The 230,686-nt window shown below is 66.0% G+C and carries 193 protein-coding genes, 11 tRNA genes and 1 other RNA gene (1 of these 205 cut by a window edge); 125 read left to right on the plus strand and 80 right to left on the minus strand.

Annotated features, from left to right (window positions below):
* The 3 genes from SB751_RS09240 to SB751_RS09250 form a co-directional block, all read left to right on the plus strand.
* Nucleotides 1-229: IS3 family transposase (locus SB751_RS09240; protein ID WP_410747976.1), on the plus strand; the 229-nt coding region annotated here is incomplete at its 5' end.
* Between the two features lie 212 nt (nt 230-441).
* Nucleotides 442-672 carry a hypothetical protein gene (locus tag SB751_RS09245; RefSeq protein ID WP_144201916.1) on the plus strand — a complete coding sequence of 77 codons (231 nt, stop codon included), beginning with the start codon at nt 442-444 and terminating at the stop codon, nt 670-672.
* Nucleotides 673-861: 189 nt separating this feature from the next.
* A complete protein-coding gene (locus SB751_RS09250; RefSeq protein WP_144201914.1) occupies nt 862-1,269 on the plus strand; it encodes a heme-binding protein in 408 nt (135 codons plus the stop codon).
* A 200-nt stretch (nt 1,270-1,469) separates the two neighbouring features.
* On the opposite strand, the gene SB751_RS09255 is transcribed toward SB751_RS09250, so the two are convergent.
* The 4 genes from SB751_RS09255 to SB751_RS09270 all read right to left on the minus strand — a co-directional run bounded on the left by SB751_RS09255 (nt 1,470) and on the right by SB751_RS09270 (nt 3,902).
* Nucleotides 1,470-1,796, minus strand: coding sequence for a hemin uptake protein HemP (locus SB751_RS09255; protein WP_144201912.1), 327 nt, complete (start codon nt 1,794-1,796; stop codon nt 1,470-1,472).
* A gap of 224 nt (nt 1,797-2,020) precedes the next feature.
* Nucleotides 2,021-2,434, minus strand: a complete 414-nt coding sequence (locus tag SB751_RS09260) for an ExbD/TolR family protein (protein ID WP_410747977.1) — start codon at nt 2,432-2,434, stop codon at nt 2,021-2,023.
* A gap of 30 nt (nt 2,435-2,464) precedes the next feature.
* A complete protein-coding gene (locus tag SB751_RS09265) occupies nt 2,465-3,196 on the minus strand; it encodes a MotA/TolQ/ExbB proton channel family protein (protein WP_144201908.1) in 732 nt (243 codons plus the stop codon).
* 49 nt (nt 3,197-3,245) lie between these two features.
* Nucleotides 3,246-3,902, minus strand: coding sequence for an energy transducer TonB (locus tag SB751_RS09270; RefSeq protein ID WP_144201906.1), 657 nt, complete (start codon nt 3,900-3,902; stop codon nt 3,246-3,248).
* Between the two features lie 457 nt (nt 3,903-4,359).
* Between SB751_RS09270 and SB751_RS09275 the strand changes: the two genes are divergently transcribed.
* Nucleotides 4,360-6,660 (plus strand): AAA family ATPase, encoded by a 2,301-nt coding sequence (locus SB751_RS09275; protein WP_144201904.1) that lies wholly within the window; start codon nt 4,360-4,362, stop codon nt 6,658-6,660.
* 19 nt (nt 6,661-6,679) lie between these two features.
* Here SB751_RS09275 and murI read toward each other — a convergent pair whose 3' ends face one another.
* From murI to SB751_RS09290, 3 genes are all read right to left on the minus strand, one after another.
* Nucleotides 6,680-7,489 carry a glutamate racemase gene (murI, locus tag SB751_RS09280; RefSeq protein ID WP_250024672.1) on the minus strand — a complete coding sequence of 270 codons (810 nt, stop codon included), beginning with the start codon at nt 7,487-7,489 and terminating at the stop codon, nt 6,680-6,682.
* A 75-nt stretch (nt 7,490-7,564) separates the two neighbouring features.
* A complete protein-coding gene (locus SB751_RS09285) occupies nt 7,565-9,088 on the minus strand; it encodes a fumarate hydratase (RefSeq protein WP_144201900.1) in 1,524 nt (507 codons plus the stop codon).
* A gap of 140 nt (nt 9,089-9,228) precedes the next feature.
* Entirely contained in the window at nt 9,229-9,753 is a 525-nt protein-coding gene (locus SB751_RS09290; protein WP_144201898.1) for a TIGR00645 family protein, read from the minus strand.
* A gap of 291 nt (nt 9,754-10,044) precedes the next feature.
* On the opposite strand from SB751_RS09290, the gene acs reads away from it, so the two are divergent.
* The 3 genes from acs to SB751_RS09305 all read left to right on the plus strand — a co-directional run bounded on the left by acs (nt 10,045) and on the right by SB751_RS09305 (nt 14,311).
* On the plus strand, nt 10,045-12,027 hold the full coding sequence (gene acs / locus SB751_RS09295) for an acetate--CoA ligase (protein ID WP_144201896.1): 1,983 nt from the start codon (nt 10,045-10,047) through the stop codon (nt 12,025-12,027).
* 70 nt (nt 12,028-12,097) lie between these two features.
* Complete coding sequence (locus SB751_RS09300) at nt 12,098-14,149, plus strand: VC_2705 family sodium/solute symporter (protein WP_144201894.1); 2,052 nt, start codon at nt 12,098-12,100, stop codon at nt 14,147-14,149.
* A gap of 71 nt (nt 14,150-14,220) precedes the next feature.
* A tRNA-Ser gene (locus tag SB751_RS09305) sits at nt 14,221-14,311 on the plus strand.
* Nucleotides 14,312-14,380: 69 nt separating this feature from the next.
* Here SB751_RS09305 and SB751_RS09310 read toward each other — a convergent pair.
* Nucleotides 14,381-14,800 (minus strand): hypothetical protein, encoded by a 420-nt coding sequence (locus SB751_RS09310; RefSeq protein ID WP_313819281.1) that lies wholly within the window; start codon nt 14,798-14,800, stop codon nt 14,381-14,383.
* A 119-nt stretch (nt 14,801-14,919) separates the two neighbouring features.
* Nucleotides 14,920-15,207 carry a hypothetical protein gene (locus SB751_RS09315; RefSeq protein ID WP_313819280.1) on the minus strand — a complete coding sequence of 96 codons (288 nt, stop codon included), beginning with the start codon at nt 15,205-15,207 and terminating at the stop codon, nt 14,920-14,922.
* A 77-nt stretch (nt 15,208-15,284) separates the two neighbouring features.
* Between SB751_RS09315 and SB751_RS09320 the strand changes: the two genes are divergently transcribed.
* On the plus strand, nt 15,285-15,932 hold the full coding sequence (locus tag SB751_RS09320; RefSeq protein WP_313819279.1) for a hypothetical protein: 648 nt from the start codon (nt 15,285-15,287) through the stop codon (nt 15,930-15,932).
* A 413-nt stretch (nt 15,933-16,345) separates the two neighbouring features.
* On the opposite strand, the gene SB751_RS09325 is transcribed toward SB751_RS09320, so the two are convergent.
* Nucleotides 16,346-17,365, minus strand: a complete 1,020-nt coding sequence (locus SB751_RS09325) for an acyltransferase (protein WP_410747978.1) — start codon at nt 17,363-17,365, stop codon at nt 16,346-16,348.
* Between the two features lie 502 nt (nt 17,366-17,867).
* On the opposite strand from SB751_RS09325, the gene SB751_RS09330 reads away from it, so the two are divergent.
* Complete coding sequence (locus SB751_RS09330) at nt 17,868-18,575, plus strand: class I SAM-dependent methyltransferase (RefSeq protein WP_410747979.1); 708 nt, start codon at nt 17,868-17,870, stop codon at nt 18,573-18,575.
* A gap of 25 nt (nt 18,576-18,600) precedes the next feature.
* Here SB751_RS09330 and SB751_RS09335 read toward each other — a convergent pair whose 3' ends face one another.
* Nucleotides 18,601-18,981: a hypothetical protein gene (locus tag SB751_RS09335; RefSeq protein WP_313819276.1), complete on the minus strand. Its 381-nt coding sequence runs from the start codon at nt 18,979-18,981 to the stop codon at nt 18,601-18,603.
* Nucleotides 18,982-19,621: 640 nt separating this feature from the next.
* On the opposite strand from SB751_RS09335, the gene SB751_RS09340 reads away from it, so the two are divergent.
* Genes SB751_RS09340 through SB751_RS09350 form a run of 3 tightly spaced genes read left to right on the plus strand, consistent with a single transcriptional unit; the run spans nt 19,622 to nt 20,170 of the window.
* Nucleotides 19,622-19,849 carry a hypothetical protein gene (locus SB751_RS09340; RefSeq protein ID WP_313819275.1) on the plus strand — a complete coding sequence of 76 codons (228 nt, stop codon included), beginning with the start codon at nt 19,622-19,624 and terminating at the stop codon, nt 19,847-19,849.
* 6 nt (nt 19,850-19,855) lie between these two features.
* Entirely contained in the window at nt 19,856-20,020 is a 165-nt protein-coding gene (locus SB751_RS09345) for a hypothetical protein (protein WP_313819274.1), read from the plus strand.
* A gap of 21 nt (nt 20,021-20,041) precedes the next feature.
* Nucleotides 20,042-20,170 (plus strand): hypothetical protein, encoded by a 129-nt coding sequence (locus SB751_RS09350; protein WP_280527768.1) that lies wholly within the window; start codon nt 20,042-20,044, stop codon nt 20,168-20,170.
* A gap of 56 nt (nt 20,171-20,226) precedes the next feature.
* Here the strand turns inward: SB751_RS09350 and SB751_RS09355 are convergent, their stop codons facing one another.
* The 20 genes from SB751_RS09355 to bcsB form a co-directional block, all read right to left on the minus strand.
* Nucleotides 20,227-29,181 (minus strand): hemagglutinin repeat-containing protein, encoded by an 8,955-nt coding sequence (locus SB751_RS09355; RefSeq protein WP_410747980.1) that lies wholly within the window; start codon nt 29,179-29,181, stop codon nt 20,227-20,229.
* Between the two features lie 44 nt (nt 29,182-29,225).
* The gene (locus tag SB751_RS09360; protein ID WP_211943910.1) at nt 29,226-30,935 is read right to left on the minus strand and encodes a ShlB/FhaC/HecB family hemolysin secretion/activation protein; all 1,710 of its coding nucleotides are present in this window, start codon (nt 30,933-30,935) and stop codon (nt 29,226-29,228) included.
* Nucleotides 30,936-31,004: 69 nt separating this feature from the next.
* A complete protein-coding gene (locus SB751_RS09365; RefSeq protein WP_410747981.1) occupies nt 31,005-31,964 on the minus strand; it encodes a fimbrial protein in 960 nt (319 codons plus the stop codon).
* Nucleotides 31,961-34,501 carry a fimbria/pilus outer membrane usher protein gene (locus tag SB751_RS09370; protein WP_186296961.1) on the minus strand — a complete coding sequence of 847 codons (2,541 nt, stop codon included), beginning with the start codon at nt 34,499-34,501 and terminating at the stop codon, nt 31,961-31,963. The genes SB751_RS09365 and SB751_RS09370 overlap by 4 nt, the downstream gene beginning before the upstream one ends.
* A gap of 103 nt (nt 34,502-34,604) precedes the next feature.
* Nucleotides 34,605-35,372 carry a molecular chaperone gene (locus tag SB751_RS09375; protein WP_186296960.1) on the minus strand — a complete coding sequence of 256 codons (768 nt, stop codon included), beginning with the start codon at nt 35,370-35,372 and terminating at the stop codon, nt 34,605-34,607.
* 108 nt (nt 35,373-35,480) lie between these two features.
* Nucleotides 35,481-36,071: a fimbrial protein gene (locus SB751_RS09380; RefSeq protein ID WP_211943912.1), complete on the minus strand. Its 591-nt coding sequence runs from the start codon at nt 36,069-36,071 to the stop codon at nt 35,481-35,483.
* Between the two features lie 408 nt (nt 36,072-36,479).
* Nucleotides 36,480-36,713 (minus strand): hypothetical protein, encoded by a 234-nt coding sequence (locus SB751_RS09385; RefSeq protein ID WP_144201883.1) that lies wholly within the window; start codon nt 36,711-36,713, stop codon nt 36,480-36,482.
* A gap of 166 nt (nt 36,714-36,879) precedes the next feature.
* The gene (locus SB751_RS09390) at nt 36,880-37,596 is read right to left on the minus strand and encodes a GGDEF domain-containing protein (RefSeq protein WP_144201881.1); all 717 of its coding nucleotides are present in this window, start codon (nt 37,594-37,596) and stop codon (nt 36,880-36,882) included.
* A 17-nt stretch (nt 37,597-37,613) separates the two neighbouring features.
* Nucleotides 37,614-38,003, minus strand: coding sequence for a DUF1987 domain-containing protein (locus tag SB751_RS09395; RefSeq protein WP_144201878.1), 390 nt, complete (start codon nt 38,001-38,003; stop codon nt 37,614-37,616).
* A 22-nt stretch (nt 38,004-38,025) separates the two neighbouring features.
* The gene (locus SB751_RS09400; protein WP_144201876.1) at nt 38,026-38,610 is read right to left on the minus strand and encodes a SiaB family protein kinase; all 585 of its coding nucleotides are present in this window, start codon (nt 38,608-38,610) and stop codon (nt 38,026-38,028) included.
* 43 nt (nt 38,611-38,653) lie between these two features.
* Nucleotides 38,654-39,919 carry a SpoIIE family protein phosphatase gene (locus SB751_RS09405; protein WP_144201874.1) on the minus strand — a complete coding sequence of 422 codons (1,266 nt, stop codon included), beginning with the start codon at nt 39,917-39,919 and terminating at the stop codon, nt 38,654-38,656.
* 118 nt (nt 39,920-40,037) lie between these two features.
* The gene (gene bcsR / locus SB751_RS09410) at nt 40,038-40,274 is read right to left on the minus strand and encodes a BcsR/BcsP family cellulose biosynthesis protein (RefSeq protein WP_144201872.1); all 237 of its coding nucleotides are present in this window, start codon (nt 40,272-40,274) and stop codon (nt 40,038-40,040) included.
* On the minus strand, nt 40,271-41,833 hold the full coding sequence (bcsG, locus tag SB751_RS09415) for a cellulose biosynthesis protein BcsG (RefSeq protein WP_410747982.1): 1,563 nt from the start codon (nt 41,831-41,833) through the stop codon (nt 40,271-40,273). Before bcsG ends, bcsR begins: the two co-directional genes overlap by 4 nt.
* Nucleotides 41,834-41,880: 47 nt before the next feature.
* The gene (gene bcsA, locus SB751_RS09420; RefSeq protein WP_410747983.1) at nt 41,881-44,463 is read right to left on the minus strand and encodes a UDP-forming cellulose synthase catalytic subunit; all 2,583 of its coding nucleotides are present in this window, start codon (nt 44,461-44,463) and stop codon (nt 41,881-41,883) included.
* Nucleotides 44,460-45,233 carry a cellulose biosynthesis protein BcsQ gene (gene bcsQ, locus SB751_RS09425; protein ID WP_144201866.1) on the minus strand — a complete coding sequence of 258 codons (774 nt, stop codon included), beginning with the start codon at nt 45,231-45,233 and terminating at the stop codon, nt 44,460-44,462. Before bcsQ ends, bcsA begins: the two co-directional genes overlap by 4 nt.
* The gene (locus SB751_RS09430; protein ID WP_144201864.1) at nt 45,230-45,430 is read right to left on the minus strand and encodes a hypothetical protein; all 201 of its coding nucleotides are present in this window, start codon (nt 45,428-45,430) and stop codon (nt 45,230-45,232) included. Before SB751_RS09430 ends, bcsQ begins: the two co-directional genes overlap by 4 nt.
* 6 nt (nt 45,431-45,436) lie before the next feature.
* The gene (gene bcsE / locus SB751_RS09435; protein ID WP_410747984.1) at nt 45,437-47,269 is read right to left on the minus strand and encodes a cellulose biosynthesis protein BcsE; all 1,833 of its coding nucleotides are present in this window, start codon (nt 47,267-47,269) and stop codon (nt 45,437-45,439) included.
* A 10-nt stretch (nt 47,270-47,279) separates the two neighbouring features.
* A complete protein-coding gene (locus SB751_RS09440; protein WP_410747985.1) occupies nt 47,280-51,098 on the minus strand; it encodes a cellulose synthase subunit BcsC-related outer membrane protein in 3,819 nt (1,272 codons plus the stop codon).
* Nucleotides 51,080-52,255, minus strand: coding sequence for a cellulose synthase complex periplasmic endoglucanase BcsZ (gene bcsZ / locus SB751_RS09445; protein WP_211944164.1), 1,176 nt, complete (start codon nt 52,253-52,255; stop codon nt 51,080-51,082). Before bcsZ ends, SB751_RS09440 begins: the two co-directional genes overlap by 19 nt.
* A gap of 1 nt (nt 52,256) precedes the next feature.
* Nucleotides 52,257-54,515, minus strand: a complete 2,259-nt coding sequence (gene bcsB / locus SB751_RS09450) for a cellulose biosynthesis cyclic di-GMP-binding regulatory protein BcsB (protein ID WP_410748055.1) — start codon at nt 54,513-54,515, stop codon at nt 52,257-52,259.
* Between the two features lie 69 nt (nt 54,516-54,584).
* Between bcsB and SB751_RS09455 the strand changes: the two genes are divergently transcribed.
* From SB751_RS09455 to SB751_RS09465, 3 genes are read left to right on the plus strand one after another with little or no spacing between them, the layout of a single operon-like run.
* Nucleotides 54,585-54,869: a hypothetical protein gene (locus tag SB751_RS09455; protein WP_144201855.1), complete on the plus strand. Its 285-nt coding sequence runs from the start codon at nt 54,585-54,587 to the stop codon at nt 54,867-54,869.
* A gap of 32 nt (nt 54,870-54,901) precedes the next feature.
* The gene (locus SB751_RS09460; RefSeq protein ID WP_144201853.1) at nt 54,902-55,753 is read left to right on the plus strand and encodes a D-amino acid aminotransferase; all 852 of its coding nucleotides are present in this window, start codon (nt 54,902-54,904) and stop codon (nt 55,751-55,753) included.
* 57 nt (nt 55,754-55,810) lie between these two features.
* On the plus strand, nt 55,811-56,086 hold the full coding sequence (locus SB751_RS09465; RefSeq protein WP_144201851.1) for a hypothetical protein: 276 nt from the start codon (nt 55,811-55,813) through the stop codon (nt 56,084-56,086).
* A gap of 1 nt (nt 56,087) precedes the next feature.
* Here the strand turns inward: SB751_RS09465 and SB751_RS09470 are convergent, their stop codons facing one another.
* Together SB751_RS09470 and SB751_RS09475 are read right to left on the minus strand one after the other, a co-directional pair.
* Nucleotides 56,088-57,326: a diguanylate cyclase domain-containing protein gene (locus SB751_RS09470; RefSeq protein WP_144201849.1), complete on the minus strand. Its 1,239-nt coding sequence runs from the start codon at nt 57,324-57,326 to the stop codon at nt 56,088-56,090.
* Nucleotides 57,323-57,958, minus strand: a complete 636-nt coding sequence (locus tag SB751_RS09475) for a YfiR family protein (RefSeq protein ID WP_410747986.1) — start codon at nt 57,956-57,958, stop codon at nt 57,323-57,325. The genes SB751_RS09470 and SB751_RS09475 overlap by 4 nt, the downstream gene beginning before the upstream one ends.
* Before the next feature lie 47 nt (nt 57,959-58,005).
* Between SB751_RS09475 and SB751_RS09480 the strand changes: the two genes are divergently transcribed.
* From SB751_RS09480 to SB751_RS09495, 4 genes are all read left to right on the plus strand, one after another.
* A complete protein-coding gene (locus tag SB751_RS09480; protein WP_144201847.1) occupies nt 58,006-58,221 on the plus strand; it encodes a hypothetical protein in 216 nt (71 codons plus the stop codon).
* 141 nt (nt 58,222-58,362) lie between these two features.
* Entirely contained in the window at nt 58,363-58,785 is a 423-nt protein-coding gene (locus SB751_RS09485) for a YXWGXW repeat-containing protein (RefSeq protein WP_144201845.1), read from the plus strand.
* Nucleotides 58,786-58,874: 89 nt separating this feature from the next.
* Nucleotides 58,875-59,099, plus strand: a complete 225-nt coding sequence (locus SB751_RS09490; protein ID WP_144201843.1) for a hypothetical protein — start codon at nt 58,875-58,877, stop codon at nt 59,097-59,099.
* A 64-nt stretch (nt 59,100-59,163) separates the two neighbouring features.
* A complete protein-coding gene (locus SB751_RS09495) occupies nt 59,164-59,442 on the plus strand; it encodes a hypothetical protein (protein ID WP_144201841.1) in 279 nt (92 codons plus the stop codon).
* Nucleotides 59,443-59,487: 45 nt separating this feature from the next.
* Here the strand turns inward: SB751_RS09495 and SB751_RS09500 are convergent, their stop codons facing one another.
* The 3 genes from SB751_RS09500 to glpK are packed head-to-tail and all read right to left on the minus strand — an operon-like array spanning nt 59,488 to nt 63,133.
* Complete coding sequence (locus SB751_RS09500; protein WP_144201839.1) at nt 59,488-59,871, minus strand: hypothetical protein; 384 nt, start codon at nt 59,869-59,871, stop codon at nt 59,488-59,490.
* 60 nt (nt 59,872-59,931) lie between these two features.
* A complete protein-coding gene (locus tag SB751_RS09505) occupies nt 59,932-61,548 on the minus strand; it encodes a glycerol-3-phosphate dehydrogenase/oxidase (protein ID WP_144201837.1) in 1,617 nt (538 codons plus the stop codon).
* Between the two features lie 52 nt (nt 61,549-61,600).
* Nucleotides 61,601-63,133: a glycerol kinase GlpK gene (gene glpK / locus SB751_RS09510; protein ID WP_377731721.1), complete on the minus strand. Its 1,533-nt coding sequence runs from the start codon at nt 63,131-63,133 to the stop codon at nt 61,601-61,603.
* 54 nt (nt 63,134-63,187) lie between these two features.
* On the opposite strand from glpK, the gene SB751_RS09515 reads away from it, so the two are divergent.
* On the plus strand, nt 63,188-64,042 hold the full coding sequence (locus tag SB751_RS09515) for an NUDIX hydrolase (protein WP_211944141.1): 855 nt from the start codon (nt 63,188-63,190) through the stop codon (nt 64,040-64,042).
* Between the two features lie 65 nt (nt 64,043-64,107).
* Nucleotides 64,108-64,974 carry a formyltetrahydrofolate deformylase gene (gene purU / locus SB751_RS09520; protein WP_144201831.1) on the plus strand — a complete coding sequence of 289 codons (867 nt, stop codon included), beginning with the start codon at nt 64,108-64,110 and terminating at the stop codon, nt 64,972-64,974.
* An 85-nt stretch (nt 64,975-65,059) separates the two neighbouring features.
* Here the strand turns inward: purU and SB751_RS09525 are convergent, their stop codons facing one another.
* The gene (locus SB751_RS09525) at nt 65,060-65,830 is read right to left on the minus strand and encodes a DeoR/GlpR family DNA-binding transcription regulator (RefSeq protein ID WP_186296958.1); all 771 of its coding nucleotides are present in this window, start codon (nt 65,828-65,830) and stop codon (nt 65,060-65,062) included.
* Between the two features lie 181 nt (nt 65,831-66,011).
* Between SB751_RS09525 and SB751_RS09530 the strand changes: the two genes are divergently transcribed.
* The 6 genes from SB751_RS09530 (at nt 66,012) to SB751_RS09555 (ending at nt 72,083) form a co-directional block, all read left to right on the plus strand.
* Nucleotides 66,012-67,130, plus strand: a complete 1,119-nt coding sequence (locus SB751_RS09530; protein WP_144201827.1) for an ABC transporter ATP-binding protein — start codon at nt 66,012-66,014, stop codon at nt 67,128-67,130.
* A 1-nt stretch (nt 67,131) separates the two neighbouring features.
* On the plus strand, nt 67,132-68,241 hold the full coding sequence (locus SB751_RS09535) for an ABC transporter ATP-binding protein (protein ID WP_144201825.1): 1,110 nt from the start codon (nt 67,132-67,134) through the stop codon (nt 68,239-68,241).
* Nucleotides 68,238-69,122, plus strand: coding sequence for a carbohydrate ABC transporter permease (locus tag SB751_RS09540; protein WP_144201823.1), 885 nt, complete (start codon nt 68,238-68,240; stop codon nt 69,120-69,122). The genes SB751_RS09535 and SB751_RS09540 overlap by 4 nt, the downstream gene beginning before the upstream one ends.
* Nucleotides 69,115-69,942, plus strand: a complete 828-nt coding sequence (locus SB751_RS09545; protein ID WP_092289866.1) for a carbohydrate ABC transporter permease — start codon at nt 69,115-69,117, stop codon at nt 69,940-69,942. Before SB751_RS09540 ends, SB751_RS09545 begins: the two co-directional genes overlap by 8 nt.
* Before the next feature lie 30 nt (nt 69,943-69,972).
* On the plus strand, nt 69,973-70,281 hold the full coding sequence (locus SB751_RS09550; protein WP_149135621.1) for a DUF2160 domain-containing protein: 309 nt from the start codon (nt 69,973-69,975) through the stop codon (nt 70,279-70,281).
* Nucleotides 70,282-70,355: 74 nt separating this feature from the next.
* Nucleotides 70,356-72,083 (plus strand): ABC transporter substrate-binding protein, encoded by a 1,728-nt coding sequence (locus SB751_RS09555; protein WP_144201930.1) that lies wholly within the window; start codon nt 70,356-70,358, stop codon nt 72,081-72,083.
* A 65-nt stretch (nt 72,084-72,148) separates the two neighbouring features.
* Here the strand turns inward: SB751_RS09555 and SB751_RS09560 are convergent, their stop codons facing one another.
* Both SB751_RS09560 and SB751_RS09565 read right to left on the minus strand, forming a co-directional pair.
* On the minus strand, nt 72,149-74,155 hold the full coding sequence (locus SB751_RS09560) for a diguanylate cyclase domain-containing protein (protein WP_244845100.1): 2,007 nt from the start codon (nt 74,153-74,155) through the stop codon (nt 72,149-72,151).
* Between the two features lie 227 nt (nt 74,156-74,382).
* A complete protein-coding gene (locus SB751_RS09565) occupies nt 74,383-75,231 on the minus strand; it encodes a LysR family transcriptional regulator (RefSeq protein ID WP_410747987.1) in 849 nt (282 codons plus the stop codon).
* Nucleotides 75,232-75,331: 100 nt separating this feature from the next.
* On the opposite strand from SB751_RS09565, the gene SB751_RS09570 reads away from it, so the two are divergent.
* Both SB751_RS09570 and waaC read left to right on the plus strand, forming a co-directional pair.
* Complete coding sequence (locus tag SB751_RS09570) at nt 75,332-75,943, plus strand: cysteine hydrolase family protein (RefSeq protein ID WP_144201817.1); 612 nt, start codon at nt 75,332-75,334, stop codon at nt 75,941-75,943.
* A 159-nt stretch (nt 75,944-76,102) separates the two neighbouring features.
* Nucleotides 76,103-77,137, plus strand: coding sequence for a lipopolysaccharide heptosyltransferase I (gene waaC / locus SB751_RS09575; protein WP_144201815.1), 1,035 nt, complete (start codon nt 76,103-76,105; stop codon nt 77,135-77,137).
* Here the strand turns inward: waaC and SB751_RS09580 are convergent.
* From SB751_RS09580 to SB751_RS09605, 6 genes are all read right to left on the minus strand, one after another.
* On the minus strand, nt 77,110-77,781 hold the full coding sequence (locus tag SB751_RS09580; RefSeq protein WP_246119025.1) for a hypothetical protein: 672 nt from the start codon (nt 77,779-77,781) through the stop codon (nt 77,110-77,112). The genes waaC and SB751_RS09580 overlap by 28 nt on opposite strands.
* Nucleotides 77,782-77,874: 93 nt before the next feature.
* Nucleotides 77,875-79,074: a c-type cytochrome gene (locus SB751_RS09585; RefSeq protein ID WP_410748056.1), complete on the minus strand. Its 1,200-nt coding sequence runs from the start codon at nt 79,072-79,074 to the stop codon at nt 77,875-77,877.
* Nucleotides 79,074-79,901, minus strand: a complete 828-nt coding sequence (locus SB751_RS09590) for an ABC transporter ATP-binding protein (protein WP_144201811.1) — start codon at nt 79,899-79,901, stop codon at nt 79,074-79,076. Before SB751_RS09590 ends, SB751_RS09585 begins: the two co-directional genes overlap by 1 nt.
* Nucleotides 79,895-80,947: an ABC transporter permease gene (locus tag SB751_RS09595; RefSeq protein ID WP_250024661.1), complete on the minus strand. Its 1,053-nt coding sequence runs from the start codon at nt 80,945-80,947 to the stop codon at nt 79,895-79,897. Before SB751_RS09595 ends, SB751_RS09590 begins: the two co-directional genes overlap by 7 nt.
* 4 nt (nt 80,948-80,951) lie before the next feature.
* Complete coding sequence (locus tag SB751_RS09600; RefSeq protein WP_092289849.1) at nt 80,952-81,986, minus strand: ABC transporter substrate-binding protein; 1,035 nt, start codon at nt 81,984-81,986, stop codon at nt 80,952-80,954.
* Between the two features lie 51 nt (nt 81,987-82,037).
* The gene (locus SB751_RS09605) at nt 82,038-83,129 is read right to left on the minus strand and encodes an LLM class flavin-dependent oxidoreductase (protein WP_313818766.1); all 1,092 of its coding nucleotides are present in this window, start codon (nt 83,127-83,129) and stop codon (nt 82,038-82,040) included.
* A gap of 201 nt (nt 83,130-83,330) precedes the next feature.
* On the opposite strand from SB751_RS09605, the gene SB751_RS09610 reads away from it, so the two are divergent.
* The 3 genes from SB751_RS09610 to SB751_RS09620 all read left to right on the plus strand — a co-directional run bounded on the left by SB751_RS09610 (nt 83,331) and on the right by SB751_RS09620 (nt 86,966).
* A complete protein-coding gene (locus tag SB751_RS09610) occupies nt 83,331-84,557 on the plus strand; it encodes an acyl-CoA dehydrogenase family protein (RefSeq protein WP_250024659.1) in 1,227 nt (408 codons plus the stop codon).
* Between the two features lie 142 nt (nt 84,558-84,699).
* Nucleotides 84,700-85,332 (plus strand): cysteine dioxygenase, encoded by a 633-nt coding sequence (locus tag SB751_RS09615; protein ID WP_144201802.1) that lies wholly within the window; start codon nt 84,700-84,702, stop codon nt 85,330-85,332.
* On the plus strand, nt 85,329-86,966 hold the full coding sequence (locus SB751_RS09620; RefSeq protein ID WP_410747988.1) for a rhodanese-related sulfurtransferase: 1,638 nt from the start codon (nt 85,329-85,331) through the stop codon (nt 86,964-86,966). The genes SB751_RS09615 and SB751_RS09620 overlap by 4 nt, the downstream gene beginning before the upstream one ends.
* 7 nt (nt 86,967-86,973) lie before the next feature.
* Here SB751_RS09620 and SB751_RS09625 read toward each other — a convergent pair whose 3' ends face one another.
* Together SB751_RS09625 and SB751_RS09630 are read right to left on the minus strand one after the other, a co-directional pair.
* On the minus strand, nt 86,974-87,297 hold the full coding sequence (locus SB751_RS09625; RefSeq protein ID WP_144201798.1) for a YnfA family protein: 324 nt from the start codon (nt 87,295-87,297) through the stop codon (nt 86,974-86,976).
* A 471-nt stretch (nt 87,298-87,768) separates the two neighbouring features.
* The gene (locus SB751_RS09630; protein ID WP_410747989.1) at nt 87,769-90,336 is read right to left on the minus strand and encodes an SIR2 family protein; all 2,568 of its coding nucleotides are present in this window, start codon (nt 90,334-90,336) and stop codon (nt 87,769-87,771) included.
* 435 nt (nt 90,337-90,771) lie between these two features.
* Here SB751_RS09630 and SB751_RS09635 point away from each other — a divergent pair, with 435 nt between their 5' ends.
* From SB751_RS09635 to SB751_RS09655, 5 genes are all read left to right on the plus strand, one after another.
* The gene (locus tag SB751_RS09635; RefSeq protein WP_410747990.1) at nt 90,772-91,359 is read left to right on the plus strand and encodes a recombinase family protein; all 588 of its coding nucleotides are present in this window, start codon (nt 90,772-90,774) and stop codon (nt 91,357-91,359) included.
* A 669-nt stretch (nt 91,360-92,028) separates the two neighbouring features.
* The gene (locus tag SB751_RS09640) at nt 92,029-92,526 is read left to right on the plus strand and encodes a hypothetical protein (protein WP_410747991.1); all 498 of its coding nucleotides are present in this window, start codon (nt 92,029-92,031) and stop codon (nt 92,524-92,526) included.
* A 331-nt stretch (nt 92,527-92,857) separates the two neighbouring features.
* Entirely contained in the window at nt 92,858-93,652 is a 795-nt protein-coding gene (locus SB751_RS09645) for a hypothetical protein (RefSeq protein ID WP_410747992.1), read from the plus strand.
* 596 nt (nt 93,653-94,248) lie between these two features.
* Nucleotides 94,249-94,443: a hypothetical protein gene (locus SB751_RS09650; RefSeq protein ID WP_410747993.1), complete on the plus strand. Its 195-nt coding sequence runs from the start codon at nt 94,249-94,251 to the stop codon at nt 94,441-94,443.
* The gene (locus tag SB751_RS09655) at nt 94,440-95,270 is read left to right on the plus strand and encodes a hypothetical protein (RefSeq protein WP_410747994.1); all 831 of its coding nucleotides are present in this window, start codon (nt 94,440-94,442) and stop codon (nt 95,268-95,270) included. The genes SB751_RS09650 and SB751_RS09655 overlap by 4 nt, the downstream gene beginning before the upstream one ends.
* Before the next feature lie 247 nt (nt 95,271-95,517).
* Here SB751_RS09655 and SB751_RS09660 read toward each other — a convergent pair whose 3' ends face one another.
* Nucleotides 95,518-95,706 (minus strand): hypothetical protein, encoded by a 189-nt coding sequence (locus SB751_RS09660; protein WP_410747995.1) that lies wholly within the window; start codon nt 95,704-95,706, stop codon nt 95,518-95,520.
* A gap of 213 nt (nt 95,707-95,919) precedes the next feature.
* Here SB751_RS09660 and SB751_RS09665 point away from each other — a divergent pair, with 213 nt between their 5' ends.
* Together SB751_RS09665 and SB751_RS09670 are read left to right on the plus strand one after the other, a co-directional pair.
* A complete protein-coding gene (locus SB751_RS09665; protein WP_410747996.1) occupies nt 95,920-98,289 on the plus strand; it encodes a hypothetical protein in 2,370 nt (789 codons plus the stop codon).
* Between the two features lie 266 nt (nt 98,290-98,555).
* A complete protein-coding gene (locus tag SB751_RS09670) occupies nt 98,556-99,443 on the plus strand; it encodes a restriction endonuclease (protein ID WP_410747997.1) in 888 nt (295 codons plus the stop codon).
* An 8-nt stretch (nt 99,444-99,451) separates the two neighbouring features.
* On the opposite strand, the gene SB751_RS09675 is transcribed toward SB751_RS09670, so the two are convergent.
* The 5 genes from SB751_RS09675 to SB751_RS09695 all read right to left on the minus strand — a co-directional run bounded on the left by SB751_RS09675 (nt 99,452) and on the right by SB751_RS09695 (nt 102,799).
* Complete coding sequence (locus SB751_RS09675; RefSeq protein WP_410747998.1) at nt 99,452-100,465, minus strand: tyrosine-type recombinase/integrase; 1,014 nt, start codon at nt 100,463-100,465, stop codon at nt 99,452-99,454.
* Nucleotides 100,466-100,566: 101 nt separating this feature from the next.
* Nucleotides 100,567-100,641, minus strand: a tRNA-Val gene (locus SB751_RS09680).
* Nucleotides 100,642-100,756: 115 nt separating this feature from the next.
* The gene (gene dnaQ / locus SB751_RS09685) at nt 100,757-101,482 is read right to left on the minus strand and encodes a DNA polymerase III subunit epsilon (RefSeq protein WP_144201796.1); all 726 of its coding nucleotides are present in this window, start codon (nt 101,480-101,482) and stop codon (nt 100,757-100,759) included.
* A gap of 68 nt (nt 101,483-101,550) precedes the next feature.
* A complete protein-coding gene (gene rnhA, locus SB751_RS09690; protein ID WP_144201794.1) occupies nt 101,551-101,988 on the minus strand; it encodes a ribonuclease HI in 438 nt (145 codons plus the stop codon).
* A gap of 16 nt (nt 101,989-102,004) precedes the next feature.
* Nucleotides 102,005-102,799: a class I SAM-dependent methyltransferase gene (locus SB751_RS09695; protein ID WP_144201792.1), complete on the minus strand. Its 795-nt coding sequence runs from the start codon at nt 102,797-102,799 to the stop codon at nt 102,005-102,007.
* A gap of 10 nt (nt 102,800-102,809) precedes the next feature.
* Here SB751_RS09695 and gloB point away from each other — a divergent pair, with 10 nt between their 5' ends.
* The 16 genes from gloB (at nt 102,810) to SB751_RS09775 (ending at nt 123,167) form a co-directional block, all read left to right on the plus strand.
* A complete protein-coding gene (gene gloB / locus SB751_RS09700) occupies nt 102,810-103,610 on the plus strand; it encodes a hydroxyacylglutathione hydrolase (protein ID WP_410747999.1) in 801 nt (266 codons plus the stop codon).
* A 187-nt stretch (nt 103,611-103,797) separates the two neighbouring features.
* Complete coding sequence (locus SB751_RS09705) at nt 103,798-105,501, plus strand: transglycosylase SLT domain-containing protein (RefSeq protein WP_144201788.1); 1,704 nt, start codon at nt 103,798-103,800, stop codon at nt 105,499-105,501.
* 52 nt (nt 105,502-105,553) lie between these two features.
* Complete coding sequence (locus SB751_RS09710) at nt 105,554-106,501, plus strand: glycerophosphodiester phosphodiesterase family protein (protein WP_377731733.1); 948 nt, start codon at nt 105,554-105,556, stop codon at nt 106,499-106,501.
* A gap of 102 nt (nt 106,502-106,603) precedes the next feature.
* Nucleotides 106,604-108,517 carry a propionate--CoA ligase gene (locus SB751_RS09715; RefSeq protein ID WP_280527775.1) on the plus strand — a complete coding sequence of 638 codons (1,914 nt, stop codon included), beginning with the start codon at nt 106,604-106,606 and terminating at the stop codon, nt 108,515-108,517.
* Between the two features lie 137 nt (nt 108,518-108,654).
* Nucleotides 108,655-111,024 carry a bifunctional salicylyl-CoA 5-hydroxylase/oxidoreductase gene (locus tag SB751_RS09720; RefSeq protein WP_410748000.1) on the plus strand — a complete coding sequence of 790 codons (2,370 nt, stop codon included), beginning with the start codon at nt 108,655-108,657 and terminating at the stop codon, nt 111,022-111,024.
* A 1-nt stretch (nt 111,025) separates the two neighbouring features.
* On the plus strand, nt 111,026-111,826 hold the full coding sequence (locus tag SB751_RS09725; RefSeq protein WP_144201782.1) for an SDR family NAD(P)-dependent oxidoreductase: 801 nt from the start codon (nt 111,026-111,028) through the stop codon (nt 111,824-111,826).
* Between the two features lie 40 nt (nt 111,827-111,866).
* Nucleotides 111,867-112,718, plus strand: coding sequence for an enoyl-CoA hydratase family protein (locus SB751_RS09730; protein WP_144201780.1), 852 nt, complete (start codon nt 111,867-111,869; stop codon nt 112,716-112,718).
* Between the two features lie 25 nt (nt 112,719-112,743).
* On the plus strand, nt 112,744-113,925 hold the full coding sequence (locus tag SB751_RS09735; protein WP_284454349.1) for an acyl-CoA dehydrogenase family protein: 1,182 nt from the start codon (nt 112,744-112,746) through the stop codon (nt 113,923-113,925).
* Nucleotides 113,926-113,950: 25 nt separating this feature from the next.
* On the plus strand, nt 113,951-115,651 hold the full coding sequence (locus SB751_RS09740; protein ID WP_211943750.1) for an AMP-binding protein: 1,701 nt from the start codon (nt 113,951-113,953) through the stop codon (nt 115,649-115,651).
* Complete coding sequence (locus SB751_RS09745) at nt 115,648-116,073, plus strand: acyl-CoA thioesterase (protein ID WP_211943749.1); 426 nt, start codon at nt 115,648-115,650, stop codon at nt 116,071-116,073. The genes SB751_RS09740 and SB751_RS09745 overlap by 4 nt, the downstream gene beginning before the upstream one ends.
* 12 nt (nt 116,074-116,085) lie before the next feature.
* Nucleotides 116,086-116,508 (plus strand): RidA family protein, encoded by a 423-nt coding sequence (locus SB751_RS09750; protein ID WP_410748001.1) that lies wholly within the window; start codon nt 116,086-116,088, stop codon nt 116,506-116,508.
* Between the two features lie 295 nt (nt 116,509-116,803).
* Nucleotides 116,804-117,940 carry a glutamine-hydrolyzing carbamoyl-phosphate synthase small subunit gene (gene carA / locus SB751_RS09755; RefSeq protein ID WP_144201770.1) on the plus strand — a complete coding sequence of 379 codons (1,137 nt, stop codon included), beginning with the start codon at nt 116,804-116,806 and terminating at the stop codon, nt 117,938-117,940.
* Between the two features lie 37 nt (nt 117,941-117,977).
* On the plus strand, nt 117,978-118,652 hold the full coding sequence (gene leuE, locus SB751_RS09760; protein WP_144201768.1) for a leucine efflux protein LeuE: 675 nt from the start codon (nt 117,978-117,980) through the stop codon (nt 118,650-118,652).
* A gap of 78 nt (nt 118,653-118,730) precedes the next feature.
* Nucleotides 118,731-121,979, plus strand: a complete 3,249-nt coding sequence (gene carB / locus SB751_RS09765; protein ID WP_144201767.1) for a carbamoyl-phosphate synthase large subunit — start codon at nt 118,731-118,733, stop codon at nt 121,977-121,979.
* A gap of 194 nt (nt 121,980-122,173) precedes the next feature.
* Nucleotides 122,174-122,650, plus strand: a complete 477-nt coding sequence (gene greA / locus SB751_RS09770; RefSeq protein WP_144201765.1) for a transcription elongation factor GreA — start codon at nt 122,174-122,176, stop codon at nt 122,648-122,650.
* A gap of 13 nt (nt 122,651-122,663) precedes the next feature.
* Nucleotides 122,664-123,167, plus strand: coding sequence for a DUF4149 domain-containing protein (locus SB751_RS09775; RefSeq protein ID WP_144201763.1), 504 nt, complete (start codon nt 122,664-122,666; stop codon nt 123,165-123,167).
* A gap of 56 nt (nt 123,168-123,223) precedes the next feature.
* Here the strand turns inward: SB751_RS09775 and SB751_RS09780 are convergent, their stop codons facing one another.
* Nucleotides 123,224-123,730: a YhbY family RNA-binding protein gene (locus SB751_RS09780; protein WP_144201761.1), complete on the minus strand. Its 507-nt coding sequence runs from the start codon at nt 123,728-123,730 to the stop codon at nt 123,224-123,226.
* A 73-nt stretch (nt 123,731-123,803) separates the two neighbouring features.
* Here SB751_RS09780 and SB751_RS09785 point away from each other — a divergent pair, with 73 nt between their 5' ends.
* The 11 genes from SB751_RS09785 to phoR all read left to right on the plus strand — a co-directional run bounded on the left by SB751_RS09785 (nt 123,804) and on the right by phoR (nt 135,878).
* The gene (locus SB751_RS09785) at nt 123,804-124,469 is read left to right on the plus strand and encodes an RlmE family RNA methyltransferase (RefSeq protein WP_144201922.1); all 666 of its coding nucleotides are present in this window, start codon (nt 123,804-123,806) and stop codon (nt 124,467-124,469) included.
* Nucleotides 124,470-124,622: 153 nt separating this feature from the next.
* Nucleotides 124,623-126,506: an ATP-dependent zinc metalloprotease FtsH gene (gene ftsH, locus SB751_RS09790; protein WP_144201759.1), complete on the plus strand. Its 1,884-nt coding sequence runs from the start codon at nt 124,623-124,625 to the stop codon at nt 126,504-126,506.
* 84 nt (nt 126,507-126,590) lie between these two features.
* The gene (gene folP, locus SB751_RS09795) at nt 126,591-127,469 is read left to right on the plus strand and encodes a dihydropteroate synthase (RefSeq protein ID WP_144201757.1); all 879 of its coding nucleotides are present in this window, start codon (nt 126,591-126,593) and stop codon (nt 127,467-127,469) included.
* Between the two features lie 5 nt (nt 127,470-127,474).
* Nucleotides 127,475-128,818: a phosphoglucosamine mutase gene (glmM, locus tag SB751_RS09800; RefSeq protein WP_144201755.1), complete on the plus strand. Its 1,344-nt coding sequence runs from the start codon at nt 127,475-127,477 to the stop codon at nt 128,816-128,818.
* 204 nt (nt 128,819-129,022) lie between these two features.
* On the plus strand, nt 129,023-130,054 hold the full coding sequence (gene pstS / locus SB751_RS09805) for a phosphate ABC transporter substrate-binding protein PstS (RefSeq protein ID WP_144201753.1): 1,032 nt from the start codon (nt 129,023-129,025) through the stop codon (nt 130,052-130,054).
* A 140-nt stretch (nt 130,055-130,194) separates the two neighbouring features.
* Nucleotides 130,195-131,160 carry a phosphate ABC transporter permease PstC gene (gene pstC, locus SB751_RS09810; RefSeq protein ID WP_092289793.1) on the plus strand — a complete coding sequence of 322 codons (966 nt, stop codon included), beginning with the start codon at nt 130,195-130,197 and terminating at the stop codon, nt 131,158-131,160.
* Nucleotides 131,157-132,059 (plus strand): phosphate ABC transporter permease PstA, encoded by a 903-nt coding sequence (gene pstA / locus SB751_RS09815; protein WP_144201751.1) that lies wholly within the window; start codon nt 131,157-131,159, stop codon nt 132,057-132,059. Before pstC ends, pstA begins: the two co-directional genes overlap by 4 nt.
* Nucleotides 132,060-132,105: 46 nt before the next feature.
* A complete protein-coding gene (gene pstB, locus SB751_RS09820; RefSeq protein ID WP_092289789.1) occupies nt 132,106-132,894 on the plus strand; it encodes a phosphate ABC transporter ATP-binding protein PstB in 789 nt (262 codons plus the stop codon).
* 35 nt (nt 132,895-132,929) lie between these two features.
* The gene (phoU, locus tag SB751_RS09825; protein ID WP_144201750.1) at nt 132,930-133,634 is read left to right on the plus strand and encodes a phosphate signaling complex protein PhoU; all 705 of its coding nucleotides are present in this window, start codon (nt 132,930-132,932) and stop codon (nt 133,632-133,634) included.
* 35 nt (nt 133,635-133,669) lie between these two features.
* Complete coding sequence (gene phoB, locus SB751_RS09830; RefSeq protein ID WP_130389766.1) at nt 133,670-134,377, plus strand: phosphate regulon transcriptional regulator PhoB; 708 nt, start codon at nt 133,670-133,672, stop codon at nt 134,375-134,377.
* A 154-nt stretch (nt 134,378-134,531) separates the two neighbouring features.
* Nucleotides 134,532-135,878: a phosphate regulon sensor histidine kinase PhoR gene (phoR, locus tag SB751_RS09835; protein WP_144201748.1), complete on the plus strand. Its 1,347-nt coding sequence runs from the start codon at nt 134,532-134,534 to the stop codon at nt 135,876-135,878.
* 60 nt (nt 135,879-135,938) lie between these two features.
* Here the strand turns inward: phoR and ppk1 are convergent, their stop codons facing one another.
* Nucleotides 135,939-138,059 carry a polyphosphate kinase 1 gene (gene ppk1 / locus SB751_RS09840; RefSeq protein ID WP_144201746.1) on the minus strand — a complete coding sequence of 707 codons (2,121 nt, stop codon included), beginning with the start codon at nt 138,057-138,059 and terminating at the stop codon, nt 135,939-135,941.
* 132 nt (nt 138,060-138,191) lie between these two features.
* Between ppk1 and ppx the strand changes: the two genes are divergently transcribed.
* Nucleotides 138,192-139,724 (plus strand): exopolyphosphatase, encoded by a 1,533-nt coding sequence (gene ppx / locus SB751_RS09845; RefSeq protein ID WP_211943748.1) that lies wholly within the window; start codon nt 138,192-138,194, stop codon nt 139,722-139,724.
* 117 nt (nt 139,725-139,841) lie between these two features.
* Here the strand turns inward: ppx and SB751_RS09850 are convergent, their stop codons facing one another.
* From SB751_RS09850 to SB751_RS09865, 4 genes are all read right to left on the minus strand, one after another.
* On the minus strand, nt 139,842-140,693 hold the full coding sequence (locus SB751_RS09850; RefSeq protein WP_211943747.1) for a GNAT family N-acetyltransferase: 852 nt from the start codon (nt 140,691-140,693) through the stop codon (nt 139,842-139,844).
* 236 nt (nt 140,694-140,929) lie between these two features.
* The gene (locus SB751_RS09855) at nt 140,930-141,406 is read right to left on the minus strand and encodes a SixA phosphatase family protein (RefSeq protein ID WP_144201740.1); all 477 of its coding nucleotides are present in this window, start codon (nt 141,404-141,406) and stop codon (nt 140,930-140,932) included.
* A 179-nt stretch (nt 141,407-141,585) separates the two neighbouring features.
* Nucleotides 141,586-141,807, minus strand: a complete 222-nt coding sequence (gene infA / locus SB751_RS09860) for a translation initiation factor IF-1 (protein ID WP_008641674.1) — start codon at nt 141,805-141,807, stop codon at nt 141,586-141,588.
* A 387-nt stretch (nt 141,808-142,194) separates the two neighbouring features.
* A tRNA-Pro gene (locus SB751_RS09865) sits at nt 142,195-142,271 on the minus strand.
* A gap of 437 nt (nt 142,272-142,708) precedes the next feature.
* Here SB751_RS09865 and SB751_RS09870 point away from each other — a divergent pair.
* Together SB751_RS09870 and SB751_RS09875 are read left to right on the plus strand one after the other, a co-directional pair.
* Entirely contained in the window at nt 142,709-143,956 is a 1,248-nt protein-coding gene (locus tag SB751_RS09870) for a GGDEF domain-containing protein (protein WP_410748002.1), read from the plus strand.
* Nucleotides 143,957-144,020: 64 nt separating this feature from the next.
* Nucleotides 144,021-144,097 (plus strand) — tRNA-Arg (locus SB751_RS09875).
* Nucleotides 144,098-144,115: 18 nt separating this feature from the next.
* Here the strand turns inward: SB751_RS09875 and SB751_RS09880 are convergent.
* The 4 genes from SB751_RS09880 to fabI form a co-directional block, all read right to left on the minus strand.
* On the minus strand, nt 144,116-144,427 hold the full coding sequence (locus SB751_RS09880) for a hypothetical protein (RefSeq protein ID WP_250024591.1): 312 nt from the start codon (nt 144,425-144,427) through the stop codon (nt 144,116-144,118).
* A gap of 5 nt (nt 144,428-144,432) precedes the next feature.
* Entirely contained in the window at nt 144,433-146,088 is a 1,656-nt protein-coding gene (locus SB751_RS09885; RefSeq protein ID WP_250024590.1) for a M30 family zinc metallopeptidase, read from the minus strand.
* Nucleotides 146,089-146,244: 156 nt separating this feature from the next.
* Nucleotides 146,245-147,924, minus strand: a complete 1,680-nt coding sequence (locus tag SB751_RS09890; protein ID WP_211943752.1) for an ABC-F family ATP-binding cassette domain-containing protein — start codon at nt 147,922-147,924, stop codon at nt 146,245-146,247.
* 161 nt (nt 147,925-148,085) lie between these two features.
* Nucleotides 148,086-148,871, minus strand: coding sequence for an enoyl-ACP reductase FabI (gene fabI, locus SB751_RS09895; protein ID WP_211943744.1), 786 nt, complete (start codon nt 148,869-148,871; stop codon nt 148,086-148,088).
* Nucleotides 148,872-149,088: 217 nt separating this feature from the next.
* Between fabI and SB751_RS09900 the strand changes: the two genes are divergently transcribed.
* The 5 genes from SB751_RS09900 (at nt 149,089) to SB751_RS09920 (ending at nt 155,890) form a co-directional block, all read left to right on the plus strand.
* A complete protein-coding gene (locus SB751_RS09900; protein ID WP_211943743.1) occupies nt 149,089-150,993 on the plus strand; it encodes an extracellular solute-binding protein in 1,905 nt (634 codons plus the stop codon).
* 25 nt (nt 150,994-151,018) lie between these two features.
* Nucleotides 151,019-152,068, plus strand: a complete 1,050-nt coding sequence (locus SB751_RS09905; RefSeq protein WP_092289763.1) for a microcin C ABC transporter permease YejB — start codon at nt 151,019-151,021, stop codon at nt 152,066-152,068.
* Nucleotides 152,065-153,195 carry an ABC transporter permease gene (locus tag SB751_RS09910; RefSeq protein WP_149135685.1) on the plus strand — a complete coding sequence of 377 codons (1,131 nt, stop codon included), beginning with the start codon at nt 152,065-152,067 and terminating at the stop codon, nt 153,193-153,195. The genes SB751_RS09905 and SB751_RS09910 overlap by 4 nt, the downstream gene beginning before the upstream one ends.
* Nucleotides 153,196-153,251: 56 nt before the next feature.
* On the plus strand, nt 153,252-154,841 hold the full coding sequence (locus SB751_RS09915; RefSeq protein ID WP_410748057.1) for an ABC transporter ATP-binding protein: 1,590 nt from the start codon (nt 153,252-153,254) through the stop codon (nt 154,839-154,841).
* A 362-nt stretch (nt 154,842-155,203) separates the two neighbouring features.
* Nucleotides 155,204-155,890: a C40 family peptidase gene (locus tag SB751_RS09920; protein WP_211943741.1), complete on the plus strand. Its 687-nt coding sequence runs from the start codon at nt 155,204-155,206 to the stop codon at nt 155,888-155,890.
* Nucleotides 155,891-156,063: 173 nt separating this feature from the next.
* Here the strand turns inward: SB751_RS09920 and SB751_RS09925 are convergent, their stop codons facing one another.
* Nucleotides 156,064-157,014, minus strand: coding sequence for a patatin-like phospholipase family protein (locus SB751_RS09925; RefSeq protein WP_149135688.1), 951 nt, complete (start codon nt 157,012-157,014; stop codon nt 156,064-156,066).
* Between the two features lie 193 nt (nt 157,015-157,207).
* Here SB751_RS09925 and gltX point away from each other — a divergent pair, with 193 nt between their 5' ends.
* The 7 genes from gltX (at nt 157,208) to SB751_RS09960 (ending at nt 159,718) form a co-directional block, all read left to right on the plus strand.
* Nucleotides 157,208-158,605, plus strand: coding sequence for a glutamate--tRNA ligase (gene gltX, locus SB751_RS09930; RefSeq protein ID WP_211943740.1), 1,398 nt, complete (start codon nt 157,208-157,210; stop codon nt 158,603-158,605).
* A gap of 212 nt (nt 158,606-158,817) precedes the next feature.
* A tRNA-Ala gene (locus SB751_RS09935) sits at nt 158,818-158,893 on the plus strand.
* Nucleotides 158,894-158,900: 7 nt separating this feature from the next.
* A tRNA-Glu gene (locus tag SB751_RS09940) sits at nt 158,901-158,976 on the plus strand.
* A gap of 70 nt (nt 158,977-159,046) precedes the next feature.
* Nucleotides 159,047-159,123, plus strand: a tRNA-Asp gene (locus SB751_RS09945).
* A 190-nt stretch (nt 159,124-159,313) separates the two neighbouring features.
* A tRNA-Ala gene (locus SB751_RS09950) sits at nt 159,314-159,389 on the plus strand.
* Nucleotides 159,390-159,495: 106 nt separating this feature from the next.
* Nucleotides 159,496-159,571, plus strand: a tRNA-Glu gene (locus SB751_RS09955).
* A gap of 70 nt (nt 159,572-159,641) precedes the next feature.
* Nucleotides 159,642-159,718 (plus strand) — tRNA-Asp (locus SB751_RS09960).
* Between the two features lie 81 nt (nt 159,719-159,799).
* Here the strand turns inward: SB751_RS09960 and SB751_RS09965 are convergent.
* The 6 genes from SB751_RS09965 to trxA all read right to left on the minus strand — a co-directional run bounded on the left by SB751_RS09965 (nt 159,800) and on the right by trxA (nt 166,343).
* Nucleotides 159,800-161,149, minus strand: coding sequence for an MATE family efflux transporter (locus tag SB751_RS09965; RefSeq protein WP_211943739.1), 1,350 nt, complete (start codon nt 161,147-161,149; stop codon nt 159,800-159,802).
* A 78-nt stretch (nt 161,150-161,227) separates the two neighbouring features.
* Nucleotides 161,228-163,012 (minus strand): ArnT family glycosyltransferase, encoded by a 1,785-nt coding sequence (locus SB751_RS09970; RefSeq protein ID WP_211943738.1) that lies wholly within the window; start codon nt 163,010-163,012, stop codon nt 161,228-161,230.
* A gap of 133 nt (nt 163,013-163,145) precedes the next feature.
* Entirely contained in the window at nt 163,146-163,406 is a 261-nt protein-coding gene (locus SB751_RS09975) for a type B 50S ribosomal protein L31 (protein ID WP_149135692.1), read from the minus strand.
* Nucleotides 163,407-163,596: 190 nt separating this feature from the next.
* Complete coding sequence (locus tag SB751_RS09980; RefSeq protein ID WP_211943737.1) at nt 163,597-164,454, minus strand: M90 family metallopeptidase; 858 nt, start codon at nt 164,452-164,454, stop codon at nt 163,597-163,599.
* 100 nt (nt 164,455-164,554) lie between these two features.
* Nucleotides 164,555-165,817, minus strand: coding sequence for a transcription termination factor Rho (rho, locus tag SB751_RS09985; RefSeq protein ID WP_092289745.1), 1,263 nt, complete (start codon nt 165,815-165,817; stop codon nt 164,555-164,557).
* A 187-nt stretch (nt 165,818-166,004) separates the two neighbouring features.
* Complete coding sequence (trxA, locus tag SB751_RS09990; RefSeq protein WP_092289743.1) at nt 166,005-166,343, minus strand: thioredoxin TrxA; 339 nt, start codon at nt 166,341-166,343, stop codon at nt 166,005-166,007.
* 437 nt (nt 166,344-166,780) lie between these two features.
* Here trxA and SB751_RS09995 point away from each other — a divergent pair, with 437 nt between their 5' ends.
* From SB751_RS09995 to SB751_RS10005, 3 genes are all read left to right on the plus strand, one after another.
* Entirely contained in the window at nt 166,781-167,074 is a 294-nt protein-coding gene (locus SB751_RS09995; protein ID WP_149135694.1) for a hypothetical protein, read from the plus strand.
* 138 nt (nt 167,075-167,212) lie between these two features.
* Nucleotides 167,213-170,155: a PD-(D/E)XK nuclease family protein gene (locus SB751_RS10000; RefSeq protein ID WP_410748004.1), complete on the plus strand. Its 2,943-nt coding sequence runs from the start codon at nt 167,213-167,215 to the stop codon at nt 170,153-170,155.
* Nucleotides 170,152-173,709 carry a UvrD-helicase domain-containing protein gene (locus SB751_RS10005; RefSeq protein WP_410748005.1) on the plus strand — a complete coding sequence of 1,186 codons (3,558 nt, stop codon included), beginning with the start codon at nt 170,152-170,154 and terminating at the stop codon, nt 173,707-173,709. The genes SB751_RS10000 and SB751_RS10005 overlap by 4 nt, the downstream gene beginning before the upstream one ends.
* A gap of 136 nt (nt 173,710-173,845) precedes the next feature.
* On the opposite strand, the gene ffs is transcribed toward SB751_RS10005, so the two are convergent.
* Nucleotides 173,846-173,944: signal recognition particle sRNA small type (gene ffs, locus SB751_RS10010), an RNA gene on the minus strand.
* 154 nt (nt 173,945-174,098) lie between these two features.
* On the opposite strand from ffs, the gene SB751_RS10015 reads away from it, so the two are divergent.
* From SB751_RS10015 to SB751_RS10065, 11 genes are all read left to right on the plus strand, one after another.
* Nucleotides 174,099-176,606 (plus strand): adenosylcobalamin-dependent ribonucleoside-diphosphate reductase, encoded by a 2,508-nt coding sequence (locus tag SB751_RS10015; RefSeq protein WP_211944238.1) that lies wholly within the window; start codon nt 174,099-174,101, stop codon nt 176,604-176,606.
* Nucleotides 176,607-176,648: 42 nt separating this feature from the next.
* Nucleotides 176,649-178,994 (plus strand): DNA polymerase III subunit gamma/tau, encoded by a 2,346-nt coding sequence (locus SB751_RS10020; protein ID WP_410748006.1) that lies wholly within the window; start codon nt 176,649-176,651, stop codon nt 178,992-178,994.
* Nucleotides 178,995-179,073: 79 nt separating this feature from the next.
* Nucleotides 179,074-179,400, plus strand: a complete 327-nt coding sequence (locus SB751_RS10025; RefSeq protein ID WP_092289733.1) for a YbaB/EbfC family nucleoid-associated protein — start codon at nt 179,074-179,076, stop codon at nt 179,398-179,400.
* 25 nt (nt 179,401-179,425) lie between these two features.
* A complete protein-coding gene (gene recR / locus SB751_RS10030; RefSeq protein WP_410748007.1) occupies nt 179,426-180,040 on the plus strand; it encodes a recombination mediator RecR in 615 nt (204 codons plus the stop codon).
* A gap of 23 nt (nt 180,041-180,063) precedes the next feature.
* Complete coding sequence (locus SB751_RS10035) at nt 180,064-180,969, plus strand: LysR family transcriptional regulator (protein ID WP_211944223.1); 906 nt, start codon at nt 180,064-180,066, stop codon at nt 180,967-180,969.
* A gap of 187 nt (nt 180,970-181,156) precedes the next feature.
* Nucleotides 181,157-182,353 (plus strand): CaiB/BaiF CoA transferase family protein, encoded by a 1,197-nt coding sequence (locus SB751_RS10040; protein ID WP_211944222.1) that lies wholly within the window; start codon nt 181,157-181,159, stop codon nt 182,351-182,353.
* The gene (locus tag SB751_RS10045; RefSeq protein WP_211944221.1) at nt 182,350-183,318 is read left to right on the plus strand and encodes a hydroxymethylglutaryl-CoA lyase; all 969 of its coding nucleotides are present in this window, start codon (nt 182,350-182,352) and stop codon (nt 183,316-183,318) included. The genes SB751_RS10040 and SB751_RS10045 overlap by 4 nt, the downstream gene beginning before the upstream one ends.
* 49 nt (nt 183,319-183,367) lie before the next feature.
* The gene (locus SB751_RS10050) at nt 183,368-184,345 is read left to right on the plus strand and encodes a Bug family tripartite tricarboxylate transporter substrate binding protein (protein WP_211944220.1); all 978 of its coding nucleotides are present in this window, start codon (nt 183,368-183,370) and stop codon (nt 184,343-184,345) included.
* A gap of 252 nt (nt 184,346-184,597) precedes the next feature.
* A complete protein-coding gene (locus SB751_RS10055; RefSeq protein ID WP_211944219.1) occupies nt 184,598-185,641 on the plus strand; it encodes an ABC transporter substrate-binding protein in 1,044 nt (347 codons plus the stop codon).
* 113 nt (nt 185,642-185,754) lie between these two features.
* On the plus strand, nt 185,755-186,567 hold the full coding sequence (locus SB751_RS10060) for an ABC transporter ATP-binding protein (protein ID WP_149135703.1): 813 nt from the start codon (nt 185,755-185,757) through the stop codon (nt 186,565-186,567).
* A 47-nt stretch (nt 186,568-186,614) separates the two neighbouring features.
* Nucleotides 186,615-187,406: an ABC transporter permease gene (locus tag SB751_RS10065; protein WP_149135704.1), complete on the plus strand. Its 792-nt coding sequence runs from the start codon at nt 186,615-186,617 to the stop codon at nt 187,404-187,406.
* 83 nt (nt 187,407-187,489) lie between these two features.
* Here the strand turns inward: SB751_RS10065 and SB751_RS10070 are convergent, their stop codons facing one another.
* Nucleotides 187,490-188,464, minus strand: coding sequence for an NADPH:quinone oxidoreductase family protein (locus tag SB751_RS10070; protein WP_092289715.1), 975 nt, complete (start codon nt 188,462-188,464; stop codon nt 187,490-187,492).
* A 151-nt stretch (nt 188,465-188,615) separates the two neighbouring features.
* Here SB751_RS10070 and surE point away from each other — a divergent pair, with 151 nt between their 5' ends.
* From surE to SB751_RS10095, 5 genes are read left to right on the plus strand one after another with little or no spacing between them, the layout of a single operon-like run.
* Entirely contained in the window at nt 188,616-189,368 is a 753-nt protein-coding gene (gene surE, locus SB751_RS10075; protein ID WP_211944218.1) for a 5'/3'-nucleotidase SurE, read from the plus strand.
* Nucleotides 189,369-189,417: 49 nt separating this feature from the next.
* The gene (locus SB751_RS10080) at nt 189,418-190,323 is read left to right on the plus strand and encodes a protein-L-isoaspartate(D-aspartate) O-methyltransferase (RefSeq protein ID WP_284454282.1); all 906 of its coding nucleotides are present in this window, start codon (nt 189,418-189,420) and stop codon (nt 190,321-190,323) included.
* Between the two features lie 8 nt (nt 190,324-190,331).
* Complete coding sequence (locus tag SB751_RS10085) at nt 190,332-191,213, plus strand: peptidoglycan DD-metalloendopeptidase family protein (RefSeq protein WP_144200893.1); 882 nt, start codon at nt 190,332-190,334, stop codon at nt 191,211-191,213.
* 6 nt (nt 191,214-191,219) lie between these two features.
* Nucleotides 191,220-192,395 carry an RNA polymerase sigma factor RpoS gene (rpoS, locus tag SB751_RS10090; RefSeq protein ID WP_144200891.1) on the plus strand — a complete coding sequence of 392 codons (1,176 nt, stop codon included), beginning with the start codon at nt 191,220-191,222 and terminating at the stop codon, nt 192,393-192,395.
* Entirely contained in the window at nt 192,392-193,234 is an 843-nt protein-coding gene (locus tag SB751_RS10095) for a 3'-5' exonuclease (protein WP_144200889.1), read from the plus strand. Before rpoS ends, SB751_RS10095 begins: the two co-directional genes overlap by 4 nt.
* 11 nt (nt 193,235-193,245) lie before the next feature.
* On the opposite strand, the gene SB751_RS10100 is transcribed toward SB751_RS10095, so the two are convergent.
* On the minus strand, nt 193,246-194,100 hold the full coding sequence (locus SB751_RS10100) for an endonuclease/exonuclease/phosphatase family protein (protein ID WP_144200887.1): 855 nt from the start codon (nt 194,098-194,100) through the stop codon (nt 193,246-193,248).
* A gap of 97 nt (nt 194,101-194,197) precedes the next feature.
* Here SB751_RS10100 and rlmD point away from each other — a divergent pair, with 97 nt between their 5' ends.
* Entirely contained in the window at nt 194,198-195,598 is a 1,401-nt protein-coding gene (gene rlmD, locus SB751_RS10105; protein ID WP_280527771.1) for a 23S rRNA (uracil(1939)-C(5))-methyltransferase RlmD, read from the plus strand.
* A gap of 85 nt (nt 195,599-195,683) precedes the next feature.
* Here rlmD and SB751_RS10110 read toward each other — a convergent pair whose 3' ends face one another.
* A complete protein-coding gene (locus SB751_RS10110) occupies nt 195,684-196,385 on the minus strand; it encodes a Bax inhibitor-1/YccA family protein (protein ID WP_144200885.1) in 702 nt (233 codons plus the stop codon).
* Between the two features lie 340 nt (nt 196,386-196,725).
* Between SB751_RS10110 and ndk the strand changes: the two genes are divergently transcribed.
* The 16 genes from ndk to SB751_RS10190 all read left to right on the plus strand — a co-directional run bounded on the left by ndk (nt 196,726) and on the right by SB751_RS10190 (nt 214,290).
* A complete protein-coding gene (gene ndk / locus SB751_RS10115) occupies nt 196,726-197,151 on the plus strand; it encodes a nucleoside-diphosphate kinase (protein ID WP_144200883.1) in 426 nt (141 codons plus the stop codon).
* Between the two features lie 49 nt (nt 197,152-197,200).
* Nucleotides 197,201-198,355, plus strand: a complete 1,155-nt coding sequence (gene rlmN, locus SB751_RS10120) for a 23S rRNA (adenine(2503)-C(2))-methyltransferase RlmN (protein WP_144200881.1) — start codon at nt 197,201-197,203, stop codon at nt 198,353-198,355.
* Nucleotides 198,352-199,131 (plus strand): type IV pilus biogenesis/stability protein PilW, encoded by a 780-nt coding sequence (pilW, locus tag SB751_RS10125; RefSeq protein ID WP_144200880.1) that lies wholly within the window; start codon nt 198,352-198,354, stop codon nt 199,129-199,131. Before rlmN ends, pilW begins: the two co-directional genes overlap by 4 nt.
* Nucleotides 199,124-200,203, plus strand: coding sequence for a RodZ domain-containing protein (locus SB751_RS10130; RefSeq protein ID WP_144200877.1), 1,080 nt, complete (start codon nt 199,124-199,126; stop codon nt 200,201-200,203). The genes pilW and SB751_RS10130 overlap by 8 nt, the downstream gene beginning before the upstream one ends.
* A 45-nt stretch (nt 200,204-200,248) precedes the next feature.
* A complete protein-coding gene (gene ispG / locus SB751_RS10135; protein WP_144200875.1) occupies nt 200,249-201,541 on the plus strand; it encodes a flavodoxin-dependent (E)-4-hydroxy-3-methylbut-2-enyl-diphosphate synthase in 1,293 nt (430 codons plus the stop codon).
* Nucleotides 201,542-201,592: 51 nt separating this feature from the next.
* A complete protein-coding gene (gene hisS, locus SB751_RS10140) occupies nt 201,593-202,954 on the plus strand; it encodes a histidine--tRNA ligase (RefSeq protein ID WP_144200873.1) in 1,362 nt (453 codons plus the stop codon).
* Nucleotides 202,955-203,045: 91 nt separating this feature from the next.
* Nucleotides 203,046-203,678 (plus strand): YfgM family protein, encoded by a 633-nt coding sequence (locus SB751_RS10145; RefSeq protein ID WP_211943951.1) that lies wholly within the window; start codon nt 203,046-203,048, stop codon nt 203,676-203,678.
* Between the two features lie 35 nt (nt 203,679-203,713).
* Nucleotides 203,714-204,901 carry an outer membrane protein assembly factor BamB gene (bamB, locus tag SB751_RS10150; RefSeq protein ID WP_144200867.1) on the plus strand — a complete coding sequence of 396 codons (1,188 nt, stop codon included), beginning with the start codon at nt 203,714-203,716 and terminating at the stop codon, nt 204,899-204,901.
* Between the two features lie 243 nt (nt 204,902-205,144).
* Entirely contained in the window at nt 205,145-206,488 is a 1,344-nt protein-coding gene (gene der, locus SB751_RS10155) for a ribosome biogenesis GTPase Der (protein ID WP_144200865.1), read from the plus strand.
* A gap of 210 nt (nt 206,489-206,698) precedes the next feature.
* Nucleotides 206,699-206,938, plus strand: a complete 240-nt coding sequence (hfq, locus tag SB751_RS10160; protein WP_092289682.1) for an RNA chaperone Hfq — start codon at nt 206,699-206,701, stop codon at nt 206,936-206,938.
* 164 nt (nt 206,939-207,102) lie between these two features.
* Nucleotides 207,103-208,362: a GTPase HflX gene (hflX, locus tag SB751_RS10165; protein WP_211943950.1), complete on the plus strand. Its 1,260-nt coding sequence runs from the start codon at nt 207,103-207,105 to the stop codon at nt 208,360-208,362.
* A 118-nt stretch (nt 208,363-208,480) separates the two neighbouring features.
* Nucleotides 208,481-209,824 (plus strand): FtsH protease activity modulator HflK, encoded by a 1,344-nt coding sequence (hflK, locus tag SB751_RS10170; RefSeq protein WP_144200861.1) that lies wholly within the window; start codon nt 208,481-208,483, stop codon nt 209,822-209,824.
* Nucleotides 209,825-209,835: 11 nt separating this feature from the next.
* Nucleotides 209,836-210,735: a protease modulator HflC gene (hflC, locus tag SB751_RS10175; protein ID WP_410748008.1), complete on the plus strand. Its 900-nt coding sequence runs from the start codon at nt 209,836-209,838 to the stop codon at nt 210,733-210,735.
* A gap of 164 nt (nt 210,736-210,899) precedes the next feature.
* The gene (locus SB751_RS10180) at nt 210,900-212,051 is read left to right on the plus strand and encodes an ATP phosphoribosyltransferase regulatory subunit (protein WP_211943949.1); all 1,152 of its coding nucleotides are present in this window, start codon (nt 210,900-210,902) and stop codon (nt 212,049-212,051) included.
* A 177-nt stretch (nt 212,052-212,228) separates the two neighbouring features.
* On the plus strand, nt 212,229-213,572 hold the full coding sequence (locus SB751_RS10185) for an adenylosuccinate synthase (protein WP_144200854.1): 1,344 nt from the start codon (nt 212,229-212,231) through the stop codon (nt 213,570-213,572).
* A gap of 148 nt (nt 213,573-213,720) precedes the next feature.
* Nucleotides 213,721-214,290, plus strand: coding sequence for a phosphoribosyltransferase (locus SB751_RS10190; RefSeq protein WP_144200852.1), 570 nt, complete (start codon nt 213,721-213,723; stop codon nt 214,288-214,290).
* Nucleotides 214,291-214,337: 47 nt separating this feature from the next.
* Here SB751_RS10190 and SB751_RS10195 read toward each other — a convergent pair whose 3' ends face one another.
* The 3 genes from SB751_RS10195 to SB751_RS10205 all read right to left on the minus strand — a co-directional run bounded on the left by SB751_RS10195 (nt 214,338) and on the right by SB751_RS10205 (nt 215,841).
* Nucleotides 214,338-214,949 carry an NAD(P)-dependent oxidoreductase gene (locus SB751_RS10195; protein ID WP_410748009.1) on the minus strand — a complete coding sequence of 204 codons (612 nt, stop codon included), beginning with the start codon at nt 214,947-214,949 and terminating at the stop codon, nt 214,338-214,340.
* Nucleotides 214,950-215,011: 62 nt separating this feature from the next.
* Entirely contained in the window at nt 215,012-215,449 is a 438-nt protein-coding gene (locus SB751_RS10200; RefSeq protein WP_144200848.1) for an Rrf2 family transcriptional regulator, read from the minus strand.
* 305 nt (nt 215,450-215,754) lie between these two features.
* A tRNA-Leu gene (locus SB751_RS10205) sits at nt 215,755-215,841 on the minus strand.
* Between the two features lie 69 nt (nt 215,842-215,910).
* Between SB751_RS10205 and rnr the strand changes: the two genes are divergently transcribed.
* Genes rnr through SB751_RS10220 form a run of 3 tightly spaced genes read left to right on the plus strand, consistent with a single transcriptional unit; the run spans nt 215,911 to nt 220,048 of the window.
* Entirely contained in the window at nt 215,911-218,517 is a 2,607-nt protein-coding gene (rnr, locus tag SB751_RS10210; RefSeq protein WP_144200846.1) for a ribonuclease R, read from the plus strand.
* 42 nt (nt 218,518-218,559) lie between these two features.
* Nucleotides 218,560-219,303: a 23S rRNA (guanosine(2251)-2'-O)-methyltransferase RlmB gene (gene rlmB, locus SB751_RS10215; RefSeq protein WP_144200844.1), complete on the plus strand. Its 744-nt coding sequence runs from the start codon at nt 218,560-218,562 to the stop codon at nt 219,301-219,303.
* 16 nt (nt 219,304-219,319) lie between these two features.
* The gene (locus SB751_RS10220) at nt 219,320-220,048 is read left to right on the plus strand and encodes an SIR2 family NAD-dependent protein deacylase (protein ID WP_186296938.1); all 729 of its coding nucleotides are present in this window, start codon (nt 219,320-219,322) and stop codon (nt 220,046-220,048) included.
* Nucleotides 220,049-220,052: 4 nt separating this feature from the next.
* On the opposite strand, the gene tal is transcribed toward SB751_RS10220, so the two are convergent.
* Entirely contained in the window at nt 220,053-221,009 is a 957-nt protein-coding gene (tal, locus tag SB751_RS10225) for a transaldolase (protein WP_313819097.1), read from the minus strand.
* Nucleotides 221,010-221,155: 146 nt separating this feature from the next.
* Here tal and rpiA point away from each other — a divergent pair, with 146 nt between their 5' ends.
* Complete coding sequence (gene rpiA / locus SB751_RS10230) at nt 221,156-221,842, plus strand: ribose-5-phosphate isomerase RpiA (RefSeq protein ID WP_144200840.1); 687 nt, start codon at nt 221,156-221,158, stop codon at nt 221,840-221,842.
* A 102-nt stretch (nt 221,843-221,944) separates the two neighbouring features.
* Here rpiA and SB751_RS10235 read toward each other — a convergent pair whose 3' ends face one another.
* The gene (locus tag SB751_RS10235) at nt 221,945-222,217 is read right to left on the minus strand and encodes an oxidative damage protection protein (RefSeq protein ID WP_144200838.1); all 273 of its coding nucleotides are present in this window, start codon (nt 222,215-222,217) and stop codon (nt 221,945-221,947) included.
* Nucleotides 222,218-222,344: 127 nt separating this feature from the next.
* Nucleotides 222,345-223,814 carry an amino-acid N-acetyltransferase gene (argA, locus tag SB751_RS10240; protein ID WP_211943946.1) on the minus strand — a complete coding sequence of 490 codons (1,470 nt, stop codon included), beginning with the start codon at nt 223,812-223,814 and terminating at the stop codon, nt 222,345-222,347.
* A 23-nt stretch (nt 223,815-223,837) separates the two neighbouring features.
* On the opposite strand from argA, the gene hrpA reads away from it, so the two are divergent.
* The 4 genes from hrpA to SB751_RS10260 all read left to right on the plus strand — a co-directional run.
* A complete protein-coding gene (hrpA, locus tag SB751_RS10245) occupies nt 223,838-227,851 on the plus strand; it encodes an ATP-dependent RNA helicase HrpA (protein ID WP_377731770.1) in 4,014 nt (1,337 codons plus the stop codon).
* A 127-nt stretch (nt 227,852-227,978) separates the two neighbouring features.
* On the plus strand, nt 227,979-228,965 hold the full coding sequence (locus SB751_RS10250; RefSeq protein WP_211943906.1) for a beta-propeller fold lactonase family protein: 987 nt from the start codon (nt 227,979-227,981) through the stop codon (nt 228,963-228,965).
* Between the two features lie 13 nt (nt 228,966-228,978).
* Nucleotides 228,979-229,794, plus strand: coding sequence for a polysaccharide deacetylase family protein (locus SB751_RS10255; protein WP_211943898.1), 816 nt, complete (start codon nt 228,979-228,981; stop codon nt 229,792-229,794).
* On the plus strand, nt 229,794-230,686 hold the 5' portion of the coding sequence (locus tag SB751_RS10260; protein WP_144200830.1) for a sterol desaturase family protein. It continues 100 nt past the right edge of the window; only the first 893 of its 993 coding nucleotides appear in the window; the start codon lies at nt 229,794-229,796; the stop codon falls past the right edge of the window. Before SB751_RS10255 ends, SB751_RS10260 begins: the two co-directional genes overlap by 1 nt.

Genomic DNA, 230,686 nt, shown 5'->3' on the forward strand with positions numbered 1-230,686 from the left:
GCAAAGTATGTCCCGCAAGGGAAACTGCCTTGACAATGCCGCCATGGAAAGCTTCTTCGGCACGCTCAAGGCTGAATACTTCCACCTGAACGAGTTTGCCAGCGTGGACGAGCTCAAGACCGGACTAGCGCGCTACATCCGCTACTACAACCACGACCGTATCAAGCTCAAACTAAAAGGGCTGAGTCTTTCGTGGGGCTTTTTCTATTCCTGCGTGGGGATCGCTTGACGGCTTGTCGGCATTTTTCTGACGTTCGATGGTGGAAGATTGCGCCGGGGAGTTCCCGGCGATTTTTATCACTCAAAGAATTTGATGCATCCGCTCAATGCGACTGGACTTCGATCTCAGGGTTTCCCCCTAAACTCCATGCGTGACGCCGCTCCCACAAGCATCCGCCTGATGGCGCGACGCCCGCGACTAACACCAATAAGGGGATTCTCATGAAGATCAAGCAACGTATCGCAGCTGTCGCCGCCCTCGGCGCGCTTTCCGCGCTGTCGGTATCGGCCTTTGCCGCACCGGCCAAGTTCGACGTTTACAGCGGTGGCCAGCGCGTGACCGATCAACGCGATCCCTACACGGATGGTGCCCGCGCCAACGATAAGCGCGATGTCTACACCGACGGCGCGCGCGTGACCGACCCCCGCAGTTCCTTCAGCGACGGAGCCTGACCGGGCTCGTCTCAACCGGATCCGGAGAAGCCCGCAGCCAGCGGGCTTTTTCTTTTGGGGGGGAGCGCTGGGCAAGGGCTGTGCGCTAGTCGTCAAGTCAAAAGTCCTTGTACCGGGCATATCGCCATTGCTGCCCCGGGCGGCGCGATATACTGCGGCCTCACACTGATGAACAGAATGGAGAGAGGTATGCAGCAAAAAACCGTACTGACGGCCGATGACGTGAAGAAGTTGCTGGCGGCCGCCGAGGTCGAAGCCAAGGCCAACAACTGGGCCGTCACGATTGTGGTCGTCGACGACGGTGGCCATCCGCTCGGCTCGCTGCGCCTGGATGGCGTGGCCCCGATCTCGGCCTACATCGCCACGGAAAAGGCCCGCACGGCTGCGATGGGTCGTCGTGAGTCGAAGATCTACGAAGACATGATCAACAATGGCCGCTACTCGTTCATGACTGCGCCGCACCTGCAGGGCATGCTCGAAGGTGGGGTGCCTATCGTCGTGAACAACCAGGTCGTTGGCGCCGTTGGCGTGTCGGGCGTGAAGTCGACCGAAGACGCGCAGATCGCGCGCGCTGGCATCGCCGCGCTCGGTGTCTGATTGCACGGCGGATCGCACTGCGAATCCGCCAATGCAAAAGCCCCGCAGGCGCAACGCCTGCGGGGCGGTATAAAAAGGCGGCATGGCTGGCATCGGCCTGACAGGCAAGGGGTTTGGAAGTCTTCCCTGTCAGCGGTTTCCGATCGTCTGGCTACTGCCCAACACCCCTTGACGGGGTGGTCCCCACAAAAGACTGTCGATTATTTGGTCAGGATCAGCTTGCCGTAGCGCGTCACGCGCAGCGTGTAGACGTCGCCGTTATGCAGGATCGGCAGCGTCGTGGCGCCGCGCATGATGGCGTCCAGCGGGACGGCTTGCGCGGTCGTGCCTTCGGCCGGTGCATCGGTGCGCATCAGCGCTTCCAGGCGGGCGGGCAGACCGGCCACTGCCGACTTTACGGTCTCGATGGCCGACGATGCCGTCGATGGCTCGCGGCGCGCCTGCGAGGCAACTTCGACGCGGCGCAGGGACAGGCGGCGGCGCGTGACTTCACGCGGTTGCGACATCGGCAGGCTGATTGTGCTCATGGTCTTCTCCGTGGAAGCGCTTCACGTAGGGGAAGCGATGCGTGGTTCGTTACGATGAAAAAGATCATAAATGAGAATTGTTATCATTACAAGCGATCTTCACTAACCGTTACACCTGTGCGAAGGCAGTCACGAATGGACCGGATCGCAACATCGAAACCTGCTGTGACCCGAACAAAAAGGGCACCCGGTGAGGGTGCCCTTCTTGTTCGAGGCGGGGGAGATCAGTGCTTCGGTTCCGTGATGAAGCCGATCTTGCCGAGCCCGCCGTGCTGCGCGGCGGCCATGACTTCGGCCACGCGCTCGTAGCGGACCTCGCGGTCCGCGCGCAGATGCAGCTCAGGCTGCGGCTGCTGTTGCGCGGCTTCCGCGATGCGCTGATCCAGCGCGGCTGGGTCCACTTCCTGCTGGTTCCAGAATACCTTGCCCTGCGCGTCGATCGAGACGTTGATGTTCTGCGGCTTGGTGTCGTTCGGTTGGTTCGTCGCGCGCGGCAGATCGATCTTCACCGCGTGGTTGATGACGGGAATCGTGATGATGAAGATGATCAGCAACACCAGCATGACGTCGACCAGCGGCGTCATGTTGATCTCGCTCATCACCTCGTCATCGTCACCGTCGAGCGTGCCGAATGCCATGATGCGTTCCTTCTGGCGCGAGTGTCGCGCTTAGTTCTTGACGGCCAGCCGCACCGAGGCGTCGTCGGCCTGGCGGACGGAGGAGCTCGGGCGCACGCGGGCGCCGGTCACGAAGTAGGCGTGCAGGTCGTGCGCGAAGCGGTTCAGCTTGCTGATGACGCCCTTGTTGCCACGGCTCAGCGCGTTGTAGCCGAGCACCGCCGGGATGGCCACGGCCAGACCGAAGGCGGTCATGATCAGGGCTTCGCCCACGGGGCCGGCCACCTTGTCGATGGTCGGCACGCCCGAGGCGCCAATGCCGATCAGCGCGTGGTAGATGCCCCACACCGTGCCGAACAAGCCGACGAACGGCGCGGTGGAGCCCACCGAGGCCAGCACTGCCAGGCCCGACTGCATGCGCGACACGGCCTCGTCGATCGAACTCTTCAGCGAGCGGGTCAGCCAGTCGGAGATGTCGAGCTGGTCGTGCAGTTGCGGCTGGCTGGCGCGGTGGTGCTGCGCCGCTTCCTTGCCGGTCAAGGCCAGCGTACGGAACGGGTTGGCCTCGCTCGCGCCGAGCGTTTCCAGCGCATGGTCGAAGTCATCCGAGTGCCAGAAGCGCTTTTCCGCGCCATTCGCCATCTTCTTGAGGCGAACCAGATCCCACGCCTTGGTGAGGATCACGATCCACGACAACAGCGACATGACGAGCAGAATGATGGCGGTCGCTCGCATGACGAAGTCGCCTTGCGACCAGAGGTGGGAGAGTCCGAGGTCCTGCATGGTGGTTCCTGGTGTCAGTGTTTGTGAAAGATCGGAAAATTCCGAGAGATCAGTTCAGCTCGAAGTTGATCGGCTGCTGGGCGGTCACGGCCACGGCGCGGCCATTGTCCAAATACGGTTTGCAACGCATGCGCTGCACGGCATCTACCGCGGCCTGATCGAGTCGGCTCGAACCGCTCGACGTGACCACCGCAGTCTTGACCACGCGGCCGGACTCATCGGTAGTCAGACGCACGACGGCCTTGCCAGTTTCCCCCATTCGACGTGACTGCGACGGATAGGTCACTTGCGGCGGCGAACAGGCGATCTCGCCGATGCCGACGGCGCGCGGCGCGGTGTTGGCAGGTGCGGGCGGCGAGGGCGGCTCTGCAGGCGCCGGCGGGGCAGGGGGTGCCGGCGGGGCCTCGATGGCCGTCGGCGAGGGCGGCAGCGAGGCCACGGGCTCCGGGGTCGGCTGCGGCTTCGGCGGCGTCGGGCGCGGCGTCACCACCTTCACCTGCTTCGGGGGCGTCTGGGGTTGCGGCTTGGGCGGCTCCGGCGCCGGAGGCTGCTGGGGCGGCTCCATCGGGATGATACGGGCGATGATCTCAGGCGCGATGACCGCTTCGGTCAGTTTGCGCCCCAGGCCACTCTGGATCAGGTAAAGCAGCCCGACGTGAAACAGCAGGACAGCAACAGTGATCTTGAGGAAACGTTGATCGAACATGAGATACGACAGGGTATTCGTAATGGGCAGGCGGCGCGCGTCTGTACTCGCTCACTTGCGATAGAACAGGATTAGCGAGATGCCACATCCGACCAGCAGGCTCAATAGCAATTCCATGATAACGCTCCTGATGTACAGCCACGTGAACCGGGGAAAACCGTGAAACGGGGTTGCTGGGGAGCGCCACTCTTGGGCAGCGTAGCGGCACAGTATAAACGATAATGATTCTTATTTGTTGCGCATTGTGCAATGCAATCGTCGATTTACGATATCCCGTTGTGCGAGGTGGCTGCGTGGGCGCCCGCGCGTGGGCGGGGTGTCGGCAATGCCCCATTGGCGGTAAACCGCGCTAGGATGGAAGAAAGCAGCGTGATAACAGCGTGACAAACATCGGCAGCCTGGTGCAGGTGGCGCCCCCGCGGTCCGGACGCCGCCAGCCCAAGCGAAGGGAATGGCCATGGACTTCACCCGTTTTGCTGAAGACGACCGCTCGACGCTCCTGCGTGCCGCGCCCGGCGTGGCGGGAACCTCGGCCCTGGACTGGATGTGCGCCCAGTTTGCGCTGCGCGTGGTCTGCGCACTGGGCCCGCGCTTCAACCTGCGCAGCAATATCAACGATGTGCTGACGGTCAGCGCCCAGGAAATGGTCTGGCCGTATGGCGTGGTGCTGCGCGTGCAGCGCTTCCTGTCTGCACGCTGCGCGGACATGCCTGCCTGGAAGGGCGCTTCGCGGCTGACCCCTGAGGAGTTTCTCGAGCGGCATGGCCAATGGAACAGCGCCTTCGACGAAAGTGCGCTGTTTTACTATCTCGATGAGTACGTGAAGCACCACGCCAAGGACATGTTCGCCGTGTTCGATGCGTCGGCCGCCGCGATTGCCTCCCGGCTCAATGGCGAGCGCGTGCTGCTGGTGCGCAACATCGACATGCTCAGCCATGTGCTCAACCTGCCCGAGCATGAACGCAAGCTGCTCCTTTATGCCGCGCTGGCCAAGTACAAGCGCGACCTGCGCGCGGTCATGGTCGACTGCAAGGTCGCGCACAGCCAGGAGGCGTTCCAGATCCTGGCCGGCCTGACCGGCGCCAGCCCCGCCGATATCGCTGTTTCACTACGTCCCGGCTCGCGGCTCGAAACGCTGAACCTGATCGAGCAGCCGCTGCCCGAAAACAGCGTGACAGACCTTGGCGACCTGATGCGCCTGTCCGATCGCCTGCTGCACGTGCTGCTCGGCAACTACGCCTGCGAGGCGGAGATGATGGCCGTGTTCACGCGGCCCGCCGCGCCGCCGACGCTGGGCACGAGCGACTATCCGCATGTGGAGACCGATGCGCGCTACCTGTCCGCGCTGCTCGGCAACGCCACGCGCCAGAACGCCGCTGGCGTGAACGTGCTGATCTATGGTCCGCCGGGCACTGGCAAGACCGAGTTCGCGCGGCTGCTGGCCCGCGAGGCGGACTGCGAACTCTACGAGGTCGATTGCTTCGACCGCGACGGCAATTCGCTTTCGGGCAAGGACCGCTATCGCTCCCTGCAGGTTTCGCAGGCCTTCCTGCGCGGACGGCCGCGGACGGCCTTGTTGTTCGATGAGGTGGAAGACGTGTTTCCGGGCAGCGCGCGCGAGCTGATGAGCCTGTTCGGGCAGGAGGATACGCGCGGCTCGGTCAACGGCAAGGCGTGGGTCAACCAGACGCTCGAACAGAATCCGGTGCCGGTGATCTGGATCTCGAATTCGATCCGCCAGATCGATCCCGCGTACCTGCGGCGCTTCCAGTTCCACCTGGAATTAAAGATTCCGCCACCTCTGGTGCGCGAGAACATCATCCGCAAGCATCTGGGCGGGCTTGATGTCAGCGATGCCTTTATCGCCACGCTGGCCGCGCGCAAGACGCTGACGCCGGCGCAGGTGCAATCGGCGGCGCGCTTTGTAGAGCTGGCGCGCAGTGACGTCGACGAACCCGTGGAGGCGTTGATCCTGCGCCAGCTGGAACACGCCGACCGCGCGATGGGGCTGCGCCCCGAGGCCGAGGCGCGGCCCGTGGTCACGCGCTATCGGCTCGACAACCTCAATATCGAATCGCGCTATGCAGTGGAGAAGATCGTCCAGGCGCTCGGCGCGCGCCAGCGCGGTACGCTGTGTTTCTATGGGCCGCCGGGCACCGGCAAGACGGCGCTGGCCGAACACATCGCGGCGGAACTGGACCTGCCGCTGATGATCCGGCGCGCGTCCGACCTGATGAGCAAGTACGTCGGCGAGACGGAACAGCAGATCGCCGCAATGTTTGCGCGCGCGGAAGAGGACGGTGCGGTGCTGTTGCTCGACGAAGCCGACAGTTTCATGCAGAGCCGGCAGCAGGCGGTGCGCAACTACGAGGTGTCGGAAGTCAACGAAATGCTCCAGGGCATGGAGCGTTTCAACGGCATTTTCCTCTGCACGACCAATCTGTTCGACCGGATCGACGAGGCGGCGCTGCGCCGGTTCTCGTTCAAGATCCGTTTCCTGTCGCTCAAGCCGCAGCAACGCGTGACGATGTTCGTGGATGAGGCACTAGAGGGCGATCCCGCGCGCATGACCGAGACGATCCGGCACGAACTCGATTCAATGGATTGCCTGACGCCGGGCGACTTCGCCACCGTCAAGCGGCAGTCGGTGGTGCTCGGCGAAGCGCTGACGCCGGACGAGTTTCTGGCGCAATTACGACAGGAACACGCGATCAAGCCCGAGGTGCGGCATCACAAGCCGCTGGGGTTCTTCCAATAGCCGGCAGGCGCCGCTGGTATCAGAGCGGCGGGGCCGGCTCGATCACTACGGTTTCTGCGAGGGTATCCACGTTCAGCAGCGTCGCGGCCATTGCGCGCAGGTGCGCGGCGTCGCGCGTAGACGCATAGCGGTCTTGCGGCACCGCATCGGGGGCGGCGGCGAGATTGTGTTCGGCGAGCTTGCGCGCCAGTTGCCGGGCGATGGCGCTGCCGGTGTCCACCAGCGACAGGCGGTTGCCGACCATCGCGCGGATGGTGTCGGAGAGAAACGGATAGTGCGTGCAGCCGAGCACCAGCGTATCGGCGCCGGCGTCCAGCATGGGGGTCAGCAGGGTATCGAGCCGCGCACGTACCTCGGGGCCGGACACATCGCCTTGTTCGATGCGGGCGACGAGGTCAAGGCCCGGCGCGCACAGATAGCGGCTTTCGCCTTCCAGCGATGTCAACAATCGATTGAATTTGGCGCTGCGCAGCGTGTTGGCCGTGGCGAGCACGCCCACCACCTTGCTGCGGCTGGCCGCCGCGGCCGGTTTCAGGCCGGGTTCCACGCCGATGATCGGCAGTGGCAGCGTCTCGCGCAGGGTTTGAACGGCGTGCATCGTCGCGGTATTGCAGGCAATGACGAGCGCCTTGCAGCCCTGTGCCACCAGCCATTCGCAGACTTGCAGCGTGCGCGCCTCGACGAAGCGCTCGGGCTTTTCGCCATACGGCGCGTAGCGCGAGTCGGCCAGGTAGAGCAGCGACTCATGCGGCAGCAGCGCGCGGATTTCGCGCAGCACCGAGAGGCCGCCAAGGCCGGAATCGAAAACGCCGATGGGAGAGGGATTCACGGAAGGGAGGAGGGTGGCGCTCCCCCTCTATATAGATATAGAAGGGGAGCGCCGGCAGGGCTGCAGCCCTGCCGGTTATGCCGCAGCGACCGGAATCTTGCCGATCTTGGCTTGCCACTCGGCGGGGCCGGTCTTGTGCACCGACGTACCCGAGCTGTCCACGGCCACCGTCACGGGCATGTCCTTGACGTCGAACTCGTAGATCGCTTCCATGCCGAGGTCTTCGAAGGCCAGCACCTTGGCGCCGCGAATCGCCTTCGACACCAGGTAGGCCGCGCCACCCACGGCCATCAGGTAGGCCGACTTGTGCTTCTGGATCGATTCGATTGCCACGGGGCCGCGCTCGGCCTTGCCGATCATCGCGATCAGGCCGGTCTGGGCCAGCATGGTCTCGGTGAACTTGTCCATGCGGGTCGCCGTGGTGGGGCCGGCCGGGCCGACCACCTCGTCACGCACCGGATCGACCGGGCCGACGTAGTAGATCACGCGGTTGGTGAAGTCGATCGGCAGCGATTCGCCCTTGGCCAGCATGTCGGCGATGCGCTTGTGCGCGGCGTCGCGGCCGGTCAGCATCTTGCCGTTCAGCAGCAGCGTCTGGCCGGGCTTCCACGAAGCGACTTCCTCGGGCGTCAGCGTGTTCAGGTCCACACTCTTCGAAGTTTCGGTGTTCGGCGCCCATTCCACCTGCGGCCAGGCCGACAGGTCCGGGGCTTCCAGCTTGGCCGGGCCGCTGCCGTCCAGCGTGAAGTGCACGTGGCGCGTGGCCGCGCAGTTCGGGATCATCGCCACGGGCTTGGAAGCCGCGTGCGTGGGGGTGGCCATGATCTTGACGTCGAGCACGGTGGCCAGCCCGCCCAGGCCCTGCGCGCCAATGCCGAGCGCGTTGACCTTTTCGTACAGTTCCACGCGCATTTCCTCGACCCAGTCCTTCGGGCCGCGGGCGATGATGTCCTGAATGTCGATGGACTCCATCAGCGATTCCTTGGCCATCAGCATGGCCTTCTCGGCCGTGCCGCCGATGCCGATGCCCAGCATGCCGGGCGGGCACCAGCCGGCGCCCATGGTCGGCACGGTCTTCAGCACCCAGTCGACGATGGAATCGGACGGGTTCAGCATCACGAACTTCGACTTGTTCTCGGAGCCGCCGCCCTTGGCCGCGACCTGGATGTCCACGGTGTTGCCCGGCACGACCTCGTAGTGGATCACGGCCGGCGTGTTGTCCTTGGTGTTCTTGCGGGCGCCTTCGGGCGGGCTCACGATCGACGCGCGCAGCACGTTGTCCGGGTGCGTGTAGCCGCGGCGCACGCCTTCGTTGATCATGTCCGACAGGCCCATCGTGGCGCCATCCCAGCGCACGTCCATGCCCACCTTGACGAAGATCGTGACGATGCCGGTGTCCTGGCAGAGCGGACGCTTGCCCTCGGCGCACATGCGGCTGTTGGTCAGGATCTGCGCAATCGCATCCTTGGCGGCCGGACTCTGCTCCAGCTCATAGGCACGGCCCAGGCTGGTGATGTAGTCCATCGGGTGGTAATAGCTGATGTACTGCAGCGAGTCGGCGACGCTCTGGATGAGGTCTTCTTGCTTGATGACGGTCATTTTTGTGGGGAGGGCAGCGGTGAAACACAGCCCGGGATGATACACCGTGGCGGCGCCGGCTGCGGGAATGCATACAGCCGTCGACACCAGGAAAGCGGCACCAGAAGTGGCGAATACGCCACCAGGTGCGCGGGGAAGTGTCAGTGCGACTGCTGCGGCACGTGGGGTTGGGACACCATGCGGTCCACCCAGGCCATGGCCAGTGCCGAGGCCAGAAAGGCCACGTGGATGATTACCTGCCACATGATGGTGTGGTGAGAGCGCTGTTCGGCGTCGATGAAGGTCTTTAGCAGGTGGATCGACGAAATGCCGATCAGCGCCATCGACAGCTTCACCTTCAGTACGCCGGCATTGACGTGGTCGAGCCACTCGGGCTCGTCGGGGTGGTTGTCGATGCCCAGGCGCGAGACGAAGGTCTCGTAGCCACCCACGATCACCATGATCAGCAGGTTGGAGATCATCACCACGTCGATCAGGCCGAGTACCACCAGCATGATCTTGGTCTCGTCGAAGGTGGTGACATGGGACAGCAGGTGCCAGACCTCGACCAGGAAGTGATAGACGTAGACGCCCTGCGCGACGATCAGGCCGAGGTAAAGCGGCAGCTGGAGCCAGCGCGAAGCGAAGATGATGCGGGGGATGGGGCGGAGCGGGGTGTATGACATGGGGTGCGCAGACGTGAGGTAAATGTCATCAGACAATCAAAGGCGGGGCTGATTGTACCTTGTGCGTCCCACGGTCCGGATGACAGGTTTGCGCTGCGTGGCGTGCCGGTGCTAGCCTAGTAGAGCCGGCTGCACTTGTGGCCAGTTTGCGCCCCCGCTCCCTCCGATCTGATTTGCTGCATTGCAGCACCTCTGCGCCATCGCGCATGGTGTTCCGTCAGGTTTAAGTAAGCCGCCGGGCGTACCTTCCAGCCAAAAGCAAGCAGTCCTAAGTCAAACAGGAGACAAGCCATGTCGGCCATCGAATCGGTGATGCAGGAGCATCGCGTTTTCCAACCCCCTGAGTCGTTCGCCAAGACGGCGGCCATTCCCAGCATGGCGGCCTACCAGGCCCTGTGCGACGAGGCCGAGCGCGACTACGAGGGTTTCTGGGCGCGCCACGCCCGCGAACTGCTGCATTGGGACAAGCCGTTCACCAAGGTGCTCGACGAAAGCAGCGCGCCGTTCTACAAGTGGTTCGAGGACGGCCAGCTCAATGCCTCGTACAACTGCCTGGAACGGAATATCGAGCAAGGACTTGGCGACAAGATCGCCATCGTCTTCGAGGCGGACGACGGCACCGTGAGCCGCGTCAGCTACAAGGAGCTGCTGGCCAAGGTCAGCCGTTTTGCGAATGGTCTCAAGGCGCTCGGCATCAAGAAGGGCGACCGCGTGGTCATCTACATGCCGATGTCAGTGGAAGGCGTGGTCGCCATGCAGGCGTGCGCGCGCATCGGCGCCACCCATTCGGTGGTGTTCGGCGGATTTTCGGCCAAATCGCTGCAGGAACGGCTGGTTGACGTGGGTGCCGTGGCGCTGATCACCGCCGACGAACAGATGCGCGGCGGCAAGGCGCTGCCGCTCAAGGCCATCGCCGACGAAGCCCTGGCGCTGGGCGGCTGCGAGGCTGTCAAGCACGTGGTGGTCTATCGCCGCACCGGCGGCAAGGTGGCCTGGACCGAAGGCCGCGACCGCTGGATGGAAGACGTCTCCGCCGGCCAGCCCGACGCCTGCGCCGCCGAACCGGTGGATGCGGAGCACCCGTTGTTCGTGCTCTACACGTCGGGATCGACGGGCAAGCCGAAGGGCGTGCAGCACAGCACGGGCGGCTACCTGCTGTGGGCGCTGATGACGATGCGCTGGACCTTCGACATCAAGCCGGACGACCTGTTCTGGTGTACCGCCGACATCGGCTGGGTCACCGGCCACACCTATATTGCGTACGGCCCGCTGGCGGCCGGCGCCACGCAGGTGGTGTTCGAGGGCGTGCCGACCTTCCCGAACGCCGGCCGTTTCTGGGACATGATCCAGCGCCACAAGGTCAGCATCTTCTACACGGCGCCGACGGCGATCCGCTCCCTGATCAAGGCCGCCGAGGCCGACGAGAAGATCCACCCGAAGCAGTACGACCTCTCCAGCCTGCGCCTGCTGGGCACGGTGGGCGAGCCGATCAACCCGGAAGCGTGGATGTGGTACTACAAGCACATCGGCGGCGAGCGTTGCCCGGTGGTCGACACCTTCTGGCAGACCGAGACCGGCGGCCACATGATCACGCCGCTGCCGGGTGCCACGCCGCTGGTGCCGGGCTCGTGCACGCTGCCGCTGCCGGGCATCATGGCGGCCATCGTCGATGAAACCGGGCAGGACGTGCCGAATGGCAGTGGTGGCATCCTGGTCGTCAAGCGTCCGTGGCCATCGATGATCCGCACGATCTGGGGCGACCCGGAGCGCTTCAAGAAGAGCTATTTCCCCGAGGAACTGGGCGGCAAGCTGTATCTGGCTGGCGATGGCTCGATCCGCGACAAGGAAACTGGCTACTTTACGATCATGGGCCGGATCGACGACGTGCTGAACGTGTCGGGCCACCGCATGGGCACGATGGAGATCGAATCGGCGTTGGTGGCGAACCCGCTGGTGGCCGAGGCCGCCGTGGTCGGCCGCCCGGATGACATGACGGGCGAGGCGATCTGCGCCTTCGTCGTGCTCAAGCGCTCGCGCCCGACCGGCGACGAGGCAGTGAAGATCGCCACGGAGCTGCGCAACTGGGTCGGCAAGGAGATTGGACCGATTGCGAAGCCCAAGGACATCCGCTTTGGCGACAACCTGCCGAAGACCCGTTCGGGCAAGATCATGCGCCGGCTGCTGCGTTCGCTGGCCAAGAACGAGGAAATCACGCAGGATACGTCCACGCTCGAGAATCCGGCCATCCTCGATCAGCTGAAGCAAGCGCAATAAGCGCCCCCGCCCGTGCGGGTTTCCTCCCATCCGATGCCGGCCGCGTGCCGGCATTTTCTTGAGTTCGCCCATGGCTGATGCCCAGTCGCGCTTCCGGCGCCGGCTGTTGCTCTATTACGGCCTGTTCACGCTCGGGCTGTTCGGCTTCATCGGCATGATGGGGCTGCTCGAGCATTCCAACGCCGACGCGCTGTGGCTCGGCTATGTCTTCCTGTTCGTCACCATTGCGATCTATGCCTGCATCGGCCTGATCTGCCGGACCTCGGATCTCAACGAGTATTACGTGGCGGGGCGACGGGTGCCGGCGCTGTTCAATGGCATGGCCATCGCCGCGGACTGGATGAGCGCGGCGTCGTTCATCGGCCTGGCGGGCATCCTGTTTGCCTCCGGCTACGAGGGGCTGGCCTATGTGATGGGATGGACCGGCGGCTATTGTCTGGTGGCGTTCCTGCTGGCGCCGTATCTGCGTAAATATGGCGGATACACGATCCCGGACTTCCTCGCGGCGCGCTACGGCAACGGCAAGCCCGGCGGCAACCTGCCGGTGCGGGCGATTGCGGTGCTCGCGGCCTCGCTGTGCTCGTTCGTCTATCTGGTGGCGCAGATTCAGGGCGTGGGGCTGATCGTCACGCGCTTTATCGGCGTGGAGTTTGCCGTGGGGGTGTTCTTCGGGCTGGCGGGCATTCTGGTCTGCTCGTTCCTGGGCGGCATGCGCGCGGTCACGTGGACCCAGGTGGCGCAGTACATCATGCTGATTGTGGCGTTTCTGCTAACCGTGTCGATGATTGCGTGGAAGCATCATCGCGACGCGCTGCCGCAGGTCAGCTATGGCTCGCTGCTGGGTCAGATCGAGCAGGCCGAGCGGCGGCTCGAGCGCGATCCGGCCGAGCGGCAGGTGCGGGAGCTGTTCCGCCAGCAGGCGGTGATGTTGCAGGAGCGCATCGCGCGGCTGCCGCAGTCATTCGCCGAAGAACGGCGCGTGCTGGATGAGCGGCTCCAGGAGCTGCGCACGCGCAATGCGCCGCTGCGCGAGATCAAGAGCGTGGAGCGGGAGCGGCTGGCCTTTCCCGTGGATGTGGCCGACGCCCAGCAGCAGTGGAGCCAGATGCGGGAGGAGGCGCTGGCGCGCAGCCATGTCGCCACGCCATCGACCGAGCCCTACCCGGCGGCGTCCGAGGCGGAGCGGAAGACCAAGCGGCTCAACTTCGTGCTGCTGGTGTTCTGCCTGATGCTCGGCACGGCCAGCCTGCCGCACATCCTGACGCGGCTGTACACCACGCCGTCGGTCCGGGAAACGCGCAATTCGGTGGCCTGGGCCGTGTTCTGCATCGCGCTGCTCTATGTGTCGGCGCCCACGCTGGCGGCGCTGGTCAAGGCCGAGTTCTTCCAGCATCTGGTTGGCACGCCGTTCGCGGAGTTGCCGCAATGGGTGGTGCAATGGCGCAAGGTGGACCCGCCGGTGTTCGGCATCCGGGATGTAAATGGCGACGGCATCGTCCAGTGGGCGGAAATCCTGATCCAGCCGGACATGATCGTGCTGGCGGCGCCCGAGATCGCCGGGCTGCCGTACGTGATCTCGGGCCTGGTGGCGGCCGGTGCGCTGGCGGCGGCGCTGTCCACGGCGGACGGGTTGTTGCTGACGATTGCCAACGCGCTCTCGCACGACGTTTACTACCACATGATCGACCGCCAGGCGAGCCACCAGCGCCGCGTGACCACCGCCAAGATCGTGCTGCTGGCGGTGGCGCTGTTCGCCTCCTACGTGACCTCGCTGCGGCCCGGCAACATCCTGTTCCTGGTGGGTGCCGCCTTCTCGCTGGCAGCATCGAGCTTCTTCCCGGTACTGGTCCTGGCCATCTTCTGGCGACGGACCACCGCAGCAGGGGCGGTGGCGGGCATGGCCACCGGCCTGGGCGTGGCGGTGTACTACATCTTCGTCAACTACCCGTTCTTCACGAAGATGACAGGGATTTTCGGCAACCGCTGGTTCGGCGTGGACCCAATCGCCTCCGGCGCCTTCGGCGTGCCAGCCGGGTTTGCCGTGGCCATCCTCGTCAGCCTGGTCACGCCCAGAAACGCCCCGGTCATCGACCGGCTGGTCAATTACCTGCGAAAAGGCTAGGGCGGGTTACGTCCGCGTCACCGGAGGGGGCTGGACAGCCCGAACGGCTCTGCTATAATCGCCGACTTCCCGGAGAGATGGATGAGTGGTTTAAGTCGCACGCCTGGAAAGCGTGTATAGGTTAATAGCCTATCGGGGGTTCGAATCCCCCTCTCTCCGCCACCTTATTCCATAAGGCTTTGCGGGTGATCAGCGAAGTTCCGCTGTGACACTCAACCAGCCTTGTGCCATTCAACCCTTGGCTTTGAGCGGCAACACGCGCTCAGCCTTGCGGCGATAGATGCGCTTCGTCGTGCTTGGTGAAGCGCTCGACACATCAGTCTCGGCCATGACACGCTCCATGAAGCCGCGCCACAACGAATCCCATCCCCCAGCCCGTCCCGTTTCCTCGTCCAGGTAGCATTCGCCCGTCCGGTTGCAGAACAGCCGCGGCGAGATGTCCACGGGGCGCGCGGCCAGTGCATCCTTCACCGCGGCGCGCAGATCGTCAGTCCACGGGTACAGCGACTTCTTGCCGCTGCTGCCGGCCGTCTTGTGCCGCTGGATCTCGATCCCATCCGCCGCGAAGTCAGGCACCCGCAGGCGCAGCAGGTCGCCTCGGGCCATGCCGGTAATCAGCTTGAGCCTGATGTGCGCTTGGGCGGCGAGCACGCTCCCGCGCTTGCGCCGCGAGGGGAGCGACAGGCACGCTTCGATCTCCCAATCCTCGACGTATCTGTCGCGCGGCTTTTCGCCTTCCAGACGGACCTCTCGGGCGAACGGATGGCGTTTCAGATAGCCCCACTGTACCGCCTTGGTGTAGGCGCGTGCGACAGCACTTCCAGTTCGCGCAGTGGCGCCGTGCGGGCCTTCACGCGCTTCGTGCTGCTATCCGGTTGCTTCACTTCCTTCGTGCTCACGTCGGCGTAGGTGTAGATGTGGTGCGGCTCAATGGCCATCAGCGGCCATGCGCCGAACGTCACGCGCAGCCGGTTCACCGCGATCTGATTTTGCGCCTGGGTCGTGACGGCCTTCGTCCGAATGACTTCGAGCGCATACCGGTCCAGCAGTTGCCCCACCGTCACCGGCTGACGCGATCACTGCAACTTGCCCGGTTCCGTTCACGGCGTATGTGGCTGGACAGTCGTTCAAGTTCATGCCCACGGACAACAACACGACCAACGCCGTCACCATCATTATCAACGGCATCGGTACGAAGAACATCACCAAGAATGGCACCCAAGCGCTTGCCCCGGGTTATCTGGTGGCCGGCGTCGCCGCTGTGCTGTTCTACGACGGCACGCAGCATCAGTTGCTGACCACGCCAGGCACGCAGATTGGCGCCACCAATTCCAGCGTCCGGAGCCTTGCCGCGCAGAATGGCTCGTCACCAAACACGCAGATGTGGATATCCGCTGCATCGGTGACGTTCCGTGGAGCATCAGGCCAGACGCCGGTTACCCGGTTCAATGTCGGGCAAAAACGAGGGTGGTTCGACTTCACGATCAGTCTGCAATGGCTGGTCGGAGCAATCGTGAGTTCGCTGGTCGGCGCGATAACGGGCGCCGCGATCTGGTTCGGACTGGTCAGCCGGGTCCAGGCGCTGGAGACACGAGATCAGGACCATGCATCGCACTTTGCGCGGATCGAGTCCGACATGCGGCAGCAACGGGCGGATGTGAAGGAGCAGTTGAACGACATCGGCGGCGATGTGAAGGAGATCCGTCGATACCTGATGGACAACGCCGCCGGGGCGCGGCCCGACATTCGGATTTGGTATCCACGGTGGCATTCCTGCTGCTGATCGTGGTGCGTTACACGTCCGTGCGGCGCAAAGACAAGGAAGACACCGATGCTGGCGCGTGAGTTCATCAAAGAGGCCCTGGCGCCCGGCCTTGGCGATCCTGCCGGCCCCCATGGACACGCCACGGGCGAGGGACGATGGTTCGGGCGATCTGCCTACTGGAATCGGACCTGATCCATCACCGGCAAATGGGCAACGGTCCGGCGCCGTCGTGTTGTCCGCGATGGCTTACCCGCTCCGTACTCTCGACTGACAGCCGCCTTCGGGCGGTTTCCATTTTCCCGCTTCGGTGGGCAATCTTGTCTCCGGGGAACTCATATCTGACAACACGACGCATGGTGAGGCGACCCCCTGGGATCGACACGAACGTCAACCAGCAGACGCTAGCGGGCCGTATTATCACCATTCGGGCTTCAACTCGCGGCAAGCCGGTCCGCAACTCTCACGCATGGCCCAGTGACGAGGGTCTGTATTACTGCAGCGACGAGGAGGGACCCGAACAAAACGGTAGATGTCAGCAAAAAGGTGTTCCAGATGGGATGGAACTCCGTCATCTCGAACACCTTGTCGCGCAGCCAGATTAAGACCAACGGATGTACCAGATAGATTTCGTAAGAGTACTTGGAGATCGTGCTCATCACCCGGTCCAAGATCGCCCCGTCAGCTGGTAGTTGCTTCGCGCCCATAAATAACCCGAACACGCCGAACGCTAGGGCATACATGTTGAGGCTCTGATCGAAGATGCCGATTTGCAGATGCGCTGCACGCGCGAAGAAGGTCGAAATGAATCCAAACAACGTCAATCCCAAAAAGGCGAGCTTGTACTGATGAGCGTCTAGCCTTGTAATCGCATAGCCCCCGGCGAAGTACAGTAGCCAAGGGCTTACCAGGAAAATTGCGCCATTGATTTGAATTCCTGCGAGAGGCGAGAACACCCGGACCTGTAAGATGGCAAGCAAGATCAGTATTGCTGTCCATAGCGTCCTAGTTGCAATTTGATTGACAGCCACCGACAAGAAGGGGGTTATGAAGTAGAGGCCAATAAGGGAATATACGAACCAAAGATGGTAGAACTGGGGTTCGCGAACTAGCGCCATCCCGAAGTCGCTGACGGACATCGGCGACGGCTTTTCGAACGTGTGCACGTAGGCGTAGTACGCTGCTGAGTAAAGGATGAACGGTATTAGGATCTTTGGGAAGCGCTTCAGATAAAAGCGGCTCGCCGAGGCATAAGGCGTTGCCAAGAGCAGTGCACCACTGATCATGAAGAACAGCGGCAATCCAACCCGAACCATCGTGTCCATGATGCCGCCCACGATACCGGTTGGGCTCCAGATGGCAGGCTTTTGAAAAAATGGCCCATGCGTATGGATGCCAATTACGCAGATGGCCGGGAACGCCCGCAGGTAGTCCAGATACTTTTGTCTTGTCATTATTGAAGAATCGCAAATTATCTAGATCCGCCATTCTATCGACGTCATTGCGACCACCTGTTGTGGTGCTTCCATGCCCGCCTTGAGCGGGCGTTTTTATTATCTGAGGAGGAGAGCCCCATTGCTACGCAACGCATACCAGTAGCGCTCATGACGGCGGCGGCAATCGTAACGTGGCCGGTCCCCAGGGGTTCACTTCATGCCGCGATACGAGTACGTTCAGCTTGTGCGCATGGGAGGCTGGATCACCCGTGAACGCGCCGACTTGCGCGCTAGCAATCTCCACGCCAGGCAATCGCCGGTGTCGGAGCGTCTGGACCCCGCGATTGCCGAGTTGACCGCCGGGCGCGCAGGCTGGCCTGCAGAGCGGCATACAGTAAGCGTAATACACCCACCAGACCCGACAAGTTTGTCACTTAATTCGTGTTGCCGAATTCGGCGGTGTTGCTATACTCACCGCGTTACCGCGCAAGCGCTATATCAGCCGTACGAGTTACGCTGAATGTTATTTGGTATCGGGGGAGACGGGATGGTGAAGGCATTAATCAAGAAGGTGACGACCGTAGAGCAGAGAAATGCGGTCAGGGGAATTATTGGGCGCCTACGATCCGTGGATGCCCCCGATGGGCCACCCGAGTTTCAGGACCGATTTCATGAGTTTTCGGCACCATATCGGCTGCATCTCGGCTGCGGAAACATCAAGTTGGCCGGATTCTGCCACGTTGATGCGTTGGAGACCATTGCGGCCGACGTTATAGACGACATTCGCGCGCTTCGGCGTTTTCCTGACCGGAGCGCCAAGGAAATCTATGCCTGCCACGTGCTAGAGCATTTTGCGCACGATGAGGTTGCGCCGCTGCTGAAAAGGTGGTTCGACGTTTTGCAGCCGGGCGGCATTCTGCGCATCTCGGTGCCAGACCTGGATCGTATAGTCAAAATCTACATCAACAACTGGGAGCACTTCCAGAAACCGGGCAACACACCATGGATCGGCCTGATCTACGGCGGCCAGTCGACGCCATATGATTTCCACAAGACAGGTTTCAATGCCAACTGGCTGCGTCATCTGCTGGAATCATGTGGTTTTGAGCAGTGTGAGGAATATCCGCATGAGCCCCATTTTGTACCGGGCACCGTGGATGCTTCAGTGGCCAACGCCACCTTCGGTGAGTATTTCTCGCTGAACATGATGGCCCGGCGGCCAGGCTAACTTCTGGCCGACGCGAGGAGGGCGGTCAGAAGAACAGCCTTCGCCACCACGAACCATATTCCGGTGCAAACGGCGCCTTCCAGCCCTCTGCGACGTTGTTGATTGCGTCTTCCTGGCAGACTCCCGTCTCAATCAGGCGATGGACTTCGGCATTGGCCCCGTCGCTTTCGAATATCCGAGTGGTGATCGGCTCGACTTCGGGGCAGGGTGGCGGACCTTCTACAATCGTCGGCGTCGGGATGAGGTCACAAAACCAGGCCCTGCCATCGCACTGCCGGCTGGCATCTGTCCTGGACCAGTAGGAAAGCAGGCCGATAACGAGCAACCCCGCAAGGGTCAACGCCGCGCGGGTGCTCACGAACCGCCAAAGAAATGCAATGGCTCCCATCATCGCAATGACGCCCATCTATTGAATCTCCGTTTGCATGCGGCTTCAAGATGGTGTGCGTGCTAGACACGCCCAGAAGGACACCCAAAAGGGTGACACGACTGCGCAACTAAGCAATCACTCAAACGGATGAATGAGGGCGTTACGAGTCAGCGTTTGAACCGATCGGGTGGTGGCCGCGTCACCTTAGACGAGTCTGGCTGACCGTCCGTCGTCTCTGCAGCCTTCCGCCACGACTCGCGCGACGTTAAGGGGGCTGGCGACGCACAGAGCAGTGACGTAGTTGGGGTAAAAAGCGGGGTGCAAAAATCGTAAAGAGAGTTTTGCCCGGGGATGTCGCATACTTCCTGACATTCCGAGGCTCTCTCCACCACAACTCCATCCGCAGCAGTAAGTGCCGTCCAGTTGGACGGCTTTTTGCTTTTAGAGCTTTGATTCTGCGAGGGTCTGCCGCGCCAGACCGGCCCCGGGGCGCCCAAGGTGCCTTCTCTTTTTATTTCACCAATGAAGTCTCTCGTCTAGGCTAATCGGAGAGAATCGGAGAAATCCATGGCCAGATTGCGCTACCTGTATGGCTGATCGTTGCGTTCTTGCTTCTGCTGGGCGGCTGAGCGAGCCGGCCCGTCAATCCGCCGCTGGCCCATATGAGGCGACCGAGTTGCTGAAGGATAGCCAGGCGCGCTGGGTATCCATGCGCCAGATCCGGCAATCCGCCGCGTTTGCCGCGAACGCGGACGAAGCGACAGCCAAGGCACTCCGCACGCCAGACGCCACCATCTATGCCATCGACGTTTCGTTTGCGCGGTTGGAAGACAAGGCGGAACTGGCCTACCTGAATGAGCTTCCCACGTCGTTTTTCCTGCTATCGGAAGCGGTCGACCGCTAGCGTGCAGTGGCGGGCAAGATCATCATGACGTCGCCGGATTTTCGGCGGCGGCTGAAGGACGCCGGCGCCGCGATCGTGACCAAGCCGCAGCAGACTGGGGAGGCGGTGGCGAACCAGACGGGAGATTTCCAGGGTCAGCAGCCGGCGCCGGACCGGGCTACCATACCGTGACCAACCGTCCGAGGAGTCCGCATGTCCAAGGAAAAATCCGGCGTCGCCTTTCCCACGCTGATCGCCTTTGCCGTGGCCGGCATGGCTTTCGCCGCGTCCATGATCCTGGCCTACTACGCCACGCATCCGCAGCGCATCACGCGACAATAAAAAAAAGCGGCTGCCACTTGCGCGACAGCCGCCGAATCACCTCAAGGTTTCAGTATTTAGTTGTTGGCCCCTTGCCGAAGCATCGGACCGTACGACAGCGTCGAGGGCATGATCGACGATTGTACGGACGGGCTGCCGGCGTCAGCGCTGAACGCCTGCGGCGGGTACAGCGTCGAGATGTCCCCTTGCCCACGCACTTCGGGCACGGGAATCTTCGGCGTTACCGGGCCATTCATCTTGCCGCCCTTGCCACCGATCGCACCCGTGTCCTTGCCGGTGTTGGTGTTGTTCCCGGCAGGAGGCGTGAAGCCAGGCATTGCCGTGGACGAGCCGGGCGACAGCACAGGTGTTTTCGGCGATTCGACTTCGTAGTGCCTGACCGGCGTGGGGTCGGCTGCCGGCGCCTTCCCGCTATTCGGCGGGTACAGCGTCGAGGCATCCCCTTGCCCACGCACTTCAGGCTCGGGAATCTTCGGCGTTACCGGGCCGTTCATCTTGCCGCCCTTGCCACCAATCGCACCCGTGTCCTTGCCGGTGTTGGTGTTGTTCCCGGCAGGAGGCGTGAAGCCAGGCATTGCCGTGGACGAGCCGGGCGACAGCACAGGTGTTTTCGGCGATTCGACTTCGTAGTGCCTGACCGGCGTGGGGTCGGCTGCCGGCGCCTTCCCGCTATTCGGCGGGTACAGCGTCGAGGCATCCCCTTGCCCACGCACTTCGGGCACGGGAATCTTCGGCGTTACCGGGCCGTTCATCTTGCCGCCCTTGCCACCGATCGCACCCGTGTCCTTGCCGGTGTTGGTGTTGTTCCCGGCAGGGGGCGTGAAGCCAGGGACCGCCGTGGACGAGCCGGGCGACAGCACAGGTGCTTTCGGCGTTACGACTTCGTAATGCCTGACCGGCTTGGGGTCCGCTGCCGGCGCTTTCCCGCTATTCGGCGGGTACAGCGTCGAGGCATCCCCTTGCCCACGCACTTCGGGCACGGGAATCTTCGGCGTGACGGGGCCATTCATCTTGCCGCCGCGACCGCCGATCGCACCATTGTCCTTGCCGGTGTTCGTGTTCATCTTGGCCGGCGGGTTGAACCCAGGCAACGCTTGCGACGAGCCCGGCGAGCCGATGAACGGCGTCGGGATCTTCACTTCCGGCCACTTCTTCGACGGCACTACTTCACCGTCGCTACCGCCTGGCGTCGACGGCTTGGCGCCCGCGTCAGGCGTGGACGGCTTCGGCATGTCTGCCGGCGTCAGCGGCCGCGCGTTGTCCGGCTTCACCGGCTTGACGGACTCGGACCCTGCGGGCGGATGCATCGTCGGCGTGTCCACCGGGATGATGCCCGGCGTCAGCGGCCGCGAGTTGTCCGGCTGGATCGGACGTGCCGTTTCCGGCACGGCCGGGCGCACGAACTCAGGCGTTGCCGGCGGGCGAACCGGCGTGATCACAGGCTCCGTGCTCGACGGCGTGGGGCGTGTGCCGTCGGGCGTCGGGCGTGTGCCGTCTGGCGTCGGCTTCGGCGAAGGCTTCGGGGTCGCGTCGCCTGACGGCGTGTCGTACCACTTGCTATTGCCACCGTCCGGCTTCTTCTTGCCGGCGCCCTTCATGTCGCCGATACCGGCCGTGAAGGAGATCTGGTTGCCAGATTCCTTCTCGTCCCGGATCGACTCGGTCATCTTGGTCGCGTCGGTGTTGATGTTGCCGTTCACTTCGCCAGCGTTCAGATTCATGCCGGCGATCGTGGCGTTTTGCCTGTCTTCCTTGTGGATCTCGTCAACCGTCTCGCCATAGGCGTTGAGCGTGCCCAGGCCAGCCCTGCTGATGCCGCCGCCGCCGCCGCCGTAACCGCCGTCCTGCTCGATCTTGTCGGTGAGTGAGGCGACGTTGACCTTTCCATCGACATTCAGCTTACCGTTGCCACTTCCGTCCACGAGGTGGGAACCCTTCATGTTCAGGTCCCCACCGATGTTGCCCTCAAACGAGTTCTTCCCGGTGATGCCACTCTGTTCAGCCGTGGTCCGGTCGTTGCGATGTTCGCTGCCGCCACCGCCTTGCACCGATGCCGTGGGGATGATGGCGCCGCTGGTCGTGATCGCTGCGCCAATCGAGCCGCCCCAATGGCCCTTGGTGGTGTTGCTGTCAAACTTGTCTTGCACCGAGGTGACGTTCAGGTTGCCGGCGATGTCCATCTTCACATCGTTGGCGTTGGCCGTGGCCCCCGTCAGCGTGGTATCGCCGCCCGATTTGATGCTGAGCTTGTCTGCATCAAGGGTCGAGTTGGTGTACTTCGTCGACGAACTGCCTGACCGCTCATGGGACCCACTGACGTCGATGGAGGTACCCATGCCGGCGCCGAAGGCGGACACCGAAGCGCCAGCCGACACGCCCACGTTGAAGCTGTCTGTCGAGGACTTCGTTTCGTCCCAGGTTCTTGCCGCGTTCATGGCGATGTTGCCGCCCGCCTCAAGCGAAGCCTTGCCCGCGACATCGATATCCACGCCGTTGAGCGTCATATCGTTCTTCGCGTTCAATGCCATCTCGCCAGCCTTGATATGCGAAATGTTCTCGGCGCGGTTGCTGCTGGAGCTATTGGTCTTCGAGTGGTTCATGCCGAAACTGACGGAGCCGCCGACCAGGTCGTTGAAGACCAGGTTCGACACATCGCCCGCCACCTGCAGCGCTGTCATGCCCGCATCGGTGCTCTTGCCATCCTGCGTGGCCTTGGTGCCCAGTTCGCCGTACTTGTTCGCGGCATCGGCGATGGAGCTATGGCCCTCCGCCTTCACGCCGATGAACAGTTCCTCGTGCGACTGCTTCACGTCGTGACGATCGACATACTTGGTGGTCTTGATGTCGTCGGCCGTCATGGACAGCTTGCCCGGGGTAGTGATATCCGCACCCCCAAAGTCGATGGTCTTGCCTTCCATCGAGAGGCCACCCGCGCCGAACGACAGGTTCGCGTTGTTGTGCGTCATCGACTGGGTCGTGGTCTTGTCGGTCGTCTTGCTATAACCGAAGGACGCATTCGCCGTATCCGCCATCGGCGCACGGCCTGCCTTCTTGCCGCCGGTGCTGTTCGACTGACCGTCGTCGTTCGGATTGTCACGGTGCGCACGGCCCGCATACGAGCCGGAGCCTTCCATCGTGTTTGAGTTGGCGTTTGCCGTGTGGCCCGTGGCATTGATGCCGGCGCCGGCGCCGAACTGGCTCACCTCGCGCTCGTCATGCGTGTAGCCATAGTTGGTCGACGTCTTGATGTTGATCTCGTTGCCAGCCTTCATGTAGCCCGCCGCGCCGGAGTACTGGCCGCCTTCGAGCTCGATGTTTTCCTTGCTCTGCATGACCAGCGCGTTGCCCGCGTGGATGCTGCTGCCCATGCCGACGGCGCTCGCCTCGGTGTGGCTCTCCTTGATGTAGTTGGTGCCGCCACCGACATACGAGTAGTCGTAGTCGGAATCGAGCTGGTGCATTTCGTTGGACTTGATGCTGCCCTTCGTGGCGTTGATCACGACGTTTTCGTTCGCCGCGATATACGCGCTGTTCAACGTGACATCGGCACCCTGGATCGCCACACTGCCGCCCGCCGTAATGGAGTCGTCAAACTCGTGGACACGGTGCTTGCCGTTCTGGTCATAGCCAACGCTGGCCGTGATGTTGACGGAGCCCTGATCGGCGAGCAGCGTGACGTTGCCGCCGCCCTTGACGTAGGCGCCGCTGTTGAGCACGTTGCCCTCCGTGGAAATCAACGCCACGTCGCCACCGGCCTTGATGCCGCCGGTCATGCCCGCGCTGATGTTCACGACATCGCCTTCGGCCTTGATGAAGACGTCCTTCTTGGCGACGATCGAGCCACTGGCGTTGGTTGCCTTGGTGGCGTCCACCACGACACTGCCGCCTGCGCTGACCACGGCGCTGCCGCTGGTCTCGCCGTTGCGGATCTGTTCCAGCGTCTTCGGTGCCAGGTACACGCGGGGAACCAGCACGTTCTCGCCCTTCACGGATTCCGTGACGAACCAGATAATGTCGGTCTTCAGGCCGGCCATCTGCTCCGGCGTCAACGGCTTGCCGACTTCCAGGGTGGCATAGAGCGGGTCGACGGCTTGCCGCGACTTCGTGAAGGTGGGCTTGGCGGCGGCCGCCGGCTCGCTTGCTTCCGTCCCGCCGGTTTCTCCGAGTCCGCGGCGGCTGGACACCACCCGGCTGGACACCACCGCAGCGTGGGGGTCGACGTCCTCAACCATCACCAGCCCCATCAACGCGCCCGCGTTGTCCATGAGCATCTTGACCATGTCGGCGCCTTGCACGCCATCACGGACCGCGAAGAACGTACCGATCTCCTCGTTCAGCTGCCGCCGGATCAGTTCGTTGATGAAGTAGTTGTCACCGATGATGTTGGCCGGCTTCTGGGGATCGTAGCCCACTTGATTGAAGAAGTAGGCACCACCGTAGAAGTCATTCTGGTTGATGTACTTCATCTGTGTTTCGTACATCGGCACGACTTTCTCATTGCCTGGCGCGAGCGGCCTGCCTGCCTTGAGGTCGTTCCATGCCTTGGAAACATTGAACATGCCGGTCACTTGGAGCAGGTCCGCCAGCGTGGGCAGCGTGCTGATACCCATGGAGAGTTCTTCGAACTGCTTCGGGTTCACCACTACGTCATAAGGCGGGACCGAGGCGTCCACGGTCTGGTCGCCAACCTTGACCTGGATGGCCTTGTTTTGCTGCTGCACACCGCCGATACCGTTGGTGAACTCACCGCCGGTATGGACGAAGTTGCCACCCGCCGATATCGAGGCTTTTTCCGCCGGCAGGAAGTAGAACTTCTGGGTCTTGAGCTCGGCGTACTGGTTGCCCGAGACTTCGCGCCAGCGTGCACGCAGGTCGGCATTGCTGGTGGCCTTCCACGTCGGTCCGAAAATCTTTGACATGACCGTGTTGAACGTGGCGCCGTCCATCTGCTTGAGCATGGCGATGGGGTCGCCGTTGTTGAAGTGCCGTGCCCACGTGGAGGTCGGCTCCGCCGAACTACCCCAGTTCTCCGCGTACCGTAGGAAGTCGTACTGCTCCATCGTGAGCGGGTTGTACTTGTACGTCTGGAAGATCGTATCGAAGAACGCGGCCAGCGTCGGGAAGTTGAGAGTCGGGCTCCACCAGTTGGAGAGCTTGATGCTCTGTTCGAGCGGATTGTTCAGGTAGTCCATGAGATCGACCGACTGACTCTTGGACTCGTTGACCAGGTCGCCCTTGACGAGCAGGTTGCCGGCCGCGGCAATCGTGCCGCCGAGGTTATGCACCAACGGCGTCGGGGCGGCTTCACCGGCAGCGCGCTCGATCTTGACATCCCGTTGATTGATGTAGAGATTGCCACCGGCGGAAATATCGGCCACCTTGTCCAGTTCGATGTTCGAGATGAACGTCGGCAAGGTCATGGCCAGGCGGAACTCGTACGTCGAGGCGATGCCGCGTCCCACTTCACGATAGGCTTCTTCCTTGGAACCCGGACCAAACGTCACATCGGATTCGTTGTAGTCGGACAGGTTCTCGAGGCGGTCCGCGTCGATGGCCATCGTGCCTTCGCTGCGGATGGTGCCGGCGCGGTTGTAGATCTGCTTGGCCGCCAGCGACATCGAGCCCTGGCTCAGGATGTTGCCGTTACGCTCGTTTTCGATGGTGCCGCCCAGGGCTTCCAGGGAAACATCCTGCATGCCCCAGATCAGGGAGTTCCGGCTGTTCTTGATGTTGTCACCGGCAAGCGCCACGGCCCACCCGCTGAGGATGGCACCGTTGTTGGTGATGTCGCCATCGGCATGCAGATCGATCGTGCCGAGATTCTCCAGCCGGGTCGTGACGGTGGCATCGCCGTCAGTGTGCATCTTGAGCCGGCCTCCGGCGAAGAACGTGCCGGTTGTGTCATCGAACACCAGGTTCTGGCGGGTGCGGAAGTCAACCTCGCGACCGGCGGCGATGGTGCCGTTGGTGTTCGAGAAGCTGTCCACGTTCACGATAGCGTTGGTGTCCGCCTCGATCGTGCCGTGGTTCTCGAGCCGCGCGGTCGTTAGATCGATGTTCTGGCCGACCATCGCTGCACTGTCGTTGCGAATCTGGTCCCGGACGGCAAGCCCGAGATTGGCACCTTGCGCGACGATGACCGCGCCGGCAGTGTTGTGCAGCTGCGAGGCCGAGACCGTCATGTCGCCGGCACTGAGCAGCATGGCGCCGCTCGCGTTGTCCACGGTATTTGCCGTGATGCCCAGTGCGCCGCCGGCGGAGATCTGCGCCGCGTACTTGACTTCCGTCTCGCCTTCCCCTTCGCCTTCCCCTTCGGTCGCAGCCTCGGTCGCAGCCTCGGCCGCGGGGTCGGAGGCGTTAGAGTTCGTCAGTGTGTTGACCCCGATGGTTACGTCGCCGTCGCCACGAATCACGCTAAAGGCGCGGTTGTTCAACGTGTCGGCCGCGAGTTGCAACGCACCGCCGGACATCATCATGCCGCCGGCGTTGTTGTCGATGGTCTGACCGACCATGGACACGCCTTCACCGCCCTGGATCCGGCCGCCCGAGTTCTGGATAGTAGGCGCCGTAATCGTCAACGTGCCGTTGGCGCCGAGGATGGCCGCCGCGTCTGCCGCCGCCGATGCGGTCTTGGCGTTCTCGACGCTGAGCCCCTCGATTGTCAGGTTGCCACCGGTCTGGATTGCCGAGTCGGTGTTGACGAGGGTGTCCACGTGGAGGTCGACATTGCCGTTGGCGACGATGTTCGCCGCATTGCGGTTGGTAAAGCGCTCCACGGCGTCGAGTGCCACGGTGCCGCTGGACTTGATCGAACCGGCATCGTTGTGCACGGTCCTCACGTCGTGAATCGACAGGGCGTTGCCTGCCAAAAGCTGTGCACCCTGGTTGTCCAGGATGGCAGCGCCTGCAATCGTCAGGTCGTTGCTGGCCAGTGTGACAGCCCCGTTCGCGTTGGTGACGGTTGCCACGTCCGAGATCGAGACGTTGGTGCCCTGCATGCGGGCGTCATCGTTTGTCAGCGAGTCAGCATGCTGGATCGACAGGCTATCGATCCCGGCGACAAGGCCGCCGTTCACGTTGCGCACCGTGCCGCTGTCGCGCATGTCGACCGTTTGCCCTTGCATCGAAGCGTCGTCATTGGTGAGTGCGCCGATGCCATCCAGGCTCAGCCCGCTCTGCGCGACCAGGACCGCCTTGTCGCGGTTGGTCATGGTCTCGATATTGCGAAGCTGCACGGCGTTGCCCTGCAGCCAGGCGCCATCGCGGTTGACCAGCGTCTTGACGCCGTCGATGTTGACCGTGCCGTCGGCGAGAAGCGTGCCGGCGTTGTCGATGCGATCGGTGACGCCCAGTGTGGCGTTCCCGCCCGCTGCGAGCCGACCCGTGTTGTCCAGCGTGGCCGCGGTGATATCGAGGTTGCCATAGGCAAGCGTTTCCCCGCTGTTGGCCATGCTGGCGGCACGGACGGCGATCTCCACGGCGGACATGGAGCCTGCATTGTTGGCCTGTCCGGCCTTCATGTCGATGTTGCCGTTGGCGGTAATCATCCCCTGGTTCAGCATCATCCCGGCGATGTCGAACTCGAGGGTGCCGTCGCTGGCGAGCGCCACGCCGCCATCGTTCGTCATGCTCGTTGCCTTGACGTGGATGTTGCCGTGGTTGGCGGCGAGGCGCGCCGAGGAAGCGAGGATCACGTCCTGGAGAACGTTGCCTTCCGCATCGCGCACGACATAGTTGCCACGTTCGATCTGCACCACGGCGCCTTCGATGCGTTCGCCCGTAGGCCGGACCGCGAAGAGCTCGCCTTCGATGCGATAGTCGCCCACATTGATGCGCAGGCTCGGGACGCTGACGGTCGTGGCGTCGTCGCGGAGCGAGAGAATGTCAGCGGCGCGCTGGACCAGCGAGCCGGCGTCAATTGCAATCGTGCCTCGCTGGCTGACCAGGTTCGCGTTGACGCCGACGGACTGGAGCGCGCGGATGGCGATGTCGCCATGGCTGGTCAGGCCGATCCGGCCGGTGTCGGGCGTACCGTTGATGGTGACGCTCTTGCCGGCGACATTGATGTTGCCCTGCGTGCTCTGTGCGGCGCCCAGCACGATATCGCCGTCGGCGGTGACGGAGATGTCGCGTTCGCCGAGGATGATGCCCTGGTGGCGCACGCCGGCGCCACTATCTGTGGCGACCAGTTCGATGCGGCCGCCGTACATGGAGCCGAGGTGGCTCGCGTCAATGGCGATGGGCTCTACGGCTTGTGCGCCGGGCTTGGCCACGTGCGTGCGGGTTGCGGGGTCGTATTCGGTTTGGCCGGCAACGATCTTGATGTCCGCAGGACCCTGGATCTGGCCGTTGATCTGTGCGGTACGGCTGATGATGTCGAAGTGGGTCAGACCCGCCGTGGAAATGCCGGTGCCCTCGATGCTGACCGCGCCACCGTCCACGCCCAGGCGCACGCTGCCATCGGGCTGGCCCAGCACGCGGCCGGTGGACAGCGTCAGGTTGTTGGCGTTGACGGTGCTGGCACCGTTCACCTGAATGCCGTTCGGGTTGGCGATCAGCAGATCGGCCTTGCCGCCGAAGATTTCCATGGCGCCATTGAGCGCGCTACGGCCGCTGCCGGTCACTTCGCCGATGATCGCGCGTGCCTGGCTGTTCAACTGCGGGTTCTTCATTGCCTGGCCACCAATGGCGGAGACGCCGTTGGCCATGCTGTTATTGAAGACCACGCCGTTCGCGTCGACGTTGAATTCCTTGAACTTGTTGTGCGAGATGCCGCGCTGGTTCGGGTCGACGATGTTCACCAGCGGCGTGCCGTTGGCGGTCTGGTTCATGGCTGCGCGCTGGGCTGCAGCCTGATCCGGGACGATATCGGCGCCGGCGATGGCCGGCATGATGCCGATCAGTGCGGCGCATAGCGGGCGCAGGCGCGCCGGTTGCATCGGCTGGTTAGCGGTGGCCGGGGTGTTGCCGGTGGCGCGACGTTGCGCTCTGGATGACTTTGACTTGTTCATGATAGAGGTGGGTTTCAGGTTATGGGTGGCGCAATGGATTGCGCTCAGTAGCGAAGGTCTAGCCGATAGTTCAGCGCTCGTGCCAGGGTCTGGGATTGAGCAGGAGACGCAATTGGCCAACCATAGGAAAGTGAACTGGTCAGGTACTTGCCGGAAAAGCGAAAGCCGACGGCAGCACCCATGACGTACTCCGGCTTCGAGCCCGGGGCGTAGTTCTTGACCACGCCACCGTCATAGCCGACGAAAGGCGCGACCTCAATGCCGCCGAGTACGTTTGCCCGGAGCGGGAGCCGCAGGGTGTTGGACAGGTAGGCGCCGCTATCGCCGTAGAAGGCGGTGTCCTTGAATCCGCGCACCGTGTACTCGTCGCCGATCGACAACCGGGCATCGGTCACCAGCGTGTTGGGCGAATACTGGAAGCCGGTTCCCACGTCGTACACGAAGTCGACGTTACCGACCTTGAACGGGCGCGTCCACGTGGCCATGCCGTTGAACTTGGTGAAGTCGGTGTCGAAGCCGGCGAGGTCGGGATCGCTGCGCCATGCGCCGCCCATCCACGGCACGCCGAAGTTCACGCCGAGGTCGGCATAGAGCCAGCCGTTGGCCAGGGTACCCACATGGGTCACGCCGGCGCCGACTTCTGAGTAGCGCTTGCTGTTGATGCTTGTCTGCGTGCCCTCGATACCGTTGGTATTCGAGCGGTTGGCGAACTTCATATAGCCGCTGGTCTTGCCCTGGGCGTCACGGTGCAGCACGCGCGAAAGCTTGAGGTTCAGGCGCTGGGACGTGCCGTCGCTGGCGTAGCGGCCGAAGTAGCCGTCGATCATCTTCTCGTACTGCGAGCCGTACCATGAAGCATCGAAGGTCCAGTACCCGATCGGCAGGCTGTAGTTCACCGAACCGATGCGCTGGCTATTGGCGGAGTCCTTGAAGTCCTGCTGCGCGTAGTAGGCGGAGATGGAGTCGTTCAGGCCGAGCACGTTGTTGATGCCGAAGTTCGTGGAATACTGGTTCCACCCCTCGACCTCCCGCCCGCTGTTGTTGACGCCGATGCCGAAGTTCAGAAGCTTCGGGTCCTCGCCAGTGACATCGAGCACCGAGCTGCCGACTTCGTCACCGGGCACGATCCGGATCTTGTCATTGCCGCCACCCCTGACGAGGTTGTCGACGGCCTGGTCGATATCCTGGAGGTTCAGTCGCGCGCCCTCGGCGAACGGCATGGCACCGAACAGGCGCAGTGTGTCGCGGATGCCGTCGACGGGCTTGCCGTTGCGGGTCATATCCTTGATCGTTCCCCACTTGACCTCGAGTGTCAGCGTCCCGCTCTTCAGCGTGCCGGGATGCACGGTGACCACGGTAGTGACGTAGCCGCGTTCGATGTAGTGATTGGTCAGATCGCGCACCACCGCCATGATCTCCGCGGCACCCATGGTCTTTCCCTCATAGGCGGCGAGAATGGCCTTGGCTTCGGCGGAGGGCGAGTCGTCACCCAGAAGCTGGATGTGCGACACCAGGAACGTCGCCTTGTTCTGCAGGGGCTGCTCCTTGGCGTCGGGCGCGGGCGTGACGGCGCGGTGTTGCTCCGAGAACGCGCGCTCGCGCTCGATTTCCTTCTGGATCTGCTCCTGTTGGCGCTGACGCTCCAGATGGTCCATGTCTTGCCGGGTATCGCGCGCGGGGGTGGCGATCGCACTGCTGGTTGCTATGCCCAGGGCTGTTGCAACGGCCAGCCAGCCGGTTTTTGTCTGTTTCACTTTGTCACTTCTCTTCAGGTGCATGCCGAGCCGGTCGGTATGCAGTTATGCAGGAACCTTTCGTGTCGGTTAGCGAATGTTGAGGGTGAAGACCGCGTAGGTATCGATCGTGCCGGCGGTCGGCGTTGACGCCGGCAGACGGTAGATCCGCGCGTTGTAGTTGACGGTCTTGGCGCCGTTGATAGTGCCGAGCGAGATCTCCCTGCCCAGCTTGACTCCCATGAAGCCGGAGGAATCCAGTAGCTGCACGGCGAAACCCTGGGCCGTGCCGTCGTTCTCGATCAGGCCCGTTGTCGTGTAGCCGAAAGGCGCCGTGCCGTTGAAGGTGATGCCGACTGCCGCGGGATTGGGGCAGGTGAACTTCAGCGGAAATTTGACGGCCGGCGAGCCCGTCTTGGTGGACAGGTCCGAGAGTGCGTGCGTGCCGAGATCGACATAGACGTCGGAAGTCACCGCGCAGCTCTTGACGGCGATGCTGATCGGCGTCATTAGCTCGATCCGTACGGCAGTCAGCTGATTGCTCGACGTGTCCGGCGCCAGCAGCGTCCCGATCCCGAGGGTTGTCGGATTCATGGTTCCCGAAGTGATGGGGCCGGTCTGCACGAACTCCACTTTCACGGTCGTTGCCGCGATCGTGCAGCTGCCGGTTTGCGTGGCGCTGCAGCGCAGGGCGTTCGGCCACCACGTGGTGGCGGGCCAGCGAAGCCGGTAGCCCAGGCCAGGGATGGTCGTGCTGTAGACGTTGGTGACCGCTGTCTGCGCCGAACCAACAGCCATCGTCGTGCGGATTTCCGCATTCACGTTCGCGCCGCAGGTGTAGTCGAGATTGCCGAGCGGAATATCGCGTGTGGCCAGCACCGTGCCGGGCGCGCCGTTGGTCGCCGCGGTGATCGAGCTGATGCTGACTTCCGCGCGCAGCGGTTGGCCGCCGTTCGAGGTCAGGCTGCACGTTGCAGCGGATGCCGCCGGCATGCCGACGAACGATGCGAGTAACGCCGCGCCCGCGAGAAGGAAATTCAGGTGTTTCATGATTGCCCCTCTTCGCCTGGCGCACCAGGCACTGCGTGGCGTTCCGCCACGGTTTCACACGTCACGTCGAGAACCGTCACATCCTGGGTCTTGCTGGATGCGGCAGTGGCGGGCTTCGTGTACTGGGCGACACATTGCTGTGCCGCGTCTTTTCCGGCTCCCCAGGCCACGGTGAGTGCCTTGTCGGCCGAGAGATCGCTGGCGATGACCGTGCCTCCGCCGCCGACTGTGCCGATCAGGTTGCCGTCCGCGTCCACCACGGTGGCGCCGAAGGGAACGAGGCTGCCGTTGGCCTGCCGGATGCGCAGCACGGCGGACTCGGTATGGCGGGAGTCGAACGTCAGCTTGACCACGGCGCCTGCCGTGGGGGCGGTCATGAGCCGTGTGTTCTCGACCTGAAGACCCATGTCGGCGTCCTTGAGGTCGAGTTCGACGTTGTTCCACTGGTAAGGCGACACGTAGGGCACCACGGCATAGCCGTCCTTGCCGATCCGGGTGTGCTGGTAAGGCAGCACGCGCGCCCCGGCCGCACCGTCGGCCTTCACGAGTGCTACGGTGTTGCCCAGTTCGCTGGCGAAGTTCACGCCATCGCCATGGATCAGCACGCCGCCGCTGACATTCGCCCCAATCGAGTTGGTGTGCGGCGAGCGGCCGTACGAGACGCTGCCCTTGACGGCGTCGGCGGTATAGCCGAGCGCACCGCCGAAGGACACGTCGCCGCCGGTGGCCGCATCGGCCCAGGCGCTATACGAGGTCTGCGCGCGTTCCCCGGCGCTGCCGGAGAGGGTCGTGCGCAGGTCAGACTGGCCATTCATGTGCGAGGCGCTGACGCCCACGGTCGCCGGGTTGACCGCCGACCGCCCCAGGGGCATCGACAGTGACAGGAGGACACTGTTTTCATCCCTGCCAAGCGCGTTTTTCGTGCGGCCAACGCTGAGGTTGTATCGAACGGGGCCCAGACTGTTGCTGTAGCCGGCCTGGAAGCTCAGTTGACGGCTGTGGTCTTCCCAGTGCCGTCCATAGGACCCGGTGAGGAACAGGTTGCCGTACTTCTGGCCGAGGGCCTGCGTGATGTTCACGTCGAAGCGGTCGCGCAGCCGAAGGGGCTCCCGATCGCTATGGCCAAGCCGGAACTCGCGCAGATGCATGGTGTCCATCAGCGAGTAGTAGCCGGGGCTGGAGTAGCGGTATCCGACCAGGCTGAAATAGGTGCCCGTCGAGAGTTGCTTGCCGAGGCTGGCGCGTACGCTTTGTCCGGCCTTGTCGCAATGCGCGGCAAAATCCACGCACATCGCGTAGGACTGGGTGATATCGAGGCCCAGCGCGCCGAGCGGCGTGTTGACGGCCGCACCCGCCATGGCGGCGGCATAGTACGTCGGCGCGGTGATCTGCACGCCGCCATAGAGGGTAATGTCGTTGGTCAGGCCATGCTGAATCGTGCCTTCCATCAGGATCGGCGCGTCGGAGATGGATTCGTCGCGAATCGCACCCCCGGTAACGCTGTACTTCGTGTAGCCCTCGCGCAGCAACTGCGCGATGCTGCCGTAGGGCACCACGAACTGCTGGGTCTGCCCATCCGCCTCGGTCACCGTGACTTCGAGGTCACCGCCATAACCGGTGGCGTAGAGATCGTTGAAGGCGAACTCGCCCGGCGGGACGTTGCGCTCTAAGATGACATTGGAGGCCTGACGGACCGTGACCACCGCGTTCGACCGCGCCACGCCGCGGACCACAGGCGCGTAGCCGCGCAGGGAATCCGGCAGCATCCGGTCATCGGTGGCCAGCGTCACGCCGCGAACCGGCGTGGAGTCGAACAGTTGTCCGGTGGTGTTGGCATCGCCAATGGTGGTTTCCGACTGAATAGTGGGCAAGGCCCGCTGCGCGTAGGCGGATACGTGGTCCCAGCGCGTGGGCTGGCCTTCGTTGGACGACACGGTGCCGTAGGAACGGAATCTCCAGGGGCCGAAGTTGAAGTTGCTCTCCAGCCCACCATAGAGGTACTGGCCGGAGTGCCCCCGGCTGTTCTGGTTGTTGGTGTAGCTGAGGTTGTACCGGAAGGTAGCCGCGGTGATGCCTTCTTCCAGCGCCTCGGGCGGCACGTAGCCGCGCACGTTGTAGCGCAGGAAGATTTGCGGAATGGTGACCAGGAGCTGCTGCTCGCCAGCCTCATGGACCTGTGCGCCACCGGTCACCAGTTCATCGAGGAATGCGCAGGTGCCGTCTTCGAGCTGCCGTAGCTGGCGCTCGGGATGCAGGCCGAAGCGTGCCACGAGCGATTTCGGGAAGCAGGGCTCGAGCTGGCCGGAAATCGGATGGCGAGCGAACGACAGGGTATGCGTACCGTAGGGCGTGTCGTTGACGATGACCTCTACCGGATGCTCGCCTTCAGTTACCGATTCATCGCGCTCGAAGCGCGAGAGGTCGATGGACTGCCCGAGCGCGCGGACGAAACCACTTTCAAACTGGACCTGCTCGCCGTTCGATGCCGTGGCACCGCTGTTGCGCCGGGGGTCGCGGTTCTCCTCGACCATTGCCATGGCGGGCGCCGTCGCGAGCAAGGCGGCGCCAATTGCGACCGCGCGCCGCGCAAAACGGGCGGGTACGCGGGCAACATACGACGAACGGGGCAGCGTAGTCATCTCAGCCCCCGACCGTCAGTGGCACGCTTACCGGCACGAATGCGCCCAGTTCGGTGATGTAGTTCAGTTCGAGCGTCAGCGGGCCCGCGGCGCCTGCGGCGGCACCCACGAAGCGGAATGTCTCGTCGGCATTCGGCTTGGCCAGGCCCCCAGGTACATCCGAACGCTTCTCGCCTTGCTTCAGCACCAGGCTGGCAAACGAGATATGAATCGGGCTGCGGTTCGCACACGTGACGACGTAGTCATCGCCGTCCTTGCGAACGCGCCATGCCATGGCTTCGGCGGCGGTGACGGTATCGCCCTTCACGCCGGCCGGTCGATAGAACAGCTTGAGCCGCGTGCGCAAGGCGATGTTGAGGCGGTTGTCTTCCGCCTCCGGTTCTGCGTTCGCGGCTGGCGTGGCCTTCGCCGGAACTTCGAGGACGTTGAGCCAGAAGACCGATTCCTGTGTCTGCGGCAGTGCCGCGACCTCGGCGGTCTTGAAAATGCGGACGACCTGGGCCTTGTCGCTGTTGATGCGGGCCACAGGGGGATTGACGATGAACGGGGTGGCCTGCGCGCCCGCCTGGACGGTGCCGTCGGCTTGCTCTTCACCGGCATCTAGCCAGATCTGTGTGAGCACCGGCCGGTCGCCTGTATTCGTCAGGCGTACGGTCTGCTCCTTTTGATTTCCGTCAAAGACGATACGTGTGCCGGCGACCTGGATCGCGGCGTGCGATGGGCCGGCAAGGATGGCGAGAGCCATCATCAGAAAATGTAGCGGTTTCATTTTGATCCCTTTTCCTTGACACGTTCGTCTGCCATGCGATGCGCGAGGCGGGGGTGTCATGGCACAGCGCACCACCGCAACCTGGGTCGCGGTGGCGATAGCACAGACTTAGTTGTAAATAATCGAGTACACGACATCAGTCGAAACGGTACCGGCGGTGGCTGCGCCACCGGTGGCTACGTACTGAGCCCAGTAGTCGAACTGCGCGGCGTTGTTGGCGATCGTGGCCGTGCTGGTGGGCGTGCTCGTGAACAGGTTCATGACGGACTTGGCGCCATTCAGCAGGCCAACTTGCACGCGCGTGGCGCGGCCGGTGCCGGTGGCGTTGCGCAGGTTGCCGGTGGCCTGGTCGATGTTGGTGCTTTGCGCGGGTTCGAAGTACACGCTGGCGACCTTGCCGTTGGTGCAGTTGGTACCCGACAGGCGCATCCAGAACGGCGTATCGCCGGCGCGCTCGCCGTTGGCCGCCAGGGCCGTGGCGCTCACGCGCGGCAGGCCGACGGTGAAGTTACCGGCGGACTGGGCCGTCACGGTTGCACCGCCACCCGTTACGGTGCAGGTGACGTCGGAGATGGTGCCGGTGAAGGTGATGCGGCCATCGTCAGCGGCGGCGGAAGACGCGGCGGCGCCCAGTGCGCACACCATGGCTGCGTAGCGGAGCGCTTTGCTGGATCGGAGGATTTGTGTGATGTTGGTCATGGTTAGGTTCTTAAGGTAAATGCCATGCAATCCATGGCTGAGCGAAATTTACATCTCCAGTAGGCATCCCTTAAATCGGAGATTCTTTAAATTCGAAGTGCGATAACTATTTGATCCACATCAAAAAATGCGGCATGCAGTACCCTAAAAAAATGAAGGAATTACTATTAAAAAAAGTCGTGAATTTAAAGAAAATACGATTGCCCAGGCGGCGGCGCGAGCTTGCCGGGGTGGCGGCAGGGCCGCTTGCCGTCAGGCGGGGGAGGAGGGCGCTGTGGCGCAGAAAGGGGGGAAAGGCGGACGAAACGAGGCGCTGACGCGATTGACGGTCAGGCAGTCAGCCGAAAGGCGGGGGAGGGACGAGGACGCGTGTCCTTAGTCCACGATGTGCAGCGGGAGCGGCTGAAACTAAGGTTGTTGCGACTTACGCTTCTGCAGACGAGCCTTCACGGCCATCACCGGCGCGCGCCGGGCGACGACTTCCACCAGCAGGAAGCCGTCCATCTCGGTCTCGTAGACAGTGCGCCCGCAGACGGGGCAGGGTGCGTGTTCCTTGCGTGGGGTCCTCACAAGGCCCAGCCGGTATTCGCGGATGTGGAGCGTCGCGCCGCAGACGCATTCCACTGGCTCGATGTGGTGCATGCCTCTCCTTGTCCTGGCCGGCGAGGTGACCTGCGCCGTCCTGATGTCAGGGATCACTCTGGATAGTAGTCAAGGCTCGCCCTATCGGAAACATGGGTTTCGCGAGGGCAAACCACCGTATTCCAGATCACAGTGTCGGACCAGTCAATGGATCAGAAAATTGCGGTCACGCCGTGGCGGCCTGCATCACGCGGTTGCGGCCGCCGCGCTTGGCCTCGTAGAGCGCCTCGTCGGCGCGGCCATACGCGTGTTCGAAGGTGCGGCCCTGGGCGGACCAGCTCACGCCGAAACTTGCCGTGACCGGGCAGTCCACCGGGGAGGGGAAGCGATGCGTGGCGATGGCATGGCGCATGTCCTCGGCCAGCACCAGCGCGTCCTCCAGCGGGACGCCCGGCAGCAGCGCGGTGAATTCCTCGCCGCCCACGCGCCCGATGGCGCCCTCGGCATCCACGGTGTTCTTGAGACAGGCGGTCACGCCGCAGATCACCGCGTCGCCCACCGGATGGCCATAGGCGTCGTTGAGCCGCTTGAAATGGTCGATGTCGAGCACGATCATCGACAGGCTCCCGCGCGCCAGCGCCGCCGTGGCGCGGTCGATCACGGCGCCGCGGTTGAGCGCGCCGGTCAGCGTGTCGTGCGTGGCGCGGTATTCAAGTTCCTGCGCCAGCTCCTGGAGCCGGTGGTTGAGCCGGTTCATCTCCAGTTCCTCGCGGTCGCTGCGGCGGATCAGCCGGCGCGTCTCGCGCATCAGCCGCTCGTAGTAGCTGATGAGCTGGCCCAGCGTATGCCGATACGACTCCTCGCCGGCATCGACATCGCAGAACACGGCCTTGGCATGTGCCAGGACGCTGTTCTCCGATTCGAACAGGTCGGGCTCGGACATGATGGCGGCGGGCGGGTTCAACTGCCGGTGGTCGCAACGTCGTGGAACGCAATCGCGGGAAAGTCGTCGTGAAGTTCCTGGCCGAATTCGAGGATGGTGTCGTCGTCCTCGTCGTGGAACCAGTGCAGTGCGATGCGGTTGCCGCGCTCGGCGGCGTCGTTCAGCGCGTCGAAGATGCTGAACAGCATCTTGGTGCTCGAACTGTTGAAGTAGGTCAGCGCCACGTTGACCGTGACCGAAACCCCGTCGCACGCGGCCAGGTACTTGCGCAGGCGGGCGATGGCCTCGCCGTAGAACACGGCGGCGTTCTCGGGGTAGGACTCGCCCTTGAGCGAGAGGATGTGCCGCTCGAAGTCGAAGCTCACCTCGGGCGAGGAGGGCGTGGCGGCGATAAACAGGTTTTCCATGGCAGAGGCTCTTCCCGAGACGTCAGATCGTGGCGACGAGCTGGAACATCGTCGATCCCGGATCCGTGTCGATCGGTTGAAAGTTGTATTCGAGGGGCGCGCTGGCATCGCGCGCCATCGTCAGGAAGCCGAGCCCGGCGCCTTTGCTGCCCTCCGGCGCCTCGGCGCGCAGGGTCTGCTTGTAGGCTTGCTTGATCTCGTCCAGCGTCATCGTGCGCAGCGGCTCCAGCGTGGCGCGCAGCTGGTGCACGCGCACCGTGGCCACCGGATTGGAACACATCAGGCGGTAGTGCTCGTCCACCATGCTGATGCACACCGAGCCGTGGCGCAGCTGGCCGCGCTGCTGCTCGCTCTCCGGCGTGGGCGAGGTCAGGGCGTCCGAGGAATAGTGGACGATGTTCTGCGCCATTTCCACGAACGACGAGAACAGCTTGCGCCGCGTGGCGCCATCGACCCCGCTCACGGCGAGCTGCAGGCGTACCGCGTCGGACATGGCGGCGATGATGTTCTGCGAAAAGTAGCCGACGTAGTAGAAGATCACGTTGCGTTCCCGAGCCATCGCGAAAAACGGCTCATATTCCTTGTCAATCGATTGTGCGGCGTTCATGTGTCGTGCGGCCGGTGGGGCGCTGTAAGAGGCTGGCGCGGTGTTATCGGGCGCGGAAGCAGAAAAAGGTCAGGTCGTCGCGGCGCCGGTGCTGCCCCTGCCAGGCACGGTGCACCTCGAGCACCGCCTGGCTGATCTGCGCCGCCGATGCCGCGCGGCTGGCGCAGATCGCCTCGCGCATGCGGCGCTTGCCGAAGGAGATCTCGCGCGGGCCGCCGATCTGGTCGATCAGCCCGTCCGTGGTCACGAAGGCCACCGTGTCGGGCGGCATCGGCACGGCCGCGTTCTGCCACGCGTAGTCCATGCCGGTGTCCACGTAGCCGACGCCCATGCGGGCGCCGTTGATCATCTGGCCTTCGCGGTCGCCGGGGTGCAGCACGAACAGCGCGCACTTGGCGCCGGCAAAGGTTAGCGTGCGCGTGGCGTTGTCGAACCAGAAGAACGCGGCGTCCATGCCGTCGTCGGATTCGGCGATGCCGCGCTCGCCCCGCTGGCCGTCCTGCCCGTCGATGTGGCCGTCGATCTGCCCAAGCATCTGCTTGATGCCGCGATTGACGGCCGCCAGCAGCGCGCCGGGGTCGCGCGGGCCCTGCTGCTCGATGGCCTGCGTCAGCAGCGACGAGGCAATCAGCGTCATGAACGCGCCCGGCACGCCATGGCCGGTGCAGTCGGCCAGCGCGGCGAACCAGCCGTCTTCAAACGCCGCGAAGTGATAGAAGTCGCCGCCCACCACGTCGCGCGGCTCCCAGACCAGCGCGGCGTCCGGCAGCGTGGCGGCCAGCGTCTGGCGCGACGTGCGCAGCATCGCCCGCTGGATCGTGCTGGCGTAGTCGATGCTCTGCATGATCTGCCGATTGCGCTCGGCCTGCATGTCCGCCACCACGCGCATCAGCTGCAGGCCATGTCCCAGACCGATGAACTTGCCGTCGCGGGCGATGATGAAGCCTTCCGCCAGCGCTTTCTCGCCGTACTCCACCGCGCGGAAGGTCAGCGCGTCGATGCTCATGGCGGCGTCCACGATCAGCGGCTCCTTGTCCATGAAGGCAATGCAGCTCTTGCGGTTGTAGAGCTCCTGGTGGTACGGCTTGCTCATCTGCGACAGGAAGATCGACCGGTTGATCAGGCCGATGGGCTTGTCGCGCTCGGTCACGGGCAGGCAGTTGAGGTCGCGGTGCAGCGCGAAGACCTCGAGCACGTCCTGATTCGTGTGGTCGGTCGTCACGGACGGCGTGATGACGGCCAGATCCTCGGCACAGGGCTGCCGGAAGCGCAGGCGGGCAGCGGAGGGATCAACCAGAACGCCAGACATGACCGAAGGAACCAGGGTGGGGAAAGTGGCCCAGAGTCTACGGCCGGTGCATGTCGGCTATGTGACGGTTTTCCTTGTAAATCAATGGTTAAAGCCCCACTCGAGTGGGGTGGCGGCATTAGCTGTCGGTGCCGGTCGACGGGTCGTCCGTGTCGTCCGGCGAATGTCCCAGCGCGCGCCCCAGCAGCGGCCAGCGTTGCGCCGCCGCCCGGGTCTGCACTGCATCCTGCTGGTCGAAGTAACGCCGCGCGTCAAAGCCTTCGACATGCCGGCCCAGGGCGTCGATATCGCTATAGGCGCCCGGCGTGCCGCGCGGCACCGGCAGGGTCCTTGGGGACTTCGGCGCTTGGCTCATTTCTGCTCCACCCAGACGCCATCTGGCGTATGAATCACATAGCCCTTGCTCAGCTTCATGGTTACGGTGCCCTCGTTCTCGCCCACCATCGCCGTCTGCGGCAGGTTCTCGCTGTAGCTGGGGGTGGGCGGGGCACCCTGGCGGAACGGGCTGTCCGCCACGAGGTTGAACAGCAGCTGCGACAGCGCCAGGAAGCTGGACGGCGCGTCAATCGTCACCATGCCGCCCGCGGCCGTAGTCGGCAGGCCCACCAGCTTCACGCCCACCGGCACATGGACGATGCGCGGCGTGGGAATCTCGCGCAGCCCGGAAATCTGGTTCTCGTCGCCACGCAGCGCCGCGCCATGCTCCGGCACGAAGACCACCACCGCCTTGCGGCCGGACTTGCTGATGGTCTCGATGATCCGGTCCACGTCCTCGAGCAACTTGGCCAGCCGCAGCGGGTAGGACTCCAGGCTGGTCAGCCGCTTGCCCGGCAGCCGGTTGCCGTCGTGCAGCGTCACCGTGTTGAAGTAGAGCGCCACGGGGCCGCTGTTCTGCTGGAGGCGGCGCTTGTACCAGTGGTCGAAGGTGTCGTAGTCGCCCAGCACCGGGGAGTCGTCGAAGGCGCGCATCGCCACGGGCACGCCCTCGTTGGACTCGGGCTGCACGCCCGCCACGCCGACTTCCTTGTCCACGAAGCTGCGGAAATTGTCGAAGCGGCCATCGTGGTTCAGCAGCACATGGGGGCCGAAGCCGGCCTGGGCGAGCGCTTCGAACAGATGGCATTCGGCGGGCGCCGGCGAGTACAGGCTGGCGTGGGGCTGCTGGCCGCACGAGGCGCGCAGCAGCCGGATGGCGGCCGGCCCGCTGTAGCTGGCGGCGGAACTGAAATTCTTGAACAGGTAGTCGAAGCGCGTGAACAGCGGGTGGTTGCTGGCCTTGGCGGCGTCCAGGTCGTCCCACGACAGCGAGCAGATGTGCAGCACGATGATGTCGAACTGCGCGTCGGGCGTGGCCGTCAGCGGCTGCGCGGTGGCCGACCGGGTCGATTCCTGCTCGCGGAAGGCGGCCAGTTGGGCGTCGTAGCCGCCACGCACGGCGAAGTCGGCGCGCGGAGTGTCCGCCGCGCGCGCGGTCATCTGGTTGAGGCGCGTCGGCGGGTTGCCGTCGCCGGTGCCGTGCCAGAACGGGATGGCGATCAGCGCCAGCAGCACGAAGGATGTCACCCGCACCCAGCGGTTGATGATCAGGTAGAGCAGCACCGCCAGCCCGATCGCCACCACCATCTGCAGGGAGACGATGCGCTGCGCCAGTTCGAGCAGGTAATCCGGCGTGAACGCGCGCACGTTCGAGAACTGCGACACCACGCGCGCGAACGGCGGCAGCGTCGATTCCCGGTAGGCCAGCATCGCCCCGACCCCGATGGCGATGAACTGGCGCAGCACCCGCAGCGGCCGCGACTCCATCGGCGCCGCCAGGAACAGCGCGAACACCAGGTTCGTCAGCCAGTGCGGCTGGAGGTGGCCCGTGTGGAACAGCCAGAGCTTGGCGAGGAAGTAGAGGTTCCAGATTCCCATGGCGATGTGAGGTTCGGCTCCTGCGGCGTGATGGCGGGGGGGATGATCTAAGGCTGGCGGGGGCGGCGGCGCCAGATCAGCAGGTCGAACGCTTCCGCGCAGGCGTCGTAGAGGCGCAGCAGGCCCTGGTAGCCCATCTCGATCACCTCCTTGAGGCTGCGCAGCGGGGCGTCGGCGTGTTCGTCGTCCAGCCAGTCGATCCAGGCGTCGGCGCGGCCGAAGGTGCACTGGATCAGCTCGATCTCGCGCTCGGCGGTCAGGCCCTCCATCCGCACGCCGAGGTGACGGTTGACGTTGCGCGTGACCACGCCGGGGAAGTGATAGGTGCGCGTGCCGCGCGCCAGGCAGACGCCCACGCGCGCCCCCTCGTCGAGCGTCACCTCCACGGGCAGCAACAGGCCGAGCCCGCCCATCGAGTAGTTCTCGGTGCGGCAGGCCAGCGTGGCGCCGTCCGGCAGCAGCAGCGTGGCCGGCACCCGCATCGGAATGCGGTGGGAGACCCGCACCTGCCGCGCCTCCCGCGCCACGCCCACGGCGGCGCCGAGCATGATCAGGTTGGCCAGTGCCCAGCCCATGTTCATCAGCACCGTGGCCGGCTCGTCGGTGCTGCCAAACAGCAGGTGGCCCACGCCAACCGCCAGCCCGACCACGTTGAGCGCCAGCAGCACCAGGTAGGGCTTGGAGATGGTCCAGTCGAGGTAGTCGTCGGCAATCTGCCCGCCCTTGGCCGTGACATTGAACTTGCCCAGGCGCGGGTTGATAAAGGCCACCGTGGTCGGCAGCACGATGTACCAGGCCAGCACCGATTCGTAGACCTCGGCCCAGAACGAATGACGGTAGCGGCCCTGCAGCCGCGAGTTGGTCACGTTGGCCACGAACAGGTAGGGCAGCACGTAGGCCATGATCAGCAGCGCCGAGGTGTTGATCACGTGCAGGCCGAAGTACAGGTAGGCGATCGGCATGGTCAGGAAGATCAGCCGGGGAATGCCGTAGAAGAAGTGCAGCATCGCGTTGCTGTAGCAGATGCGCTGGAACAGGTGCAGCCCGCGCCCGAGCAGCGGGTTGTCGATGCGGAAGATCTGTGCCATGCCGCGCGCCCAGCGGATGCGCTGCCCGATATGGCCGGACAGGCTCTCGGTAGCCAGCCCCGCCGCCTGCACCGTGCGCAGGTAGGCGCTGTTGTAGCCCAGCCGGTGCAGCTTGAGGGCCGTGTGGGCGTCCTCGGTGACGGTTTCCACGGCAATCCCGCCGATCTCCAGCAGCGGGGCGCGTTTGATGACCGCGCAGGAGCCGCAGAAGAAGGTGGCGTTCCAGAAATCGTTGCCGTCCTGGATCAGCCCGTAGAACAGGCTGCCTTCGTTCGGCACGCGCCGGAAGGTGTCGAAGTTGCGCTCGAACGGGTCTGGCGAGAAGAAGTGGTGCGGCGTCTGCACCAGCGCGCACTTCGGGTCGGCCAGGAACTCGCCCATGGTCATCTGCAGGAAGGACCGGGTGGGGATGTGGTCGCAGTCGAAGATCGCGATGTACTCGCCGTCCGTCTTCGCCAGCGCCTTGTTGATATTGCCGGCCTTGGCGTGGAAATTGTCCTCGCGCGTGAGGTAGCCCACCCCGGCCGCCGCCGCGAAGTCCCGCATCGCGGGCCGCCGGCCATCGTCGAGGATGAACACGCGCAGCTTGTGCGCCGGCCAGTCCATGCTCAGCGCCGCGTACACGGTGGGCTGCAGCACCGCCAGCGACTCGTTGTAGGTGGGGATGTAGACGTCCACCGTCGGCCAGGTCTCCGGGTCGGCCGGCAGCGCCTTGGGCCGGCGGTTCAGCGGCCACGCCGTTTGCAGGTAGCCCAGCCCCAGCACGATCCAGGTGTAGACCTCGGCCGCATAGAGGAGGTAGCCCACGGCGGCCTCGGTGGCCGTGGTGAACTGCAGCGTCTGCGTGGAGCGCCACCAGATATAGCGGCCCGCCATCAGCGTGGAGAGCACCATCATCGCCAGCGTCGGCAGCCGGCCGGGAATGCGCCGCAGCACCGTCAGCCCGATCCAGACGATGGCGAACAGCAGCAGCTGGCTTGAAAACGTCAGCGGCGTGGTGCTGATGACCGCACCGGCCAGGCAGGCGAGCACCAGCGATGTGGGCACCGCGAACGGGATGCGGCCCACGCGGGTGGCGACGGCTTCCACGCCATCGCCCACGCGCGCCCAGTTCACGCGGGGCAGCCGCGCGGCAACGCGGCGCCGCGCGCGCGTTACCGCGTGGTAGATCGGCCCGAGCAGGCGGTCCAGCCAGCGCCGGAACGGTGTGACCCCCGGCGGCGCGGCAACCTGGCGGCGCTTGCGCAGGTCGGCGGCCAGCCGGTAGCGCGGGCGCGGCGGGCGGATGAACAGCCGCCACACCCACGCGGCCGGGTCGCGGCGGCGGCCCATGCCGAGCCGGGCCAGCGCGCGCCGGTACAGCAGGGCGGCCCATTCCGCCGGCAGGTCGGGCTTGCCGGGGCGGGGCGGCTGGAAGACCGCGCGCAGCAGCCAGATGCCGCCGTGGGCGGGTGCGGTGACGCCAAGGTGGCGCGCCAGCCGGTCACGCGCGCCAGTCAGCCAGCGGGTGATGCGGGCGGTGCGGGTGGGCTTGGCGCTCATCGTTCGGGCTCCTGTGGCGGGGCGCCAATCCAGTGGGAGACCCACGACGCCAGCCCTTGCAGGTCGTGCGCCGCCTGCGAATGCGGCGCGCTGCGGCAGAAGTTCTCGCTGCGCGCGAAGGCTTCCGGAATGCCGCTGTCCTCGTGCACGGGGCAGGCCAGCATCGCGTCGCCCAGCGTGGCGCGCAGCAGCGTGACGATATCGGCATGCAGCCGTCGCGCCGGCTGGAGCCGCGTGGCCACGTAGCAGGCGGCGTGGCCGCGCCGGGCCAGCGCATCGGTCAGGCGGCGTAGCCCGACACAGACTTCAGGCTGCGGCGGCAGGAGCACCAGCACCAGGTCTGCGGCGGCGATGGCCTGGCCCGCGTGCGGCGAGGGCCAGGGCGGCGTGTCGATCAGCACCGCGCCGTGCGCCGGCATGGCCACCTGGGCGATCAGCCCGCGCAGCCAGTGCGGCCCCGCGCGCAGCAGCTTGCCGGCCTGGATGTCATCGTCGTCGCTGTCCTGCTCGCCCCAGGGCACGAACAGCACGCCATCGTCGCTGCGCAGCCCGGCCTGCGCCCACGCGGTGGGCGACCCGTCGGCCAGGCAGCCGGACAGCCCCGCGCGCGCGGCGTCGCGCAGGCCGAAGTGATAGCCCAGCACATTGCGCGGGTCGCATTCGAGCGCCAGCACCGGGTGCCCGCGCGCCGCCAGCAGCGAGGCCAGCGAGGCCGTCACCATGCTGCGTCCGGCGCCGCCGGCGGGGGAGACGATGGCGATGGTCTTCATCGCTGGGGCTCCCGGTCCGGGCGGCGCTTGCCGCGAATCACCATGCCGTGCAGCTGGGGCGGCAGGCGCACGGTGCGGCGCGGGCGCGGCGCGGTCCATTGCGGGAACCAGCGCAGCAGGTCGAAGCGCCAGATCACGAACGCCAGCGGCGCCGCCAGAATCAGTCCCCAGATGAAATAGCCAAGGAAGATGGACATGTCGCGTCAGTCCTGTCGAAGCAGCGGCACCGGGTGCGGCTGCGGCATGGCACGCGGCTGCGCGGGCGGGGTGTCGCGCAGCGGCAGCGTGGGGATTTGGGCCACCGGCGGGGCGTTGGCGCCGCCATGGACGCTGCCGTGCGCAACCAGCGCGGCGGTGGTGTCGGGCATGTCAGGCGTGTCGGGCATGTCGGGCATGTCGGACGTGGGGGCCGGCGCGGGCCGGGGCGCCTCCTGCTGGCGCGCGAGCCAGCTGCTGTAGTCGGGCGGCGGCACCTCGGCGATCTCGGCCTCGAAGCGGCCCAGCGTGGCGCCGATGGACTCCAGGTCGCCATTGCGCACGTCGCCATGGAACAGCTCGGCCAGCGGGCGCTGGAACACGCGCCGGCACACGGCGTCCACATCGTCCATGCGGCAGGCGAAGAAGAAGGCGTAGAGGCTGTCGCTGCCGGCCGTGCAGAGGTCGCCCGCGCGGTTCATGCGGCAGGCGCGCAGCGCCTCCACATGGGCGACCTCGGGCAGCAGCGGCAGTTGCAGCAGCACGTGGGGCAGCCGGATCATGCGGCTGCGCTCCACGGCGTCACGCACCAGCGAGACGAACTCGGCGGGCGGCACGTAGCCGCTGGTCGAGGTAGTCAGCACGGCGGACAGCGCGTTGCGGTAGTCGGCCAGAATCGGCCGCGAGAACACCTGCCCCTGCAGGCCCTCGATCATGGCCTGCACCCGCGCGAACGGCGTGCGCTGGGCGATGACGAGATTGGCGCCGAGGTTGAGCATCAGCAGCTCGTAGTGCTGGCGCATGGCCTCCTTGTCCTCGCGCACGGCAATCTTCAGCGCGCGCCCGGCGCCGCGCCGCAGCCGGTGCACCTGCTCGGCCAGCGTCTCGAGTTCGCGCCCGCCGCCGTAGTGCAGCAGGACCGTGGCCGCCACCGCGCGGGCGGCGCTGGCCACGGCGGCCTCGTTGCTGTCCACCACGCGCCAGTGTTCGGGGATGTAGCGCTCGCGCAGCACGGCGTCGCGGCTGACGATCACGCGCTGCTCGTCCGGCGCGAGCATGCCGGCTTCCTCGATGGTGTCGGTGAAGGTCTGCGCGGCCACCATCAGCCGGTGCTCGTGCGGCGCAAAGCGCAGCGGCACGATCTCGCCCGCCACCACGGCCTGGTTGTCGCGCCAGAACGCCACCTCCCAGGTGTATTGGCCCTGTTGCTGCGAGAGTTGCACCGCGCCGGCAAAGCGGCCGTGGAAGCCCTGCAGGTCCGGTGCCGGCTGCCCCGGCGCCGGCGCGGGCGGCCCCATCACCAGCAGCACCGCGCAGCGGTGGCGCGCGCACCATTCGCCCAGCCGCTGGCCTTCCTGGGCCTGCCGCGCGGCATCGTGCCAGGCGAAGAACGCCTCCGCCCCTTCGATCAGCATCATGCTGCCCTGCGCACCGCACTGGTCCACCAGCGCCTGGAGTGCCTCCATGAGCAAGTCGATGCCGGGCCGGCTGGCGTCCGTGGGCGGGTGCAGCGCGCACAGGTTGGCGCGGCCGTGGAGCGCGCGGTTGGCGTCGATGTCGAGCCCATGGGCGCGTAGCTGGGCGGCAATGTCGGCGGCGTCACGCGTGGAGAGCACCGTGGCTGGCGCGTGCAGCGCCGTGGCGGCGGTCTGCCAGAACAGCGCGTCGCGGGCGGGCGAGGGCTCGGCATAGACCACGTGCGCGCGGGCCGGGGTGAGCGTGGCCAGCGCCGGCGACAGCCCGTCGATGGCCAGCCCCGTGCGCGCCTGGAAGCGCGCGCGCAGGCCGGGCCGGGCGGTGGCGGGGATGGCGGGGGCAGTGGTGCGGTCGGTGTGCTTCATCGATCCCCCATCAATAGGCCGAGTACGGCCGCACCGGATTCGGCGGCAACGGCACCGGGTCGCGGCGACGGTCGAACAGGTAGCGCAGCCAGACCATGGCCCGGTTCGGCGCGTAGTCGCGCGAGCGGTCGATCTGGAAGCCCGCGCCGGCCACCCAGTGCGGGGCGAAGGTGTATTCCACCGTGGCGCCCAGCGTGTAGCTGAAGCCGCCGCCCGAGCCGCCCGTGTAGATCGGGTTGCCGGCCAGTTGTTGCAGGTCGGGGCGGGTGGGGAAGTAGGGCGCGTCGTCCTCGTAGGTGAACGACCAGCCGGCCGAGCCCTGCAGCCGCCACGACCAGCGCGCGTAGCGCCCGGTCCAGTCGAGCGGGATGCCGAACGAGAGGTAGCGCTGCGGGCTGTAGTAGCCGCCATGGCCGAACGAGTAGAAACGCTGGTTGTCGCTGTAGCGCCAGTAGTTCAGCACCAGCCCGCTGGTCACGCGCTGGTCGCGCTGGGCGTAGACGGGCAGGTCGAAGCCGGTGCGGACCGTGAACTCGCGGTTCGTCACCACGTTGTGGCCGGTGTAGAGCCCCGCGCCCACGTCGCCGAATACGCTTACGCGGCCGATGTCACGCGCGTAGCGCAGGTGGATGCCGTTGCGCACCACGCCGCCCCAGGTCTCGCCGGTGACGGGGTCCGTGGCGCCGCCGTAGGAGATCAGCGAACTGGTCACGGCCCGCCGCGAGACGTCGACGGAGGCGGACGAGACGCCCAGATCCGCGCGATAGCGGAAGCCGCCCACCACGGTCTGTTCGGTAAAGCCGAGCGGCGTGGTGCCGAGGTCCGCCCGCCAGCTGTTGTCGGCGCCATCGAACTCGTAGCCGGCGGCCAGCGCCACGCCACGGTCGGTCTGGCCGATGGTGCCGAGGCCCGTGTTGCCGAGCGCGGCGATCTTGCCGAACTCGGACGCCTTCGAGAAGTTGCTCGCCTGCAGCGTGCCGGCGTCGAGCAGCACGGTGTCCGCATGGAAGAACATGTGGCCGCTGTAGCCCTGCGGAATGCGCACGAACAGCGGGATCTCGGTGGCGTGCAGCCGCGAGATGCCGGCATCGCCGGATTTGTTCGACTGCATCACGGCCGTCGCCACCTCGCCCTGGCGGCGCGCCTCCAGCCCGGCCAGGGCGCGGCCGGCTGGCGTGCCCTCGGGGCCGGGCAGCACGCCTTCGCGCTGCTCCAGCCCCTGTGCGGTGCGATAGTGCGCCGCCGCGTCGTTGAAGTCGCCGCGCGCCTGGGCGATGCGGCCCTGCTGCACGGTGATGTCGGCGCGGTCCGGGTAGCGCTGGGCGAGGTCGTCGACCACGGCGCTGGCCTCGTCCGTGCGCCGCATCGCCGTGAAGCGCCGCGCCACCGAGAGCCGGGTGTCGATGTCGTCGTCGGGGGTATCGGCCAGCACCGCGCGCACGATCTCCAGCGCCTGCGCCTCCTTGCCCTGCCGTTCGAGCATGCGCGCCAGCGTGAGCCGCGCGCCGGCGTCCTTGGGGTCCGTGGCCAGCACCGCCTGCGCGGCCTCCGCCGCGCCCCGGTAGTCGCCGCCGGCTTCTCTCAGATCGGCCAGCGTCAGCAGCCAGCGGCGGTCAGCCTGCTGGCCCTCGGGCACGGCGTACAGCATCTGCTGGGCCCGCGTGAGGTCGCCATCGGCGATGAGCCGGTCGGTGCGGCGCAGCGCCAGCCGCAGCGACTGATCGTCGAACGACGCCTGCTGTTCGGCCGTGATGCCGGGCAGGGCGCGCGATTCGGCAATCCAGGCCTGCAAGGCGTCGTCCCGGTCGGCGGCGGCCAGCAGTTCGCCGTAGCGCAGGCGGATGTCGAGGTGGGGGTCCTCGGGGTGCGCGGCCAGCCAGTCGCTGACCAGCCGCAGGCCCTTGTCGGTCTCGCCCAGCCCGATCCATTCGCGGCCGATGGAGGCGAGCATGTGCGGTTCGTCGCGCGCGGCGATGGCGGCCTGGTCGAGCAGCGCGCGGGCCTCGTCATCGCGGCCTTCTGCCAGCCACAGGCGGGCCTCGCGCAGCAGTTTTTGCGCCGCGAGGTTGCTGGCGAGGCCGCGCATGCCTTCGCTGCGTTCGGCTTCGGGCACCGCCGCCAGTACGGCCGTGGCGGCGTCGATGTCGTCCACGGCATTGAGATAGAGCGCGGTGGCGTAGCGCATCTCGGCGGTGGGCGCGGCGGCGACCCCGTCCTCCATGACGGTGCGGCCCAGCACCGGCAGGTTGAGGTCGCGATAGAGGCGGGCCAGCGTGTAGCGCGTCCACGCGGCATCGGGGGCCAGCCGGATGGCGTCTTCGAGCCGCTGCAGCGCCGGGCTGCGCTGCTTCTGCGCGATCAGCTGGTCGGCCTGCACGGCCAGCAGGTCGGCCCGCAGTGCGCGCAGTTCCGACTCCGAGCCCTGCATACGGCGCGACGCGTCCGCGATCAGCGGGCCGATCTCGTCTTGCCGCTGCTGCGTCTGGAGCAGGGCGACGAGGCTGCGCAGCGCGCCCATGTCGGGCTTCGGCCGGGCCAGCATCTGGCGCAGCAGCGTCTCGGCCTCGGCATCCTTGTGCTGGGCGATCAGCGCGTCGGCCAGAATCGCCTGCGCGTTCTCGTTGCCGGGCTGCAGGGCCAGCTCCTCGCGCGCCAGCGCTTCGGCCTGCACTGGCTTGCCCTGGGCGTTGGCCTCGCGCGCACGCGCCACGGTGCCCCAGAACGTGGCCGTGTCCCGCAGGCTGCGCCATTTATTGCGATTGTCCGGATCGAGGCTCATCGCCCGGGTGAACAGCTCGCGGGCTTCGTCGTGCCGGCCTTCGCGCAGCCGCACCAGACCGAGCCCGCCCACCACCTCGCCATCCTGCCGGCGCTTCTGGTAGGCCTTCTGAAGCGCGATGTCGGCCTCCTTGAGCTGCCCGCGCTCCAGCTGGGCCAGCCCGCGCTGCCGCGCCTGCCAGGCGGGGTCGGCTTCCAGCTTGCGCTGGGCCTCGCGCCTGGCGCCGAGGCTGGCGAGTGTCTGTTTGGCGGCCTCGTCGTCGGGCACTTCCTTGAGGTAACGCTCGAACCACACGTAGTAGGCCGGGTCTTCGTTGACGCCGTACAGCGTGCGCCGCCAGATATCGAGCGCGCTCTTGCGGTCGCCATCGGGCCGCTGGGTGAGGTCGTAGAGGATGGCGAGCCCTTCCTGCCGGGTGGCCTCGCGGTCGGTCAGCAGGCTGCCCAGCGCCAGGGCGAGGCGCGAGTCGTCCGGCTCCTGCTTCACACGGCGGCGCAACTCGGCAATCGCGCGCGGGCGGCCGGCGGTGGTGCCGGCCAGGATGCGGTAGTAGTCCAGCGCCAGTTCGCCGCCCGGCGCGCCGCGCGGGAACAGGGCCTCCAGCCGCGTGGCGGCCTCCTCGGACTTGCCACTGCGGGCGAGCAGCCGCACCTGCGCCATCTCGCGCTTGTCACGCGTGGCGATGCGGTAGGCGTCCTCAAGGTCGCGCGTGGCCGCGCTGTCCGGCGCCACCTCGCGCATGTGCCGCAGCACCTTGTCAGCCTCGGTGGGGCGGTTGGAACGGATTTCGATCAGGCCCAGCATCTTGAGCGCCTCCGGTTGGCGCGGATCGATCAACAACGCCTTCTCCAGTACGCCGCGCGCCATGTCCGCACGGTTGCGCGCCTCCCACATGCGCGCCGACGCCAGCAACTGCGCCATCTCCCGGCGCGTGGTGGCGGTCGATGGCGCGGCCGGGGCGGACGCGGCGTCGGCGGCCGCTGCCTCACCCGGCAGCGCGGCGCTGGCCAGCAGCAGCCACAGCGTGCGAGCTAGCGCCTTGCCGGGCATGCGGTATTCCACGCCGGCACCAGCTTGCCGTCCGCCTCGAACCGGTACAGGCCATCCACATGCCCCAGCCCGAACAGCGTCAGTACCTGACCGTAGTAGCCGGAGGGCGACTGCGCGGCCAGCGTGCGCGTGCGCTGCGCCTGGGCGCGCGCGGCGTCCGGCTGGCCCTGCGCCAGCATGAACGGCGCGATGGCCGCCGAGAAGCCCGCGTTGCCCGCGTTCGGCCCGAAGGTGCCCGCCTGCGTGTCCACCCGCTCGGGCGGATGGCCGTTGGCGAGCACATAGTCGGCCATTGGATGCAATGTACGCAGCACTCCGGCGCGCAGCGGGTCGCCCGCAGCGGTCATGCCGGCCCACAGGTAGACCCGGATCGAATCATAGGAGCCCGTGGCCTGCGTGTCCGTATCGGGCCGGAAGCCGGCGCCCTTCTGATAGAGCACCCAGTCGGGCGAGAAGCCGCGCGGCGCGGTGTCCACGATCAGCCGCCCCGCGCTCTCGACCATGGCCTGCCAGCCCCGGTCCTCGGTCAGCGCAGCGGCCAGCCGGCGCATTACCGGCAGCGGCACGTAGCTCGGGTTCAGCCGCCAGCTGTCCGGGGTGGGATGAAAGCCGACCGGGCCCGGCAGCAGCGTGCGGCCCAGTCCGGGCAGCACCGCCGATTCCTCGCGCAGCGCGCGCCGGGCCACCAGCGTGCCCAGCGCCGTGAAGCGGCGTTCGCGCCAGAGCCGGCCGGCTTCGAGCAGCGTGTAGGCGATCCACAGGTCGGCGTCGCTGGCGGCGTTGGTGTCGATCACGCCCCAGGTGCCGGCCTCGGGGCCGCTGTCGCGCTTGCCCCAGATCCACGCGGGCAGGTGGGCGCTGAGGTCGCCGCGCGCCAGATTGTTCTCGGTCCAGCCGAGCAGTTTGTCGAAGGTGGCACGGTCGTTGGCCACGAGCGCGAAGAACAGCGCGTAGGCCTGCCCTTCGGAGACCGTGGCCTGGCGCTCGGTGCTGGCATCGACCACGCGGCCGTCCGGGCTGATGGTGTCGCGCCGGAAGGCGTCCCAGTCCGGCCACGGGCAGGTGGCCGCCAGGCTGGCGAGCGACACCCCCGCCAGCGTGGTCATCACCAGGCCGCGAGCGATCTGCCTGAGCCAGCGGGGCAGCACACGCCGCATGTCACCCTCCGTTGCGGCGCGCCGCGATCCGGCCCAGCGCCCAGAACAGGGTCAGCGCCACCAGCAGCCCGGCCACGATGCCGGCGATGGCCAGCAGCGCCGGGTGGTCCGCCATGCGCACCCACACCCGCGCATACCAGGGCAGGGTGCCCACGTAGTAGCGCTCGCCCAGGCGCAGCCCTTCCACCTCGCGCTGGCGGACCACGGTGAGGTCGCCGCGAATCTGGGCGACCTTGCCGGCGTCTTCGAGCACATCGAGCACATCGCGCACGTTCTCGGGCGCGGTGGCGGTCACGGCGACCACGCTGCGCTGCGCCTGATACGGCGATTCGAAGCCGATCAGCGCCGCCAGCGGCCCGTCGGCGGAAAGGATCGCGCGCCCGGCGGGCGACACGTTGTGGTCTGCCTCGCCACTGAGCCAGTGGGTCCACGCCCCGCCGCGCTGGTCGCGCAGGGTGATCTCGGTGCGGCCCTGCTGGATCAGGATCGGCAGGGACTTGCCCCAGCTCGCCAGGAGCTCGCCTGCGCTGCCGGTGCCCACCATCAGCAGGTTACGGTCCTTCACGGTGTCGATGGCCCTGGCCGGCGCCACCGCCACGCGCAGCGCCGGCAGGCCGGTCCACTTGCCCATGTGGCCGAGCAGCGTCAGCATCGCCTCCTGATCGAGCGCGCTCGGGGCGTCCGGCATGACCACGGCGGTATCGGCCAGGTCCGCCAGCCGGGTGAACGGATAGCCGCTGTTGGCGAAGAAGGCGAGGTTGGGCAGCGCGGCGTAGTGCGAGAAGCCGCTGAAGTCGATCGACGAATCGGGATCGACCGCCGCGCGCGCCACGTTGGCCGCCGAGGACGCACACAGGCCGGTCTTCTGCGAGTCCATGTGGAAGCGGAACTGCATCTGGTTGTTGCTGCCCACGCGGAAGGCGGGGATCAGGATCTCGTTGCTGACGGATGCGCTGCCGCCCGAGATCAGCGGCACGCTGACCAGGCTCTCGTCGTTCTGCGCGGTCAGCGGCTTGAGCCGGTAGGAGCGCACCAGCTGCTCGTTGATATCGACGCTGAGCACCGAGTCGTTATAGGTGGAGGGCGCGGTGTAGCGGTACCTCACGTTCAGGGGCACGGCGCGGTCATTCCAGCCGTAGAGGTCGGCCGGCACGCGCAGGTTCACCCGGATCGGATCAGGGCTGGCGCCGCCCACCTGCAGCTGCTGCGGGTCCGTGACGAGTTCCTTGAACAGCACGGGGCGGTCCACCGGCGCCCAGGCCGGTGCGTCGTAGGGCTTGCGCGGCTTGCCGAGTTCTACCGACTGCACGCCGGCGCGGCTGCCCGCCATGGCGGCCTTGCCCAGCACCAGCGCGTTGGCCGCCACCTGCAATTCCTGCGGATTGCGGCCGGCGAGCACCAGCAGCTTGCGCGACGGATTCGCTGGATTCGGCATCACGCTGACCGAGGCGCCCTGGATCTCGGGCAGCTGGATGCCCGCCGGCATCGCGTTCGGCATCGCAAAGACAATGGCGTGGGCATCGGCGGGCAACTGGCTGCGCGCCGGGAAGCGCAGCTCCCGGTAGCTGGCCAGCGCGCCGAGCCAGGACGACACCACGCCGGCCGCCCGCAGCGTGGCGGCATCGGCATTGGCCGGCAGCACGAAGGGCACGGTGACGCGGCTGTTGTCGCGGCGGTCGAAGAACGGCGCGGGCAGCAGCGCGAGGTTGTCCGGCAGCGTGACGGGCAGCTTGGTCAGGGTCAGCGTGGTGGCGGGGCTGATATCCGCCCAGAGGCTGGAGTGGTACGGGTCCTCGCAGTGATCGACCGTGTAGTGGGCGATCATCTGCACGTTCAGGCGGTTGAAGTCCGTGAAGTAGCGCGGGTCAAGGTCGATCTCGCGCGTGATTTGCTGGCCCGCCTGCTCCTTCTCCAGCGGCAGGGTGGCCACCACTTCGTCGTTGAGGCGGATCTTCAGGTGCGAGAGCGGATAGACCAGCGAGGGGGAGTAGGTGAAGACCAGCTTGAGCCTGGCGGCCGTGACCACTTCATCGAGGCGGACGCCGATGTTCAGGGTGCGGTCGGGGTCCACGCCGCGCAGCGGGATGGGCTGGCCGGCACCCATCTGGGCCAGCGTGAGCACCTGGGTGCGCCCCGGTGCAGGGGCTGCCGGGGCTGCAGGGGCTGCAGGGGCTGCAGGGGTCGAGGCCGCAGCCGGCGTCGATGCCGTGGGCGCCGGGGCCGGCGTTTGCGCCATCGCGGACGCGGCACATGCGGCCATGCACAGCATGGCAAGCCGTTTGCCGCCACAGCGCAGGTCTGACACGAGAAGAATCATATCGAGTGCCCTGTGAAGGTGGCGCAGCCGCACCATCGCAAAGATGACCGCAGCGCCGCGCTCACGGTACTGCGTGGCGAATATAGCACGCAGTTTTCGGCGAATTGGGCGGGGGCGCAGGGGGGCGGGCGTGAAATAAAAATTATTCAATTCGCCGTGCCGTATTCGGGCAAAACATTGAAATCAGTGGCTCCTGTTTGCGCCAACGGGTCAAGCGTTTGGCATCAAACGAATGCGTTCGGCGCCGTGTCGATGCACATTTTGCATAAGGGGAGGAATCGCCATGTGGAAGAATGACAATCTCCTACCCTCATTGCCGTCATCGCCCCATGTCCGAAGCCATCGTCTACCTGAACGGGGAACTGCTCCCGTTGTCCGAAGCCCGCATTCCCGTCCTCGACCGCGGGTTTATCTTTGGCGACGGCATCTATGAAGTGATTCCCCTCTACAACGGCAAGCCGTTCCGGGGCGCGCAGCATCTGGCGCGTTTGAAGCGCAGCCTGGCGGCCATTGGCATCGACGATCCGTACACCGAGGCCGAATGGCTCGCGCTGATCGGCCGTGTGGTCAAGGCCAACGGCATGTCGGACCAGATGGTCTACATGCAGGTCACGCGCGGCGTGGCGAAGCGGGCACATGCGTTCCCGAAGGAAGCGGTCACGCCGACCGTGCTGATCATGACCAACCCGATGGCGCTGCCGCCGGCGTCGGCCGTGGAGCAGGGCGTGGCCTGCGTGACGATGGAAGACCGCCGCTGGCTGAACTGCCAGATCAAGTCCACCTCGCTGCTCGGCAACGTGCTGGCCGCGCAGGAAGCCGCCGCCAACGGCGTGACCGAGGCGATCCAGTTCCGCGACGGCCAGCTCACCGAGGCCTCGGCGTCGAACGTGTGGCTGGTGCAGCAGGGCCGCGTGGTGGCCCCGCCCAAGGACAACCTGATCCTGGAGGGCATCCGCTACGGCCTGATGGAGGAACTCTGCGCCGCGATGGATATTTCGTTCACGTCGCGTCCCATCGCGCGCGACGAGGTCTTCGCGGCGGACGAGGTCATGCTGTCGTCGGCCAGCAAGGAGCTGCTGCCGGTGGTCACGCTCGACGGCCGCGCCATCGGCAATGGCCAGCCCGGTCCGGTGTTCCAGCGCCTCTACGCGGCCTACCAGGCGGCCAAGGCGGCGCTATAACGCACGGCGCGCCCGTGCTAGGATGGCCGCGGACGAACCACCGAGAGGAGGCCAGTCATGGCCAAGCGCGAGCGCAGCCGGCGCGTCATCATGGAAGAGGTGAGCCGGCGGGTCCAGCAGATCGACGAAATCGCCGACGAGGGCCGACACATCCAGGTGCCGGACCCGCAGCCGCACCCGCGCGATGGGCGTGGCCGGAACTGGGACATGGCCCGCTTCGGCAATGCACGCGGCTTCGAGGCCGCCATCCGCAACGTCGTCGACGACGTGCGGGACGAGTTCGACCTGACCGACGAGCCGGTCTCCAGCGTGCCGAACCCGTTCGGCGACTGACTCAGGCCGGCGCCACCGCCTCCGCGTAGCGCCAGGTGGCGCCGGACTGGCGCTTGGCGCCGTACATCGCGGCGTCCGCCGCATGCAGCAGCGCCGTGCCGCCGCGCGCGTGCACCGGATAGACCGCCACCCCGATACTGAGCGTCGCCCCGATGCTTTCCCCGCTCGCCGTGCCGAACGGCTCGGTCATCGCCGCCAGGATGCGCTTGGCGGTCAGGACGGCGTCGTCGGTCTCACGCAAGGTCCCCAGCAGCACCGCGAATTCGTCGCCGCCCAGCCGGGCCGCGCGGTCGGTCTCGCGCAGACAGGCCCGGATGCGCTGGGCGATACCCACCAGCACGGCGTCCCCCACGGCATGGCCGTGGCGGTCGTTGATGCCCTTGAAATCGTCACTGTCCAGATAGAGCACGGCCACGCGCTGGCCCATGGCCGCCGCGCTGCGCACGGCCTGGTCGAGTGCCTCGGTGAAGGCGGCGCGGTTGAGCAGGCCGGTCAGGCTGTCGTGCGTGGCGCGGTGCGCCAGCGAGCGGTTCTCGTGCTGCAACTGGCCCTGCCAGGCCTCCAGTTCATCGAGCAGCACGTTGAAATCCTCGCCCAGCGCGTTGAGTTCGTCGATGCGCGCCGGCGGCACGCGCTGGCCGAACGCGCGTTCGGATCGCACCGCATGGGCCACGCGCATCAGGCTGCGCACCGGGTCGATGATGTGCACCAGCATGCGGCTGGACAGGTAGTGCGCGCCCACCGCCGTCAGCAGCAGGCAGGCCATCAGCCCGAGCATGCCCTTGAGCAGGAAATGGAGCAGCGCCACGGGGTCGCCGACCACGCGCACGCTGCCCACCTGCTGGGACTGGTGGAAGACCGGCTGGTCCACCGGGCCCGAGGTCAGCAGGTCCCGGACGAACTGGCGCAGGGCCGGGAAGCGCGACGAACCATGGCGGTGCCAGCTGGCCACCGGCTGGTTGTCGCGGTCGAAGATCCAGACCGCGGTCAGGTCCTCGCCGGTGGCGATCATCGACAGGGTCTCGGCGGCGGCGGCTTCGTCGCGGAACACGATCGGTGCCTCCACGGTATAGGCGATGGAGCGCGCCACCAGCCGCAGGTTGTGGTCGGCATAGGCGCGCAGCGCAGTCAGGCCCAGGCCGGTGAGCGTGGTGCCGGCGGTGAACACGGCGATCAGCGCCACGCTCAGGTGGAAGCGGCGCAGGGTGCCATAGAGCGACGGCCGGGAAGCGCGCGTCATGATGCCGGCGCCTTGCGGCGGCCCAGTTGCAGTACGCCGGGGTGGACGTGGATGCCGCTGCGGCCGAGGGCATCGAGGTTGACGCGGAAGGAGACCTGCCGCTCGCGGATGTTGAGACAGAACATGCTGCCGGCATCACACTCGAAGTCTTCCTCCGCGATCACCAGCACCGGGTGGCCGGTCACGTCGGCGGAGATTTTCTCGCGGCGTGGGGCGGACATCGCGCCGACATAGAGCGCGTCGCAGTCGGGCGCCGGGTTGCCGGCCATGGGGTCCATCTGCCGGGCGGCGACCAGCCGGCCCGTGGAGAGCGCGCCGCCCTCCATCAGCTTGCCGGCATAGCGCGCGACGGGGTCTACGCAAAGCCGTAGGGCGTCGCGCTCCACGGGCCAGCGCGCATAACCGAGCAGGCCCATGACCACGCGTGCCACCGCCTCCGGGCGTGGCAGTGCCGGGGCGGCCGGGGTCAGGTCGTGCGCGGCCAGCCGGGGCGTGGCCAGCAGCAGCGCGGCGAGCATCGGCAGGGCAGGCAGCAGGAGGGGCGGAGAGAAGGTGCGCGGCACGGGCAAGGGCGGTTGGGGTCCCTTGGGATGTCGGCACGGTGCCGGCAAAACTGTAGCCGGCGCGTCCATGTGGATGTGCTAGAGTCGTTTGAACGCGTTTGTCCACGGAGGGCACCATGGCGACCGAATCCCAATCGCAACAAAAAGGGCAGGTGAAGGCGTTCGTGCAGACCGCGCCGCAGGCAGGGCGCTATGTCTGGATCATTGCGCTGGTGGACTTCGGCGCCCAGCAGGTCCGGCGCACCATTGTGTCCGACGACACGTTCACCACGGCCGACGCCGCACGCGTGGCGGGCGACGCCCAGCTCAAGGCGATGGCCGCCGATCACTGACACCCGTCCATCCGGCGTGCCCGGTGACTGTCACGCCGCACCGTTTTCCGATACCCTTTCTCAAGCCGGGCCCCGCGCGGGGCCGTGTCGGCTGCCGCCCATTTGCCATCGAAACCCCGAAGACAGATAGAAGGAGAGGGAATGCCCGAGCTTCAAGACAAGTTCCAACGCCGTCTCGTCCGCGCCATGACGGGCGCCACGCTGCTCGTTGCCACCCTGGCGTTCGCGCCGGCGGCGATGGCGCAGGTCAATATCCATATCGGCATTGGCACCCCGCCGCCGGCCCCGATCTACGAGGCCGTGCCCGCGCCGCGCCACGGCTACATCTGGCAGCCGGGCTACTGGGCCTGGGACGACCACGGCCACAAGCACAAGTGGAAGCAGGGCAAGTGGGCCAAGGATCGGCCGGGCTATGTCTATGAGTCGCCGCGCTGGGTGCAGGCGAGCAATGGCTGGGTGATGCAGCCGGAACGCTGGAACCAGGGGCCGGGCGACCACGGCAAGTACAAGGACAAGGGCGGCAAGGGCTGCCCGCCGGGCCACGCCAAGAAGGGCGAGTGCTGATTCGCCGGTCTTCTCATCATGCGGTAACTGCCGCGCGGGGCGCCATGCTAGGATTTCCGCGAGATTGTTCCACCCCGGAGGCATGAGACATGGCAAAGCAGGTCTTCTCGCGTGCGCAGTATCTCGACATCCTCAATGACAGCCTGCGCCGGCACCCGGGCTGGCAGCCGGGCATGGCGTTCGTGTTCCTGCCCCCGGGCGCGGATGCGAGCCAGGCCTCGGGCGTGGGCTGCACCGGGCCACTGGAGGCGCTGCCGGTCTATTGCGAGATCGAACGCGTGGCGTCGGGCCTGATCACGGTGCGGCCGGAGTAAACCGGCCACCCGGCCCGCCCCGGTACAATGGCGCCCTTACTCAATCCCCCTCGGACAAATTCCCGTGAAGAAGACGGACCTGGAAAAGAACAAAGGCCTCAAGATCGCCCATGACATGAAGCACGCGGCGGCGGTGCGTGGCGGTGGCGTGGGTCAGGCGGCAACGCTGGCCCGGCGCGAGCAGCGCAAGCTCGACCAGCAGGCCGGCCTGGTGCCGTTTGCATGCAAGCTGGAAGGAAAACTGGCGGCGCGGCTGCAGGAACTGGCCAAGGAGCACCCGGGCGGCATGAACGGCCTGGTGGCCGAGGTGCTGGAAAAGGGGTTGGCGGGAATGACCGCCTGAGGATGGGGTGGCCCCTCTCCCTGCGGAAGAGGGGCGCTGAAGGCCTCAGCCTTCGTCTTCCTCGTCGTCGAGGAAATCGCGGCGCAGCAGCCAGTTGGTGATGGCTTCGTCGCAGACCTTCTTGAGCTTGCCTTTCTCGGGCAAGTTATCGAACAGCTGGAAGTTCACCAGCGCCAGCCCGGCGTCGGTGATGTAGAACAGGCGGTCCGGCTCGTCGTAATGCACGAGGCGGCCGTCGATGCCGGACTCCTCGCTGTCCGCCGGCATGTCCTCCAGCTCCACCACACGGCACGTGAAGCGCGGGCTGCGCGTGTGGGTCAGATATTCGAATTCGTCATGCATGATCTCGCCGCCCTTGCCGGCGATGACAGCGAAGCCCCAGATGAACCGGGGCATCGGCAGATCGGACAGATCGTCAATCTCGTCCATGGTGTTCTCCCTGATGCGATACCCGGCATTATCGCCCAAGTCTTGGCGCCAGCCGCGCCTTTATAGCAGGTACCCCTTCGCCAGCGCGCCAAAGCTCTCCAGCTCTCGCGCCTGCCAGGCCGCGTCGTGCCCGAGTTCCTCGGCCAGGATAGCGGCCACGCGCGGGGCGCCGGCCAGTGCCGCGCGGGCGTCCAGGAACAGCGCGCGGTTGCGGCGCGCCAGCACGTCTTCCACGCGCCGCGCCAGTTCGTGGCGGGCGGCAAAGCGCACGTGGGCCTCGGTCAGGCCGGTTTCGGGCACCACCAGGGTGTCGGCGCCGGGCAGGGCGCGCACCAGCGGCAGGTCCGCGCCGTAGTAGCGGTCTGGCGACCCGGAGCCCGGCGCGGGCAGGTCCGCCGGCAGGCCGGCGGCGCCATGCAGCGGCAGATCGGCCGTGCGGCACGGCGCCGCGCGCAGCAGCTGGCGCTGGATCGCCGTTTCCACCACATCCTCGGCCATCTTGCGATAGGTGGTCCACTTGCCGCCGGTGACCGTGATCAGGCCCGCCTTCGACACCAAAATCGTATGTTCGCGCGACAGCGACGCGGTGGACGCCTCGCCAGTCGCCTTGACCAGCGGCCGCAGCCCGGCCCAGACGCTGGTCACGTCGGCGCGCGTGGGGTCGCGGGACAAGTAGCGTGCCGCCGTCTCCAGGATGAAATCGACGTCGTCGGCGCCCGCGCGGGGCTCCAGCGGCAGGTCGTGGCGCGGCGTGTCGGTGGTGCCGACGATGGTGTGGCCGTTCCAGGGCACGACGAACAGCACCCGGCCGTCATCGGTCTTCGGAATCAGGATCGCCCGGTCGCCGGGCAGGAAGCTGCGCGGGATGGTCAGGTGCACGCCCTGGCTCGGCGCCACCATGGTCCGCGCCTGCCCGTCCTCCATCTGCCGCACCGCATCGACCCACACCCCCGTGGCATTGATCACGCAGTCCGCGCGCAGCGGGAAGGTCTCGCCGCCTTCGCCTTCGCCGGCGAGGGCATCCTGCGCGGTCACGCCGGTGATCACGCCGTTTTTCTGCGAGAGCCCGGTCACGCGCATGTAGTTGACCGCCGTGCCGCCCACGTCGAACAGCGTGCGCATCAGCGCCACGGCCAGCCGTGCATCGTCGAACTGGCCGTCGAAGTAGAGGTTGCCGCCGCGCAGCGGCCGTCCGCCGACGTGTTCGGCCAGCGTGGGCGCGGCCTCCAGCGTCTCCCGATGGTTCAGCCAGCGGCTGCCGGACAGGTTCAGGCTGCCCGCCAGCATGTCGTACACCTTGAGGCCGATGCCGTAGAACGGCTGGTCGAACATCTGGTAGGCCGGCACCACGAAGCCCAGCGGCCAGACCAGGTGCGGCGCGTTGCGGGCCAGCAGGCCACGCTCGTGCAGCGCCTCGCGTACCAGGCTGATGTTGCCCTGGGCCAGGTAGCGCACGCCGCCGTGCACGAGCTTGGTGGCCTTGCTTGATGTGCCCTTGGCGAAGTCGGCCGCCTCCAGCAGCAGGGTGCGATAGCCGCGCGACGCGGCGTCCACGGCCGTGCCGAGCCCGGTGGCGCCGCCGCCGATGACGATGACGTCCCAGCGGGCCTCGCGCCGCAGGGTATCGAGCAGGGCGGCGCGCGAGGGTGGCTGGATGGGGGTGACGGGTGTGGGCATGGTGGTTCGGTGCAAATCGAATTTCAACGAAATTTGACGATGGTTAGGGCGGTCAGGCGGATGGGGCGTCATCGCGCGCCCAGTCGCGGGCGCGGTCCACGGCGCGGTGCCAGCGGGCCAGCCGTTGCCCGCGCTCATCGGCAGAGAGGCGCGGCTCGAAGCGGTGCTCCACCTGCCACTGGCGCGCAATTTCCTCGGTATCGGCCCAGTAGCCGGTCGCCAGCCCCGCCAGATAGGCGGCGCCCAGCGCGGTGGTCTCGGTCACGCGCGGGCGCACGACCGGCGTGCCGAGCAGATCGGCCTGCATCTGCATCAGCAGGTCGCTGCGCGAGGCGCCGCCATCCACCCGCAGCTCGGCCAGCGCAATGCCGGCGTCCTTCTGCATCGCGTCCAGCACATCCACGCTTTGCAGGGCGATCGATTCCAGCGCGGCCCGGGCGATATGCGGCCCGCCCGTGCCGCGCGTGATGCCGACGATGGTGCCGCGCGCGAACGGGTCCCAGTGCGGCGCGCCGAGCCCGGCAAAGGCCGGCACCAGCACCACGCCGCCGGTGTCCTCGCACTGGCGCGCGAGCGGTTCTACCTCGGGCGCGCTCTGGATCAGCTTCAGGCCGTCGCGCAGCCACTGGATCGTGGCGCCGCCCATGAACACGCCGCCTTCGAGGCAATATTGCGTGTCGTTGCCGATCTGCCAGCCAATTGTCGTCAGCAGCCGGTTGTGCGAGGTCACGGGCTGGCTCCCGGCATTCATCAGGATGAAGCAGCCGGTGCCGTAGGTGTTCTTTGCCATGCCGGGCGAGAAGCAGACCTGGCCGAAAGTAGCCGCCTGCTGGTCTCCGGCGATGCCGGCGATGGGGATCTCGGTGCCGAACAGCCGGGCCGCGGTGCGCGCCACCTCGCCGCTGGAGGGCACCACGTCGGGCAGCAGGCTGCGCGGAATGTCGAGCAGGCCGAGCAGTTCGTCGTCCCAGCGGAAATTGTGGATGTTGAACAGCAGCGTGCGTGATGCATTCGACACATCGGTCACGTGGCGCTTGCCATCGGTCAACTGCCAGATCAGCCAGCTATCGACGGTGCCGAAGGCCAGCTCGCCGCGTTCGGCGCGGGCGCGGGCGCCTTCGTAGTGATCGAGCATCCAGCGCAGCTTGGTGCCCGAGAAATAGGCGTCGATGATCAGGCCGGTCTTCTGCTGGAAGGTGTCGCCGTGGCCGGCGGCCTGCAGCGCCTCGCACATCGGCGCGGTGCGGCGGTCCTGCCAGACCAGCGCGCGGCCCACCGGCTCGCCGGTCTTGCGGTCCCACAGCACGGTGGTCTCGCGCTGGTTGGTGATGCCGATGGCGCGGATCTGGGTGCCGCTGACGCCGGCATCGCCCAATACCTCGTGGGCCACGGCCAGCTGCGACTGCCAGATTTCATAGGGATCGTGCTCGACGTGCCCGGGATGCGGATAATATTGCCGGAACTCGCGCTGGGCGATCCGCACCACATTGCCGGCGTGATCGAACAGGATGGCGCGCGAGCTGCTGGTGCCCTGGTCGAGGGCCAGCACGTACTGGGGCTGCTGCGATGAAGGCGTCGGGGTCATGCGTTCCATCCGGAATTGAATTGCGGCCGGGTTTGCCGGCCAGACATCGCTGCCATGGCCGAATCCTTGTTCCAACCGTCAGAAATCGTGAGTGTGGTGCGCGCCGGCGTGACCGCGCGCAGCCCGTTCGAGCCCGCCGCCCACTTGCGGCTGGCCGTGGCCGGCCAGCAGGTGGGGTGGATGCCCCGCGTGCATGCGGACGTCCTGCGGCGCATCCCCGGCATGCTGGGCGATGGCCCGCCTGCCGAGCCGGACGCCGTGACGCTGCTCCCGGCCTGCACCACCTTCGAGACCCGCAGCGCCGCGCTGGCCACGCTGGCGCGGCAGCTGGCCGACGCCGGCCACGTGCGCGGCTGGCGCAACGAGTTGTTCGCGGTCACCCCGGCTCTCGCCGCGCCGGCGTTCGCCGTGGTGGAGCGCGCCGCGGCGCGCTTCCTCGGGCTGCTGACCTTCGCTTCGCACATGAACGGGATCATCGCCGGCGAGCGCGCGATGTGGATTTCGCGCCGCAGCGAGAGCAAATCGGTCGACCCCGGCATGTGGGACAACCTCGTGGCCGGCGGCATGCCCCATGGCAGCCATCCGCTCGAAACGCTGATCCGGGAATGCGACGAGGAATCCGGCATTCCGCCCGACCTGGCGGGCCGGGCCGCGCCCCACGGCGTGATCGAGGTACTGCGCGAAATCCCCGAGGGCGTGCAGTGGGAGCACGTATACATATATGACCTGACGCTGCCGCCGGACTTCGTGCCGGTGAACCGCGACGGGGAGGTGGCCGAGCACCGGCGTATCGAGCCGGGCGCATTGCTTGCTATCATGGCGGACCGCGCCATGACCGTGGATGCCACGCTGGTGACGCTGGATACGCTTATCCGGCGCGGCTGGACGCCCAGCGCGCCCCCAGCCTGACCCGCGCCAGCCTCGCTGCGCATCACGGTGCCGGCCTGCCACATTACGATTTGCCCTTGCTTACGATGAGCGCCACCGGATTTATCCTTACCCTCTCGTGCCCGGACCAGCCGGGCATTGTTCATGCCGTTTCCGGCCTGCTGTTCCAGCACGGCTGCAATATTGTCGATTCTGACCAGTACGGCGACGAATTCACGGGCCGTTTCTTCATGCGCGTGCATTTCATGCCCGCTGCCGGCGGCCCGGACCTCGCCACGCTGCGCCAGGCCTTCGCGCCGGTCGGTGACCAGTTCGGCATGCAGTGGGAGGTGTTCGACGCCACCGCGAAGCCGCGCGTGATGATCATGGTGTCCAAGATCGGCCACTGCCTGAACGACCTGCTGTTCCGTGCCAAGGCCGGTGGCCTGCCGGTGGAGATCGCCGCGATCGTCTCGAACCATCGTGACTTCTACCAGCTGGCCGCGTCGTACGACGTGCCGTTCTTCCACCTGCCGCTGATGAACGCGTCCGCCGAGCAGAAGGCCGCGCAGGAAGCGCGCGTGTTCGAGGTGGTGCGCGACCAGAACATCGATCTGGTGGTGCTGGCGCGCTACATGCAGGTGCTGTCCGACGACCTGTGCCGCAAGCTGGCCGGCCGCGCGATCAACATCCATCACTCCTTCCTGCCGAGCTTCAAGGGCGCCAAGCCGTACTACCAGGCGCACGACCGTGGCGTGAAGCTGATCGGCGCCACCGCGCACTACGTGACGGCCGACCTTGACGAAGGCCCGATCATCGAGCAGGAAATCGAGCGCGTGGACCACAGCATGGACCCCGAGCAGCTGACCGCCGTGGGCCGCGACGTGGAATGTGTGGCCCTGGCCCGCGCCGTCAAGTGGCACGCCGAACACCGCATCCTGGTGAACGGCCACAAGACCGTCGTCTTCAAGTAAACGGGATTCTTCCCTCTCCCTCCGGGAGAGGGGCCGGGGGGGTGGGACGGTGGCTGGCAAGCACGCCGCCGTCCCACCCCCCGCCTCATTCCCCGTCCGCCACCACACAATTCACTCCACTGTCCGCCAGCATCTGCACGAACGGCGGCCGGAGCGGCTCGTCCGTGAACAGGCGGTCGATGCTGGAGAGCGGTGCCAGTTCCACCATCGCCTGACGGTTGAACTTGCTGGCATCCGCCGCCAGCCACACCTCGCGCGAGTGTTCCATGATCGTGCGCGCCACCTTCACCTCGCGGAAATCGTAGTCACGCAGCGTGCCGTCGGTCTCGATGCCCGAGATGCCGATCAGGCCGATATCGACCTTGAACTGGCGGATGAACTCCACCGTGGCCTCGCCGATGATGCCCCGGTCGCGCGAGCGCAGCACGCCGCCGGCCACGATGACCTCGCAATCGGGGTTGTCGGCCAGGATATTGGCCACGTGCAGGTTGTTGGTGATGACGCGCAGCCCGCGATGATGGATCAGCGCGCGGGCAATTTCCTCCACCGTGGTGCCGATGTTCAGGATCAGCGAGCAGCCCTCCGGCACCGCCGCCGCCACGGCCCGCGCGATGCGCACCTTGCCCTCGGCATGCAGCACCTGCCGCTGCCGGTAGGCGATGTTCTCGGTGGTGGACCCATCCATCCGCACGCCGCCATGAAAACGCGCGAGCATGCCGTTTTCCGCCAGCAGATTCACATCGCGCCGCACGGTTTGCAGCGTCACGCCGAACTTGCGCGCGAGTTCGTCGATGGAGGCAAAGCCCTGGTTGCGGACTTCCTCGAGCAGGGCGGTCTGGCGGGGATTGAGCGTCATGTGCCGCATTCTAGTTCAAACACAAACGAAAACAAATGATGCACTGCACGATTGTTTTGTGTTCGTTTATTTGCTAAAACGAGCGGGATGCCATGAATAGTGCCCCTCGGTCACGGTTCTTATTGTGATCGAGCAAGCACATCAATGCAGTTCGAACACGAATCGAACCGATGGAGACCGGATGCAACTGAGCCTGGACGGCGTTGCGCAGCAGGTGGGATCGCAAGCCTATCTTTATCCGATGTCACTGGCGCCTGTGCGCGGGGCCGTGACCATACTCCTTGGGGCCACCCAGGCGGGCAAGACCTCGCTGATGCGGGTCATGGCGGGGCTGGACAAGCCTAGCGCGGGCCGGGTGCTGGCCGACGGGGCCGACGTGACCGGCGTGCCGGTGCGCGAGCGCAATGTCTCGATGGTCTACCAGCAGTTCATCAACTACCCCTCGCTCACCGTTTTCGACAACATCGCCTCGCCCCTGCGGCTGCGCAACGTGCGCGGGCCGGCGCTGGACACCCAGGTCCGCGCGATAGCCGGCCGGCTGCGCATCGACCACCTGCTGGCGCGCTACCCGGCGGAACTGTCCGGCGGCCAGCAGCAACGCGTGGCGCTGGCCCGGGCGCTGGCCAAGAACGCGCCGTTGATGCTGCTGGACGAACCGCTGGTCAACCTTGACTACAAGCTGCGCGAGGAATTGCGCGAGGAACTGACCCAGCTCTTCGCCCATGGCGACGCCACCGTCATCTACGCCACCACCGAGCCGGCCGAGGCGCTGCTGCTCGGCGGCTACACGGCGGTGCTCGATGCCGGCGAGCTGCTCCAGTACGGCCCGACTCCCGAGGTCTTCCACTATCCCGCCTCGCTGCGCGTGGCGCGGGCTTTCAGCGATCCGCCGATGAACCTCGTCGCAGGCCGGCTGGAAGCGGGCCGTGTGACGCTGGCCGGGAACATCGTGATTCCGCTCCCCGAGGTGCAGGCGCCCGATGGCCCGGTCACCGTGGGCGTGCGCGCCGCCGCCCTGCGGCTGGCCGCCGTGCCCGGTGCGGTGGCCGTGCCGGGCAAGGTGGCGCTGGCCGAACTGTCCGGCTCCGACACCTTCGTCCACCTCGATACGGCGATGGGCAACCTCGTCGCCCAGTTCGCCGGGGTGCTCGACCTCCAACTCGGCGCGCCGCTCTCCCTGCATCTGGAGCCGGCCCATCTCTACCTGTTCGACGCCGCCGGCCTGCGCATCCACGCGCCCCAACGGCCCGGCGCGCTGGCCGATGTGGTCAGCACGCCCATCTCCGAGACGGGTGGCTGAGATGGCCAGGATCGACCTCGACCTCGCCCATTCCTACGTCGCCGAACCGAAGACCGATGAGGACTACGCGCTGCTGCCGCTGCGCTTCACCTTCGAGGATGGCGGCGCCTACGCGCTGCTCGGGCCGTCCGGCTGCGGCAAGACCACGCTGCTGAACTGCGTCTCCGGCCTGCTGCGGCCCTCGCAGGGCACGATCCAGTTCGACGGCCGCGATGTGACCGCCGCCACGCCACAGGCGCGCAACATCGCCCAGGTGTTCCAGTTTCCGGTGATCTACGACACGATGACCGTCGGCGAGAACCTGGCCTTTCCGCTGCGCAATCGCGGCGTGCCGGCGGCCCAGGTCAAGGAGCGGGTCGGAAAAATCGCCGAAATGCTAGACCTCTCGGCCTCGCTGGACCGCCGCGCGAGCGGGCTGGCGGCGGACGCCAAGCAGAAGATCTCGCTCGGGCGCGGGCTGGTGCGGCAGGACGTCTCGGCGATCCTGTTCGACGAGCCGCTGACCGTGATCGATCCGCACCTGAAATGGCAGTTGCGGCGCAAGCTCAAGGAAATCCACCACGAATTCCGGCTGACGCTGATCTACGTGACGCACGACCAGACCGAGGCGCTGACTTTCGCCGACCAGGTGGTGGTGATGTCGCGCGGCAAGGCGGTGCAGGTGGGCGCCGCCGATGCGCTGTTCGAGCGGCCCGCGCATACCTTCGTCGGCAATTTCATCGGCTCGCCGGGCATGAACTTCCTGCCGGGCACGTGGCACAACGGCGCCATCGAGGTGGCCGGGCGCCGCTATATGCCGGAGCTGCCGGCGGGCATCGCCGCCGCGCTGGCAGGCGCTGGCGCCTTCAAGGTGGGCGTGCGGCCCGAGTACCTGCAACTGGCCGCTCCCGACGACCCGCAGGCCATGCCGATGCGCGTGACGCGCGCGCAGGACATCGGCACGTACTGGCTCGTGACCGGCACGGTGGCGGGGGAGGGCGAGCAGGCTGGCGGCACCCTGCGCGCCCGGCTCGGCACCGAGGCGGCCAGCCTGGCCCCCGGGGACACGGCGTGGCTCTCGGTGTTCAACCGCCACACCTGCTTCTATATCAACGAGGAACTGGTCCAATGAAGCCCGTCAACCAGAAGGCCTGGCTGCTGGTGCTGCCCGTGGTGCTGTGCGTGGCGTTCTCCGCCATCCTGCCGCTGATGACCATCGTCAATTATTCGGTGCAGGACATCATCTCGCCGGAGCGGCGCGTGTTCGTCGGCACGGAATGGTTCCGCACCGTGCTGCGCGACGCCGAACTGCACGACGCCCTGATCCGCCAGCTTGGCTTCTCGCTGGCCGTGCTGCTGGTGGAGATCCCGCTCGGCATCCTGCTGGCGCTGGCCATGCCGGCCAAGGGCTGGCGGGCCTCGGCGGTGCTGGTCATCATCGCGCTGTCGCTGCTGATTCCGTGGAACGTGGTCGGCACGATCTGGCAGATCTTCGGCCGCACCGACATCGGCCTGCTCGGCGCCACCCTGGAGGCGATGGGATTCGACTATAACTACACGGGCAGCGCGGTGGATGCCTGGGTCACGGTGCTGGTGATGGATGTCTGGCACTGGACCCCGCTGGTGGCGCTGCTCTGCTACGCCGGGCTGCGCGCGATTCCGGACGCCTACTACCAGGCCGCCCAGATCGACGGGGCCTCCCGCTTCGCCGTGTTCCGCTACATCCAGCTGCCCAAGCTGCGCGGCGTGCTGATGATTGCCGTGCTGCTGCGCTTCATGGACAGCTTCATGATCTACACCGAGCCCTTCGTGCTGACCGGCGGCGGGCCGGGCAACGCCACTACCTTCCTCTCCCAGTACCTGACCCAGAAGGCGGTGGGCCAGTTCGACCTCGGGCCGGCGGCGGCATTCTCGATTGTCTATTTCCTGATCATCCTGCTGACCTGTTTCATCCTCTATAACTGGATGCAGCGCGCCGGCACGTCCGGCGGGGAGGAGGTGCCTCATGGCTAGTCAACACGCCAGCAACCGGGCCGGCGCATGGCGGCCGGTGTTTCTTGTGGTCTACCTGCTGTTTGCCATCGTGCCGATCTACTGGATGGTCAACATGTCGTTCAAGACCAACGAGGAGATCCTGACCACGCTGTCGCTGTGGCCGGCCTCGTTCACGCTCGAGCACTACCGCACCATCTTCACCGATGCCTCCTGGTACTCCGGCTACATCAACTCGCTGATCTACGTCGCCCTGAACACGGTGATCTCGATCAGCGTGGCGCTGCCGGCGGCCTACGCGTTCTCGCGCTACCAGTTCATCGGCGACAAGCACGTGTTCTTCTGGCTGCTGACCAACCGCATGACGCCCCCCGCGGTGTTCCTGCTGCCGTTCTTCCAGCTCTACACCACCATCGGGCTGATGGACACCCACCTCGGCGTGGCGCTGGCGCACCTGGTCTTCAACGTGCCGCTGGCGGTCTGGATCCTGGAAGGCTTCATGTCCGGCGTGCCGCGCGAGATCGACGAGACCGCCTATGTGGACGGCTACTCGTTCCCGCGCTTCTTCCTGACCATCTTCCTGCCGCTGATCAAGGCCGGGGTGGGCGTGGCGGCGTTCTTCTGCTTCATGTTCAGCTGGGTGGAGCTGCTGCTGGCGCGCACCTTGACCTCGGTCAATGCCAAGCCGATCGTCGCCACCATGACCCGCACGGTGTCCGCCTCCGGCATGGACTGGGGCGTGCTGGCCGCCGCCGGCGTGCTGACCATCGTGCCGGGCGCCATCGTGATCTGGTTCGTGCGGCACTACATCGCCAAGGGCTTCGCCATGGGCCGCGTGTAGCGGGCCGGGCCAAAGAGAGGAGTTCGTCACATGTTGAGCTGGATGGTCTGGACCACCCCGGTGGCGGTGTTCTTCGCGCTGGTGGTGGTGATGCTGATCGGCATGACGGTCTGGGAGGCTCGCTCCCCCACGGTCATGCGCAAGGGCTTCCTGCCGATTGCCACCACGCGCGGCGACCGGCTGTTCATCGGGCTGATGTTCGCCGCGTGGATCAACCTGGCCTGGGTAGGGCTGGGCGAGAAGATGCAGACCTGGTTCGGGCTGGCGGAGGAACCGTCGATCTGGATCAGTGCGGCCATTGCGGCCGTGGTGCTGCTTGTGGTCATGCGCCGTGGCTGACGCCCGCCGGCGCGCGCAGTCGTTGCCGTTCCATCATTCCATTATTCCAATAGGAGACACTGATGAAAGTGCACGTGAAGTTGGGGATGTCGGCCCTGGCCATAGCGGCCACGCTGGCATGCGGCGGGGCACGAGCCGACGAGGCCGCCGCGAAGAAGTGGGTAGACAACGAATTCCAGCCGTCGTCGCTGGCCAAGGACAAGCAGATGGCCGAGATGAAGTGGTTCATCGACGCCGCCGCCAAGCTCAAGGCCAAGGGGGTGACGCAGATCAACGTGGTATCGGAAACCATCACCACCCATGAATACGAGTCCAAGACGCTGGCCAAGGCGTTCGAGGAAATCACCGGCATCAAGGTCAACCACGACCTGATCCAGGAAGGCGATGTGGTGGAGAAGCTCCAGACGTCGATGCAGTCCGGCAAGTCCATCTACGACGGCTGGATCTCCGATTCCGACCTGATCGGCACCCACTACCGCTATGGCGCGATCCTGCCGCTGACCGACTATATGAACGGCGCCGGCAAGGAATTCACCAATCCCGGCCTGGACGTGAAGGACTTCATCGGCACCAAGTTCACCACGGCGCCGGACGGCAAGCTGTACCAGCTGCCCGACCAGCAGTTCGCCAACCTGTACTGGTTCCGCGCCGACTGGTTCGCCCGCAAGGACCTGCAGGACAAGTTCAAGGCCAAGTACGGCTATGACCTCGGCGTGCCGACCAACTGGTCGGCCTACGAGGACATCGCCAACTTCTTCACCAACGATGTGAAGGAACTGGACGGCAAGAAGGTCTACGGCCACATGGACTACGGCAAGAAAGACCCCTCGCTGGGCTGGCGCTTCACGGACGCGTGGCTGTCGATGGCCGGCACCGCCGACAAGGGCCTGCCCAACGGCATGCCGGTGGACGAGTGGGGCATCCGCGTGGCGGAGGACAAGTGCACGCCGGTAGGCGCCTCGGTCTCGCGTGGCGGCGCTACCAACAGCCCGGCGGCGGTCTACGCGCTGACCAAGTACATCGACTGGATGAAGAAGTTCGCGCCGCAGCAGGCCATGGGCATGACCTTCTCCGAAGCCGGCCCGGTGCCCGCGCAGGGCCAGGTGGCCCAGCAGATCTTCTGGTACACGGCCTTCACGGCGGACATGACCAAGAAGGGCCTGCCGGTGGTCAATGCCGATGGCTCGCCCAAGTGGCGCATGGCGCCGTCGCCGTACGGCCCGTACTGGAAGCAGGGCATGCAGAACGGCTACCAGGACGTGGGCTCCTGGACTTTCTTCAAGAACACCGACCCCAACCGCCTGGCGGGCGCGTGGCTCTACGCCCAGTTCGTGACGGCCAAGTCGGTCTCGCTGAAGAAGTCGCTGATGGGCCTGACCTTTATCCGCGAGAGCGACATCAACACCGACTACCTGACCAAGAACGCGGCCAAGTACGGCGGCCTGATCGAGTTCTATCGCAGCCCGGCCCGCGTGGCCTGGACGCCCACGGGGACCAACGTGCCCGACTACCCGAAGCTGGCCCAGCTCTGGTGGAAGAACGTGGCCACGGCGGTGACGGGCGAGAAGACGCCGCAGGCGGCCATGGACAACCTGGCCGAGGAGATGGACCAGGTGATGGCGCGCCTCCAGCGCGCCGGCATGACCAACTGCGCGCCCAAGCTGAACCCCAAGAGCGACCCGGCCAAGTGGCTGAGCACCGAGCACGCGCCCTGGAAGAAGCTGGACAACGAGAAGCCGAAGGGCGAAACCATCGCCTATGACAAGCTGCTCCAGGCGTGGAAGGAAGGCCGCGTGCGGTGATGCACCGGTGAATCGGTAAGGGGAAGGGACGGTGGCGCCAGCGGTTGGGGCGCCACCGTTCCGTTTCAGGTTCCGGACATCGCGCCGGCCGGGGAGGTTGGGGCACCCACCGGCGCGCAGTTCGGCGCCGCATGGCGGGCCTTGCCGTGGCGCTTGGCTTCGTAGAGCGCCATGTCGGCGCGCATGAACAGTTCGCTGACCGACGAACCGGTGTCTGGGCGATGGATGGCGCTGCCCACGCTGGCGGTGGAGACGAGCGTGAGGCCGTCCACGGGGAAGGGCCGCAGCGCGGCCTGCACCACGGCCTGGGCGATCCGCTCCACGGTGGCCGGGTTCGACACGTTGTCCAGGATGATGGCGAATTCGTCGCCGCCGATGCGGGCCACCGCGTCGCCCTTGCGCACGCAGGTGGCGAGCCGTTCGGCGAAGGACACCAGCAGGCGGTCGCCCACCGGATGGCCGTAGGTGTCGTTCACCGCCTTGAAGTCGTCCAGGTCCACCAGCAGCAGCGCCGCGCGGTGGCCACCCGCATCGGCGCGGGCCATGGTCTCGTTGAGCCGGCGGTCGAAGCCCTTGCGGTTGAGCAGGCCGGTCAGGTGGTCGGACAGCGTCTGCGCCTCCAGCGAGCGCAGCTTCTGGCGCTCCCCGGTCACGTCGCGGGCGAACATGTGCAGGCCGGATACCGTGTCCTGGGCGTCGTTCCACGCCGGCTGGTAGGTCACCTCCCACGCCAGCCCGTCGGCCGCTTCGCGCGTGAAGGTGACCACGCGGCCGCTGCGGGCCTCCTCGAGATAGGGCGCATTCGCCACATACTCGGGCGTGCCCCACAGTTCGCGCAGCGACAGCCCGGCCACCTGGTCGGCGGGCAGGCCGAAGTGGCGCGCGTAGGCCTGGTTCACGAAGGCAAAGCGCTCGTTGACGTCGATGAACGCCACGAAGTCCGGCACATGGTTGGCAATTGCCTCGATCCGCTTCTCGCTGGCGGCGGCGCGGTCCTTGGCGGCCTTCAGCGCCGCCTCGCGCTCGGAAAGCTGGTGCAGCACCTCGGCGAACGATCCGGCCAGTTCGCCGATCTCGTCGTCGCGCCGTACCGGCAGGTCCGAGACGGCGGCGGGCTGCATCGCCAGTTGGCGCACCGTGCGATGCAGGTGCTCGAGCGGGGCGAGCAGGCGGCGAATCACCAGCCACATCATCGCGGCGGTAATCAGCAACGAAATAAGGCCGATCACCAGCGTGCGCTTGCGCACGTCGATCAGCGGGGCATAGGCTTCCTCGGCTGGCAGCACGGCCACCACCTCCCAGCCATTGGACGAGAGCAGGTAGCGCGACACGATGGGCTGGGTCGGCCAGAGGACTTCCCAGTCGGACTCGGGCTGCTCGGCGCCGCATGTCTCGCCGATGGCCCGGGCTGGCGCCAGCACGCGGTCCGCCTCGGGGTGCAGCGCGTAGCGCGGATTGGCGCCGGCGGAGACGAGGCAGTAGTAGCCAGTCACGCCCACGCGGCTGTGTGCCAGTTCGCGCAGAAAGTTGCTGGCCGACAGGTTCAGCACGCCGCCCACCACGGCGCGCAGGTCACCGGCCGCATCGTGCATCGGCACGGCGAGGATGACGCCCGGCGCCGCGCTGTGCTTGCCCTGGAGCAGGTCCGATACGGCGAACGAGGCGCCGCGCTCGATGGCGCGGAAGTAGTCGCGCTCGCCCACGGTCATCTTCACGCCTTCCGGCACGGCGGTGCTGAAGGCGAGCGTGCCGTCCGGGCGGGCCAGGAACACGGCGTTGAAGCTTTCGGGCATGTCCACGGTGTCGGCGGCAATGGCCGACTGCTGGCGCGGGGTTGCGTCCAGATGGGGCGACAAGGTGCGCGCGAGGCGGCGCAGCACCACTTCGCGGGATTCGAGTTTTTCGTCGAGTTGGCCGGCGACCAGTTTGACCAGCGTGTCCTGCTGCGCCTGAAGCAGCGTCCTCAGGCTTTCATAGGCATAGAACTGGGCGTAGCAAGCGCGCGTCACGAGAATGAGCGTGACCACGCCGGCTGCGGCGATCGCCATCCGGTACTTCAAGGAGTGCCGCATGAATCTCTTCTTGGTATTTGCACTGAACCCGTTTTTATCGGCTGCCGGGCTGTGATCCATAACCCCCGCCCCTTGGCAGGCAGCCGATTCGTAGCGTAGCAGACCGCAGGGCTGCGCCGGGCGGCCATGTCGGGAATCTGGTGCGGCGTCCCACACGAGGTGGCGCATGCGCCGCGTGGGTCGTGCCGATGCAACAAGAGACCGCGGGCGGGGTGCGCGCTGTGGCGTTAAGGGCAGTCGGCGAGGGTGTCCGCCAGCCAGTCGATCACGGGCCGGAAGCGCGAGGCGCCCCGGAATTCGGCGGGGTAGGCGAGCCAGATCTCGCGCTCGACCTCGGGCACCTCGCGCACCCGTTGCAGCGCCGGATCGTCGTGGGCGAGGAAGTGGGGCAGCAGGGCGATGCCGAGCCCCGCGCGTACGGCGGCACGCACCGCAAGCAGGCTGTTGGACTGGAACGCGAACGGCCGGCCGAGCGACTGCGGCCACGCCACTTCGGGCAGCGTGAAGCCTTCGTCGAGCAGGCCGCACAGCGGCGCGTCGTCGGCCACCGCCCCACGCGTGGAGGCATAGAGCCCGAACCGCAGCGTGCCGGCGCGCTGGGCCACCAGTTCGCCCTCGTGCGGGCGGTTCAGCCGCACGGCGATATGGGCGCGGCGCCGCGCAAGGCTGGTGACGCGGTTGTCCACCTCCAGCCGGACCTCCATATCGGGGTTCTGCGCGTAGAGCGAGGGCAGCCGGGGCGTCAGGTAGTCGCTGCCCAGCGCGGCCGTGGTTGCCACCCGGACCACACCGGACACCCCCGCAGTCGCGCCTTCCATCTCGCGCAGCAGGCGGTCGGCCGATTGCTCCATCTGCCGCGCCGCCGTCAGCGCATTGCGGCCCACGCTGGTCAGCATAAAGGTGCCATCGGTGCGCGTGGCCACGGGTTTGCCCAGCGCGGCCTCCAGCCTGCGGATGCGGCGGATCGCCGTGGCGTGGGTAATGTCCAGTTCCCGCGCACAGGCCGAATAGCTGCCGGCCCGGATCAGCGTGGAGAGCGTGAGCAGGTCGTCCCAGGAGATTGTGCTTTTTTGCACAGCGAGTGTGAGTTCGTGGCGAATTGGCGCACAGCATAGCCTGCCCTACGCTGCGTGCATAGCCAACCCACGTATCCCGAACTACAAGGAGACCCGCCCCATGTCCGCGCCCTTCACGCTGCTCGATGCCGCCGGTGCCAGCCGCACCCCCGCCGCCTGGGAAGCCGCCGTGCTGATCCTGATCGACCATCAGCGCGAATACATCGATGGCAAGCTGCCGCTGACCGGCATGCCCGAGGCCGTGGCGGCCTGCGCCGACCTGCTGGCGCGCGCCCGCGCCCACGGCACGCCGGTGATCCACGTGGTGCATCACGGCAAGGCCGGCGGCGCGTTCGACCCGGCGGGCCCGTATGCCGCCATCATCGAGGGGCTCCAGCCGGCACCCGGCGAGGAAACCGTGGTCAAGCAACTGCCGAACAGCTTCGCCGGCACCGAGCTGGCCGCCCGGCTGGCCGCGCGGTTGGCTGCATTGGGTAGCAAGGAACTGATCGTGGCGGGCTTCCAGACCCATATGTGCGTCAGCGCCACCGTGCGCTCGGCGCTCGACCATGGCTACCGCGTCACGCTGGTGGCCAGCGCCTGCGCCACGCGGGACCTGCCCGATCCGCTTGGCGGCGAGCCGCTGGCAGCCGCCGAACTGCACCGGGTCACGCTGGCGGCGCTGAATGACCGTTTCGCCACGGTGGTGCCGGACGCCTCGGTCTGGCAATAAGGCCGGGCGGGGCCCGGCATCCGGGCCCAGTGACGCCCCGGGCGCGTAGGGGGTTTTGATTACATGTTCGACAGCCGTCAGCCCGGGCGGCTCAGGCATACTAGCGCCTTCGCGCCGCCGGCATCCTCGCCCGCGCGCCCATCCGCTGCCCCCGATTTCATGAAGCGAATCCTGCTGATCAAGATCACCTCGCTCGGTGACATGGTGCACACGCTGCCGCTGGTGTCCGACCTGCGCCGCGCCTACCCCGACGCCGCCATCGACTGGGTGGCCGACGCCTCGTGCGCGGACATTCCGCGCTGGGCCATCGGCGTGGACCGGGTGATTGCGCCGCCGCTGCGGCAGTTCAAGAAGAACGGCAAGAAGTGGAAAGACCTGCGCGGCATCCTGCGCGCCGTGCGGGAGCTGCGCCGTGAGAAGTACGACGTCGTGGTGGACGTGCACGGCGTCTACAAGAGCGCCATCGTCGCCCGGCTGGCACGCTCGCCGCGCCGCTTTGGCTACGCCGCCGAATTCCTGGGCGAGGCCAAGGCCGAATTCGCCTACACCGACATCTTCGGCCCGCATGGCGACGCCACCTGCCGGGAAAAGATGCGGCTGGTGACAGCCAACGCGCTCGGCTACACCTACCCGGCAGCCGAGACCAACGCGCTGCGCATACCGGCGCCGGCCACCCCGCTGAACACGGACGGCGTGCCACGCGCGATGCTGTTCCATGCCACCTCCGCCGAGATCAAGAAATGGCCGCAGGCCCACTGGATTGCGGTGGGTCAGTCGCTGGCGGCGCGCGGATTCCGCGTGCAGCTGCCGTGGGGTTCGGAGAAGGAGCACGAGGAGTCCCGCGCGCTGGCCGCCGCGATTCCGGATGCCGAGGTGCTGCCGCGCATGTCGATCACCGAGGTGGCGCAGCGTCTGGACGCCGCCGCGCTGGTCGTGGGCATGGACACCGGCTTCGTGCATCTGGCCGACGCGCTTGGCAAGCCCACGGTGATGATCTTCACGGCCACCTCGTGCGGGCACTTCGGCGTGCAGAAGCCGGGGCAGTCGGTGTCGATCGGCGATCAGGGCAAGCCGCCCTCGGTGGAGGCCGTGCTGGCCGCCATCGACTCGGTGGCGCCCCGGCTGCCGGGTCAGGTGGGTCAGGCAGGTCCGTCGGGTCCGTTGCATCAGGCCGCCGGCAACGTGTCTGCGTAGGGCCAGTACTCGAACTGGACGATCGTGGCGTTGCCATGGGTCGTCACCACATCCAGCATGCAGGATCGCCGCCGGATTGCCATCCGGGCCAGGTAGCGCGCCGCGCCGGGCACATCGGGCGGCGGCTGGATGCGGTCGCCGTGGCGCATTGCCAGCCGCAGGATATGCACCGGCACGAAGCGGTGCGCATCGTTCATCGTGGTGTGCGCGGTGGCCGTGAACAGCAGCGGCGTGGCCGCCAGCCCGGAAAAGCGCTTGCGCAGCAGGGCCAGCGTGGTCGGTGCCATGGCCGAGCCGATGCCGGGCAGGGCCAGCGCGGTCAGGCCGCGCACGTTGGCCGCCCACAGGCCGCCCACCACCAGCATGGGGTCGCGCTTCTCCACCGGCACCGTGTCCCGCAGCCCCTCCCAGATCGCCGTCATGTCGCCGTTCAGGTCGTACAGGTGATAGCAGCCGCCAAAGCTGCGCTGGTAGCCGACGATGCAGTCGAGATCCTCGTCGAATACAGGGCGCGCGTCGCGCGGAATGCGGGGCGGCCGGATCTCGAACAGGCCGGCGGACACGGCGTAGTGGCCGGTCCACGTCAGCGTCCGGCCGGACACGGCCTGCAGGGTGATTTCATCGGGAAGGACATCAAGGGACATGCGCGGCGCTTCGTGGGGGAACGGAAAGCCCCACGGTAAGCACGGCGCCCGCCGCTGTCTTTGAGACGATTCTGAAAGTGCGAAAACTCCCCGCTAATGCACAAAGCCGCCCTTGACGAAGCGGACCGGCTCGGCGTCCATGCGCAGCAGCAGGGCGGTCAGGCCATCGACGGGGGTATCGACGGGGGTATCGATCCGGGCATCCGCGGACTGACGCTGCCCCCCGGCCTGCCCGGCGGTGCACAGCAGGTCCGATTCGCGCCACGCCGCCTGTCCCGGCGCCCCCCGGGCCCGCAGCCAGCCCTGACGGTCACTCAGCAGCGCCGTGCCCGGCAGCGCCGCCGCCGGCACGCCGGCGATGCGCGCCATCACCGCCCACGCCTCGGGCGTAGCCGCCACGCAACCGGCCCGGAATTGCGGCACCTCGGCGGGCGCGTGGCCGTCCGGCGTCACCAGCAGGGTCAGGAAGCGCGGGTCCTCCATCGGCAGCGCCGCATGGCCATCGACAGCCACCAGCCGCACCCGCTGCGTGCCGCGCCAGTCGGCCAGCGGGCGCGGCGCCGCGCCGGCGCATTGCACGGGCAGGTCCGGCAGGGCCAGCGGCGTGGGCCATGTGCCCTGCAGGCGCGCGCCGGTGCCGGCGGAGAGCGCTTTCATATAGTCGATCACGGCCCAGACGTCCGCGTCGCCCAGTGTTGTGCCGAACGCGGGCATGGTCGGCTGGCCGTCACGGCCCCGCATGCCGGCCACGACGTGCCAGAACAGCTCGCCATCGGCGCGACGGCCCAGCAGGGGGCCGGCCAGCGTGGGCGGCCAGCGTGACAGCGACGCCGCCAGCGGCCCTTCGCCCCGGCCATCGTCGCCATGGCAGGCTGCGCAGTGCTGGGTGTAGACCCGCTCACCCCGTGCGATGGACGCCACGGCGAAGCGGGTAGGGCTGACATGGAAGCTGGTGGGCGCGGCGGGGCTGAGGACGAGGCCCGGGGTCGGCCAAGGGGCAAGAATCAGGGCGAGCGCGCCGGCGCCGAACGAGGCCAGCTGGCCCCGTCGCCATGCCAGCGCCAACACCAGCGCGAGCAGCGCGAATGCCATCGCCCCGATGCTCCACGCCAGTTGCCGGGCCAGCCCGGGGTCGATCAGCAGCGTCTCGCCGGCAATGCGCCGCGCCCACGGCCACGCCGGCTGGCCGTGACTATCGCCCGTCAGGCCCAGCGCGTGGCAGAGCCGCAGCAGCGCAAGCTGCGCCGCCTGCAGCCCCGCCAGCAGGTTGTTGAGCCAGACCGAAGCACCCATCACCAGCTGGCATCCAGCCCCAGATGACGCAGCGCCTCATGGCGCAGCGCGGTCAGGCGCGGATCGCCGCGATGGCGCGGATAGGGCAGGTCCACCACGATTTCCGCCGTGATGCGCGCCGGCCGCTGGCTGAAGACGATCACGCGCTGGGCCAGGAACAGCGCCTCCTCCACATCGTGCGTGACCAGCAGGGCCGAGAACCGCGCGCGCTGCCACAGTTCGACGAGATCGCTCTGCATGGTCAGCCGCGTGAGGGAGTCCAGCTTGCCGAGCGGTTCATCGAGCACAAGCAGGCGCGGGTCGTTGACCAGGGCCCGGGCCAGCGCGACGCGCTGCGCCATGCCGCCGGAGAGCTGGTGCGGAAAGGCGCGGTCGAAGGCTTCCAGCCCCACGCGGCGCAGCGCCTCGTCCACGCGATGGGCCTCCTGCCGGGCGATGCCGCGCGCCTGGAGGCCGAGCGCCACGTTGTCACGCACGCGGCGCCACGGGAAGAGCGTGGGGTCCTGGAAGACCACGATGCGCGACGGATCGGGCTCGGTGATCGGCGTGCCGTCCTGCAGGATCTGGCCGGACGTGGGCGCGTCCAGCCCTGCCACCAGCCGCAGCAGCGTGGACTTGCCGCAGCCGCTCGGCCCCAGCAGCGCCACGAACTCGCCGGGCGCCACGCTCAGGTTCACGCCGTCGAGCACGGGCAGGCGCTGGCCGGCATCGCCAAAGTCATGGCTGACGTTGCGGATGTCGATGCGGGCCCCGGCGCTGGCTTCGGCCGACGGGGCCGACGTCGTTGTCGACGCCGGCAAGGGTTCACGTTCCAGCACGGCTACCATTTGACGGTTCCTTTCTGCCAAGACAGCGCGCGGTCGCGCACGGCGAACAACAGCGTGATGACGCCCGAGAACAGCAACGCCATCACGATCAGCGCCGCGTACATGTTCACGTACGAGGCCCAGCCCTGGGCCCAGGTCAGGTACCAGCCCAGCCCGGACTTTACGCCCATCATCTCGGCCGTCACCAGCACCGAGAACGACGCGCCCAGCCCCATGAACAGGCCGACGAACACCTGCGGCAGCGCGGCCGGAATCGCCACGCGCAGCACCAGGAACCAGCCGGAGGCGCCCAGCGTGCGCGCCACGTCGTAATAGCTCTTGTTGACGCTCGCCACGCCGGACCACGTGAGCACCGCCACGGGGAACGCGGTGGCCAGCGCAATCAGGAACACGGCGGCCGAGTAGCTCGACGGGAAAAAGTAGAAGGTCAGCGGCAGCAGGGCGGTGGAGGGCAGCGGCCCCAGCACGCGCAGCACCGGGTGCACCCAGTAGCCGATGCGCCGCGACCAGCCGATCGACACGCCAATCAGGAAGCCCGCCACGCCGCCATAGGCCACGCCCAGCCCCAGCAGGCGGATGGTGTTGAGGACGCTGTCGCCCAGGCGGCGCCAGTCGTCCACATAGACTTCGATCAGCGCCTGCGGCGGCGCGAAGAACGGGGTGGGCAGCAGCGCGGTCTTGGCGGTGAGGATTTCCCAGCCGAGGAAGCCGAGCGGCAGCGCCACCAGCCACGGTCCGGTGGGGCGCAGGGTGGCCAGCGTGCGGTGCAGCGGCGGGAGGCTCGCTCCCGCCAGCGCCAATCCAGCCAGCGCGGCGGCGGCCACCAGCGCCGCGATGCCGAGTTCTTCCGTATAGGCCCAGTCGGAGAAGCCCGCCACCTTGTTCGGCCAGCGCCAGGTAATGGCGCCGAACGCGGCCCAGGCCAGCGCGGCGAGCAGGCCAGTTGGCCAGAGGCGGCCCGGCCGGGCCACGGCGGCCTGCCGGGGCGCGTTGGCGGTGAGCGAGGCATGCCGGGTGTCGAGCGTGGATGGACTCGTGGTGGTCATCGCATCATCCCAGTACGTTGGCGTAGACGTGCTGCGCCAGCCGCTTCGCGTCGGTGGACTTCTTCAGCACGCCGATCTTGCGGAAATCGTCGGCATAGAAGGCGATTTCCTCCTGCAGGTCCACACCGGTGGGGTGGTGGGTGTAGGTCAGCGTGGCGTAGAGCTTGCGCAGGTCGTCCGGGCTGATCTTGGGCGAATACTTGGCGAAGATCTTCGCGGCCTCGTTCGGGTTCTCGTTGACGAAATCCGTGGCCTGCACGATGGACCGCGCCAGCGCGGCGGCGGCCGGCTTGTCGTTACGGACCAGATCGCCCCGGGCGCCCACCACGCAGCAGACCTTGCGCGCGTACTCGCCGGTCAGGTTGGTGGCCAGCTCCACGTAGGCGCCATTGGTGCGTTTCTCCAGCAGGTAGAGGTTGGGGTCGCCATCGGCAATCGCCTGGATCTCGCCCTTGTCCACGGCCACGCCGAGCAGGTCGGCGGGGTACTGGCGCCAGGTGATGTCGCGGTCCGGGTCGATGCCGTTCTTGGCCAGCAGGATCGTGAAGAAGTGCTTGCCCGGCGCGGCGAGATCGCTCACGCCCACGGTCTTGCCCTTGAGCGCCTGGAGGTTGGTCACGCCCGCCGCCTTGGCGCCCACCAGCCGCACGCAGCCGCCGTGGGAACTGCCGATGATCTTGACGTCGAAGCCGGCTTCCAGCGGCTTGAGCCAGCGGTGGATCATGCCCACCGCCGCATCGGCCTTGCCGGTGGCAATCGATTCCAGCAGCTGGTCCGTGGAGCCGCTGTAGTTGATCAGGTCCACCTGCAGGCCGTTCTTCTCGAAGAAGCCGCGCTCCTGCGCCACCACGATCGGCGTCAGGCAGAACGAGTTCTGGTTCCACGCGAAGGTGAGCTTGCGCGGCGCCGACCACGCCTGGCGGCCCAGGATCAGCGCCGGGGCGGCGAGGGCGGCGCTGCCGGCCAGCCGCAGCACGCCGCGCCGGCGTGTGTTGGGTTGCGGCAGGTTGGGCGGATTCGATTCGTTGGATTGGCTCATGGTGTTGGAACTCCCCGTTTTCGTTGTTGTTGGGCGCAGGCGCAGGCGGCCTCAGGCGGCCTTGCGGCTGGCTTCCGCCTCGCGGCGCGCTACCTCTTCCCGCACGCGCGGAATCAGCTCGCGGCCGTAGTCAATGGCGTCCTCCAGCGGGTCGAAGCCGCGGATCAGGAAGGTGGTGACGCCGATGTCGTAGTAGGCCAGCAGCGCCTCCGCCACCTGTTCGGGCGTGCCGACCAGCCCGGTGGAGTTGGAGCGGCCGCCGGTTTCGCGGGCGATGGCGGTCCACAGGCGCTGGTCCACGCGGTCGCCCTGTTCGGCGGCGGCCAGCAGGCGGCGCGCGCCTTCGCTCTGTTGCGGGCCCCCCCGGCTGTAGCCGGCCTGCACGCGCAGCGCGCGGGTCCGTTCGAGGATGCTGTCGGCACGCGCCCACGCCTTTTCCTCGGTCTCGGCCAGCACCGGGCGGAACGACACCGAGAAGCGCACCTCGCGCCCGTGCCTGGCGGCTTCCGCCCGCACGCGGGTGGTCAGCTCGCGCACCTGGTCGAGCGATTCGCCCCACAGCGCGTAGACATCGGCATGCTTACCGGCCACGGCCAGCGCCGCCTCTGACGCGCCGCCGAAGTAGATCGGCACATGCGGTTTCTGGGCCGGCTTGACCTCCGAGAAGCCCTGCGCGAAGCGGTAGAACTCGCCGTCATGGTCGAACGGCTTGTCCTCGGCCCAGATGCGCCGCAGGATGCCCAGGTACTCGTCCGTGCGCGCGTAGCGCTGGTCGTGGTCGAGGAAATCGCCGTCGCGCGCCTGCTCGCTATCGGAGCCGCCCGAGATGAAGTGCACCCCCAGCCGGCCACCGCTGAACTGGTCGAGCGTGGCGATCTGGCGTGCCGCCAGCGTCGGCGCCGTGAAGCCGGGGCGGTGCGCCAGCATGAAGTGGATGCGCTCGGTCACGGCCGCCGCGTAGGCAATCGTCAGCGTGGCCGAAGGGCCGGTGGAGTGGTGGGGCACCAGGATGCGGTCAAAGCCGGCCTGCTCATGGGCCTGGGCGAACGCGCGCACATAGTCGCGGTCGATCACGGGGCCCGAGGGCGGGTGGATCTCGGACTGCTTCTGGCTCTGGATCATGCCGATGAAATCGACGCTCATTGCACGGGCCTCCTTGCGGGTGGTGTCAGGAATGACGAGCAAAGTACGCCCGGCGGGCGGTGGCCCCCAACGAATAAAAACGCGGCTCGATATGCGGCAGAAACCGTCGCTCGATATGCGATATGCGTCGTTATCGGCGCGGCGGGCGCGCGGTACGCTATGCGGCACTCATCGCACGATGTTCTCCCGAGACCCCCCATCATGGCTTCGACTTCCCCGCGTACCACCCTGCGCCGCCTGCCCGCCAGCGAGCCCCGGCTGGCCGATTTGCTGGCCACGCTGACCGCCCGGCTGGGCGCCACCGCCGCGCGCCATGACGCCGACGGCAGCTTCCCGCACGCGAACTTCGACCTGCTGCACGAACATGGCCTGATTGCCCAGGTGGTGCCGCGCGACTACGGCGGTGGCGGGGCGGGGCTGGCGGAAGCGCGCCGGATCATCGCGGCCGTGGCGGCCGGCGACCCGGCCACGGCGCTGGTCCTGACCATGACCTACCTCCAGCATCGCGCCATCGGCCGGGCCGACTCGCGCTGGCCCGAGGCGGTGCGCCGGGAGGTCTTCGCCAGCGCGGTAGAGGAGGGCGCGCTGATCAACTCGCTGCGCGTGGAGCCGGAACTTGGCTCTCCGGCGCGCGGCGGCCTGCCGGGCACCGTGGCCACGCGCGTCGGTGACCGCTGGTGCATTCACGGCCACAAGCTCTACACCACCGGCATTCCGGCGCTGCGCTGGCTGGCCGTGTGGGGCCGCACGCACGAGCCGGAGCCGCGCGTGGGCATTTTTCTGGTGCCGAAGTCATCGGCATCGGCCGGCACGCCGGGCATCCGCGTGGTGGAGAGCTGGAACCACCTTGGCCTGCGCGCGTCCGGCAGCCATGAAACCGTGTTCGAGGACGTGTGGATTCCGCTCGACCATGCGGTGGACATCCGCCGGCCCGAGGCCTGGGCGCCAGCCGGGGCCAGCCAGGCCGACGTGGACGCCAATGCCGACCAGCAGGCGTGGATGGTGGGCCTGCTCGGCACGCTCTACGACGCCGTGGCGCGGGCCGGCTTCGACTGGATCCGCAGCTTCGTGCAGGACCGCGCGCCGGGCAGCCTGGGTGCGCCGCTCGCCACCCTGCCGCGCGTGCAGGAGACCATCGGCGAGATTGCCGCGCTGCTGCGTACCAACCAGGTGCTGCTTGACGATGCCGCTGCACAGGCCGATGCCGGCACGCCGGCCTCGGCGGCGGACAGCGGGCTGCTGAAGTACACCGTCACCGGCAACGCGATCCGGGCGGTGGAGCTGGCGTTGCAGCTGTCGGGCAATCACGGCCTGAGCCGGAACAACCCGCTGGAACGGCACTATCGCGATGTGCTTTGCAGCCGCATCCACACGCCGCAGAACGACGCCATCCTGACCGCCGCCGGCCGTACGGCGCTGGCCGGCTGACCCAGCTCGGACGGCGGCTTCGTGCTATGTTTAAGGCCGCTGTTCGAGACAGGGCCGCAGCGATCGTCACCGTTCACAGACTCACCATCCACAGACGGCCCACCGAATCAGATCATCAGGCGGACCATCGAGGAGACACGGGATGCACGACACCCAGACACCCCCCGCGCACCCAGCGCGTACGCTCACGCCGCTGCGCGAGTTCATCACCGGTTTTTCGGGGCTGCTGGACCAGCAGCCCGACGAACCCCGCATCCTGGCCGAAGGCGGCGCGCTGCTCGCCACGCTGGTGGCCCGCGACGACTGGCTGCCCGACGCCTTCGCCCAGCCACACCCCGAGTATTACCAGCAGGTGCTGCTGCATTGCGATTCCGCCGAGCGATTCTCGATCGTCAGCTTTGTCTGGGGGCCGGGGCAGCGCACGCCCATCCACGACCATACGGTCTGGGGGCTGATCGGCATGCTGCGCGGGGCCGAATACTCACAGCCGTACCAGATCGATGCCGAAGGGCGCCCGCAGCCGCACGGCGCGGCCACGCGGCTGGAGCCGGGCCATGTGGAGGCGGTGTCGCCCACGGTGGGGGACATCCACCGCGTGCACAACGCGTATGAGGACCGCGTCTCCATCAGCATCCACGTGTATGGCGCCAATATCGGCGCGGTGCGGCGGCACGTCTACCCGGAGGCGGGCGGGCGCAAGCCGTTCATCTCCGGCTATTCCAACTCCACCCTGCCCAATCCCTGGGATCGATCCAAGGAACCCGTTTCGCCATGACCGCTTTGCCTTCCGTGTTGCCTTCCGTGATTTCCCCCGTGTTTCCCACCGTCTCCAGCCTGGCCGTGCGGCAGGCGCTGCTCGACCGCACCGAGATCGCGCTGATCGACGTGCGCGAGGAAGACCCCTACGCCCAGCAGCATCCGCTCTGGGCGGCCAACTTCCCGCTCTCGAAGCTCGAACTGGAAGCGTGGCGGCGGATTCCGCGCCGCGATACGCGGATCGTGGTCTATGGGGAGCACGCGGGCGAGGATCTGGCGCCGCGCGCGGCGGCGGTGCTGCACGGGTTGGGCTACACGGATGTGTCGCGGCTCGACGGCGGGCTGGCAGCCTGGATCGCCGCCGGCGGCGAGGTATTCCGCGACGTGAACGTGCCGAGCAAGTCGTTCGGCGAGCTGGTGGAGGCGAAGCGCCATACGCCGTCGCTGGCCGCGCGGGAAGTGCAGGCGCTCATCGACGAACAGGCCGACGTGGTTATCGTGGACGCGCGCCGCTTCGACGAATACCAGACTATGAGCATTCCCACGGCCACCAGCCTGCCCGGCGCGGAACTGGTGCTGCGCGTGCGGGAGCTGGCGCCGGACCCGCAGACGCGGGTCATCGTGAACTGCGCAGGCCGTACGCGCAGCATCATCGGCACGCAATCCTTGATCAATGCCGGCCTCCCGAACCCGGTGGCCGCGTTGCGCAACGGCACCATCGGCTGGACCCTGGCGGGGCAGACCCTCGACCATGGCGCCAGCCGGCGCGCGCCGGTGGCGGTGGACGCCGCCAACCGCGCGCAAGCCCGTAGCGGCGCCCGGACGATTGCCGACAAGGCCGGCGTGCAACGGATTGCCCACCACGCCGTGGCGACGCTGGCCCAGCCGGGGCGGACGCTGTACCGCTTCGATGTCCGCACACCCGAGGAATATGCCGATGGCCACCTGCCGGGCTTCGCCAGCGCGCCGGGCGGCCAACTGGTGCAGGAAACCGACCATAGCGTCCCGGTGCGCGGCGCGCGGATCGTGCTGGCTGATGACGACCACGGCGTGCGCGCCGACATGACCGCTTCGTGGCTGGCGCAGATGGGCTGGGAGGTATTCGTGGTGGAGCCGGCGGGCGAGGCCGCCCGCAGCGAACGCGGCACGCCGGCGGCGCCGGTGCCCGAGGCGGAGGCTGTTGAATCCGTCTCGCCGGCCGAACTCGCGAAATGGCTAGATCAGGCAGGCGAGGGCGACATCGCCGTGCTCGACGTGACGGCCAGCGCCAATTACGTGAAGCGCCATATCCCAGGCGCCTGGTTCGTCATCCGCGCCCAACTGGCGCAGGCGCTGGCGGCGATTCCTTCGGCAAAACGCTATGTGCTGACCTGCGGCACCAGCCAGCTCGCCCGCTTTGCGGCGGCGGACCTGAAGCGGCTGACATCGGCACAGGTATTGGTGCTGGAAGGCGGCACCACGGCATGGATCGACGCCGGCCTGCCGCTGGAATCCGGCGAAACCCGCCTCGCCGTGCCCAGAACCGACCGCTACCGCCGCCCGTACGAAGGCACCGACAACGCATCGGCCGCCATGCAGGCCTACCTCGACTGGGAATTCGGCCTCATCGCCCAACTTGACCGCGACGGCACGCACTTCTTCGAGGTGGCGTAAGGGCGCCCTAAGCCCGTGGCTGCAACGCAATCAACGCCATGCCGGCAAGGCACACCACCGCGCCGGCCAGATCCCAGCCAGTCAGCCGCACACCATCCACCACCCGCAACCACACCAGCGCCACGACGATATACATGCCGCCATAGGCGGCATACGTGCGCCCGGCGGCGGTGGGGTGGAGGGTTAGCAGCCAGGCAAACAGGGCGAGGGAAATTGCGGCGGGGATTAGCAGCAGCATGCTTTTGCCCTGCTTGAGCACCAGCCACGGCAGATAGCAACCGACGATTTCGGCAACGGCGGTGATGGCGAAGAGGAGGGTGAGGCGGAGCATGGGGTGGGAAGCAGACAGGATGGCGGGATTGTGCCAGAGGGCCCCGTGCGTCAACTTCGGCGGCGCCCCAAAGCAAAAAGGACCTGGGCTTTCGCCTCAGATCCTCTTTGGTCACCGTATTCTGGTGGGTGGTACAGGGATTGAACCTGTGACCCCTGCCGTGTGAAGGGCTCTTCATCTTCGTAAGTCCTTAAAAATCAAGGACTTACTCGATTTCCAGTGCTCTACCGCTGAGCAGTAAGCCGCACTTTCAACGCCGTGGGACACCGCAGCCTGTACCCGTATGGTGTCATTATTACGACACATCTGTCAACCGCCAGGCAGGATGCACGCTCTCCGGTAAGTATCTGATTTACTGCGACTTGTGCCCAAGGTGTGTCACCAAAATTCCGAACTACAGTTGGACACATCGTCGTTCAAACGACAGTCGTCCAACCGAAAACCATGGGGTGATCCCAGCGGGCCGTCCAGTCAGGGCGCTTGCTTATTTCTCTTCTCAATTTGATTTCGCATAGCATTGAAGAAATCATCTTCAAATGTACCTGCGATCGTGAACAGTTTTCGGTCGTCGCCTCCGGCCTCCACATTTATGCCGGTACGCTTCGCTTCTCGAATTACTCTATCCGAGAATTCTTCCACAAGCGACGGCAATTCCATAGCCATGGCTTCATCATAGGATTGAAGGCAGAGTGCAGTAAAATACTGGCGAACATCATTTGCTTTTTCGGAAACTCTAGCGTCCCACATAAGATGGGCTAAGGAGCGGGATTCAGCGCCGTCTCCCACTAACAGATCAACCAGTTGTGTAAGGCCAATGTGGCTGATCATGTGCTCTGCTACGGTACTGCCCCGGATTGTTCCAACGATTTCGCGTAAGCCCTTGTCAGCCGTTACGAAAACTGACCGCTTTCCTTCGTCTAAGTCGCGTGCAAGTGCTGCCAACTGTATGGCGTCGTGCTCGATCAAAGTTGTAAGCTTTAGCGTCTCACGATTACGATTGTAGCCCCTCTGCAAATCCAAAGTCATCGCGCTAACTTTATCCTGCGGAAGCTGAAATCCTTTCACAACCAAAACTCCCTGCTTGCCCAGCCATTGTGCAAGATCAGCTTCCGTTTCATACGGAGCATACTTTTCAATGTACTTAGGGAATGTTAGATCGGGATCATTGGCTGATAAATTTGCGTAAGCACCCACGAATACATTCACATTACCTGATCCGAAGTACAGTGCTTCCCGTTTAGCGTCCTCGGAGAAATTTTCTGGATCGGCAGCGTATTGTTCGAGAGCTAATCTTTTGTGACTGACTATCTCGTTGACGTAACCAGACGTTGTGCAAATTGTGGTGCCTCCGGCTGCGCGGGCCGCGCCAGATAATTTTGATAGGACCGACTGGTAGACGGGTTGAAACGGGTGCCCAATAGCAAAGGTGGGCATCACAACGTTTGCGTCAAGGTAAACGCGGCTCGGCAGGACGTCACCGTGAAATAGCTGACTGCGGGGCGTTTGGATTGCTAATTCAAGCGCGAAACTCGCCCGGCCTAGCGCGGTCAGAATGGTCGCTTCTTTGGGTGTCGGGTTGTTTATGAGCACTTCGCAGACGCGTGTCAGCGTCGTTATTTCCATAGTGCTTAAACCCGGGCAGGATCGGAACATCAAGGCTTTGACGTCGGTGCTATCGGGAACTATACCGTTAGCGAAGGCTACCCCCAAATCCCAGCCCCGCTGTAGTACAAGGGAAGTAAAGAACTCCCTTAGACCATCCCGAATGGCTTCGGTCTCCCTAAGCTGCTCTTGCACAAATGCACGGTCAATAGCACTTGAAATTAATGTTTCAATTGCCTTTTGCAGCGTTCCCTCATCCCGGGCATCCCCAAGCCACGAAACCATTTGCGGCTCTGCGCGCTTATGCCAGAGACACAATTTCTCGTCTGCGAGGGATGTTAGGCATCTCTTCACAATGTCTTCCGCCTCCCGCCGATGCAGTGCCATGTCTTTGTGCAGGCTATCGACAATCGAGCTAACAGGAATTGCCTTCGGGGCGCTGCGCTGAATTAGCGCGCTGACCATTCCCTCGATAACAGAGTCGCGCAGTGGCGTTAGCTGGGCTCCGAGGCTCAGTCGTGCATAACACGAAGCCAGGTATCGCTTTGCTGTGTTAAAAGGCTTCGAAATTGCTCTTGTGGGCGCAGTAGGGCCGATGGTCGGTGCGGCGAGCATTTTTTCGACTGCTGACAAAATTTCCCAGAGTTTGTCGTGGTTCTTGTCGCTGTCTATGTGAGGGTACGAAACCCTCTCGATGTTTAATCGGTTGAGTTTCTGTTCAACGGCCGCAGGCAAATCTTCGGGAACAAGTGCAATGTGCTCACCTTGTGTGAGCGGGCCGTAAACTGAGTTTATTTCCTGAAGTACGTTCTCGATCGCTGGATCGGCGAAGGAGAAACCCACGAAAAAGAGGTTCGTCCTCGTCGACATTTGACTGAGGAAGTTCTGATAAACAGTATCTCGCCGCAACTCGTCGAATTGCCTTTGTGTAAGGACGATCGAGGTGGGCTCTTCGACAGCGCCGTGAATCCGGGCGACGTAAAATTCTGTTGCCCAAAGGGCTTGTCGGAATGAGATGTCACCGCGTTTAAAATCTAGGGGGGCGAGGCTCAGGCTTCTCGCAAAAGCGTCGTTGAGAAGTCTGTCAAAATTCGTTGTAATCGCCCCCTTAAATGGCAGTTTGCAGAGCATTTTTATGGCGTCCGCATTATTGCTTTGAAGGTTCTCTTTTAGAAACTTCAATTTTTCTGCTTCCGTGGCTCCATCGGAAATGAAAATAACGTCTGCTGCTCGGAGAAAGTCTCCTTTTGCAATCAGCTCTATAGCTTTGTTTGCAAGCAAAGGATCGGTTTTTCGTAGCCACTCTGCCATCGCTTTTAGTAGCGAACCCCAAACAGGTATTCCCGCCTTTGCCGAAACTCCCGCGCCTGCGAACAGGATAGGGTGTTTGGATTCAGAGAAAAATCTTGCTACACGATCGATTGCTTTTTGCATCATTAACCCGTTCTATACTTAGTTTTTTTACATGAAGACTCGGATTCGACCTATTTTTCCTTCGCTTTTCATTCGAAGGGCCAGACAGTATAGCCGTGATCAGTTGTCTGGCCCAAAATTTGGTTGGCATTCGTGCGGGGCTGCGCAACGCGCACGCGAGGCTAATTCCCCCCGTATCGCCCTCTCAAACGCGCTGGTGAATCGGTGCAGGCGAAGCATCAATACGTAACGCCCGCGTTGCCATGAAACACATAGCCCGACTGGCCGTAGCGGCAACGCCCGGCATTGGGCCGTACGGCGGGGGTTCCCGCTAGGCCAAAAGTTCACGGTTATGAACCGGGCCGGGCGGGCCTCCCCTGCTTGGGTCAAAAGTTAAGATTGACGCTTTATGGTCTGTGGGCCAGAATGCAGCGTATCTTCTGACCCAACGGAGCAGCCATGACCCGAATCGCCTACTACCGCGTGTCCACCGCAGACCAATCCATCGAGGCACAGCGCGTTGCGCTAGGCGGGGGCTTTGACCATGAGTTCATGGACGAGGGCGTGTCCGGGGCAACACAAGCGGCGAAGCGCCCCGGCTTTGCGAAGCTGCTTGAGTTCATCCGCAGGGGTGACAGCCTGCATGTGTACGCCATTGACAGGCTGGGCCGGGATAGCATCGACGTGCAGCAGACCGTGCGCGTCCTCCTGGACAAAGGCGTAGCCGTGGAAGTTCGGGGGCTGGGTCAGATAAGCGTAACGGGCGCGGGTGGGTTGCTACTGGCCCTCATGGCGCAGATGGCCGAGCTAGAGCGGGAGCGCATCCGGGAACGCACAGAGGCAGGCCGAGCCGTGGCTCGGGCCAGCTTGGCAGCCACGGGCCGCACGCATCGGGGCAAGACCAGCCTTGGGCGACCAGTGGAGCATGACGCCGCCTCTATCGCAGCATGGCGCACCCAGAACAAGGCCAGCATTGCAGAGACTGCCCGGCACTTCGGCACGTCTGAGAGCACTGTGAAGCGGGCCTTGAGGGGGGTGACGGTCTGAGGGCAGGAGTGCGTACTCGGTACGCACTCTTTTCACGGACTTCTCCATAGGTACTACGTACCTACTAGAGCGTGGATAGCTCGCCCTGCGGCTACGGCGGCATGAAAGCGCAAGCGCGGGTGCGACCGGGCGCGGCCACCCCGTACAGATTGTTAAGGCACCCACCCCGCTGTGTGCAACGCGTAGCCGCTGTTACAAAAATGGTCGATAGTGGACACAAGCGATGCTGTTAGGTGCCGAAGGTCGGAGGATTTCCCTCACTTTGCCTACCCGGAAACCCGCGTAGGAGCCGTTTCCTTCATTTCCCCTGAATACTTTCAGTGTGACGGCGCGGGGAATCTCCGTGGCTACTGCCTCGAAATGTACCCGCGCTTGGTACATCGGTCGCTATTGAAAGGGGTGCGGGGCCGGCCTAGGATGCGGTCCTCGCGTAGACAAACGCGAACGGGCTTGGCCGCCTGTAACCCAAAGACGCACAGCCGCCATGCTCGGCGCTATTATCTGTGCGCTGTCTCCGCACGCCCCTTTCAATGGCGAGCCGGGGGCGGGGACACCTTCGGGTGTGCCGGTATCCTTTGGGGCCGGTCGGCCAACCCCGCCTTCGGCCCGCCGCCCGCATCTTGGCCGGTGCACGGCGGGCCTCCAACCATCCCCAAAGGAGGCCGCACTATGCGCCACGCAGTAACCCAGACCGCTCAGAATTCCAACTCCTCCATCTACAGCCAGGGCGAGCACGACGCCGCCTACGGCCTCGGCCAGTTCGGCGCGAAGTACTGGCCGGCCGCACGCAAGGCTATGCCATCGGGCAGCACGCTGCGGGATTGGCGGGACAAGTGCGCACGGGACTTCATCGCCAGCATGAGCGAGGAGGGTCACGGCTTGCTGCCGTCGATGCTGGCCGGGTTCTATGCCGAGGCGGACGACGAGTACGGGCTGGGCGAGTTGGCTGCAGAATCGCGTCGCGCCATCGCTGCCGGGGACACTGTGCTGTGCATTGACGTAGAGGATGCTGAGGACTGGCTGACTCTTGGCAAGTCGTACCGGGTGCATGCCGTCGAGGGTGGCGCGCTGGGCACTGAGCGCGGGGCGGAGGCGATTCTGGTCATTACAGACGACAGCGGAGACATCGAAGGCTGGCACCACTTCTCGCACTTCATCCCCGCCTGACATACCGGCCCACGCCGGTAGCACCCAAGGGCTGGCCTCCGGGCCGGCCTTCTTTTTGGGCTGGACCCCCCCCGGTTCTTTTCGTTGCGCGACACAGAACAATCCCCAACGTCCTTTTCGTCCTACGACAAGATAAATAACGCCATCGGTGCTACGCCGAGGCGAATCCCCGACGTCGATTTCGTCCTCTGAACGAGCTACACACCCATCCCTCGCGGGACGCGGTTGTGCCGTCAGGAGTCGGGCGGCGTGCGTACTCGGTACGCATTCTTTTAGTGAACTTTTCAATAGGTACTAAGTACCTACTGGAGCGAAGATAAAGGGCGACCTAATGAATACCGAGTTACAAGGCAGCATCCAAGCGGCGGCCGAGCGAGCCAAGGCAATTGCCTCCCTAGCCACGCTGGTGCAGACCGGCACCATCTCCATTGACGGTATCGCACCAGACAAGCGAGAAGAAGTACGTATCTACATCGCAGGGACCCAAATGACTCCTCAGCGATTCCACGCCCGGCAAAACGCGGAGCGCAGGAGGTTCTTCAGTGAACGAGGTGCAAGTGGGTTCCAGTATTACCGGGCCACGCAGAAGGACCATGACTACATCTTCGGCACCATCCTTGACACGGTGGACGCCGGGGACAAGCCCACCGTCAAACCTATGCTGCGGGAGTACGGCGAGCAGCAGGGATACGCGCCAGAGTGGGCGGAGCGAGTGGCGGTCAATCGTCATCCAAAGAGGATTGCGAAGTCCCTGAAGGCTCAGCAACACCACCCTGTTATCCAAGACCTGAAGGGAGGCCACATGTTCACGCAGACTCATCAATCCGCGTTGAAGAAAGCCACGTACAGCGGCCTAGCTGAACTGCTGTTCTCGGGATCACAGATCACCCGTGAGAAGCGGGCGATGCAAGCGCGTATGGACGCGCTAGAGGCACGTCTGGCGGCAGCCGAGGCTGACGTAGCCCGAGCCAACGCCCGCCTTGACGCCAAGGACGCTGGACTGGATTGGAAGGAAAAGGCCCGAGCGATTTTTGCAGCGGAACCCTGTATCTCGAAGCGGGAGGTTGCTCGCCGGGTCGGTATGCACGAGAGCACTGTGCGCAAGTACCTATCCAGTCTGCACTGAGCCATGCCTAAGGGACAAGGTTCACGCAAGCATGATCCGCGCTGGGCCTTGTACGGAGTCCAGCCACGGGCCAGAGTTCTAACCCGCCGTATCCGGGACATTGCCCGCCAGGACAGTGCCTTCACGGAGGAGCTACGAAAGCGAACAGAGTCGGTCCGGGTTGACGCACTGATTGCAGGACAAGGCCGCTACTGGAGCGAGGCACCTTGCCCGCGCTGCGGCAGCCCCCACAGACGTGTGTACGACCGCGCGTGCTGGGATTGCTGGCAGCGAAAGCACCGACCCTCCGCCGTGTGGGATGCGATACGTACAGGCCGAGGCTACTGCGGCGGAACGCGCAGCAGAGCAGGATGGCTCGACCAGCAAGACGTGCGAAGGCGTGTCCGAGCCGGCGAATTCCACTGCATCACCGAGGGCGAAGTAGCCGCCCATGAGTACCCGGACGGGCGACTGGAGATAACCCAGCCCCCGGACCTTCAATGCCGCGACTTGCGGGCAATTCATCCATCCCGGCTTTTCCAGCTTGCAGCACAGCACCCCGCGCTTGTGGAGGTGCTGCGCCGTGCTGGATGGTCTATCGATTGAGGAGAAAGAGTATGGGCAATGCCAACGACCATCCGCTGGAAAACGACGCGGGCGAGCGCGATTACTTCGAGCGCATTTCGCAGCATAGCAACGCAGTGGGCCAATACCGCCGACTTACGGAGAAGCTGACTGGATACCTGCCGACATGGGCGGAACGCAAGCGCGCAGGGCGCAAGCCAAAGACTGCCACCAAGGAGCAAGCATGACCTATGAACGAGGCGGCATGTGCACAGCACCGGAAATTGCGCACTACGAGCGAAAGCCCTTCCTAGAACCGCGCGAGAAGCTGGGAGAGATGCGCGGGACGCTCGCCAACCTGAAGGCTCAGCAGGTCGAGGCCGAGGAACGGGAAGCGCAGCAGCGCGAGTGGGAAACACTCGTCAAATTAATGACGCAGGAGGAATTTGACCGGGCATGGAACAACTGCGACGAAGCGTGGGCCATGAACAAGCGATTACTGGACGACGCCCTGTTTAGGAACTTCGCGTTGCCGCTCTACTACCGTTGGCAAGCTGAGAACTGGACGCCGCGATTCGACCGTATTGCTGCCCGCATCCTGCCGCGCAACAAGGGGTTTCACGGCGCGTTGTCCTGGGCGACGGTCCTGCGCATCAATGACCATCTTCACAAGCGGGTGCGGCGGCCGCCGTTCATCGCGGCCTGTGGTGCTGCAACGGCCAAATGCAAGAATCGGCAGGCCCGGAGCAGCTACGCCATTGGCACAGAGGCGTTCTTGCTGGAGTCCGAAATCAGCCGGTTGGATGACCCGCGCTACGTCGAGCGACTACGCGTGGAGCATGAGCAAACCGAGGACCGCAACGCCGAACGCTGGACGCGAGAGCATGCCAGCCGCATCGAGCAGGCTGCAAAGCTGACCGAGGGGCGTACCAAGACTGCGCGGCGTTGGGCAAAGGACATTTTGGCGGCAGAGCGCGAGGGCAGGGACCTTCCTGCAGAGCGGCGTGAAAAGTACCGGGCCAACAGGCGCTCCAAGACCGATGCGCACCGGCACAACGGGAGGCGCCGCCTTTAACGGCACCGAAACAGCGGCAGGGGAGAAATTGTGTTGATCCAACAGACTTTGCGTATCCGGCCAACGTGCCGCAGGGCAGGAAAAACTATCTAAGGCGGACAACTTGGACTACGCCGTGAGGGTGTTGCTGGCCGGTATTCTGGCGGATGCGGGGCAGGGCCGTTCAGACACCTAAACGCGTGGCTGATGCGAAACCCTGCGTTCGGCCAAGGGCATGAACTGAAAACCCGCCTTCTCGTCGCGGCACTTACAGCTTCTGCAAACGAGCCGCCAAGTCTTCAATCAGGGTCGCCACGAAGTCCGCTGCGGACTTGCCTCCCTTGGTGGCATCGGAGTACTTGGTGAAGTTCTCAAAGCTGAGGGCGCCGGATTTGACGGCATCTTGAACCAGGGTGACTGCCACGCTCTTGGCATCGGTTTCATCGTAGTAACTCATTTAGGCTCCTATGGGACCGCATGTGCGGCAAGCGGCATCTTACAGCACCTTATGCCGACCGGTTTCCGCCTGCTCGCGGCCTGTTTGCGAGAGGTGGCTCGACCCGTCTCTGCCGCGCCTCACGACCTTTTCATCATTTCGCCCCGGTCTCTGAGCCGGGGCTTTCATTTCTAGGTGCACCAACTGGTGCCCCACGAGACAAGGGGTTTCAAAATGGCAATTCCCGATTCCTTCGCGCTCAACTCCAGTGGGCAGGTAGTTCTTCAGGATGCAGTGCAGCGGGGTGGGCCGGCAACGCGAATCGACGGGGCGGCCTCGACAGCCGTCCCCCGTGCTGTGGGCGCGGAACTCGCACCGACCGACTGGAACGGTATCGCGCAGACGGGCTTGCGCTCGCTCGAAGCGGTGAACAAACTGGCTGACGGCGTGCTGAAGCCCTACGTGGAGCGGCTGGAGAAGCAGCAGTATTTCGAGGGGATGTCCAAGGTCGTGCAGGGGCAGACGCTCCAGCAGATCGAAAAGGACGACCCGTGGTACATGCAGGTGTTCGGCCCGTCCGCCACGGTGCGCGGCGCGCAGGCGATGACGGCCACGACCGCGCTTCAGCAGGCCGAGACGGACTTCATGTCCAACATGGACATGCTGCGCCGGCAGTCGCCCGATCAGGTGCGGCAGTTCCTCGTGCAGCAGGCTACCAACCTGGGGAACACCGGCGACCCACTGGTGGACGCCACGGTGCAGTCCAAGCTGGCCGAGTCGTGGGGGCCGATGCTGAAAACCCACATGCGGGAACACCTCGCATGGCAGCAGCAGGACATGCTGGACAAGCAGACCAACCTGAACCTGTCCATCGGCAATGGCATGCGGGCGCAACGCACCGCGAATTCCACAGGCTGGGACCTGGCTGAGAAGGAGGCCGCTTACGCGAGCGCCGTGGCCGCCGCCGCGCCGGCTCCAGGCCAGTCGCAGGACTCGTGGAACAAGGGCATGGCGCAGTCCCTCGTGGCCTCCCTACAGAACGGCAACTTCGACCACTACGAGGCGATCAAGGCCAGTCCGCTGTGGAACCAGATCAACGTGAAGGTGCGCGAGCAGATCGAGGAGAACATGCCTCAGTTCGTCATGAAGGACGCGCACCAGAACCCTGCGATCACGAGCCTGACGAACAACCTCGCCGGATTCGAGTTCACGCTGACCCACGGGTCATCGGGGATCACGACCGAGCGGGAGTTGGACGCCCACATCGACCAGTACAACGACAGGTTCTCGCAGCGCACTGGCGCAGGGGCACCGTTGATCGACAACTCCAAGCGCGCGGCCCTGCACAAGCAGTGGCTTGCCGGGCAAGCTGCGATGCAGAAGGCTGTAGCATCTGCTGCGGCGGCTGATGCCAAGTACATCGACTCGGCGAACGCCGCGAGTACAGCCTTCACCACGGGCAACCACTTTACGCTCAAGGGGCTGGAGCTAGACCGTAAGGCGGTGGCGGACACCATGAATGAGGCGTTCGACCGCGAAGTAGGGAGCAATGACCCGAATCGCATCAGGAACTACTTCCGCCGAGCAGCGCAAGTGTCGGTGGCCGAAAGCATGCGCAGTCCGAAGTTGGAGCAGATGCTCCAAGTCGGCGTCAACGGTTTCCTTACGGGCGGGAGTGCCGCCCCAACGAAGGAGCAGATTCAGGCGTTGGCTTGGGCCGGTGCGCTGTACCAATCCGGCGACAACGGCCCCGAGGCGCTGGTGAACTATCTCGGGGCTGACAAGGCAGCGAAAGTGGCTGGATTCCTGAACAGCGGTACGGACATCAACGATCCATCGGCCGTGGTGGAGTTCCGCAGGGCGATGCAGGCGGGACGTCCAGACGTCGCCCCTACCGGCGACGAGCGCAAGAAGGTGCGTTCTGTCATCCAGTCGGAGAACCCCGGTTGGCTGAAGCAGTTGGTCCCGTTCCTCGGGGGGGCGGGCATGCTGTCGAAGTACAAGCTGACGAACGAGACGGTGGTGAACCTGGAGAAGACGGTGGCACAGGACGCAGTGCGCTACGCGACCGCATACAACGTGCCGCTGGAGACGGCGACGAAGATCAAGCTGGCGGATACGCTAAAGAATGCGGACCTGCTTCCCGGTACGATCATCCCGGCACAAGGCAATGTGCAGGGTGATCGGTCGCTTAACGCGGCGGTGAACCGCATCCTTCCGGGCGTGGGTGTGCAGTCCACCGAGGTGTACCAGACGGCGGTGCAGAGCGTCATCAACACACGGCTTACGGATGGTGTGAGGAAGGCTGGCGGCGACATGTCGAACTTCAGCACCGACGATTACGTGATCCGCAGCGGGCAGCAGGTTGGCAATGGAATGCTCCTACTGTTCTTGTTTCCGAAGGACGCAACCAAGGCGGCAACGCTTGGCCCGACGCAGGTGAGCATTACACCGCAACCCGTGGCCGACGAGATTACGCGCCTCACCAAAGAGCGTGGGACGCGGAAGTCTCAAGGCGCTGCGCAGTCTCCGACCCTCGATGCACCGGGATTTGAGGAGAAGCGAAAGCAAGCCATGCGTAAGGCTGGCATTCTCGTTGACTAACACAGCCAGTTGTTGGGATGGCGAATGGGTGGGCCTCGTGCTGTCGCGGCCCCTCGCTCTCTCCTCAGCACCCGCCAGTGGTGGGGTGTTGGGGGAGAGCAACGAGGCGGAAGGCGTTCTCGGTTAGATTCGCAGATGGGGGTGGCGCGGGCTTGGGCCCGAGCGCCGCCCCGCACAAACACAGAACGATAAATGAGGTCGGGTCGATGGGACGTAGGAGAAAGGAGCCGTCGCTGAGCGACGTATTGTTGGATTCGCCCTGGTGGGTGTCCGCAGCACTGGCCGTGGGCGCGTACATTGTCTTTCGCGGGGTCTTGCCCGCTGCGTTCGCATCGAATCCTTTCCTCGCGGGCATCGTGATGATGAGTCAGTCGATGGCTTGGGTTCCAGCAACGATGTTCGCGTTCTTAGGATTGCTGTCGTTCATCCGCGAGCGGCGGCAGAAGGGCGGCAGCGCGGCGGAGAAGCCGCAGCCTACGGCACGGCGCCCGCCAGCAAGACAGCCACGGCAGCCTAGGCCGACGGCGTCGGGACCAAGGCAGCAAGATAGCGCGTCCGCTAAATCAGCCGACTCCAGGCGACCAACATCGTCAGCAGAGAAGCCGGAAATTAATAGCTGGACATTGGACGCGCTCAAGCTTCTAGAGTGGAAGCGATTCGAGCTGCTGTGTGTCGGGTACTACGAGGCTATGGGATTCACCGTCAAGACTGTGCCCCACGGCCCGGACGGCGGGATCGACGCGACGCTTTACAAAGCGGGGCTTGATGCCCCTGTTGCAGTCGTTCAATGCAAGGCTTGGAACAAGCCAGTGAAGGTCGAGCAGGTTCGCGCATTGGCCGGCGTCATGCATGAGCACAACGTGCGTCGTGGAGTGTTCTGGTCACTGTCTGGCTATGTGGGCCGACCGGTGCAGGAGTCGGCAGAGCGGTCCGGCATTCAATTGCTTGACGGCCCGGCCATCATTGAGCGGATTCGCGCACTGGACCAATACAAGCAGTCAACGCTGCTGGCGCAGGCATTTAAGGGGGATTACCGGACGCCGACATGTGCCGCTTGTGGCGTAAAGATGGTTGAGCGCGAAGGCAAGGCCGGACCGTTTTGGGGTTGCATAAACTATCCCCCTTGCAGGGTCAGGCTGCCCCGCGCTGTTTAACCTTCGAGTCAGCCCAGCTTCTCGGCCAGCTTCGCCGCATCCAGGTGGGTGTACCGCTTGAGCATCCGCAGGTCCTTGTGACCGGACACGCTGGACACTTCCATCTGATTCAGGCCCTTCTCGAACATGCGACTGACAGCCTCGTGGCGAAGGTCGTGGAAGTGGAAGTTCTCCAACTTGGCGCGGTCCACTGCGCGGATGAAGGCGCGCTTAAGAGCATCGGCAGTGACCTCCTTGAAGACTCGGCCAGTCATGTCCTCCGGGGCGGTGGCGCGACGGCGTAGGACTTCGATGGCATTCGTGCTAAGCGGCACGCCTCGGCCCTCGCCGTTCTTCGTCATACCTTCGAGCAGGCGGATAGTGCGGCGCGGGATGCTGACTTGGCCCCAATCCAGCCCGAGTAGTTCGGACTGGCGCATACCCGTCTCAATGGCGAGTTCCACCACGTCCCGCAGGTAGCCGCCCCTGCTCTCGTCGCAAGCCGCCAGTAGGGCAGTCTCCTCGTCAGGGGAGAGCCTTCGGTCACGGGGAGGGGGATTCTTCGGTCGCTGTACATCCGATACCGGATTGACGCCACCGGACACGCCCCATTCCTTACGGGCGTACTCAATCATGTGGTGCAGGATGTTCAGTTCCCGGTTGACCGTGGAAGCGGCCACCTTTTTCAAACGCTCGTCGCGGAACTCCCGTGCGGCGTCACTCGTGAGTGTACCCACGGTGTACCTCGGGATTTGACTTCGCTGGATGGCCCGGATGTGGTGCCTCTCGATTTCAGCGCTTTTCTTGCGGGGAGTGACTTCGGTGAGATAGCGGTCGATGAGGTCCGCCATTGAAGTCTTAGAACTCAACAGTGTTCGCTTGGTTACGCCGTTGCCGAGACTTAATTCGGTCTCGGCGGCCCAAGCCGCTGCTTCGTCTTTAGAGGGGAATGTCTTCGAGATGATGGGGAATCCGACCTTGCGCACTTTGGCTTGGTAGGAGATGTTCCCCTTGCTGTCTTCCCGGCGAATGATTGTACCCATGAGCAAAACCTCCAGAAACTTCGTTGGAGGCTGCTGTGCCCATAGTTGTACCCGGCTGGCAGTGTCAACTGCCGTTATCGCCTGGAAACCAGTATGAAAACTGGTGGGTGGTACAGGGATTGAACCTGTGACCCCTGCCGTGTGAAGGCAGTGCTCTACCGCTGAGCTAACCACCCCTTGCTGCGTCGGCGTCGTTGTTGCGTGACGTCGTGCAGTGGAGAAACGAGATTATGCAGATGTCGCAGTATCTTGTAAAGCCCTTTTTTCGGCTTTGCGCGAGAAAGTTCGCGATTACTGCAGCGTCGGCGTCGCTTCGGCCGGTTCCTGCCAGACGGTCTTGCCGCCGCTGGCCTTGTCGAGTTCCTTCAGCACGCCCATGTGGGCGGTGACTTCGTCGTCGGTAGCCAGCAGCACAGGCAGGGTCAGGGCGGAGAGGTCTGCCGCGGCCTGGGCGCCGGCGCCGTGGCTGCCGGCATCCAGCATGTCGATGACCAGCGAGTTCTGGCCGCGCGTCATGGCCAGGTAGACCTCGGCGAGCAGTTCCGCATCGAGCAAGGCGCCGTGCAGGGTGCGGTGGGCGTTGCTGATGCCGAGGCGGTCGCACAGTGCGTCGAGCGAATTCCGCTTGCCCGGGAACATCTGGCGCGCTTCGCGCAGCGTATCGATCACGTTGGCGGCGTGCGTGCGGAAGGGCTGGTGGCCCAGTCGCTGGAATTCCATGTCCAGGAATCCCAGGTCGAACGCCGCGTTGTGGATGATCAGCTCGGCGTCCTGCACGAATTCGCGGATGTCGTGGACCACTTCGGCGAATTTCGGCTTGTCGGCCAGGAAATCGAGCGTAATGCCGTGGACGGCGATGGCGTCCTCGTGGATATCGCGCTCGGGGTTGATGTAGTAGTGCAGGTGGCGGCCGGTCAGGCGCCGGTTCACCAGTTCCACGCAGCCAATTTCGATCAGGCGATCGCCGGTGGCGTGGTTCAGGCCGGTGGTTTCGGTGTCGAGAACGATCTGTCGCATGGCGGGCATTTTAACGGAGGCGAGGCAGGAGGCGAGGCAGGAGACGAGGACGGGCAGCGGGGGGGCGGTTACACGGCGATGGACGCCACGCCGCGATTCGCCAGCGCGTCGGCCCGCTCGTTGCCCGGGTGGCCGTTGTGGCCGCGCACCCAGTGCCAGGAGATGGTGTGCGGCTGGCGCGCTTCGTCGAGTTGCTGCCACAGGTCGGCGTTCTTCACCGGCTTCTTGTCGGCCGTCTTCCAGCCGCGCGCCTTCCAGCCGGTGATCCACTCGCTGATGCCTTTCTGGACGTATTGCGAGTCCGTATAGACCTGGACCACGCACGGACGCTTCAGGGAGCGCAGCGCCTCGATCACGGCCATCAGCTCCATGCGGTTGTTGGTGGTCGGGTTCTCGCCGCCGAACAGTTCTTTCTCATGGGTGCCCGCGACGAGCACGGCGCCCCAGCCGCCGGGGCCGGGGTTGCCCTTGCAGGCGCCGTCGGAGTAAATCGTAACTTCTTGCATGGCGTGGTCGATGGGTTCAGCGAGGGTCGCGCGGCGTCTTGCCGTGCGTGCCGGTGGGCGTGGCCACCGGGGCGGAGACTGGCGTCAGCGCGGATTTCGGATTTTTCCAGGCCGGGCCGACGAGTCGGATGTTCTTCACCCGCTTGACCGCCGAGATCATGTAGACGGCGCCGAAGATGGGCCACCAGCGGTCGCCGGCCTTCTCCATGAACGCGCTGCGTTGCAGCCAGCGCTCGGTGCGGTAGGGCGGGCAGTAGCAGCCAAAGCGGCCGCGAATGATATCGAACCCGAGCAGCTTGAGCCAGTCCTTGATGCGGACGAAACCCATGGTCTGGGCGTCGCTGGGCAGGAAGGGCAGGGCGCCGAGCCGGTTCAGGCCCTGGCGGGCGCCCCACAGGCTCATCGGGTTGAAGCAGGTCACCACGATGCGGCCTTCGGGCATCAGCACGCGGGAGACCTCGCGCAGCACTTCGTGCGGGTCTTCGGAGAATTCCAGGATGTGCGGCAGGGTGACGAGATCGATGCTCTGGGTGTCGAACGGCAGTTCGTCGAAGCGGCACAGCAGTTGGCGGGCATCCGGATGGGCGTCGCGCGGGCCATGGGGGCCGGCGCGGCCGTCCAGCGCCAGTGCCGAGAACGGCATGCGGTTCTCGCGCAGGGTGTCAATGGCGGGCAGGCCCATCTGCACGGCGTGATAGCCGAAGATGTCCGCCACGACCTGGTCGTACTGGCGCGACTCCCATTCCAGCACGTACTGGCCGGGCGGCGAGGCGAGCCATTCTTCCCAATCTATAATCGGTCGGTTGGACATAGGAGCACTCATGTTGAAAGTGGAGTCAATCCCCGCATTCCAGGACAACTATATCTGGGCGATCCATGACGGGCATAGCGCCGCCATCGTCGACCCCGGCGAGGCCGCGCCCGTGGCGCGGTTTCTGGCCGAGCGCGGGCTGGCACTGGGCGCTATTGTAATCACCCATCACCATGGCGATCACCAGGGCGGGGTGGCGGACCTGCTGGCGGCCCATCCCGAGGGGCCCGACGGCGCCCCCGTGCCGGTGGTTGGCCCGGCCGGCGAACGTATCGGCCACCGCACCCAGGCGGTGGGCGAGGGCGACACGGTGACGCTGCGCCATCCGGCCGCCGCCTTCCGCGTGATCGACGTGCCCGGGCATACCGCCGGCCATGTGGCCTATGCGGGCGACCTGCCCGGCGCCGGCCCGGTGGTGTTCTGTGGCGACACCCTGTTCGCCAGCGGCTGCGGGCGGCTGTTCGAGGGCACGCCGGCGCAGATGCTGGCCTCGCTGGACAAACTGGCCGCGCTGCCGGGCGACACCCGCGTCTACTGCGCCCACGAGTACACGCGCAGCAATGTGCGCTTTGCGCAGGCCGTGGAGCCGGCCAATGCGGACCTCGCCGCCTGGGCGGCCCGCGTGGACGCGCTGCGCGAGGCCGGCACGCCCACCGTGCCAACCACCGTGGCGCACGAGCGCGCGGTCAATCCCTTCCTGCGCTCGCGCGAGCCGCAGGTGCGCCGGGCGGTGGCCGCCCAGGGCGCCGATACAAGTACCGACGCGGCGGCTTTTGGCGCGCTGCGCGGCTGGAAGGACAACTTCCGCTGAGCGGGCGCAGGGCTTCCGCTGACCCCGGGCCGGCGCTGGGAAGACATCGGGGAGGACATCGAAGAGGACATCGAATTTGTCCGAAACAGGCCGGTTGATCGGCCGCTCGCGGGAAAATCTCATTGACGCCAACGGGGCTTTTCCATAGGATCGGGCCACCTTTTTTGGCGTCACTTCAGAGAAATTCATGCAATTTGGTCGATTTCTGGCGGTAGTTGCGTGTGCGGCGCTGGTTGCAGCCTGCGCCAGCACGCCCACCCCGCCCGCCGGCGAGATGGCCGGCACGACGACCGCCCTCGAATCCGGTCCGCCCAAGGACCCGCTCAACACGCTCAACAGCACCGGACGCGCCGGCACGCTCGGCAGCACCACCGTGGTCAATGTGGACCAGGTCAGCCTCGACTGGCTGCGCGGCCCGTCGAACGATATCTGGGACCGCATCCGCCGTGGCTTTGCCATGCAGGACCTCGAGGGCACGCTGGTCGATGACCGCACCCAGTGGTACGCGGCACGCCCTGACTATATGGAGCGGATGGTGGGGCGGTCGAGCCGCTACCTGTACCACATCGTGGAAGAGCTGGAGCGGCGCAAGATGCCCACGGAGCTGGCCCTGCTGCCGTTCGTGGAGAGCGCGTTCAATCCGCAGGCGGAATCCACGGCCAAGGCGGCCGGCATGTGGCAGTTCATCCCGAGCACGGGCAAGTCCTACAACCTCAAGCAGAACATGTTCCGCGACGAGCGGCGCGATGTGCTGGCCTCCACGGATGCCGCGCTCGACTACCTCTCGCGCCTGTACGACATGTTCGGCGACTGGCACCTGGCCCTGGCCGCGTACAACTGGGGCGAGGGCGCCGTCTCGCGGGCCATCGCCCGCAACCAGGCGCGCGGGCTGCCCACGGACTACGCCAGCCTGACCATGCCGAACGAGACGCGCTACTACGTGCCCAAGCTCCAGGCGGTGAAGAACATCATCGCCAACCCGGCCGCGTACGGCGTAAAGCTGCCCGAGATTCCCGATCACCCGTACTTCGTCACGGTGACCACCTCGCGGGACATCGACGTGGCGCTGGCCGCCAAGCTCGCCAACATGCCGCTGGACGAGTTCAAGGCGCTGAACCCCTCGTTCAACCGCCCGGTGATCCTCGGCGCGGCCAATCCGCAGATCCTGCTGCCGTTCGATAACGCCGAGCGCTTCCAGTACAACCTCAATACGTACCGGGGCGGGCTGTCGAGCTGGACGGCGGTGACCGTGGACAGCCGCGAGCGCGTGGAAGCGCTGGCGGCGCGGCTCAATGTCGATGCGGACACGCTGCGCGAGATCAACCGCATTCCCAAGGGCATGCGCCTGAAGGCGGGCTCGACGGTGATGATTCCGCGCTCCGAGCGGCATGACCAGGACATCAGCGCCTCGCTGGTGGACACGGCGATGCTGTCCGTGGAGCCAGATGTACCGGACGCCAAGCGCATCGTCGTGCGGGCCAGCCGGCGCGACACGGTGGTGTCGGTGGCGCGCCGCTACGGCGTCTCGCCGCGCCAGGTGCAGTCGTGGAACAAGCTGTCGGGCAGCAAGCTCGTGGCGGGCCAGAGCCTTGTGCTGATGGTCCGGCCCAACTCGCCGGCCGCCGCCCGCGCGGCGCGTGACGACGATGACGACACGCCGGCGCGTGCCGCCACGCGTGGCAAGCCAGAGCCCAGGGGCCGTACCGTCAGCAAGTCCGCCAAGGCGGAAAGAGCCGAGAAGGCGGAGCCGCGCAAGCGTGTGGTGGTGGAAGCCACCCCGCGCAAGGGTGCGGCCAAGCCGGCGTCCAAGGCCGCCTCGGCCAAGGTCGTGCGCGAGACCAAGGCGTCGCCGGCCCCCAAGGCGAGCGCCAGCAAGAGCAAGGTCCACTAGGACCAGACCGGGAGACTACCTGCCGCCCCCACTTCTCCGACGGAGGCGTTTTGTGAGCTTTACTCCCAATTTCCTGAAAGTTTCAACGTGCCGGACGGCGGCGGTGCTCGCCGCCGCCAGCCTGCTGGCGGCCTGCCCGTCGGCGGGGCCGGTGGCCGGCCCGCAGCGGCCCTGGATCATCGCCCACCGTGGCGGCACCGCCGATGCGCCGGAAAACACCCTCGCGGCAATCCGGTCGGCGCTATCCCACGGCGTGGACATGATCTGGCTGTCGGTCCAGTTGAGCCGGGACGGCGTGCCGGTGCTCTATCGTCCGGCCGATCTTTCCGCGCTGACAGACGGGCAGGGCACCGTGGCCGACACGCCGCTCGAAGCCCTTCGGCGGCTCAATGCGGGCTGGCGGTACACCGACCCGGCTTCCGGCACCCAACCCTATCGAACCCATCCCGAGCCGCTGCCCACCCTGGCGGAGGCGCTCGCGGCCATTCCACCCGCCGTGCCGGTCATCCTCGACATGAAGGCCGTGCCGGCAGCGCCCCAGGCAGCCGCCGTGGCGGCGGTGCTGGCCGAGCAGGGCGCGTGGGGCCGCGTGACCCTGTATTCGACCGATGCGGCCTACCAGCAGGCGTTCGCGGCGTGGCCGGAAGCCCGCGTGTTCGAGTCGCGCGATGCCACGCGCGGCCGGCTGGTGAACGTGGCGCTGGCGGACCGGTGCGACCCGCCGCAGGCACCCGGCACCTGGGCCGGGTTCGAAATGCGCCGCAATGTGGAGGTTGTGGAGTCCTTCACGATGGGCAAGGCCGGCTCGCCGGCGCGCGCGGCACTGTGGACGGCCCGCTCGGTAGCCTGCTTCCGCCAGGGCGCAGGTGCCCGGATGGTGGCATTTGGCGTCAACGATGCCGCCACTTTCGACGAAGCGGTCCGCCTTGGCATGGACGCCGTGATGGTCGATTCCCCGCGCCAGATGGCCCCGCTGCGCGCCCACGGCGGGTCCCGGTAGTTCCACGCCAGTTCCCCATAATTTCCGCCAGTTCCCGATAGTTCCACCGATAGACCGGCGCCCCACGCGCTGGCACACTGGCCTGGACCAAAGACACGCCGGATCAGGCGGAGGAGACACACCATGACGGCAAGCCGTGCCCTGCATGCGCGATCGCTGTCCGACCCGGCGGGGTTCTGGGCGGAACAGGCGAAGCGGATCGACTGGGAGACACCCTTCGAGACCGTGCTCGATGACAGCCGGCCGCCCTTCGCGCGCTGGTTCGTCGGCGGGCGTACCAACCTCTGCCACAACGCCATCGACCGCCATCTGGCGGACCGCGCCGACCAGCGCGCGCTGATCTACGTGTCCACCGAGACGGACCAGCAGCGCGTCTACACCTACGCCCAGCTTCATGACGAGGTGCAGCGCATGGCCGCCATCCTCCAGGGGCTTGGCGTGCGCAAGGGCGACCGCGTGCTGGTGTACATGCCGATGATTCCCGAGGCGATGTTCGCCATGCTGGCCTGCGCCCGCATCGGCGCCGTGCATTCGGTGGTCTTCGGCGGGTTTGCCTCGGTGAGCCTTGCTGCGCGCATCGACGATGCCAAGCCGAGCGTGATCGTGAGCGCCGACGCAGGCTCCCGCGCGGGCAAGGTCGTGCCTTACAAGCCGCTGCTGGACGAAGCGATCCGCCTTGCCGGCCATCATCCCGACAAGGTGTTGCTGGTCAACCGTGGCCTCGCGGACATGCCGGTCACCGCTGGCCGCGACGAGGACTACGCCGCCTGGCGCGAGCGCGTGGCCGGGCAGGTGGTGCCCTGCGCCTGGCTGGAGTCGAGCGAGCCTTCGTACGTGCTCTACACCTCCGGCACCACCGGCAAGCCGAAGGGCGTGCAGCGCGATACCGGTGGCTATGCGGTGGCCTTGGCCACGTCGATGGAGTACATCTTCTGCGGCAAGCCCGGCGACACGATGTTCACGGCGTCGGACATCGGCTGGGTGGTGGGGCACAGCTATATCGTCTACGCGCCGCTGCTGGCGGGCATGGCCACGGTCATGTACGAAGGCACGCCGATCCGGCCCGATGGCGGCATCCTCTGGCAGATCGTGGCGCAGTACGGCGTGAACATCATGTTCAGCGCGCCGACGGCGATCCGCGTGCTCAAGAAGCAGGACCCGGCGCTGCTGCGGCGCCACGACCTGTCCAGCCTGCGGCTGCTGTTCCTGGCCGGCGAGCCGTTGGACGAGCCCACCGCGCGCTGGATCCAGGACGGCATCGGCAAGCCCGTGGTGGACAACTACTGGCAGACCGAATCCGGCTGGCCGATCATTGCCATCCAGCGCGGCGTGGAGGCGCTGCCGCCCAAGCTCGGTTCCCCCGGCGTGCCGGCCTATGGCTACGACCTGCGCATCGTGGACGAGGTTACCGGCGAGGAATGCCCGCCGAACCAGAAGGGCGTGGTGGCCATCGACTATCCGCTGCCGCCGGGCTGCATGAGCACGGTCTGGGGCGATGACGAACGCTTCGTCAAGACCTATTGGTCCGCCGTGCCGAACCGCCAGTGCTACTCGACCTTCGACTGGGGCGTGCGCGACGAGGACGGCTATGTCTTTATCCTCGGCCGCACCGACGATGTGATCAACGTGGCGGGGCACCGGCTGGGCACGCGCGAGATCGAGGAAAGCCTGTCCTCGCACCCCGGCGTGGCCGAGGTGGCCGTGGTGGGCGTGCAGGACGCGCTCAAGGGGCAGGTGGCGATGGCGTTCTGCATCGCCCGCGACGCGGCCCGCACCGCCACGCCGGCGGACTGCCAGGCGCTGGAGGGCGAGCTGATGAAGACGGTGGACCAGCAACTGGGCGCGGTGGCGCGGCCGGCGCGGGTCTATTTCGTCAACGCGCTGCCCAAGACGCGCTCCGGCAAGCTGCTGCGCCGGGCGATCCAGGCTGTGGCGGAGGGCCGCGACCCGGGCGACCTGACCACAATTGAGGACCCCACAGCACTTGAGCAGGTCAAGACCGCCATGGCGGGCTGACTGCCTATATATATAGGGGCGAAGTCGGTGCGGCTCGGGAGCATTCCTCGGCCGTGCAGATTTCGCTTGCCACGACTTCCCCTGCAGCCTAATATTTTAAGCATAAAATATTTAACCATGATGTAGTGAGGCGAGCGATGCGCGTGCTTTGCATAGGCGGTGGCCCATCGGGCCTGTATTTCGGGCTGCTGATGAAGCTGCAGGACCCCGCCAACGAGGTGGTGGTGGTGGAGCGCAACCGGCCGTACGACACGTTTGGCTGGGGCGTGGTGTTCTCCGACGCCACGCTGGAAAACCTGCGCCAGGCCGACCCCGAGAGCGCGCGCGAGATCGACGCCGCGTTCAACCACTGGGACGACATCGACATCCATATCGGCGGCCGCACCATCCGCTCGGGCGGCCACGGCTTTATCGGCATCGGCCGCAAGCGGCTGCTGAACATCCTCCAGGCGCGCTGCGAGGCGCTGGGCGTGCAGCTCGTGTTCGAGACCGATGTGGCCGATGACCAGGCGCTGGCGCGCCAGTACGGGGCCGACCTGGTGATTGCGTGCGATGGCATCAACAGCCGCATCCGCACGCGCTACGCCGAGACCTTCGCGCCGGATATCGACACCCGCCAGTGCCGCTTCGTCTGGCTCGGCACGCACAAGCTGTTCGACGCGTTCACGTTCGCCTTCGAGAAGACCGGGCACGGCTGGTTCCAGGCCCATGCGTACCGCTTTGACGACACCACGTCCACGTTCATCGTCGAGGCCCCCGAGCGCGTCTGGCGCGCCGCCGGCATCGAGCAGATGAGCCAGGAGGAGGGCGTGGCCTTCTGCGAGCGCCTGTTTGCGCGCCATCTGGACGGTCACAAGCTCATCAGCAACGCCACCCATCTGCGCGGCTCGGCCATCTGGATTCGTTTCCCGCGCGTGATCTGCCACCGCTGGGTGCACTGGAACACGCTGGACGACGGGCGCCGGGTGCCGGTTGTGTTGATGGGCGATGCAGCGCATACGGCACATTTTTCGATCGGCTCGGGGACCAAGCTGGCGCTGGAGGATGCCATCGACCTCGCCAACGCCATCGGGCGCGCGCACGGCGGCATCGACGGCCTGCCCGAGGCGTTGACGCACTATGAGGCCACCCGCAGCGTGGAAGTGCTCAAGATCCAGAACGCCGCGCGCAACTCCACGGAATGGTTCGAGAACGTGGAGCGCTACGCGGACAGCCTCGCGCCCGAGCAGTTCGCCTACTCGCTGCTCACCCGCTCGCAGCGCATCTCCCACGAGAACCTGCGCGTGCGCGATGCCGGCTACGTGGCGGACTTCGAACAATGGCTGGCCGCCCAGGCCGGCGTGCCGCCCGAGACGCTGCACCTGCGCGCCGCCGATCCCCAACACGGCCTGCCGCCGATGTTCACGCCGTACCGCGTGCGCGGCGTCACCCTCAAGAACCGCGTGGTGGTCAGCCCGATGGCGATGTATTCGTCGGTCGATGGCGTGCCGGGCGATTTCCACCTCGTGCACCTGGGCGCGCGGGCGCTGGGCGGGGCGGGCATGGTCGTGGCCGAGATGACCTGCGTGTCCCCGGACGCGCGGATCACGCCGGGCTGCCCCGGGCTGTGGAACGACACCCAGCGCGATGCGTGGCGCCGGATCGTCGATTTCGTCCACGCCAACAGCGACGCGAAGATCGCCATCCAACTGGGCCATGCGGGCCGCAAGGGCTCGACCCAGCTGGGCTGGGAGAAGATGGACTACCCGCTGGCGGCGGGCAACTGGCCGCTGATCTCGGCGTCGCCGCTGCCCTACCTGCCCGGCATCTCGCAGATGCCGCGCGAGATGACCCCCGCCGACATGGCGCAGGTGCGCGATGACTTCGTGGCCAACGCCCGCCGCGCGGCGGAAGCGGGCTTTGACTGGCTGGAACTGCACTGCGCCCACGGCTACCTGCTCTCCAGCTTTATCTCGCCGCTGACCAATCTGCGCACCGACGCCTATGGCGGCACGCTGGCGAACCGGCTGCGCTTTCCGCTCGAGGTCTTTGCCGCGGTGCGCGCGGTCTGGCCGGCGGAGCGGCCGATGTCGGTGCGGATTTCCGCGCACGACTGGGTGGAGGGCGGCATCACCGCCGACGACGCGGTCGCCATCGCGCGCGCGTTCAAGGCGGCCGGCGCGGACATGATCGACTGCTCTTCCGGGCAGGTCAGCCCCGACCAGGCCCCCGTCTATGGCCGGATGTACCAGACGCCGTTCGCGGACCGCATCCGCAACGAGGCTGGCATCCCGACGATTGCCGTCGGCGCCATCTTCGAGGCCGACCATGTGGACAGCATTGTCGCGGCGGGCCGTGCCGACCTGTGCGCGATTGCCCGCCCGCATCTGGCCGATCCGGCCTGGACGCTGCACGAGGCCGCGCGGCTCGGCTTCCGCGACGTGACCTGGCCGAAGCAGTACGTGGCCGGCAAGCGCCAGCTCGAAACCAATCTGGAACGCGCGGCCGGTGTGCCGCCGGGGAAGTGACATGACGCCATCCCCATCCTTGATTGGCAAGCACGCGCTCGTCACCGGCGGCGGGCGCGGCATCGGGGCCGCCATCGCCCGCCAGTTGCTGGGCGAAGGCGCCAGCGTGACGCTGCTGGGCCGCGATGCCGCCACGCTCGACGCCACCGTCACCACGCTGCAGGCGCACCGGCTCGGTGACGCCTCGGTAGGTGCCGTGTGTGCCGACATCGCCGATCCCGCCAGCGTGGAAGCGGCGTTCGCCGCCGCCACCTCAGCGCGCGGCCCCATCACGCTGCTGGTCAACAACGCCGGGCAGGCCCACAGCGCACCGTTCGGCAAGACCGACCTCGCACTGTGGCAGCGCATGCTTGACGTCAACCTGACCGGCACCTTCCTGTGCACGCAGGCCGCGCTGCCGGCAATGCTGGGCGCGGGCTGGGGGCGCATCGTCAACGTGGCGAGCACGGCAGGGCTGATCGGCTACGGCTACGTCAGCGCCTACTGCGCGGCCAAGCATGGCGTGATCGGCCTCACGCGGGCGCTGGCGCTGGAGCTGGCCGCCAAGGGCATCACCGTCAACGCGGTCTGCCCCGGCTACACCGAAACCGACATCGTGCGCGACGCGGTGGCGAATATCGTCGGCAAGACCGGCCGCACGGAAGACCAGGCGCGGGCCGAGCTGGCCGCGCGCAACCCGCAGCGCCGGCTGGTACAGCCGGACGAGGTGGCCGATGCCGTGGCGTGGTTGTGCCGTCCGTCGGCCTCCGCCATCACGGGGCAGGCCGTGCCCGTGGCGGGCGGCGAAGTCATGGCCGGCTGACATCGAACAAATTCGAAAGCGAAAGCGAGAGAGACAACCCATGAGCGAGATTGCACTGCACATGCATCACCACAAGCGCCCGTTTGCCGATTACCAGCCCCGGCACTTCCTGTGGTCGGTGTCCGGCGACGGCAAGGTGGCCACCATCACGCTGAACCGGCCCGAGCGCAAGAACCCGCTGACCTTCGATTCCTACGCGGAACTGCGCGACCTGTTCCGCGGCCTCTGCTACGCCACCGACATCAAGACCGTGGTGGTGACCGGCGCGGGCGGCAATTTCTGCTCGGGCGGCGATGTGCACGAGATCATCGGCCCCCTCACCAAGATGAGCATGCCCGAACTGCTCGATTTCACCCGCATGACCGGCGATCTGGTCAAGGCGATGCGCGCCTGCCCGCAGCCGGTGATCAGCGCCATCGACGGCATCTGTGCCGGGGCCGGGGCGATGATGGCGCTGGCCTCGGACCTGCGGCTCGGCACTTCGCAGGCGAAGACGGCCTTCCTGTTCGTGCGCGTGGGGCTGGCCGGCGCGGACATGGGCGCGTGCTCGCTGCTGCCGCGCGTGATCGGGCAGGGCCGGGCGAGCGAGCTGCTCTACACGGGCCGCGCGATGACCGCCGAGGAAGGCCAGCAATGGGGTTTCTTCAACGCGCTCCACGCGCCGGACGCCGTGCTGGCCGCCGCCCAGGCGCTGGCCGCCCAGATCGCGGCGGGGCCGACCTTCGCGCATGGCGTGACCAAGAAGCTGCTGCATCAGGAATGGAACATGGGGCTGGACGAGGCGATCGAGGCCGAGGCCGAGGCGCAGGCCATCTGCATGCAGACGAAGGACTTCCGCCGCGCCTACGACGCCTTCGTGGCGAAGCAGAAGCCGGTGTTCGAGGGCGATTGAGGCGGATAGAGGCCACGGAGCATCCATGAGCGACAAGACCTACCTCGACCTGCCGTTTTTCGACGATGCGCACCGGGCGCTGGAGCGCGACCTGGACGCGTGGTGCCGCACCGCGCTGGCTCACGTCGATCACACCGATACGGACGCCGCCTGCCGGGCGCTGGTGCGGCAGCTGGGCGACGCCGGCTGGCTGCGCTACTGCGTGCCGGCCGCCCACGGCGGCGCGCTGCCGGCGCTGGACTCGCGCGCGCTGTGCCTGCTGCGCGAAACGCTGGCCCGCCACGACGGGCTGGCCGACTTCGCCTTCGCCATGCAGGGGCTGGGCTCGGGCGCGATCACGCTGGCCGGCAGCGACGCCGTGCGCGCCCATTACCTGCCGCGCGTGGCGCGCGGGGAGGCCATTGCCGCGTTCGCACTGTCCGAGCCCGAGGCTGGCTCCGATGTGGCGGCAATGCAATGCAGCGCGCGGCTGGCCGAGGACGGCAGCCACTACGTGCTGAACGGCAGCAAGACGTGGATTTCGAACGGCGGCATCGCCGATTTCTACTGCGTGTTTGCCCGCACCGGCGAGGCACCGGGCGCGCGCGGCATCACCGCCTTCGTGGTGGATGCCGACACGCCGGGCCTGCGCATTGCCGAGCGGATCGACGTGATCGCCCCGCACCCGCTGGCCACGCTGCAATTCGACAACTGCCGCGTGCCCGTGGGCCAGCGGCTGGGCGAGCCGGGGCAGGGCTTCAAGGTGGCGATGATGACGCTCGACATCTTCCGCGCCTCGGTGGCGGCGGCCGCGCTGGGCTTCGGCCGGGCCGCGCTGGACGATGCGCTGGCGCGCGCCACCAGCCGCCCGATGTTCGGCGGCGTGCTGGCGGACCTGCAACTGACCCAGGCCGCCATCGGCGACATGGCTACGGCAGTGGACGCCGCCGCGCTGCTCACCTACCGCGCCGCGTGGCTGCGCGACGTGCGGGGCGTGCGCACCACCCGGGAAGCGGCGATGGCCAAGATGGTGGCCACCGAGAACGCCCAGCAGGTCATCGACCGTGCCGTGCAGATGTTTGGCGGGCTCGGGGTGAAGGTCGGCACGCGCGTGGAAAGCCTGTATCGCGAGATCCGTTCGCTGCGGATCTATGAAGGCGCCACCGAGGTGCAGAAGCTGATCATCGCGCGCGAGACGCTGGCCGCGGCCGAGCGCAGCCGGTCGTAAATCGACGAAAACAGGAGAGACAAGCATGGCCGCCCCCGCCCCTGCCGCTTCCACTTCCACGACTTCCACGCGCGATACCGTGGTCGATACCTTCGCCCGCGACCGCCTGCCGCCACCGGCGCAATGGCCCGAATTCCGCTTCAACGCCGACACCACCTATCCGGCGCGGGTGAACGCCGCCGAGGCGCTGGTGGACCACCACGTGGCAGCCGGGCAGGGCGCCCGCGTGGCCATACGGCACGAGCGCGACGGCCGCATCGAGACCGTGACCTATGCCGAGCTGGCCGCGCTGGTCAGCCGCATCGCCCATGTGCTGGTGGAGGATATGGCGCTGGTGCCCGGCAACCGCGTGCTGCTGCGCGGGCCGAACAACCTGATGATGGCGGCCTGCTGGCTGGCCACGCTGAAGGCCGGGCTGATCGCCGTGCCGACCATGCCGCTGCTGCGCGCGAAGGAGCTGAAGCAGGTCATCGACAAAGCCGAGGTGGGCGCGGCGCTCTGCGATGCCCGGCTTCAGGCCGAACTCGATGCCAACCGGCTGGCCGGCGGCGAGCACTTCTGCCCCAGCCTGAAGACGGTGCGCTACTTCAACGGCACCGGCCCGGACGCGCTGGAGACGGCGCTGGCCGGCAAGCCCGACACCTTCACCGCCTGCGACACCGCCGCCGACGACACCTGCCTGATCGCCTTCACCAGCGGCACCACCGGCCAGCCCAAGGGCACGATGCACTTCCACCGCGACGTGCTGGCGATGTGCGACCTGTTCCCGCGCCACGTGCTCAAGCCCACGGCGGACGACATCTTCTGCGGCACGCCGCCGCTGGCGTTCACCTTCGGGCTGGGTGGGATGCTGTGTTTTCCGCTGCGGATCGGGGCGAGCACGGCGCTGGCCGAGAAGCTCACGCCCGAGACGCTGCTGAAGCTGATCCAGGATCACCGCGCGACCATCGTCTTCACGGCTCCGACCTTCTATCGCCAGATGGCCACGCTGGCGCCGCAGTTCGACCTCTCCAGCCTGAAGAAGAGCGTCTCCGCCGGCGAGGCGCTGCCGGACGCCACGCGCCAGGCGTGGAAGGCGGCCACCGGCATCGAGATGACCGATGGGCTGGGCGGCACTGAAATGATGCACATCTTCATCTCCAGCGCCGGCGCCGACGTGCGCCCCGGCGCGGTGGGCCGCGTGGTGCCGGGCTACGAGGCCCGCATCGTCGATGAAGCCATGCAGCCGGTGCCGCCGGGTACGGTCGGCAAGCTGGCCGTGCGCGGGCCCACGGGCTGCCGCTACCTGGACGACCCGCGCCAGGCCAACTACGTGCGCGATGGCTGGAACCTGCCGGGCGATACCTTCATGGCCGACGCCGATGGCTACTACTTCTATCAGGCGCGCTCGGACGACATGATCATCTCGGCCGGCTACAACATCGCCGGACCCGAGGTGGAAGGCACGCTGATGCGCCACGAGGCCGTGGCCGAGTGCGGCGTGGTGGGCGCGCCGGACCCCGAGCGCGGGCAGGTGGTGATGGCCTACGTGGTGCTGCGGCCCGGCGTGGAGCCGGGCGACGCCACGCGCGCCGCGCTGCAGGACTACGTGAAGCGCGAGATCGCGCCTTATAAATACCCACGCCGGATCGAGTTCGTGGCCGCGCTGCCGCGTACCGAGACGGGCAAGCTGCAACGGTTCCGGCTGCGCCAGCTGGCCGCCGGGGCGGAGGGCGGCCAGCCATGAGCGAGGTATTCCGCAACACGGTGCGGGTGCGCTTCAAGCACTGCGACACGGCCGGCATCGTGTTCTATCCGCGCTACTTCGAGATGCTGAACGACTTGATCGAGGACTGGTTCGCCGATGGGCTCGACTGGCCGTTCGACGCCATGCATCTCGCCGGCCACGCCGGCGTGCCGACCGCCGAACTGCAATGCCGCTTCACAGCGCCGAGCCGGCTGGGCGAGTTGCTGACGCGCGAGTTGCGCGTGACGCACATCGGACGGACCAGCTTCGCCATCGACACCCGCTTTGGCGGGCCGGACGGCAGCACCCGCCTGACGGTGGCGCAGCGGCTCGTCTGCGTCGATACCCAAACCATGACGCCAACGCCGCTGCCCGACCGGGTACGCACCGCGATGGCGCGCTACCTTCATTCCCACGCATAACCGGATCGTCATATGTTGAAAACGCTGCAACCGCCCGACTGGGCACCGCCCCGGGGCTACGCCAACGGCATCCTTGCCGAGATGACGGTCGGCAGCCGCCTGATCTTCGTCGGCGGCCAGATCGGCTGGAATGCCCAGTGCGAGTTCGAGACCGACGACTTCGCGCTCCAGGTGGCGCAGACCCTGCGCAATATCGTGGCGGTGCTGGCGGCGGGCGGGGCGCGCCCCGAGCACATCGCGCGTATGACCTGGTACGTGAAGGACAAGGCCGCGTATGTGGGCGCCTATAAGGCCATCGGCCAGCACTATCGGGAAATCATCGGCCGGCACTTCCCGGCGATGACGGCGGTGGAGGTGGCGGATCTCGTGGAGCCGCGCGCCCAGGTGGAGATCGAGGTCACGGCGGTGGTGCCGGCGGCTGTGTCGGCAGGTTAGTGGCGGCGCTGTATATAACCGATCACGGCAGGGCTTGCCATCGCAAGTCCTTGAAAACTTGAGAAATTGGGCACGGCGGGATATAATTCGAAAGTTTCGCTTTCAGAACCCTTCACCCTAGCGCCTACCGTATTCCACCTTCCGCCGCCCCATCCGCGCGCGCCGTTCGTGCACTGCACAAAGTGACGAATGAGACGCAGCCGGCCGGTCCCTCGCCCATGCGCGCGAGGCGCCGCCCCGGGGCACGAGGCGTTGAGCAGGTCGGTCACGGGGTGAGTCCAGCAGGAGCCTACCCGTGTTACCGTCTTTTCCGTCCGCCATTCTCGCGCTTGCAGACGGCACGGTCTTTCGTGGCTATTCCATCGGCGCTTCCGGCCATACCATCGGCGAAGTGGTGTTCAACACCGCTATCACCGGTTACCAGGAAATCCTCACCGACCCGAGTTATTCCCGGCAGATCGTCACGCTGACGTATCCGCATATCGGCAATGTCGGGGTGAATCGTGAGGACGTCGAAGCCACGAAAGTCCATGCCGCCGGCCTGATCATCAAGGATCTGCCGATTCTGGCCTCGAGCTTCCGCAAGGAACACACGCTCGCCCACTACCTCAAGCAGGAAAAGGTGGTGGCCATCGCCGGCATCGATACCCGCAAGCTGACCCGTATCCTGCGCGAGAAGGGTGCCCAGAACGGCTGCATCCTGGCTGGCGAGGACAACGTCCAGAAGGCTATCGACCTGGCCCGCTCGTTCCCCGGCCTGGCCGGCATGGACCTGGCCAAGGTGGTGTCGGTCAAGGAACCGTATGAATGGACCCAGAACGAGTGGAAGCTCGGCGAGGGCTACGGCAAGCTGGACAAGCCGCAGTTCCACGTGGTGGCCTATGACTACGGCGTCAAGTTCAACATCCTGCGCATGCTGGCCGAGCGCGGCTGCAAGGTCACGGTGCTGCCGGCCCAGGCCAGCGCCGCCGACGCCCTGGCGCTGAATCCGGACGGCATCTTCCTGTCCAACGGCCCCGGCGACCCCGAGCCGTGCGACTACGCCGTGGCCGCCACGCGCGAGTTCATCGCACGCGGTATCCCCACCTTCGGCATCTGCCTGGGTCACCAGATCATGGCGCTGGCCGTGGGCGCCAAGACCCTCAAGATGAAGTTCGGCCACCATGGCGCGAACCATCCGGTCAAGGACATGGATGATGGTCGTGTGGTGATTACGTCGCAAAATCACGGTTTCGCCGTGGATGCGGCCACGCTGCCGGCCAACGTGCGCGTCACGCACACGTCGCTGTTCGACGGCTCGCTGCAGGGCTTCACGCTGACGGACAAGCCGGCGTTCTGCTTCCAGGGTCACCCGGAAGCCTCGCCCGGCCCGCACGACGTGGCCTACCTGTTCGACCGCTTCATCAAGCTGATGAAGGGCGCGAAGCAGTAAGCCGCCGCGAACGAGAACAAGGACACAGCGAGAAACCATGAACGCGTTCATGCACGCCAGCCTGGGCATTACCGATTTCTGGACCTTTGTGCTCGGCACGATCTTCATCGTGCTGCTGCCGGGGCCGAACTCGATGTACGTGCTGTCGGTGGCCGCCCAGCGTGGCGTGCGCGCCGGCTACCGGGGGGCGTGCGGCGTGTTCCTGGGCGACCTGATCCTGATGGTGCTGTCGGCTGCGGGGGTGGCGTCGCTGCTCAAGGCCAGCCCGGCGCTGTTCTACGTGGTCAAGACCATCGGTGCGGCCTACCTGGCCTGGATCGGCTTCCAGATGCTGCGCGGCGCGCTGCGCAGCTGGTCGCAGCGGGGCGAGCCCGGGCAGCCGGCGACGGCAGTGCCGGTCGAGCGCACCACGGACCCGTTCGGCAAGGCGCTCGTCATCAGCCTGCTGAACCCGAAGGCCATCCTGTTCTTCATCTCGTTCTTTATCCAGTTCGTGGACCCGCAGTTCGCGCGCCCGGTGCTGTCGTTCGTGGCGCTGGGGCTGGTCTGCCAGATCTGCAGCTTTGCCTACCTGACCACCATCATCCTTGTGGGCGCGCGGCTTGCCGAAGCGTTCCGCCGGCGCCGCAGGCTGTCGGCAGGCATGGCGAGCGGCGTGGGAGCCATGTTCATCGGCTTCGGCGCGAAGCTGGCAACGGCCACGCTGAACTGATCCGGCGAGTCGCAATAACCTGAATATCCGGCGCGGCGCGCGACACCTTCGCGCACCGGCCACCAAAGAGAGCGTGCAATGCCAAAACGCACAGACATCAAGAGCATCCTCATCATCGGCGCGGGCCCCATCATCATCGGGCAGGCGTGCGAATTCGACTACTCCGGCGCCCAGGCCTGCAAGGCCCTGCGCGAAGAGGGCTACAAGGTCATCCTGGTCAATTCGAACCCGGCGACCATCATGACGGACCCGAATACGGCCGACGTGACCTACATCGAGCCCATCACCTGGGAGGTGGTCGAGCGCATCATCGAGCGCGAGCGTCCCGATGCGATCCTGCCGACCATGGGCGGCCAGACCGCGCTGAACTGCGCGCTGGACCTGCATCGCCATGGCGTGCTGGACAAGTACAAGGTGGAGCTGATCGGCGCGTCGCCGGAAGCCATCGACAAGGCCGAGGACCGCCAGAAGTTCAAGGACGCGATGACCAAGATCGGTCTCGGTTCGGCAAAGTCTGGTATCGCGCACTCGATGGACGAGGCCGTGGCCGTGCAGTCGCGCATTGCAGCGGACACCGGCACGACGGGCTACCCGATCGTGATCCGCCCGTCGTTCACGCTGGGCGGCTCAGGCGGCGGCATTGCCTACAACCGCGAGGAATTCGAGGAAATCTGCAAGCGCGGCCTGGACCTGTCGCCGACGCGCGAGCTGCTGATCGAGGAATCGCTGCTGGGCTGGAAGGAATACGAGATGGAAGTGGTCCGCGACAAGGCGGACAACTGCATCATCATCTGCTCGATCGAGAACCTGGACCCGATGGGCATCCACACCGGCGACTCGATCACCGTGGCCCCGGCGCAGACGCTGACCGACAAGGAATACCAGATCCTGCGTAACGCCTCGCTGGCCGTGCTGCGCGAGATTGGCGTGGATACGGGCGGCTCGAACGTGCAGTTCTCGATCAACCCGGCCGATGGCCGCATGATCGTGATCGAGATGAACCCGCGCGTGTCGCGTTCGTCGGCACTGGCCTCGAAGGCCACCGGCTTCCCGATCGCCAAGGTGGCGGCCAAGCTGGCCGTGGGCTACACGCTGGACGAGCTGAAGAACGAGATCACCGGCGGCCAGACCCCGGCGTCGTTCGAGCCGTCGATCGACTACGTGGTCACCAAGGTGCCGCGTTTCGCCTTCGAGAAGTTCCCGCAGGCCGACAGCCACCTGACCACGCAGATGAAGTCCGTGGGCGAGGTGATGGCCATGGGCCGCACCTTCCAGGAGTCGTTCCAGAAGGCGCTGCGCGGCCTGGAAGTGGGCGTGGACGGCCTGGACGAGAAGTCGACCGACCGCGACGAGGTGGTGGAAGAGATCGGCGAAGCCGGCCCGGACCGCATCTGGTACGTGGGCGACGCGTTCCGCCTGGGCATGTCGCTCGAGGAAGTGCATGCCGAGACCGCCATCGACCCGTGGTTCCTGGCCCAGATCGAGGACATCGTGAAGACTGAGTCCATCGTGCGCAACCGCACGCTGGCCAGCCTGTCGACGCCTGAACTGCGCCTGCTCAAGCAGAAGGGTTTCTCGGACCGCCGCCTGGCGAAGCTGCTCAAGACCGACGCCAAGTCGGTGCGCGAGGCGCGGATCGCCCAGAACGTGCGTCCGGTCTACAAGCGCGTGGACACCTGCGCGGCCGAGTTCGCCACCAACACCGCCTACATGTACGGCACGTACGAAGCCGAACACGGCGAGTGCGAGGCCGAGCCGACCGCCAACAAGAAGATCATGGTGCTGGGCGGTGGCCCGAACCGGATCGGCCAGGGCATCGAGTTCGACTATTGCTGCGTGCACGCCGCGCTGGCGCTGCGCGAAGACGGGTACGAGACCATCATGGTCAACTGCAACCCGGAAACCGTGTCGACCGACTATGACACCTCGGACCGCCTGTACTTCGAGCCGCTGACGCTGGAAGACGTGCTGGAAATCGTCGACAAGGAAAAGCCGGTTGGCGTGATCGTCCAGTACGGCGGCCAGACCCCGCTGAAGCTGGCGCTGGACCTGGAAGCCAACGGCGTGCCCATCATCGGCACCAGCCCGGACATGATCGACGCCGCGGAAGACCGCGAGCGCTTCCAGAAGCTGCTGCAGGAACTGGGCCTGCGCCAGCCGCCGAACCGCACCGCGCGGGCCGAGGACGAGGCGCTGCGCCTGGCCGAGGAAATCGGCTACCCGCTGGTGGTGCGCCCGTCGTACGTGCTGGGTGGCCGCGCGATGGAAATCGTGCACGAGCCGCGTGACCTCGAGCGCTACATGCGCGAGGCCGTGAAGGTGTCGCATGACTCCCCGGTGCTGCTGGACCGCTTCCTGAACGACGCGATCGAATGCGACGTGGACGCGCTGAGCGACGGCCAGCGTGTGTTTATCGGCGGCGTGATGGAGCACATCGAGCAGGCTGGCGTGCACTCGGGCGACTCGGCTTGCTCGCTGCCGCCGTACTCGCTCTCGCAGGCTACCGTGGACGAGCTGAAGCGCCAGACTGCCGCCATGGCCAAGGCCCTGAACGTGATCGGCCTGATGAACGTGCAGTTCGCCATCCAGCAGCACAATGGCGAAGACACCGTGTACGTGCTGGAAGTGAACCCGCGCGCCTCGCGGACCGTGCCGTATGTGTCGAAGGCTACCGGCCTGTCGCTGGCGAAGATCGCCGCGCGCTGCATGGCCGGCCAGTCGCTGGACTCGCAGGGTATCGGCGAAGAGGTGGTGCCGCCGTACTTCAGCGTCAAGGAAGCCGTGTTCCCGTTCAACAAGTTCCCGGGCGTTGACCCGGTGCTTGGACCCGAGATGCGCTCCACCGGTGAAGTGATGGGCGTGGGCAAGGTGTTCGGCGAGGCACTGTTCAAGAGCCAGCTGGCTGCCGGTTCGCGCCTGCCCGAGAAGGGCACCGTGCTGATCACCGTCAAGGACAGCGACAAGCCGCGCGCCGTGGGCGTGGCCCGCATGCTGCACGACCTGGGCTACCCGATCGTCGCCACGCGCGGCACGGCGTCGGCCATCGAGGCGGCGGGCATCCCGGTGCGCGTGGTCAACAAGGTCAAGGATGGCCGTCCGCACATCGTGGACATGATCAAGAACGGCGAACTGGCGCTGGTGTTCACCACGGTGGACGAGACGCGCACGGCTATCGCCGATTCGCGTTCGATCCGCATTGCCGCGCTGGCTGGCCGGGTGCCTTACTACACCACCATTGCCGGCGCCCGCGCCGCAGTGGAGGGCCTGAAGCACATGCAAAGCCTGGAGGTTTACGACCTGCAGAGCCTGCACAAGCAACTGGCCTGATTGCTGCGCTGCCAGACCCGCTGGGTTGATACCGGCGGGCTTTCTGGCCTACACTACGTCGAATTCGTCGATTGAACGGCCTTCGGGCCGTTCGGTCCTATCCGAAAGCCGCGGTCGAGCGGAAGTGCTTCCGGCAACCTTGCCGGGAGCATGGCTCCAGCTCCGCTGCGGCTCATTTTTTTGTTGAACGAGATATGAGCACCATTCCGATTACCAAGCGTGGCGCTGAACTCCTGAAGGAAGAACTGCAGCGCCTCAAGGCCGTCGAACGTCCCGCGGTGATCACGGCGATCTCCGAAGCCCGCGCGCAGGGCGATCTGTCGGAAAACGCCGAGTACGACGCCGCCAAGGAAAAGCAGGCCTTTATCGAAGGCCGCATCCTGGAAGTGGAGTCGAAGCTGTCGGCTGCCCAGGTTATCGATCCGACCCAGCTCGACACGGACGGCCGCATCGTCTTTGGCGCCACTGTGGACCTGGAAGACCTGGGATCGGGCAAGGCCGTGAGCTACCAGATCGTCGGCGACGACGAAGCCGACCTCGACAGCGGCAAGATTTCGGTCAGCTCGCCCATCGCCCGGGCCCTGATCGGCAAGTTCGAAGGCGACGTGGCCGTCGTGCTGGCCCCGGGTGGCGAGCGCGAATACGAAGTGATCACCGTCCGCTACGTCTGACGGGCGCCCACACGTGTTCTCCTCCTCATATTCGAACCTGCCGCCGCTGCCACACCGGATTTTCCTGCTGCTGACCGTCGTCTGGGCAGGCAGTTTGTGGACAGTAGGCTACATGGTGGCGCCGACGCTGTTTTCGGTGCTGCCGAGCCGCGAGATGGCGGGCATGATTGCCGGCCACCTGTTCCGGACCGAGGCGATCCTCGGCATCACGGTAGGCGTGCTGCAACTGGTCTTGTGCAATGTGATGATCCGCCGTGGCGCCCAGCGCTATCGCACGCTGCGCTGGATCGTGCTGGCCATGCTGGTTTGCGTGCTGGCTGGCTACTTCGGCGTGCAGCCGTTCATGGAAGGGCTCAAGGTCCGCGCGCAGGCGCTGAACCTGGGCGTCTCCGAATCGCCGTTCAAGGGCCAGTTCGGCATGCTGCACGGCGTGTCGAGCGTCATCTACCTCGTGCAGAGCATCCTGGCGCTGGTGCTGGTGTGGCGCGCTGCGGCGCCGCGTTCGGCCGGGGAATAAAAAAACGCCCGCGCAAGCGGGCGTTCTTCAGGCCAGAACAGGCAGGGCAGGGCGGATCAGCCCAGCGCCTTCTTCTTCTGGCTGCTGGGGCGGGCGCGCAGGCGCTTGACGTTGCCGCCCTGGGTCACGCGCTCGTTGCCGAGTACGGTCACTTCCTTGCGGGTAGGCCGGCGGTTCGGCGCAGCGCTGGGCTTGCGGACCGTCACGGTGCGCGGCGCGGCGCCAGTGGTCGGACGGCGCGGGGCCATGCGACCCAGTTCCTCGGGCCGGTTCTCTTCCAGGCGGGCCGGACCCGGACGCCAGATCACGAGCAGCTTGCCGATATGCTGGATGGGTGCAGCGTCGAGTTCGTCGCAGATGGCTTCATAAATGGCGATGCGCGTGGCGCGCTCGTCGCCGAATACACGGATCTTGATCAGATCGTGAGCCGCCAGGCTCCGGTCGATCTCGGCCAGGACCGCGCGGGTCAGGCCTTCCGCGCCGACCATGACCACGGGGTTCAGACCGTGGGCGCGGGCGCGGAGGGAGGAGCGTTGGGCAGGTATCAGTTCTAGTGCGGGCATGTCAGGGCGCAAAGCGGAATGGCGCGTATTATCCGCCAAAATGGCGCCGGCAGGCGGTAAATATCAGCAAAAAATGGCAAAGAACAAGTTTAATCACGCGTGGTTGCATGACCACATCAACGATCCCTACGTGAAAATGGCCCAGCGCGAGGGCTATCGCGCCCGTGCGGCCTACAAGCTCAAGGAGATCGACGAGCAGGACAAGCTGATCCAACCGGGCCACGTCATTGTCGACCTTGGCGCCGCCCCGGGCAGCTGGAGCCAGTACGCCCGTAACCGGCTGGCAGCGTCGCCGCGCGCCAAGGATGGCAAGATCGACGGGGCGGTGATCGCCATCGACCTGTTGCCGATGGAACCTGTCGCCGACGTCACTTTTATTCAGGGTGACTTCCGCGAGGAATCGGTATTCCGGGAGTTCGAGGAGGTGGTCCTGGCCGCTTCCGGCGGCACCCGTATCGACCTTGTTATCTCGGACATGGCCCCCAATTTGTCCGGTGTGTCTTCGTCCGATTCGGCCCGGATCGAATATTTGTGCGATCTGGCCCTCGAATTCGCCCAGGCGCACCTGAAACCCGAGGGATCGTTGCTGGTAAAGTGCTTCCACGGCAGCGGTTACAGCCAGATCGTGGAGAAATTCAAGCGCCAATTCAAGGTAGTCGCCAAGCGCAAGCCCAAGGCGTCGCGCGACAAGTCTTCAGAAACCTTTATTCTTGGGCGTTACCTGAAGTCGGTGGACTGAAACGTGCGCCGGACACCCCGGGCGGCTTGCCGGCATGGGGCGCCTCGGGCACTATCGGGACCATAGATTCAGAGATTCCCTGCGGGGGCGGGGGCTGCATTACAATGCAATGCAGCTATCCCGTTGGCAAGGCAATTGCAAAGGAGTTCGGCCTTGAATAACAACCTGTTTCAAAAGGCGGCAATCTGGCTCGTAATCGCGCTGGTATTGTTCACCGTCTTCAAGCAGTTCGACAAACCACGTGCCCAGGACGGTGTCACCTATTCGCAGTTCATGGATGACGCCAAGAACGGCAAGGTGAGCCGCGTCGACGTGCAGGGCCGTAATCTCGTGGTCTCGCCCAAAGAGGGCGCCAAGTACACGATCATTTCGCCGGGCGACATCTGGATGGTCGGCGACCTGATGAAGTATGGCGTCCAGGTAACCGGCAAGGCCGACGACGAGCCGAACGTGCTGGTCCAGGCCCTGTACTACCTCGGGCCGACCTTGCTGATCATCGTCTTCTGGTTCTACATGATGCGGCAGATGCAGGGCGGCGGGAAAGGCGGTGCCTTCTCCTTCGGCAAGTCCCGTGCGCGCCTGATCGACGAAAACCAGAATGCCGTCACGTTCTCGGATGTGGCCGGCTGCGACGAGGCCAAGGAGGAAGTGGTCGAACTGGTCGACTTCCTCAAGGATCCGCAGAAATTCCAGAAGCTGGGCGGCCGCATTCCGCGCGGCGTGCTGCTGGTTGGCCCTCCGGGTACCGGCAAGACGCTGCTGGCGCGTGCCATCGCCGGCGAGGCCAAGGTGCCGTTCTTCAGCATTTCCGGTTCGGACTTCGTTGAAATGTTCGTCGGCGTGGGCGCGGCCCGCGTGCGCGACATGTTCGAGAACGCCAAGAAGCAGGCGCCCTGCATCGTGTTCATCGATGAAATCGACGCGGTCGGTCGCCATCGCGGCGCCGGCATGGGCGGCGGCAACGACGAGCGCGAGCAGACGCTGAACCAGATGCTGGTCGAGATGGATGGCTTCGAGGCCAACTCGGGCGTCATCGTGATCGCCGCGACCAACCGCGCCGACGTGCTGGACAAGGCGCTGCTGCGTCCGGGCCGTTTCGACCGCCAGGTCTACGTGGGCCTGCCGGACATCCGCGGCCGCGAGCAGATCCTGAAGGTGCATATGCGCAAGGTGCCGATCGGCAACGACGTGGACGCGTCGGTGATCGGTCGCGGTACCCCGGGCTTCTCGGGTGCCGACCTGGCCAACCTGGTCAACGAGGCCGCGCTGTTTGCCGCCCGCCGCAACAAGCGCGTGGTGGACATGCAGGACTTCGAGGACGCCAAGGACAAGATCTTCATGGGCCCGGAGCGCAAGTCGACGGTCATGCGCGAGGAAGAGCGCAAGGCCACGGCTTACCACGAGTCCGGCCACGCGGTGGTGGCCAAGCTGCTGCCGAAGGCCGATCCGGTGCACAAGGTCACGATCATGCCGCGCGGTTGGGCGCTGGGCGTGACCTGGCAGCTGCCGGAGCATGACAAGTATTCGAAGTACAAGGACAACATGCTCGACGAGATCGCGATTCTCTTCGGCGGCCGTGCGGCGGAGGAGGTCTTCCTCAACGCCATGAGCACGGGGGCGTCCAACGACTTCGAGCGCGCCACCAAGATCGCCCGCGATATGGTGACCCGTTTCGGCATGAGCGATTCGCTCGGCGCCATGGTGTATGTCGATACGGAGCAGGACGGCATGTTCGGCAAGCTCTCGTCGAAGACCGTGTCCGAGGCCACCCAGCAGAAGGTTGACGGCGAGATCCGTCGCATCATCGACGAGCAATACGCGCTGGCCAAGCGCCTGCTCGAAGATCACCGCGACAAGGTCGAGGCGATGACCAGCGCCCTGATGGAGTGGGAAACGATCGACGCCGACCAGGTGAACGACATCATGGCGGGCAAGCCGCCGCGTCCGCCGCGTGGCGTGTCGGGCCAGAACGGTGGTGGCAACACGCCTCCGGGCGGTTCGCCGGTGGCGCCGACCAACGCGCCCGCCACGGCCTGATCGCGATTGCCCTGCCTTCGCAGGCGGGCAGTTCAGAAGCCGGTGCCCTGCGCACCGGCTTTTTCCATTCCAGGACACCAGATCTTGTCGACCGAGTTCTTCCAGTGCGGGCGCTACCGCTTCGCCCGCAACCGCCGCCCGCTGGTGATGGGCATCCTCAACGTCACGCCTGATTCGTTCTCCGACGGTGGCCAGCATGCGGGCCGCGACGCGGCCCTGCGCCACGCGGAGCAGATGATCGCCGAAGGCGTGGACATCATCGATATTGGCGGGGAATCCAGCCGCCCGGGTTCGGCGGCGCTGCCACTGGACCAGGAACTGGCCCGCGTGATGCCGATCGTCGAGGCCCTGGCGGCGTGTGGCAAACCGTTGTCGATCGACACCTACAAGCCCGAAGTCATGCGTGCGGCACTGGCGGGCGGAGCGGATCTGATCAACGATATCTGGGGTTTCCGCATGCCGGGCGCGGTGGAAGCCGTGTCCGGCGCGGCGGCGGGGCAGGCGGGCCTGTGCGTGATGCACATGCAGCGTGACCCGCAGACCATGCAGGAAGACCCGCAGTACGCGGACGTGGTGGCCGAGGTGGAGGAATTCCTGCGCGAACGGGTGTCAACCCTGCGTGCGGCGGGCGTGGACGACACGCGTATTTCGCTCGATCCGGGGTTTGGATTTGGCAAGACGCCGGATCATAATCTCCGTCTGCTCGGCCAAATGCCGCGCCTGGCCGTGGACGGCCTGCCGATCCTGGCCGGGCTCTCGCGCAAGTCGACGCTTGGCGCCATTCTCGGTGGCAGGCCGCCGCAGCAGCGCGTGGCCGCCAGCCTGGCGGCGGCCGTGTGCGCGGCGGAGCGGGGCGCATTTATCGTGCGGGTGCACGACGTGGAACAGACGGTGGACGCCATCAAGACCTGGTGGGCGATTCGCCATGAATCAGTTGCCGGTACAGGGCAATCGGGAGAATGAAACAGATGACGCGCAAGTATTTCGGGACAGATGGCGTGCGGGGTCGGGTTGGTGAAGCGCCGATCACGCCGGATTTCGTGATGCGACTGGGCTATGCCGCCGGCAAGGTGCTGGCGCTGGGCCAGAAGACCAGCCAGGGCCGGCCGACCGTGCTGATCGGCAAGGACACGCGGATCTCGGGCTATATGCTCGAAGCTGCACTGGAAGCCGGCTTTACGGCTGCCGGCGTGCACGTGCTGCTGACCGGCCCGCTACCCACGCCGGGCGTGGCCTACCTGACCCGCGCGCTGCGGCTGGCGGCGGGCGTGGTCATTTCCGCGAGCCACAATCCGTACTACGACAACGGCATCAAGTTTTTCTCGTCGACGGGCGACAAGCTGCCGGACGAGGTGGAGCAGAAGATCGAAGCCCAGCTCGAGGAGCCGATGGCCTGTGTGCGTTCGGACGATCTCGGCCGCGCGCGCCGCATCGAGGATGCGGCTGGCCGCTACATCGAGTTCTGCAAGAGCACGTTCCCGTATGAGCAGGATCTGCACGGGCTCAAGCTTGTGGTGGACTGCGCCCACGGCGCGGCGTACCACATCGCCCCGCACGTGTTCCATGAACTCGGTGCCGAGGTGATTTCCATCGGTAACCAGCCGGACGGCCGCAACATCAACGCCGGCTACGGCGCCACGGCGCCCGAGAAGCTGATCGAGTCCGTCAAGGCGCACGGCGCGCACCTGGGCCTGGCCTTCGACGGCGATGCCGACCGCCTCCAGGTGGTGGATGCCGACGGCCGGCTCTACAACGGTGACGAATTGCTGTACCTGATCGTCCGTGATCGCCAGGCCGCCGGCCAGCGGGTAGATGGCGCAGTGGGTACGCTGATGACCAACATGGCCGTCGAGTTGGCGCTCAAGCGTCTCGGCGTCGAATTCGTCCGCGCGAAGGTGGGCGACCGCTACGTGCTGGAAGAACTCAACAAGCGCAAGTGGACGCTCGGCGGCGAGGGCTCCGGCCATCTTTTGTGTCTGGATCGTCACACGACGGGCGATGGCATCGTGTCGGCACTCCAGGTGCTGGCCGCGCTGCGCCGCAGCGGCAAGACATTGGCCCAGCTGCTGGAAGGCGTGAAGCTGTTCCCGCAGACGCTGATCAACGTTCGTGTGGAGAAAGGTTTCGACTGGCAGACCCATGCCGGTCTGCAGGCGATGCGCGCCAAGGTCGAGCCCGAACTCGAAGGTCGCGGCCGGGTGCTGATCCGGGCCTCGGGCACCGAGCCGGTGGTCCGTGTGATGGTGGAGGCCGAGCAGGTCGAAACCTCCGAACGCGCCGCCCAGGCGCTGGCTGACTCGCTGCGCGCCTGACCTGACCCGTCCCTGACTAAAAAATGACGCCAGCATGATGCTGGCGTCATTTTTTATGCCTGTTTATCCACTTTTTGCACGTTGTTCATCGGTCACAAGCGCCCATTTAAGAACATCTCGTGTTGTCACGGATCTGTCATACAGAAAGCATAAAGTTCGGATGTCAAAAATTTGTCATTCCCAACCATGTTCTCTGGAGGACATATGAAGCTGGTCAAGACTGCCGTGGCAGGCATCGTTTCGATGGTAGTGATGGGTACTGCGTTCGCGGCGGAAATTACCGGTGCAGGCGCTTCGTTCCCGGCGCCCGTGTATTCCAAATGGGCAGACGCCTACCAAAAAGCTACGGGTAACAAGGTCAACTATCAATCCATCGGTTCGTCGGGCGGCATCAAGCAGATTGGCGCCAAGACGGTCGATTTCGGCGCATCGGACGCCCCGCTGAAGGACGAGGAACTGGCCAAGCAAGGCCTGGTGCAGTTCCCGACCGTGATCGGCGGCGTGGTGCCGGTGATCAACCTGCAAGGCGTGAAGCCGGGCGACCTCACCATCACCGGTGAAGTGCTCGCCAACATCTACCTGGGCAAGATCAAGAAGTGGGACGATCCCGCGATCAAGGCCCTGAACCCGAAGGTCCAGCTGCCGAGCCAGGACATCCTGCCGGTGCGTCGCGCCGATGGCTCGGGCACCACGTTCATCTTCACGAACTACCTGTCGAAGGTCAGCCCCGACTGGAAGAACTCGGTGGGCGAAGGCACCACGGTCAACTGGCCGGGCGGCGGCACGGGCGGGAAGGGTAACGAAGGCGTGGCCGCCTTCGTGCAGCGCCTGAACGGTGCCATCGGCTACGTGGAGTACGCGTACGCCAAGCAGAACAAGATGACCCACCTGAACATGAAGAATGCCTCGGGTGAAGTGGTGCAGCCGGGCGACGACGCCTTCAAGGCCGCCGCCGCCGGTGCGGACTGGAGCAAGACGTACTACCAGATCCTGACCAACCAGCAAGGCAAGACCGCCTGGCCGATCGCTGGCGCCACGTTCATCCTGGTGCACAAGAACCAGGAAAAGGCCGCGCAAGGCACTGAAGTGCTGAAGTTCTTCGACTGGGCCTACAAGAGCGGCGCCAACATGGCCGCTGACCTGGACTACGTGCCGCTGCCGGAATCGGTCGTGAACCAGATCCGCACGACCTGGAAGACCAGCGTCAAGGACGCGTCGGGCAAGGCGCTGTACTAAGCTGCTGTACTGACGGCACGGGCAGGGCGCGAGGATCCACGGGATCGCGTGCCCTGTCATCCGCAGGGCTGGCCGGCCCGCCCAGGTAATCCAACTGAGGCGGGCCGTGCCGCTTGCATCCACGCACTCCATATCCCACCATGGCCACTACGCCCGATCTCCCCGCCGTCCGGCCCCCCAGCCGCATGGGCGACATCCTGTTCGGCGGCCTGACGCGCGGCGCCGCCATCGTGACGCTGCTGCTGCTGGGCGGCATCATCGTCTCCCTGGCGTTCAGCGCCTGGCCCTCGATCCAGAAATTCGGCATCTCGTTCCTGTGGAACGCCGAATGGGATCCGCCCGCCGACGTCTACGGCGCCCTGGTCCCCATTTACGGCACGCTGATCACCTCGATCATCGCGCTCATCATCGCTGTGCCGGTCAGCTTCGGCATCGCCCTGTTCCTGACCGAGCTGTCGCCCGCCTGGCTGCGCCGGCCGCTTGGCACCGCTATCGAGCTGCTTGCCGCCGTGCCCTCCATCGTCTACGGCATGTGGGGCCTGCTCGTGTTCTCGCCCATCTTCGGCGAGTACTTCCAGCGGCCGCTGGCCAATACGATTGGCCAGGTACCCGTGATCGGCAAGCTGTTCCAGGGTGCGCCGCTGGGGATCGGCCTGCTGTGCGCGGGCGTGATCCTGGCGATCATGATCATCCCGTACATCGCCTCGGTGATGCGCGACGTGTTCGAAGTGACCCCGGTGCTGCTGAAGGAATCGGCGTACGGCGTGGGCTGCACCACCTGGGAGGTGATGTGGCGCGTGGTGCTGCCGTACACCCGGGCCGGCGTGATCGGTGGCGTGATGCTCGGCCTGGGCCGCGCGCTCGGCGAGACCATGGCCGTGACCTTCGTGATCGGCAACACCAACCTGCTGGACAACGTCTCGCTGTTCTCGCCCGGCAACTCCATCACCTCGGCGCTGGCGAACGAGTTCGCCGAAGCCGGCGCCGGCCTGCACACGGCCGCGCTGATGGAACTGGGCCTGATCCTGTTCTTCATTACCTTCGTGGTGCTGGCGCTGTCCAAAGTGCTGCTGCTGCGCCTTGCCAAGAATGAGGGGGGCAAATGAACCAAGCCAGCCAAACCGTGTCTGCCACGCAGATCCCGGCCGTTCGCCCCGATGCGGACGCCGTGCGCACCCGGCTGCAGGCTTCGCGCCGGCGCATGAACGTCTACGCGCTGACCGCGTCGCTCGCGGCCATGCTCTTCGGCCTGTTCTGGCTCGCGTGGATTCTCTGGACCACCATCTCGCTGGGCGTGGGCGGCCTGTCGCTCGACCTGTTCACCCAGATGACCCCGGCGCCCAACACCGCCGGTGGCGGCCTGGCCAACGCCATCTTCGGCAGCTTCGTGATGGTGGGCGTGGCCACGCTGTTCGGCACGCCGCTGGGCATCCTGGCCGGCATCTACCTGGCCGAGTATGGCCAGAAGTCCCCGCTGGCCAGCCTGATCCGCTTTATCAACGACATCCTGCTGTCGGCGCCGTCCATCGTGATCGGCCTGTTCGTCTATGCGCTGGTGGTGACGCGCATGGGGCACTTCTCGGGCTGGGCCGGCATCTGTGCGCTGGCGCTGCTGCAGATTCCCATCGTGGTCCGCACCACCGAGAACATGCTGAACCTGGTGCCGAACGCGCTGCGCGAGGCCGCCGTGGCCCTGGGCACGCCGAAGTGGAAGATGGTGATGGCGATCACGGTCAAGTCGTCGTATGCGGGCATCGTCACCGGCGTGCTGCTGGCCGTGGCCCGTATCGCCGGCGAGACCGCGCCGCTGCTGTTCACCGCGCTGTCCAACCAGTTCTGGACCAGCGACCTGAACAAGCCGATGGCCAACCTGCCGGTGACGATCTTCCGCTTCGCGATGAGCCCGTTCACCGAATGGCAGCAACTGGCCTGGGCCGGTGTGTTCCTGATTACCATCGGTGTGCTCGCGCTGAATATCGTCGCGCGCATGCTGTTCAAGAAATAAGCCGGCGCCACGTGCCCCGATCATCGAATTCCAGCGAGACACGAGCATGACCTCTACCGTCATCGACATTCCCGACACCGTGCGCGCCAAGATCGACGTGCGGAACCTGAACTTCTACTACGGTCAGTTCCACGCGCTGAAGCACATCAACATGTCCATCCCGGACCGCAAGGTGACCGCGTTCATCGGCCCGTCCGGCTGCGGCAAGTCCACGCTGCTGCGCACCTTCAACAAGATGTTCGCGCTGTACCCGGAGCAACGGGCCGAGGGCGAGATCAACATGGACGGCGAGAACCTGCTGGCCAGCAAGCAGGACATCGCGCTGCTGCGCGCCAAGGTGGGCATGGTGTTCCAGAAGCCCACGCCGTTCCCGATGTCGATCTATGACAACATCGCCTTCGGGGTGCGCCTGTTCGAGAAGCTCTCGCGCTCCGAAATGGACGACCGCGTGGAGTGGGCGCTCTCGAAGGCTGCGCTGTGGAACGAGGCCAAGGACAAGCTGCACCAGTCGGGCTACGGCCTCTCGGGCGGCCAGCAGCAGCGCCTGTGCATCGCGCGCGGCATCGCCATCCGTCCGGAAGTGCTGCTGCTCGACGAACCGTGCTCGGCGCTGGACCCGATCTCCACCGGCCGCATCGAGGAACTGATTGCCGAACTCAAGGACGAGTACACGGTGGTCATCGTTACCCACAACATGCAGCAGGCCGCGCGCTGCTCGGACTACACCGCCTACATGTACCTGGGCGAGCTGATCGAGTTCGGCGAGACCGAGAAGATCTTCATCAAGCCGCACCGCAAGGAAACCGAGGATTACATCACCGGCCGCTTCGGCTGATCGCAGACCTTCCACGCCCCGGCCAGGAGAACATCATGACTGACAAGCACCTGTCGACCCAGTTCGACGCCGACCTCAACGCGATCAACACCAAGCTGCTGCAGATGGGCGGGCTGGTCGAGTCGCAGATCGAGCTCGCCATGCGCGCGCTGGCGGACTTCGACGCCGATCTGGCTGACCAGGTCATCGCCCGCGAGCAGCAGCTCAACGCGCTGGAAGTGGAGATCGACGCGGACTGCAACAACATCATCGCGCGCCGCCAGCCCACCGCGCGCGACCTGCGCCTGGTGATGGCCATCTCGAAGACCATCACCAACCTGGAGCGCGCCGGCGACGAGGCCGAGAAGGTGGCCAAGCGCACCAAGCACATCATGGAAGACGCGGCGGCGCACAATATCAACTACTCCGAGGTGAAGCTGTCGGGGGAGATGGCCATCACGCTGCTGCGCCAGGCGCTGGATGCCTTCGCCCGGCTGGACACCGTGGCGGCCGCGCGCATCGTCAAGGACGACAAGGCCATCGACGATGAATTCCGCGCCTTCGTGCGCAAGCTGATCACCTACATGATGGAAGACCCGCGCTCGATTTCGGTGGCGCTGGACTTCCTGTTCATCGCCAAGGCGATCGAACGAATCGGCGATCATGCCAAGAATATTGCAGAATTCATCATCTACATCGTCAAGGGGACGGACGTGCGTCATACCTCGCGCGAGGATATGGAGCGCGAAGCGCTGAGCTGACCCTGGCGGCAAGACTGAGAGCGGAGAAAACATACATGCCAAGCAGTATTCTCGTTGTCGAAGACGAACCGGCGATTGCGGAACTGATCGCCGTCAACCTGCAGCACGCGGGGCACTATCCAATCCGAGCGTACAACGCCGAACAGGCGCTGTCGCTGATGAGCGATGTCCTGCCAGACCTCGTGTTGCTGGACTGGATGCTTCCGGGCAAGTCGGGCGCGACCTTCGCCAAGGAGTTGCGTACCAACGACCGCACCAAGCAGATTCCCATCATCATGCTCACCGCCCGCAGCGAGGAGCAGGACAAGGTGATGGGGCTCGAGGCTGGCGCGGATGACTACGTGACCAAGCCGTTCTCGCCCAAGGAGTTGCTGGCCCGCATCAAGGCCGTGCTGCGCCGCCGTGCGCCGCAACTGACCGACGACGTGGTGGCCATCAACGGCCTGCGGCTGGACCCGGCCACGCATCGTGTGACCGGTCAGGACGACACCGGCCCGATCAAGCTCGACCTCGGTCCGACCGAGTTCCGTTTGCTGCATTTCCTGATGACCCATCCGGAGCGTGTGCACAGTCGGTCACAATTGCTCGATCAGGTCTGGGGCGACCACGTGTTCGTGGAAGAGCGGACGGTAGACGTGCACATCAAGCGCCTGCGCGCCGCGCTGACGCCCGGGGGCTACAGCAATATGATCGAGACGGTACGCGGCAGCGGGTATCGGCTGGCACGCTCGCCGAGCCACTGATCCGCCGGCCGCCAGATCCTGGCAAGTCTGGCGCGGAGCAGCAGTAAGAGGGGCCGCGCCGGCACCATCGCCACGGCGGAATCGTGGCACACTCCGTCGCAATGACTGCGGTCGACCCGGCATCCGGCCGGCCGCCTGACTCCACATCCCTCTCATGAATGTCATCTGGGCCCGATCTGCGGCCATCCTCGTCAGCCTGGCGGTCATCGCCGCCGGTCTGTACGTCTTTGTGGGGCCGGTAGCCGGCCTGACCTTCCTTTGTATCGCGCTGTTCCTGCAGCTTTGCTACTACCTGTTCCAGATCAACCGGCTGTGGAAGGTGCTCGACGCCCCCGCCTATGGCGAAATCCCGAGCGCGCTGGGGCTCTGGGGCGAGGTCTATTACCGGCTGCATCGGCTGGTCAAGCGCTGGCGCACGCAGGTGCTCCAGGTGGAGCAGCAGCACACGCGCTTTATCCAGGCCATCCAGGCATCGCCGTACGGTGTGCTGATGCTGGACGACGCCGACCAGATCGAATGGTGCAACGGCGTGGCCGAGCAGCATTTCGGCCTGAACGCGCGGCGCGATGTGCGCCAGCGCATCACGCACCTGATCCGCCGCCCCGAGTTCATCCAGTATCTGACCCGAGAACGCTACGACGAACCGCTGGTCATGCGCGACATGGGCGAGCACAAGCGCAACATCACCTCTGTCCAGATCCTTCCTTACGGCGAGAGCCGCAAGCTCGTGCTGACGCAGGACATCACCAAGGTGGAAAACACCGAAGCCATGCGGCGCGATTTCGTGGCCAATGTGTCGCATGAATTGAAGACGCCGCTGACCGTGCTTACCGGCTTCCTGGAGACGGTGCGCGACCTGCCGGTGTCCGAGGAAGACCGCAGGCGCTACGTGGACCTGATGCTGGTGCAGTCGATGCGCATGCAGCGCATTGTCGAAGACCTGCTGGCGCTGGCCAAACTGGAGAGCGATGTGCAGCCGCCGACACAGGACCGCGTACACGTGGGTGCGCTGGCGGCCCACCTCGTGCACGATGCGGAGGCGCTGTCGCAGGGCCGCCACCAGATCGCTGCGGAGATCGACGCAGGCGTGGTGCTGCGCGGGGCGGAGAGCGAGCTGTTGTCGGCGCTGGGCAATCTGGTGTCGAACGCGGTGCGCTACACGCCGGACGGCGGGCGGATTGCGATCCGGCTGAGCTATACCGACGGGCATTCGGTGTTTTCGGTCAGCGATACGGGGCTGGGCATTGCACCCGAGCACATCCCGCGCCTGACCGAGCGGTTCTACCGCGTGGACCGCAGCCGCTCTCGCGACACGGGCGGTACCGGTCTGGGACTGGCCATCGTCAAGCACGTCCTGTCGCGCCACCATGCGGACCTGCGCGTGACCAGCGAGGTCGGGCGCGGCAGCACCTTCCGGATCGTCTTCCCGACGGACCGCAGCGGCTATGAGCCGGCGGCCGTGGCACCGCAACTGCCGGACCCGCGCCGCCACGCGGCGTAACACAGGGTCACGGCAAATCGCCCCCTCCCGCACGCGGGAAGGGGCGAATCGGCGAACCTCTCAGTTCCCGAACATCCTCAGCAGTTCCGCCTGGCTCACGAGCTGCCGCTTGGCCACCGAGCGCTTGCGCACGTACTGGCCGTCCGGCTGCATGAGCCACGCCGACGCGTTGTCGCGCAGGTGCACCTGCAGGCTTTCCTTGATCACGCGCGCCTTCAGCGTGCGATCCAGCACCGGGAAGGCCACCTCCACGCGGCGGAACAGGTTGCGATCCATCCAGTCGGCGCTCGACAGGTAGAGCACGTCCTCGCCATCGGCACGGAAGTAGTAGACCCGATGGTGCTCCAGGAAGCGGCCTACCACCGACCGCACGGTGATGTTGTCCGACATCCCCGGCACGCCCGGCCGCAGCGCGCACACGCCGCGCACGATCAGGTCGATCTTCACGCCGGCGCGCGACGCCTTGTAGAGTTCGTCGATGATCGACGGCTCCAGCAGCGCATTCATCTTGGCGATGATGCGCGCCCGCTTGCCCGCCCGCGCATTGCGCGCCTCCGCGCGGATATGCTCCACGAGGTTGCTGTGCATCGTGAACGGCGACTGCCAGAGGTGGTTCAGCCGGATCGTGCCCGCGGTGCCGGTGAGCAGCTGGAACACGTGGTGCACGTCTTCGCAGACCTTCTCGTTGGCGGTCAGCAGGCCGAAGTCCGTGTACAACCGGGCGGTGCGCGGATGGTAGTTGCCGGTGCCCAGGTGGGCATAGCGGCGCAGGGTCACCTGCTTGGCCTTCGGACCGGCTGCCTCGCGCCGCACGATCAGCAGCATCTTAGCGTGGCACTTGTGGCCCACCACGCCGTAGACCACGTGGGCGCCGGCGGACTCGAGCCGCTCTGCCCAGTTGATGTTGGTCTCCTCGTCGAAGCGCGCCAGCAGCTCCACCACCACCGTGACTTCCTTGCCATTGCGTGCGGCGGTCATCAGCGCTTCCATGACCGCCGACTCGTTGCCGGTGCGGTACACGGTCTGCTTGATCGCCACGACATTCGGGTCGGCCGCGGCGAGTTGCAGCAGGTCGAGCACGGAGGTGAAGCTCTCGTACGGATGGTGCAGGAGCACATCCTGCTGGCGGATCACGTCGAACATGCCCAGTCCGGCCTGGAGCGGCTTGACCGGCGCCGGCACGTGCGGCGGGTATTTGAGGGCAGGGCGGTCGACCAGATCGGGAATCTGCATCAGCCGCACCAGGTTCACCGGGCCGCTCACGCGGTACAGGTCCTGCTCGGTCAGGCCCGATTCCAGCAGCAGCCGGCGCGAGAGCGCGGGCGGAGTATCGGACGACACCTCGAGCCGCACCGTATCGCCGAAATGCCGGGCCGGCAGCTCGCCCTGGAGCGCCTCGCGCAGGTCGGTGATGTCGTCTTCGGAGACGAACAGGTCGGAATTGCGGGTGACGCGGAACTGATAGCAGCCCTCCACGTCGATGGCGGGGAACAGTTCATGCACGAACGCCTGCATGAATGAGGACAGCATCACAAAGCCATATGGGTAGCCGGACAGCTTCTCCGGCATGCGCACCACGCGTGGCAGCGCGCGCGGCGCCTGCACGATGGCGAGGTCGGCGTCGCGGCCGAAGGCGTCCTTGCCGGACAGTTCGACCACGAAGTTCAGGCTCTTGTTGAGCACGCGCGGAAACGGATGCGCGGGATCCAGCGCGATCGGCGTCAGCACCGGACCAAGCTCGCGCGTGAAGAAGTCGCGCGCCCATTGGCGCTGGTCGTCGGTCCAGGTGTTGGTCAGGTGAAAAAACACGCCTTCCTGCTCGAGCGCGGGGAAGATCACGTTCTGCAGCATGTCATACTGCGAGGCCACAAGCCGCTGTGTGCGCTCCGTGACGAGCTGATAGGTCTGGAGGAAGGAGAGACCATCGGGCGTCAGGCCCGATGCGTTATCGCGCATCTGCTCCTTCAGCCCCGCCATGCGGATTTCAAAAAACTCGTCCAGATTGCTGGAGACGATGCAGATGAACTTCAGCCTTTCCAGCAGCGGTACGTTGGGGTCGGCGGCTTGCGCCAGCACGCGCGCATTGAATTCCAGAATGCCAAGCTCGCGGTTCAGCAGCGTGCCGGGCGGCGTCGTCATCATGTGTAGAACCTTATTTTGGCGATGTGGCGACTTTTTCATAGAATCGTGTCAATTTGATGACACTTTGATTTTGTCATGATGTGGACATGACAAGGACATAATCTTACGCGTTTGGCCGGTTTGCGCGTTTCTTGCCAAACTTGCACCGATCCTGCGCTACTTACGCACGCAATGACACAGAATCCCCGCCTGCTGGCCGCCGTCGACATGGGTTCCAACAGCTTCCGCCTGATGATCGGGCGGGTGGACGAGACGCCCACGGCCTCCGGCCCCGCCAGCCAGATCTTCCAGGTGGATGCCCTGCGCGAGCCCGTGCGGCTTGCTGCCGGCCTCACGCCTGACAAATACCTCGACCAGCCCGCCCGGCGGCGTGGCATCGACGCGCTGCGCCGCTTTGGCGACCGCCTGCGCGACTTCTCGCCCGAGCACGTGCGCGCCGTGGCCACCAACACGCTGCGCGTGGCCAAGAATGCGTCCGAATTCCTGATCGAGGCGGAAAGTGCGCTCGGCTTCCCCATTGAAGTGATCGCCGGGCGCGAAGAGGCGCGGCTGATCTACCTCGGCGCCTCGCATGACGCGCCGGCCTGCCAGGGCAATCGGCTGGTGGTCGACATCGGCGGCGGTTCCACCGAGTTCATCATTGGCAGCGGCTATCAGTCCAAGCTGATGGAAAGCCTTTATATCGGATGCGTGTCGCACAGTCGCCAGTTCTTTCCCAGCGGCAACGTGGATGAATACGCGTTCAAGCAGGCCGAGCTGGCCGCGCGGCGCGAGATCCAGGTGCTGGTGCGCCAGTATCGGGCGGCGGGCTGGCAGCAGGCGGTGGGATCATCCGGCACGGCGCGTGCGCTGGCCGAGTTGATCGAACTGAACGGCATGAACGACAACCCGGCCGAGCATGGCATCACGCGCGAGGGCCTGGAGCGGCTCAAGCGCGCGCTGATCAAGGCCGAGAACGCCAATCGCGTGAAGCTTGCCGGCCTCAAGGCCGACCGCATCCCGGTACTGCCGGGCGGTCTGTCGATCATGCTGGGCGTGTTCGCCGAACTCGACGTGGACCGGATGGACGTGACCGACGGCGCGCTACGGCTGGGCGTGCTGTACGACCTGCTCGGCCGTAGCCACCACGAGGACATGCGCACGGTCACCGTCGACCAGTTCATGCGCCGCTACGGCGTGGACCGCGCGCAGGCCAGCCGGGTAGGGCTGGCCGCGCGCGAACTGCTCGCCCAGTTCCCCGATCCGCCGAACGAGCGCCGCGACGACAACCTCGCCCTGCTGGGCTGGGCCGCGAGTCTGCACGAGATCGGCATGTCGATTTCGCATAGCGGCTATCACAAGCACTCGGCCTATATCGCCACGCATGCGGACATGCCGGGCTTCTCGAAAACCGACCAGGCACGGCTGGCGACGCTGCTGCTGGGCCATGCGGGCAAGCTGGGCAAGCTGTCCGGCAGCGGCAAGTTCGTCGACTGGCGCATGCTGTTCAGCCTGCGTCTGGCGTTTGTACTATGCCGGCGCCGTGCGGACGTGAAGCTGCCCGAGATCGAGGTCAGCCAGCGGTCGGATGCGCTCGATGAAGGTTTCGAGGTGCGGTTGCCCAAGGTGTGGATCGACGCGAACCCGCTCGTCGAGTACAGCCTCGCGCAGGAGTCCGACGAATGGGAGCGCGTGGGCAAGCGCTACAAGGTGGTGTACGTCTGATTCGTCAGGCGTTCGCGCAGCCAGCAAAAAAGGCGACCCCGTTTCCGGAGTCGCCTTTTTTCATGCCGATGAAATGTGCCGTTTCGATCGGGGAGCCGACAGGCTTCGGTCGCGGACTCAGCCGCGGTTGAGGCCCAGGAAATGGCGGGCGTAGCGCGGGTTCATGTCGCTCACGCGCAGCAGCGTCAGGAAGTCGGCCACGTTGAAGTCGGGGTCCCACGCCGGCTCGCCGCAGATCTTCGCGCCCAGGCGCAGATAGCCCTTGATCAGTGCCGGCGGTTCCACGTCGAGCGACTGGTTCAGGTTTTCCACCGGCAGGCGCGTGCGCGGGAACGCGTGGTACTCGATCGGTGCCAGGAACTTCTCTGCGAACAGACGATGAAGGCTGGCCGCGTAGTGGCCGCCGTCGCTCATCGGCACGCTGGCGCAGCCGAGCATCGACTCGAGGTTGTAGCGTTGCAGGTATTCGCCCAGCCCGGCCCAGAGCGCCATGATGACGCTGCCCGAGCGGTAGTCGCGGTGCACGCACGAGCGGCCCAGCTCCAGCATCTTGGGGCGCAGGTGCGCCAGGCGCACGAGGTCGAATTCGGATTCGGCGTACAGGCAGCCGACGCGCTTGGCCTGGTGCGGGGGCAGCACGCGGTAGGTGCCCACCACGCGCAGCGTTTCCTGGTCGCGCACGATCAGGTGGTCGCAGTAGGCGTCGAACATGTCGACATCGGTGCCAGTGGACGACGACTGGAGCCGCGCGCCCATTTCTTCGGCGAAGACCTTGTAGCGCAGGCGCTGCGCCTCGGCTACTTCGTCCTGGTGACGTGCCCACGCCACACTGAAAGCAGGCGCTGGAGCTTGTGTATGGGTTTGGTGCTGTGCTGGCTGACGAGGAAGACGGCTCCGCGCCGACTGACCGGAGCGGCCAGTGGGCAGAGCGTCAAACAGCGGCTGGGTAGGCGTCGGAAGGTCGCGCATGTATGTCCTTTCGGTGACGAAACGGCTTCGAAACAATGTAGAGAGGGCCGGTGACAGTGCCGTGAAGCAGCGATGACGCTTCCATGACGTCCCTCTTCCAGGGAGGCGCATTACCGACTCTAGCCAGCGGCCTTTCGTACCGCCATCGTCGTTATCCGAAAAAAAGACAGGTATTGCAGTTTGAGGTACATGCCTCGGAATTGCGGCAGATCCATTGCGGACCTGCGTGCATCGTCCTAGAGAAAATCGGGACCGGTGACGGCGCGCAGGACAACCTGGGCCTCGGTGTCGCGCGTGCGCGCAGACAGCCACCAGATGCCGCTCTTCTTCACGCTCCAGTTGATTTCGTGGCCCGCCAGCAACAGGCTGGCCAGGCGGCCAATCCATGGCTGGTGGCCCACCACCACGGTGTGCTCGTGGCCCTGCGGCCAGTCGATCGCGGCGAGGATGGCGCTGACATCGGCGCCCGGCGCGAGGTCCGGCATGACTTCCACCTTGCGACTGAGTGCGCCGGCCGTCTCGCGCGTGCGCAGGGCCGGGCTGCAGACCACGCGATGATCGGCGGGCAGATGGGCACGCAGCCATGCGGCGGAGGCCTCGGCCTGTTTGCGGCCGCGCCGCGTGAGGGGGCGTTGCAGGTCGGCGCTGCGCGAGAGGCTGAGGGGGGCAGGCAGGTCCTCGGCTTCGGCGTGGCGCCACAGGATCAGATTCATGTCGGCAGGTATTCGTTGTGCCTTGAGTATGGTGAAGCGGGTGGCCGGAGGCAAGACGCGGGATGCGCGTCGTCAAACGAATCGCCGGAAACAAAACGGGCCGCCCGAAGGCAGCCCGTCAGTGTCGGCGGGGGCGATGTCAGCCGCGTGACAGCGGCGCTCGCCCAATCGGCGCGAACTCAGGATTTGTGGCGGAAATTGATGCGGCCCTTGGTCAGGTCGTAGGGCGACATTTCGAGGGTCACGCGGTCACCGGCCAGAATGCGGATACGGTGCTTCTGCATCTTGCCCGAGGCGTATGCCCAGATTTCCACGCCGTTTTCCAGCGTGACGCGATAACGGTTGTCGGGCAGGGCTTCCGACACCACGCCGCCAAATTCAATGAGTTCTTCCTTAGCCAATCTGTTTTCCTTTGCGGCAGCCCCGAGAGCTGCGTAAGTTTTTAGGGAATGCGTGTGAAGCACCCGACGAATGATGGATCGGGCTGGACCGTGCCGTGGCACGGCCCTGTGCGTCTCGGGACAGGCGGGCAAGGTGTTTCCGGGTCTGGCCGGCCGCGACATACCCCGAATCTGGGGGTGCGGCGCCGAAAAATCCAGTGTGCCTGGCGGCACGGACCCGGTTACAGGGCATGCTCAGATACCCCGGAACTGACGCGGGATTATAGCACGCCTGGCGTTGCAGCATGGCGCAGCCGCTGGCGCGGCGCCATGAAAAAAGGGCCTACGCCGAAGACGTAAGCCCTTGATTCCACAACTTGTTCTACTGCCTAAAACTGCCTGCAAAACTGGTCGGAGCGATAGGATTCGAACCTACGACCCTCTGATCCCAAATCAGATGCGCTACCAGGCTGCGCTACGCTCCGAAGCCGGCGATTCTAGCCCGGTACGGCTCGCGCGGTCAATCACGACGTGCAATGATCATTTCTGGTGCCAAAACGTGACGTAATCGGCGCTGCGCCCAACACCCCGCTTCAGCGGGGCGCTTTGGGCTTGACTTGGTTCCGGGCGCTGACATAATCCGCACACCGCAAAGGTCCGACCGGCGCATGTCGCCGGGATGCTGTTCCCATCCGGACCCGGTCCCGATTATCACAACAATGGTGCGCCAGCCGCCGCGAGCGACGCGAGCGGCGCGGCAGTGCCTGAGCCACGCCCCACCGGTGCCCTTGCGCCACCGGCTGCCCAGGGCGCCCGGAACCTGCGGAAACAAAACAGGACGGCCATCGCAGGCCGCAAACAGAAGGTGGTTTCCCGGTGCCGTGCGGAGCACCTGGCGATGCCTCGGTGAACGGGAAGGAAGATGTTTCAGTCGCAGGTGGTAGTGCTGATCGCAGGCCTGTTTGCGCTGCAGATGGCGGTCGTCTGTGCCGTATTGCGGCGCGCGCCGGGGATGGAGCGTAGCGGGCTGACCTCGTGGGCGTTGGGGGACCTGATTGTCACGCTCGCGGTGGTGCTGCTGGCGGCCCATGCGTGGCGCGCCGAATGGCCGCTCCACGGCTTGCCCGAGCTGGCGCTGAGCGTGGGATTGTCGATGATGGTCTATGGCACACGCCATTTCGTCGGCAGGCCGGGTCGGGGCAGGGTGCTGGCCATCGCCAACCTGCCGGCCCTGGTCGCCGTGGGGGCTCATGCGGCCAGCCACCTTGCGCCGGCCTCGCTGCCGGAGTCGGCGTCGCTCGGGGTGTCGCTCTCGCTGGCCGCTTCCTGTATACAAATACTGCTGTCGCTCGAGATCATCCGCATCACGGCGCCGTGCGTGTCGGAGAAGCGTGGCACCGGGCGGCTGGCTGCGCTGTGCCTCTGTTTCGTGGCGCTGGCCTGCGCTGCGCTGGCAGGCATGCAGGTGCTGCCGATGCTGGAGGCGCTGGGCCAGACGCGCCCGCGCACGCCGGTCGATGCCGATGGTGGCGTCACGGTCTGGTTCGTGTTCGGGGTGGTGGGGTTGTCGGTCAGCTTCGCGCTGATGGCGCACGATCGGCTGCGCCGGATGCTGGAGCGTCGCGCGCGGCACGACGACCTGACTGATGTGCTCTCGCGCGGCGCGTTCTGGGAGGAGCTCGAGCTGGCCTGCAAGCAGGCAGAACGCACGCGCCAGTCGTTCACCGTGGCGTTCATCGACCTCGATCACTTCAAGGCGATCAACGACCTGTATGGCCACCTGGCCGGCGACAGCGTACTGCGCCACTTCGCCGGGCTGCTGCGCAAGGCCGCGCCGCCGGGGGCGGTGCTGGGGCGACTGGGTGGTGAGGAATTTGCCATCGTCCTGCCCGATACCGGGATGGAAGCGGGCCGTGCAGTGAGCCTGCGGCTGAACGCGATCGTGCGCGGCGCGCCGTGCCCCTCGGAACCGGACCCGATTGCCTATACCGTCAGTATCGGCATGGCCGAGCGGCAGGCTGGCGAAAACGCCGATGCCGTCATGCGCCGTGCCGACCGTGCGCTCTACGACGCCAAGCAGATGGGCCGCAACTGCGTGTCGTCGCACGACAGCGGCGAGCCGGTCGGCATGCCGCGCCGGCCCCGCGTGCGCGAGCGCGAATCCACCTGATTTCGCGCGCGCGGTGGAGTAGAATGCTGGCCTTGCCACCACGGCAAGGCTCGTGGCACCCCGGCCGCCCTTAGCTCAGTTGGATAGAGCACTCGCCTTCTAAGCGAGCGGTCAGAGGTTCGAATCCTCTAGGGCGGGCCAAGTCTTCATGCGGAAGGTTCACGGCGGCGCCGTGCTTTCCACCTCCAGGGCAGGCATCCAGGTTCCGGGTGCCGGCGCCCGTCGTACCGTCCCCCTGACCGTTGTCCGCCGGCCCACCAGTGGCCGAGCCAGCGCGATGCTGATCCCGGTCAACTCCCATATCGTCTGATCGTCCACCTGCAGCACGGCCATGGGGTGGGGCGCATTGCCGATGATCCGCACCTCGCCCGTGAGTGAGATGCGCGCGCCCAGCGCCGGGGGCGGTGTCGACCCGACGCAGGCCGCGAGGCAACCGGCTGCCGCCATGGCCAGAAGGCTGCGCTTTGTCACGCTCCTCATTGGATGACCACCGAAAGCGCGGTGCCGGGCGGCACGCTCACCCGTTCGCTATAGATACCGTGCAGCGCTGGCCTGGCGATGGGAATGCTCGCGTACGGCTGCAGTTGCGCCGGCACGGATTGCGTTAGCGCGCGGATCCCGGCCAGATTCTGCGGATCGATCAATGGCAGTCGGAGCGCACCGTCGATGCGCGCCGGAAAGCCGTAGCCAGCGGGGCTGTCGGCGGCCCGCATCAGCGATCCGGCTGTCGCCGAGAAGCGGCGGAACTGCTCGCCGAGCCCCGTGCCGGTGCTCTCCGCCCAAATCGCCGAGTCAAGGACTGCCAGGGAGTTCTCGCTGCTCACGTCGCGCAGCAGCCGCGAGAGGAATCCTGCGCCAAGCTGGCGATTGAGAAACCCGCCCAGCGAGCCCGACACCGAGTAGCTCTCGCACGTATCCCCGAACGGTTCCCACGTGGTCAGGCTGCAGTTGTACATGCCGTTGCGGATCCCGATGTAGTCGCGGAACCGGATATCGCGAATCTCGTTCATGGCCGGGTCGATGGCATGCCCGGCGAAGTCCTCCATCATCATCGCGGTGGCTTCGTCGAGCCAGGTATCGAACAGGTATTTCGGGCCGTGGCCGGCGCCCCGGCGGTAGAAGTTCTGCAAGTGCATGCCTTCATGCGCCATGGTGCTGGCGACTACCCTCACGGCAGCGTCATTCGCAGCGTACAGCAATTCCGAGTTCAGGAAGAAGCCCACCGCTTCGTTGCTATGGGGAAAGCCGGCACTGCGCCGGATCACGTCGCGTGCATAGAAATAGCCCATCAGCCGCGCGGATGGATTGTCGCTGGTCAGCTTGAGAATGACGATATCGAGCGGTTGACCGGTACCGGGGATCAAATCCGCGTACCCATGCGCGCCCCAGAGCGGCCCGCCCACGTGTGTCAGCAGGTCGTAGACCTTGCCCGGCCCCAGGAAACTGGCGGCAAGCGCGTCGATGGTGGCGTCACTGACCTTGGCAGGGCCGTGCTCGGTATTCTCGATCCAGAAGTTGACGGCCGTGCCATCACTGGCCTGTGACTGGCGCACCAGGGCCGCGGTGTGCGGCTGGTCTTGCGCGTCATGCCAGGTGCGGGTCTCGTTGAGCGTGGCCTGGCGCGGGGTGATCCGCGCCTCCCGCGCCTCCCGCGCCGCCAGGGGGCGTGTGGCCGCCAGCCGGGCCCAGCCGTGGGCGTTGAATTCGCCGATGCGTCGCATGAGGGTGCTTTCCTCCCCATCGAGGCGCCAACTCTTGCCGATCGCCGACGCGGATGCCTTGGGCACCAGCGGCAGGGCCGGCATTGCCTGCGGCTCGGCGCCCTGGTTGGTGAAGACCAGCGTGACGTCGTGCCCGGAGAGCCCCCGGATATTGACCGGCACATCGACCGGGGCGGCGCTGGCATTCACATGCCGCCAGACCCCCACGTGGGTGCCGGCATACGTATTGGCGTCGACGGCGCCACAGCCGGTGCAAGCGACCGACAGCAGATCGGCCGAAGGCTGGGGAGCAGCCGGGGCGGGTGGATTGGGTGGGACAGGCGGCGCAGGGGGATGGTCGGACCCGCCATCGCCGCCGCACCCGCTAAGCCCGCCAACGATGCAGCACGCCAGGGCCAGCTTTTTCATCATGATCCTTTCCTCTTCGAGTTGGAAAGGAAGGTTTTTCCATGGGCCGCCTGTCTGGTGATTGATCCGGATCAGTTGCCCGGAGAGATTCGCAATTGTTCTATCTGAGGGGCATCAACACGGGTCCCCGCAAAAGATTGCAGTCCGATGAAGGGCTTCTCAGGCGATGACCGTCGGCGCCGCGGCAGCTTGCTCGCGCATGCGACGGGCTTCGTCGCGCAGGAACTGCTGGTAATCGTCCAGATCGCCGTCGAAGGGCTCGACGCCGCCCTTGGTGACCAGCCAGAATTCATCGCAGACAGCGCGCAGCAGGGCCCGGTCGTGACTGACCAGCATCACCGTGCCTTCGAATTCATTGAGTGCCATGCCTAGCGCTTCGCGCGTGGCCAGGTCGAGGTGGTTGGTCGGCTCGTCGAGCAGCAGCAGGTTGGGGCGCTGCCACACGATCATGCACAACACGAGCCGCGCTTTTTCGCCGCCGCTCATCGTGTGGACCGCCTGATGGACCATGTCGCCACTGAAGTTGAAGGTGCCGAGGAAGGTGCGCAGGGACTGCTCGGTGCCACTCTGGCCGGGGGCGCGCATGTGCGGCGGCGTGTCCTTGGCCAAGCGGATCATGTGCTCCATTGGCGTGTCGAGCGGGCGCAGCACATCGAGTTCCTGCTGCGCGAAGTAGCCGATATTCAGGCCCTTGCCTTCGCTGATTTCGCCGGCCACGGGCGCCAGCGCGTGCGCCACTGTCTTCACCAGCGTGGACTTGCCCTGGCCGTTGGCACCGAGAATGCCGATGCGCTGCCCGGCCAGCACGGAACGGTTGATGCCCTTTACGATGACCGTGGGCGGCGTGCCTGGCAGCGCGCCGGCCGGCGCCGGGTAGCCGAAGCTTGCGTCCAGCATCGACAGCAGCGGGTTCGGGACGTTGAGAGGCTCCTTGAACTCGAAGTTGAACTCCGCATCGGCAAGCACCGGTGCAATCTTCTCCATGCGTTCAAGCGCCTTGACCCGGCTCTGCGCCTGCTTCGCCTTCGAGGCCTTGGCCTTGAAGCGGTCGATGAACTTCTGCAGGTGGGCGATCTTGTCTGCCTGCCTCGCCACCGCGGCCTGCTGCAACACGAGCTGCTCGGCGCGCATGTCTTCGAACTTGCTGTAGTTACCGCCGTAACGCACCAGCTTGGCATTGTCGACGTGCACCGTCACCTGCGTCACGGCGTCGAGGAACTCCCGGTCGTGGCTGATCACGACCATGGTCCCCTGATAGCGCTTGAGCCAGGCTTCCAGCCAGACCAGTGCGTCGAGGTCAAGGTGATTGGTCGGTTCGTCGAGCAGCAGCAGGTCGGATGGGCACATGAGCGCGCGCGCCAGTTGCAGTCGCATGCGCCAGCCGCCGGAGAAGCTGTTGACCGGCTGGCTGAGCTGCGCGGCACCGAAACCAAGGCCCAGGATCAGCGCCTGGGCACGTGCGGGGGCATCGTGTGCACCAGCGTCGTGCAGGGCCATGTAGGCGTGCGCCATGCGCATGCCGTCGTCGCTGGCCTCGGCGGCGGCAACTTCGGCCTGTGCGGCCAACAGCACGGTGTCACCCTCGACGACGAAATCGGTAGCGCTTTGCTCGGTCTCCGGCATCTCCTGCGCGACCTGGCCCATCTTCCACGCGGCGGGAATCGAGAACTCGCCGCTGTCTTCGTGCAGCGTGCCGTTGAGCAGGGCAAAGAAGGACGACTTGCCGGCGCCGTTGCGGCCGACAAGACCAATTTTCTCGCCGGGGTTGAAGGTGACGGACGCGCGGTCGAGCACGACGTTGACGCCGCGACGCAGCGTGACATTACGAACGGAAATCATGGGGGAGCTACTTCGGGGAGGATCGCCATGATAGCCGACCGGACACCTGAGGCCGTCTTTGTTGCAGTGCAGCAAAGACGGCGGAAGGCAATCGACGAAGAAACGCAAAAAAAAACGCCCCGGCTGGGGCGCTCTCCATGGTCGCAGGCCGTGTGCCGGGATTACTCCCCCACGCCCCCCGCGCCGACAACATTGAAACCACCGTCGACATAGGTGATCTCGCCCGTCACGCCGCTGGACAGATCGGACAGCAGGAAGGCGGCTACGTTGCCCACCTCCTCGATCGTCACGTTGCGGCGCAGCGGCGCGGCTTCCTCGAAATGCTTGAGAAGCTTGCCGAAGTCCTTGATGCCGGACGCAGCCAGCGTCTTGATCGGGCCGGCCGAAATGCCGTTGGCGCGGATCCCGCGCCCGCCCACGGCTTCGGCGAGGTAGCGCACGCTTGCCTCGAGCGACGCCTTGGCCAGGCCCATGGTGTTGTAGTTCGGAACCACGCGTTCGGCGCCGAGGTAGGTCAGCGTGAGGAGCGATGCCTTGTCGGACAGCAGCGGCAGCGCGGCCTTGGCCAGTGCAGGGAAGCTGTAGGCCGAGATGTCATGCGCGATGCGGAAGCCTTCGCGCGACAGCCCGTCCAGGAAATTGCCGGCGATGGCTTCGCGCGGCGCGAAGCCGATCGAATGCACCAAACCGTCGAATTTTTCCCAACGCTGCCCCAGCGCGGCGAAAGTCGCGGTAATCTGCTCATCGCTGCCCACGTCGCACTCATAGATCATGTCGGAGCCGAATTCCTTGGCGAAGTCGCTGATGCGGTCCTTGAAGCGTTCGCCGACATAGGTGAAGGCCAGCTCGGCGCCCTCGCGCTTGCACGCGGAGGCGATGCCATAGGCGATCGAGCGGTTGGACAGCAAGCCGGTGATCAGGATCCGCTTACCTGCCAGAAATCCCATAAGTTCTCCAAGATATGTGAGGGTGGGGCGGGCATGTTTCATGCTCGGCCCCCGGGGCCGGTGCACGACGGGTAAAGTTCCCCGCAGTTTGTTGCGCCGCGTAGAGGGAATGTCCGGATGGCTGGGAGCCACCCGGACGCATGTAAAATTGTCGCACAACTTCGCCCGGCCACAAGACGCCGGGCATGTCCAGGTCAGAGTGGAGGTCTGCAACGGGATGCCTATTCGCGCACGTTGGCCGCTTCAGGCGGCAGGGCAGTGCTTTCGTGGTGGCGCGTTGCTGCAGAAGGTGCGGGGGCTGGCGCCATTGGCGCTGTGGATGTTCGTACTGGCTTCGGGTTTTCCCGTATTGGCGCATGCCGCGCACGGATTTGCCCTGCACGGCGACCTCAAGTATCCGGCCGATTTCAAGCAATTCGACTACGTCAACCCCGATGCCCCCCAGGGCGGCACGCTGACGCTGGCCAACCCCGACCGACGCACGAGCTTCGACAAATTCAATCCGTTCACGCTCAAGGGCACCGCGGCGCCCGGCTTGAACGCGCTGATGTTCGAGTCGCTGCTGATCAGCAGCGCGGACGAAACCGCCAGCGCCTATGGCCTGCTGGCCGATGACGTTACCGTGGCGCCCGACGCGCTGTCCGTCACCTTCCACATCCGGCCCGAGGCGCGCTTCACCAATGGCGATCCGGTCACGGCCGCGGACGTCAAGTACTCGTACGACATGCTGATGAGCAAGGCGGCCAGCCCTGGCTACCGCAGCATGTGTACCGACGTGAAGGCCGTGGTCGTGACCGGCGAGCGCACCGTGCGCTTCGACTTCAAGCAGCGCAACACGGAATTGCCGCTGATCGTCGGCTCGTTGCCCGTGTTCTCGAAGAAATGGACCGCCAAGGTGCCGTTCGACAAGCTGACCTTCGAGGAACCCATCACCAGCGGCCCCTACGTCATCGAACGCTATGACGCCGGCCGCGGTATCAATTTCAAGCGCAATCCGAGCTATTGGGGCAAGGATCTGGCCGTGCGGCGCGGCACGTTCAACTTCGGTCGCGTGGTCTACCGGCTCTATAAGGACGAGACGGCCAAGCTGGAGGCGTTCAAGGCCGGCGAATTCGATGCCATCGTCGAGTATCGGTCGAAAAACTGGGCGAAAAGCTATGTCGGCACGCACTTTCGCAACGGCGAGCTGATCAAGACCGAGTTCCCGCACCGCAACGGCGCCGGCATGCAGGGTTTCGTGATGAACCTGCGCAAACCGGTGTTCCAGGACGTGCGCGTCCGCCGCGCGCTGATCCTGGCGCTGGACTTCGAATGGCTGAACCGCCAGTTGTTCTATGGCGCGTACAAGCGGCTGGACAGCTGGTTCTCGAACAGCGAGCTGGCCGCCAGCGCCACGTTCGACAGTCGCCCCGGCCCGGGCGAGCTGGCGCTGCTGGAGCCGCTGCGCGCCCAGTTGCCGGCGGAGGTGTTCGGCCTCGATGTGGTGCAACCCACCACCAATGCGCCGCGCTCCCTGCGCGACAACCTGCGCGAAGCCCGCCGCCTGCTGGCCCAGGCCGGCTGGACCTACGAGGACGGCGCGCTGCGCAACGCCAAGCGCGAGCCGCTGGTGTTCGAATTCCTCGATGACGGCGGGGCGATGAGCCGGGTGATCACCACCTATGTGCGCAATCTGGAGAAACTCGGCATCGAGGTGCACCAGCGCACCACCGACTTCGCCCTGTATCAGAAGCGCCTGGAGGATTTCGACTTCGACATGGTGTCGATCCGCTTCCCGGACTCGCAAAGCCCCGGCAACGAGCTGCGCGACCGCTTCACGACCGAGGCCGCGACCACGCCTGGCTCGGACAACCTGTTCGGCGTGAAATCGCCGGCCATCGACAAGCTGGTGGACCACGTGCTGCACGCGCACACCCGAGACGAACTCGTTACGGCGGGCCGTGCGCTGGACCGCGTGCTGATGCACGGGTACTACATCGTGCCGAACTGGTACAGTGCCTCGCATCGCGTGGCCTATCGCAAGACGATGTCCTACCCGACCCGCCTGCCGTACTTCTATACGGCGGAGGGCTGGATCCTCTCCAACTGGTGGCGGAACGATCTGACGCCGAAGACCCAATGACGGCATTGACGGAACCCGGACGCGCATGATTGCCTACCTGCTCAAACGCATCCTGCTGATGATTCCGACCCTGATCGGGGTCATCACGCTGACTTTCGTCGTGATCCAGTTCGTGCCGGGCGGCCCGGTGGAGCAGATGATGCTCGAACTCAAGGGCCGTGGCGGCGGCGGGGAGGCCAGCGGCGGCGGGGCGGAATACCGCGGCCGGCGCGGCGTGGACCCGGACAAGATCAAGGAAATCCAGGCGCTCTACGGCTTTGACAAGCCGCCGATCGAGCGCTATTTCATGATGCTGAAGCGCTTCGCCCAGTTCGACCTGGGCCAGAGCTACTTCCAGCACCGCAGCGTCTGGGAACTGGTGAAGTCGAAACTGCCGGTGTCGATCAGCCTCGGGCTCTGGACGTTTTTTCTGACTTATCTGATATCGGTCCCGCTCGGGATCTCGAAGGCGATCCGGGCGGGCAGTCGTTTCGATGTCATCAGCAGCATGATCGTGCTGGTGGGCTACGCGATACCGGGCTTCGTGCTCGGGGTGCTGCTGCTGGTGCTGTTCGGTGGCGGCACGTTCGTCCAGTGGTTTCCGCTGCGCGGGCTGACCTCTGACAACTGGGACCAGCTCACGCTGATGGGCAAGGTGATGGACTATCTCTGGCACCTGGTGCTGCCGATCACGGCGTCGGTGGTGGGCAGCTTCGCCGTCATCACCATGCTGACCAAGAACGCGTTCCTGGAGGAAATCCGCAAGCAGTACGTGCTGACTGCACGGGCCAAGGGCCTGGCGGAGCGGCGCGTGCTCTGGAAGCACGTGTTCCGCAATGCGTTGATCCCGCTCGTTACCGGCTTTCCGGCGGCGTTCATCGGCGCGTTCTTCACCGGTTCGCTGCTGATCGAGACGCTGTTTTCGCTCGACGGGCTGGGCCTGTTGTCCTATGAAGCCGTGCTGCGCCGCGACTACCCGGTTGTGCTCGGCACGCTCTACCTGTTCACGCTGATCGGGCTCGTCACGCGCCTGATTTCGGATGTCTGCTACGTGATGGTTGACCCGCGCATTCACTTTGAGGGCATGCACCGATGAGCATACTCTCCCACGGCGCGGTGCCCAACGGGCTGCCGCACTCGCCGTCGCCGCGCCAGCGCGCGTGGCAACGCTTTCGTCGCAACCGGCTGGGCTACTGGAGCCTGATCCTGTTCGTGGTGATCTTCGTCCTGAGCCTGTGCGCCGAGGTGCTGTCGAGCGACCGCCCACTGGTGGTGCGCTACAAGGGCGAATACTACTTCCCGATCGTTAAGGTCTACCCGGAAACCACGTTCGACGGCGACTTCCCGACCCGTACCGACTACCTCGATCCCTTTATCCGGGACCGGATCACCACGCATGGCAATTTCGCGATTTTTCCTGTGAATCAGTATTCCTACGATTCGCTGAACTACTTCGCCAAGGAGCCGAATCCGGCGCCGCCGTCGTCCGAGAACTGGCTTGGCACCGACGATCGCGGCCGTGACGTGCTGGCGCGGCTGATCTACGGTTTCCGCGTGTCCGTGCTGTTCGGCATGGCGCTGACGATCATCGGCGTACTGGTCGGCACGCTCACCGGCGCGCTGATGGGCTTCTTCGGCGGGCGTTTCGACCTGTTCTCGCAGCGTGCGATCGAGATCTGGAGCTCGATGCCAGAGCTGTACCTGCTGATCATCTTCGCGTCGATCTTCGAGCCGAGCCTGGCGCTGCTGATCATCCTGCTGTCACTGTTCGGCTGGATGGGGCTGTCCGACTACGTGCGGGCCGAGTTCTACCGCAACCGCTCGCTCGACTATGTGAAGGCAGCACGCGCGCTGGGCCTGTCCAATGTCCAGATCATGTGGCGCCATATCCTGCCGAACAGCCTGACGCCGGTGATTACCTTCCTGCCGTTCCGGATGAGCGCGGCCATCCTGGCGCTGACCAGCCTCGATTTCCTGGGCCTGGGCGTGCCGCCGACGACGCCGAGCCTGGGCGAGCTGCTGGCGCAAGGCAAGGGCAACCTCGATGCCTGGTGGATTTCGCTGTCCACGTTCGCGGTGCTCGTTATCACGCTGCTGCTGCTGACCTTTATGGGCGATGCGCTGCGCGATGCGTTCGATACGCGCCTGGGGTTGGCCCAGCTGCGTGGCCGTGTGGAGCCTAAGGCACCTGCGGGAAGTCCTGCCGCGGAGGCCGTGCAATGAGCCTCGCTGCAACGTTCCCCGATGCCGTGGCCCCGCCGGCGCCCGGTACGCAACTAATGTGTGTGGACCGGCTGTCCGTGACCTTCGGCGAGGGCGAGCACGCCACGCGCGCCGTGCGCGAGGTCAGCTTCGACCTGCGTGCCGGCGAGCGCTACGCGCTGGTCGGTGAATCCGGGTCGGGCAAGACCGTGACCGCGCTGGCCATGCTGCGGCTGGTTGGCGACGCTCACTACCAGGGCGCCATCCGCTTCGAGGGCCAGGACCTGCTGCGCGTGTCCGACCGCGAGATGCGGCGCATCCGCGGGTCCGAGATCGCCATGATTTTCCAGGAGCCGATGACGGCCCTGAACCCGCTTTACACCATCGGCAACCAGATCGTGGAGACGCTGGCGCTGCACGAAGGCCTGGACCGCCGCGCCGCGCGCGACCGTGCCATCGCACTGCTCGAGCGCACCGGCATCAGCGACGCCGCCAACCGGTTCAACAGCTTCCCGCACCAGTTGTCGGGCGGCCAGCGCCAGCGCGCGATGATCGCCATGGCCCTGGCCTGCCGGCCCAAGTTGCTGCTGGCCGACGAGCCGACCACGGCGCTCGACGTGACCATCCGCGCCCAGATCCTGGATCTGCTGCGCGACCTCCAGGCCGAGTTCGGCATGGCGGTGATGCTGATCACCCATGACCTGAACCTGGTGCGTGCGTTCGCGCAGCGCGTGGGGGTAATGGAGAAGGGCGTGCTGGTGGAGTCCGGCGAGACAGCCGAGGTGTTTGCCAATCCGCGCCATCCGTACACGCGCAAGCTGATCGACAGCCGCCCGCGCCGCGAGGTGCTGCCGCTGGTGCCACTGGCCCCGGTGCTGCTGGAGACCGATGCGCTCTGCGTCAGCTATGCCAAGAAGCGCGCCGGGTTTGCCGGCTGGTTCTCGAAGGAGCAGTTCGTGGCCGTGAAGGACGTGAACCTGCAACTGCGCGAGGGCGAGACGGTCGGTATCGTCGGTGAGTCTGGCTCTGGCAAGACCACGCTGGCCCACGCGGTGCTGGCGCTCCAGCGCAAGAGCAGCGGGGCCATCCGCTTCCTGGGGCGTGCGTTCGATGCGTGCACGCACAAGGAGCGCAGTGCGCTGCGGTCGCGCATGCAGGTGGTGTTCCAGGACCCGTTCGGCTCGCTGTCGCCCCGGATGACCATCGAGCAGATCGTCGGGGAGGGCCTCGCCCTGCATCAGCCGGGGCTAGCGCCCGAGGCGATGCGCGAGCGCGTGATCGAGGCCCTGCGCGAGGTGGGGATGGACCGCACGGCGCTGGGCCGCTATCCGCACGAGTTCTCGGGCGGCCAGCGGCAACGTATTGCGATTGCCCGCGTGTTGATCCTGAAGCCGCAGGTGCTGGTGCTCGATGAGCCGACTTCTGCACTTGACGTCTCGATCCAGCAGCAGGTGCTGGCGCTGCTTTCCCAGCTCCAGCACAAGTACAACCTCAGCTATCTGTTCATCAGCCATGATCTTGCAGTGATCCGTGCGATGGCGCACCGCGTGGTCGTGATGAAAAACGGTGAAGTGGTGGAGGCCGGTGAGACGGAAACGGTACTCGGTGCACCGCAGCATCCGTATACGCGCAAGCTGATGGCGGCCGCGCAGTTGGGGGCCCTCTGAGTGATGTGCGGCGCAGCAGGCATGCCGCACTAACATGACAGCGGGATGTATCACATCGCCGTTATGCGGAATACGAGAAAAAAGATACGTTTTTCACGCTAGCTCATTGATTTGGCTGCGATTTCGGGCGAATTTGTAACCATCTTTGACACGACAATGACAGTCATTTAACATCCCGCGATGGCTATTTTTGGGGGTGGTCTGTCGGTCGCATGCTGACCTTTGGGAAGGTCAATCACGCATCCGGATCGTGCACCGTGCGCTGGCATATGTCTTGCGTACATACCGCCCTGATGTCTAGCGTTTGTCCGGCAATGATGTCTGACATGCCGGTCAGATAAATCCGATTATCAGGAGAACCAATGCAACGAACGGTACTTCATTCCCTGGCGCGCGCCGCTATTGGAATTGCCATTGCATGCGGTGCGACTGTGTCGAATGGAGTGCTGGCGGATACGGTGTTCAAGGACCCGGACGCCCGGATCGATGCCCGCGCGGAACTGAGCGCGGATGCCCATCCGGAAGGCAAGCGTGGCTTGCTGTCGTCGGTGATGAACTCCACCAGCAACGTTGCCAGCAAGGCTGGCGACCTGGTCATGAACGCGCTGGGCCTGATTGGCGTGCGTTACCGCTTCGGCGGTAACAGCCCCGAATCCGGCCTGGACTGCAGCGGCTTTGTCCGCTACGTGTTCAACGACACCTTCGGCTTCGTGTTGCCGCGTCGCTCTGTCGAAATCAGCAAGGTTGGCACCACTGTGGCGGTCAACGAACTGCGTCCGGGTGACCTGGTGTTCTTCAATACCATGCGTCATACGTTCTCGCACGTCGGCATCTATATTGGCGACAACAAGTTCGTGCACGCGCCGTCCACCGGCAGCAAGATCCGGGTGGACGACATGCGCGCCAGCTACTGGGTGACGCGCTACAACGGCGCACGACGCATCGACGATGCCCAGCGCGGCGAAGCCGACAACGGCATGGGCAGCATGGTCGAGACGCTCAAGCGCTTCGACCCAGCCGCCCAGGGCCGCTCGCTGTACGGCGGCTGACCCGGCTGCTCGCCAGACAAAAAAAGGACTGCCTCGGCAGTCCTTTTTTATCGGCTTGAACAGTACAAATAAGACAAATACCCCACTAAAGGGTGACATGATCCGTCACGTGAGGTGACACGAATTGTCACGAAGCAAGCCGATGTCGTGACAAGGATTGTCGATTTACCCCACTATTGGGTGGCAACGGTCCCGGTCGGGAGTGGGCGCGTACGGGCGAGGGCCAACTTGTCGCGCAGGCTTGCCAGCACCGCCGCCGTAGCTTGCTCGCCGGCCAGGATCGCGCGGTTGCGCGCTGTGAAATCGCTGCCGCTCATGTCCGGCAGGTCGGGGCGGATCACAATGTCCGCACGCGCCAGCGCCATCTTGTTGATCGACTGACCCATGATGGCCGTGGTTTGCAGCAGCACGCCGCTCTGGCCGCCATTCTTCTGGCTCGACGGATCGGCCGAGATATTCACCGCGATCACGAACTCGGCGCCCATCTCGCGCGCCGCATCCACCGGCACCGGCTCCACCAGCCCGCCATCGACATAGTCATGGCCCTGGATCGACACCGGCTGGAACACGCCCGGCACGCTGCTGGACGCGCGCACGGCCTGGCCCGTATTGCCGCGCCGGAACAGGATCCGCTCGCCGGTCTTGAGGTCGGTGGCGACGATGCCCAGCGGCAGCTTCATCTGTTCGATGGGGCGCTGCTTGACCAGCCGGTTGACGTAGTTCTGGAGCGCCTCGCCCTTGAGCCAGCCGCCGAACTTGGTGCCGAACGGCAGCGCCCAGTCGGCGATGGCCGCTTCGTCCATGGTCAGGGCGAGCTTGTTCAGCGTGAAGCCATCCATGCCGGATGCGTAAAGGGCGGCCACCACCGACCCGGCACTCGTGCCAGTGACGATATCGGCATGGATGCCCTGCGCCTCCAGCGCCTTGATCACGCCAATATGCGCAAAGCCGCGCGCGGCACCGCCGCCCAGCGCCAGGCCGATGCGTACCGGGCGCGGTGGCAGCGTGGCCACCGGCGGCGTGACAACGGGCTGGCTCGGCAGGGTGGGGGTCGGCTTCGGGCCGGTAGAGCAGGCCGCCAGCAGCATCGCCGCGGAGGCGCCCAGGAAATGGCGTCGTTTCATCGAGGAACGGGAATCTACTGGAAGTGATGCCGGCGCCGTGCGCGGTAGCATCCGTGGCTTCAGACCGCTGGCAGGATAAATGATTCCTGCCGGCGCGTAGCGAAAAAGCGGCGGCGGGCAGGGCGTATAATGCGCCATTCCTCGAATCTGGCCTGCGCGCCGCCATGCGCGGGCCTTTTTGTTTCACTCCGCCATGACACAACGCGTCCGCACCCGCTTCGCGCCGAGCCCGACCGGGTTCATCCACCTCGGCAACATCCGCTCCGCGCTTTATCCCTGGGCCTTCGCCCGCCGCATGAAGGGCGATTTCATCCTGCGCATCGAGGATACCGATGTCGAGCGGTCGTCCCAGGAGGCGGTCGACGTGATTCTGGAGTCCATGGCCTGGCTCGACATGGATATCGACGAAGGTCCGTTCTACCAGATGCAGCGCATGGACCGCTACCGCGCGGTGGTGCAGCAGATGCTGGAGACCGGCCTCGCGTACCACTGCTACATGAGCACCGAGGAACTGGACGCGCTGCGCGAGGCCCAGCGCGCCGCCGGCGAGAAGCCGCGCTACAACGGCTTCTGGCGCCCCGAGCCCGGCAAGGTCCTGCCCGAGCCGCCGGCCGGCGTGCAGCCCGTGGTGCGCTTCAAGAATCCGATCGGCGGCAGCGTGGTCTGGGAAGACGCCGTGAAGGGTCGCATCGAGATCTCGAACGACGAGCTGGACGACCTGGTGATCGCCCGCCCGGACGGCACGCCCACGTACAACTTCTGCGTCGTGGTGGATGACCTCGACATGAAGATCACCCACGTGATCCGCGGCGATGACCACGTCAACAACACGCCGCGCCAGATCAACATCATCCGCGCGATGGGGGGCCACGTGCCGGTCTACGCGCACCTGCCGACCGTGCTGAACGAGCAGGGCGAGAAGATGAGCAAGCGCCATGGCGCGATGCCCGTGACCGGCTACCGCGACGAAGGTTACCTGCCCGAGGCGGTGCTGAACTACCTCGCGCGACTGGGCTGGGCGCATGGCGATGCCGAGATCTTCTCGCGCGAGCAGTTCATCGAGTGGTTCGATCTGGAACACCTGGGCAAGTCGCCGGCGCAGTACAACCCGGAAAAGCTGGCCTGGCTCAACAACCACTACATCAAGGTCGGCGACAACGCCCGCCTGGCCGAGCTGACGCGCCCGTTCATCGAGGCGCTGGGCGGGAAGGTGGAAGGCGCGAGCCTGGTCGACGTGATTGCGCTGGTCAAGGACCGCGCCAATACGCTGAAGGAAGTGGCCCAGACCGCGATGCTGTTCTATCGTGGCGAGCCGCAGCCGGACGCCGCGCTGCGCGCCGAGCACCTGACCGACGAGATCCGCCCGGCGCTGCAGGCGCTGGCCACGCAACTGGCCGCACTGCCCGAGTGGAAGCGCGAGGCCATCAACGCCACCTTCAAGGCCGTGCTGGGCGAGTTCGGCCTGAAGATGCCGAAGCTGGCCATGCCGGTGCGCCTGCTGGTGGCGGGGCAGTTGCAGACGCCGAGCATCGACGCGGTGCTGGAGCTGTTCGGCCGCGATACGGTGCTGCGCCGCCTGGCGGCTGCCTGAGAAAAGTGCGGAAAAATCTCGGCAGGGGCTTGCGCTCCGGCCGGGAATTCAGCATAATTTCGTTCTCCCTGCCGCGCGGCAAAAACTGCGCGGATCGATCGAAAGACCGAAAAAAGGGACTTGCAAAGCGGTTGGGTTGCTATATAATCTCGGCTTCGCCGGAAACGTAGTAAATCCCGCGGCAGCAAGAAGCAGTAAATGACAGTAACATTGGGGCTATAGCTCAGCTGGGAGAGCGCTTGCATGGCATGCAAGAGGTCAGCGGTTCGATCCCGCTTAGCTCCACCAAGTTTCTGTCCCCTTCGTCTAGAGGCCTAGGACATCACCCTTTCACGGTGAGTACAGGGGTTCGAATCCCCTAGGGGACGCCAAAAAAAGCAGGGCGTAATCAAACGCCCGGCTAGTCGTCCGAAGCAACAGCTTCGCGCGGCACACCAACACGGAGCGGTAGTTCAGTTGGTTAGAATACCGGCCTGTCACGCCGGGGGTCGCGGGTTCGAGTCCCGTCCGCTCCGCCAAAACTGAGCCCGCTTGGGTAAAACCAAGCGGGTTTTTCTTTGGGTGAGAGGTTGATTATCTGATAATCGCCTCGCGGTTTTCAGCGAAAGCAAATGCCATGCGGCAGTTGCGCTTCGAAAGAAAATCGTAATATAATCGCGGCTTCGCTGAAACGCGATTATGCAGTACCGGTAGCAATAGCAGTACCACGGGGCTATAGCTCAGCTGGGAGAGCGCTTGCATGGCATGCAAGAGGTCAGCGGTTCGATCCCGCTTAGCTCCACCAAGGATTTTCGAGGCACCGACCCAGCAAAAAAGGTGCTTCAGTGGCTGAAAAGTCTGTTATAGTTACGGACTTCGCAGCGCAGACGGAAACGTTGCAACAAGTTTCTGTCCCCTTCGTCTAGAGGCCTAGGACATCACCCTTTCACGGTGAGTACAGGGGTTCGAATCCCCTAGGGGACGCCAAAAAAAGCAGGGCGTAATCAAACGTTCAGCTAGTCGTCCGAAGCAATAGCTTCGCACGGCACACCAACACGGAGCGGTAGTTCAGTTGGTTAGAATACCGGCCTGTCACGCCGGGGGTCGCGGGTTCGAGTCCCGTCCGCTCCGCCAATATTAAAAATGCCTGCGCAAGCAGGCATTTTTTTTGTCCGTCGATTCGCTTATTTCACCGCGTGGCCCGCCTGAACATAATCATGCAGGTTTGCTCACCCGCATGAAATACCGTACCAGCAGCGTGCCGGCCACGGCCAGGCTGATACTGTTGCCGAACCAGAAACCGGCGGCGCCGCGTGTCCATTCGGGCAGCGCGTCGATCAGGCCGAATCCCATCACATACCCGCTACCCAGCCCCACGCCCCACAGCGATCCCGCGTAGATCAACGTCGGAATCAGGGCGATCTTGTACGCGCGCAGGATGAAAGCGGTCATGACCTGCACCGCGTCGAACGCTTGATAGAACGCCACGAACAGCATCAACGGCAGCGCCTTGGCCACGACGGTGGGATCCTTGGCGTAGGCCTGCAGCAGCGGTTCGCGGAGCAGCCACAGCAGGGCGCCCGTCAGCAGTGCCAGCCCGGCCCCGAAGCGGATGCCGCGCCAGGCCAGCCGGCGCGCCCCCGCCAGGTCACGCGCGCCAATCGACTGCGCTACTAGCGTGGACGTCGCAATCGCCAGCGAGAGCGGCATCATGTACGCCACCGCGCTCAGATTGGCGATGATCTGATGCCCGGCCAGCGTCTCCGTGCCCAGTCGCGTGATGAAGATCGACATCAGCGTGAACGACGTGATTTCGATCAGATAGGTCAGACCCATCGGCACACCCAGCCGCAGCAGCGGGCGGATCTTGCTCCAGCTCGGCCATTCCCAGCCGGCAAAAAGCGCAAGCGGCCGGTAGGCGGCGCCGGTTCGCAGGATCATCAGGCCGGCGATGCACCAGGTCCAGCTGATCAGCGTGGAGGCCAGCGCGCAGCCCGGGCCGCCCATCGGCGCCAGCCCCAGCCCCCCATGGATGAACCATGCGTTGAGCGGCACTTTCATCGCCAACCCGGCGATCTGGAGCACCGTGACCATGATTGGCCGTGACAGCGCGTTGTTCAGCGCCATGTAAATGCGGAAGCCCAGCGCAGCCGGCAGGCCGAACGCCACGATATGAAGATAGTGCGAGGCCTTCTCGACCAGCTCGGGCGGCGCTTTGGCAAACGTGAGCAGCGGCCCGGGGAACAGCAGCAACAGCATGCCCGGCACGGCCAGCGCCACGCCCAGCCACGCGGCCTGGCGCACTTCGCTGCCGATCTCGGCAGTGCGGCCCGCGCCATAGAGTTGGCCGGCGATGGGCGCCAGCGCCTGAAGCACGCCCATCAGGCTGATATAGATGGTGATGTAGATGGAGCCGCCCAGGCCCACGGCGGCGAGGTCGGTGGCGGAGGCGCGTCCGGCCATCACCGTATCGATGACGCCGAAGGCCACCACGGCGAGTTGTCCGACCAGGACGGGCGCGGCGAGGTGGAGGATGCGGCGAATGTCTTGCAGCGCGCTGCTCATTGTTCTTGTCGGAAAGCGTGGCGCGCCGGCTCCGTCGTGAGTCCGGCGCGTGGGGGCGAGGGGCGTCCGGCGCGGGGGTTACGGCTGGCGCGGCAGGCGGCGCGGCAGCGTGGGCCGGGGCGGCGCAGCGCGGCCGACATCAACCAGCCGGTACATGCGGAAGCGCTCGTCCCGGTCCGCAGGCCGGCGGCCTTCCCAGACCAGCCGCCATTCGAAGTGCGAAATGTTGCCGGGCGGGCCGTAGTCCACCTGGTCGTGGCGCAGCAGCACGTCGCAGCCGTCATCGGGGCCGCCAAAGCGGATATGGCCGTAATACGAGAACGACGCCAGTTGCGCATTCCCCATGCGGATCGGCTGCACACAGGTGTAGGTCGACGGCAGTGCCATCGAGGCGGCCTGCGCCACATCGCGATAGGTCTTGGCGTAGTTGATGGCAGGCAGCCACAGCGTCATCGCCATTACCCACATCAGCGTCGTGCCGGCGGCCGAGATCACCACCGGGCGCCAGATCTGCTTGGGCGCGCGCGACAGGCGCCAGCGCACCACCAGCACCCAGGCCAGCGTCACCGCCAGCGCGATGACCACCGCGCTCCAGGTGAACGAGTGCTGGAAGCCCGGAATCAGCCGGTACACGTTGTTGGCGATCTTGGGCGGGAAACCGGTCGTGCGGGCGATCCACATGAACCACAGGAAGCCGCAGAAGATCGTGAAGAACAGCAGGGCGAACCAGTCGATCGCATTGATCACGCCGCGTGCCAGCGTGGGCAGCGCGAACGCGGCCAGCACGGCCATCGGCGGCAGCAACAGGATGAACTGCACATCGCCGGGGCTGCGTTGCAGCACCAGCAGCAGGAGCAGTGCTGTCAGCATCGACAGTGGCAGCGCCACGTGGGCCGCGCGCCGCATGCCACGCCACGACAGCCACGCCCAGACGGCCACCGGCCAGACCGGCCACGCGAACAGGAACAAATTTCGTGCGATGAAGCCGGCCGCGGCCAGCGACGGTCCACCATAAGTACGACGGTCGTAGCGGGCCCACTCGCGGATGAAGGTGACAGCCTCGTCGCGGTCGGCCGCGCCCAGATACACCACAGCCATCCACACCGCGACGATGGCCAGCGCCAGCGGCAGGCCAGTCGCCGTCAGCCACTTCGCGGGTAGCGGGCGGCAGGCCACGACGGCCAGGGCCGTGGCCACCAGCAACGCGGCGGCCAGGATCGGCCCGCTGGCCAGGCACAGTGCGCCCAGCCCCACGCCGTACCAGAGGCTGCCCTGCACGGGCTTGTCCAGGCTGCGCACCAGCCCGTACAGCATGAAGGCGATAAAGCAGACCTGGCCGACCTGCGCCGTGGTCTCGTGCCCACGCATCGCCAGGCCCACGCATGCCAGGAACAGCAGCAGCGCGCCATCGGCCAGCGCGCGGCCATAGGACCGCGCATCGGGCTGGCCGCCGAAGGCGAACGCGAACGGCTGCACTTCGTCACGCCGGCCGAGCAAATAGGTGGAATACCAGATGAAGGCGCAGGTGCCGAAGTAGAACAGCGCCGTGGCCAGCCGCGACGCGTCCGGCGCGCCGAGCCAGCCGCCAAACAGCCGGATCATGATGCCGCCGAGCCAGAACACGAGCGGGCCGTCCTCACTGAACGGCCGGCCGGCGATGTTCGGCATCAGCCAATCCTGCGTGCCGCCCGTGGCAAGCTGCCACATCACGCCGAAGCCCGCGGCATCCTCGTTCTTCCACGGGTCGCGGCCGAACAGGCCGGCCAGCCCGTAGATGATGCAGATGGCCAGCAGCAGGGCGCGCGGCAGCGCGCCGGTGGCGGCGGCGGTCAGGTGGACGGGAGAGGTCTTGGCTTGACTCATCGGCGGTGAAATCGTGGACAGCAACAATCGGCTGCACAAAAGCAAAGAGGCAGCCGATGCTGCCTCTTTGTCAGGTCGCGCGCGGCGGGAGCATCTGTTCCCTCGTGCGCGGCATGCTCGCGGCTCCGCGAGATTACTTCTTCATCGTGCTCAGCTTGCTGCCGAACTTCTGACGGAACTTCTCGACGCGGCCGGCCGTGTCCATGATCTTCTGGGTGCCGGTGTAGAACGGGTGCGATTCCGACGACACTTCGATCTTGGCCAGCGGGTAGGTCTTGCCTTCGTGTTCGATCGTATCCTTGGTCTGGATCGTCGAGCGGGTCACGAACTTGAAGTCGTTCGACACGTCGTGGAACAGGACTTCGCGGTAATTCGGGTGAATGCCTTCTTTCATGGTGCTTCCTTTCAGGTTGGGTAGCCAGTCCGCTCATGTCTGCCGCGTGCGTGCATCGGATGACGAATGCTTGCGACGAGCGAACCACTTGCCGATAACGGGCAAACCGGGATTATGCCAGAAAAACAAGCGCTTGGACAACAATCGACGCGTCGTCATAGCCGGTTCGCCGGTCGCTGATAAGTGACTTTTACAGCATTTTTCCAGCCGGATCCTGACGATAAAACGTGACCAGTGCTTCGTATAGCGTAGACCAATGCCGGTGCAGGCCCTCGGGCTCAACGAAAAATGCCTCGGACGCCACCGCGAAGAACTCGCTGGGCGCCTCGCAGCCGTAAGGGTCGATCACCCGCAGCCGGGGCGGCAGCCGTTCGGGATGGTCCCAGGCGCTGTCCGGCACCGCCTCGCAGGCATCGGCGAAGACATCGTATTGGCTCAGGAACGCCTCCGCCCACTGATCGGCATCGACGCCCGGATGCAGTACGCGCGAGAAAGGTGGCACGCCGTCGGGCTCGCCGTCGAGCATATCGAGCTTGTGAGCGAACTCGTGGATCACCACGTTGTAGGTGTCCGCCGGCAGCGCATGGTCGGAATCGAGCCCCGCGCCGGGCGTGCTCACGTCCTGCCAGGACAGGATGACGGGGCCACGCTCCCACGCCTCGCCGCTCGCTTCCTCTTCCACGCCGTGCACCAGCCCGATCTCGTCCTCCACGGTGCGCCGGATCAGGAATTCGCCCGGATACAGCACGATGCCATGCCAGCCGCGATACCACTCGATACCGAGCTTGAGGATCGGCACGCAGGCTTGCACGGCCACGCTGACCACCATCTCGTCGGTCAGCGGCAGGTCGTGCGCGGTCGAATATTCCTTGCCGGCGATGAACAGCGTGGCCAGCTCGCGCAGCGCGGCCTGGTCCTCGGCGCCGTAGCGCTGCACATAGGGCAGGGCGGCCACGGTACGCGTCCAGAGGTCGTCCGGAATGGCGTAGTGCTCAAGCTTGCGGGCGCGTGAGCGCGAGCGCAGGTAGCTGGTCAGTTTGCCGAACATGGTCGGAGAGTGGTCGCGTGGTTCGTCGGATCGGTTGGCAGAGACAAAAAAGGCGCACCCAAGGGTACGCCTTTCCTGCCTGATGCACTACCGGGGCGGGTCAGCCGCCGCGGCGCATCATGTCGAAGAACTCCGCGTTGTTCTTCGTCGGCTTCATCTTGTCGAGGATGAACTCCATCGCCTGCACTTCGTCCATGTCGGAGATGAACTTGCGCAGGATCCAGATCTTCTGGAGGATTTCCGGCTTGATCAGCAGTTCCTCGCGGCGCGTGCCCGACTTGTTCAGGTTGATGGCCGGGTAGACACGGCGCTCGGCCAGGCGGCGCTCGAGGTGCACTTCCATGTTGCCGGTGCCCTTGAACTCTTCGTAGATCACGTCGTCCATGCGGCTGCCGGTTTCGATCAGCGCGGTGGCGATGATGGTCAGCGAACCGCCTTCTTCCAGGTTACGCGCGGCGCCGAAGAAGCGCTTCGGGCGTTGCAGCGCGTTGGCGTCCACACCGCCGGTCAGCACCTTGCCGGAGGCCGGCACCACGGTGTTGTAGGCGCGTGCCAGACGGGTGATGGAGTCCAGCAGGATCACCACGTCGCGCTTCAGTTCCACCAGGCGCTTGGCCTTCTCGATGACCATTTCGGCCACCTGCACGTGACGGATGGCCGGTTCGTCGAAGGTCGACGCCACCACCTCGCCGCGCACCGAGCGCATCATTTCGGTCACTTCTTCCGGGCGCTCATCGATCAGCAGCACGAACAGGTCCGCTTCCGGATGGTTGTTCGCAATGGCGTGGGCGATGTGCTGGAGCATCACGGTCTTGCCGGACTTCGGCGAGGCCACCAGCAGCGCGCGCTGGCCACGGCCGATCGGGGCGATCATGTCGATCACGCGGCCGGTGATGTTCTCTTCGGCGCGGATGTCACGTTCGAGCTGGAGCGGCCGGTTCGGATGCAGCGGCGTCAGGTTCTCAAACATGATGCGGTTCTTCACCGCCTCGGGCGCCTGTCCATTGACCTTGTCCACCTTGACCAGCGCGAAGTAGCGCTCGCCGTCCTTCGGGGTCCGCACTTCACCTTCGATCGAATCGCCGGTATGGAGATTGAAGCGGCGGATCTGCGAAGGGCTGATGTAGATGTCGTCCGTGCTGGCCAGGTACGAGGTTTCCGGCGAGCGGAGGAAGCCGAAGCCGTCGGGGAGGACTTCCAGCGTGCCGTCTCCGTAGATGGTTTCGCCCATCTTGGCGCGCTTCTTCAGGATCGCAAACATCAGTTCCTGTTTGCGCATCCGCTGTGCATTGTCGATCTCGAGCGTTGCCGCCATTTCGAGAAGCGCAGACACGTGAAGCGATTTGAGTTCTGTCAGGTGCATAGACGAGGGGTACAGAAGTGGCCCGGACGGGCGAGACCAAAGGGAAGGGGGAAAGAATGAGCGAACGCTCGGGGAAGTTGTTGGTGGCATCTTAGCACAATCCGGCCGGCGCGCCAGGGCTGGCGCACGCGAAGCCGGATCATGCAGTGCCGCAGCCAGCCATGCCGGGCAGGCCGCGGGGTCTGGCTCAGGCCAGGGCCGGGACGTTGTTCTTCAGGAACGCAGTCAGGTCCGACTTGGACAGGGCGCCAACCTTCTGGGCGACAACCTTGCCTTCCTTGAACAGGATCAGCGTGGGAATGCCACGGATGCCGAACTTGGCCGGCACCTGCTGGTTCTCATCCACATTGATCTTGGCGATCTGCACCTTGTCGCCGAAATCGCGCGCCACTTCGTCCAGGATCGGGGCGATCATCTTGCACGGACCGCACCACTCGGCCCAGAAGTCCAGCAGGACGGGCTTGTCGGACTGGAGGACGTCGGCGTCGAACGATGCGTCGCTCACATACTTGATTTGTTCGCTCATGGCGTGAAACCTCTGGGGCTCAGTTGATGTTGAAGGCTGACCGCTACCTTACACGAGAATCCGGCAATCGGTTTGCGATGGCACCGAAGGCAGGCAGGTCAGGCGGGCCGTGCCGTTGATGCCGATATGTTACCAGCTTGGCGAATTTCAATACCCCCTCGGAACGGGGTGCCGGCAGGGCCTGGGACAGGTGCAATTGTGCCCCCGCGCAGTAATACCTGCTCAACATTGTGTTAATCACGGCAAGAGAATCGCTCAATCGGCATCGGGTTATCCAGTACTCAAATGGATTATCTTTGGGCCCGGGAATTCCCCAGATCCGGATGTCCGGGATGATCTGAGAAGCACTTTGAGAATCCTCCCCATGCCGACGGCCCGGCCGCGCGCGTAGAATGACAGGGAATGCCAACCCCGCAGGCACCACAAGGCCACCGACCATGACTGCCGATCCCCGCAAGCCCGATCCCGCCGACGATCTGCCCGACACGCCGCCAGCCTCGGGCGCGCCGGACGTGGATCACCTGAGCGACGCCCTGGCGCACCTGAACAGCGCGGTGGAAACCAACAGCATTGCCACGGGCGCGGCCCGCGGGCTGGTCTACAGCGTGATGGAGACGCTCGGCACGCTGATTGGCGACCCGGACCTGCCCGAGCATGCCCGCTCCGGCTACGAAGGGCTGCTCGAAACCGCCCGCGAGTTGCGCGCGCGGCTGGAGCGCGGTGATCACTGAGCCGCGCCCGCCCGGGCTGCCGGGTGGCCCCGGCCAACGCCATCGTATTTCCCTGACTGACCACGCCGTGCCGCCCTGGCGCGCCACGGCCCCGTGCTCCCATTTGCGCCTGACCCCACGTGGCCTGGCGCGCCATCCATGACCCGGCTTTCGTTTTCTCCCGGCCCCGCCTTCCTTGAGCAGGCCGCCACCGCGACGTGGTATTTCCTTGACCATTGCGGGCCGGCCGCCGCCGGCGCGCATGTGGTCGTGCCCACGGCGGCGCAGATTCCGGGCGTCCGGCTGGCGCTCGACGCCGCCGCGCGCGCCGCCGGCACGCCCCGGCTGCTGCCGCGCGTGCTGACGCTGGGCCACTGGCTGCTGGACCTGCCGCCGGACCTGGAGGCCGAGCCCAAGCCGGTGCGCAGCCACGCGGCGCGCCTGCTGGCGGTGCAGCAGGCCATCCGCGAACAGGACTGGCTGCGCCGCGCGTTCGGCGCCCAGACCGAAGGCGCCGCCTGGGGCCTGGCGCAGACGCTGTTGTCGATCAGCGATGAACTGAGCGCGCGCTGGCTGGAGGACGCCGCCGTCCGCGACGATGACGATATCGATGGCGATGATCGTGCCGCGCTGCTCCAGGGCGCGTTGCAGCGCACTTACGCGCACCTGTCGGAACGATTTCTCGGCCAGGAGGCACAGATCGTACTGGCGTTCTGGCAGATGCTGTCCGGCCCGGACGATCCGCTGCCGGCACGGCGCCGCGCCTTGCAGCGGCTGGCGCAGCAGGTGGCCGGCCCCGTGGTGTGGATCGGCCCGACGCCGCCCGAGCCCGTCGAGGCCCGTTTCCTGGCCCAGGCAGCCGAGCAGGTGCCGACGCTCGAAGTGGGCTACGACTGGTCCGGCGGCGCGCACGATGCCGAGGCCAAGCCTGACTGGTACGGCACGCTACTGGCACTGTGGCCCGAGGCGCGGCGCATCGAACCCATGGCCGAGGAGGGCGAATCTGACGAGTCAGACGAGTCAGACGAATCCCCGGCCCGTCCGTCGCCGATGGCGTTGCCTGACCAGCTCCCCGAACCACGCCCGCGCATCCGTGTGGTCGGCAGCGCGCGCTTCGAGGACGAGGCCACCGCCGCTGCCGACCAGCTCGTGCAATGGCTGAACGAAGGCCGCCGCCACGTGGCGTTGGTCGCGCATGACCGCGTGGTGGCCCGCCGGGCCCGCGCGCTGCTGGCCCGCGCCGGTGCGCCGGTGCGCGACGAAACCGGCTGGAAGCTCTCCACCACCCGGGCGGCCGCGGCGCTGATGCGCTGGTTCGACGTCCTGGCGCGCGATGGCGACACCGCCGCGCTGCTCGACCTGCTCAAGAGCCCGTTCTGCCTGCCCGGGTTTGCCCACCGCGGCGGCGCCATCGCGCTGATGGAGCGCCAGATTCGCCGCGAAGCCATTACCGGCGGCTGGGCGCGCCTGCGTCATCTGTTTGCCGAGCGGCGCGCCAACGCCACGCTGGTCGATGCCGAGACGATGGATGCCGACGAGGCCCAGCAAGCCACCCGCGCCGGCGCGCGCGCGTTGATCGCCACGGTGGCCGACGAGGCCGCCGCGTGGCCGCGCGGCCTGGCGCAGAAGCCGCTGACGGTCTGGCTGGCACGGCTCGACGCCACGCTGGACGCGCTCGATATGCGCGCGCCCCTCGCCGCCGACGATGCCGGCCGGCAGATGCTCGACGCGCTCGCGCGGCTGGCCGAGCTGCCCGACGACGAGACCGGCGCCCATGCCACGCTGAGCCAGCAGGAATTCCGCGCGATGCTGTCCGCCTTGCTCGAATCGGTGGCGTACAAGGAGCCGTCCGCGCAGAGTTCGTCCCGCATCACCATCCTGCCGCTGAACGGCGCGCGCATGCGGCGTTTCGACGGCGTGGTGATCGTCGGCTGCGACGATGCGCAACTGCCGTCCAGTGCCGCCGAACTGATGTTCTTCTCGAACCAGATGCGCCGCGAGCTGGCGCTGGAAGACCGCGAGGCCCGCTTCGCCCAGCAGGCGCGCGATCTGGCCGAAGTGCTATTGAATAACGATGATGTGGTGATGACCTGGCAGCGCTTCGGCGGCCGGGGCGAGCCGCGCCATGTATCGGGCTGGATCGAGCGGTTGTCGGCGTGCTGCGCGCGCGCCGGGGCGCCCATCGAGGCCAGCATTGCCCCGCGCCTGCACGACACCTTCGCGCAGCCCGGCTATATGCCGGTGCCGTCCGCGCCCGAGCGCGTGCCGGCTCGCTGGAGCGCGCAGGCGTACAACATGCTGCGGCGCTGCCCGTACCAGTTCTTTGCCGCGCGCATGCTCGGGCTGGCCGGGCTGGAGGCGGTGAACGACGACCTCGAGAAGCGCGATATCGGCAATCTGCTACACCGCGTGCTGCTGCAATACCATGCCGAAATCGCCGAGGCCGACGAACAGGACACCGGGCGGCGGCTGGCCCGGCTGCGCCAGATTTCCGACACCGTGTTCGGCGCGCTGATGGCCGAGGACGGCAACGCCATCGGCTACTACCGCCGCTGGCTGGAGGTGCTGCCGTCCTATATCGACTGGCAGGCCGCGCGCGAGGCCGAGGGCTGGCTGTGGCGCGCCGGCGAATTCGATGTGAGCGTGGATGTGGCGATGCCGGACGGGCTGCCGCTGCGGCTGGCGGGCCGCATCGACCGGCTCGACAAGGGCCCGGATGGCGCCCACGCGGTGCTCGACTACAAGACCCAGCCGGCCAGCCGCCTGCGCCGCAAGGCCGGCGATGCCGAGGAAGACTGCCAGCTACCGTTCTACGGCCTGCTGCGCGCCGATGCGGTGGCGGGAAGCTGGGTCTCGCTGGAAGGCGTGAAGCACGGCGGCAAGGATAGCGCCGCTGCCGCGCAGCGCGAGGTGGAGTTGCCCGACTTCCAGGCCGCCGTCACGTGGCTGGAGCGCCAGTTGCGCCACGACGTGGGTCGCCTGCGCGCCGGTGCCCGGCTACCGGCCTTCGGCGACGCTGCCGCCTGTACCTATTGCGAAGCCCGGGGCCTGTGCCGCAAGGGCTTCTGGGAATCCACCGCCTTGCCTGATCTGCAGTCATGACCGACGTCCACGCCTACCTTCGCGATGGCCACCCCATCGAAGAGGCCGATTTCACGCGCGCCGCCTGCGACCCCGCCCGCTCGGTGGTGGTGGAGGCGTGCGCCGGCAGCGGCAAGACGTGGCTGCTGGTAGCGCGGCTGGTGCGCTTGCTGCTGGCCGGTGCCGCCCCGCACGAGATTCTGGCCATCACCTTCACGCGCAAGGCCGCCGAGGAGATGCGCGAGCGCCTGCTGGAGGTGCTGTCGCAACTGGCCAGCGGTACCGATGCCGAGGTGCTGGGCGCGCTGACCATGCGCGGCCTGACCCCGGACGCCGCCCGGGCCGCGCTGCCGCGTGCGCGCGGGCTGCACGCGAAGGTGCTCGCCTCGCCCGGGCGCATGGCTATCGACACCTTCCACGGCTGGTTCGGCACGCTGCTGCGCGGTGCGCCCCTGGCCTCCGGCATCGTGCCGGGCGCGTCGCTGCGGGAAGACGCCCTGCGCATGAAGCGTGAAGCCTGGGCGCCGTTCTGGCGCGCGCTGGCCCAGCCCCAATACGCCGAACTGCGCGCATCGTACGAACAACTGGTCGATGCCATCGGCGACTTCCAGGCGCGCAGCCTGCTGGACCGTATGTTCCACGCGCGCAGCGAATGGTTTGCGATGCGCGAGGCCGGCGACCCGGCGGCGATGCTCGCGGAACAACTCGGCGACGATGCCACCACGGACGTGCTGGTAGAGGCGCTCGGCGAGGACGAATGGCTCGACGACTGCGCGGCCCTCGCGAAACTGCTAGGGCAGGGCGGCAAGACCGAGCACGGCCATGCCGCCCGGATGATCGACGGCCTGACCGCCGTCCGCACCTGGCGCGAGGCGGGCCGCGCGCCCGGCGACGCCGCCGCGCAAGCCTTCCACAGCCTGCGCGCGGCGTTCTTCACGGCGGCGGGGGAGCCGCGGGCGATGCGTCGCACGACGGCGCTGGTCAAGGCCGCGGGCGGCGAGTCCGCCGTGGACGATCTGCTAGCCCGCCATGCCGAACACTGCGCCCGGCTCGACGAGATTGCCGCGCGCCGCTGCGAGGCCGCCGTGCTGGCCATCAACCTTGCGCTGTACCGGCTTGGCGATGCCTTGCTCGAGCGCTACCAGCGCTACAAGAACGACCAGCGCGCGATGGATTTCGCGGATCTCGAATGGCTGGCGGCCAGGCTGATGGCCGACGAGGAGACCGCCACCTACTTGCAGGTGCGGCTGGACGCGCGCTACAAGCACCTGCTGCTCGACGAGTTCCAGGACACCAATCCGCTCCAGTGGCGGATCCTGCAAGGCTGGCTGGCCGGCTACCAGGGCCTTGGCGAGAAGCCGACCGTGTTCCTGGTGGGCGATCCCAAGCAGTCGATCTACCGTTTCCGTCGCGCCGACGCCCGCCTGTTCGGCGCGGCGAGCGCCATGCTGCAGGCCGATTTCGGCGCCACCGTGCTGCGGACCAATCGCACGCGGCGCAACCGTCCCGAGGTGCTGGACTGGGTCAACGCCGTGTTCGACCATGCGCGCGCCGAGGGTCGTTATCCGCTGTATGAAACCCAGACCACGGCCCTGCGCGAGCCCGGCGGGCCGGTCTGGCTGCTGCCGCTGGTCGAGGAACCGGCCGATGAAGGGCTGGAAGCCGAGCCGCCGTCCGACGCCCCGACCCACCGCGACACGCTGACCCAGCCGCGCACACGGCAGGGCGATTCCCTGCGCTACGAGGAAGGCCGGCGCGTGGCCGCCTGGCTGCACCATGTGCGCGACCACGTGCCCGTCCGGGAAGGCGATACCACGCGGCCTGCCAGCTGGCGGGACATGCACCTGCTGGTGCGCCGCAAGACCCATCTGGCCGACTACGAACGCGCGCTGCGCGAGGCCGGCATTCCGTGCCTGAGCCCGCGCCGGGGCGGCCTGCTGGCCACGCTGGAGGCGCTCGACATCTCCGCGCTGCTCGCCTTCCTGATGACGCCGGAGTCCGACCTCGACCTCGCGCACGTGCTCAAGAGCCCGCTGGTGGGCGCCACTGACGATGACCTGCTGCTGCTGGCCGGCCTGGAAGGCGAGGGCGGCTGGTGGGCGCGCATCCACGCGGCGGGCGTACCGCCTGAATGTACCGACGCGCTGCGCGGCGGTGTGGCTCGGCTGCGCGCCTGGCTCGCGCTGGCGCCGCAGCGGCCCGTGCATGACCTGATCGACCATATCTATGATGCGGGCGAGGTGCGCCGGCGCTACGCCGAGGCCGCGCCGGCCGCCATCCGCGAGCAGGTGCTGGCCAATCTCGACGCCTTCCTGAAGCTGTCGCTGGACCTCGATGGCGGCCGTTATCCGAGCTTGCCGAAGTTCATCGACGAATTGCAGGAGATTCGGCGCGGCGACGAGGATGAGAGCCCCGACGAGGGCGGCATGGGTGAAGGCGTGGGGGACGGCGAGGCGGAGCCGGAAGATGGCGGCGAAAGCCAGCTTGATGCCGTGCATATCCTGACCGTTCACGCCGCGAAGGGCCTGGAGGCGCCGTTCGTGGTGCTGCTCGACGCGAACCACAGTGACCCGGCGGCGGATCGTGGCGGCATTCTGGTGGACTGGCCGCCGGAGTCGCCGGTGCCCCGGCATTTCTCGGCCTACGGCAAGCGCAGCGAGCGCGGTCGGGCCCGCCAGCCCCTGTTCGAAGCCGAGGCGGCGCTGGCCGAGCGCGAAAACTGGAATCTGCTCTATGTGGCGATGACGCGCGCCCAGCAGGGTTTGCTGGTCAGCGGCGTGAAGGGCCGTGCGAGCAAGGCCGAGAAAGAGGGCGCGGCGGCCGAGATCGCTGGTAGCTGGTACGTAAGGCTGGCGGCGGCGGGCGTGGGCGAGGCGGTGGATGGCTACCCGGAGACCGAGGCCGCGCCGGGCGACGCCGCCCTGACGCCGGTGAGCGAGCGCGTGCGTTACGCGGACTTCCGCCTGCGCTATCGCGACGCAGCGCCAGTCCCGCAACTCGACGAGTCTGACGAGGAAGATCAGGAAGAAGCGGTGGTGTTCGACGCCGCCGCAGCGGCCCACGGTGAACTGGTCCACGCCTTGCTGGAGCGGGTGACGCGCTATCCGGAAGCCTTCGGCGCCTTGCCGGACGTGCCCACGGTCATGCGCTGGTTCCCGCTGGCCGGCGCGGGTGCCCCGCAGGCGCGCGAACGCTGGCAGGCCCAGGCCGAAGCGGCCGTGGCCGATGTGCGCACGATGCTGACCGCGCCGGCGCTGCGCCCACTGTTCTTCCCCGAAGCGGCGCTATCGTCGCGCAACGAGGTGGAACTGTACGACGCGCGTGGGCGGCTGCTGCGGATCGACCGCCTCGTGGAATTCGCCGACCGCGTGGTCGTGATCGACTACAAACTGCGCTTGCTGCCGCAGGAACATGCCGCCTATGGCGCCCAACTCGCGCGCTACGTGGCGGCAGTAGGGCCAATGTTCCCCGGCAAGCGGATCGAGGCCGGCGTGGCAACGGCGGCCGGGGAATGGATCGACGCGGGCAGCCTGCGGGCGCCGGTGCCGGCGATGCAGCAGGGATCGTTGTTCTGAGCGATTGGGGGCGCATGCCCCCAATCGCAAAATGGGAGCAGAATAGGCGGCGTTGCAGAAATACGCGGGGAGTGTGTGACGTGTAACGCGAACGGTTACGAAGATGTGCCGCGAAGGAACGCAGCAAAAGAATATGGGGGACGAGCCTGACCCTCGGCACTGATGGAAAACGGCTGTGGCTGCTTCGTTCCCGACCTGACCAGGTTGACCGCGCCACCATGCGAGGAGGCCCGTCCGACCGGCATTGTATCGCAACCGGCCGGCGACGTCCCGAAATTAGTTGGAATGCGATTTGTTCGAGCTAGTTTGATCTGACGCGGGCTGTGTGCCGGGGGATCGCTGGCAGCATGGCGGGCTGGAAAAATCGTTCCATCTGAATGAGCCAGGACATGAACGCAAACGACCAGATCTTGCGCGGCGCGCTGGCGCCGCAGGACATCTCCACCGAAGTGCTGCTGGAGAAGTACGCCAAGGGCGAGGAAAGCACCATTGCCGATGTGCGTGCCCGCGTGGCGCGTGCGCTGGCCGAGGTCGAGCCGGCCGACCGGCGCGAGATGTGGGCCGCGCGCTTCCTCTGGGCGCTGGAGAACGGCTTCGTGCCGGCAGGGCGGATCAATTCCGCCGCCGGCACGGGTATCCAGGCCACGCTGATCAACTGCTTTGTCCAGCCCGTGGGCGACTCGGTTTCCGAGGCGCGTGACGGCAAGCCCAGCATCTACACGGCGGTGGCCCAGGCGGCCGAGACCATGCGGCGCGGCGGCGGGGTGGGCTACGACTTCTCGGCCATCCGCCCCGGCGGGGCGCTGGTGCGCGCGACGCACTCGCGCGCGTCCGGCCCGGTCTCGTTCATGAAGGTATTCGATGCCTCCTGCGCCACCGTGGAGTCCGCCGGCGCCCGGCGCGGCGCCCAGATGGGCGTGCTGCGCTGCGACCACCCCGATATCGAGAGCTTTATCCACGCCAAGGACCAGGGCGACCTCACCAACTTCAATATCTCGATCGGCGTGACCGATGCCTTCATGCAGGCTGTGGAGGCCGATGGCGAGGTGGAACTGGTCCACGAGGCCGAGCCGGGCATGGACATGATCGCCGCCGGCGCCTACCGCCGCGACGACGGCCTCTGGGTCTACCGCCGCGTGCCGGCCCGCCAGCTCTGGGATCAGGTCATGCAGGCCACGTACGACCACGCCGAGCCGGGCATCCTGTTCCTGTCGCGGATCAACGCGGACAACAATCTCTATTACTGCGAGACCATCGAGGCGACCAACCCGTGCGCGGAGCAGCCGCTGCCATCGTATGGCTGCTGCTGCCTCGGGTCGATCAACCTGACCGGCTTCGTGCGCCAGCCGTTCACGGCCGAGTCAACGTTTGACTTCGAGGCCTTCGCCGAGGTCGTGCGGGTGTCCACGCGCATGCTGGACAACGTGCTGGACGTCACGTTCTGGCCGCTGCCCGAGCAGGAGGCCGAGGCGCGCGCCAAGCGCCGCATCGGCCTGGGCTTCCTGGGGCTGGGGAGCGCGCTGGTGATGCTCGGCCTGCGCTACGACTCGGATGCCGCGCGCGAGCTGGCCGGGCGGATCGCCGAGGCCATGCGCGACCATGCCTACCTGGCATCGGTGGAGCTGGCCGACGAGAAGGGCGCCTTCCCGCTGTTCGACGCCAACCAATACCTGGCCGGCGGCTTCGTGAGCCGGCTGCCCGAGGCCGTGCGCGATGCCATCCGGGCGCATGGGCTGCGGAACTCGCACCTGCTCTCCATCGCCCCAACGGGCACGATCACGCTGGCATTTGCCGATAACGCGTCGAACGGCATCGAACCGGCGTTCTCGTGGACCTACAACCGCCGCAAGCGGATGCCGGACAACAGCTACCGGTCGTTCGAGGTGGCCGACCACGCCTGGCGGCTGTATCGCCACATGGGCGCCGATATGGAGCGGCTGCCGGAGAGCTTTGTCACCGCGCTCCAGATGTCGGCGCTGGACCATATGCGCATGCTGGAGGCGGTGCAGCCCTATATCGACACCAGCATCAGCAAGACCGTGAACGTGCCGGAGGACTATCCGTACGAGGCCTTCCGCAACCTCTACCTGGAGGCCTGGAAGGCCGGCCTGAAGGGGTTGGCCACCTACCGGCCCAACAGCGTGCTGGGCGCCGTGCTCTCGGTGACGCCCGCCGCTGCCCTGGCGCCGACCTCCACGGCCACCCCGGCCACCCCGGCCGCCCCGGACGACGACCCGCTGACGCGCCCGTTCAACAGCCGGCCGCTCGGCGACCTGGAGGGCGTGACCTCCAAGGTGGAGTATCTGACCTACGAGGGCCACAAGACCGTCTACCTGACCGTGAACTTCATGCGGGTGTCGGGCGTGATCGATGGCAAGCCGGTGACGGTGGAGCGTCCGCTCGAGTTCTTCATGCCGGCCGGCCAGCGCACCGAGGGGCAGCAGTGGATCACCTCGACCATGCGGCTGCTGTCGATGGTGGCGCGCTCGGGCGGCCCGGTGGCCAAGGCGCTGGCGGACATGCGCAACGTGGTCTGGGACAAGGGCACGGTCCGATATGGTGCATTGGTGCGCCAGGACGGCACCCAGGTGCCGCGTTTCCATGATTCCGAGGTGGCGGCCATCAGCTACGCGCTCCAGCGCATCCTGATCAAGCGCGGTTTCCTGGACGACGACGGCGCCCAGGTGCCGGTGGCGGCGCTGGCGGCCCGGCTGGCCGGGCAGGGCAGCGAGCCGGCCCTGGCGCTGGCCGGCAACCCGGCGCGGCCGGCCCCGGCGGGCCACAACCCCGGCGTGGGCACCGGCAAGCCGTGCCCGGAGTGTGGCGCCCACGCCCTGCACAAGGTGGATGGCTGCGCCAAATGCGCCAATTGTGGCTACGTGGGGGAGTGCGGCTAATCGGCGTCATTCAGGACGGCGCCTTTTGCTACAATCGCCGCCATGAGTTATCAAGTTCTAGCGCGCAAATGGCGCCCACGGGATTTCACCACGCTGGTGGGCCAGGAGCACGTGGTCCGCGCGCTCACGCACGCGCTGGAACAGCAGCGGCTGCATCACGCCTACCTGTTCACCGGCACCCGGGGCGTGGGCAAGACCACGCTCTCCCGGATCCTGGCCAAGGCCCTCAACTGCACCGGCATTGACGGGGCGGGCGGCATCACGGCCCAGCCGTGCGGCCAGTGCAATGCCTGCCAGGAGATCGACAGCGGCCGTTTCGTGGACTACATCGAGATGGACGCGGCGTCCAACCGCGGTGTGGACGAAATGGCGCAGCTGCTGGACAAGGCGGTCTACGCGCCGACGGTGGGCCGCTTCAAGGTCTACATGATCGACGAAGTCCACATGCTGACCAACCACGCCTTCAACGCGATGCTGAAGACGCTGGAGGAGCCGCCCGGACACGTCAAGTTCATCCTTGCCACCACCGATCCGCAGAAGATTCCGGTCACGGTGCTGTCGCGCTGCCTGCAATTCAACCTGAAACAGATGCCGCCGGGGCATATCGTCTCGCATCTGGACCATATCCTGGCCCAGGAAGGCATCGGCCATGACGGCAACGCGCTGCGGCTGCTGGCCCAGGCGGCCCATGGGTCGATGCGCGACGCGCTGTCGCTGACCGACCAGGCCATCGCCTATAGCGCCGGGCAGGTCTCCGAGGAGGCCGTGCGCGGCATGCTCGGCGCCATCGACCAGAGCTACCTCGTGCAATTGCTGGACGCGCTGGCCGCCGAGGATGGTGCCGCCATGCTCGGGATCGCCGATGCAATGGCGGACCGCAGCCTGTCGTTCGCCGGCGCGCTGCAGGATCTGGGCTCGTTGCTGCACAAGGTGGCGCTGGCGCAGGCCGTGCCGGCGTCCGTGCAGGACGAATGGCCCGAGGCTGACGAAGTACGGCGGCTGGCCGGCGTGTTCGATGCCCAGGAAGTGCAGTTGTTCTACCAGATTGCCAATATCGGCCGTAACGAACTGGCGCTGGCGCCGGACGAGTACGCCGGCTTTACCATGACGCTGCTGCGCATGCTGGCCTTCCGGCCGTCTGCCAGCCCGGCGCCCGTGGGCGGGCAGGGTGGTGGCGGCCAGCAGCAGGCGGCCCGCCCGCGCCCTGCCGCGCCGGCCGCGCCCGCACCGCGTGTGGCGGCTGCGCCGGTGGCGATGGCCCCGGCGGCCGTCCCGGTTCCTGTTCCGGCTCCTGCTGCTGTTTCTGCTCCGGCCGCTCCGGTCGCACCTGTGCAGGCCACCGAGCCGGTTCGATCCGAGCCCATGGCGCCGGCTGTCCGCGCCGCCGAGCCGGTCACGCCGGTCCGCGCCGAAGCGCCCGCGCCATCTGGCCCATCCGCCCCATCCGCCCCGGCGCCGGTGGCCGATACTGCCGCGATGTCGCCTGCCAAGGCCGCCTTGCTGGCTGCCCGTCAGGCCACGGCTGGCCGTGGCGGCGCGCGGCCGGTAGCGGCGCCCGCTGCGGCGGCAGCGCCGAGCCCGCGTCCTGCGGCCCAGCCGTTGCGTCCGCCTGCGGCGGCGCGTCCGGCCACGGCCGCCGCGCCGGCACGGCAGGCACCGGGCGCCCCCGCTGCCCAGCCGCTCAAGCCAGTCCAGGCGCCGCAACCCGTGCAAGCCGCCCCGGCGGCCAAGCCGGCCAGCAGCGAAGTGCCGCCTTGGGAGGAATTGCCCCCCGATCTGCCGGTGATCGGCCCGTACGACAGCGATCCGGGCTATGACCCGAGCTTCGGCGGCTACGACAACGGTTTCGAGTCGGACTCGTTCGAACCCGCGCCGCGCGCCAGCCGCGCCGCGCCGCAGGCCAAGCCAGCGCGCCGGCCGGAACCTGAGGCCGCTGCCCAGCCGGCTGTGCAACTGGCCCCGGCGATTCCGCCCGTGGCGCCGAGCGCTGCCGATGACGGCACGCCACCTGTGTTCACCGGTGACTGGCCGACGCTGGCCGCCACGCTGCCGCTCAAGGGCCTGGCCCAGCAACTGGCGTACCAGAGCGAGTTGCACCGCGTGGTCGGCCGCACCCTGCACCTGCGCGTGCCGGTGGCGGCCATCGCCGAAAACAATGTCGCCGAACGGCTCCAGGCCGCGCTGGTCGAGCAATTTGGCATGGAGGTGCGCGTGCAGTGCGAGATCGGCGCCGTGACGCACACGGCGGCTGCCGTCGATGCAGCGGCCCGGGCCGAGCGCCAGCGCGAGGCCGAGTCCAATATCGACGGCGATCCGTTCGTGCAGGGGCTGTTGCGCGAGTTCGGCGGGCAGATCGTGCCCGGCTCCGTCCAGCCACGCGCCGCCTGACAACCCATTCCCGGGGCGGCCAGACCAGCATCACCGGCGCCGCCCCGCCATCCACACACATTGATTCAGGAGTATCCCCATGATGAAAGGTCAACTGGCCGGGCTGATGAAGCAAGCCCAGCAGATGCAGGAAAACATGAAGAAGATGCAGGAGCAGCTGGCCCTGATCGAGGTCGAGGGCCAGTCCGGCGCCGGTCTCGTGAAGGTGCTGATGACCTGCAAGAACGACGTGAAGCGCGTGACCATCGATCCGAGCCTGCTGGCCGATGACAAGGACCTGCTCGAGGACCTCGTGGCTGCCGCGTTCAACGACGCCGTGCGCAAGGCCGAGGCCACCACGCAGGAGAAGATGGGCTCGATGACGTCCGGCCTGCCGCTGCCCCCGGGCTTCAAGCTGCCGTTCTGATGGCGCATCAGACAGGGGCGCGCCGATGAGAACGGCGCCGCCCACCTCGCTGCAGGCGCTGATCGAGGCGCTCAAGGTGCTGCCAGGCGTGGGGCCTAAGTCCGCCCAGCGCATGGCCTATCACCTGCTGCAGCACGACCGCGACGGCGCGCGCAAGCTTGGCGACGCGCTGCGCGGCGCCGCCGACGGCATCCGCCATTGCGAGCGCTGCAACACCTTCACCGAGCAGGAGAACTGCGAGACGTGCCGGGACACCGCGCGCGACGCCTCGCTGCTCTGCGTGGTCGAGACGCCGGCCGACCAGGTGATGATCGAGCAGACGCTGACCTATCGCGGCCAGTATTTCGTGCTGATGGGACGGCTCTCGCCGCTCGACGGCATCGGCCCGAAGGACATCCACCTGGACCGGCTGCTGGCCCGCGCCACGGACCCCGAACTCGGCGGACCGGTGAGCGAGGTCATCGTGGCCACCAATTTCACGAGCGAGGGCGAGGCCACCGCGCACTACATCGGCGAGATGCTGAAGGCGCGCGGGCTCAAGGTGTCGCGGCTGGCGCGCGGCGTGCCCGTGGGCGGCGAACTCGAATACGTGGACGCGGGCACCATCGCCCGCGCTGTCATGGATCGGCGCAGCCTGTAGGTATCGGACCCCTTCGGACAAACATGAATCTGGCGCGCTTCGACCTCGTGACGCTTGGCCTGTTCGTGGCCGTGGCCCGGCAGGGCAGCATCTCGGCCGGCGCGCGCCAGTCCCACCTGGCCGTGGCTGCCGCCAGCAAGCGGATTTCCGATCTCGAGGCCGCCGTGGGCGCGCCGCTGTTCTTCCGCCACGCCGCCGGCGTGCAGCTGACCGAGGCGGGCCAGGCCTGCTACCACCATGCGCTGACCATCCTCCAGGACGTGGAACGCATGGCCGGCGTGATGTCGGACTACGCGTCCGGCGTGCGCGGGCAGGTGCGCGTGTGCGCCAATACCTCGGCCATCACGCAGTTCCTGCCGGACGACCTCGCGGCGTTCATGCGCCAGCATCCGACCATCCGCATCGAGCTGGAGGAGCAAAACAGCAGCGAGATCGTCGCCGCGCTGGTCGAAAACCGCGCCGATGTCGGCATCTTCGCCGATCGCACGCCAAGTGCCGGGCTGGTGACCGTGGAATACCGGCAGGACGAGCTGGTTATCATCACGCCGCCCGGGCATCCGCTGTCCGAGCGCGGGCCCGTGCATTACGCCGATACGCTTGAATACGACTTCGTGAGCCTGCCGCAGGTGACCTCGCTGGCGGCGCGGCTGCTCGAGGAAAGTAGCCGGCTGGAGCGGCAGTTCCGGTTGCGCATCCAGGTGCGCAGCTTCGACGCGATGTGCCGCATGGTCATGGCTGGGCTGGGCGTGGGCGTGCTGCCGCGCATCGCGGCCGAGCCGCACGTGAAGTCGATGGGGTTGTCGCTGGTGCCGCTGCAGGACGCCTGGGCACGCCGCTCGCTGCTGATCGGCATGCGCGACCCCGCCGGGCTGACGGTGTCGGCGCGGCTGCTCATCACCCATCTCTGCGGCGACCGCGCGCCGTTCTAGCGGCACGCCGGTGTCATCCCCGGGGCAACCCCGGGTAAGCCCGCCCCTTCGCGTTCCGAGAAAGCCCGCTTGCCGGAATGCCGATTCCGCCGCCCGCGCCGCTGGTGCACACTCCGACCCAACATGAAAAGCCAGTCCCGCAGGTGATGCGGCGCGGCATCCACGGTCATCACGGAGACACGCTCACATGGCGCAACAGATTCTCGAAGGCATTCGCGTCCTGGAACTGGGACAACTGATTGCCGGCCCCTTTGCCGCCAAGACCCTCGCGGATTTTGGCGCCCACGTGGTCAAGGTGGAGCCGCCCGGGCAGGGCGACCCACTACGCAAGTGGCGCATGCTGCACGAAGATACCTCGGTCTGGTGGGAAGCGCAGTCGCGCAACAAGCAGTCCATCGCCATCGACCTCCGCCAGGCGGAAGGCCAGGCGCTGGTGCGCAAGCTGGCTACCGAGGCCGATGTCCTGATCGAGAACTTCCGCCCCGGCACCATGGAAAAGTGGGGTTTGGGCTGGGATGTACTCCACGCCGCCAATCCGAAGCTGATCATGGTGCGGGTGTCTGGCTACGGCCAGACCGGCCCGCGCCGGGACGAACCCGGCTTTGCCGCCGTGGCCGAGGCCATGAGCGGCCTGCGCTACCTGACCGGCGAGCCGGGCCGGCCGCCGGTGCGCGCCGGGCTCTCGCTGGGCGATACCATCGCCGGCCTGCACGGCGCCCTGGGCGTGCTGCTGGCCCTGTACGAGCGCGACGCGCGCGGCGGGGTGGGGCAGGTGATCGACGTGGCGCTCTATGAGTCGCTGTTCAACCTGAGCGAAAGCCTGCTGCCTGAATACTCGGCCTTTGGCGCCGTGCGCCAGCCGGCCGGCGGCGCGCTGCCGGGCATTGCGCCGTCCAACGCCTATCCCTGCGGTTGCGGCGAATACGTGCTGATTGCCGCCAATGGCGACGCGATCTTCCGCCGCCTGATGGCCGCGATGGGCCGCCCGGACCTCGGCGAAGATCCTGCGCTGGCCCGCAACGACGGCCGCGTGAAGCGTGTGGACGAGATCGATGCCGCCATCGCCGCCTGGACCCAGACCCAGACCGTGGAGTCCGCGCTGGTTGTGCTGCGCGAGGCCGATGTGCCGTCCGGCCGCATCTACACGGTCAAGGACATCGCCGAAGACCCGCACTACCGGGCACGCGGCGTGATCGAGACCGTGACGTCGGCCCGTGGGCTCAGCGTGGAGGTGCCGGGCATCATCCCGAAGCTGTCCGCCAACCCTGGCGCCATCCATGACCGCGCGCCCACGCTGGGCGAGCATACCGATGCCGTGCTGGCCGAATCCGGCTTCGACGCGGCTGCCATTGCCGACCTGCGCGCCCGAGGAGTGATCGCATGAGTGCCCAACGTTATCCGCTGGCCGGGCCGGCCAAGATCGAAATCAATGACGTCGCACCGCGCGACGGCCTGCAGATCGAGCCCGTGGTGGTGCCGACCGAAGGCAAGGTTGCCTTCGTCAATGCGCTGGCCCACTGCGGCTTCGCGCGCATCGAGGCCACCTCGTTCACATCGGCCCGCGCCATTCCCGCGCTGGCCGATGCCGAGGCGGTGATGCACCAGATCGAGCGCGTGCCGGGCGTGGCCTACACGGTGCTCGTGCCGAACCTGCGTGGGCTGGAGCGCGCGCTGTCGTGCCGGCCGGACGAGGTGAACCTGGTCATGTCGTGCAGCGAGACCCACAACCGCGCCAACCTGCGCATGACGCGCGAGCAGTCCAAGGCGCAGCTGACGGCGATGATCGGCGAGGCCGGCAAGGCTGGCGTGCCAGTGAACGTGTCGCTGTCCACGGTGTTCGGCTGCCCGTTCGAAGGGGATATCCCCGAGGCCGACGTGATGGCTCTGGCGCGCCGATTTGCCGATGCGGGTGCGTCTGGCATCACTTTGTGCGATACCACGGGTATGGCCTACCCCAACCAGGTGGCGGCGATGTGCGAGGCGTTCCAGCGCGCGCTGCCGCAGACCGGGCTGACCATCCATCTCCACAACACGCGCGGCATGGGCCTGGCCAATGCCATCGCGGCCTGGCAGACCGGCGTCACGCGCTTCGACGCGGCTGCCGGCGGCCTGGGCGGCTGCCCGTACGCGCCCGGCGCGAGCGGCAATGTCAGCACCGAGGAACTCGTCCACATGTTCGCGTCGATGGGCGTGGACACCGGCGTGGACCTGGACGGCCTGCTGGCCGTGGTCGGCGGCCTGCCGGCGCTGGTTGAACGGGAGATTTCCAGCCAGCTGCTGCGCGCCGGCCCGCGCCTGCGCACCCATCAACCCCCGGCCTGGATGGCCGAGCACTTCGCCGGGCAGTAAGCCCGGACCCGGTTTTTCGATTCCCTATATAACAAGCACGGAGACAACCATGAACCGCAAGACTCAACTGACGGCCGCCGCGCTGCTGGCTGGCATGGCATTCGTACCTGCCGCCCAGGCGCAGGACGGCACCTATCCCAACAAGCCGGTGATGCTGGTGGTGTCCGCCGCGGCTGGCGGCACGACGGACATCGCCGCGCGCCTGATCTCGGAGCCGCTGGCCAAGGCGCTCGGCCAGTCGGTCGTGGTCGACAACAAGCCCGGCGGCAACGGCACCATCGCCGCCCAGGCCGTGCAGCGCGCCAAGCCGGATGGCTACACGCTGCTGGTGCAGTACTCGGGCTACCACGTCATCACGCCGCTGCTGACCAAGCAGCCGTGGGATCCGGTGAAGGACTTCGCGCCGGTGGCGAACCTGCTGTCGGCGCCGCAGGTGCTGGTGGTGCGCCCGAGCCTGCCGGTCCACTCGCTCAAGGAACTGGTGACCTACGCCAAGGCCAATCCGGGCAAGCTCAACTACGCGTCGTCGGGCAATGGGTCGCTCCAGCACGTGTCCACGGAACTGCTGAACCTGCAGGCCGGCACGAAGATCACCCATGTGCCATACAAGGGCACCGGCCCGGCGATGACCGACCTGCTGGGCGGCAACGTCGACCTGACCATCACCACGCCGCCGCCGCTGATGGGCCATATCGCCGCCGGCAAGCTGCGCCCGCTGGTGGTGACCAGCAAGACGCGCCTGCCGAGCCTGAAGGATGTGCCGTCGGCGCCGGAAGCCGGCTACCCTGACCTGGATGTGTCGTCGTGGTTCGCCATGTACGCGCCGGCCGGCACGCCGAAGCCCGTCATCGACAAGCTGACCTCGGAGATCGAGAAGATCATGAAGTCCGACGCCTTCCGCAAGAAGGCCGAGGAACTGGGGGCCGAGGCGCGCTACATGAATCCGCAGCAGCTGGACCAGTACCAGCGTGCCGAACTGACGCGCTGGGGCAAGGTCATCAAGTCCGCCGACATCCACGCGGAGTAACGCTGAGCAGGCCACGGAGCCAGACATTCCGACCATGGCAAGGTGATCGAAAGGCGGCGCACGTACACTGTGCGCCGCCGCGCTGCGTTTACGGGCTGGCCCGCGCATTGACCCCCAATGTCCGCTGAATGTCTGCATTTCCCGGTAGGTATTCATCCCGATGCGGGCGCCGGCAGCGGCCGGTAGCATCGCAATTTGCCGCAAGGCGGCACGCCACAAACAAAAACAGGTAGTCAGGTAGGAGAGCATCTCATGTACGACAAGACATTCTGGAAGCGGGCGCTGATCGCACTGGCCCTGTTCCTGGCCGGCTGGTTCACCTTTGGCAGCGCGCAGGCGCAGGGCAAGCCCGAGAAGACCAAGGTGACCATCGCCGTGGGGGGCAAGAATCTCTTCTATTACCTGCCGCTGACGATTGCCGAACGCCTGGGCTACTTCAAGGAAGAGGGCCTGGACGTGGAGATCGTCGACTTTGCCGGCGGCGCCAAGGCGCTCCAGGCCGTGGTCGGCGGTAGCGCGGACGTGGTGTCCGGCGCCTACGAGCACACCATCAACCTGCAGGCCAAGGGCCAGCAGTACCAGGAGTTCGTGCTCCAGGGCCGCGCGCCGCAGATCGTGCTGGTGGTGTCGAACAAGACGATGCCGAACTTCAAGTCGATTGCCGACCTGAAGGGCAAGAAGATCGGCGTGACCGCGCCGGGCTCCTCGACCAACATGATGGCCAACTTCGTGCTGGCCAAGTCGGGCCTGAAGCCGTCGGACGTGTCGTTCATCGGCGTGGGCGCCAGCGCCGGCGCGGTGGCTGCCATGCGCTCGGGCCAGATCGACGCAATGGCCAACCTGGACCCCGTGGTGTCGATGCTGACGCAGAAGAACGAGGTGAAGATTGCTTCGGACACCCGCACGCTCAAGGAAACCCAGGCGGTGTTCGGCGGCAATATGCCGTCGGGCTGCCTGTATGCCTCCACCGCGTTCATCCAGCAGAACCCCAACACCACGCAGGCGATGACGAACGCCATGGTGCGGGCGCTCAAGTGGCTGCAGAAGGCGGGCCCGTCGGACATCGTAAAAACCGTGCCCGAGAGCTACCTGCTGGGCGACCGCGCGCTCTACCTGGCCGCCTGGGAGCAGGTCAAGGAAGCCATCTCGCCGGACGGCACGATGCCGGCCGATGGCCCCAAGACGGCGCTGAACACCTTGCAGCAGTTCGATCCGGAGCTGAAGGGCAAGCCGATCAAGCTCGAGAACACGTTCACGAACACGTTCGTCCAGCGCGCCAACGCCAAGTACAAATAAGCGGCAAGTCAGCGAACCCCGCCTTCACGCCGCCCGCCGCCCGCCGCGCGCATGCCGCTCGGCGGGCTTGTGTTTTCTCTGAGTCCAGTATTTCGACGAGTTTTCTTCGAGCAATGAGCACGCCCGCACTTTCCCTCGAAAACGTTACCTGCACCTTCGTCTCGCGCGAGGACCGCAGTCAGCGCTACACCGCCGTGCGCGATGTCACGCTGTCCATCCAGCCCGGCGAGTTCGTTTCGGTGGTAGGCCCCACAGGCTGCGGCAAGTCCACACTGCTGAACGTCGGCGCCGGCCTGCTGGAGCCTTCCAGCGGCGCCGTGCGCGTGTTCGGCGAGCCGCTGGTCGGCATCAACCGCCGCGCCGGCTATATGTTCCAGTCCGAGGCGCTGATGCCATGGCGCAGCGCGCTGGACAACGTGATTGCCGGCCTGGAGTTCCGTGGCGTGCCGCGCGCCGAGGCCGAGGCGCAGGGCGAGGAATGGCTGCGCCGCGTGGGTCTGGGCGGGTTTGGCGACCGTTACCCGCACCAGCTCTCGGGCGGCATGCGCAAGCGCGTGAGCCTGGCGCAGACGCTGGTGCTGGACCCGGACATCATCCTGATGGACGAGCCGTTCTCGGCGCTGGACATCCAGACCCGTCAGCTGATGGAAAACGAGGTGCTGGACCTCTGGGCCGCCAAGCGCAAGGCCGTGCTGTTCATCACGCACGACCTGGACGAGGCCATCGCCATGAGTGACCGCGTGGTGGTGCTGTCAGCCGGCCCGGGCACCCATCCGATTGGCGAATTTGCGATCGACCTGCCGCGTCCGCGCGACGTAGCGGAAGTCCGCAACCATCCACGCTTCGTGGAGCTGCACGCCGCCATCTGGGACGTGCTGCGCGAGGAAGTGCTCAAGGGCTACGCGCAGCAGCGCAAGGTCGCCTGACCTGCATGAACTCTCTCTGACGATACAAACACTCGTAGAACAACGATATGGCTTTCCGAGCGGATTCTAAGGGCATGCTGCGCGTGTGGCAGCTGCTGGTGCTGGTGGTGATCCTGGGGGTGTGGCATGCGGCCACGCGCTCGCAACAGGTGGCGTTCTTCTTCGGCGAGCCGCTGATGGTGGCGAAGCGCATCTGGAGCTGGTTCATCGTCGAGGGCGACATCTATATTCACCTGGGCGTGACGCTGCTGGAGACGGTGCTGGCCTTCGGCATCGGCACGGTGGCCGGGCTGGGCGTGGGGCTGTGGCTGGCGCTGAGCCCGTTCACCTCGGCCGTGCTCGATCCCTATGTGAAGGCGGCCAACTCGATGCCGCGCGTGATCCTGGCGCCGATCTTCGCGGTCTGGTTCGGGCTGGGGATCTGGTCGAAGGTGGCGCTGGCCGTGACGCTGGTGTTCTTCATCGTCTTCTTCAACGTCTACCAGGGCGTGAAGGAAGTGAGCCCGGTGGTGCTGGCCAACGCGCGCATGCTCGGCGCGAACCAGAAGCAGCTGCTGCGCCACGTGTACCTGCCCAGCGCCACGAGTTGGGTGTTCTCGTCGCTGCACACCTCGGTGGGCCTGGCGTTCGTGGGTGCGGTGGTGGGCGAGTACCTGGGTTCCGCGCGCGGCGTGGGCTACCTGATTCTCCAGGCCGAAGGCACGTTCGACATCAACACGGTGTTCGCGGGCATCGTGGTCCTCACCGGCTGCGCGCTGGTGCTGGACTGGATGGTGACGGTGGGGGAGAAGCGGCTGATGAAGTGGCAGCCGAGTTCGGGTGAGACCGAAAAGCTCTGAAATTCTGCGTTAAACGTTGTTGAATTCGCGCTCCCCCGGCCAGTGTCCAGGCAACGGACGGGCCGGGGGAGGGCAGTGAAGCGTTACGGCATGATGACGATCTTGCCGGTCACCTTGCGCGCTTCCATGTCCTTCAGCGCCTGCGGCGCCTGCTCCAGCGGATAGCGGGCCGAGATGTGCGGGCGAATCTTGCCTTCCTTCATCCAGCCGAGCATCTGCGCCATATTGGCCTGGTTGTTACGCGGCTCGCGACGGGCGAAATCGCCCCAGAACACGCCGACCAGCGAGGCACCCTTGAGCAGCGCCAGGTTCAGCGGCATCTTCGGGATCTCGCCGTTGGCGAAGCCCACCACGAGGTAGCGGCCGCGCCAGCCGATCGAGCGGAAGGCCGGCTCGGCATAAATCCCCCCGACCGGGTCATAGATGACATCCGGGCCCTTGCCATCGGTCAGCGCCTTGACGCGCTCGCGCAGGTCTTCCGTGCTGTAGTTGATCAGCGCGTCGGCGCCGTGCTCCTTGCAGACCGCCAGCTTCTCGTCCGTGGACGCCGCCGCGATCACCCGCGCGCCAATCGCCTTGCCGATCTCGATGGCCGCCAGGCCCACGCCGCCGGCCGCGCCCAGCACCAGCATCGTCTCGCCAGCCTTCAGTTCGCCCCGGTCCACCACGGCGTGGTGGGAGGTGCCGTAGGTCAGCGTGAAGGCGGCGGCCACGTCGAAGTCGATACCGGGCGGCATCGGCACCACGGCACTCGCCGGGGCCTTGGCCTGCGTGGCGAAGGCGCCGTTGCCGAGATAGGCGATGACCTTGTCGCCGGGCTTGACGTGCGTCACGCCCGCGCCAACCGCGTTGACCACGCCGGCCAGCTCCGAACCGGGCGAGAACGGCAGCGCCGGCTTGGCCTGGTACTTGTTCTGGATGATCAGCACGTCGGGGAAGTTGACCCCGGCGGCCTTGACGTCGATGACGACCTCGCCATCGCCGGGCACGAGGTCCGGCAGGGTGTCGAGCGAAAGGGAATCGGGCGGGCCCCAGGCTTTGCAGAGTACGGCTTTCATCTTGTCTCCGGTGGTGGTGTTGTGGTGTGGCGATGGTCTGCGCTCCGGGAAGTGTAGCGCAAAAAAGCACGATCGTTCTGTTCGCGGCGGACGGCGGTTCCACGCCGTTTTGGTGCCGCGATGGCCGCTTTGCTCGGGTACAATCGCGGCCATGCATATCCTTCTCGCCAACGACGACGGTTATCTCGCGCCGGGACTTGCCGTTCTGCATGCCGCGCTCGCTCCGCTTGCGCGCGTGACGGTGATCGCGCCCGAGCAGAACCATAGCGGTGCATCGAATTCGCTCACGCTGCAACGCCCGCTCTCGGTCTTCGAGGCGCGCGAGGGCGTGCAGAAGGGTTTCCGTTTCATCAATGGTACGCCCACCGACTGCGTGCACGTGGCACTGACCGGCCTGCTGGAAGATCGCCCCGACCTGGTGGTGTCCGGCATCAACCAGGGCCAGAACATGGGCGAGGACGTCCTGTACTCGGGCACCGTGGCCGCCGCCATCGAGGGCTACCTGTTCGGCATTCCGTCCATCGCGTTCTCGCAGGTGGACAAGGGCTGGGAGCATCTGGACGCCGCCGCACGCGTGGCGCGCGAGATCGTGGAGCGCGTGATCGCCCGCCCGCCCCAGGAGCCGTTCCTGCTCAACGTCAACATTCCGAACCTGCCGTTCGAACATATCAAGGGCCAGCGCGCCACGCGCCTTGGCAAGCGCCATCCTTCGCAGCCGGTCATCACGCAGGTGAATCCGCGCGGCGATACCAACTACTGGATCGGCCCGGCCGGCGACGCGCGCGACGCGAGCGAAGGCACCGATTTCCACGCCACCGCCAATGGGTTTGTCTCGCTGACGCCGTTGCAGCTCGACCTGACCCATCGCGCGCAGCTCGAACAACTCGGACAGTGGCTGGGGTAGGCGTGCCGTTCGCGTCAGCCCTCCAGTCTTCGATTCCGGTATTGCGCCGATGAGCACCACGCCGCGCCGATCCCGCTTTCCGCTGCCGCTCGATGCGGTGGTCGAACGCAAGCCCGCGCCCAAGCGCACGGCCGGACTGCCCGCCGTGGGCGGGCGGCATGTGGCCGCGCCCGCGCCGGCGACCGTCAAGCCGCGCAAGCCTGCCGCGCCGCCTGCGGCGCCGCCGCCACCGGGCAGCGCCGTGGAGGCGCGTGCCTCGGCGGCCACGGCGGGCGGGGGCGGCATGGCGTCCGACCGCGCCCGCACTGCGTTGGCGTCGCGGCTGCGTGCCGGCGGCATCCGCGACGAGCGCGTGCTGAGCGCCATCGCCACGGTGCCGCGCCACCTGTTCATGGAGCCGGGGCTGGCCTCGCAAGCCTACGAAGATGCTGCGCTGCCAATCGGCCATCAGCAGACCATCTCCAAGCCGTCGGTGGTGGCGCGCATGATCGAACTGCTGCGCGAGGGTCTTACGCCAGACCAGCCGCTTGCGCGGGTGCTGGAAATCGGCACCGGCTGCGGCTATCAGGCCGCCGTGCTGAGCCTCGTCGCGCAGGAAGTGTTCTCTATCGAACGGATTCGTCCGCTACACGAACAGGCGAAGGCGAACCTCCGCCCGCTGCGCGTGCCCAACATCCGCCTGCACTACGGCGATGGCATGCTCGGGCTGCCGCAGGCCGCGCCGTTTTCCGCCATCATCCTGGCCGCCGCCGGGATGGACGTGCCCGAGGCGCTGCTCGGGCAACTCGCGATTGGCGGCCGGCTGATCGCCCCGGTGGTGGCATCCGCCCCGGGCGGCCCCGGCCAGACCGTCACCCAGCAACTCTTGCTGATCGAGCGCCTGAACCGGCATCGGTTTCACAGGACCGCGCTTGAAGCCGTTTTCTTTGTGCCCTTAAAATCGGGCACCATCTGAGTCGAACTATGCACAACATCGTGAAATCGGAACATTTCGCACGTTTGGGACAACGTTTTACCGTCACCGCGCTCGTCGCCCTGCTGGCCGCCTGCGCCAATTCGCCCATGCCCGCCCCGGTGGTGGACCGCACCTCCACCGCAGGTGGACAGGGCGCCGCGCCGGTGGAGCCCGCCCCGCCTGGATACTATCGGGTCAAGCGAGGCGATACCCTTTACCGTATCGCGCTCGAGAACGGGCAGTCGTATCGCGACGTGGCGTCCTGGAACAATATCGGTAACGCGAATCAGATCGAGGTGGGTCAACTGCTGCGCGTCGTGCCGCCGAGCGCCGACCCGAACGCGGCTCCGGGCGTAGCCACGGTGCCAGTGGCGCCTGGCACGGTACAGTCGCAGCCGATTGACGCTGCGCGTCCGGTTGGCACCCCTGTGGGAACCCCCTCCGGCACCACGGCAGCGGCCTCGGTGCCGGCCGCCACGCCCTCGGCCGGTGCATCGGCGGCGGCAGCGGCTTCGGCCCCGGCTGGCGACGTGCGCCTGTCCTGGCCGGCCAGCGGTCAGCTGATTGGGAAATTTGATGACAAAGGTAACAAAGGCATTGATATCGCTGGCAAAAAAGGCGATGCCGTGCTCGCTGCCGACGAGGGTAGGGTGATTCACGTAGGCCCCTTGCGCGGCTACGGGAATCTTGTCATCATCAAACACAACGACACGTATCTCACCGCCTACGGTCATAACGACAAGGTGCTGGTGGCAGAGCAGTCAATGGTCCGCAAGGGCCAGAAGATTGCCGAAATGGGTAACAGTGATACTGACAGGGTCAAGCTGCACTTTGAGGTTCGCAAGAACGGAAAACCGGTCGATCCGATGCGGTATCTGCCGCCACAGTGAGGTTTCATGCCACGCCAGAAAACTGTCTCATCCGGAGTTGTCAGCAGGACCCGTCGTCCCAAGCAGCCGGAAGGAAAGGCTGGTGTGGCGAAATCTGCCGACGTGGTGGACGCCGAGGTCTTTGGCGACGATCCTGCCGCCGAAATGGTCCCGGCCACCGACGAGCCGATCACGCCCGTTGCGCGTGCCGGCCTGCGTGACACCGATCTCGCCACCGATCTGCGCGTAGATATCGCCGCCGCCGACGAGGGCGACGACGAGGAAGCCGAGGACGAGGAAGAGGAAGAAGAAGCCGCCGAGGCCGCGCCCGAGCACGACGACTTCAAGACCGTGCTCCACACGGAACTCGCGGCTGACACCGTCCAGCACTACCTGAACCGCATCAGCATCAAGCCGCTGCTGTCCGCGCCGGAGGAACTCCATTTCTCCACGCTGGCCAAGGGCGGGGATTTCTCTGCGCGGCAGGTAATGATCGAGCGCAACCTGCGCCTCGTGGTGAGCATCGCCAAGGGCTATCTGAATCGTGGCGTGCCGCTGCTCGATCTGATCGAGGAAGGCAACCTCGGCCTGATGCACGCCATCGAGAAGTTTGATCCGACCCGTGGCTTCCGCTTTTCCACCTATGCCACGTGGTGGATCCGCCAGAGCATCGAGCGCGCGATCATGAACCAGGCCCGCACGGTGCGGTTGCCGGTGCACGTGATTCGCGAGCTTAACCAGGTACTGCGTGCCAAGCGTCATCTTGAAAAAGGTGGCACCGATGGCCGCGACGCCAGCCTCGAGGACATTGCACATCTCCTCGGAAAGACGCCTGACGAGGTGCAGGACGTGCTGGCACTCAATGAACATACCACCTCGCTCGATACGCCGTTCGATCTCGACCCGGGCTCCAGCCTGCTCGATTTCCTTTCCGACGAGCACAACGCCGCGCCCGACCAGGAAGTGGCCCACCGCGAGTTGGAAAACCTGATGAAACTCTGGCTGGCCCGCCTGTCGGAGAAGCATCGCTATGTGGTGGAGCGCCGCTTCGGCCTGAACCACATCGAGCCGGCCACGCTTGAAGAGCTGGCCGAGGAAATGGGTCTGACGCGCGAGCGCGTGCGCCAGATCCAGCAGGAAGCGCTGGTCAAGCTCAAGCGGCATTTCGCTTCGCAAGGTGTCAGGAAGGACGCCGTTTTATGACCCCTGTGCTGGTATTCGACATCGAGACGATTCCCGATGTCGCCGGCCTGCGCCGTTTGCATGAGCATCCCGCATCGATGAGCGACGCCGAAGTCGCCGAGCATGCGTTTGCCGCCCGCCGGGACAAGACCGGCTCCGATTTCCTGCCGCACCACCTGCAGCGCGTGGCCGCCATTTCCTGTGTGCTGCGCCGCACGCAGCGCGATGGCTCCGCCGTCTTCCATGTCGGCTCGCTCGGCACGCTCGAGGACGGCGAGGCCACGCTGATCCAGAAATTCTACGAACTGATTGCGCGCTACAGCCCGCAACTGGTGTCGTGGAATGGTGGCGGCTTCGACCTGCCCGTGCTCCACTATCGTGGACTGATCAACGGTGTCAGCGCGCCGCGCTACTGGGAAATGGGCGAGGGCCGCGACGACGACAGCCGCGACTTCAAATGGAATAACTACATCAGCCGCTATCACATGCGGCATCTGGATCTGATGGACCTGCTGGCGATGTACCAGCCACGGGCCAGCGCGCCGCTCGACGACCTGGCCAAGCTGTGCGGCTTCCCGGGCAAGATGGGGATGGACGGCAGCAAGGTCTGGGAGGCCTACCAGCAAGGCCAGCTCGCCGCGATTCGCGATTATTGCGAGACCGACGTCGTCAACACCTACCTGATGTACTGCCGCTTCCAGTTGATGCGCGGCGGGCTGACGCCGCGCGAGTTCGACATGGAAGTGTCGCTGGTGCAGGAGTCGCTGGCGGAGCTGCCGGGCGAGCAGTGGATGCAGTACTTGCGCGCCTTCCAGCTTCAGCCGATGAGCCCCGAGGACGAGGAAGAGCCCGAGATCTAGGCCCGACGCCGTTAGGCGTCCAGCGTCAGGTGGATGGGCTGGTGGTCCGAGGCATCGGTCTCGCCGTTGACTTCGCAACGTTGCACATCGGCGAGCAAATTCTCCGTCACGAAGACGAAATCGCACGCGAAGGGCGGCTCCGGCCATTGTTTCTTGTCATAGAGGGCGCAGGTCGGCGCATGAGGCTGGCCTGGATGGGTGTGGACCCACGCGTCGTGCCAGTTCGGCGTGGCATCCGGATAGCGCTCCAGCATGGTGCGGTAGGCCACATCTTCCGGCTTGGCGTTGAAGTCGCCGCACAGGATCGCTTCGATCGGCCGGGGTTCCGGCGTGAACGGGCCGGGGCGTGATTCCGATTTGCCGGGCCGACGGGCGTGGTCGCACGCCTCCTTGTGCCACGCGCGCAGGGCAACGGCCTGGGCCTCGCGTTGCAGCTTCGAATAGAACTCCAGATGCGTGGAGATCACACGCAGGCGCCGCGCCCCGATCTGCACCGTGACGTCGAGCGCCACACGTGGCATCGACGCCACTTCCGGGTCGGCCGGCCAGGGGAGTGCATGGCGGAAGACCTCCCGCACCGCCAGCCGCGTGGCCACTACGTTGCCGATCTGGCGATGGCTGCCATCGTTCCCGGTGCGATCGACGCCGGGCGCGAAGATGACGCGATAGCCGGGCAGCAGCGCGGTCAGCTCGGCCACCTGATCGCGGCTGGGGTTGCCGGCCATGTCGGTGAAACCGCGCGTGACCTCCTGCAGGCAGATCACATCGGCATCGGCCATGCCCTGCATGGTGTCGACGATGCGGGCGAGGTCGACCTTGCCGTCCGCCCCGCGCCCCCATTGGATATTCCACGTAATCAGTTCCATCGCCTTCCTTGCATTGCGGCAGCCGTCTGGCGCCGTGACTGGAATACAATCGCGCTTTCGCAAAACAATACGTCAGGTCCCACTGGTGTCTCAAGCCGTGTCTTCATCCGCCCACCCGGCGACGCAGTCGAGTGTCGCTTCCGCCACAACTCCGGCGTCTCCCGAACCGGTTGTCAAGATCGAAAGCCTCGACATGGAGGCGCGCGGCGTCGGCCGCCTGGTCAATGAGGATGGCACGCCGGGCAAAGTGATCTTCGTCGAGGGCGCGCTGCCAGGCGAGACGGTCAGCTATCGCAGTTTCCGCCGCAAGCCGAGCTACGAGCAGGCCCATCTGGTGGAGGTGAAACAGGCCTCGGTGATGCGTGTGGACCCGGGTTGCCAGCATTTCGGCGTGTGCGGCGGTTGCTCGATGCAGCACCTGGACGCTCGCGCGCAACTGGCCATCAAGCAGCGCGTGCTGGAAGACAATCTCTGGCATCTGTCGAAGGTCCGGCCGGACGTCGTATTCCGTCCAATCGCCGGGCCCGACTGGGGCTATCGCTACCGCGCACGGCTGACCGTGCGCTATGTGGCGAAGAAGGGTGGGGCGCTGGTGGGCTTCCACGAGCGCAAGAGCAGCTACGTGGCCGACATGACGCGCTGCGAGATCCTGCCGCCGCATGTGTCCGCGCTGCTGGTGCCACTGCGCGAGCTGGTCTCGGGGTTGTCGATCCGTGACCGCATGCCCCAGATCGAACTCGCCGTGGGGCAGGAGGTGACGGCGCTGGTGCTGCGCATCCTCGAGCCGCTGACCGATGCCGACAAGGATCTGCTACGCGCCTTCGCCGACCGCCACGGCGTGCAGTTCTGGCTCCAGCCGAAGGGTCCGGACACGGTCTATCCGTTCTATCCGGCAGACCAGGAACTGGCTTACACGCTGCCCGAGTTCGGCATCCGCATGCCGTTCAAGCCGACCGATTTCACGCAGGTCAATCACCAGATCAACCGCGTGCTGATCGGCCGTGCGCTGCGCCTGCTGGACGCCGCGCCCACGGACCGGCTGCTCGACCTGTTCTGCGGCATCGGCAATTTCACGCTGCCGCTGGCCACGCAGGGCGCCTCGGTGATGGGCATCGAGGGCAGCGAGGTGCTGACCACGCGCGCGTTGGCCAATGCCGAGTACAACGGGCTGGCTGGCAAGACTTCGTTCGCCTGCCGCAACCTGTTCGAGGTGACGGCCGAGGATATCGCCGCGCTGGGCCAATTCGATCGCTGGCTCGTCGATCCGCCCCGCGAGGGTGCGCTGGCGGTCTGCAAGGCGCTTGGCGAGCTCAACCAGGCTGGCAGCGATGTGCTGCCGAAGCGCATTGTCTATGTGTCGTGCAGCCCGGCCACGCTGGCGCGCGACGCGGGCCTGCTGGTGCACGAAGCTGGCTATCGGCTGGCCGGCGCCGGCGTGGTCAATATGTTCCCGCACACGTCGCACGTGGAGTCGATCGCGGCATTCGAGCGTGATTGACCGACGGCGATGACCATCGCGCAGGCATGAAAAAACCGGCCCGAAGGCCGGTTTTTTCGTTTGCAGCAACGTTGCGAGTCGTGCGTCAGTCGCGGTTGCCGCCGAAGATGCCCAGCAGCGCCAGCAGGTTCGCGAACACGTTGTAGACGTCGAGGTAGATCGCGAGCGTGGCGGTGATGTAGTTGGTCTCGCCGCCGTTCACGATGCGCTGCACGTCGAACAGGATGTACGCGGAGAAGATGCCGATCGCGATCACGGACACGGTGATCATCAGCGCGGGCATCTGGAGCCAGATGTTGGCCACGCTGGCCAGGATCAGCAGGATGACGCCCATGAACAGGAACTTGCTCATGCCGGAGAAATCGCGCTTGCTGACCGTGGCGATGGACGCCATCGTGGCGAACACGGCGGCCGTGCCGCCGAACGCGTACATGATCAGCGCCGGGCCGTTGGAGAACGACAGCGTTGCGCTGATCAGCCGCGACAGCATCAGGCCCATGAAGAACGTGAACGCCAGCAGCAGGACCACGCCCATGCTGCTGTTCTTGGTCTTCTCGATGCCATACATGAAGCCGAACGCGACCGCGAAGAAGATCAGGATCGAGAGGCCGGGGCTGCCCGCCATCAGCGTGAAGCCGGAGGCCACGCCGATCCACGCGCCGAGCACGGTCGGGATCATCGAGAGGGCCAGCAGCCAGTAGGTGTTGCGTAGGACCCGGTTGCGGACGACGACATCGGTCGCGCCCGCGCTGTTGCCGAAACCGTAGGTGTTCAGCTTGTTGTTCATGGTGACTCCTGTCATCAATGTTCGGTGAGGCGCCGGGTGAGACCCGGGCGGCACAGCGTCAATGTGGCATTGCGTAAGCGGTTTTGCAAGGGCCTTTGTCTTAACAATAACCCATTGGCCTGGTTGTTTTCCGGTTTCGCAAACATTTGACGAGACTTCGGCGCTTCCGTTCCCCGATAGTACGCCCAAGATGTGCATCTTAGGATACTTATTGCATCGCAGCATCGTGCGTCAGGGCTCACAACGGGGCGAACGGGCCACGCGCTCGAATCCGTCTTGGTCTCGTGCTAGAATTGCACGTTTAATCCATTTGTAACCCCTTCATTTTTCGGAGTTTTTCATGGCGATCGAACGCACCCTGTCGATTATCAAGCCGGATGCCGTGGCCAAGAACGTTATCGGCCAGATCTACGCCCGTTTCGAGGCCGCTGGCCTGAAGATCGTTGCTGCCAAGATGGTTCACCTGTCGCGCGGTGAAGCCGAGCAGTTCTACGCCGTGCATAAGGCACGCCCGTTCTTCAAGGACCTGGTGGACTTCATGGTTTCCGGCCCGGTGATGATCCAGGCTCTGGAAGGCGAGAACGCCATTGCCAAGAACCGTGACCTGATGGGCGCCACGGACCCGAAGAAGGCTGAGAAGGGCACGATCCGCGCCGATTTCGCCGACAGCATCGACGCCAACGCCGTGCACGGTTCGGACGCCGCGGAAACGGCAGCTCAGGAAGTGGCTTTCTTCTTCCCGGGCATGAACGTTTACGGCCGCTGATTGTCCCTGACATCACGACCTGTACTGAAGTAAAGCTGGAATTGCCGTCATGAACCCTCTCGTCAACCTGCTCGATCTCGACGCGGACGCGCTCACCGCCTATTGCGGCGAGCTCGGCGAGAAGCCGTTCCGTGCCCGGCAATTGCAGCGCTGGATCCACCAGTTCGGTGCCAGCCAGTTCGACGCCATGTCGGATCTCGCCAAGTCGCTGCGCGAAAAGCTCGCCACGCGCGCCGAGATCCGCTCGCCCGCCATCATCACCGACAACGTGTCGGCCGATGGCACGCGCAAATGGCTGCTCGACGTGGGCGCCGGCAACGCGGTGGAGACGGTGTACATCCCCGAGGACACGCGTGGCACGCTGTGCGTGTCCTCGCAGGCCGGGTGTGCCGTCAACTGCCGGTTCTGTTCGACCGGCAAGCAGGGTTTCTCGCGTAATCTGTCGACTGGCGAGATCATCGGCCAGCTCTGGATGGCCGAATTCGCCATGCGTGCCCAGCTGGGCCGCGGCCCCAAGGACGACCGCGTCATCTCCAACGTGGTGATGATGGGCATGGGCGAGCCGCTGCTCAACTACGACGCCGTGGTGCCGGCCATGCGCCTGATGCTCGACGACAACGCGTACGGCCTCTCGCGCCGCCGCGTCACGCTGTCCACCTCCGGCGTGGTGCCGATGATGGATCGGCTGTCGAAAGACCTGCCGGTGGCGCTGGCGGTATCCCTGCATGCGTCGAATGACGCGCTGCGCGACGTGCTGGTCCCGCTCAACAAGAAGTACCCGCTGGCCGAACTGATGGCGGCATGCCGCCGCTACCTCGAGTTCGCGCCGCGCGATTTCATCACCTTCGAATACTGCATGCTCGATGGCGTCAACGACGGCGTCGAGCATGCGCGGGAACTGCTGAAGCTTGTGGCCGACGTGCCGTGCAAGTTCAACCTGATCCCGTTCAACCCGTTCCCGGAATCTGGCCTGAAGCGCTCGAACAACGAGCAGATCCGCCGCTTCGCCCAGGTGCTGATGGACGCGGGCATCGTTACCACGATCCGCAAGACCCGCGGCGACGACATCGACGCCGCCTGTGGCCAGCTGGCCGGGGAAGTCATGGATCGGACCCGTCTGGCCGAGCGCGGCAAGTTCGGCAAGATCACGCCACTGGTGCCGGTGGTTGCCGCCGGCCCATCTCGGGAGGCCCGTCCTGCATGACCCGTCTGATTGTCGCAGCCCTGTCAGGGCTGATGATGTTGTCCGCCTGCACGTTGCCGCCCCCGCCGTCGCAGGACATCAAGACCGCCTCCGACCAGACCGCAGCGAGCCGCCGCGCCGCCATCCGGCTACAGCTGGCTACGCAATATCTTGATGCGCGCCAGTATCCGGTGGCGTTGGACGAGGTGAAGCAGGCCATCGCGATCGACCCGACCTCCGTGGATGCCTACCATGTGCGCGCACTGATCTACATGGGCATGAACGAGAACGCGCTGGCGGAGGATAGCTTCCGCACGGCGCTCTCGATGCGTGCCAATGATCCGGACGTGCTCAACAACTACGGCTGGTTTCTCTGCCTGACCAACCGTTTTGCCGACGGCAAGGCCACGCTCCAGCGCGCGGTGCAGGCGCCGTCTGCCAACGGGCCGGTCAAGCCGCTGACCAACCTCGGCGCTTGCGAACTGCGCAACGGCGACATGGTGGCGGCGGAAAAGAACCTCCAGGCCGCGTATGGCTATGACCGCAGCGACCCGTCGGTCAATACGAACCTGGCGTTGCTGAACTACAAGCGCGGCAACTTCGCACAAGCACAGGAATACGCCGGCAAGGTCAACAACAGCCGGTTTGTCAGCGCGCAATCCCTCTGGCTGGGAGCGCGTATTGCACGCCGTCAGGGCGACTCAGCGACGCAGAATGCGCTGTTATCGCAACTCCGCAACCGGTTTCCCGACTCGCGCGAGCTGACGGCCTACGAGAGAGGAGCTTGGGATGAGTGAACAAGAGCGCGCCTTGGAAACTGCGACGACGGGTCACGTCGGCAGTGGCGCGACAGACTCCGACCGCGAGGCTGTAGCCCGCGAGATCGGGGCGCAACTGAAGGAAGCACGCCAGGCGCAGCGCCTGTCGCTGGAGGACGTGAGCGCGCGGCTCAAGGTGGCGTCGGCCAAGCTGGCGGCCATCGAGTCCGGCAACGTGGCGAGCCTGCCTGACGTGACGTTTGCCAAGGGCGTGATGCGCGCCTATGCGCGTACGCTCCATATCGATATCGATGCGCTGCTGGGCCGGTATCACGCCCAGGCGCAGACGGCGCCGGTGCAGGAGATCACGCGCCGCCGCGAAGGCGCGATCAACCAGACGTTCGACGACCGCAAGCGCTTTGGCTCGAAGAGTTCGAGCAGCGCGGGTGGCCGCTGGGTGTGGCTGTTCTTCGTGCTCGTGGTGCTGGGCGCGGGCGGCTATTTCGGCTTCGACCACGCCCGTGCGTGGTGGGAATCGCGCGAGCAGGCCGCCGCGGAAGCGCCGGCCTCCGCTGTTGTCACGGAAGACGCCACCACGGCGCAGAGCCATGGCGACGGTACCGTGACCGCCGCGCTGCCGCCGGTGATGGCAGGCAACGACTCGCCGGCGCCGTCGGAAGCACCGCCCACGACCGTGGCTGGCCTGCCTCTGGCGACAGGTGGCGCATTGGTCACTTCAGATGCGGCTTCGGCGGCGTCTGCCGCACCGCCTGCCCCCGCCGTAACGAAGCCAGCCCCGACCACCACGGCTGCGCCCGTGTCGGAGGCCGCCAAGGCAGCCCCCGCAGCCACGGCCACGACGGCCGCGGACGGCACGATCCAGATCCGCTTCTCGGCGGACACCTGGTACGAAGTGCGTGACCGCACCGGAAAGGTCATCCTGGGCGGCACTGCCAAGGCCGGCGATACCGCCGCCGGCAGCGGCGCGGGTGGCCCGTACAAGCTGGTCCTGGGCAATGTAAAGGGTGTGGAATCGATCACGCGCAATGGCGCACCCGTCGATTTCCAGTCCGCCAACCGAAACAATGTGGCGCGCCTGACGCTGCAATAATGCAGTCGGGTGGCGCATCAAGCGATGCAACAAGGTGGTAACGCTATGAACGAGAAGGCTTCTCAGCCGGTTCTGCCGGGTCCGTTGCCGCGCCGGCAGTCGCGCCAGGCGCGCGTGGTGTGGGGCGACAATATTGTCACCGTAGGGGGTGGCGCACCGGTCCGCGTGCAGTCGATGACGAACACGGACACGGTCGATGCTATCGGTACCGCGATCCAGGTCAAGGAACTGGCGCGCGCCGGGTCCGAGATCGTCCGCATCACGGTGAACACGCCCGAGGCCGCCGCCGCCGTGCCGGCCATCCGCGAACAGCTGGACCGCATGGGTGTGGACGTGCCGCTGGTCGGCGACTTCCACTACAACGGCCACACGCTGCTGCACGAGTACCCGGATTGCGCGAAGGCGCTGTCGAAGTACCGCATCAACCCGGGCAACGTCGGCAAGGGCGCCAAGCGCGACAAGCAGTTCGCCGAAATGATCGAACTGGCCTGCCGCTATGAGAAACCGGTGCGCATCGGCGTGAACTGGGGCAGCCTGGACCAGGATCTGCTCGCGCGCATCATGGACGAAAACGCCTCCCGTGCCGTGCCCTGGGGCGCGCAGAGCGTGATGGTCGAGGCGCTGATCACGTCGGCGATCGAGTCGGCGCAGAAGGCCGAGGAAATCGGCCTGCCGGGCAGCCAGATCATCCTGTCGTGCAAGGTCTCGCAGGTGCAGGATCTGATCGCGGTGTACCGCGAGCTGGCCCGCCGCTGTGAATACGCGCTGCACCTGGGCCTGACCGAAGCTGGCATGGGCAGCAAGGGCATCGTGGCCTCGACGGCCGCGCTGTCGGTGCTGATGCAGGAAGGCATTGGCGACACCATCCGCATCTCGCTGACCCCGGAACCGGGCGCGGCGCGCGAGAAGGAAGTCTACGTGGCGCAGGAAATCCTGCAGACCATGGGGCTGCGCAATTTCACGCCGATGGTGATTGCGTGCCCGGGCTGCGGCCGCACCACGAGCACCACGTTCCAGGAACTCGCGTCCAGCATCCAGTCGTATCTGCGCGAGCAGATGCCGACGTGGAAGACTGCGTATCCGGGCGTCGAGGAAATGGATGTAGCCGTGATGGGTTGCATCGTGAATGGCCCCGGCGAGAGCAAGCATGCCAATATCGGCATCTCGCTGCCGGGCTCAGGCGAGTCGCCGGCAGCGCCGGTGTTTGTCGATGGCGTGAAGGTAAAGACGCTGCGCGGCGAACGCATCGCCGAGGAATTCCAGGCCATCGTGGACGAGTACGTGCGCACGCACTATGGTCCCGGCGCCACGCAGCAAGTACAAGAATCGGTGGCCTGAACCCGGCTGCATCGCAGCCAGGCAGGCAACACCGCAGGTAACGAAACGGATATGAGCGAAGAGAAGACGAAGGCCGTCAAGGCACTGCAGGGCGTGAAGGGCATGAACGACATGCTGCCCGCCGACGCCCCGCTGTGGGAAATGTTCGAGAACGCCGCGCGCAGCATGCTGCGTGCCTACGGCTACCAGCAGATCCGCACGCCGATCGTCGAGCATACGCAGCTGTTCGTCCGTGGCATTGGCGAAGTGACGGACATCGTCGAGAAGGAAATGTATTCCTTCACCGATGCGCTGAACGGCGAGAACCTGACGCTGCGTCCGGAAGGCACGGCGGCGGCGGTGCGCGCGACCATCGAGCACAACCTGCTTTACGACGGCCCGAAGCGCCTCTGGTACACCGGCCCGATGTTCCGCCACGAGCGTCCGCAGCGCGGCCGCTATCGCCAGTTCCACCAGCTTGGGGCCGAGGCGCTTGGCTTTGCCGGCCCCGACGTGGACGCCGAGATCATCCTGATGTGCCAGCGCCTGTGGGACGACCTGGGCCTGGTCAACGTGCGGCTGGAACTCAATTCGCTGGGCCAGGCGCATGAGCGCGCGGCCCACCGCGAGGAATTGATCAAGTACCTCGAGGGCTTCCAGGACATCCTTGACGAGGACGGCAAGCGCCGCCTCTACACGAATCCGCTGCGCGTGCTGGACACCAAGAATCCGGCGCTGCAGGAAATGGCCGCCAACGCGCCCAAGCTGATCGACTTCCTGGGCGAGGAATCGCTGGCCCACTTCGAGGGCGTGCAGCGCCTGCTGAAGGCCAACAACATCCCGTTCAAGATCAATCCGCGCCTGGTGCGTGGGCTCGATTACTACAACCTGACCGTGTTCGAGTGGATCACGGACAAGCTCGGTGCCCAAGGCACCATTGCCGGCGGCGGCCGCTACGACCCGCTGATCCAGCAGATGGGCGGCAAGCCCGCGCCGGCCTGCGGCTGGGCGATGGGTATCGAGCGGATCATCGAGTTGATGCGCGAGGAGAAGCTCGCGCCGGAAGCGCCGGGTTGCGACGTCTACCTGGTGCACCAGGGCGAGGCGGCTGGCCAGCAGGCCATCATCGTGGCCGAGCGGCTGCGCGACGCCGGGCTGGACGTGGTGGTGCATGCCACGCCGGATGGCAAGAGCGGCAGCTTCAAGTCGCAGATGAAGCGCGCCGACGCAAGTGGGGCATCCTTTGCCGTTATTATTGGCGACGACGAAGTGGCGGCCGGCGTGATGCAGGTCAAGCAACTGCGCGGCGGCAACGCCGGCGACGGCGGCCCGCAGACGAGCGTTGCGGCCGAAGCGGTGGTGGACCACATCATCGACGCGATGGTCAACGCGACAGAGTCTGACACCGCGGGCGACGCGGAAGACGAACAATAAGCGGATTCAGCGGTATCCAGCCTGGCCGATCCCGGGGACGGCCAGACTTATCAACCTTTGCGGGTAACTGCCGCGACATGGCTTGCGAGACATGGCTTACGATCTAGAAGAACAGGAACAGCTTGAGAGCCTGAAGGCCTGGTGGAACCAGTATGGCAACATCGTCACGTGGATCGTGATTGCCGCGCTGCTCGGTTTCGCGGCCTGGAGCGGCTGGAACTACTGGCAGCGCGTCCAGGCGCGCGATGCCGCGCTGCTGTACGAGCAGGTCACCAAGGCTGCCGAGGCGCGCGACGTGGACCGCGTGAAGCGCGCCGCCACCGACCTCGAGGATAAGTTCGGCCGCACGGCCTATGGTCCGATGAGCGCGCTCGTCGCAGCCAAGGTGCTGTACGACGCGGGCGACCTGGCCGGGGCCAAGACGCAGTTGCAGTGGGCCGTCGACCATGGTGGCGATGAGTACGCCCCCTTGGCGCGGGTGCGCCTGGCCGGCGTGCTGCTCGACGAGAAGGCGTACGACCAGGGCCTCGCGCTGCTGAAGGACACGCCGCCCGCCCAGTTCGAGGCACTGTTTGCCGACCGCCGGGGCGACTTGCTGGCTGCGCAGGACAAGCGCGACGATGCCCGCACCGCGTACCGCACGGCGCTGGAGAAGCTGAGCGCCGACGAGGGCGGCATGCGCCAGATCATCCAGTTCAAGCTCGACGCGCTGGGCACGGCCTAAGCGGCACATCGAATAATCCTTAGGATCGCATCCCTATGACGTCATTGCTTCGCGCCGCCGCCATCCGTTCGCTGTCTCCCGTAGTGTCTCGCCGTGTCGCCCGCGTGGTGGTCGCCGGCGCCTGCGTGAGTGCGCTGGCTGGCTGCTCGCTGTTCGGCAAGGAAAACAAGCATCCGCCCACCGAGCTGAAGCCGATTTCGGCCACGCTGTCGGTCAAACAGGCCTGGAAGGCCGACGTGGGCAAGAGCGGCCCGTACGTGATGGCCCCGGTGGCGGCTGGTAATAATGTATACGTGTCGTCCAACGGCGGCACCGTGCTGGCGCTGGAAGGCAATTCGGGACGTACGCTCTGGAAGGCCAAGACCGACCTCGACCTGACCTCGGGCCCCGGCTCGGACGGTTCGGTGACGGCCGTGGCAGGTGAGAAGGGCGCGATCTACGCCTTCGACACCAGCGGCAAGCAGCTCTGGAAGAAGCAGGTCAACGGCGAGGTGCTGTCGGCGCCGCTGGTCGGCAACGGCCTGGTGGTCGTGCGCACGACCGACACGCGCGTGATCGGCCTTGACGCCCAGACCGGCGACCGCCGCTGGATCTACCAGCGCTCGCAGACCCCGCTGAACCTGCGCGCCGCGATGGGCATGGTCTATGCCGGCGACGGCATCGTCATGGGCTTCCCGGGCGGCAAGCTCGGCGTGCTGGCACCCGGCAACGGCGTGCTGCGCTGGGAAAGCACGGTGTCGTACCCGAAGGGCGTGTCCGAGATCGAACGCCTCAACGACGTGACCGGCGTGCCGGCCGTCAATGGCCGCCAGGTGTGCGCCACGACCTTCCAGGGCCGTGTGTCGTGCCTGGAACTGGCCAACGGCCAGCCGCAGTGGGGCAAGGACTTCTCCTCGCCGACCGGGCTGGCCCAGGATGACACGTCGCTGTTCGCCAGCGACGAAACCTCGACCCTTTTCGCGTTCGACCGCTCCAACGGCAACGAGCGCTGGAAGAACGACCAGCTCCGCTATCGCAGCCTGGGCGCGCCGATCGCGCTCGGCCGTTCGGTGGTGGTGGGGGATTTCGAGGGCTTTGTCCACTTCCTGTCCCGTGAGGACGGGCAGATCGTGGCCCGCATGAAGACCGACGGCAGCGCCGTCAGCGCAGCGCCGGTCGTGGCCGGCCAGACGCTGGTCGTTCAGACCCGCGACGGCGATATCTTCGGTTTCGTACCGAACTGATCGCCAGCGCACGCAAGCCTGGCCGTGCCCCTGTCGCACGGCCGGCGCCAATCCGGTAGCATGATCCCTGGTCGTGCAGCAACTGCGGAAGGTGGCGATTCGCCCCGGTTCCGCGCCCGACAGGAAGCCCCATTTCAGGGAATACGGCCAGCCGCGCGGTGATTCGCGCTATGGTTGTCGGATCAACATGACTCCGGAGTTGCCGGGGGACGGCATTTGCCGCCCCCCGTTTCCGTTTATTGCATGAAACCAGTTATCGCAATCGTCGGACGCCCGAATGTGGGCAAGTCGACGCTATTCAATCGCATGACCCGCTCCCGGGACGCCCTCGTGGCTGACCTGCCGGGTCTCACGCGCGACCGCCACTACGGCGAAGGCCGCATCGGCGAGCGTCCGTTCATCGTCATCGACACGGGTGGTTTCGAACCCGTGGCCAAGGAAGGCATCGTGGCCGAGATGGCCAAGCAGACGCGCCAGGCCGTGGTGGAGGCCGACGTGGTCATCTTCCTGGTCGACGGCCGCCTGGGCCTGGCGCCGCAGGACCGCGTGATTGCCGACTACCTGCGCAAGACCGGTCGGCGCATCATGCTGGCCGTGAACAAGGCCGAGGGCATGAAGTACACCTCGGTGGCCGCGGATTTCTACGAACTTGGCATGGGCGACCCCTATGCAATTTCGTCCACGCACGGCGACGGCGTGAGCGAACTCGTGGACGAGGCGCTGGAATTGGCGGTGCAGGAGCGTCCGGAGCTGGCCGAACAGACGGATGAGAGCCATCGCGGCGTGAAGATCGCCATCGTGGGGCGCCCGAACGTGGGCAAGTCCACGATGGTTAACACGCTGATCGGCGAGGAGCGCGTGATCGCGTTCGACATGCCGGGCACCACGCGTGACGCGATCTACGTGGAATTCGAGCGGGGCGGCAAGCCGTACACGCTGATCGACACGGCCGGCCTGCGCAAGCGCGGCAAGGTGTTCGAGGCGATCGAGAAGTTCTCGGTGGTCAAGACGCTGCAGTCGATTGCCGACGCCAACGTGGTCATCCTGCTGCTCGACGCCCAGCAGGATATTTCCGAGCAGGACGCGCACATCGCCGGCTTTATCGTCGAATCCGGCCGGGCGCTGGTGGTGGGCGTGAACAAGTGGGACGGGCTGGACGGCCACACGCGTGACCGCATCAAGCACGACCTGGAGCGCAAGCTGCAGTTCCTGAGCTTCGCGAATTTCCACTTCGTGTCTGCGCGGGAACGCACCGGCATCGGTGCGCTGCTGCGCTCGGTGGACGAGGCGTACGCCGCCGCGATGGTCAAGCTGCCCACGCCGCAGCTGACCCGTGTGCTGGCCGAAGCGGTGGAGTTCCAGCAGCCCAAGCGCGTGGGCGCGTCGCGCCCCAAGCTGCGCTACGCGCACCAGGGCGGCTCGAATCCGCCGATCATCGTGGTGCACGGCAACGCGCTGCAAGGTGTGGCCGAGACCTATCGGCGCTATCTGGAAAACCGCTTCCGGACAGCGTTCAAGCTCAAGGGCACACCGCTGCGCATCGAATTTCGTACGAACAAAAACCCGTACGCCGACTCGAAGGAATGAGGCGCAATCGTGCCTTTCTTCGCGGCCAAGTTTCGTTTGCGTTCGTTTGGAACTGAGGCTAAATTCACGGTAGCAGGGGAAGCCCTGCTCGTTGATGCCAGCTTGGTACCGTTTTGATCTTTTTTCTGGCGCGGTTTTGCGCCAACTGACTTGAACCGGGGACTTTTGTCCCCATCATCCATCACTAAATCTATAAATTTGGAGTGTGCCATGAGCAACAAAGGGCAATTGCTACAAGACCCGTTCCTGAACGCGCTGCGCAAAGAGCACGTGCCGGTTTCCATCTACCTCGTCAATGGCATCAAGCTGCAAGGCAACATCGAGTCGTTCGACCAGTACGTCGTCCTGCTGCGTAACACCGTGACGCAGATGGTTTACAAGCATGCAATTTCCACCGTCGTGCCTGCGCGCGCGGTCAACTTCCGCGTGGATGACTCCCCCGAGGGCTGATACTTCCTCTCTCGCTGCCGGCCGTATCGCGATGCGGCCGCAGCACCGTGCCTTCCCTCTTCAGTGCCGTCCCACGCGGATGGTGCCATCCGCCGCGACACGTTGCCGCAGCCGGCCATTGTATTAACAACCGTTTCTCCTTCAGGCGCTTCGCGTCCTCCCGCTTGCAACCCAGAGCTACCTCCAATACCGATCCGTCTCGCGCCATCCTGGTGGGCGTGGATTTCGGCAAGCATGATTTCCAGGAAAGCCTGTCCGAACTGGCGCTGCTGACCTCCACGGCCGGATCGCTGCCGGTGCATACACTGACGGGCAAGCGCGCGCGTCCCGACCCGGCGCTGTTCATCGGTTCCGGCAAGGCGGAAGAACTCAAGGAGGCGGCTGACGCGCTCGACGCCGACATCGTCGTGTTCAACCATGCGCTCAGTCCCGCCCAGCAGCGGAATCTGGAGCGATTCCTGAACCGGCATGTCATCGACCGAACCGGCCTGATCCTCGACATCTTCGGCCAGCGTGCGCAAAGCCACGTCGGCAAGGTGCAGGTGGAACTCGCTCAGGTCCAGTACCAGGCGTCGCGCCTGGTTCGTGCATGGAGCCACCTGGAGCGGCAGAAGGGCGGTATCGGCATGCGCGGCGGGCCCGGCGAGCGCCAGCTGGAGTTGGATCGCCGGATGCTCGATGACCGCGCCAAGCGGCTCAAAGCCGACCTGTCGCGGCTCCAGCGCCAGCACCACACCCAGCGCCGTGCCCGCGCGCGCAATGACACGCTCAGCATCTCGCTGGTGGGTTACACCAACGCGGGCAAGTCCACGCTGTTCAACGCGCTGACCAAGGCGCGCGCCTATGCGGCTGACCAGCTGTTTGCCACGCTCGATACGACGTCGCGCCGACTGTTCCTTGAGGGGCTGGGCAATGTGGTGCTGTCGGATACGGTTGGCTTCATCCGCGACCTGCCGACGCAACTGGTGGCGGCGTTCCGCGCCACGCTGGACGAGACCGTGCACGCCGACCTGCTGCTCCACGTAGTGGATGCCTCCAGTCCGGTCCGTCACGAGCAGATCGAACAGGTCAACCGTGTGCTGGCCGAGATCAACGCCTCGGACATCCCGCAGATCGTCGTCATGAACAAGATCGATGCCGCGCCCGAGCTGCTCGAGCAGGGCCCGCGCGTGGAGCGCGACGAGGATGGCGTGCCAAAGCGCGTGTTCCTGTCCGCCCGCGAGGGCATGGGGCTCGATGCGCTGCGCGAGGCCATCGTGGACGTGGCGCGCTGGCTGGCCGAGCAACCGGATGCGCCGGCGCCGTACGACCCGCGCCTGGCCGAGGTGCCGGCGTTGGCCGACGATGCCGTGTTCGACCAGGACGGCTGGGAGGGCGCCCAAGGCCCCGATAGCCCCGATTCGGACCCTCCACGCGCGAATTAAGCAGGCAATCTCATTGTTGTTCGACGAGATTCGCCACCCGATTGGGGATTTTGAGCAAAAGTGATCAAGATGGCTGCTAGAATCCCCCTGTTCCAAACTTCCCGGACCCGTGCACTTCATGCCCCTGTTCCAACGGAATCCTGACTCGCGCTCCGTGCCAGGCAGCCAAGCCCTGCATCCTGCAGGCTGGTCGCGCCTGCGCGCCATCTTCTCGCTGAACGATCCCCGCTGGGGCCGTAACGGTCAGGACGATGAAGACAAGGACAAGGATAAGAATCGCCAGCAGAACCAGCGGCCGCAGGACGGCCCGCCCGACCTCGACGAGCTGTGGCGCGACTTCAACCGCCGCCTGAACGGCCTGCTGGGCCGCAAGGACAATGGCGGCGGTGGCCCGAACTTCGGCAACAGCCCCCGGACGCCGGGCAAGGGCTCGAACATCGGCATGGGCGTGATCGTGGCGGCCGTGGTCGGTATCTGGCTGGCCAGCGGCTTCTTCATGGTGCAGGAAGGCCAGACCGCCGTGATCCTGCAGTTCGGCAAGTTCAAGTACACGACCGGCCCCGGTATCAACTGGCGCATGCCCTGGCCGGTGCAGTCGGCCGAGGTGGTCAACCTGTCGAACGTGCGTTCGGTGGAAGTCGGCCGCGCCACGTCGATCAAGGACAGCAACCTCAAGGACTCGTCGATGCTCACGCAGGACGAGAACATCATCGACGTCCGTTTCACGGTGCAGTACGACATCCAGGACGCCGGCGAATTCCTGTTCTTCAACAAGACCGACCGCGGTGGCGATGAGGAACTCGTGACGCAGGCCGCCGAAACGTCGGTGCGCGAGATCGTGGGCCGTAACAAGATGGATGCGGTGCTGTACGAGAACCGCGAGGAGATCGCGCAGTCGCTGGCCAAGTCGATCCAGGCGATCCTGTCGGCGTACAAGACCGGTATCCGCGTGATCTCGGTCAACGTGCAGAGCGTGCAGCCGCCCGAACAGGTGCAGGCCGCGTTCGATGACGTGAACAAGGCCAGCCAGGATCGCGAGCGTGCGATCAGCGAGGGCCAGTCGTACGCCAACGACATCCTGCCGCGTGCCAAGGGTACGGCGGCCCGCCTCAAGGAAGAGGCCGAGGGCTACCGCTCCCGTGTGGTGGCGCAGGCTGAGGGTGACGCGGCCCGCTTCCGCTCGGTGCAGACGGAATACGCGAAGGCGCCGCAGGTGACGCGTGATCGCATCTATCTGGAAACCATGCAGCAGATCTACGCCAACACGAACAAGATCCTCATTGACGCCAAGGGCGGCAACAACCTCCTGTATCTGCCGCTGGACAAGCTGATGTCGCAGGTTCAGGGCACCGCCGCTACGCCCGCGCCGACGCCAGGCACGAGCGCGCCGCCCGTGCCGGAGGCTGGCACCGACATCCGGTCGCGCGAAGGCATGCGCAACCGCGACCGCGATTCGCGCTGAGGAGACCCGTCATGAACCGACTGATTTCCTTTGCGATTGGCCTTTTCATCCTGCTGGCCGTGGTGTCGTCGATGCTGTTCGTGGTCGACCAGCGCCAGTATGCCGTGGTGTTCGCGTTCGGCGAGATCAAGCAGGTGGTGCGCGAGCCCGGCCTGCATTTCAAGCTGCCGCCGCCGCTGCAGAACGTAGTCTTCATGGACCGCCGCCTGCAGACTATCGACGTCGCTGCCAGCGAGCGTTTCCTGACCGCCGAGAAGAAGAGCATGGTGGTGGACTGGTTCGTCAAATGGCGCATCACCGACCCGCGCAAGTTCTTCGTGGCGTTCAACGGCAACGTGCGCGGTGCCCAGGATCGCATGACGCAACGGATCGACTCCGTGGCACGCGAGGAGTTCGGCAAGCGCACCGTGGCCGACGTGGTGGCCGGAGAGCGCGAGAAGGTGATGCAGAACATTCGTGCCGGCATGTCCGAGTACGCGCAGTCGGTGGGCGTCGAGATTCTCGACGTGCGCCTGAAGCGCGTGGACCTGCTGCCTGCGATCAGCGAGTCGGTGTACCGCCGCATGGAGGCCGAGCGCAAGCGCGTGGCCAACGAGCTGCGTTCCACCGGTGCAGCCGAGGGCGAGAAGATCCGCGCCGATGCCGACCGCCAGCGCGAGGTGCTGCTGGCCGAGGCGTATCGCGACGCCCAGGTGGTCAAGGGCGAGGGCGATGCCAAGGCATCGCAGATCTATGCCGACGCTTTTGGCAAGGATCCGAGCTTCGCGCAGTTCTGGCGCAGCATGGAGGCCTATCGCAACACGTTCCGCGACAAGCGCGACGTGATGGTGCTGGAGCCCAATTCCGACTTCTTCCGCTATATGCGCTCGTCTGGCGGCAGCCAGGCTGCCGTGCCCGCAGGCAAGAAGTAGGGCGGCACGCGCAGACTCGCGTGCGTTCGACAAAACCCCGGCCCGCCCGGGGTTTTGTCCGGCTGGAGGGGCCACGCCGAAGTGCGCCGCCGTCCGCGCCGGACAGCCAGGCCGGCCGGTCAGACCAGCCGGCCTGAAACCGTTTTTCAGAGAAGAGATTCACCATGTCCAACCACTGGCTCCTGCCCGAAAACATTGCCGACGTCCTGCCGTCGGAAGCGCGCAAGATCGAAGAACTGCGCCGCCGCATGCTGGACCTGTTCCGCACTTATGGCTACGAGCTGGTCATGCCCCCGATGCTCGAGTACCTGGAGTCGCTGCTGACCGGTACCGGGCATGACCTGGACCTGCGCACGCTGAAGCTGGTGGATCAACTGTCGGGCCGCACCATGGGCCTGCGCGCGGACATCACGCCGCAGGTGGCGCGCATTGACGCCCACCTGCTGAATCGTCCTGGCGTGACGCGCCTGTGCTACGCCGGCAACGTACTGCACGCGCGCCCGGCCGGCTTCCATGCCACGCGCGAGCCGCTGCAGATCGGCGCCGAGATCTACGGCCATGCCGGCCTGGAGGCGGACGTCGAGATCCAGGAACTGATGCTGGCTGCGCTTGAGGCCGCCGGGCTGACCAACGTGCGGCTGGACCTCTGCCACGCCGGCATCCTCGAGGCGCTGCTGGATGGGCTCCCGTCGATCCGCAAGATCGAGGACGCGATGTTCGCCGCGCTGGAGACCAAGGACGTGCCCGCACTGCGCGTGCTGACCGAAGGGCTGCCCCAGACCGAACGTGACGCGCTGCTGGCGCTGCCGACGCTCTACGGCGGCATCGAGGTGATCGCGCGCGCCCGTGCGACGCTGCCGGCCAGCCCGGCCATCGGCCGCGCGCTGGACGAACTGTCGGCACTGGCCGCGCAGGTGCGTGGTGCCAGCGTGAACATCGACCTGTCCGATTTGCGCGGTTACCACTATCACAGCGGCGTGATGTTCACGGCCTATGTGGCGGGTCTGCCCAATTACGTGGCCCGTGGCGGCCGCTACGACAAGGTGGGTGAGGCCTTCGGCCGCGCGCGTCCGGCTACCGGCTTCTCGCTCGATCTGCGCGAGGTGGCGGCGCTGTCGCCGGTGGAAGTCCGCGCCCTGGCGATCTATGCCCCGTGGGACGCGGATCCCGGCCTGCGCACGACCATCGCGTCCTTGCGCGCGACTGGCGAGATCGTGATTCAGTCGCTGCCCGGCCATACTCATGAGCTCGATGAATTCAACTGCGACCGGCAGCTGGTTCGTCAGGGCGATGCCTGGGTGGTGGTGCCGCGCTAACACCCGATTCCGCCGGTGCGCACGACGCGTTCCGGCATTTTTCTCCGCTCTCCATGTGACTTTTTGCGCCTTTTTTCGGCGCAAAATCGCTGTCGCGGTGTCATACGTGCGCCCGAAAATCGGGAACCGTCCGGCAACGAGAGTAGAATACGTTTTTAACCTTCTGACCAATTCAACATGTCCGCATCCGCAGTAGGCCAGGGACGCAATGTCGTCGTGATCGGAACCCAGTGGGGTGACGAAGGCAAAGGGAAAATCGTCGATTGGCTTACCGATCATGCAAAAGGCGTGGTGCGGTTCCAAGGCGGCCACAACGCTGGCCACACGCTCATCATCGGCGGCAAGAAGACCATCCTGCGACTGATCCCGTCCGGGATCATGCGCGAGAGCACCGTCTGCTACATCGGCAACGGCGTCGTGCTGTCGCCCGAGGCACTCTTCCGTGAAATCGAGGAACTCGAGGCCGCCGGGCTGCAGGTACAGAACCGCCTGCGCATCTCCGAAGCCGCCACGCTGATCCTGCCCTACCACGTGGCCATCGACAAGGCTCGTGAAGCGCGCCGTGGCGCCGCCAAGATCGGTACCACCGGCCGTGGCATCGGCCCGGCGTACGAAGACAAGGTTGCCCGCCGCGCGCTGCGCGTGCAGGACCTGTTCGATCCGAAGCACTTCGCCGAGCGCCTGCGCGAGAACGTGGAATTCCACAACTTCATGCTGACCCAGTACCTGGGCGCCGAGGCCGTGGATTACCAGCAGATTCTCGACGAGATGCTGGCATACGCGCCGCGCCTGAAGCCGATGGTGGCGGACGTGTCGGCCGAGTTGTATGCCGTGAACGAGAACGGCGGCAACCTGATGTTCGAAGGCGCGCAGGGCACGCTGCTGGACGTGGACCACGGCACGTATCCGTTCGTCACGTCGAGCAACTGCGTGGCCGGTGCGGCCGCCGCGGGCGCGGGCGTCGGCCCGGGCCGGCTGAACTACATCCTCGGTATCACCAAGGCCTACTGCACGCGCGTTGGTGCGGGCCCGTTCCCGAGTGAGCTGTACGACAACGACAACCCCGCGCGCCAGGACGCCGTGGGCGTGCGTCTGGCCAACGTCGGCAAGGAATTCGGCTCGGTGACCGGCCGTCCGCGCCGCACCGGCTGGCTTGACGCCGCCGCGCTGAAGCGCTCGGTGCAGATTAACGGCGTGTCGGGCCTGTGCATGACCAAACTCGACGTGCTGGACGGCCTGGAAACGATCAAGCTGTGCGTAGGCTACGAGCTCGACGGCAAGACCGTCGATATCCTGCCGCGCGGCTCGGACGCCGTGGCCGCCTGCGTGCCGGTGTACGAGGAATTCCCGGGTTGGAACGAATCGACCTTCGGCGTAAAGCAGTGGGACGCGCTGCCCGAGGCGGCCCGCGTGTACCTGAAGCGGATCGAGGAAGTGGTCGGCATTCCGATCGACATGATCTCGACCGGCCCGGACCGCGACGAAACGATCCTGCTGCGCCACCCGTACCAGGTGGCCTGACGTATCGGTATTACCTGTGAGCATGACCGCGGCGCCACGAGTGCCGCGGCCTCACCAAGCCAATCGGCCCGCGTAATGCGGGCCGAAGCTTTATCGGCTTTGTCTATCGGTCATCGACCAGAGACCTGACCTGAGAGAAGAACAGATCATGAACCTGCCTACCAATGACGAAGAGAACCTGTGGGTCTCTTGGGATGATTACCACCGCCTGATTGCGCGGCTGTCGCTGAACGTGCACGAGTCGGGCTGGAAGTTCGACAAGATCCTGTGCCTGGCGCGCGGCGGCCTGCGCGTGGGCGACCAGATGTCGCGGATTTTCGACGTGCCGCTGGCCATCCTGGCCACCAGTTCATACCGCGAGGCAGCCGGCACGCAGCAGGGCGATCTCGACATCGCCCAATACATCACGATGACGCGCGGCGAGCTGTCAGGCAAGATCCTGCTCGTGGATGACCTTGTCGATTCGGGCGTGACCCTGGAGCGCGTGGGCCGCCACCTGAAGGAGCGTTACCCGGCCGTGACCGACGTGCGCTCGGCCGTGCTTTGGTACAAGGCTTGTTCGAAGGTGGAGCCGGATTACCACGTGACGTTCCTGCCGTCGAACCCCTGGATCCACCAGCCGTTCGAGGAATACGACACGCTGCGTCCGCACAACCTGGCCGCCTGGCTCAAGCGCGGCAAGCGTGCCTCGCTGCTGGACGACGACTCGGCGGCCTGAGCCGGCCGAGCCATCGCCGCGTCGGCTGCGCCGTCCGCGATCCGGACTCAGTAGCCGACCGTGAAGCGCCGGCGCACATGCGCCGGCGCTTCAATCTCGTCGAGCATGGCGATCGCGTAGTCCTCCATCGAGATCGAACTCTTGCCAGCCGCATCGGCCAGCAGTTCCTCCCCGCCGAGGCGGAAATTGCCCGTGCGTTCGCCCGGCAGGAACAGGGCGGAGGGTGACAGGAACGTCCACGCCAGCGCGGTCTCGCCGCGCAGCGCATTCAGGAAGTCACGACCTGCAGCGGCCTCGTCCTTGTACTGGGCCGGGAACGTCGGCGTATCGACCAGTTGCATGCCGGGCGCCACGAACAGGCTGCCCGCGCCACCCACTACCAGCAAGCGCTCGACCCGAGCGGCCTTCACCGCATCGACGATCTGCGGCGCCTTGGCTTGCAGGAACCGCACGGTGCTGATGACGGCATCGTGGCCCGTCAGGGCGGCGGCCAGGGCAGCGCCGTCGGCCACATCTACATTGCGTGCTGTCACGCCGGCGCGGTCCGGCAGGCTGCTGGCCTGGCGGGCGAGGGTGGTCACGGTGTGGCCGCGGCGCAGTGCTTCGTCGGTCAGGCGGGTGCCCACGTTGCCGGTGGCGCCGATGATGGCGATCTTCATGGTTGTTGCCCCTTTGTAGTGGCGATATGAAACTAAACTGGTTACATATCGAGGTAAAAAAATCAGCGCTTGCGGCGCTGTGCGGCGGCGTGTTCGACATTTTCGAGCATGCCGGCAATGGTAATGCCTGCGAGCGTGGCGTCCATGGCAGCTTGCGCCCGGTCTGCCACCTGGCGCAGCGCCCCGGTGATTTCACGGCCGACCATGCAGGCCGGGTTGGGCGCGCTCTGGTGCAGCGTGATCATCGACGGTGTTTCCACAGCCCGGAACACTTCGAGCAATGTAATGGCCGATGCGGGCCGCGCGAGCATGGCGCCGCCGGTGCTGCCCATCGTGGTGGTCACGAATCCCGCGTCGGTCAAGGCGCCGATCATGCGCCGGATCAGTGCCGGGTTCGTGCCGACGCTGCCGGCGATCATCGACGACGGCACGGGGCCGTCGCTCTGCGCGAGCAGGGTCAGGATATGAACGGCGACGGCAAACCGGCTGCTGGTACTCATGGGGGGAATCTCAATGTGAAACCATCATAGTTACAGATGTCCGGGCTGTCAACGCGGTAAATGGCCATTGTTGCCGTTTGTTTTTCGCCAAGGGTGGCCGAATCGTGCCGGATAATGCTGGAATCGGCACTGAAACTGATACACTCATCGACGGCGCCATGCCGCCAATGAATTCACAGCCGGAAAGGCATAGAGGGGAGTGCGGATTTGCAGGTTTCTCGGATCAGCGTCGGCAGCGCGAAAAACAATGCGATGCCGCAAAACAAAAAGCCCGCAACTTGCGTTGCGGGCTTCTCGCTGAAACCTGGTGCCCAGGAGAGGACTCGAACCTCCACAGTGTTGCCACCGCTAGGACCTGAACCTAGTGCGTCTACCAATTCCGCCACCTGGGCAGGTGTCGAAACAACCGAAGCCGCCATTATAGCGACCGTAAAACGTTTGTCAAATAGTTTCCAGAAAAATTGAATCAGAACAACTATCCGATCCCTAGCCGGGAAGAAATCCTCGGCGTGCTGAGAACTTCGGGGTCGCCGCAATCGGCAGGCGATATCGCCAAGGCCCTGGCCGTTACGCGCAAGGAGCACGACGGCTTCCAGAAGCGCCTCGCCGCCATGGAGCGCGACGGCCAGATCGAACTGAACCGCAAGGGCCGCTACGAGCTGGCCCATCAACCGAATTTCATCGTCGGCCGCGTGCAGGGGCACCGCGACGGTTTCGGTTTCCTGATTCGCGATGACGGCGAGGACGACATCTTCCTGCCAGAGCGCGAACTCCAGAAGGCGATGCACAACGACCGTGCGCAAGTGCGCGTGGTGGGCTACGACCGCCGTGGCCGCCCGGAAGGGCAGATCGTCGAGATCGTCGAGCGCGCCAACCGCTATGTGATTGGCCGCCTGCTGTCCGAAAACGGCGTGCTGGTGGTAGCGCCCGAGGACAAGCGCATCGGTCAGGACATCCTGATTCCGCCCAAGCAGCAGGGCAAGGCCCGCGTGGGGCAGGTGGTCAGCGTGGAGCTGATCGAGTATCCGGACCGCTACGTGCAGCCAGTGGGCCGCGTGGTGGAAGTGCTGGGAGATATCGACGATCCCGGCATGGAGATCGAGATCGCCGTGCGCAAGTACGGCGTGCCGCATGAGTTCTCGCCGGCCGCCGCCAAGGAAGCGCAGGGGCTGCCGGACGAGGTGCGCGAGGCTGACCTCGACCATCGCATCGACTTGCGCGACATCCCGCTGGTCACCATCGATGGCGAGGACGCGCGCGACTTCGACGATGCCGTCTACTGCGAGCCGGTCAAGATTGGCCGGGCCAAGGGCTGGCGCCTGATCGTGGCGATTGCCGATGTGTCGCACTACGTGCGACCCGGCACGCCACTGGACGCCGATGCGCTGGATCGCGCCACGTCGGTCTACTTCCCGCGCCGCGTGATTCCGATGCTGCCCGAGAAGCTGTCCAACGGCCTCTGCTCGCTGAACCCGCAGGTGGACCGCCTGTGCATGGTCTGCGACGCGGTGATCACGGCCAAGGGCGAGCTCAAGGGCTACCAGTTCTACCCGGCGGTGATGCACTCCAAGGCGCGCCTGACCTACAACGAGGTCTGGGCCGTGCTGTCGAACACCAAGGGTCCCGAGGCGCACAAGCGCGGCGACCTGGTGCCCCATCTGCAGAACCTGTACGAGCTGTTCCAGGTTCTGCTCAAGGCGCGACGCGAGCGCGGGGCAATCGACTTCGACACCACCGAGACCTACATCGTCTGCAACGCGCAGGGCAAGATCGAGCAGATCCTGCCGCGCACCCGCAACGACGCGCACCGGCTGATCGAGGAGTGCATGCTGACGGCCAACGTCTGCGCGGCCGACTTCCTCGAGCGCTTCAAGCATCCGGCGCTGTACCGCATCCACGCGGGCCCGAGCGAGGAAAAACTCAAGAATCTGCGGGAGTTCCTGCGCACGTCCGGCCTGTCACTGGGCGGCGGCGACAAGCCGCAGGCATCGGACTACGCCGAGGTGATGGACAAGATCAAGTCCCGCCCGGACGCGGCGATGCTCCAGACCATGCTGCTGCGCTCGATGCAGCAGGCGGTCTACAGCCCCGACAACATCGGCCACTTCGGTCTCGCGTATGAGGCATATGCCCACTTCACGAGCCCGATCCGCCGCTATCCCGACCTGCTCGTGCACCGCGCGATCAAGGCCGTGCTGGCGCACACCAAGTATCAGCCGGCGTTCCCGCCTGGCACCGAACTGAACACGGCCGTTTCGCCCAAGGCGCGCCGCATGAATGCGGCCGACGCCGAGAAGAAGGCGCAGAACTCGGCCGCCCGGGCCAAGCGCAATGAGGCGATCTGGGACGAGCTGGGCCTGCACTGCTCGGCGAACGAGCGCCGGGCCGACGAGGCCTCGCGTGACGTGGAAGCCTGGCTGAAGTGCTACTTCATGCGCGACAAGCTCGGCAGCGACTTCGCCGGCACGGTCAGCGCGGTTACCTCGTTCGGCATCTTCGTACAGCTCGACGAACTCTATGTCGAAGGGCTGGTGCACGTGACCGAACTGGGCAGCGACTACTTCCAGTTCGACGAGGCGCGTAACGAACTGCGCGGCGAGCGCACGGGTATCCGCTATCGGTTGACCGACCGCGTGCGCGTGCAGGTGTCGCGCGTGGATCTGGACGCCCGCAAGATCGATTTCCGCCTGGTGCAGGAGCCGTCGGCCAAGACGCTGCGCGCCCGCACGACGGGACCCGAGGTGCAGCCGCGTGTGCCGGCCGCCCACGCGGTGCCCGCGCGCAAGAAGGGCCGCCAGCTGGCGGCGCTGCTTGGCGGCACGTCGAAGCCCGAGGAATCGTTCGACGAGACGCTGGACCGCGTGATCGAGGAGCAGCCGGTATTCGAGGCCGTGATGACGCCGCTGAAGCCGCATGTCGGCCATGCGCCGCATGGCAAGACCGGCGGCAAGCCGGCCAAGCGCGCGGCCAAGCCCAAGCCCGCGCACCTCGAGAAGCCACGCAAGCCCACGGCCAAGCGGACCGCCAAGGCGGCGGCCAAGACCGCCCGCCCGGCACGCAAGCGGTAAAACACGCGGCGCCGGGGTGGCCATGGCGGGTACAATCCCGCCATGGCCAAACACAAACTCCTGATCGGCTTTCATGCCGTGAACGCACGCCTTCGCCAAGACGCGAAGAGCGTGTCCGACATCTATATCGAATCCAACCGGCGCGACCGCCGCATGCAGGACTTTATCCGCCTCGCGGAAAGCCTGAGCGTGCGCCTGCACCCGGTGGATGCCGACCGCCTGCGCGGCATGGCCGGCACCGATCGCCACCAGGGCGTGGTGGCGCGCGCCGACGACATCTCGCTGGCACTCAATCTGGACGAACTGCTCGATAGCATCGAAGGCACGCCGCTGCTGCTGGTGCTCGATGGCGTGACTGATCCGCACAACCTCGGCGCCTGCCTGCGCGTGGCCGATGGCGCCGGCGCGCACGCGGTGATCGCCCCGAAGGACCGCAGCGTCGGGCTGAACACCACGGTGGCCAAGGTGGCCAGCGGCGCGGCCGAAACCGTGCCCTACATCACCGTGACCAACCTCGCGCGCACGCTGCGCGAGCTGCAGGAACGCGGCATCTGGGTGGTCGGCACGGCTGACGGCACCGAGAAGACGCTGTACGACTTGGATCTCAAGGGCCCGATGGCGATCGTCATGGGTGCCGAAGGCGAGGGCATGCGCCGGCTGACCCGCGAGACCTGCGACGAACTGGTCGGCATTCCGATGGCGGGCGGCGTGGAAAGCCTGAACGTCTCGGTGGCGAGCGGCGTCTGCCTGTACGAAGCGGTACGCCAGCGCCGGCTGCCGCGCTGACATCGGCCTATCGGCGATGATTCTGGACGCGGCATTGCTCGCCCAGGCGCGCGACCGGATCGCGGCGGCCAGCCAGATCTTCGTGCTGACCGGCGCCGGGGTCTCGGCGGAATCGGGCGTGCCGACGTTCCGTGACGCGCTGACCGGCCTCTGGGCCCGCTTCGACCCCGAAGAGCTCGCCACCGAGGCTGCGTACCGGCGCCAGCCGGCGTTGGTCTGGCAGTGGTACGAGCACCGCCGGGCGATGGTTTCTGCCACCCAGCCCAATCCCGCGCACTTCGCACTGGCGCAGCTGGCCGACCAGAGACCGGTCACGCTGGTCACGCAGAACATCGACGGATTGCACCAGCAGGCCGGCAGCCAGCAAGTGATCGAGCTGCACGGCAACCTGTTTGCCAATAAATGGCTGGATGGCTGCGGACGGTGCGACACGGTGCCGCCGGTGCCGGGCGAGCCGCCCCATTGCGCGCTGTGCGGCGCGATGATGCGGCCCGGAGTGGTCTGGTTTGGCGAGGATCTGCCACGCGTGGCGCGCTATCGCGCCGAGCACGCGGCGGAAACCTGCGATCTGTGCCTGGTGGTCGGCACGTCGGGGCTGGTGTACCCGGCGGCGGCGCTGCCGGGCATGGCCCGGGAGAACGGGGCGTTCGTGATCGTGGTCAATCCGCAGCCGTCGGCGCTGGACGCCACCGCGGACCTCGTGCTGGCGGCGCCAGCAGGGCAATGCCTGCCGGCGCTGTGGTAGCGGCCTAGGCGGCCAGCTCTCCCACCAGCTTTTCCAGCTTCACCGCGTCGGCAGCGAACAGGCGGATGCCTTCGGCCAGCTTCTCGGTGGCCATCGCGTCCTCGTTCAGTTGCCAGCGGAAGGCCGGCTCGTCGGCCACGACGCGCGCCACATTCGCCGCCTGCGCATGCTCCACCGACAGCTTGCGCTCGACCGTGCCGCGCCCGGCCGCCAGTTGCTCGAGCAGTTCCGGGCTGATGGTCAGCAGGTCGCAGCCGGCCAGGGCCAGGATCTGGCCGGTGCTGCGGAAGCTCGCGCCCATCACCTCGGTCGCATGGCCGAAACTCTTGTAGTAATCGTAGATCTGCCGCACCGACCGCACGCCCGGGTCGTTGTCGCCGGCATTGGCGTTGGCGTCCCACTTGTCGCCGGCCTGCTTCTTGTACCAGTCGAGGATGCGGCCCACGAACGGGGAGATCAGCTGCGCGCCGGCCTCGGCGCAGGCCACGGCCTGCACCAGCGAGAACAGCAGCGTCATATTGCAGCGGATGTTCTCGCGCTGGAGGATTTCCGCGGCCTTGATGCCTTCCCAGGTGGAGGCGATCTTGATCAGCACGCGCTCCCGCGCCACGCCGCGCTGCTCGTACAGGCCGATCAGGTGGCGCGCCTTGTCCACGGTGGCCTGGGTATCGAACGAGAGCCGCGCATCAACCTCCGTGGACACGCGGCCCGGCACGATGGCCAGGATCTCGCAGCCGAAGGCGATCAGGAGCTGGTCCATCACGGCGTCCAGGCCTGCGCTGCCATGATGGTCGCGCACAGCCTGCTCGAGCAGGGGCCGATATTCGGCTTTCTGCACCGCCTTGAGAATCAGGGACGGATTGGTGGTCGCGTCCTGCGGCGTGTACTGCTTCATCAGCTGGAAGTCGCCAGTATCGGCCACTACCGTGGTGAATTGTCTCAGTTGCTCTAGCTCGGTCATGATCTGTTCCATCCGGTTCCGTCAGTTGCCGCCCGCTTGGGAAGTCAGCTTTCATTGTAACGGCGCTGGCACGGTTGGAAACACCGCCGTCACACGCCGATCCGCTACACTACGCGTTTCCCCCCAAGCAATCAGGCTGTTTTCACATGACGCAGGATGAACTCAAGGCGCTGGTGGCGCAAGCCGCCGCCGACTACGTGAAGCAGGAAGTGCCCCAGGGCGCCGTACTCGGCGTGGGCACCGGCTCCACCGCCAACCTCTTCATCGACGCCATCGCGGCGTTCAAGGAGCGCTTCTCGGGCGCGGTGTCCAGCTCGGAGGCTTCCACGCGACGCCTGCAGCAGCACGGCATCCAGGTGCTGGACCTGAACGAAGTGGACGAGATTCCCGTCTACGTGGACGGCGCCGACGAGATCGACGCCTCGGGCGCCATGATCAAGGGCGGCGGCGGCGCGCTGACGCGCGAGAAGATCGTGGCCGCCGTGGCCGGCCGCTTTGTCTGCATCGCCGATGGCAGCAAGCTCGTGGACACGCTCGGCGCCTTCCCGCTGCCGGTGGAGGTGATCCCGATGGCACGTGCCGCTGTGGCGCGCAAGCTCGCCGCGCTGGGCGGCCAGCCGCGCCTGCGCATGACCAAGGAAGGCGGCATCTACAAGACTGACAACGGCAACGTGATTCTGGACGTCTCGGCGCTGCGCATCAGCCAGCCCAAGGACATCGAGCAGCAGATCAACCAGATCCCGGGCGTGGTGACGGTGGGCCTGTTCGCGCTGCGTGGCGCGGATGTGCTGCTGCTGGGCACGGAGCAGGGCGTGCAACGCACGGACTACTAATAGGATGTATGGCCCGAGCGGCCCGAGCCGCTCAGCCAGTCGCCCATGAAAAAGGGGTGCTTGATAAAGCACCCCTTTTTTTTGTTTTTCCAGACTGGCGAATCAGTTCGCTGGCGGCACGTAGCCGGCGGCAGCATCGGCGCCTTCGCCGAAGAAGTACTTTTCGGTCTGCTTGAGCAGATATTGGCGCGCGCGGGCGTCGGCCATGTTCAGACGATTCTCATTGATCAGCATGGTCTGATGCTTGAGCCAACCGGCCCAGGCTTCCTTCGACACGCTTTGCCAGATCTTCTTGCCAAGTTCGCCCGGCAGCGGCGGGAAGTCGAGGCCTTCGGCTTCCTTGTTCAGCTTGATGCAATGGACCATGCGGGCCATGTGAAACTCCTTGTTCGTGGCGCTTTTGTGGTGCGAGGGGACGCCGATTCGTGATGCCGGTTCTGGGCGGCTGCGTGGCCGCTATTGTAGCCAAGCCCGGCCAAGGCTGGGCTTGGCCCTGCCGGCGTTACAGTTTCTTCATCAGCACCATCGACTTGCGCTGCCAGTTATAGAGCTTGCGCTTGTCCTCGGGCAGGTCGTCCACGGTGGCGTGGACGAAGCCACGCTTCAGGAACCAGTGCTCGGTGCGTGTGGTGAGCACGAACAGCCGGTCCAGCCCCAGCGCGCGGGCGCGGCGCTCGATGCGCTTGAGCAGTCGCTCGCCGTCGCCGGTGCCCTGGGCCTCGGCCGAGACCGTCAGGCAGGCCATCTCGCCCATGTTCTCGCGCGGGAATTCGTAGAGCGCGGCGCAGCCGAACAGCACGCCATCGTGCTCGATCACCGAGAAATTGCCGATATCCCGCTCGATCAGGTGACGTCCACGTGGCACCAGCGTGCCATCGGCCTCGAGCGGTGCAATCAGTTGCAGGATGCCGCCCACGTCGTCGAGCGTGGCTTCCCGCAGGCTTTCCAGGTCGGTATCGGACACCATGGTGCCCACGCCATCGTGCAGGAACAGTTCCAGCAGTACCGAGCCGTCAAGCGAATAGGGGATCAGGTGCGCGCGCGGCACGCCGCCCTTGAGCGCCTTGACCAGATGTTCGAGGTAATAGGCCACGTCCGGCGGCAGGTGGTTGTTCTGCAACCGCTCCACGGCCGTGCGCAGCGACATCTCCTTCATCAGCTTGCCCACCGGGTCCGGCACGCCGGGCACTTCGGTGATGAAGATCAGCTTGTCGGCCTTCAGCGCGCTGGCGGTGGCGCTGGCCACGTCTTCCATCGACAGGTTGAACGCCTGCCCGGTGGGCGAGAAGCCCAGCGGCGACAGCAGTACTACCTTGCCGTGCGAGAGCGACATGTGCATCGAGTCGTAGTCGATCTTGCGCACCAGCCCGGTGTGCTGGTAGTCGACGCCATTGACGATACCCACCGGCCGCGCGGTGATGAAGTTGCCGGAGACCACCGACAGCTGCGCGCCGGCCATCGGCGTGTTCGGCAGGCCCTGGCTGAAGGCGGCCTCGATGTCCAGCCGCAGTTCGCCGGCGGCCTCCTTGGCGCATTCGAGCGCGGCGTTGTCCGTAATGCGCACGCCGTCCGCGTACTGGGATTCCACATGGCGCAATGCCAGCTGCTCTTCCACCTGCGGGCGGGAGCCGAAGACCAGCACGATCTGCATGCCCATGGCGTGCAGCAGCGCCACGTCGTTGACGAGCGCGTTGAGCACGCCGGCCTTGACCATCTCGCCGCTGAAGGCGATTACGAAGGTCTTGCCGCGGAAGGCGTGGATATAGGGTGCGACGGCGCGCAGCCAGTCCACGAACTGCTGGTGGTCCGGGCCGCTGGCCTCGGCCAGCTCGGCGGCGGCCGTGGCGGACGGGATGGGCGTGGCGGGTTCGGCGACGGGAAGGGGGGCTGCGCTCAGGGCAGCGGGGGCATCTTCGTCGGGGGCGACAGGGGCCGGAGCAGGCGCCTGCGCATTGGAGGTTCTGGCGTTCATGCCGCGGATTATAATCCCGGCCAATGTCAGCACAACGCCCCGTCAAACCTGTTTCCCGGCCGCCACGCCCGCCTCGTCCACCCCGTGAGGCGCGCCCGGCGGGCCAGCCCCCCGAGCAGCGGCCCCAGGAGTCTTCCGAGCAGCGGCGCGAGCCGCGGTCCGAGCGCGCGCCGCGCCCGCCGCGTGACGCCCAGCCCCCGCGCGAGCCGCGTCAGCCGCGCGCGGAGCGCCCGGCGCGTCCGGTGCGCCTGGCCAATCCGCTGCCCGAGATCACCTTCCCCGAGGCGCTGCCGGTTTCCGCGCGCCGCGAAGAGATCGCCGCCGCGCTGCAGGCCAGCCAGGTGGTCATCGTGTCCGGCGAGACTGGCTCCGGCAAGACCACCCAGCTGCCGAAGATCGCGCTGTCGATCGGCCGTGGCCCGGCGCGGGAAGGCAAGGAAGGCGGCGGCCTGATCGGCCACACCCAGCCCCGGCGGATCGCCGCCACGTCCACGGCCAAGCGCATTGCCCAGGAACTGGGCACGCCGCTGGGCCAGAACGTCGGCTATCAGGTGCGGTTCAACGACACGATGTCCGCCGGCGCGTCCGTCAAGCTGATGACGGACGGCATCCTGCTGGCGGAGACCCAGAACGACCCGCTGCTGCGCGCCTACGACACGATCATCATCGACGAGGCGCACGAGCGCAGCCTCAACATCGACTTCCTGATCGGCTACCTGCGCCAGATCCTGCCGAAGCGGCCGGACCTGAAGGTGATCATCACGTCCGCGACGATCGACGCCCAGCGGTTCGCCGAGCACTTCGCCCGCAACGGCAAGCCGGCGCCGGTGATCGAGGTCAGCGGGCGGCTGTATCCCGTGGAAGTGCGATACCGGCCGATCCAGTCCGATGCGCCGCCCGACGCCGCGCCGAAATCCGCCCAGGCCCGCGAGCGCGACCTCTACGACGGCATTGTCGAGGCCGTGGACGAGCTGTGCCGGCTCGGTCCCGGCGACGTTCTCGTCTTTCTGCCAGGCGAGCGGGAGATCCGCGAGGCCGCCGAGGCGCTGCGCAAGCACCATCCCCCGCATACCGAGATCCTGCCGCTGTTCGCGCGGCTCTCGGTACAGGAGCAGGAGCGCGTGTTCAAGCCGTCGAACGCGCGGCGCATCGTGCTGGCGACCAACGTGGCCGAAACCTCGCTGACCGTGCCGGGCATCCGCTATGTGGTGGATACGGGGCTTGCGCGCGTCAAGCGCTACTCGTACCGCAACAAGGTGGAGCAGTTGCAGATCGAGCCGGTTTCGCAGGCCGCCGCCAACCAGCGCGCCGGCCGATGCGGCCGGGTAGCCGATGGCGTCTGCATCCGTCTATACGAGGAATCTGATTTCATCGCGCGCGCGCGCTTTACCGATCCGGAAATCCTGCGTTCGTCGCTGGCGGCGGTGATTTTGCGCATGAAGGCGCTGCGGCTGACCGACATCGAGTCGTTTCCGTTCATCGAGCCGCCGTTGGGCCGGGCGGTTGCCGATGGCTACCAGCTCCTGCAGGAACTGGGCGCCGTGGACGAGGCCAACCAGCTCACCGGCACGGGCCGCCAGCTGGCGAAGCTGCCGCTGGACCCGCGCGTGGCGCGCATGATCCTGGCCGCGCGCGAGCAGCAGTGCCTGCGCGAGGTGCTGATCATCGCCAGCGCGCTGTCCGTGCAGGACCCGCGCGACCGTCCGCAGGAGGCGCAGGAAGCCGCCGACCAGGCCCATCGCAAGTTCATGGACGAAAAGTCCGAGTTCCTGGGCTGGGTCAAGCTGTGGAAGTGGTTCGAGGAGGCGGTGGCGCACAAGAAGACCAACCGGCAGCTGCAGGACCAGTGCCGCGCCAACTTCCTCTCGCACGTGCGGCTGCGCGAGTGGCGAGATGTTCACTCGCAACTTCTGACGACGGTGACCGAGCAGGGCTGGCGCCTGAATGAGACGGAACCGACGTTCGAGCAAGTCCACAAGGCGCTGCTGACCGGGCTGCTCGGGAACGTCGGCCTGAAGCTGGACGAGGCCGACGGGCGCGGGCGCGAGTACCTGGGCGCGCGCGGCATCAAGTTCCACCTGTGGCCGGGCTCGCTGATCGCGCGCAAGGTGGGCCGCTGGATCATCGCCGCTGAACTGGTCGAGACGAGCCGGCTGTTCGCACGCACGCTGGCGCGGATCGAGCCGGAATGGATCGAGCAGGTGGGTCGCCATCTGTTGAAGGTGAGCTGGAGCGATCCGCACTGGGAAAAGAAGGCCGGCCAGGTGCTGGCGATGGAGCGCGGCACGCTGTATGGCCTGCCCATCTACCAGCATCGCCGCGTGCACTATGGGCCGATGAACCCCGCCGAGGCGCGCGAGCTGTTTATCCGCCGCGCGCTGGTGGAGGGCGAATTCGACACGAAATTGCCGTTTTACGCCCACAACCAGCGGCTGCGACGCGAAATTGAGAATCTGGAGCACAAGTCGCGCCGGCAGGACGTGCTGGTGGACGACGAGCTGATCTACGCGTTCTATGACCGCGCGCTTCCCGCGGACCTCCATAACCAGACCAGCTTCGAGACCTGGTACCAGGCGGAGAGCGCGAAAGATCGCAAGCTGCTGTACCTGAACCGCGACGAACTGATGCGGCACGAGGCGGCCGGCATCACGACCGACCTGTTCCCGAAGCTGCTGCCGATTGCCGGCGTGGACATGGGGTTGTCGTACCACTTCGAGCCTGGCAGCCACCGCGACGGCGTGACGCTGACCGTGCCGCTATACGCGCTGAACCAGGTGCGGCCCGAGCGCACCGAATGGCTGGTGCCCGGCATGATCAAGGAGAAGGTGCACCTGCTGCTGAAGTCCTTGCCGCAGAAGCTGCGCCGCCACTGCGTGCCGCTGCCCGAGTATGCGGGCGGGTTTGTCGATCGCCAGCCGTTTGGCGAGGGCGAACTGATCGACGTGCTGATTGCCGACATCCGCGAGCAGACCGGCACCATGGTACGGCGCGCCGACTTCAAGCTGGAGACCCTGCCTGCCCATCATTCGATGAACTTCAAGGTCATCGACGAGCATGGCCGGCAGCTCGAAATGGGGCGAAATCTGGCGCAGTTGCGAGCCGAGTTCGGCGGACAGGCGCAGCAGTCGTTCCAGAACATTGCCGCCCGCGACGTGCCGGCGGCCGAGGCCGGCCAGTACGAAAACCTGACGTCGTGGTCGTTCGGCGAACTGCCCGAACTGCTGGAAATCCGCAAGGGCAACCAGACGCTGTTCGGCTATCCGGCCCTTGTGGATCATGGCGACCATTGCGATGTGGAGGTCTTCGACGACCCGCAGGAAGCGGCGCGCATCCACCATACGGGGCTGCGCCGGCTGTTCGCGATCCAACTGCGCGAGCCGGTGAAGTTCATCGAGAAGAACATCCCGAATCTTCAGCAAATGGCGATGCAGTACATGACCCTGGGCACGCAGGAGGAACTGCGCAACCAGATCGTGATGGTCACGCTGGAGCGTGCCTGCATGCAGGCGCCGCTGCCGCGCAACGAGGCCGAGTTCAACGCCCGCAAGGACGAGGGGCGCGCGCGGCTGTCGTTGCTGGCGCAGGAGATGGCGCGGCTGGTGGGCGCGATCCTGGCCGAATACGCGGGGCTGCCGCGCAAGCTGCTCCAGGCCAAGCCGTTCGGCTCCGCCCATCAGGACATGGAGGCGCAGCTGGCGCGGCTGATGACGAAGTCGTTCGTGATCGATACGCCATACACGCAGCTGGTGCACTTCCCGCGCTATCTGAAAGGCATGGCGATGCGCGTGGACAAGCTCAAGGGCGACCCCGGCCGCGACAGCCAGCGTACCCAGGAAATGGCGCCGCTGGTGCAGCAGTGGCAGCGCGCCGAGAAGCTGCTCCGCACGCAGGGCAGGGGGGCCGAGGATGCCCGGCTGGACGAATTCCGATGGATGCTCGAGGAGTTGCGCATCGCGCTGTTCGCGCAGGAGTTGCGCACGCCGGTGCCGATGTCGGTCAAGCGCTTGCAGAAGGTGTGGGAGTCCATGCAGCGCTGAAGCGGGGTTTGTGTCGAAAACCACGGTTTGTGTCCGAATGCCCGGCGAAAGATAAATTCGCGCAAACGGTCAGCGGAACCCCCGGCTCAAACGTTAGAATGCCCGATTCCTCATGGTTGACGGTCTTATGCTCTCGTTGCGTCGTGTTGTGGCTAGCGTGGTGTCGGTCGGCGCGCTGGCATTGGCAGTGGTGTCCGCCTCCGCGCGCGCGGAGGTTGTGACGATCCTTAATTCGGGTGATGCAACCGTCACCTTGATCGACAAGGACACGCAGAAGGTGCTGGAAACCTTTCCCGTCGGCAAGGAACCGCACCACCTGATCGCCACGCCGGACGACAAGTCGCTGATCGTGGCCAACGCGGTCGGCAACGACCTGGTGTTCCTGGATCCGGTGACCGGCAAGGTGCAGCAGCGCGTGCCGAATATCGACGATCCGTACCAGATTGGCTTCTCGCCGGACCAGAAATGGTTCGTGACGACGGGCAACCGGCTCGACCGCGTGGATGTCTACCGCTGGGATGGCCGCCAGCTCAAGATCGCCAAGCAGTTCCCGCTGCCCAAGACGCCCAGCCATATCGCGTTCACGGCGGACAGCAAGATCGCCTTCATCACCCTGCAGGACAGCGACCAGATCGCCGCGATCGACCTCAATTCGCTGACCGTGCTCTGGACCATGGACGCCGGCTCGGCGCCGGCTGGAATCTGGGTGACGCCGGACCAGAAATACCTGCTGGTGGGCATGACGGGCGCCGACTACGTGGCCGTGATCGACTGGCGCACGCGCACCGTGGTCAAGCAGATCCAGACCGGCAAAGGCGCGCACAACTTCCGCGCGGTGGGCGACAAGCGCCACCTGTTCCTGACCAATCGCGTCTCGGGGTCCATCAGCATCATCGACCAGCAGACGCTCTCGAAGGTGGGCGACATCACCGGCCTGCTGCCGGGCCCGGACGACATGGAGTTGACTGCCGACGGCAAGACGCTCTGGGTGACGTTCCGCTGGGCGCGCTCGGTGGGGCTGATCGACGTGGCGAGCCGCAAGCTGGTCAAGACCATCCGCGTGGGCAAGTCGCCGCACGGCATCTACTTCCGCACGCGGGCGCCGCTCTATTGAGACAGGGTTCGACATGGCTCGGCTGCTGATTCGTATTCTTGCCGTGCTGGCATCGATGCTGGCCCTGGCCGGCGCTGCCTCGGCGGCGGACGCCGCCGCCAGTTGCCGCGCCGGCACGCTGTACTTGACCTTCGACACCGGCAGCATGAGCCAGGCGGAACTGATCGCCCGCACACTGCGCCGGCACCATATCCGCGCCACGTTCTTTCTGGCCAGCGAGCCGACTGTCAACCACGACAACTCCCTCGACCCGACCTGGGCCCCTTACTGGAAGGCGCTGGCCGCCGATGGGCACGTGTTTGGCTCCCATACGTTCGACCACGTCTACCTGCGCGGGGTGCACGGAGACAAGGTGACGATGCGTCCGCAGTTTGGCGCGCAGGGCGGCAAGGACGTCGCGATGACAGCCGACGCGTTCTGCACGGAACTGCGCCGCAGTGCCAAGGCGTTCCAGTCGATGACGGGCCAGCCGATGGCGCCGATCTGGCGTGCGCCGGGCGGCCGCACCGCCCCGCAGACGCTGGCCTGGGCCGAGCAATGCGGCTTCAGGCATGTAGGCTGGGCGCCGGCCGGCTTCCTCGGCGATGAGCTGTCGTCCGAGAAATTTCCGAATCAGGCCTTGCTGGACCGCGCGTTGCGTGACCTCCGGGATGGCGATATTACGATGGCGCACCTTGGCATCTGGTCGCGCAAGGACCCTTGGGCGCCGGGTGTGCTCGAACCGCTGCTGACCGGCCTCGAACAGAAGGGATTCTGCTTCGCCACGCTGCGCGAGCATCCCCGCTACAAGGACTGGTTCCAGCAGCACGGGGCGGAGGGCAGGCGGTAATGTGGGACGCATTCACTAACTGGATCAGCCTCTGGGCGGGCCAGGTGGAAGCCACGGTATTCCAGGACGTGGTGCTGCCGGTGGTCTACCAACTCGGTTTCGGCGGCTACGCCGAGGACGCCTTCACCGGCACCGAATGGCTGCTGGTTGGGGTGGTGCAGATCGCAGTGATGGCGCTGATTCTTGGGCCGCTGGAGAAATTGCGACCCGTGGAGCCGGTGACGGACCGCGCCGCCGTGCGCACCGACATGCTCTATACGATGATCCATCGCCTGGGCCTGTTCCGGCTCGCGATGTTTTTCGTGCTGGCACCGCTGATGGATGGCCTCGAGGGCCATCTGCGCCTGCTGGGCTGGCAGCGGATCAATGTAGAGGACTGGTGGCCCGGCGTGACGTCGATCCCGCTGGTCAGCTTCTTCGTCTACCTGCTGCTGTTCGACCTGCTCGACTACTGGTATCACCGGTTTTCGCATACCTACCGCTGGTGGTGGAGCCTGCACGCCACACATCACAGCCAGCGCCAGATGACGCTCTGGAGCGACAATCGCAACCATCTTCTGGACGATATGCTACGCGACGCGGTCTTTGCGACCGTGGCGCTGGCGGTTGGCGTGGAGCCGTCGCAGTACGTGCTGCTGGTGGCGCTTTCGCAACTGCTGCAAAGTCTCCAGCATGCCAACCTGCGACTGCATTTCGGCTGGCTTGGCGAGCGGCTGCTGGTCTCGCCGCGTTTCCATCGCACCCACCATGCGGTGGGGCTCGGCCATGAGCAGCAGACGGCAGGCAAGCCGGTGCGGCTTGGCGGCTGCAACTACGGCGTGATCTTTCCGTGGTGGGACATGCTGTTCCGGACGGCCCGATTCGTCGATGCCTACCATCCGACGGGCATCCG

This window comes from Cupriavidus sp. SIMBA_020 (genome assembly GCF_046535395.1).
Classification (GTDB): Bacteria; Pseudomonadota; Gammaproteobacteria; order Burkholderiales; family Burkholderiaceae; genus Cupriavidus; species Cupriavidus campinensis.

Coding starts and splice junctions, on each gene's coding strand:
- SB751_RS09245 (WP_144201916.1), top strand. CDS start 442: ATGAAGATCAAGCAACGTATCGCAGCTGTCGCCGCCCTCGGCGCGCTT.
- SB751_RS09250 (WP_144201914.1), top strand. CDS start 862: ATGCAGCAAAAAACCGTACTGACGGCCGATGACGTGAAGAAGTTGCTG.
- SB751_RS09255 (WP_144201912.1), bottom strand. CDS start 1,796: ATGAGCACAATCAGCCTGCCGATGTCGCAACCGCGTGAAGTCACGCGC.
- SB751_RS09260 (WP_410747977.1), bottom strand. CDS start 2,434: ATGGCATTCGGCACGCTCGACGGTGACGATGACGAGGTGATGAGCGAG.
- SB751_RS09265 (WP_144201908.1), bottom strand. CDS start 3,196: ATGCAGGACCTCGGACTCTCCCACCTCTGGTCGCAAGGCGACTTCGTC.
- SB751_RS09270 (WP_144201906.1), bottom strand. CDS start 3,902: ATGTTCGATCAACGTTTCCTCAAGATCACTGTTGCTGTCCTGCTGTTT.
- SB751_RS09275 (WP_144201904.1), top strand. CDS start 4,360: ATGGACTTCACCCGTTTTGCTGAAGACGACCGCTCGACGCTCCTGCGT.
- SB751_RS09285 (WP_144201900.1), bottom strand. CDS start 9,088: ATGACCGTCATCAAGCAAGAAGACCTCATCCAGAGCGTCGCCGACTCG.
- SB751_RS09290 (WP_144201898.1), bottom strand. CDS start 9,753: ATGTCATACACCCCGCTCCGCCCCATCCCCCGCATCATCTTCGCTTCG.
- acs (WP_144201896.1), top strand. CDS start 10,045: ATGTCGGCCATCGAATCGGTGATGCAGGAGCATCGCGTTTTCCAACCC.
- SB751_RS09300 (WP_144201894.1), top strand. CDS start 12,098: ATGGCTGATGCCCAGTCGCGCTTCCGGCGCCGGCTGTTGCTCTATTAC.
- SB751_RS09320 (WP_313819279.1), top strand. CDS start 15,285: ATGCCCACGGACAACAACACGACCAACGCCGTCACCATCATTATCAAC.
- SB751_RS09325 (WP_410747978.1), bottom strand. CDS start 17,365: ATGACAAGACAAAAGTATCTGGACTACCTGCGGGCGTTCCCGGCCATC.
- SB751_RS09330 (WP_410747979.1), top strand. CDS start 17,868: ATGTTATTTGGTATCGGGGGAGACGGGATGGTGAAGGCATTAATCAAG.
- SB751_RS09335 (WP_313819276.1), bottom strand. CDS start 18,981: ATGGGCGTCATTGCGATGATGGGAGCCATTGCATTTCTTTGGCGGTTC.
- SB751_RS09350 (WP_280527768.1), top strand. CDS start 20,042: ATGTCCAAGGAAAAATCCGGCGTCGCCTTTCCCACGCTGATCGCCTTT.
- SB751_RS09355 (WP_410747980.1), bottom strand. CDS start 29,181: ATGAACAAGTCAAAGTCATCCAGAGCGCAACGTCGCGCCACCGGCAAC.
- SB751_RS09365 (WP_410747981.1), bottom strand. CDS start 31,964: ATGAAACACCTGAATTTCCTTCTCGCGGGCGCGGCGTTACTCGCATCG.
- SB751_RS09370 (WP_186296961.1), bottom strand. CDS start 34,501: ATGGCAATGGTCGAGGAGAACCGCGACCCCCGGCGCAACAGCGGTGCC.
- SB751_RS09375 (WP_186296960.1), bottom strand. CDS start 35,372: ATGAAACCGCTACATTTTCTGATGATGGCTCTCGCCATCCTTGCCGGC.
- SB751_RS09380 (WP_211943912.1), bottom strand. CDS start 36,071: ATGACCAACATCACACAAATCCTCCGATCCAGCAAAGCGCTCCGCTAC.
- SB751_RS09385 (WP_144201883.1), bottom strand. CDS start 36,713: ATGCACCACATCGAGCCAGTGGAATGCGTCTGCGGCGCGACGCTCCAC.
- SB751_RS09390 (WP_144201881.1), bottom strand. CDS start 37,596: ATGTCCGAGCCCGACCTGTTCGAATCGGAGAACAGCGTCCTGGCACAT.
- SB751_RS09395 (WP_144201878.1), bottom strand. CDS start 38,003: ATGGAAAACCTGTTTATCGCCGCCACGCCCTCCTCGCCCGAGGTGAGC.
- SB751_RS09400 (WP_144201876.1), bottom strand. CDS start 38,610: ATGAACGCCGCACAATCGATTGACAAGGAATATGAGCCGTTTTTCGCG.
- SB751_RS09405 (WP_144201874.1), bottom strand. CDS start 39,919: ATGTCTGGCGTTCTGGTTGATCCCTCCGCTGCCCGCCTGCGCTTCCGG.
- bcsR (WP_144201872.1), bottom strand. CDS start 40,274: ATGAGCCAAGCGCCGAAGTCCCCAAGGACCCTGCCGGTGCCGCGCGGC.
- bcsG (WP_410747982.1), bottom strand. CDS start 41,833: ATGGGAATCTGGAACCTCTACTTCCTCGCCAAGCTCTGGCTGTTCCAC.
- bcsA (WP_410747983.1), bottom strand. CDS start 44,463: ATGAGCGCCAAGCCCACCCGCACCGCCCGCATCACCCGCTGGCTGACT.
- bcsQ (WP_144201866.1), bottom strand. CDS start 45,233: ATGAAGACCATCGCCATCGTCTCCCCCGCCGGCGGCGCCGGACGCAGC.
- SB751_RS09430 (WP_144201864.1), bottom strand. CDS start 45,430: ATGTCCATCTTCCTTGGCTATTTCATCTGGGGACTGATTCTGGCGGCG.
- bcsE (WP_410747984.1), bottom strand. CDS start 47,269: ATGAAGCACACCGACCGCACCACTGCCCCCGCCATCCCCGCCACCGCC.
- SB751_RS09440 (WP_410747985.1), bottom strand. CDS start 51,098: ATGCCCGGCAAGGCGCTAGCTCGCACGCTGTGGCTGCTGCTGGCCAGC.
- bcsZ (WP_211944164.1), bottom strand. CDS start 52,255: ATGCGGCGTGTGCTGCCCCGCTGGCTCAGGCAGATCGCTCGCGGCCTG.
- bcsB (WP_410748055.1), bottom strand. CDS start 54,515: ATGGCCGCATGTGCCGCGTCCGCGATGGCGCAAACGCCGGCCCCGGCG.
- SB751_RS09460 (WP_144201853.1), top strand. CDS start 54,902: ATGTCCGAAGCCATCGTCTACCTGAACGGGGAACTGCTCCCGTTGTCC.
- SB751_RS09465 (WP_144201851.1), top strand. CDS start 55,811: ATGGCCAAGCGCGAGCGCAGCCGGCGCGTCATCATGGAAGAGGTGAGC.
- SB751_RS09470 (WP_144201849.1), bottom strand. CDS start 57,326: ATGACGCGCGCTTCCCGGCCGTCGCTCTATGGCACCCTGCGCCGCTTC.
- SB751_RS09475 (WP_410747986.1), bottom strand. CDS start 57,958: ATGGACGCGCCGGCTACAGTTTTGCCGGCACCGTGCCGACATCCCAAG.
- SB751_RS09480 (WP_144201847.1), top strand. CDS start 58,006: ATGGCGACCGAATCCCAATCGCAACAAAAAGGGCAGGTGAAGGCGTTC.
- SB751_RS09485 (WP_144201845.1), top strand. CDS start 58,363: ATGCCCGAGCTTCAAGACAAGTTCCAACGCCGTCTCGTCCGCGCCATG.
- SB751_RS09490 (WP_144201843.1), top strand. CDS start 58,875: ATGGCAAAGCAGGTCTTCTCGCGTGCGCAGTATCTCGACATCCTCAAT.
- SB751_RS09500 (WP_144201839.1), bottom strand. CDS start 59,871: ATGGACGAGATTGACGATCTGTCCGATCTGCCGATGCCCCGGTTCATC.
- SB751_RS09505 (WP_144201837.1), bottom strand. CDS start 61,548: ATGCCCACACCCGTCACCCCCATCCAGCCACCCTCGCGCGCCGCCCTG.
- glpK (WP_377731721.1), bottom strand. CDS start 63,133: ATGACCCCGACGCCTTCATCGCAGCAGCCCCAGTACGTGCTGGCCCTC.
- SB751_RS09515 (WP_211944141.1), top strand. CDS start 63,188: ATGGCCGAATCCTTGTTCCAACCGTCAGAAATCGTGAGTGTGGTGCGC.
- purU (WP_144201831.1), top strand. CDS start 64,108: ATGAGCGCCACCGGATTTATCCTTACCCTCTCGTGCCCGGACCAGCCG.
- SB751_RS09525 (WP_186296958.1), bottom strand. CDS start 65,830: ATGACGCTCAATCCCCGCCAGACCGCCCTGCTCGAGGAAGTCCGCAAC.
- SB751_RS09530 (WP_144201827.1), top strand. CDS start 66,012: ATGCAACTGAGCCTGGACGGCGTTGCGCAGCAGGTGGGATCGCAAGCC.
- SB751_RS09535 (WP_144201825.1), top strand. CDS start 67,132: ATGGCCAGGATCGACCTCGACCTCGCCCATTCCTACGTCGCCGAACCG.
- SB751_RS09540 (WP_144201823.1), top strand. CDS start 68,238: ATGAAGCCCGTCAACCAGAAGGCCTGGCTGCTGGTGCTGCCCGTGGTG.
- SB751_RS09545 (WP_092289866.1), top strand. CDS start 69,115: ATGGCTAGTCAACACGCCAGCAACCGGGCCGGCGCATGGCGGCCGGTG.
- SB751_RS09550 (WP_149135621.1), top strand. CDS start 69,973: ATGTTGAGCTGGATGGTCTGGACCACCCCGGTGGCGGTGTTCTTCGCG.
- SB751_RS09560 (WP_244845100.1), bottom strand. CDS start 74,155: ATGCGGCACTCCTTGAAGTACCGGATGGCGATCGCCGCAGCCGGCGTG.
- SB751_RS09570 (WP_144201817.1), top strand. CDS start 75,332: ATGTCCGCGCCCTTCACGCTGCTCGATGCCGCCGGTGCCAGCCGCACC.
- waaC (WP_144201815.1), top strand. CDS start 76,103: ATGAAGCGAATCCTGCTGATCAAGATCACCTCGCTCGGTGACATGGTG.
- SB751_RS09580 (WP_246119025.1), bottom strand. CDS start 77,781: ATGTCCCTTGATGTCCTTCCCGATGAAATCACCCTGCAGGCCGTGTCC.
- SB751_RS09585 (WP_410748056.1), bottom strand. CDS start 79,074: ATGGGTGCTTCGGTCTGGCTCAACAACCTGCTGGCGGGGCTGCAGGCG.
- SB751_RS09590 (WP_144201811.1), bottom strand. CDS start 79,901: ATGGTAGCCGTGCTGGAACGTGAACCCTTGCCGGCGTCGACAACGACG.
- SB751_RS09595 (WP_250024661.1), bottom strand. CDS start 80,947: ATGACCACCACGAGTCCATCCACGCTCGACACCCGGCATGCCTCGCTC.
- SB751_RS09600 (WP_092289849.1), bottom strand. CDS start 81,986: ATGAGCCAATCCAACGAATCGAATCCGCCCAACCTGCCGCAACCCAAC.
- SB751_RS09605 (WP_313818766.1), bottom strand. CDS start 83,129: ATGAGCGTCGATTTCATCGGCATGATCCAGAGCCAGAAGCAGTCCGAG.
- SB751_RS09610 (WP_250024659.1), top strand. CDS start 83,331: ATGGCTTCGACTTCCCCGCGTACCACCCTGCGCCGCCTGCCCGCCAGC.
- SB751_RS09615 (WP_144201802.1), top strand. CDS start 84,700: ATGCACGACACCCAGACACCCCCCGCGCACCCAGCGCGTACGCTCACG.
- SB751_RS09620 (WP_410747988.1), top strand. CDS start 85,329: ATGACCGCTTTGCCTTCCGTGTTGCCTTCCGTGATTTCCCCCGTGTTT.
- SB751_RS09625 (WP_144201798.1), bottom strand. CDS start 87,297: ATGCTCCGCCTCACCCTCCTCTTCGCCATCACCGCCGTTGCCGAAATC.
- SB751_RS09630 (WP_410747989.1), bottom strand. CDS start 90,336: ATGATGCAAAAAGCAATCGATCGTGTAGCAAGATTTTTCTCTGAATCC.
- SB751_RS09635 (WP_410747990.1), top strand. CDS start 90,772: ATGACCCGAATCGCCTACTACCGCGTGTCCACCGCAGACCAATCCATC.
- SB751_RS09640 (WP_410747991.1), top strand. CDS start 92,029: ATGCGCCACGCAGTAACCCAGACCGCTCAGAATTCCAACTCCTCCATC.
- SB751_RS09645 (WP_410747992.1), top strand. CDS start 92,858: ATGAATACCGAGTTACAAGGCAGCATCCAAGCGGCGGCCGAGCGAGCC.
- SB751_RS09650 (WP_410747993.1), top strand. CDS start 94,249: ATGGGCAATGCCAACGACCATCCGCTGGAAAACGACGCGGGCGAGCGC.
- SB751_RS09655 (WP_410747994.1), top strand. CDS start 94,440: ATGACCTATGAACGAGGCGGCATGTGCACAGCACCGGAAATTGCGCAC.
- SB751_RS09660 (WP_410747995.1), bottom strand. CDS start 95,706: ATGAGTTACTACGATGAAACCGATGCCAAGAGCGTGGCAGTCACCCTG.
- SB751_RS09665 (WP_410747996.1), top strand. CDS start 95,920: ATGGCAATTCCCGATTCCTTCGCGCTCAACTCCAGTGGGCAGGTAGTT.
- SB751_RS09675 (WP_410747998.1), bottom strand. CDS start 100,465: ATGGGTACAATCATTCGCCGGGAAGACAGCAAGGGGAACATCTCCTAC.
- dnaQ (WP_144201796.1), bottom strand. CDS start 101,482: ATGCGACAGATCGTTCTCGACACCGAAACCACCGGCCTGAACCACGCC.
- rnhA (WP_144201794.1), bottom strand. CDS start 101,988: ATGCAAGAAGTTACGATTTACTCCGACGGCGCCTGCAAGGGCAACCCC.
- SB751_RS09695 (WP_144201792.1), bottom strand. CDS start 102,799: ATGTCCAACCGACCGATTATAGATTGGGAAGAATGGCTCGCCTCGCCG.
- gloB (WP_410747999.1), top strand. CDS start 102,810: ATGTTGAAAGTGGAGTCAATCCCCGCATTCCAGGACAACTATATCTGG.
- SB751_RS09705 (WP_144201788.1), top strand. CDS start 103,798: ATGCAATTTGGTCGATTTCTGGCGGTAGTTGCGTGTGCGGCGCTGGTT.
- SB751_RS09720 (WP_410748000.1), top strand. CDS start 108,655: ATGCGCGTGCTTTGCATAGGCGGTGGCCCATCGGGCCTGTATTTCGGG.
- SB751_RS09725 (WP_144201782.1), top strand. CDS start 111,026: ATGACGCCATCCCCATCCTTGATTGGCAAGCACGCGCTCGTCACCGGC.
- SB751_RS09730 (WP_144201780.1), top strand. CDS start 111,867: ATGAGCGAGATTGCACTGCACATGCATCACCACAAGCGCCCGTTTGCC.
- SB751_RS09735 (WP_284454349.1), top strand. CDS start 112,744: ATGAGCGACAAGACCTACCTCGACCTGCCGTTTTTCGACGATGCGCAC.
- SB751_RS09740 (WP_211943750.1), top strand. CDS start 113,951: ATGGCCGCCCCCGCCCCTGCCGCTTCCACTTCCACGACTTCCACGCGC.
- SB751_RS09745 (WP_211943749.1), top strand. CDS start 115,648: ATGAGCGAGGTATTCCGCAACACGGTGCGGGTGCGCTTCAAGCACTGC.
- SB751_RS09750 (WP_410748001.1), top strand. CDS start 116,086: ATGTTGAAAACGCTGCAACCGCCCGACTGGGCACCGCCCCGGGGCTAC.
- leuE (WP_144201768.1), top strand. CDS start 117,978: ATGAACGCGTTCATGCACGCCAGCCTGGGCATTACCGATTTCTGGACC.
- carB (WP_144201767.1), top strand. CDS start 118,731: ATGCCAAAACGCACAGACATCAAGAGCATCCTCATCATCGGCGCGGGC.
- greA (WP_144201765.1), top strand. CDS start 122,174: ATGAGCACCATTCCGATTACCAAGCGTGGCGCTGAACTCCTGAAGGAA.
- SB751_RS09780 (WP_144201761.1), bottom strand. CDS start 123,730: ATGCCCGCACTAGAACTGATACCTGCCCAACGCTCCTCCCTCCGCGCC.
- SB751_RS09785 (WP_144201922.1), top strand. CDS start 123,804: ATGGCAAAGAACAAGTTTAATCACGCGTGGTTGCATGACCACATCAAC.
- glmM (WP_144201755.1), top strand. CDS start 127,475: ATGACGCGCAAGTATTTCGGGACAGATGGCGTGCGGGGTCGGGTTGGT.
- pstS (WP_144201753.1), top strand. CDS start 129,023: ATGAAGCTGGTCAAGACTGCCGTGGCAGGCATCGTTTCGATGGTAGTG.
- pstC (WP_092289793.1), top strand. CDS start 130,195: ATGGCCACTACGCCCGATCTCCCCGCCGTCCGGCCCCCCAGCCGCATG.
- pstA (WP_144201751.1), top strand. CDS start 131,157: ATGAACCAAGCCAGCCAAACCGTGTCTGCCACGCAGATCCCGGCCGTT.
- pstB (WP_092289789.1), top strand. CDS start 132,106: ATGACCTCTACCGTCATCGACATTCCCGACACCGTGCGCGCCAAGATC.
- phoU (WP_144201750.1), top strand. CDS start 132,930: ATGACTGACAAGCACCTGTCGACCCAGTTCGACGCCGACCTCAACGCG.
- phoB (WP_130389766.1), top strand. CDS start 133,670: ATGCCAAGCAGTATTCTCGTTGTCGAAGACGAACCGGCGATTGCGGAA.
- phoR (WP_144201748.1), top strand. CDS start 134,532: ATGAATGTCATCTGGGCCCGATCTGCGGCCATCCTCGTCAGCCTGGCG.
- ppk1 (WP_144201746.1), bottom strand. CDS start 138,059: ATGAAAAAGTCGCCACATCGCCAAAATAAGGTTCTACACATGATGACG.
- ppx (WP_211943748.1), top strand. CDS start 138,192: ATGACACAGAATCCCCGCCTGCTGGCCGCCGTCGACATGGGTTCCAAC.
- SB751_RS09850 (WP_211943747.1), bottom strand. CDS start 140,693: ATGCGCGACCTTCCGACGCCTACCCAGCCGCTGTTTGACGCTCTGCCC.
- SB751_RS09855 (WP_144201740.1), bottom strand. CDS start 141,406: ATGAATCTGATCCTGTGGCGCCACGCCGAAGCCGAGGACCTGCCTGCC.
- SB751_RS09870 (WP_410748002.1), top strand. CDS start 142,709: ATGTTTCAGTCGCAGGTGGTAGTGCTGATCGCAGGCCTGTTTGCGCTG.
- SB751_RS09885 (WP_250024590.1), bottom strand. CDS start 146,088: ATGATGAAAAAGCTGGCCCTGGCGTGCTGCATCGTTGGCGGGCTTAGC.
- SB751_RS09890 (WP_211943752.1), bottom strand. CDS start 147,924: ATGATTTCCGTTCGTAATGTCACGCTGCGTCGCGGCGTCAACGTCGTG.
- fabI (WP_211943744.1), bottom strand. CDS start 148,871: ATGGGATTTCTGGCAGGTAAGCGGATCCTGATCACCGGCTTGCTGTCC.
- SB751_RS09900 (WP_211943743.1), top strand. CDS start 149,089: ATGCCTATTCGCGCACGTTGGCCGCTTCAGGCGGCAGGGCAGTGCTTT.
- SB751_RS09905 (WP_092289763.1), top strand. CDS start 151,019: ATGATTGCCTACCTGCTCAAACGCATCCTGCTGATGATTCCGACCCTG.
- SB751_RS09910 (WP_149135685.1), top strand. CDS start 152,065: ATGAGCATACTCTCCCACGGCGCGGTGCCCAACGGGCTGCCGCACTCG.
- SB751_RS09915 (WP_410748057.1), top strand. CDS start 153,252: ATGTGTGTGGACCGGCTGTCCGTGACCTTCGGCGAGGGCGAGCACGCC.
- SB751_RS09920 (WP_211943741.1), top strand. CDS start 155,204: ATGCAACGAACGGTACTTCATTCCCTGGCGCGCGCCGCTATTGGAATT.
- SB751_RS09925 (WP_149135688.1), bottom strand. CDS start 157,014: ATGAAACGACGCCATTTCCTGGGCGCCTCCGCGGCGATGCTGCTGGCG.
- gltX (WP_211943740.1), top strand. CDS start 157,208: ATGACACAACGCGTCCGCACCCGCTTCGCGCCGAGCCCGACCGGGTTC.
- SB751_RS09965 (WP_211943739.1), bottom strand. CDS start 161,149: ATGAGCAGCGCGCTGCAAGACATTCGCCGCATCCTCCACCTCGCCGCG.
- SB751_RS09970 (WP_211943738.1), bottom strand. CDS start 163,012: ATGAGTCAAGCCAAGACCTCTCCCGTCCACCTGACCGCCGCCGCCACC.
- SB751_RS09975 (WP_149135692.1), bottom strand. CDS start 163,406: ATGAAAGAAGGCATTCACCCGAATTACCGCGAAGTCCTGTTCCACGAC.
- SB751_RS09980 (WP_211943737.1), bottom strand. CDS start 164,454: ATGTTCGGCAAACTGACCAGCTACCTGCGCTCGCGCTCACGCGCCCGC.
- rho (WP_092289745.1), bottom strand. CDS start 165,817: ATGCACCTGACAGAACTCAAATCGCTTCACGTGTCTGCGCTTCTCGAA.
- trxA (WP_092289743.1), bottom strand. CDS start 166,343: ATGAGCGAACAAATCAAGTATGTGAGCGACGCATCGTTCGACGCCGAC.
- SB751_RS09995 (WP_149135694.1), top strand. CDS start 166,781: ATGACTGCCGATCCCCGCAAGCCCGATCCCGCCGACGATCTGCCCGAC.
- SB751_RS10000 (WP_410748004.1), top strand. CDS start 167,213: ATGACCCGGCTTTCGTTTTCTCCCGGCCCCGCCTTCCTTGAGCAGGCC.
- SB751_RS10005 (WP_410748005.1), top strand. CDS start 170,152: ATGACCGACGTCCACGCCTACCTTCGCGATGGCCACCCCATCGAAGAG.
- SB751_RS10015 (WP_211944238.1), top strand. CDS start 174,099: ATGAACGCAAACGACCAGATCTTGCGCGGCGCGCTGGCGCCGCAGGAC.
- SB751_RS10020 (WP_410748006.1), top strand. CDS start 176,649: ATGAGTTATCAAGTTCTAGCGCGCAAATGGCGCCCACGGGATTTCACC.
- SB751_RS10025 (WP_092289733.1), top strand. CDS start 179,074: ATGATGAAAGGTCAACTGGCCGGGCTGATGAAGCAAGCCCAGCAGATG.
- recR (WP_410748007.1), top strand. CDS start 179,426: ATGAGAACGGCGCCGCCCACCTCGCTGCAGGCGCTGATCGAGGCGCTC.
- SB751_RS10035 (WP_211944223.1), top strand. CDS start 180,064: ATGAATCTGGCGCGCTTCGACCTCGTGACGCTTGGCCTGTTCGTGGCC.
- SB751_RS10040 (WP_211944222.1), top strand. CDS start 181,157: ATGGCGCAACAGATTCTCGAAGGCATTCGCGTCCTGGAACTGGGACAA.
- SB751_RS10045 (WP_211944221.1), top strand. CDS start 182,350: ATGAGTGCCCAACGTTATCCGCTGGCCGGGCCGGCCAAGATCGAAATC.
- SB751_RS10050 (WP_211944220.1), top strand. CDS start 183,368: ATGAACCGCAAGACTCAACTGACGGCCGCCGCGCTGCTGGCTGGCATG.
- SB751_RS10055 (WP_211944219.1), top strand. CDS start 184,598: ATGTACGACAAGACATTCTGGAAGCGGGCGCTGATCGCACTGGCCCTG.
- SB751_RS10060 (WP_149135703.1), top strand. CDS start 185,755: ATGAGCACGCCCGCACTTTCCCTCGAAAACGTTACCTGCACCTTCGTC.
- SB751_RS10065 (WP_149135704.1), top strand. CDS start 186,615: ATGGCTTTCCGAGCGGATTCTAAGGGCATGCTGCGCGTGTGGCAGCTG.
- SB751_RS10070 (WP_092289715.1), bottom strand. CDS start 188,464: ATGAAAGCCGTACTCTGCAAAGCCTGGGGCCCGCCCGATTCCCTTTCG.
- surE (WP_211944218.1), top strand. CDS start 188,616: ATGCATATCCTTCTCGCCAACGACGACGGTTATCTCGCGCCGGGACTT.
- SB751_RS10080 (WP_284454282.1), top strand. CDS start 189,418: ATGAGCACCACGCCGCGCCGATCCCGCTTTCCGCTGCCGCTCGATGCG.
- SB751_RS10085 (WP_144200893.1), top strand. CDS start 190,332: ATGCACAACATCGTGAAATCGGAACATTTCGCACGTTTGGGACAACGT.
- rpoS (WP_144200891.1), top strand. CDS start 191,220: ATGCCACGCCAGAAAACTGTCTCATCCGGAGTTGTCAGCAGGACCCGT.
- SB751_RS10095 (WP_144200889.1), top strand. CDS start 192,392: ATGACCCCTGTGCTGGTATTCGACATCGAGACGATTCCCGATGTCGCC.
- SB751_RS10100 (WP_144200887.1), bottom strand. CDS start 194,100: ATGGAACTGATTACGTGGAATATCCAATGGGGGCGCGGGGCGGACGGC.
- SB751_RS10110 (WP_144200885.1), bottom strand. CDS start 196,385: ATGAACAACAAGCTGAACACCTACGGTTTCGGCAACAGCGCGGGCGCG.
- ndk (WP_144200883.1), top strand. CDS start 196,726: ATGGCGATCGAACGCACCCTGTCGATTATCAAGCCGGATGCCGTGGCC.
- rlmN (WP_144200881.1), top strand. CDS start 197,201: ATGAACCCTCTCGTCAACCTGCTCGATCTCGACGCGGACGCGCTCACC.
- pilW (WP_144200880.1), top strand. CDS start 198,352: ATGACCCGTCTGATTGTCGCAGCCCTGTCAGGGCTGATGATGTTGTCC.
- SB751_RS10130 (WP_144200877.1), top strand. CDS start 199,124: ATGAGTGAACAAGAGCGCGCCTTGGAAACTGCGACGACGGGTCACGTC.
- ispG (WP_144200875.1), top strand. CDS start 200,249: ATGAACGAGAAGGCTTCTCAGCCGGTTCTGCCGGGTCCGTTGCCGCGC.
- hisS (WP_144200873.1), top strand. CDS start 201,593: ATGAGCGAAGAGAAGACGAAGGCCGTCAAGGCACTGCAGGGCGTGAAG.
- SB751_RS10145 (WP_211943951.1), top strand. CDS start 203,046: ATGGCTTACGATCTAGAAGAACAGGAACAGCTTGAGAGCCTGAAGGCC.
- bamB (WP_144200867.1), top strand. CDS start 203,714: ATGACGTCATTGCTTCGCGCCGCCGCCATCCGTTCGCTGTCTCCCGTA.
- der (WP_144200865.1), top strand. CDS start 205,145: ATGAAACCAGTTATCGCAATCGTCGGACGCCCGAATGTGGGCAAGTCG.
- hfq (WP_092289682.1), top strand. CDS start 206,699: ATGAGCAACAAAGGGCAATTGCTACAAGACCCGTTCCTGAACGCGCTG.
- hflK (WP_144200861.1), top strand. CDS start 208,481: ATGCCCCTGTTCCAACGGAATCCTGACTCGCGCTCCGTGCCAGGCAGC.
- hflC (WP_410748008.1), top strand. CDS start 209,836: ATGAACCGACTGATTTCCTTTGCGATTGGCCTTTTCATCCTGCTGGCC.
- SB751_RS10180 (WP_211943949.1), top strand. CDS start 210,900: ATGTCCAACCACTGGCTCCTGCCCGAAAACATTGCCGACGTCCTGCCG.
- SB751_RS10185 (WP_144200854.1), top strand. CDS start 212,229: ATGTCCGCATCCGCAGTAGGCCAGGGACGCAATGTCGTCGTGATCGGA.
- SB751_RS10190 (WP_144200852.1), top strand. CDS start 213,721: ATGAACCTGCCTACCAATGACGAAGAGAACCTGTGGGTCTCTTGGGAT.
- SB751_RS10195 (WP_410748009.1), bottom strand. CDS start 214,949: ATGAAGATCGCCATCATCGGCGCCACCGGCAACGTGGGCACCCGCCTG.
- SB751_RS10200 (WP_144200848.1), bottom strand. CDS start 215,449: ATGAGTACCAGCAGCCGGTTTGCCGTCGCCGTTCATATCCTGACCCTG.
- rlmB (WP_144200844.1), top strand. CDS start 218,560: ATGGCCAAACACAAACTCCTGATCGGCTTTCATGCCGTGAACGCACGC.
- SB751_RS10220 (WP_186296938.1), top strand. CDS start 219,320: ATGATTCTGGACGCGGCATTGCTCGCCCAGGCGCGCGACCGGATCGCG.
- tal (WP_313819097.1), bottom strand. CDS start 221,009: ATGACCGAGCTAGAGCAACTGAGACAATTCACCACGGTAGTGGCCGAT.
- rpiA (WP_144200840.1), top strand. CDS start 221,156: ATGACGCAGGATGAACTCAAGGCGCTGGTGGCGCAAGCCGCCGCCGAC.
- SB751_RS10235 (WP_144200838.1), bottom strand. CDS start 222,217: ATGGCCCGCATGGTCCATTGCATCAAGCTGAACAAGGAAGCCGAAGGC.
- argA (WP_211943946.1), bottom strand. CDS start 223,814: ATGAACGCCAGAACCTCCAATGCGCAGGCGCCTGCTCCGGCCCCTGTC.
- hrpA (WP_377731770.1), top strand. CDS start 223,838: ATGTCAGCACAACGCCCCGTCAAACCTGTTTCCCGGCCGCCACGCCCG.
- SB751_RS10250 (WP_211943906.1), top strand. CDS start 227,979: ATGCTCTCGTTGCGTCGTGTTGTGGCTAGCGTGGTGTCGGTCGGCGCG.
- SB751_RS10255 (WP_211943898.1), top strand. CDS start 228,979: ATGGCTCGGCTGCTGATTCGTATTCTTGCCGTGCTGGCATCGATGCTG.